This window comes from Pseudaminobacter sp. Soil_N_29, from assembly GCF_057656055.1.
Map to the genome: position 1 here is coordinate 842,745 of NZ_JBDGLC010000001.1, position 211,082 is coordinate 1,053,826.

Sequence of the window (211,082 nt, forward strand, 5' to 3'; positions counted from 1 at the left end):
CGTCTCATGCGCCTTGCGCACCGCGTCGAACAGATGCCGGGTGCCGTCGAGATTGATGCGGTAGCCCTTGTCGAAATCGCGCTCCGCCTCGCCCGACACGATGGCCGCGAGGTGAAAGATAACATCGGGCCTCGATGCCACGAGGCGCTCGGCCGTCTCGGGGGACGAGATGTCGCCGGTTTCGAACTCGACCGCGACCTTGCCGCGCTCGGGCAATGCGCTCGGCGCCACAATATCGAAAAGCGTCAGCCGCGATACGGCCTTGCCGGCAATCGCGCCGTCGTCGATGAGGCGCTTGGCCAGCCCCGCGCCGAGCATGCCGGCCGCGCCGATGATGAGACAGTGAACCATCTTGTCCTGATCCCCGAACTGAATTTCCGAATGGGCGAGAGGCGAATTTCCGTTGCCAACCTGCCTCGGCCCGAATTTATGTTTGATGAAAACCGGGCGGCTCAGGCCGCCATCCCCTTCCCGCTTGCCAGCTGCTTCATATGCTGCGGCCCGGCGGCAATGTCCGCCTCGCTCGGGCTCAGCCCCGCCGCCAGCAGCCGCCGCGCAATCATATGATCGGCCGGACGGTTGATGGAATCGACGGCCACCAGGCGCGCGCCTTGAAAATGATAGACCGAGAAGGCGTTTTCCTCGGGATTTCCGGAGACGACACAATGATTGGCGTCGAGCGAGAGACCTGCCGTCTGCAGCTTCATGTCGCCCTGATCGGACCAGAACCACGCGACTTCGGCATAAGGCTCCGATCGTCCAAGGATGGAGCGCGCGACATGCCTGGCCTGGTCGGTCGCGTTCTGGACCGATTCCAGCCGCACGCGCCGGCCCAGCTGATGATGGTCGTAGCTCACGCAATCGCCGATGGCGTAGACCTGCGGCACCGATGTGCGCATGTGGCCGTCAACAACGATGCCGTTGTCAACCGGAAGGCCGGCTTCCGCGGCGAGCTCGACATTGGGAACCGCACCAATTCCCAGCACAACCATATCGGCCCTGAACCTGCGGTCGTCGACGGTGCGCACTGCCGCGACGCGCCCGCCCTCGCCTTCGATGCCGGAAAGCTGGACGCCGGTGAAGATGTCGATACCGGCAGCCCGGCTCCGCTTCTCGACATGGGCAGAAACGACCGGTGCCACCGAACGCGCCAGCACGCGGGGCGCAGCCTCGATCAGCGTCGTCGCCTTGCCGAGCGCCAGGCAGCTATGCGCCATCTCCATGCCGATGAAGCCGCCGCCGACGATGAGGACACTCTGAACTTCCGGCATCATTTCGCGGATGCGGCGCGCATCTTCCATGCTGCGCAGCGTGACGACGCCCCTGAGGTCGATGCCCGGCAGGTCGGGAATTCGCGCGCGCGCGCCGGTTGCGAGAACAAGATGCGTCCAGTTCAACTCTCGCCCGTCGGCAAGCACGAGCTTGCGATCGTCGAGGCGAATCTTCTCGACGCGGGCGCCAAGCATCAGCGCGATGGAGTTGTCGCGATAGACGGCTTCAGGGCGCAGGACGAGGCCGCCCGAGTCGGGCGACTTGAGATAGGATTTGGAGAGCGGCGGCTTGTGGTAGGGAAGATCCGTCTCGTCATTGATCAGGACGATCTCGCCCGCATAGCCTTCCTGGCGAAGGCTGACCGCGGCCTGAGAGCCGGCGTGTCCCGCGCCGACAATGATGCACCTCTCTCCCATGCCCTCTCCACAAACATGCTCGACCGACCGGCAACGGCTCCCTTGCAGAATCGAACGTGGCATGGAAATGCCCGCTTGCGCACCAAGCTGCCCGACTCGAACGGTCCGGTAATTTTGTTGCATAACTCCCATGGAATTTAAACAATTAGTTTGACCGATCGGTCAGATCGGTTAGTAGTATTACCCATATCGCCGTTCAGAACGGGCGAAATCGGGGGATAAGCGATGGCACGAGCAGAAAACCGCGTCACGGCACGCTGGCCGAGTTCGCCCTTTGCCGGGTAATTCCCGCCTTCCAGAAAATTCGCCGCCCTCGCCTGAGGGTGAACCAGCAACGCTTTCGGATGGTTTGCGCAGTTCCCTCCGGAAGCAGCCTTTGCGGACCTGGCGTCGCGGCGCGCCTCCGTTCGAGAGGAAGGAATTGGTAACTTGAAGAGATATTGGTCCGACTATACGAGCGAGGAGTTTTCCCGGCTCGACCGCGAGCAGATCGTGGCGGTTCTGCCGGTTGGCGCGACCGAGCAACATGGCCCTCACCTGCCACTTTCGGTCGACGCGGCAATCGCCAGCGGCATCGTCACGGCAACCATCGAGCGCCTGCCGGAAACGAGCAAGGCGCTGTTTCTGCCCACGCTGCCGATCGGCAAGAGCAACGAGCACGGGCGCTTTCCCGGCACGCTGACCTTCTCGGCCCAGACCCTGATCGCCATGTGGTGCGAAATCGGCGATTGCGTGGCCGCCAGCGGGGTGAAAAAGCTCGTTCTTCTCAACAGCCATGGCGGCCAGATCAGCACCATGGACATCGTGGCGCGCGAGCTGCGCATCAAGCACGGCATGATGGTGTTCTCGGTCAACTGGTTCGGCCAGGGCATGCCGGAAGGCGTCTACAGCGAGCATGAACTGCGCCACGGCATTCACGCCGGCGACATGGAAACCTCGGTGATGCTCGAATTGCACCCCGACCTGGTCGACATGAGCAAGGCGCAGAATTTTGCCACCCTCACAGAAACCTTCGCCCGGGACTTCAAGCACATCTCCCTCGCCGGCGGCGCCAAGCCCGGCTGGCAGGTGCAGGACATGAACCCGCACGGCGCGGCCGGCAACGCCCTGGTGGCCACCGCCGAGAAGGGGCGCAAGACCATCGATTACGCCGCCGACCGGCTTGTCGAACTTCTGGCCGAGGTCGAGCGGGCGCCGCTCTCCTGGCTCGACAACAGCCCCGCCTGGTGAGGTGATGCTATGAACATGGTCGCCAGCACCTCGGTGTCGTCGCAGCCGCTGATCGAGATCGAAAACGTTTACAAGCAATATGCCACCGGCGTCGTCGCGGTCCGCGACATGTCGCTGACCATCGAGCAGGGCCAGTTCGTCAGCTTCCTGGGCCCTTCGGGCTGCGGCAAGAGCACGGCGCTGCGCATGATTGCCGGCCTCTCCGAAGTTTCCGCAGGCAATATCCGCGTCAACGGACATGCGCCCGGCAAGGGCAGCGGCCCGCACGACCTCGGCTTCGTCTTCCAGGAGCCGACGCTGATGCCCTGGGCGAACGTGTTCGAAAACGTCTATCTGCCGCTGCGGCTGAGCGGCATGTCGCGAAAGGACGCCGCGCCGCGCGTGGAGGAGGTGCTGGCGCAGGTGGGCCTGAGCAAGTTTGCCAAGGCCTTCCCGCGCGAGCTGTCGGGCGGCATGAAGATGCGCGTCTCCATCGCCCGCGCGCTGGTAACGCGCCCGCGCCTGCTGCTGATGGACGAGCCGTTTGCCGCGCTCGACGAGATGACGCGCTTCAAGCTCAACAACGACGTGCTGCGGCTGTGGCAGGAACACGGGCTGACGGTCATCTTCGTCACTCACAGCGTCTACGAGTCCGTCTATCTATCGAACCGTGTGGTGGTGATGGCCGCCCGGCCGGGCCGGGTCGTCTCCGACATCGCCATTCCCGGCGCCTATCCGCGGGCGGAAAACTTCCGCGCCACCAGGGAATACACCGACAGCTGCCAGATCGTGTCCGACGCGCTGAACGAGACGCTCGGCAACGACGACATCGACCATTGAAGGCCTGGCCATGAGCACCGAGACCCCTGTCCTCAATTCCGAGCAAAACCGCCGCGCCCGCATCGAGGGGCGCAAGAGCGTCATCATGCCGACCCTGGCGATCGTCATCGCACTTCTCGTCTGGGAGGGGCTGGTGCGCTACTACAAGATTCCGCACTACCTGATCCCCGCGCCTTCGCTGGTGGCCGAAACGCTGGTGAAGGACGGCCCGTCGCTGCTGAGCTCCATGCTCTTCACGGTCAAGCTGACCATGCTGTCTCTCATGTGCGCCATTGCCGGCGGCGTGCTCCTGGGCATGATCTTTGCGCTGTCGCGCACGGTGGAGATGAGCTTCTTTCCCTTCGCGGTGATCCTGCAGGTGACGCCCGTGGTGGCGATCGCGCCACTGATCCTGATCTATGTGCGTGACACCTTCACCGCGCTGCTGATCTGCGCCTGGATCGTGGCCTTCTTCCCCATCCTGTCGAACACGGTGATCGGCCTGCGCAGCGCCGACCACAATCTGCGCGACCTGTTCAAGCTCTATCAGGCGACGCCTTTGCAACGCCTGCGCTATCTGCTGGCGCCGAGCGCGCTGCCTTACTTCATGGCCGCGTTGAAGATTGCCGGCGGCCTGGCGCTGATCGGCGCAGTGGTTGCCGAGTTCGTCGCCGGCACTGCCGGCCAGAGCACCGGGCTTGCCTCGCGCATCCTGGAATCGAGCTTCCGCAACGAAATCCCGCGCATGTTCGCCGCGCTGCTGCTTGTTTCGGTGCTGGGCATCGCAATCTTCCTGGCGACGAGCTGGCTCTCGCGCGCTGTCCTCGGCCGCTGGCACGAGAGCGAAATCCGTCGGGAGTCCTGATCGTGACGGGCGGGAACGAGACGGTTCGCGAACAAGAGGCCACATCGGAACAGCCCTTGCGGCTTTCCGGTGTGAGCCTGCCCGGGCAGCCGGGGCGCTACGATCTTGTCGTGGCAGATGGCCGGATTGCCGATCTCGTTCCCTCTCTCGCTGCCGGGGGCGGCGTGGTCACGCCGCTCTTTGCCGACGTGCATGTGCACCTCGACAAGACCCACACCATCTCCCGCATCGGCGCGGAGGCGAACGCCCGGGTGGAATGCCTGTTCGACGCCATCGCGCTGATGGAACAGGATCGCCCCAACTGGACGGCGGCCGACATCCGCGCGAGGGCAAGCCTCGCGCTGGAAGCTGCCTATCGGCAGGGCGTCGGCGCCATTCGCACGCATGTGGACTGGGTAACGCCGCAAGTGCCCATGGCCTGGCCCGTGCTCGTCGAGTTGCGGAAGGAATGGAAGGGCCGTATCGATCTCCAGCTGGCGGCGCTCGTCCATGGCGATATCGTGCCTGAAGCCGGCGCAGCCATTGCCGCGCGCGTGGAGCAGGACAAGGCCGTCTTCGGCGCCTTCTTCTTCCGCAATGCGGATCTCGAAGCCAAGGTCGAGGCGATGTTCGCGCTGGCCGGCGCGCACGATCTCGACCTCGATTTCCATGTCGATGAAGGGCTCGACCCCGAAGCCGACGGCCTGTCCGCAATCATTGACGCGGCCAGCCGCCACGGCATGGCGGGCCGCGTGCTGTGCGGCCATGCCTGCTCGCTGGCGTTGCGCACGTCCGACGAACTGGAGCGGACCCTCGCGGCCGGTGCGCAGGCCGGCGTGGCGCTCGTGGCGCTTCCCACGACCAACCTCTACCTTCAGGACCGCGCCATTGGCGTCTCTCCCCGCATGCGCGGGGTTGCACCGCTGAAGGAAGCGCGCAACGCGGGCATGACGGTCATGCTCGGCTCCGACAATGTGCGCGACGCCTTCTACCCCTATGGCGACTACGACCCGCTTTCCGTTCTGCGGCTGGCGGCTCCCGCCTGCCATCTCGAGCCCGAGGACTGGCTAGACAGCATCACCACCCTGCCGGCGCACCAATGCGCAAGCGGCATCGTGACGACCGTGGAAAAAGGTATGCCGGCCAACTTCATCTGGCACGCGGCGAACGACCTCGACGACCTGATCAGCCGCCCGCAGGCGACACGCATCGTCTACCGGAGCGGCCAGCCGCTGCCGGCAAGCAATCAAGACTGGAGAAACGCATGAACGTGGCGACCAATCCCGAGCGCGCCTATGACTGGGCGGCCTTTCGCGCCGAGATAGACGGCATCCGCGTCTATGACGACCCCAAGCATGTGGAACTGCGCTCGCGCGACTATTTCTGGTACAGCCCCATCCTCAGCGAAGACATCGGCCACTTCCTGGGCGACCTGGTGGTGATCCCGAAGGACCAGGACGAGGTGCGCCGGGTCGCGGCCGCGGCCGCGCGGCTGCGCATCCCCATCACCGCGCGCGGCGGCGGGACCGGCAACTACGGCCAGTGCGTGCCGCTGGAAGGCGGCATCATCCTGGACATGACCAAGATTGACCGGGTGCTTTCCATCGAGCCCGGTCGGGTGCGCGTGGAAGCCGGCGCCCGCATCGCGCGCCTGGACGACGCCGTGCGCGAGACCGGGCAGGAACTGCTCATGTATCCCTCGACGCGCCGCATCGCCACGATCGGCGGCTTCTTCACCGGCGGCTCCGGCGGCATCGGCTCGCTGCGCCACGGCATGCTGCGCGACGACGGCAACGTCTATTCGGTCAAGGTGATGACCGTCGAACTCGAGCCGCAAATCATCGAACTGCACGGCCGCGACATCCACAAGGTCCAGCATGCCTACGGCACCAACGGCATCGTGCTGGAACTCGAGATCGGGCTTACCAAGGCGACCGACTGGATCCACACCGCAGCGCTGTTCGACAGCTATGACGCCACGCTGCGTTTCTGCCTGAAGGCGCTGGAAGACAATCTCGATTGCTACCTGCTGACGACGGTGGACCGCCGCTTCGCGCGCTTCTACACCAAGTTCGGCGACCTGTTCCCGTCTGACCAGGATGCCGTCTTCGCGATGATCGCGCCGAGCGACATGGGCAAGTTCGAGGCCCTGGTGGCGGAATTCGGCGGCCGCGTTTCCTTCGCCATGACCAAGGAGGAGCTGCACGACAAGGGTTTGCAGCCGGCTTATGAATGCGGCTGGAACCACACGACGCTGCAGGCGCTGAAGGCCGAACCCGGCTGGACCTACCTCCAGGTGGCTTATCCGCGCCCCTTCGACCCGGAAGTCGTGAAGCGCCAGATGGAGCGCTATGGCGACGAGCAGTACATGCACCACGAGATGGCAAGGCTGGAAGGCGAGGTGCAGATCTTCGGCCTGCCGCTGGTGCGCTACCACAGCCGCGAAGACACCTACCGCGTCATCCGGGAACTGGAGCAGCTGGACGGCTGCGACATCTACGATCCGCACGCCTACACCATCGAGGACGGCGGCATGAAGCAGATCGACACCGTTCAGATCGACTTCAAGAAAAGAGCGGATCCTTACGGCCTTCTCAACCCCGGGAAGACGCGAGGCTGGACGGCCGAGATGGCCGCCAGGGACTGAACCTGAAAATCAATGGGAGAATGCTTCAGATGAAGAACTTGCTCAGGGCGGCGGTTGCCGCTCTTACGCTGGCCATGTCGGCGCAGCTTGCATATGCGCTGGACAAGGTGGTGGTGGGAACCAACTGGCTGGCGCAGGCCGGCCACGGCGGCTTCTACCAGGCACTGGCCGACGGAACCTACGAGAAGTACGGCCTCGACGTGACCATCGAGATGGGCGGTCCGCAGGTCAACAACCGGCCGATGCTGGCGGCGGGGCGGCTCGACTTCCTGCTGACGGGCAACCTGCTGCTTTCCTTCCACAACGTCGCCAACGACATTCCGACCACCGTTGTTGCAGCCTTCTACCAGAAGGACCCTCAGGTGCTGATGGCGCATGAAGGCGCCTACAAGGATTTCAATGACCTCGCCAACGCCCCGACGGTCCTTCTGGCCAAGGACAGCCAGTACAGCTTCTGGCTGTGGCTGGTTAAGGAGTTCGGCTTCAAGGACGAGCAGGTCCGCCCCTATGGCTACAGCCTTGCCCAGTTCCTCAGCGACGAGAAGGCCGTGCAGCAGGCCTACGCCACCGCCGAGCCTCTCTATGCGGAAAAGGAAGGCGCGAAGGTAACGACCTACCTGCTGGCCGATCATGGCTACAGCACCTACGCCAACACGATCGAGACCCGCCAGGAGCTGGTCGACAACAACCCGGATCTGGTGCAGCGCTTTGTCGATGCGACGATCGTGGGCTGGAACAACTTCCTTTATGGCGATCACAGCAAGGGCTATGAGCTGATCCTCAAGGACAACCCGGACATGAGCGCAGAGACGCTCGACGGCGAACTGGCGATGCTCAAGAAGCTGGAGCTCATCGACAGCGGCGACACGCTGGAAAAGGGCATCGGCGCCATCTCGATGGATCGCGTCAAGGAATTCTACGAGCTCGCGGTCAAGGCCGGCATCGTGACCGGCGACAAGATCGAGATCTCGAAGGTCGCCACCGACGCTTTCGTCAACAAGGGCGTCGGCCTCGATATCAAGAAGCAGTTGAACCCGTAGTCGAAACGGCAGGGAGCGAGGGGCTAAAGGCCCCTCGCCGGAACGAGCTGACGATGAGCCACGACAACGCCGATACTCCGGAAAACGGCGAACTGAGCGGCCGCGAAAAGGTTCTCGACCGGCGCCGCCGCATCCTTGCCGCCATCAGGGATGCGGCGATCGACGAGTTTGCGAGCAAGGGGCTGGCCGGTGCCTCTACGCAGTCGATCGCCCAGCGCGCGGGCCTCACCAAGCCCCAGCTGCACTATTACATCTCCAGCAAGGAAGAGCTCTACGAGGACATTCTCGTCTATATTCTCGACGAGTGGAAAGAGCTGTTCATCAGCGCCTCGACGGGCGACGATCCGGCCGAGATCATCCGCGCCTACATCCACAAGAAACTGGAATACGGCCAGAAGAACCCCCAGGCATCGCGCCTGTTCACCACCGAGATCGCCAACGGCGCCCCGTTCCTCAGCCGGCACTGGGCGCAATACCAGGAATCGACGCAGCAGGCCGTGAAGCTGATCCAGTCCTGGGTCGAGCAGGGTCTGATCCGGCCCGTCGATCCGCTGCTGTTCCAGATGCACATCTGGGCGGTGACGCAGCACTATGCGGACTTCGAGGTCCAGATCCGAAGCTTCATGCAACTGAAGGACGACGAGGAGCTCGACATGGTTCATGTCGAGGAGGAAGTGACCGCCCTCTTCCTGCGGGCCTGCGGCCTTCAGCAATAGGCTGCCCACCGACGCTCGAAAAACACCTCCCCACACACCTGCGGCTTGTCCGGCCGCGCAAACACGAATTGAATTCGAAAGGCCCATCAATGCCGCGCATCATCTACATCACCCATGACGAACAGCGCTTCGAGGTAGAAGCCGCCAATGGCGCAACCGTCATGGAAACGGCGGTAAAGGCCAACGTGCCCGGCATCGAAGCCGAATGCGGCGGCGCCTGCGCCTGCGCCACCTGCCATGTCTATGTCGATCCGGAATTTGCGGAAATGGTGGGCGAGGCCGGGCCGATGGAAGCCGACATGCTGGACTTCGCATGGGAGCCGGCTGCGAATTCGCGTCTGTCGTGCCAGCTTCGGGTGGGCGACGCGCTGGATGGTCTCGTCGTGCGCATTCCCGCAAGGCAGGGCTGACCAACCGGCGCCGCGTCGATCGGCAAACGCGAGTTGGCGGTGGAGGCCCAGCACAGGCCACAGCGCAACCAGAGCCAGCACCGAGCCTCCTGACTGCCTCGCAGGACAGCACCGCCATTGTTGGCTCATCGACGCACTGTGCCAAGTCAGGAAAAGCGGCGGGGCCGGCCCGGGCCAACGCCGCCTCGCCCCACTTCAGGGAGGGGGGAACCCCCGCGAGGCATTCTACTAGCGCGCCTCGGCGTGAAAGCGCGCTCGCCAGAAAACCAGAAAGCTAAGGCAGTTGCGGCGGCCTTGCGAAGGTCTGCCGCCTTGCAGAGCCTGCCACGGAAGAGGAGCTTCGGAGCGGCGGCGACCCTTCAGACCGCCGGCGCGCCGGCGGCGCCGGCGTTGGGCACGTGAATGTCGATCTCCAGCGTCGACATCGTCTCGCCGCGCTCCATGGTGATGCGCACATCGTCCTGGCTGATCTGGACGTGCTTGCCGATCACGGCCAGGATCTCCTCGCGCAGCACGGCGACGAGATCGGGCTGGTTGCGGTTGTTGCGCTCATAGGCCAGCAGTACCTGCAGCCGCTCGCGGGCCACAGGCGCACTGGCGCGACGTTTGAAGATGTCGAACAGGCTCATGCCACTCTCCTACCCAGGAGACGGTTAAGGAGGCCTTTCTTCTCGACAGGAAGGGTCATCGGCACTTCCTCGCCCTGCAGCCTTCTGGCGGCATCGGCATAGGCGCGCGCAGCGACGTTGCCGGGTTCGCTGAGCGTCACGGGCGAGCCCACGTTGGAGGCGCGCAGCACTCCCTGGCTCTCGGGGATGATGCCCAGGAGCGGCGTCGACAGGATTTCCAGAATGTCGTCGATGCTGAGCATCTCACCGCGGGCGGCGCGGGCCGTATCATAGCGGGTGACGAGAATGTGCTTGGCGACGCGGCCGCCCTGCTCGGCCAGCAGGGTCTTGGAGTCGAGCAAGCCGATGATGCGATCGGAATCGCGCACGGAGCTCACCTCCGGATTGGTGACGATGACCGCCTCGTCGGCATAGCGCATGGCAAGCTGGGCGCCGCGTTCGATGCCGGCCGGGCTGTCGCAAATGACGTAGTCGAATTTCTCGCGCAGCCTGCCCACCACGCTGGCCACGCCCTCCTCAGTGAGGGCGTCCTTGTCGCGGGTCTGGGAGGCGGGCAGCAGGAAAAGCGTTTCCAGGCGCTTGTCGCGGATCAGCGCCTGCGAAAGCTTGGCCACGCCCTGCGTCACGTTGACGAGGTCGAACACCACGCGCCGCTCGGCCCCCATGACCAGATCGAGATTGCGCAGGCCGACGTCGAAGTCGATCAGCACGACCTTCTTGCCGCCCTGGGCCAGAACGGCTCCCAGGGCTGCGGTCGAGGTTGTCTTCCCGACGCCGCCCTTGCCAGATGTGACGACCACTACCTTGCCCATGCATGTCTCTCCAATGTTGTCAGTTGAGGGCCGTGACCAGAATTGCGCCTTCGTCCAGATAGGCCTGTATCGCCGCGCCGCGCGTGGACGGCTCCATGTCCTCCGCGATGCGATACCAGCCATCCACCGCCAGAAGCTCGGCTTCGTTCCTCCGGCAGAAGATGCGCGCGTGGCGATTTCCCGAGGCGCCGGCGATGGCGCGTCCGCGCAGTGTGCCATAGACGTGGATGGAGCCGCCGGCGATGATTTCGGAGCCGAAGCCGGCCGAGCCGAGAACGATCACATCCCCCTGGGGGTGGTAGACCGACTGGCCGGAGCGGATTGGGGCCTCGATGATCAGCGAAGTCGACGCCGCCGGCTCTTCCGCCTTGGCTGGCGCGGCGGCCGATGCGGCGGGTTCCTCGACCACGGCTTCCCTCGCCCCTATCAGGAGCGGCGGCAGGTCCGTCCCCAGTTCCGCGATGTCCTTGCTCTCGATTGCGTAGATTCGAATGCCGCGCTCGGCAAGCTGGGCAACCAGTGCGCCAATTTGACTCACCTCCGGCTTGAGCGCGTTGAGGTCGAGAACGACCGGGCGGCCGGTGAAGAAGCCAGGCGAGTTCTCGATCCAGCGATCCACGCCCTTCAGCCATTCGTCCACGGGTGCTTCCGGCACGAGCGCGAAGGCAACGAACGAACGGGCGCGAAAGCGTAGGGGGGTGTTCTGCATCGGGGAGCGACTCGGTTCAGGGGGTGGGTCGGTACCAACCGCTTCGCGGGTGTAGGCCATGGTGAACGAAACGTAAATCGCTATTCACCACCCCAGGCCGGAAGCGCCCTTCGGCAATGCGCGCCGCGTTGCCGCCCGGCCACTATTTGCCGAGCAATGTGCACGCGACTGGCAAGGCCATCGATGCTAAGACGCGACAACCACGAGGAAAACCGGCATCATCGCCCGGCTGATGCCGTCGCTCTCCTTCGTCCTCGCATCCATAGGCCTCCATCTTTGCTCAAGGCACAATGACCATGAAGAAATCCGGAACCCCGACGTCGAAACCGCGCGCCCGCGACCTCGGCCTGCCCTTCCACGGTGAAACCGGCCCGCTCAACGCCATCACCGATGTCGAAGGCATCGCCGTCGGCTTCCGCACCATCTGGGAAGACGCTCCGCGTGCCGGGCGCAAGCGGCCGGTGCGCACCGGCGTCACGGCAATCGTCCCGCATGCGCAGTCCGAGGCGCCCGTTCCCGTCTATGCCGGGGTGCATCGGTTCAACGGCAATGGCGAGATGACCGGCACACACTGGATCGAGGACGGCGGCTACTTCCTCGGGCCGGTTCTCATCACCAACACCCATGGCATCGGAATGGCGCATCACGGCGCCATCAAATGGATGCTCGAGCGCTACAGCACCACCTATGACACGGATGATTTCCTCTGGATCATGCCTGTCGTGGCCGAGACCTATGACGGCGTGCTGAGCGATATCAACGGGCTGCACATCGGCGAGGCCGACGTCCGGGCAGCGCTCGACGCAGCCTCGCCCGGCCCGGTCGAGGAGGGCAATTGCGGCGGCGGCACCGGCATGATCACCTATGGCTTCAAGGGCGGAACCGGCACCTCCTCGCGCATCGTCGAACTCGACGGAAAACGCTACACGATCGGAACACTGGTGCAGGCCAACCACGGCCAGCGCGACTGGCTGACAATCTGCGGCGTGCCGGTGGGGCAGCATATGCGCGACGGCACGCCCCAAAGCCAGCTCAGGGAGCGCGGGTCCATCATCGTCGTGATCGCTACCGACCTGCCGCTTGCGCCGCATCAGTTGAAACGCGTGGCCCGCCGCGCCTCGATCGGCATTGGCCGCAACGGAACGCCGGGCGGCAACAATTCGGGCGACATCTTCCTCGCCTTCTCCACCGCCAACCCTCGTCCGATGCTGCATCGCGCGCCGCCGCGCATGCAGATCGAGATTGTCAACGACGAGCTTTTGGATCCCGTCTACACGGCCGTGGTGGAGAGCGTGGAGGAAGCCGTGGTCAACGCGATGCTTGCGGCCGAAGACATGGGTGGCACCGCTTACGACCGGTTGAAGGTCGAAGCAATCCGGCACGAGCCGCTGCTTGCGCTGATGCGCCAATATGGACGGGCCGGCGCCTAGCGCAGGAGGGGCGCCGATAGAGGCCTGCGCCCTGCCCGGTCAAGGCGCCGTGTCGGCTTTTGCCTCCACATGGCCGCCGAGGAAGAGCTGACCGACACGTGGGTCGGCAAGCAGCTTGGCGGCATCGTCGTGCATCCGCGTCTGCCCCAGTTCCAGCACGAGACCGTAGTCCGACATGGCCAACGCCGCCTTTGCGTTCTGCTCCACCATCAGGATCGTCACACCCTGGTCGCGCAGCCTGATCAGCGTCCTGAACACTTCCTGGACGAGGTTCGGCGACAGGCCGATCGACGGCTCGTCGATCAGGATCAGCTTGGGGTCGAGAAGCAGCGCGCGCGCCACCTCCAGCTGCTTCTGCTGGCCGCCGGACAGTTCGATCGCCTTGCGGTTGCGGAATTCGCGCAGCATCGGGAACTGGTCCATCACCTGCTCGATGCGCTGGCGCACCTTGCCCTGGTCGGGGGCGGTGATGCCCCCGAGTTCCAGATTGTGGTAGACGGAAAGCTGCGGCACGACGTTGCGCCCCTGCGGCACGTAGGTCACGCCATGGGCGATCATCTGGCGCGGCGTCTGCCGGGTCACGTCCTTGCCGTCGAGCAGCACCTGGCCGGAATGAATGTTCAGCAGGCCGAAGATGGCCTTGAAGACGGTGGACTTGCCGGCTCCATTGGGCCCGATGACCGTGGTGATGGAAGCCTTGGGGATGCTGAACGACACCCCGTTGAGAATGGTGATCTTGCCGTAGCCGCCGTAGACGTCCTTGAGCTCAAGCATGCTCAGCCTCCGAGATAGGCGTCGATGACGGTCTGGTTCGACCTGATCTCGTCGGGCGTGCCTTCCGCGATGACGCCGCCTTCCGCCAGCACGATGATGCGGGTGCACAGGCTCATCACGAACTCCATGTTGTGCTCGATCACGACGAAGGTGGTGCCGTGCTCGGCATTGTAGGCGACCAGGCGCTCCTTGAGGTTGGCAAGCATGGTCAGGTTGACGCCGCCGGCGGGTTCGTCCAGCAGCACCAGGCTGGGGCCGGCCATGAAAGCCATTGCCGCGTCCACCAGCTTCTGCTGCCCGTAGGAAAGGGAGCCGGCCAACTCATCGCGCAGATGGGTGAGGCGGAAGAAGGAGATCAGCTTCTCGGCTTCCGCCGCCAGGCCTGCATCCGGCGCGCTGAAGAGGCGCGACAGCATCGTCCCGCGATGCTCCTGCCCGGCAAGGATGATGTTGTCGATGACCGACATCTTCGGAAAAACGGACAGTTGCTGGAACGTGCGGCCCACGCCCAGCCGGTTGAGGTCGGATGCCCGCATGCCCGAGACGCTGCGGCCATTGACCTCGACCTCGCCGGCATCCGGCGGAAGCTGGCCCAGGATGCAATTGAACAGCGTCGACTTGCCGGAGCCGTTCGGGCCGATGAGGCCAAGGATCTCGCCCTTGTGCACGTCGAACGACACGCCATTGACAGCGCGGACGCCGCCGAAGCTCTTTTCGATGTTGCGGACGGAAAGCACCGGTGCGCTCATTTCAGGCGCGCTCCTTCGGTCATGTCGGCACGCACCTGGTGACGAGGCCAGAATTTCGCGCGGAGCTTTGCCCCCACGCCGAGCAGGCCGGACGGGACGAACACAAGCATCACGATGACGAGCGCGGAATAGATGATGAGATAGTAGCCTTCGGTGAAGCGCAGGAATTCGGGCAGCAGGATGACCACGCCTGCCCCGACGAACGGACCGAAGAAATAGCCTGAGCCGCCGACCACGACCATGAGCAGGATGCGCAGCGAGTGGCCGACCCCGAACGATCCGGGCTCGATGAACTGGACGAGCGGCGTAACCAGCGCGCCTGCCAATCCGCCATAGGTGGAGCCGATCGCAAAAGCGAGCAGCGTGATGCGGCGCGTGTCGACCCCGAGGCTTTCCGCACGGATCGGATTTTCGCGCAGCGCCTTGAAGGCGCGGCCCCATGGCGACCGCACGATGCCCCACATGACAAGCGCGGCGAGGATCGTGATGCCCAGCGTGAAGTAGTAGAAGTGCAGTTGCTTCATGGTCGTGAAGAGGCCGAAGTCCGGCCGCGGCATGCCGACCAGGCCGTAGTTGCCGCCGGTCAGCCAGTCTTCGTTGCGCAGCACCAGGAAGACCAGCGTGTTGAAGGCCAGGGTCACGAAGGCGAGGAAGTGGCCCTTCACCCGAAGAGCCGGATAGCCGAGCAGGAGGCCGACGATGAAGCAGGCGATGAGCCCGAGCGGCATGGCCAGGACCCAGTGCCAGCCGGCGAGCGTGAGCAGCGCCGTGACATAGGCCCCGATAGCCATGAACGACGCCTGCGCCAGCGAGATCTGTCCCGCGTAGCCGAGCGTGAGGTTCAGCCCCATGGCGGCGATGGAGAAGATGAGCCAGGAGGTGAGGATGTATACGATGTAATTCCCCTGCCCGATCGGCGCCAGCATGGCGAGCGCGATGAGCAGAAGCACAAACAGGTTGCGGGTGCGCCCGTGCATCAGACCGCCCTCCCCTCGGACGTTCCCATGAGGCCCTGCGGGCGCACCAGGATGATGACGATGAGCAGGAGCAGCGGCAGCGCGGCTCGATACTCCGCCGTGACATAGGTCGCCGTCAGATTGTCCAGAACGCCGATCAAGAGCCCGCCCACCAACGCGCCGCGGATCTGGTTGAAGCCGCCGACGATGGCCGCGATGAAGGCGATCAGGCCGAGGGTCTCGCCGTTGGAGAATTTCGCCAGATAGACCGGCGTGATCAGGAAGGAGGCGAGCGCCGCGAGTGCCGCGTTGATCAGGAAGGCGTAGAGCACCATTCGCTTGACATTGACACCCAGGATTTCGGCCACCGCCGGGTTCTGCGCCGTTGCCTGCATGCAGCGGCCGGTGCGGGTGCGGTTGAGGAACAGCGTCAGCAGCACGACGATGCCGAGAGAAATCGCGAGATTGAGGATATCCTGCAGCGAAACCACGGCACCGAAGACGTCGATCGGGTCGCTCGGGAACATCGCCGGAAACGGCTGCGCCTCGGCGGAATAAAACTCCTTGACGCTTTCCTTGAGCAGGATGCCAAGCGCCATGGTGGCAATGATGAGCGTGATGCCTCCATGTGGAAGGATCGGCTCCACGATCAGCTTCTTGAAGGCCAGGCCGAGGATGACGACCGCCATCGCAAGGCCGAAAAGCAGCGCGATCCAGACCGGCATGCCAAAGTAGCTCACGCCCACCAGCACAAAGAACGCCGGGAGCATGACGAACTCGCCCTGGGCGAAATTCACCGTGTGGGCTGCCTGCCACACAAGCGTAAAGCCGATAGCGACCAGCGCATATATGGAGCCGGTTGCAAGACCGGAGAGCAAGACTTGCAGGAACTGGGACATCGCGCGTCTTTTCGGGTTGAAGGCCGCGGCGGCGACCGCCGCGGCCATGAAGGATCAGTTGGCCGGAACGGTGCCGATCACGACCGGCGCGCCGTTCTGGACCTGGACCATGAAGCTCGGACGGGACATCTCGCCGCGCTCGTCCCAGCAGGTGTCGAGCAGGATCTTGGGATGGTCCGCCACCTTGAGGCACAGGCCGTGCATCTTGTCGGCGAACGCTTCGCCATTGAAGTCGCCGACCATCTCGGTGACGTATTTGGTCGTCCAGGCGCCGACATAGCCCTTGATCGCGTCGTGGGTCGGCTTGCGCTTGAAGGTCTCTTCGAACTTCTGCGCGAAGGCGCCGATGCCCGGCACATCGGTTGCCGTCGCGGTCACGCCGACATGGGCGATTGCGCCCTCGGCCGCGCCGCCGGCGAGCTCGATGACCTTGGCCTCGGTGAGCGTGACTTCGCCGACGAGCGGCATGGCTAGGCCCTGCTTCTTGGCCTCGATGAGGAAGCGGGCGGATTCTTCCTGGTTCATGTAGACGAACACCGCGTCGGGGTTCGCCTCCTTGAGCTTGGCAACGTCGGCGGCGTAGTCCGTCTGGGCCTGCTCGGAAGGCACGTCGGAGATGACCTCGACGCCGGCCTTCTTCATCTCTTCCACGAAGACGTCATGGCCGCCCTTGCCGAACTCGTTGTTGACCCAGGCCACGCCGACCTTCTTCGCCTTGAGCGTGTCGGTGAAATAGGCGGTCAGCGCGGGAACGCCCTTCTGCGCGCCCGAAGAGGTGCGGAACACGAAGGGGTTGCCCTTCTCGACCACCGAGGGAGCCTCCGAGCCGACGAATTGCGGCGTGCTGTTCTGCTGGGCGACGAGCATGTTGACCATGGTCGAACCGGAATAGATCGTGCCGAGGATGGCATAGGCGCCCTCGTCGATCGCCTTCTGCACCAGCGCGCGCGAGACCTGCGGGTCGGTCTGGGTGTCGTATTCGGTGATTTCGACCGTCTTGCCGAGGATGCCGCCCTCGGCGTTGATCTCCTCGATGGCGACCTTGATGCCGTCGCGCCAGTTGGTGCCCGCCGGAGCACCGGCACCGGAAAGTTCGGCAACCATGCCGATCTTCACCGTTTCCTGCGCCTGGGCGGCGCCAAAGGTGGCCAGCACGGCGGCTGACATTGCAAGCAGGGATTTACGGTACATCTGAATTCCTCCGATTATCAGCAATGGTGTATGTCGATACCGTCTCCACAAGGACCACTGGACAAGGTCAATGATCGGGAGGCGAAACCCACATCTTTTTATTGAAATCGGCCCTCTCGGGTGTCGCACAGGTAGAAAATCCGGGAGGTTTTTCGGCTGACCGCGGGACGGCCCGTAGAATCATCGAGCGGGTTGAAAGCTGCGCGGGCGCGGGCCAACCCGACGCGCTGCTCCTGCTTACACGATCAGCACGATGCCGGTGGCGACCAGCGCGGCGGCCCAAATGAGGTCGAAGTTGATCCAGCCGCGCCGCAGGATGGAAAGGCCGAGCCATTCATAGACTGACAAGGCCATTGCGAGCGTCACGGCGAGCATGGCTGCCGTGTGAACGCCTACCGCGGCCAAGGCTATCGGCAGCGACCCCGACGCCGTCAGTTCCCGGACCGGACTTGCCGCCAGGCACAGGGGAATGAGCACCGGCACCAGCATGAGGCCGGCGCCATGGGCAGTCGCCATCAGGAACGACCAGACCCCAAGCCCGACCATACCCGTCGTCATGCCGATGCGGACGCGATGGCGATGGCCGTAGGCGAGGTAATAGATTGCCCAGCCGACCAGCAGCACGCCGGCCGTGATCTGCAGCTTGCGCTCATCGACGACGAAGCCCAGGGCGACCACCGCCGCGGCGACCACGGCAATCGAGATGGCGTGTCCTATCGCGATGGGAATGAGCGACAAAATCACCACCTTGCGGCTGCCCCGGTGCAAGCCGAGGGCAACCGCAAAAAGCCAACCCATTGCGGGGTTGAGACCATGAAAGGCGCCGAGGCCGGCAAGCACCAGCCAAGGCGTTAGTGGTGCCATCCTACGAAACCATCCTGTTTTGCATCATCAAGGATAGCAGTAGGAATCGGACGAGCAATCGCCTCCCTCCAGTCGCACCTGATGCGGCCGGCGGCCCTCCGGCCATTCGATGAAGAAGTCCTCGTCGAACTTGAGGCCACCATTCTCCCCGACATCAAGCTTCACCATCCAGCCGTCCAGTCCCTCGGGATAGAACTGCGGGTCGATGGCGCCGTAGAGCGAATTGGTGAAGTAGACACGCCTTCCGTCGCGGCTGATTTCCACCATCTGCGGGCCGCCTTGCAGGGCACCGTTGTTTGCCTTGGCGTGGGTGGCGCGGGACACGATGCCGCCGATGCGGACGCGGCCGGTCTCCTTCGGCTCGAACGGGTCGGACACGTCGTATTGGATCATGTCTCCGGTGCCCCAGCAGGAAACGTAGAGGAAGCGGTCGTCCATCGACAGATCGATGTCGGTCACCAGCGGCGCGACCGCCTTGAAGCCTTTCAGCACCGGCGGCAGCAGGTCGGGATCGGCCGGTTCGGCCGGGATCTCGATGACCTTCTTCACCGCCCATTTGTCCCCGTCACGATACCAGGTCCAGATCGAGGCCGAGAGATCCTTGAGGCTGATGACGCAGCCGACGAAGCCGTAGGCCTTGGTCGGGTCGTGCGCCGGGCGCAGTTCGAACACCAGCTGGTATTCCGGTCCCAGGTCGATCTCCTGCAGATGCTTGCGCTTGTGAAGGTCCCAGAAGTGCAGCTTGCGCCCGTATTTGCTGCCCAGCAGGACTTCCGGCACAAGCCCGTTCTCGAATGTGTCCGGCGTTCCCCATTCGCTCGTCACCATCGTGTCGTAGCCGAGATGCCACCAGAAATCATAGGCCAGCTTCTGCGGCCCCCGATCCACCTCCCAGCGGCCGAGAACGTCGAAACTGTCCGGGTCGAGCAGGAATATGCCGCCGGGCGCCTTGCCCTCGGCATCGCCGAGCGCGTTCACATAGATGCCTTCCGGCCCGCAGTGGATCGTGTGCAGGCGCGAATAGCCTGCCTTCTCCGCGATCTCTTCAGGTTCGATGACCTTGACGATCTTCGGGTTTCTTGGGTCCGGCTTGGTGTCGATGATATGCAGCCGCGACGAGCGCAGGCCCGGCACGACAAGGTAGCGCCGCTCCATATGCGGGTGCGGCGCATTGGGGCACAGGCAGGATGAACAGGCGTTCCAGCCGAAATGGTGCAGTTCGTCGCCCACATTCGGCATTTCGACCTGCCCGACGATGCGGGAATATGTCGGCGAGTCCGGGTTTACGTCGACCACGGCCAGCGCGTCTGGCTTTTTGCGATCCGGATCGAAGGCCGCCACATAGGCCAGCATCTCCTTCGGCGCCTTGGCGGCCATTCTCGGGGACGGATAGAAGGAAGGATCGGGTTGCCAAATTGCCATGATGAAGCACTCCTCCTGACGGACGATCGTGTCTCTCGCTCAGCGCCCCCGATCTACAGTGGGAATTGGCCCGCCGCGATCTTCTCACTCGAGCGCTAACGTGTCCAATCAAGTCGCTGACGGCCGAGTGCCCGGCTGGCCTTTGGCGCATAGGGGACTTGCCTGACGGCTTAGGCGGTGTTCTGATACCGGAACTGGCACCGGATTAATCGCGCAATGAGCCTGCAGCAATTCCTGTCGCAAAACGCGGCCGCCGGTTCCGGGCCAGGCCGGCCCTTCGTTAAGATGCACGGCCTGCGCAACCACTTCGTGATTTTCGACCGGCGGGTCGACAGGCGCGGTTTCCGGCCTGAAGACATCGTGCGCATCTGCGACACGCATGTGGGCGTGGGCGGCGACCAGCTCCTGACCATCGAGCCGCCTTCCGCGTCCGGCCAGGCTGCCGGCGCCTATGCCGCGATGCGGATATTCAACATCGACGGCCGCGAAGTTTCGGCCTGCGGCAACGCCACACGCTGCGTGGCACATTTGCTGCTGGAGGAAACGGGCGACACGGAACTGCTGCTGGAAACCGGCGGCGGCCTTTTGAAATGCCGGCGAGCTGGCCCCATGCGCATCAGCGTGGAGTTGGGGCCGATCAGCACGGACTGGCGGGATTTTCCTCTGGCGCGCGAGGTGGATATGCTGCACCTGCCAGTCGAAAGCGGCCCCTTGGCCGATGGCGTCGGCCTGTGGATCGGCAACCCGCATGCGGTGTTCTTCGTCGACGATGTCGGCGCGATCGACCTGGCGCAGGCTGCCGCGCCAATACAAAACCACTCGCTGTTTCCGGAAGGCGTGAATGTTGGCGTGGCCGAACTCGTCGACAGCGAGACGATCAGGCTGGCGGTCTGGGAACGCCCGGGCATTGCCACCCAGGCCTGCGGAACGGGAGCCTGCGTGGCCGCATTCGCCGCGCGCCTGAGAGGGCTGACGCAGAGCAACAGTTTCACGGTGCATCTTCCAGCAGGGCCGCTGACGATCGAGATTTTTGGCGACATGGCGGTGATGACTGGGCCGGTCGCCCATTGCTGCCGGGGCTTTGTCGATTGCGACGACGTGCCGGCGGAAGAGCGCGGCCCGGCTGCACACCGGCTGGCCGACGCGCCCACCGCAGGGTGAGCGCGCCCGGAAGAACGACCGGCTCGGCTAGACGATCCGCCGCCCTTTCTCATTGAGAAGAACGCATCCTTGCGGCTCGAAGCCGACTTCCACCGCCGCGCCTTCGCGCATGATCCTGCCGTCGATCAGCGTATTGGCGCGGATGATGGTGTTGCCGCCAATGTCGATCTCGTAGATGGCGCTGCCGCCGAGATAGGAGGCCGACACCACCCGTCCGGAAAGCCTGTTGGCGCCGGCCGCCGCGCCCAGGAGCAATTTCTGCGGCCGCACGACAACGGTGACGCCCGCCCCAGGCGCCAGCGCCCTTGGCGAAGCCACCCTGACGACCTGCCCGGCCGAGAGCGCAATGGTGGCCATGTGGCCGTCCATCCCCGAAACCACTCCGGCCAGCATGTTGGCCTTGCCCAGGAAATCGGCCACGAATGCGGTGGCCGGCTCCTGATAGACCTGCTCGGGCGTTCCGATCTGCTCCACCGTGCCGGCGTTCATGACCACGATCTGGTCGGACATGGACAGGGCCTCTTCCTGATCGTGAGTCACGAAGATGGCCGTAATGCCCGTTTCCTTCTGGATCTTCTTGATCTCGACGCGCATTTCCTCGCGCATATTGGCGTCGAGCGCCGACAGCGGCTCGTCCAGCAGCAACACTTCCGGCTCGAAGACGATGGCGCGCGCCAGCGCGATGCGCTGCTGCTGGCCGCCGGAAAGCTGCGAAGGCAGCTTCTTGCCGCTGCCGGGAAGCCGCACCATCTCGAGCGCCTTTTCGACCCGGCGGACGATCTCGGGCCTGGGCACGTTCCTGTATTTCAGGCCGAAGGCGACATTGTCGAAGACGCTCTTGTGCGGGAACAGCGCGTAGCTCTGGAACACCAGGCCGATGTTGCGCTTGTAGATCGGCACGTCGTCGACCCGCCTGCCGCCGATCGAAATCTGCCCCCGGGATATGTCGACCAGCCCGGCGATCGAGCGCAGAATCGTCGTCTTGCCGCAACCGGACGGCCCCAGAAGCGTGACGAAGCTGCCCTTGGCGATGCTGAGCGAGAAATCGCGAACCGCGACGAACTTGCCATAGGAAATGTCGATATTGCTGAATTCTACCGCCGGCTGTTGCAGCGAGTGCTCGCCGCGAAGGAGCGGCGCATCCTCGCCAGCCAGGATTGCCCCGGCCGCGACCGGCCGGGGCATCTGCGATGTGGTGTCGAGGCTGTCACGCACCTTTGGCGATCCTATCCCACTGCTTGGTCCAGGCGTCTTCGTTTTCCGCCCAGTAGATCGGGTCGGCGAAGGTCAGCGCCTTCATCGATCCCGTCGGGTCGTAGGCAGGCAGCGACTCGATCTTCTCGGTCATCTTCACCTTGGTCGGATCCAGCGAGGGAGGATAGTTCTGCCCTTCGGCAACCGCGATTGCCGTGGCGGGCTCGAGCATGAAGTTGATCAGTTCCTCGCATTCGGCCATCGGCGAGCCCTTGACGACCAGCATGTCCTCCATCCAGGCATAGGAGCCGGCGGGATCGAGATAGCCGATCGGGTGACCCTGCTGCTGCAGCGCTGCGATGCGGCCGGACCACGCGTCCGTGACCACGATCTCGCCCTTCGACAGAAGGTCCATCAGCTCGGCGCCCGAACTCCAGAACTTCTTGGCCAGGTCGCGGTTCTCGCGCACCTTCGCCCAGACGGCGTCCATGTCGGTGATGTTGTTGGGGTCCTGGCCCGAATGGAGCGCGGCATACCAGACGCGCGTGGTCATGTCGGCGTAGCCACCAACCTTGCCGGCATATTTCTTGTCGAACAGCAGGCCGACGCCCTTTTCCTTGGCCTCGTCATCCGAGATGACGTTCTTGTTGTAGGCGAGGCCGGTGGTGCCGTAGTCGTAGGGCACGGCCGAGATCTTGGGCGTGATCTTGCGGAAGGGCTCGATCATCGGCACCAGGACATTCGCCATATTGGGAATGTTGGCCTCGTTGATCTCCGAATTGAAGCCGGCATTCACATATTTGATGTAGTAGTTGACGCCCGAGGAGTGGATGACCTGGAAGTCTCCCGGCTTCGAGGTCTTGATCTTGGTGATGACCTCGTCCTCGTCGCCGAAGGTACCCTGCACCACCTTGATGCTGGTCTTCTGGGTATAGGGCTGGAAGGCGTATTTATCGATCGCCTCCTGCACGACGCCGCCCCAGCCGTCGAAGCGAACTTCCGTGGCGGCTGCCAGCGCCCTGCCCATCCAGGGCATGGAAAGCCCCGTCGCGGCAGCGGCCGCCGCCGTCAGGGTCAGAAAATTGCGACGGCTGATATCGCCGTTTGCATAACGCTCGCTCAGCCGCTCCAGTCGCGTCGTAGTCGACATTTTCATTTTGCGTTCCCCTTTTTCGTTATGTGTTCCCTTTTCCACCAACGCGCTTCATCAAGCGGGTGAAACCTTGCAGCATGAGGCCGCCGATCAGCGGCACGCCGACGGTGACCAGGATCATGACCGTGCCAAGGGCATTGACCTCCGGGCTGACCGAGATCTTCAGCATGGAAAGTATCTGCGTCGGCATCGTCTCGACGCCGGCGGGACGCCAGAACAGGCTGGCGGAAGTGTTGTCGAAGGAAATGGTGAAGGCCAGCAGCACGCCGGCGACGGCCGCGGGAACAAGCAGCGGCAGGGTGATTTCGCGGAATGAGGCAAGGCGGGCGGCCCCGAGCGACAGGGCGGCCTCCTCATAGGTGCGGCTGATGCCGATCATCCGCGCCTGAACGACGAGCACCACGTAAGGCAGCGCCAGAAGGATGTGGCCGAGCAAAAGCAGCCAGATGGTTCGCGGCTGGTCGACCGCCTTGATCAGCACCAGCAGCCCGACACCCAAAATCGTTTCGGGCACCAGCGCCGGCAAGATGACCAGAGTGCCGAAGGACTGCTTTCCCGGAAACTGGAAGCGCACCAGCGCAAAGGCGACCATGATGCCCAGCGCCGTGGTGACCGCCGCTGTGACCAGCGCAATCCACAACGAGGTCCTGAACGCGGTGAGAACCTGCTCGTTGGACAGCAGCTTTTCGTACCAGTGCAGGCTGAAGCCGGTGAGCGGGAAGCCGCCGAACATCGACGAATTGAAGGACAGGATGACGGTGGCCGCAATGGGCGCGAACATGAAGATATAGACAAGAAGCGTGATCGCGCCGGTCAGCCGCCAGGCCCATCTGCCTTCGCGGTCGTGTTGGCGTGCACTCATCCGCCAAGGCCCTTCATGATCTGGGACATGCCCATGTAGCGCGTATAGGCAGCGGCCGCGCAGCCCAGCAGCACGAACAGGACAATGGACAGCGTGGCGCCAAGCGGCCAGTTCAGCTGCCCCATGATGGTGTCGTAGATGAGGTTGCCGAACAGCGCGTCGCGGCCCGAGCCCAGCAATTGCGGCGTCACATAGCTTCCGGCGGCAAGCACGAAGCACAACAGCAGCCCCGCGCCAAGCCCCGGCAGGGACAATGGCAGGGTGACTTCCCGGAACGCCTGCGCGCTGGTGCAGCCCATGGAGCGGGCCGCGGAAATCAAGGTACGGTCGATGCTTTCAAGGCTCACATAGACATTGAGGATCATGTAGGGCAGCAGGAAATGCAGCAGCCCCATGATGACCGCGCCCTCGGTATAGAGCATCGGCAGCGGCTCGCTGATGATGCCAAGCTTGAGCAGCGTGACGTTGATGAGCCCCTGCTCGCCAAGGATATGGATCCACGAGAAGGTACGGATAGTGAAGCTGATCCAGAACGGCACGATGAGCAAAAGCAGCAGCAGCCATTTGTGCCGGAACGTCGTGGCCCAGATGAAATAGGCCGGGAAGTAGCCGAGAACCGCGCAAATCACGGCCGTCATCGCGCCGACCCGCACCGTCTTGAAAAGAAAGCCGTGATAGTAGCTGTCTAACAGGAACTCCTTCCAGTTGTCGAAGGTCAGCGCGCTTGTCTCGACGCCGGCCGTGATAAAGGTGAAGAAGGTGTAGGCTGCCATTACTGCGATCGGTAACAGCAGGAAAAACAGCAGCAGCAGAAAGGTGGGAGCAACGAGAGCCCATGCCAATCGCCGGTCGTACAGCGTCCACCCTTTTGTCATGCTCATCCGGCTCAGGTCGCCCTGTCTAGGCAGCAATGCTTTTTCTGGGCACAGATTGGGCGATTGGCGGCGGGATGTCTACTGTTCGGAAACGGTTTTTTTGCTTCGGCGCCGCCCGGATTCTCACCCACGACCATGAACTGCGTCAACGCGGCTGGCCGGTTTTCGGATCGATCTTGATCTCGACCTTGGCCTTGTCGGCGGTGTGGTAGATCACGTCGTAGTAGCCGTCCTGGTTCCACTCAATTTCGCTGACATAGCGGAACTGGTCCCGCTTCTCGACCTTGGCGATGATTTCGGAAAGCTTGATTGCCCCGTCGGGAGGGAAAAGCTGAGTTGTGTTCTGCGCCTGGGCATGGCCGCAGGCCAGGAGTGCCACGACAACAGATCCGAGAACCAGACGGGGGCCCATGGCTTTCCTCTCCCTCAAAGCGCAATGGACAAGAACGGCGGATGCGCGGTTTGGTTCCAGTGGGCGCGGGCCATGCCGCCTTGATTTGGGCCCGCGAATATGATGCACCTGCCCGTCATGAGAAAACTCTGTCTCACTGCGTCGGCACTGCTGGTGCTCGCTTCGCCGGCGGTGGCGCTCGATGCGCGACTGAAGGTCGGCCTCCTGAAACTCGACCCCGACACGCGCCTTGAACAGCGCTGCGATGCCGAGGCACTGGAACGCATCGCGCGCGACGCGAACCCCTATAAGCCGGACCGCGTCGTGGCCTATGCGATCAAGACGCCGACGCTGCACGGCGACGCGATCGAGAGCCCGGGCGCCGCCTTCCGCGCCAAGGGGCGGTGGTATCGCCTCTCCTACACCTGCCGCACCGCCCACGACCGCATGAAGGTGCTGTCGTTCAGCTACAAGATCGGCGACAGGATTTCCGAGGACGACTGGCCGAAATACAATCTCTGGCGCTAAGGGCGCAGGCCTGTATCAGAGGAGCGACCAGGCAGGCCGGCCGTACCCCTCGGACCATTTGCTCCGGCCAGAGCGCCCTATCCGCCCATGCCGCTGCGTGGCAAAAGGATGTTTTCGAAGCGGGCACGTAGCTTGTCGTCGATGGAGCGCGGCACATGGCGCGGAAAGCGTTCGGCCAGAATGCGCTTCTTCTCGGCGATGGCGCGCTGCAATATGTCGGGCTTGCCCTTCTCGTTCCATTCCTTGGGGCTGAAACGGTCGCCTATGGCCGGATAGAAATATTCGGTCTGCATCAGCTTCAGCGTCTGGTCATTGCCGAGATAGTGGCCGGGGCCGTTGAGGCAGACTTCGGTGATTGTATCGATCGACATCGCCTCGTCGGTGACCTCGATGCCGCGCACGCAGCGCTGGCAGTGGCCGAGCATGTCGTTGTCGATGATCAGGCTTTCCAGGCAAAAGCCCAGCAGCGAGGCATGCATGCCGGCCGATTCATAGACGAGGTTGAGGCCCGACAGACCGGCCATGACATTGGTGATGCCCTTTTCGTAGCCGGACTGGATGTCGGGCAGCTTGGAATCCGCCATGCCGGCGGCCGAGCCGCCGGGCAGGTCGTAGAACTGCGCCATCTGCGCGCAGGCCGCCGTCAGCAGCGCCTGCTCGGCCGAGCCGCCCGACATGGCGCCGGTGCGCAGGTCCGAGACGAAGGGCCAGGTGCCGAAGATCGCCGGATGGCCGGGCTTCAGCGCGTTGACATAGACCAGGCCCGCCAGCACCTCGGCCACCGCCTGCACCACGGCGCCGGCAATCGCCGCGGGCGCGGTCGCGCCGGCCTGCCCGGCCGAAAGCAGCAGGATGGGGATGCCGCCCTCCACGCAGGCTTCGAGCACGCCGCAGGCATCCTCGGCGAACTTCATCGGCGGCACGACGAAGCAGTTGGAATTGGAAACGAACGGCCGGGCGCGAAAATTCTCCTCGCCGCCGGCGATTGCGTAGAGCATCTCCAGCGCCGGAGCCACGTTCTCGCGGACGGTGAACGAGGTGCCGACATGCTTCGACGTGCCCATGATGCAGGCGTAGAGCGTGTTGAAGTCCATATCGAGTGGGTCGGGAACGTCGCGGGGCACCATCGGCCGCTGGAAGAAGTGGATGTTGTCGAGCCCGTCGACGATGCGGGCGGCGTCGTAGATGTCCTGCAGCAGCGACTCGCGGTATTCGCGCTTTTCGACGTCGACGAGGTGGACCGCCGCGCCTGCCGTGCCATAGTGCACGCGCGTGCCCTGGATCACCATGTCGTGCTTGGGGTCCTGGCCGTAGAGGGTGAAGTTGCGCGCGGCGTTCTTGATCGTCGACAGCACCAGCTCGCGCGGGAAGCGGATGCGGCCATCCTCGCCGTAAATGGCGCCCACCCGCGTCAGTGCCTGGATGCAGCTGGGGATCGCATTGGCGAAGCCGACTGTTTCGAGCAACATCAGCACCGATTCATGGATGCGTTCCAGATCGTTCTGGCCCAATGGCTTATACCTGCCGCCTTCCAGTCCGGGACGAATGGGCCGGACATCCTCGGCCAGGGGGGCGGCGCGAAGCGCACGGCGCGCCTCCCGGCCGCCGGACCTGCGAGACCTCTGGTCTGCTGCCACGATGTCATGCTGTTCGAGCGCGCTCGACATGCGAAAACCTCCACCATATTCGCTGGCCCTCTCGCGCCGAATGTGCCTTCGGTCGCGCGGCCTGGTTCCCCTATGGCGGAGACTATGCAGCGCCGAGCGGACCGCGCGTATGGGCCACCTTTTGCCGCCAGATGTGCCAGGAGTTTTCGCCTGGAAGGCGGCCGGAAAGGCCGGCCGCGTGCGGTGCTTCAGGCAGCCGCGGGCCGGCGGCCGGCGGCAGTCGCCAGTTCGCGAATGCCAGGCTCGATGTGCTGGAGAGCGATGGATGAAAAGCCGAGCCGCATGAAGCGCGACGGCTTGTCGGGCCTGTCGAAAAAGCGGTCGCCGGGCTCGATGATGACGCTGCGCGAGGCAGCGGCCTCGGCGAGGCTGCGGGCATCCGTGCCACGCGGCCCCTCCAGCCACAGCGAAGTGCCGCCGGACGTGACGGTCGGGCGCCAGTCCGGCAGGAAGGCGTCGATGGCCTGGACCAGGCGCTTGCGGCGCTCGTCGAAGGCCGACGACAGCCGGCGCACCAGCGCCTCGTGATGGCCGAGCGACAGGAACAGCGCCACCGCGCGCTGGTTGTTTGCGGGCGGATGCCGCAGCACGAAGCGGCGCAGCGCCCGAAGCTCGGCGATGAGGTCAGCGGAGGCGACGATGTAGCCAAGCCGCAGGCCGGGCGCGAGCGTCTTGGACATGGAGCCGACATAGACGACGCGGCCCGAGCGGTCGATGCTCTTCAGGGCTTGCTGTGGCGCCTCGTCGAGAAGCTGGCTGTCATAGCCGTCCTCGATGATGATCTGGTTGTTGCGGCTGGCGCGCGCCAGCAAGTCCTGCCGCCGCTCGGCGCTCATCGACACCATGGTCGGGCAATGATGGCTGGGCGTGACGAAGACGAAGCCGGCGTCCGAGGGAATGGCCGAGGTGACGATGCCGTCCTCATCGACCGGGGTGGGCTGGATCTCGGCGCCGGCCAGCCGGAAGATGCTGCGCGCATCCGGATAGCCCGGGTCCTCCATCGCCACCTTGCTGCCCTTGGTCATCAGCAGCGTGGCCAGCATGTAGAGCGCATTCTGCGCGCCCAGGGTGACGATGATCTCGTCGGGATTGGCGAAGATGCCGCGCCGGGGCAGGAGGCGGGCCTGGATCTGCTCGATCAGCAGCGGGTCGTCGCGGTCCACCATATCGGCCGCCCAGTTGCGGATTTCGAGCACCGCGAGCGCCATGCGGTTGCATTCGCGCCATTCGGCGGTGGGAAACAGCGCTGGGTCGAACTGGCCATAGACAAAGGGGTAGGAAGACTTGATCCAGTTGTCGAGCTTGGCCGCGCGCGGCATGTCGCTGGCCGGGATCTGGCGGCGCGCCTTCCAGTCGATCTCGCTGGCCTGCTCGCCGGTCTTGTGCTGTGGCTTGGCGGGGGTGGCCAGCACTTCCGGGTTGACGAAGTGGCCGCGCCGCTCGCGCGCCACGAGAAAGCCCTGGTCGACGAGTTGCTGGAAGGCCAGCACCACCGTGCCGCGCGCAACGCCGAGCTTCTCGGCCAGGATGCGGCAGGAAGGCAGCGGCATGGAAGCGGCGATCTGGCGGTCGAGAATGGCTGCGACGATGGCCTGCCGGATCTGTGCCTGAAGCGTCTGGCCGGATTCTGCGGATATCCGGAACAGTCCCGACCATATGGCCGAATCGTTTCTCTGTGGCATCAGTAATTCCCCGGTCAGGCGTTATGCTTTATCTTTTGTGGACCAGTGGACCGTATCCGTGGTCCAACGGGTTGCGCCAATGAATTTTTCTAATCGCTAGGATTTATGCCAGTGATCCTTCCTGGCATGGCACACCGCCGAAAGAGCGATGCGGGAGATTTTCCCCGCAAAACTTTTTCCGTGGCTCCGCATCGTCGGCGGGCTCTGGTAAGCTCGCAGGAAGCAGATCGACTACTGGAGACTGGCTGTGACAGACGCCCCCCTTCATGCCGCCTTGACCGCGCTTCGCGAGGAACAGGAAGAAACGCCGATGAACATGCGCGAGGCGTTCAAGTCCGATCCCCAGCGCTTCGCAAGGTTCTCGCTGACGGATGGGGACCTGCTGTTCGACTGGTCGAAATGCGCGGTCACCTCCGAAACCATGGCGCATCTGGAACGGCTGGCGCTGGCGGCCAACCTGCCCAAACGGCGCGAGGCGATGTTCTCGGGCGAGAAGATCAACAGCACCGAGGGCCGCGCCGTGCTGCACACCGCCCTTCGGGCCGGGCCTGACGCGAAGGTGATGGTGGACGGCAAGGACGTGATGCCCGACGTTCGCGCCGTGCTGGCTGCAATGGGCGCCTTCGCCCATGCGGTGCGCTCGGGTGCTGCCACCGGCGCGACCGGCAAGCGCATCACCGACATCGTCAACATCGGCATCGGCGGCTCCGACCTGGGCCCCGCGATGGCCACCTTGGCGCTTGCCCCCTATCATGACGGGCCGCGCGCGCACTTCGTGTCGAACGTCGATGGCGCGCATATTCACGACACGCTGAAGTACCTCGACCCGCAGACGACGCTGTTCGTCGTGGCATCCAAGACCTTCACCACGGTCGAGACCATGACCAATGCCGAGACCGCCCGCGACTGGGTGGAGAAGGCGCTGGGCAGGGAGGCGGTGGGCCAGCATTTCGCGGCCGTGTCCACCGCGCTCGACAAGGTCGCCGCCTTCGGCATCGCGCCCGACCGTGTCTTCGGCTTCTGGGACTGGGTGGGCGGCCGCTATTCGCTGTGGTCTGCCATCGGCCTGCCGATCATGATCGCCATCGGGCCGGAGCGGTTCGGCGAATTCCTCGCCGGCGCGCGCGACATGGACCGGCATTTCGAAACGGCCCCTCTTCTGAAGAACATTCCGGTGGTGATGGGGCTGATCGGCTATTTCCACCGCGTGGTCTGCGGCTACCCGGCGCGCGCCGTCATTCCTTACGACCAACGGCTGGCCCGCCTGCCGGCCTATCTGCAACAGCTCGACATGGAATCCAATGGCAAGCACGTGCTGCTCGGCGGGCAGAAGGCGGTGACCGTGACCGGGCCGCTGGTGTGGGGCGAGCCCGGCACCAACGGCCAGCATGCCTTCTTCCAGCTTCTGCATCAGGGCACCGACGTCATCCCGGTCGAATTCTTGGCGGCGGCGGAAGGCCACGAGCCGGAACTGCGCCACCAGCACGACCTCCTGCTCGCCAACTGCCTGGCGCAATCGGAGGCGCTGATGAAGGGCCGCACGCTGGAAGAGGCGCGCCGGCAGATGCTGACCCGCGGCATGCCGCTGGAAGAGGTCGACCGCATCGCGCCGCATCGCGTGTTCTCCGGCAACCGGCCCTCGCTCACCCTGCTCTATCGCAAGCTCGACCCCTACACGCTGGGACGGCTGATTGCGCTTTACGAGCACCGGGTGTTCGTGGAAGGAACGCTCTTCGGCATCAACTCATTCGACCAATGGGGCGTGGAACTGGGCAAGGAACTGGCAACCGGGCTGCTGCCTGTCGTGGAGGGAACGGAAGATGCCGCGCAAAGCGACGCTTCCACCGCCGGTTTGGTGCGCCATATCCATCGTCTCAGGGCAACGGAGTAGACGGCATTGCAGGGCATCAAGGGCATCCTGTTCGACAAGGACGGGACACTGGTCGATTTCCAGAAGACATGGTTCGCCATCGGCGACCTGATGGCGCTGCAGGCAGCCGAAGGCGACCGCACGAGAGCGGACGCGCTGCTGACGCTGGCCGGCTACGACTTCGACGGTCAACGCTTCAAGGCCGACTCCGTGTTTGCCGCCGGGACCAACGCCGAGATCGTGGCGCTGTGGTATCCCGACGCCAGCGAACAGGAGCGCCAAACCATCACCGCCGGGTTCAACACGATGACCGCCGAGGCGGGCGCGGCGGCCTCGGTGCCGCTGCCGGGCAGCAAGGATGCCATCGCCGTGCTGCACGGCTCGGGCTTCCGTCTCGGCGTGGCGACCAACGATTCCACCAGCGGCGCCGAACAGACGCTGCTGGCGCTTGGCATCGCGCAGATGTTCGACGCGGCCTATGGCTACGACGCGGTGGCCAATCCCAAGCCGGCCCCGGATGCGATCCATGCCTTTGCCGACCTCACCGGCCTGAAGCCGTCGGAGATCGCCATGGTGGGGGACAACCGGCACGACCTGGAGATGGCGCGGGCCGGCGGCGCCGGGCTGGCGGTGGCCGTGCTGAGCGGCACCGGCACCCGCGAAACGCTGGCGCCCATGGCCGACGTGATCCTCAATTCGGTCGCCGACCTGCCGGGGTTCCTGGGAACGATCTGACTTGTTCTCGGGGTGCGGCCGGCACAGGTCCACTCCGCTCCCCGATGGTTCGCATCGCAGGCTCGCGGCATGCCGCGCAGCCTGCGATGACGATCTTCAGCCGCGCAGCTCCCGCCGCAGGATCTTGCCCACATTGGTCTTGGGCAGTTCGGTGCGGAACTCGATCAGCTTCGGGCGCTTGTAGCCGGTCAGGTTCTGCCGGCAGTATTCCAGCAGGTCCTCGGCGGTCAGGTTGGGGTCCTTCTTGACCACGAACAGCTTCGGCACCTCGCCCGAATGCTCGTCCGGCACGCCTACCGCCGCGACCTCCAGCACGCCCGGGTGCTGCACCGCGACCTCTTCCAGCTCGTTCGGATAGACGTTGAAGCCGGACACAATGATCATGTCCTTCTTGCGGTCGACGATCTTGGTATAGCCATGGCTGTCCATGAAGCCCATGTCGCCGGTGCGGAAGAAGCCATCCGCGGTCATTGCCTTGGCGGTTTCGTCGGGCCGGTTCCAGTAGCCGGCCATGACCTGGGGGCCGCGAATGCATATTTCGCCGACTTCGCCCAACGCCAGCTCGTGGCCTTCCTCGTCGCGGATCGCGACCTCGGTCGACGGCATCGGCAGGCCGATGGTGCCGGAAAACTCCTCGGCGTCGAAGCGGTTGGCGGTCGCCACCGGCGATGTCTCCGACAGGCCGTAGCCCTCGGAAACGGTGACGCCGGTCAGTCTCTTCCAGCGTTCGGCCACGGCACGCTGCACCGCCATGCCGCCCCCGAAGGTGAGAAACAGCGGCTTGAAGTCGAGCTTGCGGAACTCCTCGTTGTTCAGCAGCGCGTTGAACAGGGTGTTGAGGCCGGGGAAGACGTTGAAGGGATACTTCTTCAGTTCCTTCACGAAGCCCGGAATGTCGCGCGGGTTGGGTATCATGATGTTGTGGGCGCCCTGCTGGATGCCCATCAGCGCGTTCACCGTCAGCGCATAGATGTGGTAGAGCGGCAGCGCGCAAACGAAGGTCAACATTTCCGGGCGCTGCCTCTTCGTGAAGGCCGTCTCCATCCAGATCATGTTCTGCACGACATTGGCCAGAATGTTGCGGTGGAGCAGGATGGCGCCCTTGGAAACGCCCGTCGTTCCGCCGGTATATTGCAGGAAGGCGATGTCGTCGCCGAACACCCTGGCGGGCTTGAAGTTGCGCGCGGCACCTTCCTTGAGCGCAGCCGGGAACTTGACATGCCCCGGCAGCGACCATGCGGGCACCATCTTCTTCACCCGCCGCACCACCAGGTTGACGATGTGGCCCTTGAGCCCGAGCATGTCGCCCATGGCCGCCACGACCACGTGCTTGACCGGCGTGCGGGCGATCACCCCCTGCAAGGTGGTGGCGAAGTTTTCGAGGATGATGATGGCTTCGGCGCCCGAGTCCTTGAGCTGGTGCTCAAGCTCGCGCGGGGTGTAGAGCGGATTGACGTTGACCACCGTGTAGCCCGCGCGCAGAACGCCCAGCAGCGCAATCGGATATTGCAGCACGTTGGGCATCATCAGCGCCACACGGGCACCCGGCGCCAGCCCCTTCGACTGCAGATAGGCCCCGAAGGCCGCCGACAGTCGCTCGAGTTCGGCGAAGGTGATTGTCTTGCCCATGCAGGTGAAGCAGGGCCGGGTTGCATATTTCTTGGCGGCATCGACCACCAGGTCGCCGATAGAATTGAATTCGAGCGGCGGGATCTCCGCAGGAATGTTGGCCGGATAGCTTCTCAGCCATGGCTTGACCTCGTGCAGCGCGACAGCGCCGTCCGGAGCGGCAGGAGCTTTGGCGGTGGGCGCTGCCGCTTTCGGCTTCGCCTGCTTCTTGGCCGTGCTGGAGGCGGACGCCTTTGGCTTGGCTGCACCGTCGGCCTTGGCGGCACCGGCGGCCTTTGCCGGCCTTTCCGCGGCGCGCGCCGGCGCTGCGGCCTTCGCCTTGCTCGGGGCAGTTTTTTCGTTCTTTGCGGCCTTGCTGGCGACCGGCTTGGTCGCAGCCTTGGCAGTCGCAGGTTTCTTCACGGCCTTCTTGGCGGTGGGCTTTGCGACTTTCGCGGCCGATGGCGCCGAGCTCGCGGTGCCGGCAGCCGCCTCGGCAACAGCGGCGCGAGAGGCGGAACCGCCCGCGGTTTCAGCTTTCCTTGCCCGGCTTGCCCCCTTGGCCTCAGGCGCCTGCGCCGTCTTGGCGGCCGATGGTTTCCTTGCCCGCACCGGCTTCACCTTCTCGTCCACTTGCGCCTTCCCAGCCTTGTTGCTCGTTTTGGCCACCCCGTCCTCCCTCGCAGTTCTTCTCGTTTGTTCGGACGCCTACACCCGCGGATCCGCCCTCTCGAATTGTTGCGCCCCCGGATTTCCAAGTAGAATGCGTCTGTATCCAATTTATGGCCACAACCAGCGCGCATGCAAGCCTTGCTCCCCTGCAACGGCAAGCAGTGGGGAACAGGCGCCCGAAAGCCCGGCGGACGTGGGTTTCCCGGCCCTCGAGGGCGCAAATTCGACATCCGTTGTCGTAACGTAAGCTGTCGAGGTACCACCCCAAAAGGAAAGACCATTTCGCAAGGTGCGTCTTCATCGAAACAATGTAACCGCATGATGACAACATGTTGAAACATTGTTCCACCTTTCGCGCACCTTAAAACAAGGTGTTCCATAGGCTCGAAAACGATGCTTATATGCGGCCTCAAAGCCAGTTTGAGGGGCTTGGATCCATGACAGGGAGTGATCAATGATAAGGAAGCTGACTTTTGCAGCCGCACTCGCGGCTGCAACCGTCTTGGGCGGCGCGGCGAATGCCAAAACTCTGGTGTACTGCTCTGAGGCGTCGCCGGCAGGCTTTGACCCGTCTCCGTGGAGCGGCGGCAACGACTTCGACGCCTCTTCGCGCACCATCTATTCGCGTCTTGTCGAGTTTGAGCACGGCAAGACCAGCCTCATGCCCGGCCTCGCCGAAAGCTGGACCGTCTCGGACGACGGCCTGGAATACACCTTTAAGCTTCGCCCCGGCGTGAAGTTCCAGACCACCGACTACTTCACCCCGACCCGCGACCTGAACGCCGACGACGTCGTCTTCTCGTTCGAGCGCCAGTGGAAGAAGGACAGCCCCTGGTACGAATACCTGCCCGGCACCGGCTGGGAGTATTTCACCGGCATGGGCTTCCCGGACCTGCTGAAGGAAGTCGTCAAAGTCGACGATCTGACCGTCAAGTTCGTTCTGAACAAGCCGGAAGTCGCCTTCCTGCCCGACCTCGGCATGGACTTCGCCTCGATCGTGTCGAAGGAATATGCCGACCAGCTGGAAAAGGAAGGCAACCTGCAGCAGTTCACGCAGAAGCCGGTCGGCACCGGCCCCTTCCAGTTCGTCGACTATCAGGTTGACGCCGTCATCCGCTACGCTGCCTGGGATGGTTACTTCGGCGGCCGCCAGAAGATCGACGACCTGATCTTCGCCATCACCCCCGATCCGGCGGTGCGCGCGCAGAAGCTCAAGGCCGGCGAATGCCACATCATGTCCTACCCGGCCCCGGCCGACATCGCCGGCCTGCAGGCTGACGAGAACCTCAAGGTCGACGAGCAGGAAGGCCTGAACATCGGCTACATGGCCTACAACACGACCGTGGCGCCCTTCGACAAGGCCGAGGTCCGCAAGGCCCTCAACATGGCCGTCAACAAGCAGGCCATCATCGACGCGGTCTACCAGGGCGCCGGCCAGGCGGCCGTGAACCCGATCCCGCCGACGATGTGGGGCTACAACACCGAGATCAAGGACGATCCGTACGATCCGGAAGCGGCCAAGAAGATGCTCGAAGAAGCCGGCGTCAAGGATCTTTCGATGAAGATCTGGGCCATGCCGGTCAGCCGCCCCTACAACCCGAACGCCCAGCGCGTGGCTGAGCTGATCCAGGCCGACTACGCCAAGATCGGCGTCAAGGCCGAGATCGTCAGCTACGAATGGACCGAGTATCGCGAACGCGGCAAGCAGAAGGATCGTGACGGCGCCTTCCAGCTCGGCTGGACCGGCGACAACGGCGATCCGGACAACTTCCTGTTCCTGCTCGGCTGCGATGCCATCGGCCAGTCGAACTACGCCATCTGGTGCAACAAGGAGTTCGAAGCCCTGCTGCAGAAGGGCAAGGCGACGACCGACCAGGCCGAGCGCACCAAGATCTACGAGGAAGCCCAGGTCGTCTTCAAGCGCGAAGCGCCGTGGCTGACCATCGCCCACTCGAAGGTCTTCATGCCCATGTCCAAGAAGGTCGAGGGCTTCGTGATGGATCCGCTCGGCATCCATCGTTTCGACGGCGTCGACATCGCCGAATAAGAAAAGCGAATAGGGGACGGCGCCCCTCAGGGGCGCCGTCTAGCCATCGCAATCACCATGTTCCGCTACATCCTCCACAAACTCGCCCTGATCGTTCCGACGATCTTCGGCATCTCGCTGGCCGCCTTCGCATTCGTGCGCCTGCTGCCCGGCGACCCGATCCTGGCCATGGCCGGGGAACGCGGCGTCAGCCCCGAACGCTACGCCGAGCTGCTCGAACGCTTCGGCTACAACCGCCCGATCTGGGTTCAGTATTTCGACTACATCAGCAACGTCCTGCACGGCAATTTCGGCATTTCGCTTGCCACGAAGCGGCCTGTGATCGGCGAATTCCTGGCGCTGTTTCCGGCCACGCTGGAACTGGCGACGGTCGCCATGCTGCTTGCGGTCATCATCGGCATTCCCGCCGGCATCTTTGCGGCCGTCAAGCGCGGCTCCTGGTTCGATCAGATCACCATGGGCGCTGCCCTGACCGGCTATTCCATGCCGATCTTCTGGTGGGGCCTGCTGCTCATCATCTTCTTCTCCGGCACGCTGGGCTGGACGCCGGTTTCCGGCCGCATCGGCCTGCAATACTTCTTCCCGCCGGTCACCGGCTTCATGATGATCGACAGCCTGCTGTCGGGCAAGAGCGGCGCCTTCTCGTCGGCCGTCAGCCATCTCATCCTGCCGTCGATCGTGCTGGCCACGATCCCGCTCGCCGTGATTGCGCGCCAGACGCGCTCGGCCATGCTGGAAGTGCTGGGCGAGGACTATGTGCGCACTGCCCGCGCCAAGGGCCTCGCGCCGCGCCAGGTCATCGGACTGCATGCGTTCCGCAACGCGCTGATCCCGGTCGTGACCACGATCGGCCTGCAGGTCGGCACGCTGATGGCGGGCGCGATCCTCACCGAAACCATCTTCTCCTGGCCGGGCATCGGCAAGTGGATGATCGATTCCATTGGCAAGCGCGACTATGTCGTGGTGCAGAGCGGCCTGCTGCTGATCGCACTGATCGTCATGGCCGTGAACCTTGTCGTCGATCTCCTCTACGCCGTCATCAACCCCCGCATCCGCGTGCAGTGAGGCAAGGATGAGCAACGAAACCACTGTCATGCCGGCGGCCAAGCCAGCTGCCCGTCCGGGCGCTCTGGCCGAGTTCTGGCACTATTTCTCTATGAACCACGGGGCCGTCGTCGGTCTCGTCGTCTTCGCCCTGCTGGTGCTGGTCGCCGTCTTTGCGCCGCTGATTGCGCCGCACATGCCCAACGAGCAGTATCGCGACGCACTGCTGACGCCGCCGATGTGGTGGGCGAACGGCACCTCGAACTTCGTGCTCGGCACCGATGCGGTGGGCCGCGACATCCTCTCGCGGCTGATCTACGGCGCACGCTACTCGCTGTTCATCGGTCTCGTGGTCGTGACCTTCGCCCTGATCAGCGGCATCATCCTCGGCCTGCTCGCCGGCTATTTCCGCGGATGGGTCGACACGCTGATCATGCGCGTGATGGACATCATCCTGTCCTTCCCGTCGCTGCTTCTGGCGCTGGTGCTGGTGGCGATCCTGGGGCCTGGCCTGTTCAACGCCATGCTGGCCATCGCAGTCGTTCTGCAGCCGCACTTCGCCCGCCTGACGCGCGCTGCGGTGATGGCCGAGAAGAACCGCGAATATGTCGTCTCGGCCAAGGTGGCGGGCGCCGGGCACCTGCGCCTGATGCTGGTGACCATCCTGCCCAACTGCCTGGCACCGCTGATCGTGCAGGCCACGCTGTCCTTCTCCAACGCCATCCTCGAGGCGGCCGCCCTCGGCTTCCTGGGCATGGGCGCACAGCCGCCGACGCCCGAATGGGGCACGATGCTGGCCGCGGCCCGCGAGTTCATCCTGCGCGCGCCCTGGGTGGTGACCTTCCCGGGTCTTGCCATCCTGATCACCGTGCTTGCCATCAACCTCATCGGCGACGGCCTGCGCGACGCCTTCGACCCCAAGCTGAAGAGGTCGTAAGATGCCGCTTCTCGAAATCAGGAACCTTAAAGTCTCCTTCGACACCAGCGCCGGCGAGTTCATCGCCGTGAAGGGCATCGATCTGTCGATCGAGCCGCGCGAGGTGCTGGCCATCGTCGGCGAGTCCGGCTCGGGCAAGTCCGTCTCGATGCTGGCGGTCATGGGCCTCCTGCCCAAGACGGCCAAGGTGGCCGCCGACAGCATGACCTTCAACGGTCAGGACCTGCTGGCCATGACGCCCGAGCAGCGCCGCAAAATCATCGGCCGCGACATCGCCATGATCTTCCAGGAGCCGATGGCGAGCCTCAACCCGTGCTTCACCGTCGGTTTTCAGATCGAGGAAGTGCTGCGCGTCCACATGAACATGGACCGCGCCCAGCGCCGCGCCCGCGCCATCGAGCTGTTCCAGCAGGTCGGCATTCCGGACCCGGCGGAACGGCTCAGCTCCTACCCGCACCAGATGTCGGGCGGGCAGTGCCAGCGCGTGATGATCGCCATGGCCATTGCCTGCAACCCCAAGCTCCTGATCGCCGACGAGCCGACCACCGCGCTCGACGTGACGATCCAGAAGCAGATCCTCGACCTTCTGATGGGCCTGCAGGCCGAGCACGGCATGGGGCTGATCATGATCACCCACAATATGGGCGTGGTCGCCGAAACGGCCGACCGCGTCGTCGTCCAGTACAAGGGACGCAAGATGGAAGAAGCCGACGTGCTCTCCCTGTTTGAATCGCCCAAGAGCAGCTACACCAAGGCGCTTCTGTCGGCCCTGCCCGACAACGCCACCGGCGACCGCCTGCCCACCATCTCCGACTTCGTGCTCGACGAGCCGGAAGGAGCGCTGGCATGAGCAACACCGTCCTCGAAGCCCGGCACCTGAAGCGCGACTACCACGTCGCTGGCGGGCTGTTCTCCAAGGCGCGCACCGTGCATGCGGTGAAGGGCGTGAGCTTCTCTGTCGAGAAAGGCAAGACCCTGGCCATCGTCGGCGAGAGCGGCTGCGGCAAGTCCACGCTGGCACGCATCATCACGCTGATCGATGCGGCGACCTCGGGCGAGCTGTTCATCGACGGCCAGAAGGTGGACATCGCGCGCGACGGGCTGACGCCCGAGCTGCGCCGCAAGGTGCAGATCGTGTTCCAGAACCCCTATGGCTCGCTCAACCCGCGCCAGAAGATCGGCGACGTGCTGGCCGAGCCGCTGAAGATCAACACCGACATGCCGGCGTCCGAGCGGCGCGACCGCGCCATGGCGATGCTGAAGAAGGTTGGCCTGGGCGAAGAGCACTTCAACCGCTATCCGCACATGTTCTCCGGCGGCCAGCGCCAGCGCATCGCCATCGCCCGCGCGCTGATGCTGAACCCGAGCCTCTTGGTGCTGGACGAGCCGGTGTCGGCGCTGGACCTTTCGGTACAGGCGCAGGTGCTGAACCTGCTCGCCGACCTGCAGGACGAGTTCCAGCTCACCTACGTCTTCATCAGCCACGACCTCTCGGTGGTGCGCTACATCGCCGACGAGGTGATGGTGATGTATTTCGGCGAGGCGGTGGAATATGGCACCCGCGACGAGGTGTTTTCCAACCCGCAGCACAGCTACACCAAGACGCTGTTTGCAGCCACGCCCCGCGCGGATGTGGCAAGCATTAGGGCAAGGCTGGCGCGCAAGCAGGCGGCTTGAACCGACGTCTCCCTCCCCCATGAGGGGAGGGTCGATCCGCGCAGCGGATCGGGAAGGGGTCATTGCGGCAGTGCGCCGGCCCTCCCTTTCAGAGTGCAGAGGTGGGTCGTTGCGGCCGCGCTCGGCATGGACCACCCCCTCCCGGCCGGCCCTCCGCTATGGCTCCGGGCGTTCGTCGTTCGAAAAGCCAAATCGTTGGCTTTTCGTGGCCTTCGGCCACCACTCCTCACCCCCTCAAGAGGGAGGTGGGCGTTGGCGCTCAATGATTGTCCCGCGGAATACCCTTCGTCTGCGCCACGCGCTGATATTTCACCGCCGGCTTCAGCACCATGCCTTCCGAAAGCTGGTCGACCATGCCGCGCTGGATTTCCTGCCAGGGCGTCTGGTGGGCGGGATAGCGGTAGCCGCCGTCGATCTGCAACTCGGCGCGGCGGTGCTGCAATTCCTCATCGCTGATAAGAATGTCGGCCGTGCCCTTGCGCAAATCGATGCGAACGCGGTCGCCCGACTGGAGCAGCGCCAGGCCGCCGCCGACCGCGGCTTCCGGCGAGGCGTTGAGGATGGAGGGCGAGCCGGACGTGCCCGATTGCCGTCCGTCTCCGATGCAGGGCAGCGCGTGCACGCCCCTTTTGATGAGGTAGGCGGGCGGCTGCATGTTCACCACCTCGGCACCGCCGGGGTAGCCGACGGGCCCTGCCCCGCGCATGAACAGCACCGTGTGCTCGTCGATGCCGAGTGCCGGATCGTCAATGCGGGCGTGATAATCCTCCGGTCCGTCGAACACCATAGCCCTGCCCTCGAAGGCGTCGGGGTCGGCCGGATTCGACAGGTAGCGCTCGCGGAACTCGGCTGAGATCACGCTGGTCTTCATGATGGCGCTGTCGAACAGATTGCCCTTGAGGTTGATGAAGCCGGCATTTTCCTTCAGCGGATCGGCGACCGGGCGGATGACCTTGTGATCGAGGTTTTCCACCATGCCGCAATTCTCGCCCATGGAGCGGCCATTGGCGGTGATGGCGTCGGGATGCGGCAGCAGGCCAGCCTTCATCAGTTCCATCACCACCGCCGGCACGCCGCCGGCATGACAAAAATCCTCGCCCAGAAATTCGCCGGCCGGCTGCAGGTTCACCAGAAGCGGGATCTTGTGGCCGATGGCCTGCCAGTCGTCATTGTCGAGTTTTATGCCGAGATGGCGCGCGATTGCGTTGAGATGGATCGGCGCGTTGGTGGAACCGCCGATCGCCGAATTGACGACGATGGCGTTCTCGAAAGCCTCGCGCGTCATGATGTCGGACGGCTTCAGGTCCTCATGCACCATGCCGACAATGCGCTTCCCCGTCTCGTAGGAAATCTGGCCACGCTCGCGATAGGGCGCTGGAATGGCGGCCGAGCCGGGCAGTTGCATGCCCAGCGCCTCGGCCAGGCTGTTCATGGTGGTGGCGGTGCCCATGGTGTTGCAATAGCCGACCGAGGGCGCTGACGACGCCACGATCTCCATGAACTCGTCATAGTCGATCTCGCCGGCCGAAAGCCGCTGGCGCGACTCCCACACGATGGTGCCCGAGCCGGTGCGCTTGCCCTTGTGCCAGCCATTGAGCATCGGTCCCACAGACAGCGCGATTGCCGGGATGTTGACCGTGGCCGCCGCCATCAGCATGGCCGGCGTGGTCTTGTCGCAGCCGATGGTCAGCACCACGCCGTCGAGCGGATAGCCGTAAAGCACCTCGACCAGCGACAGATAGGCGAGGTTGCGATCGAGCGCTGCGGTGGGGCGTTTTCCGGTTTCCTGGATCGGATGGCAGGGAAACTCGAAGGGGATGCCGCCGGCCGCCACGATGCCCTCGCGCACGCGCTTCGCAAGCTCGATGTGATGGCGGTTGCAGGGCGAGAGGTCCGAGCCGGTCTGGGCGATGCCAATGAGCGGCTTGCCCGACTGCAGTTCCTCGCGGGTGAGGCCGTAGTTCAGGTAGCGCTCGAGATAGAGAGCGGTCATGCCCGGGTTGTCGGGATTATCGAACCATTCCTGCGAGCGGAACTTCTTGCGCGTGTTCGAACCGGCCATAAGCTTCTCCCGGGGTGCGACTGTGAAATGGTTATGGCAAGGATTGCGGGGCCGCAAGAGGCGGCACCAAAGCGCCGCCGCCGGTTTTCGGACAGGGGAAGACGAAGACGGCGGGAAGATGGTATCAGCGCAGGTGAGTGGAAGAGGAATGTTTGTATGACCCTGATCGACGACCGCCTCTATATCGACCCCGAACTTGTGCAGTTCTACGATCTCGAAAATGAAGGCGGCGCGGATCAAGACTATTGCATCGCCTTTGCCGAGGGCGCAGGCAGCGTCCTCGATCTCGGCTGCGGCACCGGGCAGGTGGCGGTGGCGCTGGCGCCTGGCCGCAATGTGACCGGCGTCGATCCGGCGGGCGCCATGCTGGACGTGGCACGCGGCCGGCCAGGCGGCGAGAGCGTGGAATGGGTGGAGGCCGACGCGCGCCATGTGCGGCTCGGCAAAAAGTTCGATCTGGTGCTGCTGACCGGCCATGCCTTCCAGGTGTTCCTGACCGCGGAAGACCAGCGGGCGGTGCTGGAGACCATCGCAGCCCATCTCGCGCCGGAAGGGCGCTTCATCTTCGACAACCGCAACCCGGCGGCGCGGGAATGGCTGGAATGGGTGCCGGAAGAATCGCAGCGCTCTGTCCAGCATCCGCGCCTCGGCATGGTGCAAGCCTGGAACGACGCAGCATGGGACGAAGCGGCCGGCGTGGTGACCTACGACACTTTTTACACTGCGGCCGACGGGCGGCGTTTCCACGCACAATCGAAAATCGCCTTTCCGGGCAAGGACGCGCTGGCGAAGATGCTGCACGAAGCCGGCCTTGCGGTGGACCGATGGCTGGGCGACTGGCACGGCGCGCCATGGACGCCGGCCTCGCGCGAAATCATCCCGATCGGGCGGCTGCGCTGAGCCCGGCGGCGCTCGCAGCACTTTGGTGCGATAGACAAGAAACTCCGCCTCCGTTACCCCTTCGGCGAGGAATCCATTCGGGAGGAAACAATGGCCCTCGTCATCGAAGGTGAAGAACGCATCGCCGCGCCCGTGCAGAAGGTGTGGGAATCGCTGAACGACCCCGAAGTGCTGAAGGAATGCATTCCCGGCTGCCAGGACCTGGAGATGAAATCGCCCACCGAAATGGCCGCCACCGTGGTACTCAAGATCGGCCCGATCAAGGCGACCTTCGCCGGCGAGGTGACGCTGACGAACCTGAAGCCGCCGCACTCCTACACCATCACCGGCGAGGGCAAGGGCGGAATTGCCGGCTTCGCCAAGGGCGGCGCCGACGTGACCTTGACCGAGGACGGTCCCGATACCACCATCCTCAAATACGAGGCCAAGGCCGATGTGGGCGGCAAGATCGCCCAGCTCGGCAGCCGACTGATCATGTCGACGTCGAAGAAGCTCGCCGGGCAGTTCTTTTCCAGTTTTGGGGAAAAGGTGGGCGAAGGGTAAACGACAGCGGGTTACCAATCGCATAGCGTCGTCCCCCACTCCGTCGCGCTTCGCGCGCCACCTCTCCCCCCTCCGGAGGGAGAGGAAGGGCGCCCAGCTTCGTCGGTTCGCGCCTTTCCTCTCCCCCGTCGAACGGGGGGTCCGAAGGACGGGCGAGACCCGTGGCTCGCCCCGGAATGGTGGTCCGCGAAGCGGATCGGAGTGGGGGTCGATCAGCGCCTCACTCAAACACGATGTTCGGCACCGCAGCCTCGGCCGCGCCGCGCGCTTCCTGCACCCGCGTCCAGACCTTGCCGGCGATGTCGCGATAGGTCTTGGCTTCCAGCCCGTCGGGCTTGGAGACGACCACCGGCGCGCCGGCATCCGAGCTTTCCCGGATACCCATTTCCAGCGGCACTTCGCCGAGGAAGGTGACGCCCAGGCGCTCGGCTTCCTTCTTCGCGCCGCCATGGCCAAAAATGTCGTAGCGCTTGCCGGTATCGGGCGCCACGAAGTAGCTCATGTTCTCGACGATGCCGAGCAGAGGCACGTCGACCTTCTTGAACATATTGAGCCCCTTGCGCGCGTCGATCAGTGCCAGGTCCTGCGGCGTCGAGACGATGACGGCGCCGGCCAGCGGCACCTGCTGCGCCATGGTAAGCTGGGCGTCGCCCGTGCCGGGCGGCATGTCGACCACCAGCACGTCGAGCGGCCCCCAGTCGACCTCGCGCAGCATCTGGGTCAGCGCCGACATGACCATCGGCCCGCGCCAGATCATCGGCGTCTCCTCGTCGACGAGGAAGCCCATGGACATGACCTTGAGCCCGTATTTCTCCATCGGCTTCAGCACCCGGCCGTCCACCGTCTGGGGCCGGCCGTGCAGGTTGAGCAGCTTGGGCATGGAGGGGCCATAGATGTCGGCGTCGAGCACGCCGACCCTCAACCCGTTGGCCGCAAGGCCGAGCGCGATGTTGATGGCGGTGGTCGACTTGCCGACGCCGCCCTTGCCGGAAGCCACCGCGATGATCGCCTCGATGCCCGGCACGCCGCGCTTGCCCGGCTGGTGGCCGGCGGGCGCGTGGGGTGCGGCTCGGGGTGGCGTAGTGGGCGCTGCCGGGCGGGGCGGAACGGGCCGTGGCGGCGCGCTTTCCATGCCGCCGCCCTTCTTCTCGGCAGTCAGCGCCACCATGGCGCTAACGACGCCGGGGATGGACTTCACGGCGCGCTCGGCAGCGGCGCGCAACGGTTCCAGTTCCTGCGCGCGGGCGGCCGGAACGGTGATGGAGAAAAAGACCTTGCTGTCGGCGACGAAGATTTCCGAAACCAGCCCAAGGCTGACGATGTCGCCTTCAAGATCGGGGCCCTTGATCGTGCTGAGCTTTTCGAGAACGGCTTCTCTGGTCACTGACATGATGCTTCTTCTCTTCCGGTGTTTAGCTTGAGATAATGCATATCGTCGCCGGAACCAAGCGCCCGGCTCTCGAGGCGGCCAGAGGTCGCGCTTCCCCATCATTGCATATGGATGCAATCGGCCTTGTACCCCCACCCCTAACCCCTCCCCACAAGGGGGAGGGGAATTCTGCTGCATGACCGTCCGGCACCAACCATCACCGTTCTTGGCGTGCACGGTGACAAAGCGGTCCCCCTCCCCCTTGTGGGGAGGGGTTAGGGGTGGGGGTACTTCAAATGCCCTGCCCTGAAATGGAGGCGGAAATGCCGAGCGAAGCGAGGAGTGGGCGATCGAAGTCGATCACAGCCTGGCAGCGTCCGTTCCTTCTGGCGCTCCGGCTGCCAACCGGCTAGTTTCACCGCATGATCGACAAGCTCGAATTCTTCCTGGCGCTGGCCAAGGAGCAGCACTTTGGTCGCGCGGCCGAGGAATGCGGCGTGACACAGCCCACCCTTTCGGCCGGCATCAAGCAGCTGGAAGACCAGCTCGGCGTGATGCTGGTGCAGCGCGGCTCGCGTTTCCAGGGCCTGACTCCTGAAGGCAGCCGCGTGCTGGAATGGGCACGCCGTATAGTGGGAGACACCCGCACCATGCGCGAGGAAATGCGCGCGGCGCGCCACGGCCTCTCCGGCCATGTGCGCATCGCCGCCATTCCGACAGCACTTGCCATGACGCCGCGGCTGACGACGCCCTTCCACGAAAAGCACCCGGCGGTGACCTTCTCCATCATCTCGCGCACTTCCATCGAGGTGCTGACGCTTCTGGAAAACCTCGAGGCCGACATCGGCATCACCTATCTCGACAACGAGCCGCTTGGCCGAGTCGCCTCGGTGCCGCTCTATTCGGAGCGCTACCAGCTCATCACTGCGGCGGGCACGCCTTTTTCGGACCGAAAATCTGTGACCTGGGCCGAGGTGAGCACGCTGCCGCTGTGCCTGCTGACGCCGGACATGCAGAACCGTCGCATCATCAACCGGCATCTGGAGGAAGCCGGCGTGAAGGCGCAAACCACGCTCGAATCGAACTCGATGATCGTGCTGTTCTCGCATATCCGCACCGGGAAATGGGCGTCGATCATGCCGCTCAATCTGGCCGAAACCTTCGGCTTTGCGGAACCCATCCGCGCCATTCCCATCGTCGAGCCGGATGCAAGCCATCTGGTGGGCCTGGTGGCCGCGCACCGGGAGCCTAACACGCCGATCGTTTCGGCGCTGATGCATGAGGCGCGTCTGCTTGCGGCAAGCCTTGTCGCCCTTCAATAGATTTTTTCTATCGATCAACGAAACTGCTATATTGATTACGCTTTCCCGTTCTGAATAGCTTTGCCCGTTTCAGAAAGGGAGGGCGCTGCATGGCTATGCAGTCGGCAAGTACCGACATCGCCGCCAGGGCAAGATCGGTCATCGACGAGTTCAAGGATCTGGAAGGCCCTCTGCTTCCGATTCTCCACAGCATCCAGGAAGAATTTGGCCACGTGCCGTCGGAGACGGTTCCGGTCATCGCCGAGGCGCTGAACCTGTCGCGCGCGGAAGTGCACGGCGTGGTCACCTTCTATCACGACTATCGCAGCCAGCCTGCCGGTCGGCACGTGCTGAAGCTTTGCCGCGCCGAGGCCTGCCAGTCGATGGGTGCCGACGCCATCGCCGCGCAGATCAGCCAGGCGCTGGGCATCGGCTTCCATGAGACGGCTAAGGACGACTCAGTCACGCTGGAGCCGGTATTCTGCCTGGGCCTCTGCGCCTGCGCCCCGGCGGCCATGCTGGACGGCGAGGTCATCGGCCGGCTCGACGCCGACAAGATCGAAGAAATCGTCGCGGAGGTGCGCTCGTGACCGTCACCATCTACGTTCCGGGCGATTCCGGCGCGCTGGGGCTCGGCGCCGAAAAGGTAGCCAAGGCAATCGAGGCCGAAGTTCTTTCGCGCGGCATCGATGCGCGGATTGTGCGCAACGGATCGCGCGGCCTCTACTGGCTGGAGCCGATGGTGGAAGTGGCCACCGACGCCGGCCGCGTGGCCTATGGCCCGGTCTCGGCCAAGGACGTGCCAACGCTGTTCGACGCCGGCCTGGTGTCCGGCGGCCAGCACAAGCTTTCGCTGGGCGACCCTGAAAAGATTCCCTTCCTCGCCAAACAGACGCGCCTGACCTTCGCCCGCTGCGGCATCACCGATCCGGTGTCACTGGAGGACTATGAGGCGCATGGCGGCCTCACCGGCCTGCGCAATGCGGTGAAGATGATCCCGGCCGACATCGTCAAGCAGGTGACCGATTCGGGCCTGCGCGGACGCGGCGGCGCTGGCTTCCCCACCGGCATCAAGTGGAAGACGGTTCTCGATACGGCGGCCGAGCAGAAATACATCGTCTGCAACGCCGACGAAGGCGACTCGGCCACCTTCGCCGACCGCATGATCATGGAAGGCGACCCCTTCGTGCTTATCGAGGGCATGGCGATTGCCGGCCTCGCCACCGGCGCGACCAAGGGTTTTGTCTATATCCGTTCCGAATATCCGCACGCGATCGCGGTGATGAACAAGGCCGTTGAGGCGGCGCGCAGCGCCGGCATTCTCGGCAAGAGCGTGCTGGGATCCTCCCAGGCCTTTGACCTCGAGATCCGCTCCGGCGCCGGCGCCTATGTCTGCGGCGAGGAGACCTCGCTGCTCAACAGCCTGGAAGGCAAGCGCGGCGTGGTGCGCGCCAAGCCGCCGCTGCCGGCGATCCAGGGCCTGTTCGGCAAGCCCACCGTCATCAACAACGTGATCTCGTTGGCCTCGGTGCCGATCATCATGGACAAGGGCGCGGAATATTACCGCGACTTCGGCATGGGCCGCTCGCGCGGCACCATCCCGATCCAGATCGCCGGCAACGTCAAGCATGGCGGCCTGTTCGAGGTGGCCTTCGGCCTGACGCTTGGCGAAATCGTCGACGAGATCGGCGGCGGCACCGCCACCGGCCGGCCCGTGAAGGCGGTGCAGGTGGGCGGCCCGCTGGGCGCCTATTTCCCGCGCGCGCTGTTCGACACGCCGTTCGACTACGAGGAATTTGCCAAGCGCGACGGCCTGATCGGCCATGCCGGCATCACCGTGTTCGACGACAGCGCCGACATGCTCAAGATGGCCCGCTTCGCCATGGAGTTCTGCGCCATCGAAAGCTGCGGCAAGTGCACGCCCTGCCGCATCGGATCGACGCGCGGCGTGGAGACGCTGGACAAGGTGGCGGGCGGCATCGAGCCCGAGAAGAACCTCGCGCTGGTCACCGACCTCTGCAACACGATGAAGTTCGGCTCGCTTTGCGCGCTCGGCGGCTTCACGCCCTACCCGGTCATGAGCGCACTCACCCACTTCCCCGAAGATTTCCGGCCGGTCCCGGTCGCCCAGGCAGCGGAATAGGAGACGAAAAATGGGTCTCGTACACGAAATCGACTTCGGCACCCCTGCCTCGAAGGCGGAAAAGCAGGTCACGCTGACCGTCGACGGTTTTTCGGTGACGGTGCCTGAGGGCACTTCGATCATGCGCGCCTCGGTGGAGGCCGGCATCCAGGTGCCAAAGCTGTGCGCCACCGACATGGTCGACGCCTTCGGCTCCTGCCGTCTCTGCCTGGTCGAGATCGAAGGCCGCGCCGGCACGCCCGCCTCCTGCACCACGCCGGTGGCGCCGGGCATGGTGGTCCACACCCAGACCAGCCGGCTGAAGGACATCCGCAAAGGCGTGATGGAGCTCTACATCTCCGACCATCCGCTGGACTGCCTGACCTGCGCTGCCAATGGCGACTGCGAACTGCAGGACATGGCGGGTGCAGTGGGCCTGCGCGACGTGCGCTACGGCCATGAAGGCGAGAACCACGTCCGAGCCAAGAACGACGGCGTCCAGAACTTCAAGTGGATGCCGAAGGACGAATCGAATCCCTATTTCACCTACGACCCGTCCAAGTGCATCGTCTGCTCGCGCTGCGTGCGGGCCTGCGAAGAGGTGCAGGGCACCTTTGCGCTGACCATCGAAGGCCGCGGCTTCGACAGCCGTGTCTCGCCGGGCGCGCACCAGCTGTTCCTCGACTCTGAGTGCGTTTCCTGCGGCGCCTGCGTGCAGGCTTGCCCGACGGCGACGCTGACGGAAAAGTCGGTCATCCAGATCGGCCAGCCTGAGCATTCGGTCGTCACCACCTGCGCCTATTGCGGCGTCGGCTGCTCGTTCAAGGCGGAGATGCGCGGCGAGGAACTGGTGCGCATGGTGCCCTACAAGGACGGCAAGGCCAACCGTGGCCATAGCTGCGTCAAGGGTCGCTTCGCTTATGGCTATGCCACGCACAAGGAGCGCATCCTCAACCCGATGATCCGCGAAAAGATCACCGACCCGTGGCGCGAAGTGTCGTGGGAAGAGGCGCTGACCCACACCGCCAACGAGTTCCGCCGCATCCAGTACCAGTACGGTCGCGGCGCCGTGGGCGGCATCACCTCCTCGCGCTGCACCAACGAGGAGACCTACCTCGTCCAGAAGCTGATCCGTCAGGGTTTCGGCAATAACAACGTCGACACCTGCGCCCGCGTCTGCCACTCGCCGACCGGCTACGGCCTCGGCCAGGCCTTCGGAACTTCGGCCGGCACGCAGGACTTCGACTCGGTCGAGCACACCGATGTCGTGATCGTCATCGGCGCCAACCCGGCATCGGCCCATCCGGTGTTCGCATCGCGGCTGAAGAAGCGGCTGCGCGCCGGCGCCAAGCTGATCGTCATCGATCCGCGCCGCACCGAGATGGTGAAGTCGCCGCATATCGAGGCGGCCTACCACCTGGCGCTGAAGCCCGGCACCAACGTGGCAGTGATGACCGCGCTGGCGCATGTCATCGTGACCGAAGGGCTCTATGACGAGGCCTTCATCCGCGAGCGCTGCGACTGGTCGGAATTCGAGGACTGGGCGTCCTTCGTCGCCGAGCCGCAGAACTCGCCGGAAGAGGTCGAGAAGCTGTCGGGCGTTCCGGCCGAGACGATCCGCGGCGCGGCCCGCCTCTATGCCCGCGGCGGCAACGGCTCGATCTATTACGGCCTGGGCGTGACTGAGCACAGCCAGGGCTCGACCACCGTCATGTCTATCGCCAACCTTGCCATGGCCACCGGCAATATCGGCCGGCCGGGCGTGGGCGTGAACCCGCTGCGCGGCCAGAACAACGTGCAGGGCTCGTGCGACATGGGCTCTTTCCCGCACGAACTGCCGGGCTATCGCCACGTTTCGGGCGACGCGGTGCGCGACATCTATGAAAGCCTATGGGGCGTGAAGCTCGACAACGAGCCGGGCCTGCGCATTCCCAACATGCTGGACGCGGCCGTCGAAGGTACGTTCAAGGGCATCTACATCCAGGGCGAAGACATTCTGCAGTCGGACCCGGACACCAAGCATGTCGCCGCGGGCCTTGCCGCCATGGAATGCGTGGTGGTGCAGGACCTGTTCCTCAACGAGACGGCCAACTACGCACATGTCTTCCTGCCGGGCTCGACCTTCCTCGAGAAGGACGGCACCTTCACCAACGCCGAACGCCGCATCAACCGCGTTCGCCGCGTGATGAGCCCGAAGAACGGCTATGCCGACTGGGAAGTGACCCAGAAGCTCGCCCAGGCCATGGGCGTGAACTGGAACTACCAGCACCCGTCGGAGATCATGGACGAGATTGCCAAGACCACCCCGACGTTCGCCGGCGTCTCCTACGACTATCTGGAGAAGATGGGCTCGGTTCAGTGGCCGTGCAACGAGAAGGCGCCGGAAGGCACGCCGGTCATGCATCTCGACGGCTTCGTGCGCGGCAAGGGCAAGTTCATCCGCACCGAATATGTGGCGACCGACGAGAAGACCGGGCCGCGCTTCCCGCTGCTGCTCACCACCGGCCGCATCCTGAGCCAGTACAATGTCGGCGCGCAGACCCGCCGCACCGACAACGTGGTGTGGCACGACGAAGACCGGCTGGAGATCCACCCGCATGACGCCGAAAACCGCGGCATCCGCGAGGGCGACTGGGTGCGGCTGGCCAGCCGCTCGGGCGAGACGACGCTGCGCGCGCTGATCACAGACCGCGTGGCGCCGGGCGTGGTCTACACCACCTTCCACCACCCGACCACGCAGGCCAACGTCATCACCACCGACTTCTCCGACTGGGCTACCAACTGTCCGGAGTACAAGGTCACTGCCGTTCAGGTGACGCCGTCCAACGGCCCGTCCGAATGGCAGGTGGAATATGAGGAGCAGGCCCGCCAGAGCCGGCGCATCGCGCTGGAAGCAGCGGAGTAAGGCGGCTCGCCATGAGCCCTCGCCCCGCCATTACGCAGATCACCCGCATCGCGCGCCGCGCGAGCGGGACGGCTGCGGCGCAGCGCATGGTGCCGGAGGAAACGCCGATCGCGCTTTCCTATGCCGGCACCACGCATGCGGTGATGATGGCAAGCCCCGCCGACTTCGAGGATTTCGCGCTCGGCTTCTCGCTGACCGAAGGCATCGTCAGTTCCGCCGAGGAGATCGAAGCGTTCGAGTTCGAGGACCACGGCGCCGGCATCGACATCCAGATCCGGCTGAAGGACCAGGCCAACACCCGCTTCCAGGCGCGGCGGCGCAGGCTCGCCGGCCCGGTCGGCTGCGGGCTGTGCGGCATCGAGTCCATCGAGGAAGCGATGCGCTCGGTATGCCAGGTGGGCATGGCCGCGCTGACGCTTTCGCATGACGACGTCGTCAACTCGGTCAAGCTGCTTTCGAAGGCCCAGCCCATGCATGCCGAGACCGGCGCGGTGCACGCCGCCGGCTTCTACGTGCCCGGCCAGGGCATCGTGCTGGCGCGCGAGGACGTCGGCCGCCACAACGCACTCGACAAGCTTGCCGGCGCGCTGGCCAAGGCCGGCATCGCAGGCGCCAGCGGCGCCGTGGTCGTCACCTCCCGCGTTTCCGTCGAAATGGTGCAGAAGGCGGCCGCCATCGGTTCGCGCTTCATCATCGCCGTCTCGGCGCCGACTGCGCTCGCCATCCGCACCGCGGACGAAGCCGGCATGACGCTGGTGGCGCTGGTGCGCGGCGACGACTTCGACATCTTCACCCATCCAGACCGCGTAATTTCCGGAGTAGAACGCCATGTCGCTTGATGAACACAGGGCCAGCACGCGCGACAAGATCATCCGCATGGCCAACCAGATCGCGACCTTCTTCCACTCGAAGCCGCGCGAGGAAGGCATCGCCGGCACCGCCGAGCACATCAACAAATTCTGGGAGCCGCGCATGCGCCGGCACCTGTTCGAGATCATCGATGCCGGCGGCGGCGGGCTGGACGAGCTGGTGATCGCGGCTTCGGCGACCATCAGGCGGCCGGCCGACGCGGCGGCATAGTGCCGGTCTACCGCCGCCCCGCCCGCTTCCAGCCATCGCGGATGTGAACAAAACCTTCGCGATAGACTGCCTCCGGGCTCTCGGCAAAATCGCGCCAGACTTTCGTCGCCGCCGCGAGGTCCTTCAGGCCGCGGCCGAAGGCTTCTATGGTGAGCCAACCATCGTAGCCGCTCTCGCGGATCGCCGAAAAGGTCTTCTTCCACGGGATGTTGCCGCGCCCGGGCACGCCGCGGTCGTTCTCCGAGATGTGGACGTGGACGATGTTGCCGACATGGTTGGTGTAGGCGCCGATCGGGTCGGCCTCCTCGATATTGGCGTGAAAGGTGTCGTACATCGCCTTGATTTGGGGATGCGCGATCTCGTCCACATGCGCTGACAAATCGGCCATGGTGTTGAGCAGATAGCACTCGAAGCGGTTGAGCGCTTCGAGCCCGATGGTGACGCCTTTTGCGCCGGCGTGGTCGCCGATGGCGCGCTGCGAGGCGACCGAGCGTTTTTTCTCCGCCGCAGTGGGGCCGACGCCCGTGAAACGGCCGAGCGTGGAATGCAACGGGCCGCTGAGCGTTGCCGCACCCAGGGCGGATGCGCAGTCGACCGCCCATTTCACATAGGAAATGCCGGCCTTGCGCGTGGCCGCATCGGGCGCGATCAGGTTCATGGCCGGATCGCCCATGGCCGAGACCGCAGTGCGCTCCAGCCCGATGCGGTCGAGCATCTCGCCAAGCCTTTTGTAATCGTCCGGCGTGCCTTCGAAGATAGGAATCTCGACGCCGTCGTAACCGGTCGCCTTGATGTCCTCCAACAGCGCCTTGTGCTTGGCTGTGACGTTGGTGGTCCAGAGAAACATGCAGAAGCCGATTTTCATGCGTCCCCTCCTCGCAGCGCCACTATCGGCGCCGCGAGGAGGTTAGCGCGGAAAATCTGGTCCTACCAGACGGGATCATAGAAACCGCACGTCAGGGCGCCGCTCTCCGCTGCGCGCCGACTGCCGGCTGCTCACCCATGCGCGACCATGACGTGGCGGACCACAGTGTAGTCCTCCAGCGCATAGAGCGACATGTCCTTGCCATAGCCCGACTGCTTGATGCCGCCATGCGGCATCTCATTGGTGAGCATGAAGTGGGTGTTGATCCAGGTGCAGCCATATTGCAGCCGCGCGGCGGTCGCCATGGCGCGCGAAATGTCCTTGGTCCACACCGACGAGGCAAGGCCATAGTCGGAATCGTTGGCCCAGTTCACGGCTTCGTCCACATCGGAGAAGCGGGTGACGGAGACAACGGGTCCGAACACCTCGCGCTGCACGATCTCATCTTCCTGCAGCGCGCCGGCCACGACGGTGGGCTGATAATAGAAGCCGCCGCCCTCGCCCGGTCTGCCGCCGGTGGTGATCTCGATGTGCTTGCGCTCGGTGGCGCGCTCGACGAAGCTCGCCACGCGGTCGCGCTGGCGGCTGGAGATGAGCGGCCCGATCTCGTTTTCGGTATCGTCGGGCAGGTTGTACTTGATCGTGGATACGGCCGAGGTGAGCTCGGCCACCAGCTTGTCGTAGATCTTCCTGCCGGCATAGATGCGGCAGGCGGCGGTGCAGTCCTGGCCGGCATTGTAGTAGCCGAAGGCGCGGACGCCGTTGACGACTGCTTCCAGGTCCGCGTCGTCGAAGACGATGACCGGGGCCTTGCCGCCCAGTTCCAGATGGGTGCGCTTGACCGAGCGGGCGGCCGCCTGCAGCACCTTCTTGCCGGTGGCGATGTCGCCGGTGATCGAGATCATGTTGACCTTGGGATGGTTGATCAGCGCATTGCCGACGCTTTCGCCGCGGCCGAGCACGATGTTGACCACGCCCTCGGGCAGCACTTCGGCCAGGATGCGGCCGAGCTTCAGCGCTGTCAGCGGCGTCTGTTCGGAAGGCTTGAACACCACCGTGTTGCCGCCGGCAATGGCCGGCGCCAGCTTCCAGGCCATCATCATCAGCGGATAGTTCCACGGTGCGATGGAAGCGACGATGCCGACCGGGTCGCGGCGGATCATCGAGGTATGGCCCGCAATGTATTCGCCGGCGACGACGCCCGGCATGGTGCGCACCGCGCCTGCAAAGAAGCGATAGCAATCCACCAGCGCCGGGATCTCGTCGTTAAGCACGGCGTTGACGGGCTTGCCGCAGTTCAGCGCCTCTAGCTTGGCGAAGCTCTCGGCCTCCGCCTCGATGCGCTCGGCGATCTTGAGCAGATAGCCGGAGCGCTCCGCCGGGGTAGTGCGCGACCATGAAGCGAAGGCCTTCTCGGCCGAGGCGACCGCGGCATCGATCTGCGCCTGGCTGGCCTCGGGCAGTTTGAGGATGGTTTCGCCGGTCCTGGGGTTGAGGATAGGCTCTTCGGTTTCCGTACCGCTTTCAAAGCGTGAACCGATCAGCATCTCGGTGTACATGATGTCTCTCTCCCTTTGAATTCTACTTGCCGCTGCCGGCGACCTGGTCGCCTTCGCGGGTCAGGTAATAGGCGGCGAGGATGGGCAGGAACGTCACCAGCACCACAACCATCGCCACCACATTGGTGACCGGGCGCTGGCGCGGCCGCACCAGTTCCTCCAGCATCCAGATCGGCAGCGTCTGCTGCTGGCCGGCGGTGAAGGTGGTGACGATGACCTCGTCGAAGGAAAGCGCAAAGGCCAGCATGCCGCCGGCAAGAAGCGCGGTGCCGATATTGGGCAGCACCACATGCCGGAAGGTCTGGAAGCCGTCGGCGCCCAGGTCCATCGAGGCCTCGATCATCGAACCGGAGGTGCGGCGGAAGCGCGCCACGGCGTTGTTGTAGACCACGACCACGCAGAAGGTGGCGTGGCCGAGGATGATCGTCCAGAACGAGAACGGGATGTCGGCCAGGTTGAAGGCCGAGCGCAAAGCGATGCCGGTGATGATACCGGGCAGCGCAATCGGCAAGATCACCAGCAGCGACACCACCTCGCGACCGAAGAATTTTGTTTGGCTCACGGCAGCCGCACACAGCGTGCCGAGCACCAGCGCGATTGCCGTGGCGATCGACGCCACCTTGACCGACAGGCCAAGTGCGGCCCACACGTCTGGCCGGTTCCAGGCGACCGACAGCCAGTTCAGCGTGAAGCCGGGCGGCGGCCACTGGTAGGTCTTTTCTTCCGTCGTGAAGGCGTAGACAAAGATCAGCAGGATCGGCAGGTGCAGGAACAGGAGCCCCGCCGCCGCTGCGAGCTTGACGCCGAGGGGCGCGGACTGGTTGCGATCAGAGCGCATGGATGCCTCCCACTGCTATGAGAGGAGCCTTACCCCCACCCCTGACCCCTCCCCACAAGGGGGAGGGGGATTTCTGACACACTCGCTTGCGCGAAACTTTTCCCGTCCGCGGCTTGTAGATGTGGAGGACGCGACGGAAAGGTTCCCCTCCCCCTTGTGGGGAGGGGTTAGGGGTGGGGGTCAGTTCACATGGACTACAGCGCATCGAAAGCCCCCATGCGCTTGGCGCCCCACAGATAAAAACCCATGATGACGACCGGGACGACGGTGAAGGCGGCGGCCAGCGGAATGTTGCCGGCCGTGCCCTGCTGGGCGTAGACGGCCTGGCCGATGAACAGGCGCGAGGTGCCGACGATCTGCGGGATGATGTAGTCGCCCAGCGTCAGCGAGAAGGTGAAGATGGAGCCCGCCACGATGCCCGGCAGCGCCAGCGGAAACAGCACGTTGCGGAAGGTCTGGCCCGGCGAGGCGCCGAGGTCGGACGAGGCCTCGACCAGATTGCCCGGCACGCGCTCGAGTGCTGCCTGGATCGGCAGGATCATGAAGGGCAGCCAGACATAGACGAAGACGATGAAGGTGCCGGTGAACGAGACCGACAGCGAGTTGCCCCCGACATAGGGCAGCGACAGCCAGGCATCGAGCAGCCAGGAGAGGTGCAGCTTGTCGAACAGCCAGGTCAGGATGCCTTCCTTGGCGAGGATCAGCTTCCAGGCATAGACCTTGACCAGATAGCTCGACCACAAGGGCAGCATGACGCCGAGATAGAACAGCGCCTTCCATTTGCCGCGCGCATAGCGGGCCGCGTAATAGGCGATGGGGAAGGCGACGACCGCCGAGGCGAGCGTCACGCTGGCCGCCATGGTGACGGTGCGCAGGATGATGTCGATATTGGCGGCCTGGAGAAGGTCGCCATATGTCTTCAGCGTGAACTGCCGGTCGATGAGGCCGGAGAACTCGTCGATCGAGAAGAAGCTCTGCAACAGCAGCGCAAACAGCGCCCCGAGATAGACGATGCCGAGCCAGAGCAGCGGCGGCAGCAGCATCAGGAACAGCAGCAGCTTCGGCCGGCGCCAGAAAGTGTCGGAGAGGGTACCCGCTATACCGCCCCGGCTGGGCAGGATGGCGGGCGCGGCGCGCGCGGAGATGACGGCGGACGCGCTCATGACGCTTCGTCCATCAGGTGCAGGTCGGAGGGCGACCACGAGAGGCGGATGTCGGCGCCGTCATCCGGCAATGGCAGGCCGGCCGGCGCGACGACATGCAGGCGCACGCCCTCGGCCTCGACGGCGATGCGGTTGGTGGCGCCGAGGAAGCTGCGCGATTTCACCGTGCCGGACACGCCGGCTCCGGTGCCGTCGCCAAGGCGGATTTTTTCGGGCCGCAGGCTCGCCCAGCGGCGCGCGCCGCCATGGCGGGCGACGAAATCGGGCGGCAGCACGTTGGAGGAGCCGACGAAATCGGCGACGAAGCGCGATTGCGGCCGCTCATAAATATCCTGCGGCGTGCCGACCTGCATGATGCGGCCGTCGTTGAACACGGCGACGCGGTCGGCCATGGACAGCGCCTCGCCCTGGTCGTGGGTGACGAAGACGAAGGTGATGCCAAGCGCGCGCTGCAGGAGCTTCAGCTCCTCCTGCATGTTCTCGCGCAGCTTGAGGTCCAGCGCGCCGAGCGGTTCGTCGAGCAGCAGCACGCGCGGCTTGTTGATCAGCGCGCGGGCAAGCGCGACGCGCTGGCGCTGGCCGCCGGAAAGCTGGCTGGGCTTGCGCGCGCCATAGCCGGGAAGCTGCACCAGCTTCAGCGCCTCTTCCGCCTGCCTGCCGCGCTCGGCACGGGAAACGCCCTTGACCATCAGCCCATAGGCGACGTTGTCGAGCACGTTGAGATGCGGAAACAGCGCGTAGTCCTGGAACACGGTGTTGACGTTGCGGCGATAGGGCGGGACGCCCTCGGCGCGCTCGCCGAATATCCTGATGCTGCCGCCGGTCGGCTGTTCGAAGCCGGCTACGAGGCGCAAGCACGTGGTCTTGCCCGAGCCCGAAGGGCCGAGCATGGCGAAGAACTCGCCCGGCCTGATGTCGAGATCGACCGCATCGACCGCGCGCACGGCGCCGAAGTGGCGGGAGACATTTTCGAAGGAAACGGCTGAGGTCATGCTTGTCTAGCTTTCTTGATACACAAGCCCCCTCACCCGGCCGCGGAGCCTGTCCTAGGGCTCGCCAAAGGCAAGACCCGGGGGCGGCCACCCTCTCCCCGTTGGGAGAGGAGGGAGCATGGAAACGCAACGCCCACCTCCCCCTTGTGGGGAGATCGCGCCGAAGGCGAGGGTGGGGGTAAAGTTGAAATGCAGGTGCGAAAGCACCCCCACCCCGGCGCTGCGATCTTGCCCTTCGCTTCCGCTTCGGGCGTTCGTGGTTTCAATCGACAAATCTTTGTCGATTGATCGCCTGCGGCGAGCACCACTCCCCCCTACAAGGGGAGGTGAAAAGGCTTACCGCCCGCCGATCACGGCGATGTAGTCGGAGACCCAGCGGTAATAGGGCACGCACTCGCCCTGGCTCGCGCACTTGGCCACCGGCGTGCGCCAGAACCTGATCTTGGCGAAGTCTTCGAAGCCGTTGGTCTTGCAGCCCTCGTCGCCCAGCAGCTCGTTGCCCTTACAGGCGGCCGGTACGGCCGGGTTGGAGCCGAACCAGGCGGCAAGATCGCCCTGCACCTTGGGCGACAGCGAATGCTCCATCCACATATAGGCGCAGTTGGGGTTGGCGGCGTCGGCATGCAGCATGGTGGTGTCGGCCCAGCCGGTGGCGCCCTCTTCCGGAATGGTCGAGGCGATGGGCTGGTCTTCCGACTTCAGCAGGTTGACCTGGAACGGCCACGAACCGGAGGCCACCACGCCTTCGTTCTTGAAGTCGTCGACCTGGATCATGGCGTCGTGCCAGTAGCGGCCGGCCAGCGTGCGCTGTACGCGCAGCAGGTCGAGCGCTGCCTTGTACTGGTCTTCGTTCAGCTCGTAGGGGTCCTTGATGCCAAGCTCGGGCTTGTGCGCCATGAGATAGTTGGAAGCGTCAGCGATGTGGATCGGGCCGTCATAGGCCTGGATGCGGCCCTTGTTGGACTTGCCGTCCGGGAAATCCATCGGCTCGAACACGACATTCCAGCTCTTGGGCGCTTCCTTGAAGACATGGGTGCTGTACATCAGCACGTTGGGGCCCCACTGGTAGGGCACGCCGTAATGGACGTTGTCGACCGTGAACCACGGCGCGTTCTGCAGGCGTTCGTCCACCGTCTTCCAGCTCGGAATGAGATCGACATTGACCGGCTGCACGCGCTTGCCGGCCACCAGCCGCAGCGAAGCGTCGCCCGAGGCGGTGACCAGGTCGAAGCCGCCCTCGTTCATCAGCGCGACCATTTCGTCGGAGGTGGCGGCGGTCTTGACGTTGACCTTGCAGCCCGTCTGCTTCTCGAAATCCGTGACCCAGTCATAGGCCTTGTCGGTTTCGCCGCGCTCGATATAACCCGGCCAGGCGACGATATTGACCTGACCTTCGCCCTTGCCAAGTTCCTTGAGCATTTCCTGCGCCACGACCTGGCCGGAAAAGCTCATCGCAACTGCGATTGCAGTACACGTCTTCAGAAACGACTTCATGTCTTCTTCTCTCCCATTGTGTGGCCGCTCTGGACGGCGGCACTGATCCCTGGATGAGAAGTTGATCCGAAAGCGGAGCATTCGCAAACGGATTTATCAGAAAGACGATATCGGTTTTTCCGATAGGTCAGGCCCGCTGCCGGCTTTGTCGCTGCAACTGCGCCACGCCGATGAAATCGCGCGCTGCCTGCGGCAAGGTGGAGCCGCGCCGCCAGACCATGCCGACCTGCACCGCCGGCAGCGAGCCGGAAATGTCGCGCGACTCGATGCGGTCGCCTTCCAGCGACCATGGCCGGTAGACGAGGTCCGGCAGCAGCGTGACGCCTGCCCCGGTGGCGACAAGGCTGCGCACTGCCTCCACCGAGCGGGTACGGAAGGCGACATGCGGGCGCGCGCCGAAGGCCGAAAGCAGCTTGCCGGTGTTTTCCTCGATCTCGTCCACCGTCAGCATGATCAGCGGCTCGGCGGCGATGTCGTTGATGCCGATGATGTCGGCGTCGACCAGCGCATGGCCGAGCGGCAGCCATAGCCTGTAGGGCGAGACCTCGAGGATCTCGGCCTGCAGAGCCATGCGGTCGCGCAGGTTGGAGATGATCATGACGGCGACGTCGAGTTCGCCGCCGATCAGCAGGTGTTCGAGGTAGTCGCCGTTGTCCTCGATGGCCGAGACCTCGATGGAAGGAAAGGCGCGGCGGTAGCGCGCGAGCAGATCGGACAGCACATAGCCGGCCACCAGCGAGGTGACGCCGAGCTGAAGGCGGCCGCCGACCCGTTCCGGCGTTTCGGTGAATGTGCGCCGCGCATCCGAGACATTGGCAAGGATCTTTGTGGCGTGGCGCAGGAACTGGTGGCCCTTGTGGGTGATGGTAAGCCCGCGCGGATGGCGTTCGAACAACTCGACGCCGAGGTCCCGCTCCAGATCCTTGATCGCCTCGGTAACCGCCGACTGGGAGATCGAAAGGTTCTGCGCCGCGCCAGAGACCGTGCCCTGCTCGGCCACCGCGACGAAAAACTGCAACTGCCTGATCGTGAACGCCATGGCGCGACTAAACACGGGCGCATAGCGCTTGGGAAGAGGCAGCGCGGAGGCGACGAAGCTCGAAACCGCAGGCTCAGGCCTCCAGCGCCGCAGCTTCCTCGGGTGCATTGGGTTCCGAAGCAGGCGGCGCGACGGGCGGTTTGGCGATGTCTCCCCATCTCAGCTTCTTGTAGTCGAAGCCATATTCCAGCGTCGGCTTCACCACCTGAAAATAGGGAGAGAGGTCGAAATCGCGCGGCGTATAGAGTGAGTGGTGGCGGATGTGCAGGATCTCCTGCCGCATGTAGCGCGACTGCGCCGCGGCGCGGCCGGGGGCTGGCGTGATGCGCGGCAGGATCGGGTAGCGAATGCGCCCGAAGGCTTCGGCGATCAGCGAGGAGCAGATTGCGCGCGTGGGGTCGCCCGAACCGAAGGCGATCATGCGGCGGCGCCAGCGCACCGGCACCGGCGGCGTCGGCAGGAAATAGCGCAGCATGTCGAAGATGTTCTTCATGTCGTATCTCAGGCCCAGACGCGAGATCATGAACTCGACCACCTCGCGCCGGTCTTCCGGTGTCAGGCCGCGCGCCCGGCAGATGCGGGTGTTGTAGGTGCGGTATTTCGAAAGCGGCACCGCCACGCAGCCCTGCCCGAGATTGACCTCGACCAGACGCGGCCGTTCCGAGCCGTCTTCCGGCGTCGGCAGGGCGTCGCCCACATAGAGGCAGGAGTGCGACCAGGTGGACTGGGTAAGATATTTGATAGCCGCCGAGACCTTCTGGTTGCCTTCGACCAGCAGCACGTCTCCCGGCTGCAAGACGCGGTGCAGGGTCTCCGGGTCGGAGGGCGTGTAGGGCTCGTAGCCGGAGGATTCCTGCTGCAGCCGCGCGGCCAGCCAGCGCCCGAACCGGTCCAGCAGCGTGTCGGTTGCGGCAGTCATTGCCGGGCTCCGCAGAGGTCGGCCCGGAAAGGCGGATCGATGCGACTGCTCATGAAGGCTCCGCCGGCCGGCCCGAAAGCGCCAGCGATGCGTTGTAGTAGGCCGCCTGCCCCGTGACCTCGCGCCCGACCCAGGACGGTAGCGCGGCATCAGGCACCTCGTCGGGCGTCTCCAATTCGGCCAGCACCAGCCCCTCCAGGTCGCCGCCAAAGACATCGACCTCGTAGAGGTAACCGCCATGACGGACATGATAGCGGGTCTTCTCGATGACATTGCCCAGTGCGAAGGCCAGCATCTCCTCGGCCTCGGCCAGTGGGATCGGATATTCGAACTCGTCGCGCGCCTTCGCCTGAGCCCCGAACTTCAGCGTCAGCAGCGCCTGCCCGTCGCGAATGCGTATGCGCACCGTGCGGTCGGGCGCTGCGGCGACATAGAACTGGCGGATCGACGAAGACGACGACGCGGAGCCGCGCCAGCCTTCATCCGCCAACAGGAACTTGCGTTCGATTTCCTTCGCCATGCGCGAGAATAAAGCCCAAGCGGCGCAGCGGAGCAAGACGGGCTTGCAATTAATCAATCGATTGATTAAAAACGCAGCATGGACCGAAAGCCGAAAAACGGGCGCGCACGCAGCGCCACCTCCGCCGCCAGCGACCAGACCCGCACCGCCCTGGTGCATGCGGCGCTGCAACTGTTCGGCGCCAAGGGTTTTGACGGCACCTCCACCCGCGAGATCGCGGCACTCGCCAAGGCCAATATCGGCTCCATCGCCTATCATTTCGGCGGCAAGGAAGGCCTGCGGCTGGGCGCGGCCGACTACATCGTGGAGACCATCCAGCGCGTCGCCACCCAGGCACTGGATGGCGTTCCGCCTGTGGGCGAGGCGCCGGCCTCGGCGGAAGCCGCGCGCCAGCAGTTGCGCGGGGCGATCGAGCGCATGGTTCAATTCATCGTCGCGCGCCCCGAAGCGGGCGAGATCGTGCAGTTCCTGCTGCGCGAGCTTTCGCATCCCACCGCAGCGCTGGACCGCATCTATGCCGGCGTGTTCGAGCCGCTGCACCGCCGGCTCTGCGCCATCTGGGAGGCCGCCACGGGCGATGCGGCCGAAAGCGACAGGACCAAGCTGACGGTCTTCACCCTTATCGGCCAGGTCATCTATTTCCGCATCGGCCAGGAGGCGGTGAAGCGGCGCATGGGCTGGGCCGCCATCGGGCCTGCGGAGGCAGCTGCGGTGGCCGCGGTGGCCAAGAACAACCTCGCCGCGATGCTGGCATTCCACGAAATGACGCCGCCGAAAGACAAGACATCATGAGCCTGCTTTGCGCCATTCCAGTCATTGTCTCGCTGCTGCAGGCCTGCGGCACCACTCCGCTTGCAGTCGGCTATGTGGAAGGCGACTTCGTGCTGCTGGCGCCGATCGAAGTGGCACAGGTGCACTCTCTTGCAGTCGCGCGCGGTGACCGGGTCGAGAAAGACCAGACGATAGCGGTTGCCGAGGATACCGACGCCAAGATCGCGGTAACCCAGGCGGAAGACGCGCTTGCCCAGGCGCAGGCCCAGCTGGCCGACCTGCTGGTCGGCCGCCGGCCGGAAGAAATCGCAGTGCTGGAAGCGTCAGTGCGCACGGCCAAGGCGCAAGCGGCGGCGGCAAAGCGCACTCTGGTTCGCACGCAGGACCTGAACAAGCATGGCTTCGCCACCCAGGCGCAACTGGACGACGCCACCACCCAGGTCGAGGTGACCGAGGCGGCGATCGGCCAGAGCGAGGCCAACCTGGCGGTGGGCCGCCTGCCCGCGCGGCCGGAGACGATCAAGGCCGCGGACAATGCCGTGAAGGTGGCGCAGTCGCAACTCGACCAGGCCCGCTGGCGCCTTTCAAAGCGCACCATCACCGCGCCCGCGCCGGGCCGCGTCACCGATGTCATCCGGAATCCGGGCGATCTCGCCGGCCCTTCCGCGCCGGTGATCTCGATGCTGCCGGACGACGCGGTCAAGCTGAAGGTCTACGTGCCGGAGGAGAAATTCTCGGCTGTGAAGTTCGGGGACGTGCTTTCGGTCCATTGCGACGGGTGCCCCTCCGGGCTCCAGGCGCGGGTGAGCTACGTTTCGCCGGACCCTGAATTCACCCCGCCGGTCATCTACTCGCTGGAGACGCGACAGAAGCTCGTCTACCTCATCGAGGCGCGGCCGATCGGCACCCACACTCCGCTGCAGCCGGGCCAGATCGTCGACGTGGACCTGGCGAGCCAATAGCAAAGCCATGAGACGGGCGCACGAAAAGCCATGAACGCCATCGAAGTCACCGGGCTGGTCAAGCGCTTCGGCACCCACACCGTGGTCGACCATGTGTCGATGAGCGTAGCCGAGGGCGAGATTGTCGGCTTTCTTGGGCCCAATGGCTCCGGCAAGACCACCACCATCCGCATGATGTGCGGACTGCTGACCCCCGACGAGGGCGGCGGCCAGGTGCTGGGCTATGACCTGCGCACCGAGGCGCTGAAGATCAAGCGCGAGGTGGGCTACATGACCCAGCGCTTCTCCTTCTACGAAGACCTGACGATCGCCGAGAACCTGGAGTTCGTCGCGCGGCTCTACCGGCTGAAGCCGGTGAAGCAGCATGTCGCCCGCACGCTTGAGGAGCTCGGGCTGGTCTCGCGCAGCAATCAATTGGCCGGCACCCTGTCGGGCGGCTGGAAGCAGCGCCTTGCGCTTGCCGCCTGCATCATGCACAGGCCCAAGCTGCTTCTGCTTGACGAGCCCACGGCGGGAGTCGACCCCAAGGCGCGGCGCGAGTTCTGGGACGAGATCCACCGTCTCGCCAATGAGGGCCTGACCGTGCTGGTCTCGACACACTACATGGACGAGGCCGAGCGCTGCCACCGCATCAGCTACATCTCCTTCGGCAAGATGCTGGCCACCGGCACGGTGGACGAGGTGATCGCAGCCGCCGGGCTGACGACCTTCGTGGTCACCGGACCACGGCTAGGTAAGGTGGCGGCCGAGCTGGAAGGCATGCCCGGCGTCGACCAGGTCGCGCCCTTCGGCACGACCCTGCACGTGGTTGGTTCCGACAGGGCTAAGCTGGAAACGGCGCTGGAGCACGTCAAGCGCCGCGACGGCATCACCGTCGAGGCCGGCCAGACCAGCCTGGAGGATGTGTTCATCCAGTTCATGGGCAAGGCGAAGGGCAACGGCAGATGAACACCGTGTTTTCCTTCGCCCGGCTCGGCGCCCTGCTGATGAAGGAATTCATCCAGATGCGGCGCGACCGGCTGACCTTCGCCATGATGCTCGGCGTGCCGCTGATGCAGCTGCTGCTGTTCGGCTACGCTATCAACAACGACCCCAAGAGCCTGCCGACCGCTTTGGTGACGACCAGCAACGACCACTACACGCGCGCCATGGTCTCGGCGCTGGAGATGACCGGCTACTACCGCTTCGACCATGTCGTGCGCAGCGCCGCGGAGGCCGAGGCACTGATCGCCAACGGCACGGTCTCCTTCGTCGTCACCATTCCGTCGGACCTTGCCCGGCGCGTGGACAACGGCGACAACCCGCAGATCCTGATCGAGGCCGATGCCACCGACCCCGCGGCGGCCAGCGGCGCGATATCGACGCTCGGCACCGTGGCCAGCCAGGCGCTGCTGCGCGAGCAGGGCATGCAGGAGGCGGCCGACGAGACCAACAAGAGCCAGCTGCAGGTGATCGTGCACCGGCGCTACAACCCCGAAATCATCTCCCAATACAACATCGTGCCCGGGCTGCTCGGTGTCATCCTGCAGATGACCATGGTGATGATGACCGCCATGGCGCTGACCCGCGAGACCGAACGCGGCACCATGGAAAACCTGCTGGCAATGCCCGCAAGCCCGGCCGAGATCATGCTCGGCAAGGTCCTGCCCTATCTGGTCGTCGGGGCCGTGCAGATGGTGGTGGTGCTGGTGGCGGCCAAGCTCCTGTTCGGCGTGCCGTTCATCGGCTCGCTGACCCTGCTCCTGTCGAGCGTCCTGATCTTCGTGCTGGCGCTGGTGCTGCTCGGCTACACGATCTCGACCGTATCGCGCACGCAGATGCAGGCCATGCAGCTGACCTTCTTCTTCTTCCTGCCGTCGATCCTGCTGTCGGGCTTCATGTTTCCCTATCGCGGCATGCCCGACTGGGCGCAGGTATTCGGCGAGATCTTCCCGCTGACCCACTTCCTGCGCGTCGTTCGAGGCGTGATGCTGAAAGGTGCCGACTTCCAGGCGATCGCCAGCGAGGTGGTGGCGCTGCTTGTCTTCGTGGTGCTGTTTGCGACGATGGCGCTGCTGCGCTTCCGCCGCACGCTGGATTGAGGCAAACTCCGCGGCGCCGGAACAGCTTCAGTTCTCGGGCGACGTCGGCGGGGGAAGAACCGCAATGCTTCGCAGTTCAGGATTTTGCTGCCTTGTTGCCCTGCTAGCGGCTGTGCTGCCCGCTTTCCACGCGGTAGCCGACGAACTTTACCAGGCGAAAGCTGTCGTCAGCGGACAGGGAGAGGAACGCCGGGCGCTCGGGTTTGCCCTGTGCCTCAAGGATGTGGTGGCCAAGGTTTCGGGCGACCCGCGCCTGACGGACGATCCGAAGGTGGCTGCGCTGGCAGGCAAGGCGGCTTCATTCGTGACCGGTTTCAGCTATCGCGACCGTCTCGGCGGCATACCGCTCCATGACGAACAGGGAAGCTATGACAGGCCGCATGATCTGACCTGCGATTTCGACCGGCAGAAGATTGACGCCCTGCTCGCCAGCCTGGGCCGCCGGCCATGGGCCACGCCCCGCCCGCGCATTGTTCTCCTCGTCGGCATCAGGGACATGAAAGGCAAGACCTTCACACTGGCCGAAGACAGCGCCGACGCCCGCGACCAGGACATGCGCGGCGCACTGGCCGCTGCGGCGGATCGCTCCGCCCTGCCCTTCGTTCTGCCTCCGCAAGCCGTTCTTGCTGAGGCTTCGGACGGCCAGACCGGCAATCTCGATCGGATCGCGAAGACGGCAGGCTCAGATTTGGTCGTAGCCGGCACCCTTTCCTGGAGCGACGAGGCGCTGGGCTGGGTTGCGCAGTGGCGGCTTTCAGCACAGGGAAAGACCTATCGCTGGCAGGCGCGTGGCGTGGGCTTCGACGATGCATTTCGCAATGTGGTCAGCGGCGCGGCGCAGATCCTCTCCGGAAACGGCCAGCCCGCCGACCTCGTGAAGTGAACGGCCGAGCGGCGGTGGCTCGCTCGGTTCAAGCCTCAGCCAAGCCGCACGCGCTGGCGCTGCTGGCCGCCTGCCTTGCGCCAAGCCTTCAGACGATGGGTTGCGGCGGCAAAAGAAATCTTCATCGCCCGCGCCACGGAGTAGCGGCTATGGCCCGCGTCGAACAGGCGATAGCAGCACTCCACGCCGTCCGCCGTCAGCTTGCCGTCGCAGGTCTTGTTGCGCGGGTCGGCGGGGTCGAATTCCTGCGCCGGCGGCTGCAGCATTCCTCTCAGCCGGTCGAGATCGGCCTGGATGCTGGTGATGAGTTCGAGGACGAGCGTGGTGTCGATAGCAGTATTTATGGCCGGCATCGGACCATCCTTCCATCGGTGCATCCGGTCCATATAGGCGAAGGTATAGCTATAAAAAGACCGATCCCGATTTCTTGATCCGGCCTCATATCGGCCGTTGACCGGGCCGTAAGCGTCACATAGTTTAGAACCATTCTAAACTAATGGATTCCACTCATGCTTTCCCGCGTACTCGGCATTGGCCGCCGCCCGTTCGAATCCCTCTCGGAACAGGAAATCCTGGCGCTGGCGATCTCCTCGGAGGAGGACGACGCGCGCATCTATCGTGCATATGCCGACGGGCTGGCCGAACAATATCCGGACTCGGCCAAGGTGTTCGAGGAGATGGCGGAGGAAGAGGACGGCCACCGGGCCGCGCTGATCGAGCTGCATCGCAAGCGCTTCGGCGACCGTATTCCGCTGATCCGGCGCGAGCATGTGCGCGGCTATTACGACCGCAAGCCGGACTGGCTGGTGCGGCCGCTTGGGCTGGACAAGGTGCGCGCCATGGCCGAGCAGATGGAAGAGCAGGCCTACCGCTTTTACATGGAGGCCATCAAGCACACGACCGACGCCTCCACCCGCAAGCTGCTGGGCGACCTTGCGGCGGCTGAAAAGGCGCATGAATCGCTGGCGGTGCGTCTCGGCCGCAAGCACCTCACCGACGAGGTACTCGCCGAGGAAGGCGCGACCGAGCGGCGGCAGTTCATCCTGACCTATATCCAGCCGGGCCTGGCCGGGCTGATGGACGGTTCCGTCTCCACGCTGGCGCCGATCTTCGCCGCCGCCTTCGCCACGCAGGACACCTGGCAAACCTTCCTCGTCGGCCTGTCGGCGTCGGTGGGCGCGGGCATTTCCATGGGCTTCACCGAAGCCGCCCATGACGACGGCAAGATCTCCGGCCGCGGCTCGCCGCTGATCCGGGGCCTGGCCTCGGGCATCATGACGGCAATCGGCGGGCTGGGGCATGCCCTGCCCTATCTGATCACTGATTTCTGGACCGCGACGACCATCGCGGTGATCGTCGTGTTCTTCGAATTGTGGGCGATCGTCTTCATCCAGAACCGCTTCATGGAAACGCCCTGGCTACGCGCCACGTTCCAAGTTGTGCTGGGCGGCGCGCTGGTGCTGGCCGCAGGCGTGCTGATCGGCAACGCCTAGCGAGCCCAAGCCCCTTAGCCATGCACGCCCCGGCTGTCGGCCGGGGCTTCGCCGCGCTCGGCCATGCCATAGTCGCGCAGCACATGCGCGATGCGCAGCCGGTAGTCCTCGAATATGCCTGCGCGCCCCGCCTTCTGCGCCTGTCGATGCTCCTCGGTGTTGCGCCACGCGTTCACCGCCTCCTCGTCGCGCCAGAACGAAAGCGAGAGCACGCGGCGGGGATCGGACAGGCTCTGAAACCGTTCGATCGACACAAACCCGTCGGCACCGGCGAGCAGCGGCCTGAGTTCGGCGGCGATGCCGAGATAGGCATCGTAGCGGTCGGCCGCTGGCGTGGCCTCGAAGATCACCGCGATCATGGACGCACCAGCGCGGCATGCGGGGCCGAGACCAGCTTCAGGAAGATGCGGTCTTCTCGCCGGATGAATTTTTTCTCCTGCGCGAAGGCATAATTTTCGCGGCCGAGCGGGTCGGCGGCAAGCCTCGACCGATAGGCTTCGTAATCCGCGAGGCTGTCGAGCGTGTAGGCCGCGTAAGCTGTCGTGGCCGAGCCCTCGTGCGGCGCGAAATAGCCGATCAGGTCGGCGCCGCAGCGCGGGATGGCCTGGCCCCAGTTGCGCGCATAGCGCTCGAAATCCGCCTTTCCGGTCGGCTCGATTTCGTAGCGGATGAAGCAGGTGATGCTCATATCGTCTCCTTTCCATGAACGATGCCTTGAATGCCGGCCACGCTTCGATGCGGAACGAAGCGTCGGCGGCGAATTCGTGTCAGGCTGGTCAGCGGCGCCAGAACGGCTTGGCGCGTTCGCGTTCGACCATGCCCGGAGGAATGCCGATGTCGCGCAGTATGTGGTCGTCCAGTTCGGTGAGATGCCGGCGCTGCCGCCAGCGCTCGCACCAGACAGAGAGCCGCCGCAATGCCGGGCGCCTTGATCGGTTCTCCACCGGCGATGCGCCCTCGGCGCTCGCGTCATCGATGTCCGTCTTCATGTCCATGCCGGCGACCATAGCCGCTTGCCCGACATGAATGCTTCGACTAGCATCGAACCATGCGAAACAGCCCAGACATAGCCCGCATCGCAAGCCTGGTGGGAGACCCCGCCCGCGCCAACATGCTGACGGCGCTGATGGGGGGCGGTGCGCTGACCGCAAGCGAGCTGGCGCTGGAAGCCGGCGTGACCGTGCAGACGGCAAGCTCGCATCTCTCAAAGCTGCTGGAGGGCGGGTTGCTGTCGCTCGCCGCGCAAGGCCGCCACCGCTATTACGGCCTTGCCAATGCGCAGGTCGCGGCGATGCTGGAATCGATCATGGGCGTGGCGGCCGCTGCCGGGCCGAAGCGGGTGCGCCCCGGCCCGCGCGAGGCAACGATGCGCGAGGCGCGCATCTGCTACGACCACCTCGCCGGCGACCATGCGGTGGCCATGCTCGACGGTTTTCTCGCCCGCAACATCCTGAGCCGCGAAGGCGAGCGCATCGTGCTGGGGGAAGCCGGCCCGTCCTTCTTCAGTGCCGTCGGCATCGAGCCGGACCAGCTTGGAAAGTCGCGCCGCCCGGTCTGCCGAGCCTGCCTGGATTGGAGCGTCCGGCGCTCGCATCTGGCGGGCTCGCTGGGAGCGGCGATCTTCGACAGGATCCTTGCCGAGAAATGGGCGCGCCGGGAAGCGGGCAGCCGCGCAATCATCTTTTCCCCGCCCGGCAGACGCGCCTTCGAGAAGACTTTTCTGCCCTGATTTTTTCCTGTGGTCTCGGGCCGGATTCAGCCCGCATTCCGTTGCGTAAAAGGCACACTCTGCCGCCAGGCGTCGACCGCCGGCGAAAGAGCGCGAAACCACCTCTTTTCGGCCACGATTGGAGGCTTTTTCGGGCAAAGATTAACAACGCGTTCACGGACTATTCACGACCGCACGCTATCATTGGTCTGCATTCGGAAGGGGGCTTCCGACGGACTGGGATTTTTAGACATGGCTCTCTGGAATCGCATCATCAGCTACGCAATCGCGCTGCGCGAATTCATCGCTCCGACCTACCGTCCGGAACGCCATTACATGCGCGGTCCCGGCCCGGCCTGCGAGCGCCGCCGCAACGCCAAGCCCAATGTGCGGCCTTCTTTCAGTGAACGGCTTCGCCCTGAATTCTGATCGCCACGGGCGCATCTCCGCCCGCGCCCGCCCCGGCGCTTGACCGCCATTTTCGCGCGCGGCCAAGCCCGGCGCGATCCGCAGCAGCGCTGCCAGCCAAAACGCCCCCATCCCGGCTAAACAATCTTTCGGCGGCGACGAACGCCACCAGACATGGCCGTTCGGCAGCGGCCGTAGCCGCCGCCCGGCCTCAAATCACCACATGTCGTGATCGGCGTTGAGCGCGCCGAGAACGGGATGCTGCCGCAGCCCGTTGCACAGCCGCTCGACATTGGGCAGCGCGGCGCGCGCCTGTTCCGGCTGCGGGTGCCAGGAATAGAGCATCAGCAGATAGACATCCGCCAGCGAGAGGCTGTCGCCCGCCAGCCAGCCGCGGCCCTCGAGCGACCGGTCGATGATGGCAAGGCCGCGATCGATTTCCGCCAGGGCAGATGCCTCGACGGCGGCCTTGCCGTCGGGATCGGCCGTATAGCGCGGCGCGTAATAGAGGCGCAGGATCGCGGGGTAGAGCGCGGAGGACATGAAGGCCATCCAACGCAGGAAATCGGCGCGCGCCTCCTCGCCGAGGCCGGGCGCGAGGCCCGCTTCCGGATGGCGCTCCCCCAGCAGGATGCAGATGGCTGCGGTTTCGGTCATCGTGCCGCCTTCGGGCAGCGCCAGCGCCGGCACCTGGCCGAGCGGGCTGACTTTCAGGAACTGCGGATCGGCAGCCTCCGACCTGGCCACGTTGATCCGTTCATAGGGCACATTGGCCAGCGCGAATGCCGCCTCGGCCACGAAGCCGCCGCTGCCTGGGCGCGTATAGAGTCTGTACATGAAGTTCCTCCCACCGGCCGATCGCCGGTCGGGGAGATTTGATCGCTATCGAGCCCCCGCTCAACCGGGCGGCCACCGCGCCACACCGGTTTTTTCAGCGGTCCAGCGGTACTGTAACCCGGGCTCCTAGCCGCCCAGCCCTTCGAACAGGGCCGTGGACAGGTAGCGCTCGGCGAAGGAGGGGATGACCACGACGAGGTTCTTGCCGGCATTTTCCGGCCGCGCGCCGATGATGGCCGCGGCATGCAGCGCCGCGCCCGATGAGATGCCGACCGGCACGCCCTCCAGCCGGGCCACCAACCGTGCATCGGCCAGGGCGTCTTCGTTGGTCACGCGCACGATCTCGTCATAGATCGATGTGTCCAAAACCTTCGGCGCGAAGCCGGCGCCGATGCCCTGGATCTTGTGCGGGCCCGGCTGGCCTCCGGAGAGCACCGGCGAGGCATCCGGCTCCACTGCCACCACCTTCACGTCGGGCTTGCGCTGCTTCAGCACCTGGCCGACACCGGTGATGGTGCCGCCGGTGCCGATGCCGGAAACCAGGATGTCGACCTCGCCCTGGGTGTCGTTCCAGATCTCCTCGGCCGTCGTCTGGCGGTGGATTTCCGGGTTGGCCGGGTTTTCGAACTGCTGCGGGATGATGGCGCCGGGAATGGTGGCGGCCAGCTCATCGGCCTTGGCAATCGCCCCCTTCATGCCCTTGGCGCCCTCGGTCAGCACCAGTTCGGCGCCCAGCAGCGCCAGCATCTTGCGGCGCTCGAGCGACATGGTTTCCGGCATGGTCAGGATCAGGCGATAGCCCTTGGCCGCGGCCGTGAAGGCCAACGCGATGCCGGTGTTGCCCGAGGTCGGCTCGATCAGCGTGGTCTTGCCGGGGGTGATCGTGCCCGCCGCCTCCAGCGCCTCGATCATGGCCACGCCGATGCGGTCCTTGACACTGGCGATGGGATTGAAGAACTCCAGCTTGGCGAGGAGATTGGCCACCACGCCCTTCTCCTTGGCGAACTTGTCGAGGCGCACCAGCGGCGTGTCGCCGATCGTCTCGGTAATCGAGCCGTAGATGCGGCCGCGCCCGGGCGCGCGCGTGTTGAGGGCGGGCTTGTTCATGGGTACTGCTCCACTATGGATTGCCTGAAAATTCTCTTTGCCAAAGGATAGGGCGGCAGCCGGCAAAAACCGAGTGGCGGGCATGCAGAAAAGCCCTGCCGCATAGAATGAAATTCCAAGCGACTGAGAGAGAAGAGAACGCAGTTCCGGAAAGACTGCTCTCAGCGGGCCGCGATGGCTGCAGCCGCGCCGGCCATGAAGGCCGCGGCGGTGCGATTCAGCGCCTTGAGCGCACGCGGCGTTCGGAGCAGCCAGCGCGCCTTGGCCGCCAGCGCCAGATAGGGCACCAGAACGACCAGAAGCACGAGAATTGTGATCACTGCCAACACGCCATAGTCGAACGGCGTGATAGTGCGCAGGTCGACCAGCGTCGGCGTCAGCGCGAGATAGAAGATCATTGTCTTGGGATTGCCCAGCGTGACGGTGAGCCCGGAAAGGAAGGCGCTGAACATGCCGCCCTTGCCCTTGCGCGCCTCGACATTCTCGGGCGTGATGCCGCTGCGCCAGAAAGTCCAGGCAAGATAGGCAAGATAGGCCACGCCCAGCCATTTGATGACCAGGAACACGGTTCCGAAGGTCTGCGCCACCAGCGCCAGCCCAAGCACCACTGCAGTGAGATAGGTAAGGTCGCCGCAGATCAGCCCGAGCGACATGGCCAGCGACGAGCGGAAACCGGAACCGAGTGCGCGCGCCACGAGTGCGGTAACGCCGGGTCCGGGAATGGCGGCGGCAACGGCGAGCGCGCCGCTATAGGCAAGGAATCCGGCAAGAGTCATGGGACAGCGTATCGCACGCGGCCGCAGCTTTGGGAATGGGCCAGCGCGGCAACGCCATTTGCCGGCGGCAGCGCGTATCCCGCCGCCGGATACTCTCAGCCGTTGGCAGTGCCGAAATTGGCGTCGAGCTGCTTCTCCAGTTCGACCAGGTCGGCCGGCAGCGGCATGCCCATGGCGCGCAGTTCGTTGAGCTTCTCGCGGATGCGCTCGTAGATTTCGTGTGCGTCTTCGGGCCGGTCGACCATCTGGCCAACGAGATAGCCGATCTGCGCCTTGAGTTCTTCCAGTGCCATCGGCGTCTCCAAAGGCTTCAGCTCACGGACGAATAGCTCTCTGAGGTTACCACCGTGCGGGAGCGCGGACTGATCACCTTGCGGTAGAGATGCCAGGTGGCGTGCCCGAGGATCGGCATCACCACCGCAAGGCCCGCAAATAGGGGCAGCGAGCCGATGACCAGGCAGACCGCCACGACCAGCCCCCAGAACAGGATCTGGAGCGGATTGACCAGAATCGTGCGCACGCATGTCTCCACCGCCGAAACCACGCCGACGTCGCGATCGAGCAGCAGCGGGAAGGCAATCACGGTCGTGGCGAGCGCCACCACGGCGAAGCAGAAGCCGATGAGATTTCCCCACAGGATCAGCTGATGGCCGGCATAGGTCCGGAAGACCTCGTTGAAGAAAACGCGCATCGAGGCCGGCGCTTCGGGCCCGAACAGCGAAACATAGAGCGCCTTGGCGCTGAGCAGCCAGACGATGAAGAGCACGAAGAGCCAGATGCCGAGCGCAACGATGGATGGCAGCGCCGGCGAATGCCTAACATCGAACGCATGGCCCCAGGATGCATCAAGGCCCAATTCGCGCCTGCGGCTGATCTCGTAGAGGCCGATCGCGGCGAGCGGCCCTAGCAGGGCAAATCCCGATGCCAGCGGAAACAACAGCGGCAGCGCGTTGCGGCCGGAGGTCCATGACGCCAGGAAAACGCCAACAAGCGGGTAGATCACGCAAAGAAAGACATAGTGGGAAGGCTTTTCCCAAAAATCCCGCGCGCCCTGTCGAAGCGCGTCGAGCACATCCGCAAAACCGATCTTGCGCACCGTGATGCGTTCATAGCCTTCGGTGGCGCCTGCCATGACGTGGAAACCTGCCATTGCCGTTCCTCCACTGTTGGAGCGGCCACTGGTACATCCCGGCGCGCGAACTCTCGCCACGACGAACCGTGACCCGCACGGCAGCGATAATAATCCTTCAGGCGCTTCTTGTCGCGTCACGAACGTTTCAGGGATGAGAGAAACGCCGCTGTGGAGCGAGATGGCCTTCCCTGAACCGCCTTAGCGCAGCAGACGGGAGATGAGCTGGGCGGTGTAGTCCACCATCGGCACGATACGGGCGTAGTTCAACCGGGTGGGCCCGATGACGCCGAGCGCGCCGACCACGCGGGCATCCTTGTCGCGATAGGGCGCGACCACCAGCGAGGAGCCGGAAAGCGAAAACAGCTTGTTTTCCGAACCGATGAAGATGCGCACGCCCGACCCAGCCTCTGCGAGATCGAGAAGCTGCTCCATGCTTTGCTGCGTCTCGAGGTCTTCGAACAGATGCTTCAGCAGCTCGATGTCGGCCTGGGCGGTGAGGTTTTCCAGGAGATTGGCGCGGCCGCGCACGATGAGGCGCGCCGGCAAGCCGGTTTCGGCGCCGGCCCATATCGCCAGCCCCTTTTCGACCAGGTCCTGGGACAGCGCGTCCAGCGCGGCGCGCGTCTCCTCCTTCAGCCGCGCGATCTCGCTTCTGGCCTCCACCAGCGTGCGGCCGCGCACATGCGCGTTGAGGTAGTTCGAGGCCTCGATGAGCTGGGAGGCAGTGACGCCGGCGGGCAACTCGACGACGCGGTTTTCCACATCGCCGTTCTGCGAAACCATGATGGCGAGGGCCCGGCGCGGATCGAGCTGGATGAATTCGATGTGCTTCAGCGGCACTTCGTTCTTGCTCGCCAGCACCAGGCCGGCGCCGCGCGACAGGCCCGAGAGCATCTGGCTGGCGTCGATGAGCATCTGTTCCAGCGTGGCGCCGCTGCCGGCGGCCTTGAGCTGGGTCTCGATCGAGCGGCGCTCTTCCTCGCTGAGGTCGCCTATCTCCATGAAGGCATCGACGAAGAAGCGCAGGCCCTGCTGGGTGGGCAAGCGGCCCGCGGAAATATGCGGCGCATAGATCAGCCCAAGCTGCTCCAGGTCGCTCATGACGTTGCGCACGGTGGCGGGCGACAGGCTGGAAGGCAGCATGCGCGCCAGATTGCGCGAGCCGACCGGCTCGCCGTCTTTCAGGTAGGATTCCACGATGCGACGGAAAATCTCGCGCGAACGCATGTCGAGCGACGGCAACATTGGATCCAGAACAGGCTTCGTCATGGTCTCATCAAACCTCCGGAATCAAGATATAGATTCACCCAGCCGGAACACAACCGTGCCGCGGTGCCGCTGCTTTTCCTTTGCGCCAGGGCCGGCATGAGGCTACAAGCCGGCTAGAAAACAGCTCTCAAGAAGAAAGAACCGCATGCGCCCTTCCAAACGCCAACCCGACGAAATGCGCCCCATCTCGTTCGAGCGCAACGTTTCCAAGCACGCGGAAGGCTCCTGCCTCGTCAAATTCGGCGACACGCATGTGCTGTGCACCGCCAGCCTTGAAGAAAAGGTGCCGGGCTGGATGCGCAACACCGGCAAGGGCTGGGTGACGGCCGAATACGGCATGCTGCCGCGCTCCACCGGCGAGCGCATGCGCCGCGAGGCCGCCGCCGGCAAGCAGGGCGGCCGTACGCTGGAAATCCAGCGCCTGATCGGCCGCTCCTTGCGCGCCGTGGTGGACCTGCAGGCGCTGGGCGAGATGCAGATCACGGTCGACTGCGACGTCATCCAGGCCGACGGCGGCACGCGCACGGCCGCCATCACCGGCGGCTGGGTGGCGCTGCACGACTGCCTGCGCTGGATGGAAGCGCGCCAGATGATTTCGGTTGCCAAGGTGCTGAAGGACCATGTCGCCGCGATCTCCTGCGGCATCCATGAGGGCCAGCCGGTGCTCGACCTCGACTACCTGGAAGACTCCTCGGCCGGCACCGACGCCAATTTCGTGATGACGGGCAAGGGCGGCATCGTCGAGATCCAGGGCACTGCCGAAGGCGCGCCCTTCTCTGAAGAAGAGTTCACCAATCTGATGACGCTGGCCAAGAAGGGTATTTCGCGGCTGGTGAGCCTGCAGCAGATGGCGGTGGCCTGAGGCAAAAATGCGCCCCTCCGGCATCCTCGAAAGCGCCCTCTACGTCTCCGACCTCGACGCGGCGGAGACGTTTTACGGCGAGGTGATGGGGCTGGAGCGCATTGCCAAGGTGCCGGGACGGCATGTCTTCTTCCGCTGCGGGCAAGGCGTGCTCCTGCTGTTCAACGCCGAGGCGACGCGGCATCCGCCCGCCTCGGACGCGAAACTTCCGGTGCCGCCGCATGGCACGGTGGGTGAAGGCCACCTCTGCTTTTCGGGCACCGCCGATGAAATTGCGCGATGGAAGGCCCATCTGCAGGCCAGCAACGTCGCCATAGAAGCCGATTTCGAATGGCCAAACGGGGGCCGTTCCATCTATTTCCGCGACCCTTCAGGCAATTCGCTGGAGATCGCCGAACCACGTATCTGGGGTATCTGAATGCGCATTCTGACCGACCGGGAAATCGTCGTCGCCAGCCACAATGACGGCAAGCTGCGCGAGTTCGCCGACCTGATGGCGCCGTTCGGCTTCAAGGCGAAGTCGGCGAAGGAGTTCGGCCTGCCCGAGCCCGACGAGACCGGCACCACCTTTGAGGAAAACGCCGCGATCAAGGCGCTGGCTGCCGCAACCGCGACCGGCCTGCCGGCGCTGTCGGACGATTCCGGCCTGTGCGTGGATGCGCTCGACGGGCAGCCGGGCGTCTACACCGCCAACTGGGCCGAGATGCCCGACGGCAGCCGCGACTTCGCCATGGCCATGCAGCGCACGGAAGACGCGATGAGCGAGGCAGGTGCTGTATCGCCGGAGAGCCGCAGCGGCCGCTTCGTGGCGGTCATCTGCGTGGCCTGGCCGGACGGCCACACCGAATATTTCCGCGGCGAGGCCGAGGGCCAGCTGGTCTGGCCCCCGCGCGGTGAGAAGGGGTTCGGCTACGATCCGGTCTTCTTGCCGGAAGGCCACGAGAAGACTTTCGGGGAGATGACGGCCGAGGAAAAGCACGGCTGGAAGCCGGGCCAGGACAAGGCGCTGTCGCACCGCGCCCGCGCCTTCCAGAAATTTGCCCGCGCCATGCTCGGCGCGGCGTGAAGGACGCGATATTGACCAGCAGCGAACCGGGCTTCGGCGTCTACATCCACTGGCCGTTCTGCGCGGCCAAGTGCCCCTATTGCGACTTCAACAGCCATGTCCGCCACCAGCCGGTGGACCAGGAGCGCTTTGTCCGCGCCTTCGAGGCCGAACTGGCGACGATGCGCCAGCGCACCGGCCCGCGCGAGGTGACCAGCATATTCCTCGGCGGCGGGACGCCCTCGCTGATGAAGCCGCAGACGGTGGCGGCCGTACTCGACGCGGTTGCCGCCAACTGGACCGTGCCGCAGGGCGTGGAAATAACGCTGGAGGCCAATCCCTCCTCCGTCGAGGCCGAGCGCTTCCGCGGCTATCGCGCCGCCGGGGTCAATCGCGTTTCGCTGGGCGTTCAGGCACTGAACGACGCCGACCTGCGCTTCCTTGGCCGGCTGCACAATGTCGAGGAAGCGTTGCAGGCCATCGCGCTGGCGCGCGAAACATTCCCGCGCCTGTCCTTCGACCTGATCTATGCCCGGCCCGGCCAGACGCCGCAGGCCTGGGCGGCCGAGCTGAAGCAGGCGATAGGCCACGCCGTCGACCACCTCTCGCTCTACCAGCTCACCATCGAGGAAGGCACGCGCTTCCACGCGCTGCATGCCGCGCACAAGTTCGAGCTGCCGGACGCCGACCAGGCGGCCGAGCTCTATGCGATCACGCAGGAGGTGACGGCCGCGCACGGGCTGCCTGCCTACGAAATCTCCAACCACGCCAGGCCCGGCGCCGAAAGCCGGCACAATCTGATCTACTGGCGTTATGGCGAATATGTTGGCGTCGGCCCCGGCGCGCATGGGCGCTTCGTGGAGGACGGGCGGCGCGTGGTGACCATTGCCGAGAAGATGCCCGAGACCTGGCTCGAGCTGGTCGAGACCAAGGGCCACGGCGTCACCGGCGGCGAGATACTGACCCGTTCGGAGGAAGCCGACGAATTCCTTCTGATGGGCCTGCGGCTTGTCGAAGGCATCGACCTCGTACGCTACGAGGCGCTTTCGGGGCGGGAATTGTCTCCGGCGCGGGTGTCGATATTGCGGGACGAAGGGCTGATCGAGCCCGTCGGCAATTCGCGCCTTCGCGCCACCCCTTCGGGCATGATCGTGCTGGACGCCGTGGTGGCCGACCTGGCGCGGTGAGACGTCGGCTGCGCAGTCGATGAAGCTGTCCGTCGCTACCGCGCTTGAAAGCTTATCCACGATTTCGTCACCCTCCCCGAAATGCTACAGCTTCCACGTGGCATCGCAGCGGGGAGACACAGCCCATGACCACTTTCGCATCCTGGCAGTTCTGGGCAGTGCTGTCGGCCGCCTTCGCCGCACTTACCGCCATCTTCGCCAAGGTCGGCGTTGAAAACGTCAATTCCGACTTCGCCACGCTGATCCGCACCATCGTCATCCTGCTGGTGACAGCCGGCATCGTGGTCGCCACGGGACAGGCGCAGGCGCTCGGGTCGATCTCCACGAAGACCTATGCCTTCCTGATCCTGTCCGGGTGCGCCACGGGTGCTTCGTGGCTCTGCTATTTCCGCGCGCTGAAGCTTGGGCAGGCCGCGCAGGTGGCGCCGATCGACAAGCTAAGCGTGGTTCTGGTCGCGGTGTTCGGCGTCGTTTTTCTTGGCGAGAGGCTGACCGGCGCGAACTGGCTTGGCATCGCGCTGATTGCCGCCGGCGCGGTGCTGGTCGCCTACCGCGTCTGACCGGCCCGATTTTCAGGAGCGGCGCGAAAGGTCTTTTGCAACGCGCGCCCGCCCATGCGAAAGAGGGCGACCAAGGAGACGGCAGCGTGACGACGGACAGCGGCAGGAAAAGTTTCATGATCGGGCAGACCGAGGTCGCCGCCCGGCCGCTGGAGGTAGCGCTTTACCTCGTCGCCACGCCCATCGGCAATCTCGGCGACATCACGCTGCGCGCGTTGGAAACGCTGGCCGGCGCGGATGTGCTCGCCTGCGAGGACACGCGCGTCACCCGCGTTCTGCTCGACCGCTATGGCATCCGCCAGCGCCCTACGCCCTATCACGAGCACAATGCGGCCGAGGCCGGCCCGCGGCTGATCGAGGCTCTGGAAGCAGGCAGGAGCGTGGCGCTGGTGTCCGACGCCGGCACGCCGCTGGTCTCCGACCCCGGCTATCGGCTGGTGGAGCAGGCGCTGGAAAAGGGCATCCGCGTGGTGCCGATCCCCGGCCCATCCGCTGTTCTGGCGGCGCTCACCGCCTCGGGCCTGCCGTCGGACGCCTTCATGTTCGCCGGCTTCCTGCCGGTGAAGGACGGCCAGAAGCGCACCCGCTTGTCCGAGCTTTCAGCCGTACCGGCGACGCTGATCTTCTTCGAGTCGCCGCGCCGGCTGGCCGACACGCTGGTCGCCATGGCCGACGTCTATGGCGACAGGCCGGCCGCAATCGGCCGCGAACTCACCAAGACCTTCGAGGAGATGCGCACCGGCACGCTGGCCGCCCTTGCGGCCCACTATGCCGAGGCGCCGACGCCCAAGGGCGAGATCGTCATCTGCGTCGGGCCGCCGGCCGCACAGGCTGCGGCTGCGCCGGAAGATGTCGACCGCCTGCTGCTTTCGCTCGCGGCCGAAATGCCCGCTTCCAAAGCGGCCGCCGAGGCCGCGCGCATGACCGGAGGCCAGAAGCCGGCGCTCTATCGCCGCCTGCTCGAACTCAAGGAAGGCGGCGATGGCTGACACGCTGGCGCGACGCAAGGCCTACCGGCGCGGACATCGCGGCGAATGGCTTGCGGCACTCGCGCTGATGCTGAAAGGCTACCGCATCGTCGCGCGCCGCTACCGCACAAAACTCGGCGAAATCGACCTCATCGCCCGACGCGGAAACCTCGTGCTGATCGTCGAGGTGAAGGCCCGGCCGACCCTTGGCGAGGCCATGGAAGCGGTGGCCTATGGCTCGGAACGCCGCATCGAGGGCGCGGCGGATCTCTGGCTGTCGCGCCAGCCGGATTACGGCCGGCTTTCCGTGCGCTTCGACCTGGTGGCGGTGTTGCCGCGCCGCTGGCCGGTGCATGTGGAGAATGCATTCCAGGGGCGGAATTGAGCGTGGGGCTTTACGCTGACGGCCGATGCCCTTAACAGGCCTCGCAAAGCTTGCGACGCGGGCAATCGCGTCCGCATCGCGCCAAGGATTACTGGAGAAAGCAATGACCCTTCCCGACCGGCTGAGCATCGACCCGCGCAGCCCCTTCTTCGATGACGAAGTGCTGGAACGCGGCGTCGGCATCCTGTTCAACGGGCGCGAGCGCGAGGATGTCAGTGAATATTGCGTCAGCGAGGGCTGGATCCGCGTGCCGGCCGGCAAGTCCAAGGACCGCTTCGGCCAGCCGATCACCATCAAGCTCAAGGGCACGGTCGAGCCTTTTCTGCGGGCCTGAGCGTCGGAGAACGCCTTCCGCCACCGAGCCTGACCAGACTTTCAGTTGGTGACATGATTGGCGAAAGCCGAGGTGACATCCAATCTCCCCCCTTGTGGGGGAGGTGAGGACAGAGGGGGCAACGTAGAGCAACAAGCCGGCGGCCTTACCCCCGCCGCGTCACCCGCATCGGCAGGCCGCCTTGCGGCTGGGTGGTCAGCTTCTGCACCGGCCAGGGTTTTGTCTCCGCCACAGTGTCGAAGCGGAAGCGCGAGAGCAGGACGGCGAGCGCGACGATCGCCTCCTGCATGGCAAAGCTGGCGCCGATGCAGACGCGCGGCCCTGCCCCGAACGGCAGGTACTGGAACCGGTCGATCTTTTCGCGGTTGCCGGGGTGGAAGCGCGACGGCATGAAGGCATCCGGCTGGTCCCACAGCTTGCGATGGCGGTGCACCGTCCAGGGCATGACCAGCACCGCCGCCTTGGGCGGAATATAGAGGTCGCGGTAATATTCGGGCTCGATCGGCTCGCGGTTGATGGAGGGCGCCGGCGGATAGAGCCGCAGCGCTTCCTCGAAGGCCGCGCGCGTCAGCGGCATGGCGTCGAGCCACTTGGTCGGGTCGGGCTCGCGCGCCAGCACCGCGTCGATCTCGGCCTCGATCGGCGCGCGCTCCCACGGCGCCTCGGCCAGGCAATAGAGCGTCCAGCCGAGCGCGCGTGCGGTGGTTTCGTGCCCGGCGCCAATGAAGGTGATGATGTTGTCCTCGATCTCGCCGCGCGCCAGCCCGTCCGGCCCCTCGGCGCGCAACAGCAGGGTCAAAAAATCCTGCGGAACGGTATCGGGCTCGCGCTCCAGCCTCTCCTTGCGCATGGTCATCGTGTCGGACACGATTTTCCGGAAATAGGCCATGGTCTTGCGGCCGCGAATGCGGGTTATGCGCGGCAGCCAGTCGGGCGCGCGCAGGAGGTCGAGCGGATCGACCCGGCCCATGGTCTCGAACAGATGGTCGACTTGATGCCCAAAACTGCCCGGCTCGCCCGCGATCTCGCCGGAAAACAGCGTCTCGGCGAGGATTTCGTAGGTCAGCGTGGTCATGTCGCGGGCGACGTCGACCGTGCCGGTCTCGCCCTCGTAGCGCTCCACGAATTCCAGCGTGCGCTTCAGCATCGGCTGCGCAAATCCGAATATGTTGCGCGGCGTGAACACCGGCGCCATGGCCTTGCGCGAGCGCTTCCACACCTCGCCCTCGGCGGTCAGAAGCCCGTCGCGCAGGATCGGCCGCAGGATCTTCTGGCGCACCGTGGCCATCTTGTAGTTCTTCGCATTGTCCACCAGCACGTGGCGGATCAGGCCGGGATCGTTGGCGATCACCAGCGGCCCGCCGATGCCTGAGACCGAAATCCACGGCTCGTTGTAGGAAGGCTCGCCCCACAGTTCGAGCGGGTTGCGATAGACGATGCGGATCATCTGCAGCGTCGAGGGCGGCGTGCTGCGGGGTTTTGGCGCGGGCGGAATGAAGGGAGCGGGCGCGGTATCCATCGTGTCCTCCGTCCGGTCTATGTAGGCGGGGCGCGGCCGCGCGTCCACAGAAACGAAGACCGTCCCGCAAAGGATGAACGCAGCGTCACCGGCAAATTCCCGCCGAGGGCCGATGGTGCTCGCTTGCCTTCCGGGCGGGATAGGCCCATTTCCTCCCTAAGTCACCTTTGGTGACTGGATTGCATAGGGAATACGACTTTGACACATAAGCTCCACATCATCATCGGCAGCACCCGGCCAGGCCGCGTCGGCCCGGTCTTCGCAAAATGGTTTGCCGATTTCGCGCGCGAGCACGGCAAGTTCGAGCCGGTGCTGGTGGACATCGCCGAGTTCGAACTACCGCTGTTCGACGAGCCGAAGCACCCGCGCCTTGGCCAGTATGAGAACGAGCACACCAAGCGCTGGGCGCAGACGATCGCCGAGGGCGACGCCTTCGTGTTCGTGACGCCGGAATACAACTACTTCATCCCGGCGCCGCTGGTGAATGCCATCACCTATCTCTCGGCCGAGTGGCGCTACAAGCCGGCCGGCTTCCTGAGCTACGGCGGCGTTTCGGGCGGTCTTCGCGCGGTCGAATCGGCCAAGCCGCTGCTGATGGTGCAGAAGGTGGTACCGATCCCCGAAGGCGTGCCGGTGCCGAACTATCCGCAGTTGCTGGTCGATGGCGAGTTCAAGCCGAACGACCTCATTCTCGCCAGCGCCACGACGATGCTGGACGAGCTTGACCGCTGGACCGGCGCGCTGAAGGCGCTGCGCCCGGCCAAGCAGGCGGCGGCCGCCTGACCCGCGGGCGTGGCCAAAACGAATTCGCCCTGTCTGGATCCAGGCAGGGCGGATGGCGGAGAACCGGCTCATGCCCGCCATTTTCCGGCCCGGCTTGCTGGCCGCAGCAGAATCCGGCCTTGGCGGCCCCGCCCGCGGTAGCCGCCACGACCGCGCTCGACCTGGTGCGTCGCGAGGCGTTGCCCTAATTCCCGGCCCCGCTCCGGGTCTGCTGGCACGAAAGCCGACGCAACGATCCGCTCCCCCGCATCGCCAGCGACGTGCTGGCAAAAGTGCTCGCCGCGAAGGCGGACTTGCTGCGCAGCGAACGCGACGTTCGACGGCTGCGTGAAGCCCGGTGAAACGATCCCGTAAAGCGCCCAATTTCCCCCGCAAAATCCTTGTAAAACTTGGAAAAATGGCTGGGAACCCCTATATCTTGATTATAATCGGGTGCGCGATTCGAGGGGCTTCGCGCGTACCTGTCCCGCGACAGAGAGACGAAAGCACTTCATGAGCGATACGACCGAGAACCAGGCCGGTGCGCAGCCTGAATATGGTGCCGATTCCATCAAGGTCCTCAAGGGCCTGGACGCGGTGCGCAAGCGGCCCGGCATGTATATTGGCGACACCGACGACGGCTCGGGCCTGCACCACATGGTGTATGAAGTGGTCGACAACGCCATCGACGAGGCGCTGGCGGGCCACGCCACGCTCGTCACCGTCACGCTCAATCCCGACGGCTCCTGCACGGTGACCGACAACGGCCGCGGCATTCCGACCGACCTACACCCTTCCGAAGGCGTCTCGGCGGCGGAAGTCATCATGACGCAGCTGCACGCCGGCGGTAAGTTCGACCAGAACTCCTACAAGGTCTCCGGCGGCCTGCACGGCGTCGGCGTGTCGGTGGTCAACGCGCTGTCGATCTGGCTGAAGCTGAAGATCCGTCGCGGCGGCAAGATCCACGAGATGAAGTTCACTCATGGCGTGGCCGATGCGCCGCTGGCCGTTACCGGCGATGCGGGCACTGAAACCGGAACGGAAGTGTCGTTCCTGCCCTCGCCCGAAACCTTCACCATGGTCCAGTTCGACTTTTCGACGCTGGAACACCGGCTGCGCGAGCTCGCCTTCCTGAACTCCGGCGTCCGCATCATGCTGACCGACAAGCGCCACGCCGATGTGAAGAGCCAGGAGCTGCTCTACCAGGGCGGGCTCGAAGCCTTCGTGAAGTATCTCGACCGAGCCAAGAAGCCGCTGATCCCCTCGCCCATCGCCATCCGCGCCGAGCGCGACGGCATCACGGTGGAAGTGGCCATGTGGTGGAACGACAGCTATCACGAGAACGTGCTGTGCTTCACCAACAACATCCCGCAGCGCGACGGCGGCACCCATCTGGCCGGCTTCCGCGGCGCGCTGACCCGCCAGGTAACCAGCTATGCCGAGACCTCCGGCATCTCCAAGAAGGAAAAGGTCTCGATCACGGGCGATGACAGCCGTGAGGGCCTGACGGCGGTGCTTTCGGTCAAGGTACCGGACCCGAAATTCTCCTCGCAGACCAAGGACAAGCTGGTTTCCTCCGAGGTGCGGCCGGTGGTCGAAAGCCTGGTCAACGAGGCGCTCGGCACCTGGTTCGAGGAGCATCCTTCGGAAGCCAAGATCCTGATCGCCAAGGTGGTGGAAGCCGCCGCCGCGCGCGAGGCCGCCCGCAAGGCGCGCGAACTGACGCGTCGCAAGGGCGTGCTCGACATCACCTCGCTGCCCGGCAAGCTCGCCGACTGCCAGGAGCGCGACCCGGCCAAGTCCGAACTCTTCATCGTCGAGGGTGACTCGGCAGGCGGCTCGGCCAAGGGCGGGCGCTCGCGCCAGAACCAGGCGATCCTGCCGCTGCGCGGCAAGATCCTCAATGTGGAGCGCGCGCGCTTCGACCGCATGCTGTCGTCCGACATGATCGGCACGCTGATCACGGCGCTGGGCACCTCCATCGGCAAGGACGAGTTCAACGCCGACAAGCTGCGCTACCACAAGATCATCATCATGACCGACGCCGACGTCGACGGCGCCCACATCCGCACGCTGCTGCTGACCTTCTTCTTCCGGCAGATGCCGGAGCTGATCGAGCGCGGCCACCTCTATATCGCGCAGCCGCCGCTCTATAAGGTCTCGCGTGGCAAGAGCTCGCAATATCTCAAGAACGAAACCGCCTTGGAGGAATTCCTCATCGGCACCGGGCTTGAGGAAGCCTCGCTGACGCTCGGCTCGGGCGAAGTGCGCGCCGGCCAAGACCTGCGCGCCGTGGTGGACGATGCGCTTGCCGTGCGCGGGCTGCTCAACGGCCTGCACACGCGCTATTCGCGCAGCATCGTGGAACAGGCGGCGATTGCCGGCGCGCTCGATCCGGCCATTCTCGACGATCTCGGCCGGGCAAACGAAATGGCCGAGACCATCGCCACTCTTCTGGACGCCATCGCGGAAGACACCGAGCGCGGCTGGCATGGCCGCACGGCGACCTCCAACGAGGGCCCCGGCGGCTACATCCTCGAGCGTACCGTGCGCGGCGTGAAGGAATCCGCCTTTCTCGACATGGGGCTGCTGCATTCGGCCGACGCGCGCGCGCTCGACCGCTTTGCCGGCCGTCTCGGCGAGGTCTACGGCACCGTTCCTGTGCTGCGCCGCAAGGAGACTTCCGAGGCGATCTCGGGGCCGATGGCGCTGCTCGACACCATCTTCGCCACCGGCCGCAAGGGCCTGACCATGCAGCGCTACAAGGGCCTTGGCGAGATGAACGCCGAGCAGCTTTGGGAAACCACGCTGGACCCGAACGTGCGCTCGCTGCTCCAGGTCAAGATCTCCGACGCAACAGACGCCGACGCCCTCTTCGCGCGGCTGATGGGCGACGAGGTGGAGCCACGCCGCGAGTTCATCCAGGACAACGCGCTTTCGGTGGCAAACCTGGACGTGTAAGCCGCCCACACCACTGGTCAGTGTCAGAAATAGTGAGAATCTTGTTTGCGGGAGTGAGAAACTACGGAACAAGATTCTCGTTCTTGAGAAAGTTCACCCCGAGAGACCACCCGAATGAAGCATTCGTCTCTGAGACCGAACGGCTGGCGCCGAAATGGAGCTCATGCGGCGCGGTGAACTGCCCCAGGCATTGACAGGCGGAGAGCACACGCCGATCTCGACCGCTGATCCTTAGCGCATCAGCGGGGATCCTGGCGTCGCTTCCGTCCTTGATAGCCACGAGCAATTGCTCGATCCCATTCCGCCCGATCGGCGCTACGACCCCGAACCTGCCGATTTCGCACCACTGGTCGGCCAGCGGCGCATAGGGGGCTTGCGGGTCGCGTGGCGCCGCAAGGTGCTTGCGGCGGGCCCAGGCGATATCGAGGCCGGCTAGGTCGAAGACAGCAGAGCGTCCAAGATCGCCGATAAACATCCGCGCGAAGATGCAAGGGACCTTTGTAATCACCTCATGGCATGAACAGGAGAACCGCATAGACGACGAAGAGCGCCAGATGCATCATTCCCTGCATGGGTGAAGTTCGCGGCCCGAGGAAGGTCAGTGTCGTCAGGGCGAGGGTGAGCACGAGCAGGACCGTGTCAGCGGCGTTCAGCCCCAGCACCACGGTCTTGTTCATGATCAGGCCGATCGCCAGCACTGCGGGTACGGTCAGTCCCACCGTTGAGACGAAAGCGCCGAGGCACAGATTGATGGCGCGCTGCATCTGGTTGGCCACCGCCGCCTTGACCGCCGTGATGGATTCCGGCGTAAACACGATGATTGCGATCAGGACGCCGCCCACGGCGGCCGGTGCGCCCGCCTGTTCAATGCCAAGATCGATCAGGATGGCCAAATCATGGGCAAGCAGCACGATAGGCAGGATAAGCGCCACGAGGATCACAGAGCGAATCAGAATTGCACGCTTGTGCAGCGGCATCCGCGCGTCTGGACCTTCCGGCGGAGCCGATTCAGGTTGGATGAAGAAGCGTCGATAGCTTCTTGTCTGCATCGCGAGGAAGGTCGCGTAGAGGATTACCGTCAGGACGGCGAGCGCGATGGCCTGCCCCGGCGCGAAGGTCCCGTTCCCGGAACTGACGACATTCGGCAAAACCAGCGCGGAGCCTGTCAACAGCACAATCATCGACAGATATGCCACGGCGCCCTGGGAGTTGTATTCCTGCTCGCCGTTTCGCAAGCCGCCGAAAAGCAGGCAGATACCGGTTACCAGATTCATGATGATCATCATGACCGCGAAGATTGAATCGCGTCCGATTGTGTCGGACTGTCGAGGACCGACCATGACCGCCGTTATCAGGATGACCTCGATCGTGACGATGGTGAGGGTGAGGATCAGCGTGCCGTAAGGCTCGCCAAGCTTGTGGGCGAGGTGATCCGCCTCGCGCACGACGCCGAAGGCGGCGAGCAGGATCGTGGAGAATAGCACCACAAAGCCGATGATCGCCACGGGGGTGGAAAGGGGATCGGCCAGCCATGAGCGGCGGCCGATCTGGAACATGACGACGATCACCCATGATAGCGCGAGCCGCAGCACGGTTTCGACGGGGAACAGTTCGCGGATGAAGGTCGGCGTTGGAAGCGTCTCGGAAAGGGGAGCGGTCGAAGACATCAAAACCCTCTGACAACGGGGCCGTCCCCTGACGATGCTTCCGCAACAGGTCGTCCTGCACGCTCGCCACCTGACACATTAGCAAAGCTATTGCTCCTTCCCACGTATGTCTACCAAGGACAGAAGTAGGAATAGGTGGCTGCGATCGGCTGGCCTCCTCCAGTGTTGTCGGACATATGCGGTTGTGTGTTGGACGGTCTGGATCGCTGACCTCATTCGCGGACCGGCTTCCATCACCAGCTCGATCCCGCCTTCCACCTCTTGGTGGCGCTCAGGCGCGTGACGCGATGGGCGCACCGGCTGGCGTCGTTCCGTCTGTCAGTTCCGCCAAATGGAGTGGGTCAGAGGCCCACGCGCCCAATCCACTGGTTGGAATTGTATTTTTCCTGGTACTTGTCCGCGGCCAGTTGCTCCAGGAATGAGGTGTCGAAACCCTCTTTGGCGGGCGCCTCCTTCTGGATAACGCCTGCCTTGAGATAGGTCTTGCTGAACAGGTCCCACGTTCCGGGCGCATAGCCCGCCTCGCAGTCCTTGCCGTCGAACAGCGCGCCCCAGCCCTTGCTGTCGGCAGGCGCCCTGGGCGCCTCGGACGGCAGATCCTCGCAAAGCGGCTTGCCGCCAGCCAAGGCAAAGGCGCCAAGGTTCTGGCCGAGGTTCAGCATGATGGCGCCGGCCTGGTTGAGGCGAACGTCGGCGTCTGGCCAGCCCAACCCCTTGGCGACAATGGCATCGCCCTCGGCCGGGTTCTGCTTCCACCAGTTCACGGCCTCGAACCAGGCCCGGACAAGTTCCTTGGCGACCTCGGGCTTTTCCGTGATCCATTGCTCGTTGCAGGCGATGGCATCGGAAATGAGGCCGCGCTCCCAGGTGCGATCGTCGAGACTGGACTTGAAGATCTTCGCGCCCGGCCGCTTCAGCGATTGCGAAGCGAAGGGCTCGTAGTTCACATCGATGTCGAGGCCGCCGCTGGTAAAGGCGGCGGCGCTTTCCTGCGGCAGCAGTATCACATGCTGCAATTCCGCGGGGTCGATGCCGGCCCGTTGCAAAGTGAGCAGCATCCACATGTGATTGAGGAAGCCGAAATCGGCGCCGAACTTCTTGCCCTTGAACTCTTCGACCGCGTTGATGTCCTCGGCCACGATCATCTTGTCGAGCCCGTAGGACATATTGGAGAAGGCCACGACCTTGACGGGAAGATCGCCGGAGCGTGCCACCACCATGCTGTCCAGCGTGTTGTTCATGCACTGGACCTGGCCGGACGTGATGGCGGCGTTCTTCTCCGTGATACCCTCGATGATGCTCACATCGAGGTCGATCTCGGGCGCTAGGTTTTTCTCCTTCACGATGTACCAGGCGGCATAGGGCGAGAACGAGATGATGGCTACCCCGACCTTCTCCTTGGCGTGGGCAGTTCCGGTGGCGCAGCAAGCGCCCAGAAACAGGGTGGAGAGTAAACGCAGGGTCTTGGTCAGCATGGTCGTCCCTCCTTGAATTATCTTGCATTCCGTTCTTCAGGCCGCGGCAGCCTGGATCTCCTCGCGCATCATGGCAAAGAGGTGCCGCTCGAGTTCCGAGTAGCCGGGCTGGGCCAGCAGGTCCTCTTTCTTCGGAAATCGACGGCCCCGCTTGAATTCGACGCGGATATCGGCCTTCACCCGACCTGGCTGGCCGGTGAAGAAGACGATGCGGTCGGCCAGATAGATCGCTTCCTCGATGTCATGCGTCACCGCCACGACTGTCTTGCGCTCGCGCTCCATGAGTTCGATCATCAGCTCCTGCATTTCCCAGCGCACCTGGGCGTCGAGCGCGCCGAAGGGCTCGTCCATCAGCAGCACGCGCGGGTTCTGGGCGAGGGTCCTGGCCAACGCCACACGCTGCTTCATGCCGCCTGAAAAGCCGCCTGGATAGTCGTCCGCGACCTTCTCCAGCCGCACCAGGCGGAGGAAATCCATGGCACGGGCCTCGCGTTCGACCTTGGGCACGCCGAGAAGTTTCATGCCGTACTCGACGTTCTTGCGCGCTGTGAGCCAGGGAAAGGACGTATAGGCTTGAAACAGCATGCCGCGGTCGGGCCCCGGGCCCGTGATCGGCGTGCTGCCCATGCTGACGCGGCCGCGTGTCGGATGCTCGAGCCCGGCGATGATGCGCAGCATCGTGGTCTTGCCGCAGCCGGAGGGGCCGACGAAGGCGGTAAACTCGTTCTCCCGCAGCTCCAGCGAAATATCCTGCAGCGCGGTGACGGCGCCATTGCCGAAATGCTTGTAGACCCTGCTCGCCTCGATGACCGGAAATGCGGCCTCAATTCCCTGCATTGCATTCATCTCCAGCACCATCACCGCTTGAAAGCCCAGGGCATGGAAAGCCTCGCAACCACCCGGAACAACATGTCGGTGATCACGCCGAGGATACCGATGGTCAGGATGCCGCCCATGATGACATCCACGTTGAGGAAGCGCCCGGCTCTCATCATCACGGCGCCGATGCCGTCCTGCGCGCCGACGATCTCGGCGATAACCAGATAGGTCCAGCTGACCGCGATCATGTTGCGCAGGGAGTCCATGATTGCGGGGGCCGCAGCCGGAACAACGATCCCGATCAGCACCTTGCCGCGGCTCGCCCCCATCGTCAGCGCCGCCTCGATGAACTCGTTGGGAACGGATTCGGTATTGTCGACGATAAGCGCGATCAGAAAGAAGATCACGCCGAGGAAGAGGAGCGCCAGCTTGGAAGTGTCGTTCGGTCCGAACCACACGAGCAGAAGCGGGATGAAGGAAGCCGCGGGCAGATAGCGCCAGGCCGAGACGACGGGCCCCAGCAGCGCCCGCACCGACTTGAAGGAGCCCATGAGCAATCCCACCGGCACGGCGACCAGCGTGGCGAGCGAGAAGCTGGCGAAGACGCGATAGCAACTCTTCACGACGTCGGCGAGGAAGTTCTTCTCCGCAAAGAGCGCATAAAGCGCCGTCAGCACCTGCAGCGGCGACGGGAAGAACTTCTGGTTCACCTCCGAGGTAACGGAATGGGCCAGTTGCCAGACGATGAAGAACGCTGCGACGCCGGTGATGGCGAGCGCCACGGTCTGGGTCGGGCCGGGCTTGGCGCGGAACTCGAGCATTCGTGCCCTGGGCGCCACATGGATCGGCGACGCGTCGAGTTCGATCGGGATTCCGGTTGTCGGAGCAGGGCCTTGCCCGGCGTCCTTCACAACTGAGGCACTCATCGCACGCTCCAGTTCTTCACCTGAACTGCGATGAAGACTGTTCTGCCTCCGCAGATGGGACAACTCCCAATCAGCTGATCATCGGCATTGATCCGATCAATGGTTCGTTGCGTCAGAGTTCGGTTGCGAGGATCTCGTGCACCAGCCGGTCGCGCGCCAAATGGCGTTGTGCGGCGGGGTTGGTGATGACGTAGATGCTGAGCCTCGGCGCGGTATCGTAGCCCAGCAGCGGCGACAATTGGTTTTGAGCCACTGCCTCGGCCGCCAAGCCATCGGGCAAGAAGCAGATCCCAAACCCCAGCTTTGCGAGGCGCATGGCTTCTTCCGGCGAGTCCGACAGCCCGGCGATACGGCTGCCGAGCCCGTGGGTGATGCGGTAGGCGGTAAGCTCGTCGGGCTCGTCATTGCCGGTAAGCACAAAGGGCTCGTCGCGCAGTTCAGAGGGGTCATCGAAGGTCCGACCGAACAACGGGTGCCCACTGCCGCAATAAGGCCGATGCACTTCCTCGAAGAGAAGGTTGTATTCGAGGTCGGCGCGGAAATGGCGCACCGGCGAGAAGCCGATGTCGGACACCTCGCGCAGCAGCGAGCCGGCCACGGCGTCCCATGTGCAGATGTCGATGCTGATCTGAACCTGGGGATGCCGCGTGTGAAAGCCTCGGATAGCGGCGTCCAGCTTCTCGCAAACGATGTTGCCGATCATCTTGATGTTGATGCGGCCAACCAGTTGCTCGGCCAGCTTTTCAATTCGGCTCGGCATGCGCGAGACCATCGCATTCAGCGCCTCGCAGGTCTCGGCCACGATCAAGCCTTCGTCCGTCAAGGAGAAGCCCCCCGGACCGCGGCGGCAGAGCTTGGTGCCCAGATGATCCTCCAGCCGCTTCAGGGCGAGGCTCACGGCCGACTGTTTTCGCGCAATATTTTCAGCGGCCCGGGTAATGCCCTCGGCACTGGCGATCTCGTGAAAGGTGCGAAACAGGTTCCAGTCAATCCTGCGATGAAAACTGGAATTGTCTCTCGTCGCCATTAGCGAGCGACCGTCCGGCGAACAAGACCCACGCTATTCCTCCCCCCGGAAGAGCACACCTGCGGCAAGCAGGTTCTTCAGGGATAATGATGTGGGCCGGCAGGGTCGTCAAGAAACCAAAGCGAAACCGGCCCATGGTGACCCCCATGAACCAGCGGATGTGCCGAGGCCTCGGCGGCTGCGCCGATCTGCTGATGTGCAGCGCCCGTCAGCCCTCGAGCATTTGCGGGGTCAATGATTATGGTTCGAAATTTTGGGGTTTACTAATGCAAGGGTCCAAACAACGCTACCTGACCCACGCAATCCCGACCCCAATCGCAATCGTCGAGGGACCGGTGCCGAATAAGACTGAAACGACCACGCGCTGTCCAAGCTGATAACCAATCTGCTCCCAACTCTGGGGTGTAGTACGACACATGACTACAGGATCATCAGGGGTGGTCGATTGCTGGATCTCGAGACAAGAGCGGCCCCGTTCCGATGGTTCGTTCGTCGCAAAGCACCGCCAGCACCGCAGCTGCAAGCTCGAAGATCTGTCACGTCGCGTCGAAGCGGCGCGCGAGCGCCTGATGGAACTGACGCTTCCGGCGAGAAATATCGGTTCGGCTTTCGAAAAGATCGTTGGTGATTTCTGTATCGGCCTGTCCAGGCGGCACCATCGCATGGAGCGCTACGCAGCACCCCTTCCAATAGATCATATACCAGCGTTTTTCTGCTTGTTGACTTCCTCAATACAACAAAAAACGGGAGATCTTATATGAGCGACCAGAAACGTCAGAACAACAATGTCGCCGGCACAAGAGACGCCGCGATGACCCGCCGCAAGGTCTTGAAAACCGCCGCGGGCGCCGCTGCGGCGGTCACGACATTTTCGATCTTTTCCAGATCCTATGCGGCGGATCAATCGTTGCGGGTGTTGTGTTGGCCCGGTTACGAGGAACGCGGCGTCGTCGAGGAATTCGAGGACACGCACAAGGTCAAGGTCGATTTCAAAATCTATATCGGCGGCGAGCAAATGCTCTCATATTTTTCGCAAACGCCGCGCGGAACTTTCGACGCGATTATAAGCGACTCGGAATATATCGGAAAGCTTCGGGCGCTGAACGCCCTGGAGGCGTTCAGTACTTCCGGCATGCCGGATATCGACAACTATCACCCGAAGCTTCGTAACGTGAAGATGCTGCAGGCGGATGACGGAAAAGTGTGGTCCGTCGTCACCAGGTTCAGTTTCTACGGCATATCCTACAACACGAATATCATTTCGCACGAGGAGGCGCAGGATTGGAACATACTCTTCGAGCCCAAGCTTAAGGGACGCATCGGGGTCTTCGACTGGTATTTGCCGAATATGGGCAATGCGAGCATGGCCGTGCAGCCGAACATCGAGGACCCATATGCCATCTCCGACGAAGCCCTGGAAAAGGTGAGAGAGTGGCTTCTGAAGTTGCGCCCGCAAGTTCTGATGTTTGCAGGTGCGAACCAGCCGCTGGTGCAGGCCATGCTGGCGGAAGACATCTACGCCTCTCCCGTCGGGGATTTCGAGATCGACCTGATCCTGGCGGGACACAAAAACTATAGTTCGACCATCCCGAAGCAGGGCGGCGTGCGCTTTCAGGAAACGGCCGCCCTGTGCGCGCAAGGCCGCAACAAGGACCTCGCGCTTGAATGGATCAAATACATGATGCGGGCCAAAACACAGTCGCAACTGGTCTACACCAATGCGTTCAAGGCCCGGGCACCCAACATGAAGGTCGTTGATTTCTGGAACGATCAGCAACGCGAACTGCTCAGCTACGTGCCTGACCCCAATAATCCCTCGCAACTGCTTGTAGAGACGCTTCTTGAACGAAGCGTGCCGCGCTCGCTGCCGAGCCTTCAGCCTGAGCGGCGATGGATCGATATCTACAATGAGTTCAAGTCGGCATAGGCCGATTTCAAGAGAGGGGGAAAGCGGTGGCGAAAAAGGATCTCGAACTGATCGGCATCACACGGCGTTTCGGCGATTTCGTCGCGTTGGACGGGATCGACCTGGAAGTCGGTCAAGGCGAGTTCATGGCAATCATGGGCCCGAGCGGCTGCGGCAAGACCACGCTGTTGCGGATCATGGCTGGTCTTGAATCGACAACGTCTGGACAGATGTTGTTGAAGGGCCGTGACCTGGCCTCCGTTCCGATACACAGACGACCCACCCGGCTGGTGTGGCAGGACTACGCGCTTTTCCCCCACCTCAACGTATTCGACAATATTGCCTTTGGCCCCAGGCTGGGGCCGCACGTTCCTTCGGAACTTCGTGAAAAAGTCCTCAAGATGGCCGATCTGGTCAGCCTGGAGGGTTTGCTCGATCGTCGGATCAGCCAGCTCTCCGGCGGTCAGAAGCAGCGTGTCGCGCTCGCGCGCGCCATTATAACGGAGCCGGAAATCCTGCTGCTGGACGAGCCCTTGAGCGCCCTCGATGCCCATCTTCGCATAAGGATGCAAGGAGAGCTGAGGCGCCTTCAGCAAGCACTTGGCATCTCTTTCATTTACGTTACGCACAACCAGAATGAGGCTTTCTCCATGGCCGATCGCGTGGCTGTGCTGAACAAGGGCCGCGTCGAGCAGGTGGGTACGCCGGAGGCGATCTACCATCACCCGAGCAGCCGGTTCGTCGCCCAGTTTGTCGGGATGAACAATCTGTTCTCGGGCAAGGTCGCCAATGTCAGCAACAATGTCGCGGAGATCGCCTCGGACTATGGACCCATTCGTGCGGTGACAGGGTCGAAATCGCCGCAAATCGGTGAAACCGTGCATGTGGTGGTCCAAGCCGACAAGATTAGAAGAGCGCCAGCAAACTCATCGAATGAGAACCAGCTCAGTGCAATTTTGAGAGGCAGGGAATTTGCCGGTTCCCACAACGTATATCTTTTTGATCTGCCCGACGGCAATGAAATCAAGATCGTGTCCGAGGACAGCCCCGGAGAACCGCCAGAGAAGTTGTCGGGTGCGCCTTCAACTCTTTATTTCTCGGCACGCGACGCTTTTATCATCGGCTTTCAATAGCCCTCCGGCCTTTGAGGGTGTCCTAGGGTGACAATTCAAGAACAGAACACGACGGTTGCTATGGAAAAAACAGTGATCGTTCCACCTGTCGTCAAAGTGCGGACTCCCAATCAAAGCTGGTTGAAGGAGTTCTGTCTTCTGCCCGCGGTGGCGTGGTACGGCCTGTTCTTTTTCGGGCCGCTTTGTTTTTTTCTCTGGTTCGGCTTCTGGCGGGTGGAAGATTATAGCCCTGTGGCGGACTTCTCCCTGACGAACTATCGCGAAATTCTCGCGAGCATGTTCACGGGCTCACGCTATGCGTGGGGAATTGCCCAGTCGTTGTGGGTGGCTGTGCCGGCCGCGTTGATTGCAACGACATGCACCTATCTGGTCGTTCTTTCCATCGTCTATGGCGTGCCTGCGAGATACCAGCGTCTGGCGCTTCTTCTCACCGTCGCTCCGTTCTGGAGCAGCTATTTGTTGCGGCTTTATGCATGGCAGATAATCCTGGCGCGAGAAGGCGCGATCAATTCCTTTCTGACGACCCTGGGCCTGAGTGAATGGCGCATCTCGCTCATGTACACCCAGATCGCCACAAGGATCGGCCTCATCCATTATGTGACGCCGATATTGATAATCATTCTTTATGTGACGGTTTCGAACATCGACAGGGCGTTGATCGACGTGTCGCGCAACCTCGGCGCGACACGCCTGCAGACGTTTTGGAAGGTCATATTGCCGTTAAGCAAGGTAGGTCTTATCACTTCCGCCAGCTTTGCGACGATCATTTGCCTTGGCGATTTCCTCTCAGGATCATTGCTGGGAGGTGGAGGAGGCACCTCGCTGATCGGTCGGGTTCCGACCTTCCCCGACATGATCATGTCCGAATATGGAAGCTCGTCCAATCTGCCCCGCACCACCGCGATGGCAACTATCCTTGTTGTCATCATGCTGGTTGTTCTTGCAGTTTCACTTCGCCTGATGGGCAAAGATGTGAAGGATAATCGTCGATGACCGAGGATGGCGAACGTAAAGCCTGGATCTTTGCCGCCCGGGTCTGGATCGGCATTTTCCTTCTGTTCCTCTATTTGCCGATATGCATGCTCATTCTGTTTTCGATGCAGAAGAACCAGTTCGCAAGTTTCCCGCTCATGGGATTCAGCACTGAGTGGTATCGGAAGCTGTTCAACGACGGCACGCTCATCACAGCTCTCGGCAACAGCATCATCGTCTCTCCGGCGGCGGCCACCGTAGCTACGATGATCAGCTTTCTCGCGGCTTATGCAATAAATCGCTTCGAGTTCAGGGGGCGAAATCTGCTGACAGGGATATTCATCATGCCGGTATTGATCCCCGGTTTGATTCTGGGTGTTGCGTGTCTCGGCTTGCTGTCGCGCCTTCACTTGAACGGCGAGTTGTACTCGGTTTTCCTTATGCATGTATTGCTCACAACGGCGCCTGCGCTGGCGATCATCCAGTTGCGCCTCTCTCAATTGCCGAGATCGCACGAAGAGGCCGCCTGGGATCTTGGCGCGACCGAATGGCAAGCGCTTCGACGGGTCGTCATACCCTGGGCTTTGCCGGGAATCGTGGGCGGCTGGCTGCTTGCCTTCACCTTCTCCTTTGACGAATTTTTGATCGCGTGGTTCGTGGCCGGGTTTGACCAGACGCTTCCGGTGGCAATTTTTTCCGTGTTGAAAGCGGTTGTCGATCCTTCGCTCAATGCGATCGGTACAATCGTGTTCCTTATATCCGGCATCGTTCTTGTCGGCGTCGAGATATTCGTCCTGCCCTTGGTGTTCGGCCGGGAGCGGGCTGCGAGCCCTTCCTGATGTTGATCTTGCCACGCAACTTGATTGAGGTGTTGAAGGTTATCGCGGGCCGCATGTCGCTGGTGCCGGCGGCGCGAGTTCTTGATTTGAGCACAGCCCCGCCGACTTCTGGAGCGGATTCGCGCGGACGGCGCGGCGTCGCTTCGGCACAAAAAACCGAATCGGCCGCTTCCCCTGAAATGGACGTTCCGGTGACTTAAGCGGACCGGCAGACTGCCCTGAGCCTTTCGATCCGATTGGCGGTGTGCCTCGCAGGTTGGCGCTGCAGGCGGTGCTGGGCACAGGAGGAAACGGCGAACCGCGGCTTCCGCTACAGCTGCAATGCCGCCGCGCGGGCCAGGAAGTCTTCGAACTGCTCTTCAGGCACGAAGGAGCCGCCGGTTGTCCAAAGCACATGCGTGGCCTTGGGCAAACGCTTTTCGATGCCGACGTCTGCACAGAACTTCTTGCCCTCCGGGTGGTTCACCACAAATTCGGGACCGGCAAAGGAGGCGGTTGCCGAGGGCTCGAGGCGCATGCCGAGCGTGGAGTGGGCGAGATATAGCCAGCGGAACAGGTCGTCGTCGGCGACGGTGAAGACGCCCGCCAGCATGTTGCGCATGACGGTTGCCACGAATGCCGACATCCTCGCCACCGCCATGCCGTCGGCTTCGGTCTTGTTGGTCAGCCCGACATCGTAGACGGAAACCAGGTCTTCCGATGCGGTCATGAGCTGGACAAGCGCGCAAGGCGACTGCACCGGCTCGACGAAGAAGCAGTGGACATGATCGCCGAAGACCATCTTGGCGCCGAATGCCACGCCGCCCGGCGCGCCGCCGATGCCACAGGGCAGATAGATGAACAGGGGGTGCTCGGCGTCGACGGGTATTTCCCGGGCCCGAAGCTGCTCGGCCAACTCAAGTGCTGCGACGCTGTAGCCGAGGAAAAGCTGCTGGGACTGCTCGTCGTCGACGAAGTAGATGGTCGGGTCGTTCTCCGCGACGATCCGGGCGTTCTCAACCGCCGTCGTATAGTCGGCCTGATGCTGGACCACCTGCACGCCCAGGCGGGTCAGGCGTTCAACCTTCCACGCCTTGGCATCGGACGACATGTGCACGGTTGCCTTGAACCCGAGCGCGCGCGCGGCGATGCCGACGCTCAATCCGAGATTTCCGGTGCTGCCGACCGCGATCGTGTACTGGGAGAAGAAGGCGCGTGCATCGCTTTCGGCGAGACGGCGAATGTCGTCGCCCGCCTTCAGCAGCCCTTCCCGCTTGGCCAGCTGCTCGGCAAAGGTGAAGACCTCGTACACCCCTCCCCGCGCCTTGACCGAGCCGGCCACCGGCAGGTCGCCGTCTGCCTTGATGAACTGTCGGCCGAACGCCTGCCCGTCATAGCCAAGAGCGGCGCTCAGATCACCCAGATCCACCAGTTCGGAACGGATCGCCCCGCCGCTGGCCTTGAGCTCGGGGAAGCACGTTTCCAGGAGCGGGGCGAGCCTCTGCCAATTGCGCTGCGCATCTTTCACCTGCTCCGGGCGGACGGGAAGCGTCGCGTCGTTGACGGCGCCGGGGCGATAAGATGGATTCGCCCAGAGCGTCGGCTTCGCGTCGAGGACATCTGCGCGGATGGGATGGCTCGGCAACTGGATCGCCATGGCTGCTCTCCTGGTTTCTAGGCGTAGCGGGCGATCGCCAGATCGGTTGCGTCGATATCGGGCTTGCGGCCGCTGACCAGGTCGCTGACGACCCGCGCCGATCCGGTGCTCATGGTCCAGCCAAGCGTGCCGTGACCAGTGTTCAGGAACAGGCCGGCGATCTTCGTGGCGCCGATCACCGGCGTGCCGTCCGGTGTCATCGGTCGCAGGCCCGACCAGAAGGATGCCTTGGAGACATCGCCGCCGGGGAAGAGATCGGTGACGGAATGCTCGAGCGTGCGGCGGCGGGCCAGGCTGAGGTCGTCCGTGTAGCCGGAGATTTCCGCCATGCCGCCTACGCGAATGCGGTCGCCGAGACGCGTGATTGCGATCTTGTAGGTTTCGTCCATCACGGTCGATTCCGGCGCGCGGGACGCATCGGTAATCGGGATGGTAAGCGAGTAGCCCTTGACCGGGTAGACCGGCAGCTGGATGCCCAGCGGCTTGAGGAGGAACGGCGAATAGCTGCCGAGCGCGACGACCACGGCATCGGCCTTCAGCGTTTCGCGATCGGTCACGACACCGCGCACGCGACCGCCTTCGACATCGAGCCTCTTGACCTCAGTGCCATAGAGGAACTGAACGCCGAGTTCAGCCGCCGTGTCGGCCAGTGAGGTGGTGAACTTGAAGCAGTCGCCGGTCTCGTCCTTCGGCGTCAGCAGGCCGCCGACGAATTTGTGGCGCACATGCGCCAGGGCGGGCTCGACGCGGATGCAGCCCTCGCGGTCGAGCACCTCATAGGGAATGCCGTCGGCGGCAAGCGCCGTCACGTCCTTCGCGGAGGCGTCAAGCTGCTGCTGGGTGCGGAAGAGCTGGAGCGTTCCCTGCATCCGCTCGTCATAAGCGATGCCGGTCTCTTCCCGGACCGCGGCAAGCGACACGCGGCTGTAGTCGGCGAGCCGAAGCATGCGGCTCTTGTTGATGGCGTAGCGCTGCGAGGTGCAGTTGCGCAGCATGCTCATCAGCCAGGAAAGCATGGCCGCATCGGCCTTGGGCCTCAGGATGAGAGGCGCATGCTTCATGAAAGTCCACTTGATGGCCTTCTGCGGAATGCCGGGTGCGGCCCAGGGCGAGCAGTAGCCAAAGGAGACCTCGCCCGCGTTGGCGAAGCTCGTCTCCAGTGCCGGCCCTTCCTGGCGGTCGACGACGACGACTTCGTGGCCCGCCTTGGCGAGCTGGTAAGCGGACGTGACGCCGATGACCCCGGCCCCCAGAACGATGACTTTCATGATTCCCTCGATGGACTGTTCGTGCAGATGTCGGTGGGTCGAGCTTGCCGGGACACCGGGCTTGGTCCGGCAGGCCTTGCTAGCCCATCCGCTCCGAAGCGTATGAACCGGGCGACGGCGGGAAGACGACGGTCTTGTCGCCGTTCAGGAACACACGGCCATGGATATGCGCATGGATCGCGCGCGCCAGAACCTGGCTTTCCACGTCGCGTCCGAGGCTCACATAGTCATCGGCGCTTTGTGCGTGGGTGACGCGCACCGTGTCCTGCTCGATGATCGGACCCTCGTCGAGATCGGCGGTCACGTAGTGCGAGGTTGCCCCGATCAGCTTCACGCCGCGTTCGAAGGCCTGCTTGTAGGGGTTGGCGCCCTTGAAGCTGGGCAGGAAGGAATGATGGATGTTGATGATCCGACCGGACATCTTGCGGCACATCTCGTCCGAAAGAACCTGCATGTACCGGGCGAGCACAATGAGTTCGGCCCCCGATTCCTCGACGATGCGCATCTGCGCAGCTTCGGCCTCGGGCTTGTTCTGCTTGGTCACCTTGATGCAGTGAAACGGAATGTCGTGGTTCACCACGACCCGCTGATAGTCCATGTGGTTGGAGATAACGCCCACGATGTCTATGGGCAGCGCACCGATGCGCGAGCGATACAGGAGATCGTTGAGGCAGTGCCCGAAGCGCGAGACCATCAGCAGCACCTTGCGCTTGGCCATTTCGTCGAAGAATTCCGCTTCCGCCTGGTACTTCTGCGCGAGCGGCGCAAAACCCTCGCGCAGCTGCTCCAGCGTGCGCCCCTCTTCGGACTGGAAGCTGACGCGCATGAAATAGCGGCCGGTGGCCGCGTCGTCGAACTGTGCACTGTCGGAGATGTTGCAGCCGTTCTCGGCCAGGTAGGAGGCAATCGCGGCAGTCACGCCGCGGATCGAGGGGCATGTGACGCGCAGTGCAAAGCGGGGGTTTTGGCTGGACATGGACGATATTCCGTATCGGGTGCCGTTCAGGCACAGGGCGCGCGATGGCTCACAACGCAGTTGATCCAGTCTCCGCGGACCAGCCCCGGCCTGGCGTGGCGAATGCCGCGCGCGACGTCAGCCCGCGCGACATTCTCGTTGATCCGGCTACAGCCCGGGACGGTCAGTTCCCGTAGATCGGGAACGCCTCGGCAAGCTGGGTGACCTTGGCCTTGGAAGCTTCAACCACGGAATCGGCATTCCCGGCCGCTTCCGCCTCGATGAGATCGGCGATGACGTTGCCGAGCGTGCGGAACTCGTCTTCCTTCATGCCGCGGGTGGTCGCAGCCGAGACGCCAAGGCGCATGCCGACCCATTCCGGCGGGCGCGGGCTGTCGTTCGGGATCGGGTTCTTGTTGGAGGTGATGTTGGCGCGCGCCAGCACGACTTCCGCCTGCTTTCCGATGAGCCCCTTGGTCGACAGGTCGATCAGCACGATGTGCGTGTCCGTGCCGCCAGAAACGATGCGAATGCCGCGGTTCGACAGCGTCTCGGCCAGCACCTTGGCGTTCGCCTTGACCTGGGCCGCATAGACCTTGAAGTCGTCCTGCAGCGCTTCGCCGAGGCAGATCGCCTTCGCGGCGAGAACCTGGCTGTGGAGCGAGCCCTGCACGCCGGGGAAGACGGCCGACTGCAGCTTCTTGTACCAGTCTTCGTTGTTGGTCAGGATCAGGCCGCCACGCGGGCCGCGCAGCGTCTTGGTCGTGGTGCAGGTGACGATATCGGCATGCGGGAACGGCGAGGGATGCACGCCGCCGGCAACGAGACCCGCAATGTGGGCCATGTCGACCAGGAACCAAGCGCCGACCTTCTTGGCGATCTGGCCCATGCGTTCGAAGTCGAGTTCGCGCGGATAGGCCGACCCGCCAGTGATCAGCAGGGTGGGACGGACTTCCATCGCCACGCGTTCCATCTCGTCGTAGTCGATCACCTCGGTTTCCGGGTTCACGCCGTAGTTGTGTGCCTCGAACCAGCGACCGGAAAGGTTGGCCTTCATTCCGTGCGACAGATGGCCGCCGGCGGCCAGATCAAGCGACAAAACCTTGTCGCCCGGCTTCAGCAGCAGATAAAAGACGGCCAGGTTTGCCTGCGTTCCCGAATGCGGCTGGACGTTGGCGTAGCCGCAATTGAACAGCTCCTTGGCACGGTCGATCGCAGCCTGCTCGACGATGTCGACGAACTCGCCGCCACCGTGGAAACGGTTACCCGGATAGCCCTCGAGCGTCTTGTTGGTCATCTCGTGGCCGAGAGCATCCAGAACCGCGCGGCTGACGATGTTTTCGGACGCGATGAGCTCGATCTGGCTCTGCTGGCGCTTCCTCTCGCCATCCAGCGCCTGGGCAATGAGCGGGTCGCGCTCGGCAACCGAGGCGTTAAAATGGTTTTTCGTATGAACGGTCATGGTTATCTCCGGATACCGCTTGAAGGTATTGAGAGAACCCTAGTGAGTTCCTTGATCCAGAAAAAGTTAATAATCTTTGCATATGCGTTCTGATTTGCTAATGATTTTGCGCAGAATGGAGACTGAAGATGGATCTCGCCCGGCTGCGCGCCCTACGCGAATTGTCGATCCGCAAGACCATGGCGGCGGTGGCCGAGGCGCTCTACGTCTCGCCCTCGGCCGTGTCGCAGCAACTTGCCCTCCTGGAAGAAGAGGTCGGCATTGACCTGATCGAGCGCCGCGGCCGCGGGGTCAGCCTGACGCTGGCCGGCCAGCAGCTCGTCGAACGCGCCGAGCGCATTCTTGCCGAACTGGAATCGGCGCGCGCCGACATTGCCGAACTGAAGAAGGTAATTGCCGGCGAATTGCGCGTGGCGGCGTTCCCCTCCGTTGCCGCGGCGCTGATACCGGGCACCGTGCGCGAGTTGCTTCAGCTGCATCCCCGACTGATCGTCCAGTTCGACGAGATGGAACCGGCCGAGAGCCTTGCCGCACTGCGCAGCTGGCAGACCGACGTGGCGATCATCGACGATCTGAACGTGCCGCCGGGCGCGCTGGACCCAAATCTCGAAACCATCCCGCTCATGGAAGACATCTTCAATGTGATGGTGTCCAAAGACCACCACCTCGCTGAGCGGCCTACCGTTACCCTGCAGGAACTGCGGAACGAACGCTGGGCGATCGACACGGCTTCCTCGACCTATACGCGGATGCTGACCGATGCCTGCCAGGCGGCGGGCTTCAACCCGCACATCGTGGCGCGCTGCAAGGGATTTGAGGTCACCATTGCGCTCATCCGCGAGAATTACGGCATCTCCATGCTGCCTGGGCTGCGCGCAAGCAACGACCTCGAGGATGTATGGGTCTGCAAGGTGGTGCCCGAAATCCGGCGCAAGATCTCGCTGGCGTTCCGCAAAGGCGAAAAGCGCAGCCCTGCCCTGCAGGCCTTTATTGCGCAGATCGAAGGTCGGGCCAGGCCCCTGAATTGACGCAAAGGCAAGGCAGTCAACGCGCCAGTTGGCTTTCGGCTCGCGGTGGCCCCACGGCGATTGCCCATCTTTTCTAAACTGTAAGTCAAGGAGAATTAAGTAGACCTGAATATACCGCATTTCTATCCTGCGGCGGTCGATTGATGGGCGCGCTTGCGGGAGGAACCTCAACAGCGAAAATAGGCCAGATGGCGGAAGCCGCTTGCTTCAAGAACGGCTGATGGCCGCCGTTGCCTATCGCCCTTTCAATTCTACGCCACGATGCAGCCATACTGCGTGTCCACGCACATTTTCGTCATATGGGAAGGAATGCGATGAAACTTATGAAAATCCTGGCGGCCGGCGCGTTTGCCGGGCTTGCCTTTGCCGCCACCCAGGCGTCGGCGTCGGTGCTGGATACCGTCAAGCAGCGCGGGTCGCTGAACTGCGGCACCGACAATACTGCGCCGGGCTTTGGCTATCTGAACACCACGACGGGCCAGATGGAAGGCCTGGACGTCGACTTCTGCAAGGCCGTCGCCGCTGCGGTCCTGGGCGACGCCTCGAAGGTCAAGTTCGTCACCGTTACCGACAAGAGCCGCTTCGACGCCGTGCTGACCAACCAGGTCGACGTCGTTTTCGCGCACACCACCATGAAGCCGGCGCGCGAGTCGTCGATTGCGATCGACTTCCTGCCGATCAACTTCTACGACGGCACTGGCATCATGGTGAAGGCCGACAGCGGCGTGACGGAGTTCGCCGATCTCGACGGCGCCACCATCTGCACGACGCAGGGCTCCGCCACCGAGACGGTTCTGACCGGCGCCTTCAAGGCACGCGGCTGGAAGAACTCCAAGGTTCTGACCTATGAGAACCTCGAGAAGCTGTTCGCAGCCCTGAACTCGGGCCGCTGCAACGCGATGAGCACCGACAAGTCGGCACTCGCCGCCTGGGCCGGCAACTCGCCGAACCCGGCCGACTACGTGATCCTTCCCGACACGCTCGACAAGTCGCCGTTTGCCGGTTTCGTCGCCGCCAACGACTCCAAGTGGCGCAACGCGCTGCGCTGGATCAGCTTCGGCCTGTTCCAGGCGGAAGAGTCCGGCATCACCCAGGCAAACCTCGATGAACAGCTGAAGAGCGAAGATCCATTCGTCCAGAAGTTCCTCGGCGTGGGCGCCGGCTATGGCAAGGACTTCGGCCTTCCGGAAGACTTCGTCGCCCAGGCCATCAAGGCCGTCGGCAACTACGGCGAAATCTACGATCGCAACCTCGGCCCGAACACCACGATGTATCTGGACCGCAAGGGCACCCCGAACGCGCTTTGGACGCAGGGCGGCGCGATCTACTCGCCCCTCTGGAACTGATCCAACACATGCTCGCTGAGGCGGAACTTCCGCCTCAGCGACTCTGAGAAAGCGTTTGGTACTTCGATATGACCATTGAACAAACGGATGCGTACCATCTCCCCGCAAATGATGGTTCGCGGCGGCGGCGGCGCAATCGGCTCAGGCACGAAGCCATTCAGCTCGCTATCATCGCTGCAGCCATCGGATTGGTTGCAATCTTTGCCGTTGCCGTCAAAGAAGGTCTGGCAAGACACGGCATCAAGTTCAGCTTCTCGTTCCTCCTGGACGCCGCCGGCTTCGACATCAGCGAAGGCAAGACCTTTGTCTTCGACGGAAGCTTCTGGCCCGGCTTCACCGATTTCACGGCGGACCTTTCGGTCGCGCAGGCCTTTGTCAGCGGCCTCGTAAACACGATCAAGATCGCCATTCTCGCCATTGTGCTGAGCACGGTGCTCGGAACGCTCCTTGGCGTCGGCCGGCTCTCCACCAACTGGGTGGTGCGCAATATTTCATTCTGGTGCGTCGAGTTCGTCCGCAACACGCCGCTGCTCATCCAGCTCGTGTTCTGGTATTTCGCGGTTGTGCTGCATTTTCCGCCGCTGGCTGCCGCAGCCAAGCTCTATGGCGGCATCATCATCAGCCAGCAGGGCCTCTATTTTCCGGTTCCCGTCTGGGCGGGTGAAGGTTCCTGGGTGGCGCTTGCACTACTGGCCGCAGCCCTGGTTACCGCCGCAGGAGCGATCTTCAACCCGCGCGTGAAGCTGCGGTGGATCTGCGCGGCTTCGGCGCTGGCGCTGTTCTGCCTCATGCTGGCCACCGGCGCGGTTGTACTCGACTATCCGATCGCCTCGAAGTTCCAGGCCCATGGCGGCACAAGCATAAGCCCCGAAATGGCGGCCTTGCTGCTGGCGATCGTCGTCAACAGCGCGGCCTACATCGCCGAGATCGTGCGCGGCGCCATCGACGCGCTGCCAAAGGGCCAGTGGGAGGCCGCAGCCTCTCTTGGAATGAGCCGGCGCCACACCGTGAACGACATCATCCTCCCGCAGGTCTTCCGCGTCGTGCTGCCCTCCTTCGGCAACCAGTACATCAGCCTGACCAAGAACACCGCGCTTGGAATTGCGATCGGCTATCCGGAACTCTTCAACATCTACGGAACCATCGCAAACCAGACCGGCCATAGCCTTGAGGGCATCATCATCGTCATGGTTTCCTATCTGATCCTGAGCTGGATCATCAGCGCGCTCGTCTCCTGGGCCGACAAACGTCTCACCGGCCAGGGGGCTGCGCGATGATCGCCAAATCGCTGAAATGGTCCCGGCATAACCTCTTCGGAAAGCCGTTTGACGCACTGCTGTCGCTGATCGTGATCCCGGGCGGCCTCTGGTTCATATATCAGGCGGTCGCGTGGGTTCTGACGAAGGCGCAGTGGGACATCATCCCGCAAAGCCTGCGCGTGTTGATGATCGGCATCTACCCCGCCGACCAGGCCTGGCGCGCATGGACCACCGTGATCATCGTCGGCGCGCTGCTGGGTGCCGCACTCGGCTGTGTCTTTGCCTTCCGGCGCCGCCATGCCGCATTTGTGGCGGTCGCCCTCCTCGCGGTGTTGTTCCTGACGGCCGAAGGCGATTTCACGAACTCGATGTTCCTCTTCGCCACGATCGCGATTTCGGTCGGCGGGTGGATACTCACGTCTCACTACCCCCCCGTCAGGCGCGCGCTGGTGCCGGCAAGCTTCGTCGGCCTCATCGCAATATTCGCGGTGCTGGCCCCGCCCGGCGTCGGCCTCTGGGGCGGCCTGCTGCTGAGCGCGCTCATCACTCTGGTGACGTCCATCGTGACGCTGCCGATCGGCATTTTGCTGGCATTCGGGCGCCGTAGCCGCCTGTCCAGCGTGCGGTTGATCTGCACCGCCTATATCGAGGTCATGCGCTCTGTGCCGCTGATCCTGGTCGTCTACTGGATCTGGATCCTGATGCCGGTGCTGGCGCCCCAATGGGGCCTGGCTGACGTTGCCCGCGGCATGATCGGCTTCACCGTGTTCTATTCCGCCTATGTCGCCGAATATGTGCGCAGCGGCCTGCAGGCGGTGCCTCGCGGCCAGACGGAAGCCGCGCGCTCGCTCGGCATGAGCGAGTTGGACATCAATCGCTACATCGTGCTTCCGCAGGCGATCCGGGTGGTGGTGCCGCCGCTGGTGGGCAACGTGCTGGATATCTTCAACGCAGCGCCGCTGGTGTTCATCATCGGGCTCACGGATTTCCTTCGGGCCGGACAGATGATCCTTGCCAATCCTCAGTACGGTGACCGCACCTACGAGGTCTACTCGTTCCTGTTCGTGGCGTATTTCCTTGTGGGCTCCCTGATCACCTTTGTGGCCCGCAAGCTCGAAGCCCATCTTGCAAGAGGCACCCGATGAGCGGCCTCAACCCCAATGGAGTCAATTCAATGAACGCCATCGTTGAAATGAAAGGTCTGAACAAGTTCTACGGCACGCATCACGTGCTGAAGGACATCGACCTTTCCGTCGCGCGCGGCGAAGTTGTGGTGGTGCTCGGTGCGAGCGGTTCCGGCAAGTCCACCCTGATCCGCTGCGTGAACGGCCTGGAGATGTACCAGAACGGCAGCCTGCGGGTCGACGGCTTCCAGATGCCGGTGGAAGAGGATCGCAAGCTCGGCGGTGAGCGCGAACTCGCCGCCATCCGCAAGGGCGTGGGCATGGTCTTCCAGCAGTTCAACCTCTTTCCGCACAAGACGGTGCTGGAGAACATCACGATTGCGCCGATGCGCGTGCGCAAGAAGTCGAAGGCGGAAGCCGAGGCGACCGCCCGCAGCCTGCTCGAACAGGTCGGCCTGACCGCCCATGCGCACAAATATCCGGCGCAGCTCTCCGGCGGCCAGCAGCAGCGCGTCGCTATCGCCCGGTCGCTGGCGATGCAACCTCATCTGATGCTGTTCGACGAGCCGACTTCCGCGCTCGACCCCGAAATGGTCGGTGAAGTGCTGGACGTCATGCGCAAACTTGCGGCGGACGGCATGACCATGATGATCGTTACCCACGAAATGGGCTTCGCGCGCGAGGTTGCAGACCGCATCGTGTATATCGACCAGGGCGCGATCCTGGAGATAGCCAAGCCGGACGAGTTCTTCACCCAGCCCAAGAACGAACGCGCGCAGTCGTTCCTCAGCCGCGTACTCAAGCATTAAGTGCGGAGATGTCAGGTTGAATTCTGTCCGGATAACTTCGCGCTAAAGTTTAGGACTGCTGCGACGCATGGGTGCCTGGCCGGTAACGGCTTGGCAATACGCGATTGCTCCGATGCGATCCAGAAGAAAGGTCATCCTCCAACGTCGAGGACACGCCCGTCCTCTTCGCTAAAGTAACTGGCGCGACCATGTCCCCAGCATAGTCACCCGTGACGTCTGCTTCCACGAGTTCATCTTGCATGGCAGATCGCGCTTCGATCCGCGGGATTGCGATGAGGCCACCTATTTCAAGCCGGCCGGTGAAACCCCGGAGGAGGCCGCCGCGGAATTCTGCAGGCGCTCGTAGCCATTCCTTGCCAACACCTGTAGTCTGATCCAGCAAGCAATGGAGTTGGCGCTTGAAAGGGCACATCGCGGCAGCGATTTCGCGCGAGGCGTGCCCACGTAGCGTCTCCCGGTCGGCGACCGGGTCGCTTGGCTTAGCTTCCATGGGCCGTTGCAGCCGAGGTTACAATGGACATCAACCAGTTCCTTTACCTTCCGCTTGCGCCTGCATTGTTCGTCGTTCTCGTTGTGGTTGGTTTCCTTGTATTGGTCCTCGGCCTGATAAGGCGCGCTTATCGGCAACTGGGCCTCAGTCCAGCCCAAGCCATGCTCTTGCTGATCGGTTCCCTGATCGGAAGCTGCATCAACATTCCCCTCACGGTGATTTCGACGGATTCCGTCATGGCGGATCAAATGGTCGAATTCTTCGGCATGCGCTATCCAATCCCGCCACCAACGGACTGGGGTGGCACCGTGCTCGCGATAAATGTGGGTGGAGCGATCATTCCGGTGGTCATGTCCGTATTTCTGCTCATTCGATGGCGGCTTTGGTTTGCCGGGCTGTTGGCGACGGCCGTGGTGTCCGCGATCTGTTACTGGTTCTCGTCCGCCGTCCCGGGGATGGGGATAGCCGTACCGGTGTTCATCCCGGCGATAGCAGCGACGGTTTTGGCGCTGCTGCTGTCACGCCAGAGCGCCGCACCGCTTGCTTACATCGCCGGGTCGCTGGGCACATTGATCGGGGGCGATTTGCTCAATTATGGGCAGCTTGCCGAACTCGGTGCTCCCATTTTGTCGATCGGTGGCGCGGGAACCTTCGATGCTGTTTTCCTGACAGGTGTCATTGCGGTACTGATCACCGGCATTTCACCGCGGAGGGAGGACACGGGTCCAACAGCCTCCTGAAAGCAATCCGGCCGCTCATCGCAGCTAGCGGCGCGGAGCCGTCAGGCACAGCTTCCACTGAAGAATCTGCTTCAGGCCGACTGCGGCCACGGCTCAATGGAAATTTCGCCCCTTGAAACTGATGGGGGCTGCTCGACTGAACGGGGCAAATTTGTGCGCCGACGCTCCCAGCTACGGCATCGCAATTGAACGCCAATTATATGAAGTCTCCCGAATAGGTTAAATGCCCGTTTATCCGGCTTCGAAGCATTCCCGGAAATACGCAGAGGACTTTCTTGCCTCCTCGCGCATGTTTGGTGTGCGGCAGTGCCTCATCCACTTTTGGGGGCTCTCCTTTTTGGAGAGTCACCCTTCCGGTCAGGGCGAGATATAAATTTGTTTATCTTGGTGACTCCTCGCTGGGTATGCCAGGACAGCAGTCGGCGCAGATTGCGAGCGAAAAGCTAGTCCGAACTTTAGCACATGCCGACGAATTGTCGCGTAGGGGACGTCTTCCAAGAATTCTTTGACGTAGCGATAGATGCTTTTGGCGTCAAAAGAGACGTCTAAGCTGGCGATCGACAACAGCATTCAACAACATCGCAATCGTGGAGAACCAGAGGATGTGGCGAGGCAATCACAGCTCTATATCCGCTGAGAGCCAGCTCCAGATCCCACACAGTGCAGAACGGTCGCACATCAACAAGTCTTCGCGCTGGATAACTGCAAAGCCTCATCTCAAGTCACTCTTTACATTACTGCTGACTGGCCGCCTGCGGCTCATCCCACAAGTCGAGACTTATCCGCGTGTTGTTGCATTCGCCCAGACCTATGCAGGACGAGTGGCCCTGCTATGCATATTCGGACTTTTGCTCTTCCCCACAAAATACCCGTGGCAATTCATGGTCGTGGGGACTGCTGCTTGCGCCTATGCTGGACAGTACCGTCGCTGGGCTTTGACCGCCATTACCCTCCTGTTTCTGGGCTTTCAATCATATAAGTTAGAGAATTTCACTGTCTTCGCTTCCGTTTTGGCCTTTTCGATAGGTCTGATCTTCCTAACCTGCCGCTTCCGCCAATTCCTGATCTTCCGCTGGCCTGTCTTATACCTGCATGTCTTGGTCATAGCCCTGGTGATGGTTGCCGCGACAGGGGTTCTCAACGGCACTGCTCAAGGCTTGCTGTGGCCGTTCTTGTTCGCACTGTGCGGGTCCTTCTTTTTCCTTGCGTATGCCCTGCGTGACCAGGGCAGCAAGGATCGATGGCCTGTTCTCGCTCAACTCGGAACTATCCACCCTTTTTGGGGAGGGACATCCACTCCCTTTGGAAAGGGGGCGGCGTACTTGCGAAAAGTGGAGGCCGCCAATGCAGACGATCTGGCAATCACTCAGATAAAGGCAGTGAAGCTGCTCGCGTGGGTCTACGTCTTGAAGGCCATATCTGTTGCGTTCGGTTATGTGTCTCACGATGCTATGCACATACCGTTCTACCAGGATGCATTCGAACGCCATGCAGCGGGTATGCCTTACCCATGGTACCTGTCTTCGCTGGCCCTGATCACGTACTTTTTTGAAGCCCTGATGGGTCTGGCGATCGCCGGTCATATGATCGTTGCGTGCGCCCGAATGGCTGGCTTCCGCCTGTTGAGAAATACTTACCGGCCCTTGGCGTCCCGCACCATCGCCGAGTTCTGGAACAGGTATTATTTCTATTTCAAAGAACTACTTGTGGAGTTCTATTATTATCCGACGTTCTTCCAGTGCTTCAAGCGGCACAAGCGAATCCGGCTTCTCTTCGCGACCTTCATGGCCGCAGGCGTCGGAAATGCTTTCTATCATTTCATCCGCGACATTGAATACGTACAGAGCATGGGCTTGTTGAATGCCGTCGCGGGATATCAGACATACCTATTCTATTGCGTGGTGCTGTCAGCGGGGATCGGTGTTTCCCAACTGCGGCCACGCAAGGATCCGGCGACCATGAACGCGTTCCGCAGACATGTGCTCGCCCCGTTAGGGGTCGCAACGTTCTTCTGCATACTTCTCATCTTCAGCGATGAAGATCGTCAGTACTCCCTGGCCCAACATTTCTCCTTCCTGTTCCATCTCTTTGGGGGTTAGTCATGGATGCAAGCGTGCGTGAGAAGCTTCGAGCTTTCGTCAGAGAGCGGCTGCCGGAAAGTAGAAGTCGGCACCCTTTCGATGACTCCGATTCATTGTTCTTATCCGGGCAACTAAGTTCATACGACGCGGTCGAACTCATCCTGTTTATGGAGGCTGAGTTCGGGGTCGACTTGGCTGGCGCCGACTTCGACCAGATGCTGCTTGATACGATCGACTCAATCACGGAACTCGTCGGCACCTACGGCAATAAAGGCCTCCTCGCCGCCGGAAGCGGTACAAGGATAGGCCTGCCATAGACGCTGCCCGGACAAAGGATCCATGAACGGAACCAATGCGATGAGCTATCTCGTCCATCACCTCGTTCAAAGCGCAGCACACTGTCATGCTACCCGTCCTGCAGTGAGCTATCAGGGGCAGTCTGTTGACTATGATGATCTTTGGCACCGGGTCGAAAGCATTGCGCGAGGTTTTTTCGGATTAGGGCTGAAGCGGGGAGACCGCATCGGCATCTACTTGGAGAAGCGCTTCGAGACAGTGATCTCTATTTTCGCCACGGCCGCTGCAGGATGCGTCTTCGTTCCAATCAATCCGATCCTGAGATCGCGGCAGGTCGCCTATATTCTGAGCGACTGCAATATACGCCTCTTGGTGACGTCACAAGCACGGGCTGCCGAGCTGGCGGAAGACTTGGCGACATGCCCTGATCTCGTGTTTGTCTTGACGGTTGACGGTGTGGGGCCTGCACAGAATGGCATCAGACCCACTATGGTGACATGGGACGAGGCCTCCGCAATCCGAAAGGACGGCCCGCTTGGCCAGATGATTGACAGCGATATGGCAGCAATCCTCTACACGTCCGGGAGTACAGGGAAACCCAAGGGCGTCGTGCTGTCCCACCGCAATATCGTGGCAGGCGCAAGAAGCGTGAGTTCCTACCTGGAAAATTGTGCTGATGACCGGATTTTGTCTGTCCTTCCCCTTAGCTTCGATGCCGGTTTGAGCCAGCTCACAACCGCATTCGAGGTGGGTGCTTGCGTGGTCCTTCACAATTACATGTTGCCCGGATCAGTGGTGCGGGCATGTGCAGAGGAAAAGATTACCGGCATCATCGGCGTGCCCCCGCTCTGGATCCAGCTTGCGGAGCTTGATTGGCCGCAAGCTGCCACCCAGAACGTCCGCTATTTCGCCAATACAGGCGGCCGCATGCCACGCGCCGTGCTCGACCGTTTGAGGGCTGTGCTGCCGAAGGCAAGACCCTACCTGATGTATGGCCTGACCGAGGCGTTCCGATCAACCTATCTCGATCCGGCAGAGATCGACCGTCGCCCGGATTCGATCGGCAAGGCCATTCCTAACGCAGAGATCCTCGTCGTCCGTCCTGATGGCACTCTGTGTGAGCCCGACGAGGAAGGCGAACTGGTACATCGCGGCGCACTCGTATCAATGGGCTACTGGAACGACCCCGAGCGCACCGCAGAGCGCTTCAGACCGGCGCCAGGACAGACATCTCGGTTGTGCCTGTCGGAAATAGCAGTCTGGTCGGGCGACCGCGTTCGCCGCGACACCGAAGGTTTCCTGTATTTTGTCGGCCGTCAGGACGAAATGATCAAGACCTCCGGGTATCGTGTCAGCCCGACAGAAGTCGAAGAATTCCTTTATTCCACCGGGGACGTCGGCGCTGCGGCCGCACTCGGTGTTCCTCATCCCCGACTGGGCCAAGCCATCGTGGTGGTTGCAACACCGCCCAGCGATGGGCAGTTGGATAAAGACATGCTGCTGCGCAAATGCCGACGCAGCATGCCTCAGTACATGGTGCCACTTACAGTTGTCGAGCGGGAGGAACTGCCCCGAAATTCAAATGGAAAGATCGATCGAAAGCTTTTGGCAGCCGAATTCATCAACTCATTTGAGTGAGGTATTGGATGAATGAAACTAGACCTGAGATGCACCCGACCATCAGCACCTTTGCAAGGCATGATGGCTGTCTCCATGTCGGAGGAGTTCCCCTGACACGGCTCGCTGATCGGGTCGGACAAACACCCTTCTTCGTCTATGATCGCTCGCTACTCAATCGACGAATTCAAGCTCTACGCACGCACCTTCCTGATGAAGTTGCGCTTCACTACGCCATAAAGGCCAATCCAATGCCTGCAGTTGTTCAGCACCTGGCTGGCTTGGTTGATGGCTTCGACGTGGCATCTGGCCTGGAACTTAAGACGGCGCTGGATACACCGATGCCTGCCAAGCACATCGGATTTGCCGGACCTGGCAAGTCGGTGGAGGAACTTGCACAGGCCGTCGCAGCCGATGTGGTCATTGAGGTGGAGTCCCTGGGCGAGATTGGCAGGATTGCTGAATTGGCCAGACGTCAACGCTTGCGCCCGCGCATCGCCATACGCGTCAACCCCGATTTCGAGTTGAAAGGCGCAGGCATGCGCATGGGCGGTGGGCCGCGCCAGTTCGGTATCGACGCTGAGCAGGTCCCGCAGGCGATGATCGAGGTCGCCCACTCGGATCTCGAGTTCATTGGCTTTCACATCTTCGCCGGCTCGCAGAACTTGCGCTCAGATATTCTGCAGCAGGTGCAAGAGCAAACTATCGATCTGGCGATTGCCTTGTCCCAGCATGCCTCCGCGCCAGTCCGCTACCTTAATATCGGCGGTGGGTTTGGCATTCCTTATTTCACCTCCGACACGCCCCTCGACGTACATTCAGTCGGCAAGAATCTCGGACGGCTAATCCGCGAGCGGCTGAGGCCAGCGTTGCCTGAGGCTCGGGTGATCATGGAACTTGGTCGCTATATTGTAGGCGAGGCTGGATTGTATGTGACCCGCATCATTGATCGCAAGGTGTCGCGGGGTCAGATTTTTCTGGTCACCGACGGTGGCCTCCATCATCAACTGGCCGCATCAGGCAACTTTGGCCAATTGATTCGGCGCAACTATCCCGTCGCCATAGGCAACCGTATGGACCAGCCAGAAAAAGAGAAAGCGAGCATCGTCGGCTGTTTGTGCACTCCGCTTGATTTACTTGCAGATCGAGAGTACCTGCCAACTGCGGAGGTTGGCGATCTCATAGTTGTCTTCCAGTCTGGCGCCTATGGCCTGACGGCTAGTCCTGTCAACTTCTTAAGCCATCCTCTCCCCCCTGAAATTCTGGTTTAAAACTGCATAGACCCCGGCCATCCGAGCTCTAACCAATGTCTCCATGCGGTTGGGACCTGTCGCGTCCGGCGCAGCAGTCATTGGCCTGAAGCAGGTAGATCGGCCCCGCCAGATACAACAGATTGACCGCAAAACTGATCAGGCCCGCGACATAATAATAATGTCGCAACTGATGGTCGACGCCCCTTAACTCCAGGTTCCTGATCATCACCGCCCGCTACGCCCCAGCCAACTGCTACGTGAGACTTGCGGAGGATTGACCATACACAACCGGCGGCATGGCGCCGCCCATCAACGGAGAAGGCCGTGGTCGACCATCTCGCCTGACAATTGGGAAGCCCCGCGTCCAGCAAGTCGTCAAGCCATGTGGGCAGACACATGGGCTGCGTTCGGCGGCACATGTCCTGCGGTTACATCTTTTCCCCGATGCACCACCCACACATTGCGGAAGCGAAATCCGTTTCGCGGGCTGTACACTGGCGGCGACTACAAGGGCTGCCAGATGCAACAATTTCGGCGTTTCGAGAACTCGGCTCGTCTGAAGCAGCGATCGCACACGTTGATTCCCGGCGGCTGCCATACCTACGCAAAGGGCGATGACCAGTATCCCGTACTTGCTCCGGGCTTCATAGAACGCGGCTCCGGCTGCCGCGTCTGGGACGTCGACGGCAACCAGTACATCGAGTACGGCATGGGCAACCGCGCGGTCGGTCTCGGCCATGCCTATCCTCCCGTGCTGAGGGCGGTAGAAAAAGCCCTTCAGGACGGCTGCAATTTCACGCGTCCGACGAGAATCGAGGTCGAGTGCGCACAAACGTTTCTGGACCTCGTTCCGGGCGCCGAAATGGTGAAGTTCTGCAAGGACGGCTCCCATGCGACATCGGGCGCGGTCCGCCTTGCGCGAGCCTATACGGGCCGGGACCTTGTTGCGTGCTGTGCCGACCATCCCTTCTTCTCCACCGACGACTGGTTCATCGGCACCACAGCGATGAACTCAGGGATTCCGGGCACTGTGAGGGGGCTGACAGTCACCTTCCGCTATAACGACCTCTCCAGTGTGAAGGAGTTGTTCGCAAGGCACGCGGGCAAGATAGCGGCCCTGATACTCGAGCCCTCACGCGTCGACGAGCCTCGAGACGGCTTCCTGCACGAGACGCAACGGCTATGCCGCGAGAACGGCGCGCTGCTAATCCTTGACGAAATGATCACCGGCTTCCGTTGGCACCTGGGCGGCGCGCAGGGTTCGTATGGGATCGAACCCGACCTTTCGACCTTCGGAAAGGCACTCGCGAACGGATTTTCCGTGTCGGCGCTGGCAGGCAAACGCGAATACATGCGGCTCGGAGGCTTGGAACACACTGATCGTCCAAGGGTTTTCCTTCTTTCCACGACACACGGAGCCGAAACGCATTCCCTTGCCGCGGCGATCGCCACAATGCGGACCTACCAGGCAGAACCGGTTATCGAGCACCTTTACAGGCAGGGGGAAAAACTGAGGGAAGGCATTGAAACATCGGCCAGCCGACACGGCCTGGTCAACCATTTCAAGATCGTCGGACGCCCCTGCTGTCTGGCGTACGCGACGCTTGACGAAAACGGCCAGTCGTCGCAGGCATTCCGCACCCTTTTCCTGCAGGAAACAATCAGGCACGGCGTGTTGATGCCGTCGCTTGTCGTCAGCTACTCTCACGACGATGCGGCTGTCGCGCAAACCATTGACGCTGTTGACAGGGCGCTTGAGGTCTACGCGCGCGCTCTTGACGGCGGTGTCGAGCGTTTCCTTGTCGGACGTCCGTCCCAGTCGGTCTATCGCCGTTTCAATCAGATGGTGGAATCGCCGTAGCCATCCGGCCACCACAAACAAGTGAGCGACAGGCAGCCAGGCACGCCGTGTTTTTCCACCAGCCGGGCTTGTGCTCCTCCACGTGATCGCCGATTTCGGAATGCAGTGCGACGACCAGTACGCCTGCCCGATCGGCTTATGTTTTGAGGGAAACGGTATCAGGCCAATTCTTCGGAACAGCCTCTAAAGTAGTAGCGCACAGCGATGCGAGCCAAAAAAGGACAGCTTTCAATACTCGAATCCATCGTGCAAGAAAATCAGTCTTTGACATCGAATTTTCTCTACACCGCAGTAGGTGCGATTGGGGGTCAAGGTGCGTATAGCCTTCGTGCATGAGTGGCTTGTAACCTATGCTGGCTCCGAGAAGGTGCTGTCCGAGATGCTCAAGGATTTTCCGGAGGCGGACTTGTTCTGCCTGGTGGATTTCAGCGATGGTCGGTACAAGTCGCACTTTCTTGGAAAGACCTTTCGGACAAGCTTTCTTCAGAGATTCAAAGCTCTTTCCGGCATCTACAGATACTTCTTCCCATTGATGTCCATAGCCGTCGAACAGTTCGATCTGTCCGGTTATGACATCGTTGTCTCCAACAGCCATTCCGTTGCCAAAGGGGTGATCACGGGTCCGGACCAACTGCATATTTGCTACTGCTATACGCCGATGCGGTATGCCTGGGATCTGCAGCATCAATACCTCAGGGAACAACGTTTCGATGGCAGGCCTCGGGGTGTTGTAGCCAGGGCAGTACTGCACAGGGCCCGCATCTGGGACACCCGGACAGCAAACGGTGTCGACCATTTCATTGCGTGCTCGGAATATATCGGGCGCCGCATCTGGAAGGCCTACCGGAGGAACTCGGACGTTATCTATCCCGGCGTGGATACGAACTATTTCCGGATCGGTGGAACCAAGGGTGATTACTATTTCACCTCCTCGCGCATGGTCCCTTACAAGAAGATCCCGCTGATCGTCGAAGCATTCAGGCAGATGCCGGACAAGAAGCTGGTCGTGATCGGCGACGGGCCGCAATACAAGGACGCCATGAGAAGGGCCGGTCCCAATGTGTCTGTCCTCGGCTATCAGCCGGACGATGTTCTCCTGAAGCACATGCAGGAGGCCAAGGCATTCATTTTCATGGCCGAGGAAGATTTCGGCATTACCCCGCTGGAAGCGCAGGCCTGCGGCACGCCCGTGCTTGCATTCGGGCGCGGTGGCGCTTCGGAGACCGTCATCGATGGAGTGACCGGCTTTCATTTCTGGGAGCAAAGCGCTCAGGCCGTCTGCGATGTGGTCGCGAAGTTCGAAAATTCAACCGTCACATTCGATCCGGCGACGATTCGTCAGCATGCCGAGCGATTTTCCATTGCTCGCTTCCGGACCGAATTCAGGGATCTGGTCTTGGCCAAGTGGCAGGCACATAGCCGCGCCAATGCAGGCGTGAAGGAAAGGGTGAAGAATGAAGCGGGCCTTCGTGACAGGGCTAACGGGACAGGACGGAGCCTACCTCACCAGGCACCTGCTTGATAAGGGCTACCGGGTCTTTGGCGGACACCGCAGAACGAGCACGCAGAGCTTCTGGCGCCTTTCTGAGCTCAAGGTAGCTGATCACGAAAACTTCTCGCTCGTTGAACATGATCTGACGGATCCCGGCTCGAACATTCGTGCGCTGACGGCCGCCGAACCCGACGAGGTCTACAATCTGGCAGGTCAGAGCCACGTCGGCGTGTCCTTCAAGGAACCAACGCTTACAGCGCAGATATCCGCCGTCGGGGCCCTGCAACTTCTGGAAGCGGTGCGCACCGTCAATCCGAAGATCCGGGTTTACCAGGCCTCGTCCGCCGAAATGTTCGGCAAGGTCCAGGCGATTCCTCAAACGGAGGAGACCCCCTTCTATCCGAGGAGTCCCTACGCGGTGGCCAAGCTGTTCGGGCACTGGTCAGCGGTGAACTACCGCGAGTCTTACGGGATTTTTGCAAGCTCCGGCATCCTGTTCAACCACGAGTCGCCCCTGCGTGGGCAAGAATTCGTGACGCGCAAGATCAGCATTGGTGCCGCCCGTATCAGCCTTGGCCTGCAATCCAGCCTGACGCTTGGCAATCTCGATGCCAAACGCGACTGGGGGTTTGCGGGCGAGTTCGTCGACGGCATGTGGCGCATGCTCCAGGCGGACGAACCCAACACTTTCGTTCTTGCAACGGGTGTCTCCACCACCGTCCGGGATTTTGCCACCCAATCCTTCGCCGCGGCGGGAATGGAACTTGAGTGGATCGGCACCGGGGACAACGAGGTAGGCCGCTGTTGCGAGACCAAGCGCCATCTCGTCCTTGTCGATCCGGCGCTGCGCCGGCCTTCCGAGGTCGATCTCCTGCTCGGCAGCCCTGCCAAGGCAGGGCGGATTTTGGACTGGAAGCCCGCTACCACGGTAGCGCAACTCTCCCAGATGATGGTTGCGGCCGACCTCGCGCGTGAAAGGGCGCGGGCTCAGTCCGCCCATTGAGAAGTGGGTGGCCGCAGGACCGATATCGATCTTGCGAGCCCGACCGGCAGGCAGGCAGAAACCGATTGTCGAACAGACAACGGCCCGGAAATTGATTTCCGGGCCGTCTTCTTTGCGGTCGCTTTCATGAAGCCCCCGCGTTGGAGAGGGTTAATGCCTCAGGCCAGGCCTTCGTCGCGCAGTGCCTTCTGCACCGCCGGACGCGCGGCCACGGTGCCGAGGAAGCGCTGGAGATTGGCGAAGGGCGCGAGATCGAAGCCGATGTACTTCGCCCAGCCGAGCACGGTCCACAGATAGGCATCGGCTGCGCTGAAGGCATCGCCCATCAGATAGGAGCGGCCTTCGAGCTTCTGGTCGACATAGGCGAGGCGCTTCGTCAGATGCGCGCGGTTTGCCTCGTTGGTCGCCTCGGGCGTATCGGGCCGGAAGAACGGACCGAAGGCCTTGTGCAACTCGGTCGAAATGAAAGCCAGCCACTGCTGCACGCGGTAGCGCGCCATTTCGCCTGCCTTCGGCATCAGGCCGCTCTCGGGCTTCTGGTCGGCGAGGTACTGCACCAGCACGGAGGCCTCGGTCATCAGCTCGCCATCGGCCAACACCAGCGCCGGCACATAGCCGTTCGGGTTGGTGGCGAGGAAATCCTGGTCGGCCTCGGTCTTCTTGTTCTTGCCGTCGACCTTGATGAGCTCGACGTCGAGACCGACTTCGTTGGCAACGATATGCGGAGCCAGCGAGCAGGCGCCGGGCATGTAGAAAAGTTTCATTTCGAAAGATACTCCGAATGGATTGGCCAGCCCCTCTCGCACGCACGCGCGAGGCGGCCAAGTCCGCGTGCGATAAACAATGTGTGTTCAGGTACGAAACAGCGGCGGCTCGGAGCTGCCGGGAGGGGTCTAAACCTCGGTGGTCTTCAGCCGTTCGGCGATCACGTCGGCGAGCCGTTCGGCGACCTCGGCCTTGCTCATGTCGGGCCATTCCTCGATGCCGGCCTTGGAGACGATCTTCACCCGGTTGCGGTCGCCGCCCATCGCGCCGCCGGCTTCCGAAACATCGTTGGCGACGATGAAATCGGCACCCTTCTTCTTCAGCTTCGCCTCGGCATTCGCGACGATGTTCTGGGTTTCGGCAGCAAAACCGACCACCAGATAGGGGCGGCTCTTGTGATGGCCGATGGTTGCGAGGATGTCGGGATTCTCCACCATCTGCAGCGCCGGCGGCCCCTCGCCCGCCACCTTCTTGATTTTTTCGTCGGCGGATCTGGCGGTGCGCCAGTCGGCCACCGCCGCCACGAAGACAGCAGCATCTGCCGGCAGCAGGCTTTCCACGGCATCGCGCATTTGCTGCGCCGTCTCGACATGGGTCGTGTGAACGCCTGCCGGATCCGGAATGGTGACCGGGCCGGACACCAGCCGCACATCCGCACCTTGCTTGGCGAGCGCAGCCGCGATCGCGTGCCCCTGCTTGCCCGACGAACGATTGGCGATGTAGCGCACCGGGTCGATCGGCTCATGCGTGGGGCCGGAAGTGACGATGATCCTGCGGCCCGTGAGCGGCCTGGGCCGCGCGTCGAACTGCGCCTCGATGGCCGCCACGATCTCCAGCGGCTCGGCCATGCGCCCCTCGCCGGCCTCGCCGCTCTCGGCCATCTCGCCCCTGTTCGGCCCGACGAAGACGACGCCGTCCTTCTGCAGCACGGCATGGTTGCGCCGGGTGGCCGAATGCACCCACATTCTCGGGTTCATCGCCGGCGCCATCAGCACTTTCTTGTCAGCGGCGAGCAGCACGGCAGAGGCGAGGTCGTTGGCGAGGCCATTGGCAAGCTTGGCCATCAGGTCCGCGGTGGCGGGCGCCACGACGATGAGATCGGCCTCGCGCGACAGGCGGATGTGGCCGACATCCTGCTCGTCCTGCCGGTCGAACAGGTCGGTGAAGACATGGTCGGCGCTGAGTGCGCCCACTGCAAGCGGAGTGACGAACTGCTGCGCAGCCTCGGTCATGATGCAGCGCACCGCCGCACCCCTCTCGCGCAGCCGGCGGATGAGGTCCAGCGACTTGTAGGCCGCGATGCCACCGCCGATGATGAGCAGAATGCGCTTGCCCGAAAGTGTCATGCTTTGCCTGCCCTCACGCCGGCTTCAGCGCCGGTTTGATATCCGTATGGATGAAATCCTCGCCTTTGAAAAGGAGAGGCAGGTTGCGGGTCTTGGCGAGGGCGTAGGAAAAGCAGTCGCCCATGTTGAGATTGGCGCGATGGCCTGAGCCGCGACCATATTGGGTATAGGCTGAGCGCGCAGCAACCAATTGATCGAGATCGAAAGCGGCTATTTCAGGCTCGACCAATGCAAGGAAGTCATCGACCTGCCGCGCTCCGTTTGGAAAATCTTCGCGCCTGGAAACACAATAGACCTCGTGCAGTGTCGCCGCGCTGATCGTCGGTGAGAGATGCCGATCCAGATAGAACCTGAGAGGCTCAGCATCATCCTCCCTGAGCAGGATCGCAACGATCGCCGAGGTATCTATGACAAAGCCGCTCAAAGCAGCCCTTCATCCCACATTTCGTCGCTGATCTTTTTCTGGTCGAAAGGCTTATCAGGTTTGACGCCCAATCGCCTCAAATCCTCAAGGATGGACTGCCTTCGCCGAGGCCTCGCAACACTTTCAGCCAGTGCTTCCCGCGCTTCCTGCTCCATGGAAACCCCACGCTCGGCGGCGCGCTTGCGCAGCGCCTGTTTAACGTTTTCATCGAGGTTGCGGATTGTCAAAGTGCTCATAGGCTGGCTCCCTCTCACGAAAGATAGCGCGCCAGGCCCATGCCTTCAATGACAGCACTGCTAGCAATGCTGTCAAACACCGCGCGTACTACACCAGCTTCCAGCCGATCCAGATCAGTGCCAGTGCGATCACCCACAGCGCCGCCCGGCCCCAGCGCGTGTGGCGCGCTTCGGCCTTGCCGATGGCCTCCGCGGTTGCCGCGTCGAAGCGCAGGCCGTGCTCGGCCATGGCGTCGATCTCGCGCGACAGCCGCTCGGTGCGGGCGGCGAAGTCCGGCGCCTGGCGGGCCAGCGAAAGCAGCGCGTTCACCCCGTCGCGCGCGTCGCTCAGCATGCCGCGCGGGCCCAGGTTGGAGGCGATCCAACTGCCCACCACCGGCTCGGACGTCTTCCACATGTTGAAGTGCGGGTCGAGCGTGCGGGCCACGCCTTCCACCACCACCATAGTCTTCTGCAGCAGGATCAGCTCTGGGCGCGTCTGCATGTCGAACAGCTCGGTCACCTCGAACAGCAAGGTCAGCAGCTTGGCCATGGAGATGGTCTCGGCCGGCTGGCCGTGGATCGGCTCGCCGATGGCGCGGATGGCCTGGGCGAAGGCTGCTACATTGTGCTTGCGCGGCACATAGCCCGCCTCGAAATGCACCTCGGCCACGCGCACATAATTGCGGGTGATGAAGCCGTAGAGGATTTCGGCCAGGAAGTGGCGCTCCTTCTTGCCCAGCCGCCCGGCAATGCCGAGATCGACCGCCACGATGGTGCCGTCGGCCTCCACGAACAAATTGCCGGGATGCATGTCGGCATGAAAGAAGCCGTCGCGCAGCGTATGGCGCAGGAAGGACTGGATCAGGTTGGAAGCAATCCGGGGCAGGTCGTGGCCAGCATCGCGCAGCCCTTCGACATCGCTCATCTTGATGCCGTCGACCCACTCCATCGTCAGCACATCGCGGCCGGTGCGCTCCCAGTCCACTTCGGGCACGCGGAAGCCGGGGTCGTCGCGGGTGTTCTCGCCAATCTCGGAAAGGGCCGCCGCCTCCAGGCGCAGGTCCATCTCGATGCGGGTGGTCTGTGCCAGCGTCTCGGTCACCTCGACCGGGCGCAGCCGGCGGCTGGAAGGGATGTACCGCTCCTGCAAGCGCGCGGCGAGGAAGAAGCTTTCCAGGTCATGCTGGAAGGCCTTGCGGACGCCCGGCCGGATGACCTTGACGGCCACCTTCGACACGTCACCCCCGTTTCGCACCTCCGCCGTGTGCACCTGGGCAATCGATGCAGCCGCCACCGGCGCGCCCAGTTCGACGAACAAATCGCCGATCGGCCGCCCGAGCGAGCCTTCGATGGCATGCACCGCCTGCTCCCTGGGGAAGGTTTGCATGCGGTCCTGCAGCAGGGCGAGGTCGAGCGCAATGTCGTTCCCCACCACGTCGGGGCGCGTCGCCAGGAACTGACCGAGCTTGACATAAGACGGCCCCAGCCGCGCCACCGCGCCGGCCAGCCGCTCGGAGCGCTGGCGACGGCGGGCGCCGCCGCGCGTCAAAAGCTTCGCCACCCGCCAGCCGAATTTCGGCAGGCCCGTCATGTCTTCGCCGGGCAATGCCGCGACGACGCCCTCACGCGTGAGAATCCATCCCGCCCTGACCAGCCGGAATGCGGCCCCTATCGAAGTCATCCGCAGGCGCCCGTCAAAGCTTCCAGCCGGAATGCAGGGCGGCGATGCCGCCCGAATAGTTCCGGTATGTCACACGGTCGAAGCCGGCGCGCGAGATCATTGCGGCAAAATTGGGCTGGTTGGGGAACTTGCGGATCGATTCGACCAGATAGCTGTAGGGCTCTCCATCGCCGGTCACGATCTGGCCGATGCGTGGAATGGCGTTGAAGGACCACTGCTCGTAGACCTTGTCGAGCACCGGCATGTCGACTTCCGAAAACTCCAGGCACAGGAAGCGCCCACCGGGCTTCAGCACGCGGTAGGCTTCCGACAGCGCCACGTCGATGCGCGGCACGTTGCGGATGCCAAACGCGATCGTGTAGGCGTCGAAGGTCTCGTCGGCGAATGGCAGTTCCTCGGCATTGGCCTCCACGAAGTCGGTGTTGGCGGCCAGCCCGCGCTTTTCGGCGCGCTCCTTGCCCACCGCCAGCATGGAACCGTTGATGTCGAGCACGGTGGCGTGGGCCTGCCGCTGCGAGGCCTCGACTATGCGGAAGGAGATGTCGCCGGTGCCCCCGGCCACGTCCAGAACCTTCCAGCCCGCGCGCTTCGGCGGGTTGAGCCAGGCCACCATGGCGTCCTTCCACAGCCGGTGCAGGCCGCCAGACATCAGGTCGTTCATCAGGTCGTAGCGGCTGGCGACGCGGTGGAAAACTTCGTTGACCAAGACCTGCTTCTCGGCCTGGTCTACGCTCTTGAAACCATAGGAGGTTTCCATGCCTCCGGCCGCCGTGGTCCGTTGCTCTGACATTTTTTCCGATCCGCCATAAATCCGGCGGGACCATAGCCGATCACGATTGGCGACGCCATTGTTTAAGGCGCGGTGAAGAGCCGCGTTTTTAGGATACGCGGCTGCGAGAGGGAAACGACATGCCTGTGAAAGCGGAATTGCACTGCCACATAGAGGGGGCGGCGGCGCCCGAGCTCGTGCTGAAGCAGGCCGAGAAATACGGCAAGGACGTTTCCTCCGTCATTCGCGACGGCTCCTTCGTCTGGCACGATTTCACCAGCTTTCTCGCGGCCTACGACGTCGCTTCCGACCTTTTCCGCACCGAGGAGGACTACGCGAAGCTTTCCGAGCACTACCTGACCAGCCTGGCGCGCGATGGCGCCATCTATTCGGAGGTCTTCACCTCGCCCGATCATGCCATCAAGGCCGGGCTGTCGCCCAAGTCCTACACCGACGCGTTGGGCGAAGGCATTTTGCGCGCGCGCGACAAGACCGGCATCGAAGGCCGCATGATCGTGACCGGCGTGCGCCATTTCGGCGTCGAATCGATCGAGGCGGCGGCGCGCTTTGCGGCAAAGTGCGACCACCCGCTGGTGACGGGCTTCGGCGTTGCCGGCGACGAGCGCCACGGCGACATGGAAGACTATGTCCGCGCCTTCGAGATTGCGCGCGAGGCGGGGCTGGGCATCACGGTGCATGCCGGCGAGTTCGGCGGCTGGGAAAGCGTCAAGGCAGCCCTCGACCACATCCGCCCGTCACGCATCGGCCACGGCGTGCGCGCCATCGAAAATCCGGACCTGGTCAAGCGCATCGCTGACGAGGGCGTGGTGCTGGAATGCTGCCCCGGCTCCAACATCGCACTGAAAGTGTTCGAGGATTTCGCCAGCCATCCCTTCCTGAAGCTGCAGGAAGCCGGGTGCAAGGTGACGCTCAACTCCGACGACCCGCCCTATTTCTGGACGACGCTGAAGCGCGAATACGAGATTGCGGCCACCCATTTCGGCATGAACGACAAGGCACTCGCCGCCGTGACCCGCACGGCAATCGAGGCCGCTTTCGTCGACCGCAAGACCAGGACCCAGCTTCTCGCCCGGCTCGACGCGCCCAAGCGCTGAGAAAGCGCGACAAAACTGTGGCTGGTGCGCAGCAGGCGGTTTCGCCCGCCCGCCGCAACCGATAATATTGGCCGGCAGCAGAACCTTCAGGAGCGAATTTCAATGGGCGTCACCGTCGTCGACCACCCGCTTGTCCAGCACAAGCTCACCATCATGCGCGACAAGGAAACGTCGACCGCCAGCTTCCGGCGGCTGCTGCGCGAGATCTCGCTGCTGCTCGGCTATGAGGTGACGCGCGACCTGGAGCTCACCACCAAGACCATCGAGACCCCCATCGAAACGATGGAAGCGCCAATCCTGGAGGGCAAGAAGCTGGTCTTCGCCTCGGTGCTGCGCGCCGGCAACGGGCTTCTGGAAGGCCTGCTCGATCTGGTGCCGGCCGCGCGTGTCGCACATATCGGCCTCTACCGCGACCACGAGACGCTCGAGGCCGTGGAATATTTCTTCAAGGCGCCGAGCGACCTCGCCAACCGCCTGATCATCGTCGTCGACCCGATGCTGGCAACCGCCAATTCCGCAATCGCGGCCATAGACAAGCTGAAGGAGCGCGGCGCCACCAACATGCGCTATCTGTGCCTGCTGGCCGCGCCCGAAGGCATCGAGCGCTTCACCACGGCCCACCCGGACGTGCCGGTCTACACCGCGGCCATCGACCGCCAGCTCAACGAGAAGGGCTACATACTTCCCGGCCTGGGCGACGCCGGCGACCGCCTCTACGGCACAAAGTAGGCCCTATCCGCTTTACTAACGGTTAAGCACGCGCCGCGAAACCGGTGCAAAAGTCGACGCGGATGCGCGGTCGTTAAGACCGCCCATACTGCGAAGCCCCTAGGATCGCCCAAAAAGACTAGGGCGGCCATGCTTCGCAAGTTGATCATCTTTTCCGTCTGCGCGGGAATCTCCGCATCCTTCCCGATGCTGTACGAGTCCAACCGGGAGGCGTTCGATCGCCTGCTGGGACCCCTCCTCGGCGCCGAGACCGCGCAGGCCCAGGCCGCAACCGCGCAGCCGGTTTCGCTGCGCCCTGAAGGAACCGGGGGCCGCAAGGTGCGGCTCGCCGCCGATTCGCGCGGCCACTTCACCGCCGAGTTTCGGCTGAACGGGCGCGCCGTTGACGCCATGATCGACACCGGGGCCACGGTGGTGGCCATCAATCGCTCCACCGCCCGGCGCATCGGCATATCGCCGTCGCAACTGGACTACAGCCAGAAAGTGGACACCGCAAACGGCATCGCGCGCGCGGCTTTCGTGATCATCGATCGGCTCCAGATCGGGCAGATTTCCGTCGACAACGTACAGGCGGTCGTGATGGACGACCGGGCCCTTTCGGGCACGCTGATCGGCATGAATTTCCTCAACCGGCTCGGCAAATACCAGGTACAGAACGGCACGCTGCTGATGGTGCAGTAGCCGTCCTTCGCTTGTCCGGCGCACCGGTTCTTGAGCTTCGCGGTTAATCGCGTCGGCCGTCACCGCACACCCACTTCTCAATTCTTTGTTTTCACGCCGCTTTCTGAAAACTTTCTTTGCGGGGTACGCCCTGCTGCCGCGCAGGAATGGCAAATTCCGATTTCTTTCAACAAACGGCATTGGGGTGCTGGACAGGCGAAAATCTCGTGCTATAACCCACCCGCTTTCAGGGGTTGCCAACCACCTGACGGCGTCAAGCGAAGCGCGACAGCGCATTGCACAGGCCCAGATAGCTCAGTTGGTAGAGCAGCGGATTGAAAATCCGCGTGTCCGTGGTTCGAATCCGCGTCTGGGCACCATCACTCCTTCATAACAGTGTAGCGTCACGCCGCCGCTCAGTCCCTGATCCGGGTGCTAGCTTATTGAGCCGCTCCGATGCAGCGGGTCGCAAGCTCGCTTTCCTTTCCAACCCTCACTTTCGAATAGTGAGCGACGAACTTCCCCGCGCCGGTCCGCCACGCTGCGGCGATGCGCGATTATGTGATGGAACGGCAGTATCTGACCGGCGTTGGCTGCGATCAGTCTATGGAGGACCACCATGAGACAGATCCTCATCAAAAGCGTACTCGCCCTGACCATTGGTACAGTGCCGGGCTTCGCCATCGCCCAGAATGAAATGCTCAAGAAGAGGCCGTCGGAGCAATCCGAAGGCCAGGGCGGCGGCGGCCAATACGGCACGGAAAAGGGCCAGGGAGAGGAAGGCGGCCGCAATATGGAAGAAAACGGCGGCCAAGGCGGCGAAAAGGCGCCCATGAAGCATGAGGGGCAGGAAACAAAGCGGCCGAAGGGACAATCCGAGGAGCTCAAGGAAGAGCAAGGCGGTGAAAAGGGCGAAAAGGGGCAAATGAAGCACGAAGGCCAGGAAACAAAGCGGCCGAAGGGACAGGAGGAGCAGGGCGGTGAAGAGGGAGGCCCGGCAAAGAACAAGACCGAAGAACACGGGACCAAGGAACGCCACGGGGAAAGGCGCCACGTAAACGAAGAGCAGCGATCGGAACTCAAGCGCGCGTTCCACGAACATCGTGTCGAGGCGGTTCCTAATGTCAACTTCTCGGTGGATGTCGGCGCGAGGGTGCCGCGGGAGGTTCACCTGCATCGGCTTCCTCCTCGCATCCTGGAAATCGTTCCCGATTACGAAGGTTACATGTACTTCATGCTGCCTGACGGACGAGTGGCGATCGTCGACCCCGACTCACTGGAAATCGTTCTCATCATTGCCTAGCGGCCGACAGGTGCTCGCCCGGCCGGCGGGCACCGAAGATGTTTCTGCATGATTGCGGGCGGGCTTTACAGCCCGCCGCCAGAGTCCTGAGGTGGCGGGCGATTTCGTGCCCTCGCCGGCCCATCAGGGCCGGCCAGCCGGGAGAGCGTCCATGGCATCACCGATCATCGGCATATTGATCACTTTTCTGGTCGTCATCCTGGTCTTGTATCTCGTCCAGCGGCTTCCGATTGATGCCCGGATGAGACAGATAGTGCAGATCATAGTGATCATCATCGGCATCGTGTCACTGCTGAAATATCTGGCGGTGTTCTGAGCGTGCGCTTCCACAGGCCTCAGGAACCGATCGGTCGTCGCCGCGTTGCAGGCCAGGCGCTTTGCCGTGTCGGCATGCTGAGATCATCCGGATGAGCCCGACCCCCGAAATCAGGCCAAATGAACCGCGCACGAGGGCTTTCGCCCGCGTTATCGGCCCGTTTCTGTTCCTCACGACGGCTGCCGCCCTCTATCGCATGCCCCAGATGGACCAGATCTTTGCCGACTTCTTCGCCAACAGCAGCCTGGCCTGGGTGACCGGCGCGTTTCTGCTTCTCGTGGGCATGATCGTCATCGCCCTCCACCAGCATTGGCGAAGCCCCGCAGCGATCCTCATTTCCTTGCTGGGTTGGCTGGTGGCATTACGCGGCGCCATGCTGATGCTCGTTCCCGATTTCCTCCTGGGCGTTGGCGAAGCCGCCATGAGGCAAACACTCGCCGTGCAGATCTCATTTGCCGTCTTTGCGCTGATCGGCCTCTATCTCTCCTATGTCGGCTGGATCGCCAGACCGCGCAGCAGCCGCGATGCCGACAGAGGCTGAAGGGCTTCACTTCAGCCCGTGCCCCTTCCCTCCTCCGCAGCAATCCCTCCGCGCTAGGCAGCGAGCGTCTTTGTGGGCATGATGTGCCGTAACGGCATGTCCACAAAGCCGCAGCAGGATTCTGAGCTTCCGGGGGGAATTTTCGATGCAGGTGATAGACGATGAATTCATCGGAAGCATGCAGAAGTTTGGCCGCAGGCTCGACTGGAACCTGCTCAAGACGTTCCATGACATCGTCCAGGCAAACGGCATCACGGCGGCGGCGAATGTCGGCTGGCGGAAGCAATCCACGATCAGCCTGGCTCTCAAGCGCCTCGAATCCATCCTCGACAGCAGGCTTTGCCAGAGGGGCCGCGCAGGGTTCGAACTGACCGACGAGGGAAGAATACTCTATGAATACGTGAGGAACGTTTACGTCAACATAGATGAAATTCCGACCGCACTCGAAAACCTGAATGAGCTTATTTCCGGCCAGCTGAAGGTCGCCATCATCAGCAATCTCTACGGAAGCGAGATAGACAGGCTGTTCACGAATTACGCGGACCTCTATCGGGAAGTGGTCCTTGACGTGGACGTGCAACCCTGGGCGAGCATATCCAACAGCATCGTCAACAACGATTACGACATCGGGATCACCCCGATACTCTACAGGCACAACGACCTTCGCTACGATTTTCTGATGAAGGAGTTCCACGGCATCTACTGTGGGGCGCAGCATCCGCTGTTCGGCAAGTCGCCTGGGATAGCGGCGCTGTCGGATGAAGCGTTCGTGCTGACGGGCTCCGACGAGCCCGACTCGCTGACCAGCTTCCGCCTGCGCCATCGGCTCGGCCACAAGGTCACGGCCAGGACCCCCAACCTGGAAGAGGCCAGGCGCCTTGCGGTGGCGGGCGTCGGCATCTGCATCCTGCCCGAACAGCTCGTGGCTTCCGACGTGGCCAGCGGCTCCCTCTGGCCGTTGGTGGAGCGCTCCGAGGAGATGTGCTGCGACATCTACGCGGTCACCAACATCCACGCACCGAAGCGCCTCGCCAGGGAAGCCTTCGTGGCGCTTGTTGCCGAAATCAACAACCCCGAAAACTAGCGACGCACCGCAATTGCCCGGTCGCCCCGCCGCGCTGGACGCGCGATTGCTCATGCATTGCAGCGTGTTAGGCGCCCGCGCCGAAGGACGCATTGATACGATCAATGTAGAAAATAGCCAGCCGGTAGGTTTCTCGAAGCCATCGGTGTGTTCTCCAGGAGAATTAAGAAAAAGGTCCGAAAACGGCCAAACGAGAAGGAGGAGGACATGCAAGGCGGAATGCAGTCGGTCTTGGACGTCGGCGACAGCGCGGCGACATTCACAGGCACCCAGGAAACACCGTCATACTCGCTTCACCGCACGCTTAACTGGACACACGCATTTTGGTTCGCATCAGGAACGCCGGTCCTGGTGCTGTTTTCGATCGGCGCGGTCGCCTCGGCGGTCGGAAACATCTCCCCGCTGGTGTGGATCGTCTCGATGTTCATCGGCTTCATCCAGTGTTTCGCCTATGCCGAGATCTCGGGCCTGTTTCCGAACAAATCCGGCGGCGCCTCGGTCTACGGGGCCATTGCATGGGTGCGCTATGGAAAGGTGCTGGGGCCCATCTCCGTCTGGACCAACTGGTTTTCATGGTCTCCCGTTCTTGCCGTCGGCTCGGGCCTGGCGGCGGGCTATGTGCTGCAGATGCTGTTTCCGGCCGACGCCGCGATCCGTACCTGGTCGATCACGCTCTTTGACCTGAGCTTCATCAAGTCCGGGCTGCATATGCGCATCAACACCACCTTCCTGCTCGGCCTGTTCCTGATGCTGACGGTGTTTGCGATCCAGCACCGCGGCATACTCAAGGCCGCAAAGGTGCAGATGATCGTTGCCATCGCGGTTCTGATGCCGCTGTTCCTGATCGGCGTCGTGCCGTTCTTCACCGGCGACCTGCACACCGACAGCTTCATGCCCTTCGTTCCGCTCGAGCACGACGCGTCGGGCCAGCCCGTGCCGGGCAGCTGGAACATGGTGGGCTACACCACCTTCGCAGCCGGGCTGCTGCTGGCGGCCTGGTCCACCTACCCCTTCGAAACCGCAGTCTGCTACGTCCGCGAGTTCAAGAACCCCGGCTATGATACAGTGCGCGCCCTAGTCTATTCGGGGCTGCTGTGCATCCTGTTCTACACCATCGTCCCGATCTCGTTCCAAGGCTACCTTGGCCTTGACGGCCTGCTGGACCCCGGCATCTACGACGGCACCGGCGTCGGCCGCTTCATGGCGCAGATGGTCGGCGCTGGTCCGATACTGGCCAATATCATCATGACCATGCTGATCCTGTCGGTGTGCCTGGTGATCATGACGGCAATGGCCGGTTCGTCGCGCACGCTCTACCAGGGCGCGCATGACGGCTGGCTGCCGAAATACCTGTCGCGGCTCAACAGCCATGGCGCGCCGGTCGCCGCGATGTGGACCGACCTGATCTTCAATGCATTCCTGCTGACCTTGTCGGACTACGTGTTCCTGATCGTTCTGGCCAACACCACCTACATGATCTTCGTGTTCCTGAACCTCCAGGCCGGCTGGCTGCACAGGATGGATCGGCCCAATGCGCCGCGGCCATACCGTAGCCCCAACTGGCTGCTGTGGGTCGGCGGGATCTGCGGCTACTTCAACCTGCTGATCATGGGCTGGGGCGCGGACTTCTGGGGCGAGCGCGCCCTGCTGACCAGCCTGCTGATCACGGCCGGCATCATCCCGATCTTTCTGTTCCGCCACTACATCACCGACGGTGGGCGCTTCCCTTCCTGGATGCAGGCGGACCTTTTGGAGAGCGGCAGGCTGATCAAGAAACGTGCCGGCATATTGCCCTATGTCGTTCTGATCACAGGCGGCCTGACGATCTATATCGGGCATCTCCTGGCCACATACCAGATGTGAACCATGGGCGCGACCGCCGAGGCGGTCGCCTCATCTGACCGCAAATCGGCTCGAGCAGGCCCTGTCGGAAACCTTCCGGCGGGGCTTTTCCGTTTTTGCCGGCTCCTTCGGACCCGGCGGCCGCAGCCCCGAACGGGATTGATAGGATCAATGTTCGATATTGGAATTCAGGTCGTTGATGCCGAAATATTCAGCCGATAGTGTGCTGATATATTTGGATTTTAAAACATTGACCGAATTTATGTAGGCAGTTCAGAAGCATCAATTTTCATCGACAAATACTTTCAAAATATAGTGTCAGCTTGGAACCTTTGGAACGGCGCAAGGGTGGCGATTGACGATCGACCGCTCCGAAATCGAGGACAGAAGCGATGGGAAATGGACATCACGATCATCACCATGCCGACGGGCACAGCCACTCCCACGCGGAGGAGATAAGGTCCTCCACGGACGGACGGCAGGCCCTGGAGCGGCTCTCGCGCATTTCGCAGAAGAAACAGGCTGAAGAGACCGCCCGCTCGCTCGAACTGGGCCTCGAGGCCGCCCCTTCCGTCGTCGACCGCAGCATCTCGCTCTTCAGCCGCGGCCACCAGCCGGCCTTCGCCGGCATCAACACCTTCATGAAGGTTCCCTATTGCGAGGACATCCGCAAGATCGGCCAATACGAAGCCGCCTTCGTCGGCGCGCCCTTCGATTCCGCGACGACCTATCGGCCCGGAACCCGGTTCGGCCCGCAGGCCGTGCGGCGCATTTCCGCGCTCTATGACGGCTACTGGTTCGACGGCGGCGTCGACATCTATGAAGAGCTGGACATGTGCGACGCCGGCGACATCTTCGTCATTCCCGGCAACATCGAAAAGACCTTCGACCAGGTCACCAAGGCGGTGTCGCACATCTACACCTCGGGCGTGTTTCCGATCATCTGCGGCGGCGACCACAGCCTCGGCTTCCCCAATGTCCGCGGCATAGCCCCGCATATCGACGGCAATGTCGGCATCATCCACATCGACCGGCACATCGATATCCAGGAAAAGGACATGGATGAGCGGATGCACACCACGCCCTGGTTCTGGACCACGCATGAGGGGCGCGAAACTTCGCATCGCGACCACAGCCACATGCACGATGTCGGCCTCCCGAACTGCCATCCCAAGAACCTGGTTCAGCTCGGCATCGGCGGCTGGTACGGCAACCGCCCCGGCAGCGCCGTCGCGCATCAGCGCGGCACCAGTGTCATGACCATGTTCGACCTCGAAAAGCACGGCCCCAAGAAGGTGGCCGAGATGGCGCTCGAGATGGCTTGGGAAGGCTGCAAGGCGGTCTACCTGTCCTTCGACATCGACTCCATCGATCCGGGCTTTGCTCCCGGCACAGGCTCGCCGGAGCCGGGTGGCCTGATGCCGCGCGAGGCCTTCGAGATCATCCGCACCATCGCGGCCGAGGGGCTGTGCGGCATGGAAGTGGTGGAGGTCTCGCCACCCTATGACGTCAACGACAACACGGCCCAGCTTGCCTGCCGCGTCGTTCTCGACACGCTGGGCACGCTGATCGCGAACGGCAAGCTCGGCCATCGCGACAAGGCAAAGGTGGAGAACGCCGGCTAGGCAAGTTCCCCCCGCTCCTTCAAACCACACTTTTAATCGAAACTCGGAACAACTCTGGAGGCAACTCATGTCCAGATCCAGCATTCGCGCTGTCCTGACCGCGGCAACCGTTTTCCTGCCCACCATGGCGATGGCCCACCCGGCGCATGACCAGGCTTTCGGCCTCGCGCACGGCTTTGCCCATCCGATGGGCGGCCTCGACCACATATTGGCGATGGTGATGGTCGGCCTGTTGGCGGCCCAGATCGGTGGCAGGGCCATGTGGCTGGTTCCTGCCAGCTTTGTTGCGGTCATGGCGCTCGGCGGCAGCCTCGGCGTCGCCGGCATCGGCATGCCCTTCGTGGAAATCGGCATTGCGCTGTCGGTGGTCGTGCTTGGCGGGATCGTGGCCTTCCGTCTCGCCACGCCGGTTGCGGTGGCCATGGGGCTGGTCGGCTTCTTCGCCATCTTCCACGGCTACGCTCATGGCGCCGAGATGCCGGGAACGGCCGGCGGTCTTGCCTATGGCGCCGGCTTCGTCGCAGCCACCATATTGCTCCATGCCCTCGGCATCGCCGGCGGGTTGTTGCTTGGCCGCGCCGGCGCGAAGGCGCAAGGCGCCACTGTGATCCAGAGCCTGGGTGCGGCCGCGTCGCTTGCCGGCGTTGGCATTCTCGCCGGCATCATCTGACCTGTCACGGAGAGGCGCCCTGCCCGGCGCCTCTCTTTCGGCCGTGAAAGGCCTGCCCCGACGCATCTATTGCAGCTTGTGGAGGAGATTCCGGCATGACTGAATCTTTCGGCACAGCGGCACGCTCGCACGATGAAAGCGACCCGCCATCATCCGGTATGTCTCCGGAGCGGTGGCGAGCCTTCGACAGCTCCAAGGACCGCAAGGGCGCAGTTCTCCAAGCCGCGGTCGGCCGCGAAATTCGCTCCCTGCGGCTCGGCTTCGGCATGAACCTCCAGGAACTTGCCGCAGAGGCCGGCATCTCGGCCAGCACGCTCTGCAGGGTCGAGAAGGGTTCCATCTCCCCGTCGCTGGACACGCTGCAGGCGCTGTCGTCTGCCTTCCAGGTGCCGCTGGCCAGGCTGTTTCGCGGCTTCGAAAAAGGGAACCGCGCCAGGCTGATGAAGGCCGGGGACGGCATCGAAATCGGCCACGGCGACACCGGCTTCCAGCACAGGCTGTTCCGCCATGTGGGCAGCGACGGCATGGCCGTCGAACTCGGCCTACTCACCGCGTCGACACTCCCGGAAAGATTGCCCACCTTCCGCCGGGAAGGTCTGGAGCTTCTCTATTTGCTGGAAGGCGAAATCACCTATCGGCACGGCAACGCTCTCTACCGGATGGCGCCGGGCGACTGCCTTTTCCTGGACACCGGCGAGCCGCACGGGCCCCATGAGCTTGCCACGCTGCCCATGCGCCTGCTCTCAATGGTCTGCTACCGTGCCGCCTAGCAGCCGCGGCGATCACTTCAGGCAGGCAATGAAGTCCTCGCGAAGCCGGCTGCGCCGCGCCGGCTGAGGGAAGCTCGGATTGTCGATGATGTAGACGGCGATGGAAGGAACGATCTCGCGTGGAAGCAAGGGCCACAACCGTCCATCCGCCTCGTCTGCCGAGGCATAGCTCTCCGGCAGGAAGCTCAGCCCCATGCCAAGCAGCGCAAACCGCTTTGCCTCTTCCAGGTGCTCCGTGACCGCCGCGACCTTTTCCCCAAGCCCGAACTGCAGCCGGAATGCCCTCAGCTCATCCGGCTCGTCACTTCCCGTGAGGATGAAGCGTTCCTCCTTCAATTGCCGAGGATCATCGAATTGCCTGCCAAACAGCCGGTGGTGAGCCCCGCAATAGGGCCGGTGGATCTCGTCCGAAAGAAACCGGTATCTCAGTTCCGGGCGCAGCACCCTCGACGGCGCGACGCCGACGTCGATTTCATTGCGCATGACCGAGCCCGTAACATGAGCGGACGGCATGGTGGAGACGATGAGTTCCACATTGGGAAATCTGCCGTGAAACAGGCTGATGGCCGCATCCAACGCGCCGCAGGTGAAGTTGCTGACCAGCCCTATCGTCAGGTTTCCATGAATTTCGCCCGGGGCCTCGTTGGCCAGGCTCGGAATTTCGCGCACCGACCGCATGATTGGCGCGCAAAGTTCCGCCAGCAGCATTCCTTCGGGCGTAAGCTCGAACCCGGCGGAGCCGCGCTTGCACAGAACCACGCCTATGCGCTTTTCCAGGCGCTGCAATGCAAGGCTTATCGCGGATTGCTTGAGGAGGGTCTTGTCGGATGCCCTGGATATCCCGCCAGCCTGCACGATCTCGTGGAATATCTTCAATAAGTTCCAGTCCAGATCGCGGGCGAAATCGTCGATGGACGTCATGAAATCACTGCCTTGTCAGACGCAAAAGATCGAACGGCAGGTCGTGGCGGTCGCAATTCCAAAGCATCAAGACAATCCCGGCGCAGCCGGCCGCATGGCAAGGCACATCGTCCAGGATGTCAAGCGCCGGACGGGCCATTGATTTTGAACCAGACCATAGGGATGTTACGAATGACAGCGAGCGCTCCGCACCGTTGCCTGCAGTGGCTTCGGAGAGTTCTGTACAAACTGCTTGCGGTAAGGGCTGCCCGTCATTTTGGCCCGGAAACTGCCAGGAAATTGGGTGTAGAGAGCAAAAAACGCCAGGACGGCTAAACGGATTCGGTTCCTCGATGCTGCGCGACGCGATCGTCTTCCTGCTTGCGGCAATAGTCGTCGTGCCCCTCTTTCGACGCTTCGGCGTCAACGCCGTCATCGGATATCTTGTTGCGGGCGTGGTCATCGGCCCTCATGGGCTCGCGCTCGTGCGCGAAGTCGAAGGCACGCATGAACTGGCCGAACTCGGCGTCGTCTTCATGCTGTTTGCGATCGGCCTCGAGCTGTCGCTGGAAAGACTTCGGGTGATGGCGCGCTATGTCTTCGGCCTCGGCGTGGCCCAGGTGGCGATAACCGGCGCGGTCCTTGCCGGAGGCGCGCTGCTCCTCGGCGCCGACTGGGGCCAGGCCGCAGTGGTGGGCGGAGCCTTGGCGCTCTCTTCCACGGCATTCGTTCTTCAGCTTCTTCTGGAAAGGGGCGAGCTTTCCACCCACTTCGGTCGCATTTCGCTGTCCGTGCTTCTGCTCCAGGACCTGGCGGTGGTGCCCGGCCTTGCAATCGTGACGGCACTCGGCACCGAGCCGGACGCGCTGGCTCAAGCTCTCCTCGTCGCCGCCGTCAAGGCGCTGGCCGCCCTCGCCCTGATCCTGGTGGCGGGCCGGCTGCTGCTGCGCCCGCTCTATCGCATGATCGCCGGCACGCGCAGCCCCGAACTGTTCGCGGCCGCGACCCTGCTGGTTGTTCTGGGAACGGCCTGGGCCACCATGCAGGGAGGACTATCCATGGCGCTCGGTGCCTTCCTCGCCGGGTTGATGCTTGCCGGCACCGAATACCGCCACCAGATCGATGCCGATATCCGCCCTGCCCGCGGGCTGCTTCTCGGATTGTTCTTCGTCTCCATAGGAATGCTGATCGACTTTCGGATCATCATTCCTCGGCTGCCGGAGATCCTGCTTGTCACGGCACTCCTGATCATTGCCAAGGCCGCAATCATGACGGCCCTGTGCCGGCTGTTCCGGCTGCCCTTGCCCCTTTCCGCGAATATCGGGTTGCACCTTGCGCAGGGCGGCGAGTTCGCATTCGTGCTGTTCTCGCTTGCAATGGGAACCGCGGTTCTTCCGGCGCAAGCGGGGCAGTTTCTGCTGGCGGTCGTGGCGATCACCATGGCGATGACCCCGCTTTTGGGCCTGCTCGGCCAGCGAGCACAGGCCTGGCTGGAAGAAAAAGGCCTTGGCGGCGCGGCCGCCCTGGCGGCCGAGGCGCAGCTCTACGAAAACCATGTCGTCATTGCAGGCTTCGGCCGCGTGGGCCGTACCATCGCCGAGATGCTCGACGCACGACATATTCCCTGGATCGCTGTCGATCTAGATCCGGCCAACGTCGCCGCAGCGCGAGCCCGCGGACTGCACGTGTTCTTCGGAAACGCTTCACAAGAAGCGATCATGCACGCCGCCAAGGTGCGCCGGGCACGAGCCGCCGTGATCACCCTCGACGATCCCGTGGCGGCAGCCGCCGCCCTGAGGGTGATCCGAAGAGATTTGCCCGATCTGCCGGTGATCTTGCGGGCACGAGACGCGCAAAACATGGACGAACTGCTGCGCCGCGGCGCCAGCAGCGTCATGCCCGAAACCATCGAGTCGAGCCTGCTGCTCGGCGGCATGGTTCTTCGCTCGCTGGGCGAAACCGATGCCCAGATCGACGAGGTTATCGGGCACCTCAGGCTCAGCACCTACCGGGGGCGCGGATCGGACGCGCGCTAGCGCGGCGACACGCTCGGGAGGCCGCTTGCCGCCGGTTCGGGAGCCGAGCCTGATGCCGCACAAGTGAGTCGCGGGAACGTGGTTCCCCTTGGGATATTCTGATATTTTATTTCAAGAGACAGTTGCTCATGCGTCGGCTGCGACATGGGCTTGGAGGCGTCCGAGGCATCGGCCATCGAAGATGCGGTCTCTTCCCAAGCGCCGTCGAAGCCAATCGGGTTGGATCCCTACCGTACGCTTGACTTTGATCGGGGGAACTGGCGCTCGGCATAATCAGACACGTTGAAGGCGCGGACAATTCGTCCTCACCCGGCGGCGATGCAAGCCATCGGCTTGTTCGGCCGCATACCATGGAGGAATAGATGAAACCCGCAATCGTGACATGCGCCGCGACGATGCTCCCTGTCAAAGTGGCACTCATCTCGGTGCTGATGCTGTCCTTGTCTCCTGGTGCTGTGCTGGGAGCCTCGATCGAAAAGAAAGGGACCACACCCTACGTTACGCATTTCATCTTTCGGCCGTTGACGAACATCGACATACCCGGGCTCGGAACGGCCACCGCGCTGGAGGCGGTCGGGACCACTCAGAACATGAAGGGAGAAGCGATGCTCGACAAGATGTCGGCGCACTGCACGGCGGTAAGCGTTGCTTCGGGTGAGAAGAAATACATCGATGGCGCCTGCGTGCTGGCCGACAAGGACGGAGACAAGATCTTCTCGACCTTCGACACACGAGACCTCGACAAGTCGCAGCCGGATATGAATTGCGGCACCCACATCATCACTGGCGGAACGGGCAAATACAAAGGCATCACCGGCAGCGAGCCCTTTGCCTGCATAAACATGCCCGCACTGGCCGGCCCCGGCGGCTACACCGCCATGGACATTCCGCACAACACGACCTGGGAGATCAAATGACGGCTTGCCGCCTTGCGTGCAGCGGCACCTGAAAATCAAACAGGATCAGATCCAAGTTTGGCCCCGACAGCGGGGCCATTTTTCGGCCGGGCATGTGCCGCTGGGTGGTGATTGGTTGCGGCACGCGCGGCCGCATCGTGCTGGAACCGTCACTATCCTTGTAGTAAGGGCGCAATCTCGCCGCAACTTGACGGCATAGGGCGCCATGCGATTCACGTTGCACAAAATTCTGATCATTGCGGTTGCCGCGAGCCTCGCCGGCTGCGCCACGCCGCCCAGCGCGATCGAGGCCAAGACGGTGAACGACGGCCGCTTCGCAAATCTCGACTGCCCGATGCTCATAAGCGAGCGCGACCGCAAGGTTCAGATCCGTGACCTTCTGGTCGACGCGCAGAACGAGCGTTTTCGCGCCGACGTTATCAGCGGCGCGCTCACCGGAATGACCCAGTCGATGATCAAGTCGCCGCAGGAACGAGAGGCGAAGATCGCCGAGGTGAAGGGCGAGATCATCGCGCTGAACCAGGAGATCGCCGCGAAGGGCTGCGTGTTGCGGCTGACGCAGTGAAGCAGCGCCGGCCAACCTTCAATGCAGCCTGACGGGCTCCACAGGGAATTGCGGTGGTAGTGAAGGCCGAGTGACGGTAAACCGCCACTCGAATGCCGAGCCGCGCCGACCTGGTTCGGCCGCTCGGACCAAGGAGAAGTGTTACCGATGGTGAAGTATGAAGCCTGACGTTGTGATTGTAACCGGGGCCGGCCGCGGGATCGGCGCCGCCATAGCCCAGCGCCTCGCCCGCGACGGATGGAAAGTTGCCGGTCTTGATCTGATGTTCGGCGAAGAGGACCATCCGCATCTCGCTTTGCGCCAGACGGTGGACGTAGCCGACTACGAGGCCGTGGCAGCGGCCATCGGCGAGGTGGAAAAGGCGGTCGGGCCGGTGGGCGGGCTGGTCAATAACGCCGGCATCACGCGCGACGCCATCTGCCACCGCATGGACCCGGCCGACTTCCGCGCCGTTCTGGATGTCAATCTGGTCGGGCCGTTCAATCTGTGCCGCGCCCTGCTCGGAGGCATGCGCGAGCGATCCTTCGGGCGCATCGTCAACATCTCGTCCATCAATGCGCTGCGCGGCCAAGCCGGCCAGGCGAACTACGCGGCCGCCAAGGCCGGTCTCATCGCGCTCACCAAGAGCATCGCGCTCGAGAACGCCTCTAAGGGAATTACTGCAAACTGCATCGCGCCCGGCTTCGTCCGCACCGACATGACCGACGCGATGCGCGCCGACATCAGGGATGCCGAGGTCGCACGCATTCCGGTCGGCCGGATCGGCGCGCCGGAGGACATCGCTTCCGCCGCCTCGTTCCTGATGTCCGACGAGACGGGCTTCATCACCGGCGAGGTGCTTTCGGTGAACGGCGGCCAGTTCATGCGCTGATGGCGCAGGAAGCGCCGTCGAGCCACGAAAGATGCGCCGCGCCGCCCTGCCCTTCCGTTGGCTTCAGCGCGGTGCGATGCGCCTGACCACCGCCTTGCGCGGCGCGGGCTTCGCGTCGCCCAGCGTGTAGGCCGCCAGCACAGCCGCCGCCGCGTGCTCGGCATCCGCTTCGTTGCGGGCGTGCACCAGCGCCAGCGCTTCGCCGGCCTTGACCTCCGCGCCCACTGGCAGAAGTCGCGTGATGCCCACCGTGTGGTCAACGCTGTCTTCCGGCTTGGTGCGGCCGCCGCCGAGAGCCACCACCGCCATGCCGACGTCGCGCGTCTCGATGTTGGTCACGAAGCCGCTGCGCGGCGCCTTCACGACAAGCTCCAGCTTGGCCTTGGGCAGATAGGACGCGCAGTTCTCGACAAAATCAGACGGCCCGCCGAGTGCGGCCACCATGCGCGAAAACACTTCGGCCGCCGCACCACTGTCCAGCGCCTGCCGCGCGCGCCGCTCGCCTTCCTGGTTGGAGGCGGCGATGCCCGCCTGCTGCAGCATCTCGGCGGCCAGCGCCAGCGTGACCTGCTCCAGCCGGCGGTCGCGGTACCGACCGGTCAGGAAATCGACCGCGTTCTGCACCTCCACCGCGTTGCCGGCGGCCGAGGCCAGCGGCTCGTTCATGTCGGTTATCAGCGCCGAAGTGGGCAGGCCGGCCCCATTCGCCACCTCGACCAGGCTGGTCGCGAGTGCTGTGGCATCGCGGCTCCTGGCCATGAAGGCGCCGTTGCCGACCTTGACGTCGAGCACCAGCGACTGCAGCCCGGCGGCCAGCTTCTTCGACAGGATCGAGGCGGTGATGAGCGGAATGGATTCCACGGTCGCAGTCACGTCGCGGATCGAATAGACCCGCTTGTCGGCCGGGGCGAGGTTCGCCGTCTGGCCGATGATGGCGCAGCCCGTCTTGAGCACCGCATCGCGGAACAGCTTGTTGTCGGGCTGGCTGACATAGCCGGGGATGGAATCCATCTTGTCGAGCGTGCCGCCGGTGTGGCCGAGGCCGCGGCCGGAGATCATCGGCACATAGGCGCCGCAGGCCGCAACGATGGGCGCCAGCATCAGCGAGACATTGTCGCCCACGCCGCCGGTGGAGTGCTTGTCGGTGACCGGGCCGGGCAGGTCCGACCAGTCGAGCACGTCGCCGGAATCGCGCATGGCGAGCGTCAGCGCCACGGCCTCGTCGCGGCTCATGCCGTTGAAGAAGATCGCCATGGCAAGCGCTGCCACCTGGCCCTCGGACACCGCGCCCGAGGTCAGCCCCTGGACAAACCCGGCGATCTCCTCGGCGGAGAGCGGCTTGCCGTCGCGCTTGCGGCGGATGATTTCCTGCGGAAGCAGGTTGCCTCCCCTCGCCTCGCCGCTACTCATCCAGAAACCCCTCGCGGAACATGGTCTTCAGCACGGTGGCCAGGCGGGCGCCGCCGATGGGCGCCATGTCCTTGGTCTCCTCGTGCGACAGCTCGGCCCCGGTCATGCCGGCGGCCAGGTTGGTGACGACCGAGCAGGCGGCGACCTTGAGCCCGAAGAAGCGCGCGAGGATCACTTCCGGAACGGTCGACATGCCCACCGCATTGGCGCCCAGCACCCGCGCCATGCGGATCTCGGCCGGCGTCTCGAAGCTCGGGCCCGAGAACCACATGTAGACGCCCCGGTGCAGCTTGATCTCGGCCTTCTCGGCCGCTCCCGCGATCGCGGCGCGCAGGCCCGCGTCATAGGCTTCCGTCATGCCGACGAAGCGGCGGTCGCTCGGTTCGCCGAACAGCGGGTTGGTTCCGGAGAAGTTGATGTGGTCGTCAATGAGCATCACCGAGCCCGGCAGCATGTCGGGGTCCACCGAGCCGGCGGCGTTGGTGAGCAGCAGGTGCGTGATGCCGATGCCGGCCAGCACCTCGATCACGGGTCGCATGGCGGCGGCGTTGCCGTGCTCGTAATAGTGCGCGCGGCCGGCCAGCATCAGCACCGGCAAGCCGGCGAAATGGCCGGCCACGACCTCGCCGGCATGGCCGGTGACGCCACTGACCGGAAAGCCCGGCAGGTCGGCATAGGAGATGCGGATTGCATTCTCCACCTCGTTGACGAGGCCGCCGAGGCCCGAGCCGAGCACGAGCGCCACGCGCGGCGCCAGCCCGCCCAGCTTCTCGACGAGATGATCCACCGCTTCCTTCATTTCAGAATGCTACCCTTGAACCCGTAGGGCAGCATTTCGCCGAGGGTCACCGTTTCGACCACCCCTGCGTCGTCGCAGAGGTAGAGCTTGGTGTCGGCCTCAGCGAATTCGGCCAGCCGCTGGCGGCAGCCGCCGCAGGGCGTGATGCGGTGCATGCGCTCGGCCACCACCGCGATCTCCGTGATCTTGCCGCCGCCGCCCATGATGTAATGGCCGAGCGCCGTGGTCTCGGCGCACCAGCCCTCGGGATAGGACGCCACCTCGATGTTGCAGCCGGAGAAGATGCGTCCGTCCTCGGTGCGCAGGGCCGCCCCCACCGGGAATTTCGAATAGGGCGCATGGGCGTGTTTCATCGCGGCCACCGCCGCCTCGAACAGATCGTGCGACATTGCTTATCTTTCCTTCACATAGGGCACGCCGCCGGCGCGCGGCGGGATCGCCTTGCCGATGAAGCCGGCCAGAAGGATGACGGTGAGCATGTAGGGCAGCGCCTGCATGAGCTGGACCGGCACCTTGCCGATCATCGGCCAGGCCATGCCCTGGAAGCGGATGGAAGCGGCCTCCAGGAAGCCGAACAGCAGGCAGGCGAACATGGCCGGCACGGGCTTCCACTTGGCGAAGATGAGCGCGGCAAGCGCGATGAAACCCTTGCCGGCGGTCATGTCCTTCACGAAGCCGGCGTTCTGCGCCACCGAAAGATAGGCGCCGGCAAGGCCGGTGAGCACGCCAGTGCACAGCAGCGCGCGATAGCGCAGCCAGGTCACCGAAATGCCTGCGGTGTCGACCGCCGCCGGGTTCTCGCCCACGGCGCGCAGGCGCAGGCCGAAACGCGTGCGGAACAGCACCCACCAGGTGAACGGCACCATCAGGAAGGCGACATAGACCAGCAGCGAGTGGCCGGACAGGATGTCCGAATAGATCGTACCTACCACCGGCACCTCCCGCAGCGCATCCGCGCCGGGCAGCGTGATCGCCTGGAAGCGGGCGTCGCCGCTGAGCGAGGGCGTGCGGCCGCCCTGCTGAAACCAGGCTTGGCCGAGGATGATGGTGGAGCCGGCGGCAATGAAGTTGATCGCCACGCCCGACACGATCTGGTTGCCTCGATGGGTGATGGAAGCGAAGCCATGCACCAGCGCCAGCGCAATCGACGTCAGCACCGCCGCACTGAGCCCCACCCAGGCCGAGCCGGTGACGGCAGCTGCCGATGCACCGGCAAAGGCGCCGGCCAGCATCTTGCCTTCCAGGCCGATGTCGAAGATGCCCGACCGCTCGGAATAGAGGCCGGCGAGGCAGGCCAGCAGCAGCGGCACCGAGACGCGGATCGTCGCGCCGACGAGTTGGACAAGGGCGTCCAGAAGTTCCATGTCAGGCCCCCTCTTCCTTGGCCACGGTAACGCCGACGGAGCGCGGGCTGACGCTGGCGAACAGGGTCTGGATGGCCGGCCGGAACATGTGCTCCAGCGCGCCGGCAAAAAGGATGACCAGGCCCTGGATGATCACGATCATGTCTCGGCTGATGTTGGGCATCTCGAATGCCAGCTCGGCGCCGCCCTGATAGAGTACGCCAAACAGGATAGCCGCGGGCACGATGCCCGCCGGATGCGAGCGGCCCATCAGCGCCACCGCGATGCCGACGAAGCCGGCGCCAGTGACGAAGTCGAGCTGGACGCGGTGCTGGTCGCCCATGATCGGGTTCAGCGCCATCATGCCGGCCAGTGCGCCCGAGATCATCATGGTGATGATGATGATGCGAGCTTCGGAGATGCCAGCATAGCGCGCCGCCTTGGGGCTGAAACCGTAGGTGCGCATCTCGTAGCCGAGCCTGGTGCGCCAGATCAGCACCCAGACCAAGAAGGCCATGACCAGCGCCAGCAGGAAGGAGATGTTGAGCGGGGCCGAGCGCACGCTCATACCGAACATTTCCAATAGCCAGCCGAGCTTGGGCAACTGCGCGCCGGGCAGGAAGTCGCGCGTCTGCGGCGCCATCGAGCCGGCCGGCTTCAACACGTCGACCAGCAGATAGACCATGGCGCTGGCGGCGATGAAGTTGAACATGATCGTGGTGATGACGATGTGCGAGCCGCGCTTGGCCAGCAGATAGGCCGGGATCAGCGCCCACAGCGCGCCCACCGCAGCCGAGGCCAGGATCGCGAGGGGGAACGTCGTCCACCATGGCAACACGCTGTCGAGCCCCAGGCACACGACCGCCACACCAAGGCCTGCGATATAGGCCTGTCCCTCGCCGCCGATGTTGAACAGGCCGCAATGAAACGCCACCGCAACCGCAAGGCCGGTGAAGATGAAATTGGTGGCGTAGAACAGCGTGTAGGCGATGTTCTGGCCGTTGCCGAAGGCGCCCTTCACCAGGATACCCGCCGCCTGCAGCGGGTTCTCGCCCACCAGCATGACGACCAGGCCGGCCACGATGAAGGCCACCGCCAGGTTGACGATCGGGATCAGGCCATAGTCCGCCCAGCCGGGCAGTTTTGCGTAGGGGGTGCTCACTCTGCGGCCTCCTTGCCTTCGACGCCGGCCATCAGCAGGCCCAGTTCGCCCTCGCTCGCGTCGGGGCCCCGCTCGCCAACGACGCGGCCGGCGAACATGACCAGGATGCGGTCGGACAGTGAGCGGATCTCGTCGAGCTCGACCGAGACCAGAAGCACCGCCTTGCCCTGGTCGCGCATGGCGATGAGGCGCTTGTGGATGAATTCGATGGCGCCGACGTCGACGCCGCGCGTCGGCTGGCCGACGATAAGGACGCCCGGGTCCTGCTCGATCTCGCGCGCCAGCACGATCTTCTGCTGGTTGCCGCCGGAAAAGTTCGCGGTCTTCAGGCGGCAGTCACCCGGCCGGATGTCGTATTTCTCGATCTTCTCCCTGGCATCGTTGCGGATCGTGTCGATGTTCAGGAACGGACCGTTCAGATATTTCGGCTGGTCATGATAGCCGAGGATCGAGTTCTCGTTTTCCTCGAAGGCCAGCACGAGGCCGACATGGTGGCGGTCCTCCGGCACGTGGGCCAGGCCACGGTCGCGCAGTTCGCCGGGGTCGGCGTTGCCGGTGACGTCGATGGGCTTGCCGTCGAGGGTCACCGTGCCCGAAACGGCGCGGCGCGTGCCGGCAATCGCCTCGATCAGCTCCGACTGGCCGTTGCCCGCGACGCCGGCGATGCCGACGATCTCGCCGGCCCGCACCTCGAAGGAGACGTTGTCGACCATGGTGACACCGCGCGAATCCTTCACCGTCAGGTTCTTCACGGACAGCTTCACCTCGCTGGGATTGGGCTCGCCCTTTTCGACACGCAGCAGCACGCGGCGGCCAACCATCAGCTCGGCCAGCTCCTCCACCGTGGTTTCGGCGGTCTTGCGGGTGGCGACCATCGTGCCCTGGCGCATGACCGAGACCGTGTCGGTGATGGCCATGATTTCACGCAGCTTGTGCGTGATCAGCACCACCGTCTTGCCCTGCTCCTTGAGCTGCTCGAGGATACGGAACAGGTGGTCGGCTTCCGCCGGCGTCAGCACGCCGGTCGGCTCGTCAAGGATGAGGATTTCGGCGCCGCGATAGAGCGCCTTGAGGATTTCGACGCGCTGCTGCAGGCCCACCGGCAGTTCCTCGATCACCGCATCGGGATCGACCTCCAGCCCGTATTCGCGCTCCAGTCGGCGCAGTTCGGAGCGCGCCTTGGAAATGGAATTGTTGAGCAGGGCCTCGCCCTCGGCGCCGAGGATGACGTTTTCGAGCACGGTAAAGTTTTCCACCAGCATGAAGTGCTGGTGCACCATGCCGATGCCCACCGCGATGGCGTCGTTAGGCGTGCGGATGGCGGTCGGCTCGCCGTCGACGCGGATCTCGCCGCTGTCGGCCTGATAGAAACCGTACAGGATCGACATCAGCGTCGACTTGCCGGCTCCGTTTTCGCCGATGATGCCGTGGATCGTGCCGGGAGCGATTTCCAGGTTGATATCGCGGTTGGCGCGAACGGCACCAAAACTCTTGTTGATGCCGATCAGCTCGATTGCAGCTTCCGCCATTCGACGGTGTACCCCTGTTTTATTTTTATCGTTTGGTCAAAAACTAGCATGCCGCCATTTCCCTGCCAATTGGCCAGGGGACCCGGATTTCACTCTCGACAAATCGCCTGCCAATTGTCAATTTCCCAGGGCGCGCCGGGCGCGATATTGACAGATTGTCGAGATTTTGTGGCATTTCGCCCGCCCGGCTCTAAATTTTGCAACAGGATTTCCGACATGACCGCCCCCGACGACCGGCTGACGACGCTCGAAATTCGAGCGGCCGAACAGGAGAAGACCATCGAGGAACTGTCCGGCCAGATCGCCGAACAGTGGAAGGTGATCGACCGGCTTCAGCGGAAGCTGGATGCGCTGACGGATCGCTTCCTGGCGCTGGAAGAGCAGGCCGCCCCCGGCCACGAGGCCACCAAGCCGCCGCATTGGTAATGGCATGCCTCGGTCACGCATCATTCCGCTGCGGACAGTTTTTTCGACATCAGCACCGTCGGCTCGCCGCCGTCGTGGAACCGCTCGACGACACTCCATGCCAGGGCCGCATAAAACCCTTCGGCGTTTGAGGTATATAGGTGGATGACCGGGCAGGCGACCGACCGGGCATGCGCCTCGATCGCCTCCACCAGCTTCGACCCCACCCCTCGCCCCCTGAATTCGGGCGCCACCACCAGTCCGGCGAGCCAGGGCGATACATCGTGTTGCGCCTCGATCTCGTTGCGAACGAAGAGGCATGCGCCGGCGAGCCTGCCATCGCATTCTACAACGAGGGCGACTTCGTAGCCCTGATTGCGGACGAAGGTCTCGATCTCGCTGCGGTCTTGCTCCAACGAGCGGTCGCTGCCCTTGAAGAAAGCGTCGTAGCGCAGCTTCGCCATGGCCGCGAGTTCGTCCGCCGACGGCTTCGCCAAGCGTATGCTAACCGGCATGTACCGTCTCCGATCCGCGCAGTTGCGAGCGCGCAAGTGGCAGCAGGCAAAGCCCGCCGATGGCGGCGGTCAGCGCCAGAAACACACCAAAGCCCGCCCAGCCATGGGCCTCGATGACATAGCCCGCCAGCGGCGGCCCGATGACGGTGCCGATGCCGCCCGCCTGGCAGACGAGGCCGATGGCGATCGAGGCGGATTTCCCCTGCGGCACGATTGCCGGAATGCTGGCAAACAGCGCCGAGGCGATGATGCCGCCCGCAATGGCGATGACCACCGCAGCCGCGGTCGCCAGCGCCGGCGCGGAGCCGCCGAAGGTCGGCACCGCCGCGACCAGGCTCGCCGCGAAGCCCACACCCGCCAGCATCAGCACGAAGCGGCCGTCGCGGCCCTTGACCAGAACGCCGGTCAGCACGTTGCCGATTGGCACGATCAGCGCGATCAGGCCGGCCGACAGCGCGATATTGGCCTGCGGAAGTGCCACGAATGCCGGTGTGAAGGCGAAGAAGCTGACCGAGAGCACGACGTAGAAACCGAAAGACAGCGCCACCAGAGCGACCGGAAAGGTCAGCTGCGCGGCAAGGCCGCCGGTTAGCGAAGCCGAGGCCTGCGTTTCCGAGCCGGCATCGGCATCGCCGACCATTGCCAGCAGCACGGCTCCGATCAGCGCGAACAGCGCAAACGCCACGATGGCTGCCAGCAGGAAAAGCTGCGGCTCGGCCGTCGGCAGAATCCCACGTGCCATGAAGTCGGCGACAGCGAACCCGACGGGGACGAAACCGCCCCAGATCGCCAGCGCCGGCGCCCGCCAGGCGGGTGGCGCAATGGTGTTAAGCAGCGCCGGAATGACAATGACCAGCACCAGGTAGCCGACGCCTTCGACCAGGCGCGCCGCGAGAATGGCCGCCGGATCGCTGAGGAAGGCGAGTGCCAGGCCGCCGGCAGTCATCACCACGGCAGACGCGATGAAGGAGCGGCGCATACCGGCGCGCTCGATGGCCCAGCCGGTCGGCAGCGCCACCAGCGCCACGAAGATGCTGATCATCGAGGTCAGCCAGCCGATCAGCACCAGCGAGAAGCCGGCCTCGCTTCTGTACCAGTCCACCAGCGGCGCGATCTTGCCGAGTTGCGTGCCCGCCAGCACGCCCGCCAGCAGCAGGGCGGCGATGGTCGCCAGGCGTATCCGGCTGTCGTTCATGCATTTCCCCCCGATCACGCGTCGGCCGGCTCCGGCGTCAGCCCCAAGTGCGGCTCAGGCTGCAGCGTGCCCTGCGCGAAAAGGACCACGCACCATTTCTACAGAGTTCAAACAAAAGCCGCCGGCTTGCGCCGGCGGCTCTATTCTGGCGCCCTTTGGATCAATAGGGGCAGGCGTTGTCCGACATGTAGTCGTGGACCTCGATCTTGCCGGCAGCGATGTCGGCCTTGGCCTGTTCCACGGCCGCCTTCATCTCTTCGGTCACCAGGTCCTTGTTGTTCTCGTCCATGGCGTAGTCGACGCCGCCTTCCTTCAGGCCGAGATTGTTGAAGCCCGGCGTGAACTTGTCGTCCTTGGTGTCCATGAAGGCATTGTAGACGGCCACGTCGACGCGCTTGAGCATCGAGGTCAGCACCTTGCCCGGCTGCAGGCCGTTCTGGTTGGAGTCGACGCCGATGCCGAGCTTGCCCGCGTCGGCGGCTGCTTGCAGCACGCCCACGCCGGTGCCGCCTGCCGCGGCATAGACCACGTCCGCGCCCTGCGAGATCTGCGACTTGGCGATTTCGCCGCCCTTCGTCGGGTCGTTCCAGGCCGCCGGGGTGTCGCCGGTCATGTTGTAGAACACCTCGGTCGCGCCGGCTGCCTTGGCGCCGCCAACATAGCCGCAACCGAACTTGCGGATCAGCGGAATGTCCATGCCGCCGATGAAGCCGACCTTCTTGGTCTGGGAGGCCATGGCCGCCAGCATGCCGACGATGTAGGAGCCCTCATTGTCCTTGAACACCACCGAACGCACGTTCGGCTTGTCCACCACCATGTCGATGATGGTGAACTTGATGTCCGGGAATTCCGGCGCAACCTTTTCCAGCGCCGCGGCCCAGGAGAAGCCGGCCATGACGATGGGGTTGTTGCCGTCCTCGGCGAACTTGCGCAGCGCCTGCTCGCGCTGGGCGTCGTTCTGGATTTCGAAGTCGCGATAGGCGATGCCGGTCTCTTCCTTGAACTTCTCGGCGCCATGATAGGCAGCCTCGTTGAAGGACTTGTCGAACTTGCCGCCGAGATCGTAGATGATCGCGGGCTTGATGTCCGCGGCGAAAGCCGGGAAGGCCAGTGCTGTTGCGGCCAGAAGGCCAAGAACGATACGCTTCATGTGAACACCCTGTTTTGCGTTGGTGCGCCGCGTACGTTCCCCGCCCTGCGGGCGCTTCACGGCGCTTCGCAGGAGGTGCCCCTCCCACATGCGCGACACTGTCGCACGGCAAGAAATAAAATTCACCTGGAATCTTGGGCGTGAAAAATGCCGCTGCGGAAGCCCTTAACAGCGGCTCGGCCCCGGGATTTCAAGGCTTGCGGGCGGGCGCAAAATTCGCATTTCCGCCCGCCGGGCTGGCGCTCAGGCGCCGGCCGAGGCGCCCTGCGGGATAGGGCAGGAAACGCCAGTGCCCTGCAGCCCGCAATAGCCGTTCGGGTTCTTGGCCAGGTACTGCTGGTGGTCTTCCTCGGCGAAGTAGAATTCGGGCGCAGGCGCAATCTCGGTGGTGATCCTGTCGCGCCCCGCCCCGCGCAGCGAAGCCTCATAGGCATCGCGCGAGGCCACTGCGGCGCGATACTGCTCGTCGCCGAAAGTGTAGATCGCCGAGCGGTAGGTGGTGCCGATATCGTTGCCCTGCCGCATGCCCTGGGTGGGATCGTGGCTTTCCCAGAACGTCTTCAGCAGCTGCGCATAGGAGACCACCTTGGGATCGAACACCACCAGCACCCCCTCGGCATGGCCGGTAAGCCCGGTGCAAGTCTCCTGGTAGGTCGGGTTGGGCGTGACGCCGCCGGCATAACCAACTGCCGTCACCCACACGCCCTCCATTTGCCAGAACAGCCGCTCAGCGCCCCAGAAGCAGCCCATGCCGAACATGGCCTTCTCCAGCCCTTCCGGGTAAGGCCCCTTCAGCGGATGCCCGGAGACGAAATGCCTGGCCGCGGTGGGGATCGGCTCGTCCCGGCCGCGCAGGGCCTCTTCCGGCTTCGGCAGCTTGAGCTTCTTGTTCAGCATGTCGCTCAGGAAAAACATGGCATTATCCCTTTCTCGGGTTGCGGCCCCTGCCCTCTCCAGGCATCAACGCCCCTGCACGTAGCCCACATCGCGCCGGCGCGGGCGATGGCCGATCGCATAGAGCAGGAAGGCCAGCGCCAAGAACACGGCGAAGCCGGGCAGGTTCAGCACGGTGACGGTGACCGGATCCCAGGCCAGCGGATGAATCTTCGTCTGCACGAAATGCTGAAAACTCTCCAGCGTGTGCGGCGAAACCGCGGCCCAGCTGGTGCGCAGCGGCGTCAGAACCAGATGCGCGGCGGCCACGGTGCGCGTGGCGTCCAGCACAGCCATGATGACGGCAACCGCCAGCGCGATGGTTGCAGCGAACCTGAACAGGAAGCGCAAGTTCGAATCCTCGGAGCTTCGTTTCGCCAAGAGACATATGGTGCGTTGTCCGGCTGCGCAATCGTCCTATATGAAATTCGGCCGATCCGCCGGGCGAGCCCGAGCGCAAAATTTCTGCGCCGGCCAAAAAACAGGCGCAAGGCAGGCTTGGCATTCGCTTCAGGATCGACTAGATGAACCCCGCGCTTGCTTCGTTCGACGAAGCCTGCGCCGCGGAGAGGTGGCCGAGTGGTTGAAGGCGCACGCCTGGAAAGTGTGTATACGGGGAACCGTATCGCGGGTTCGAATCCCGCTCTCTCCGCCATTACATCGACACAAGACGTTGAGTCTGCTGCCCAATTTTCCGCCGCTTAGTTTTCTCCCCACCTCTATCCCCATTTCGCAGCGGTGCATCCAAGTGGCTGGGGCGTCCTGCTGCCCATCATCCTTGACTCGGCGCTAGCGGCTGTATGGGATAATCCCATTAGCGCTCCTACCGTGCTCGAGGTTTCGTTCTACGCCCACTCTGGAATCCGCGGTGATGGGGGGAATTGATGGGCGCCTCCATCGCGCCGGAAGATGTCCGGGACATTGTCCAGGGACCCCAGGAAGCCTTTCCGCGTTTCGATGCGCATGAGGCGGCCATCCGCGCCTCCCTGCATTCGCGCACAGGCCGCGACATGCGCGCCGGCATGGTCGCCAGCCGCCGCCTACGCTTTGCTGGGGCGCTCGCTCCCGTTCTTTCCAACCTCTCGCCCGCTGAGGCCCTGAGGGTCGAGGCGCTGGCGCACCTGCTCTATTCGGCCTCCGCCTGGGAGGTCCTGAAGGATTACGGCGGTCTCACCGGCGCCTAGGCCGGAGAGGCAGCCTCTTGGGCGCTCGATACGATCCTGTCCGCGGTCGGGTCGGGCTCATTGACGCGGACGTAACATCGACAGCCAAGGAGAATGGCGATGAGCATAAGCGTCACCACCATGCAGCAAGGCGAGACCCGCGGGGTCGTCGCCGACCGCGTCCGCTTTCTGGGCGGTCTTGCGGGATCGAACCTTGAACTTCTCGAGGTGGAGATTCCACCAGGTTCCGGCACACCGCCGCACAGCCACGCCTCGCCCGAACTTTTCTATGTGATCGATGGCGAGGTCACCATCCGGCACTTCGCTGCCAGCAAGCCGCCGACAACCGTCTCGGCTGGAGCCGGCACCTCGGTGCGCATCGACAGCCACGCGCCGCACAACTACATGAACGAGAGTGGCAAGCCTGCGCGCATGCTGGTGCTTATCGAACCATCGATGACCGCCTTTTTTCGGGAAATCGGAACGGCCGAGCCACAGACCGCGCCAGATTTCGCCCGCATCGGCGCGGCCATGCAGCGCCATTGCATCGAAGCCCTGCAGACGGCTTCCTGACACGCTACGCGCCCTTGCTGCCTTCAGTTGGAATCGGAGCAAGGCGCTGGCAGTCCGGAGCCGTCAAGCGTCTGCCCACCACTGATCGAGAAGCGTCCCGCTGCCCGACGGGACGTCTCTTGTGGAGGCCATAGCCCGAACCGCCATCCGTTTCCGGCCCGTGGCTTGGGCTGGCGGCTGCTGCCTATGCAGCGCCTGCTGACAAGTCACAATCGACGAGGCACTCGATCAAGGGCGCTAGCTCGGCAAAAGCGGGCCGGTCGCGCAGCCAGGTGATCCAGTAGCCTTCGGCCATCCGCAGCGTCGAGCCTGTCAAGCGTTCGAGCCTGCCGGCTTGGAGCGCATCGGCGCACAGCGCAAGCGACGCCAGCAGAACGCCGGCGCCGGCTTCGGCCGCCCTCAATGACTGGACGAAGGTGTCGAAGCGCAGCAATGGCACCCGCGGCGGCGGTTCCCCCATCGCGGCGGCCCAATCGCGCCAACCGGCCCGCGGGCCCGAGGTGGCGATGCGTGGCTTGCCATGCCAGGACCCGGATGAACCGCCAAGCAAGGCTGGCGAAGCCAAGGGCGCGAGGTCTTCGATGAAAAGCTGCCTGGCTTCGCGACCCGGCCAGTTGCCCCTGCCGAAACGGATCTCGAAGTCGGCCTCCAGACGCTCATAGTCCGGCAGATGCTGGATGGTCTCCAATGAAATCTGCACGTGCGGCAGACGACGCGCGATTTCCCTCAGGCGCGGGATGATCCACAGTTCGATCACCGACGCGGAAGCGGCGATGGTGATCTTGCGGCGAGGCTGCTCGAACAGATTGGCAGCGCTGTGCAACAGCCGGTTCAGCGCATCCTGCACGTGAGGCAGCCAGGATTCCCCTTGCGTTGAAAGGGTCACACCCCGCGCCTGGCGGTTGAACAACTGTGCGCCGAGGTGGAGTTCGAGGTTCCTGATGCGCTGACTGACCGCGGCCTGCGTCAGTCCCAATTCATTTGCCGCTGCCGTGAAGCTGCCCAATCGCGCGGCGGCCTCAAAGACACGTATCCATTCGAGCGGGGGAAGTTGCGGTCGGTTCTCAGCCATAAGCAATTCAGCGTCATGTGGTTGAATACGATTGTTTGTCGTTATGCCTTGGCGCGTGTCAAGGTTCGTGCGTCCGATCATCACCCCGCGAAGGAGCGCTCCATGCCAGTCCCTGTTGAAATCGTCGATGGCGGCCAGGCGCTCGCGCTTGACTTGCCTGGCAGAGGGCGTCGGCGCTTTCATGCCATCTGGCTGCGCGACAATGCCTGGGATGAAGCGACGCGTGCGCCGGGTAACGGTCAACGCCTGATCACGCTCGGCGACATTCCCGCTGGCACGCGGATCGCAGAGGCACGGCTCGAGGCCGGACAACTTCAGGTGACGTTTCAGCCGGAAGACAGAAGCATTGCTTTCGATCTCGGCTGGCTTGCGGATCGCGCCTACGATTGCAATGTCGACCAGGTCGCCGGCTGGTCCGGGCCCGAGATCGAGACGTGGGATGCGACGCTCGGCGCACGTGTCCCGATCGGCGATTTTGCCGCCGTCAGCCGCGACCGAGAGGCGCTCGGCGAATGGCTTTACGGGGTGCGCCGCTTCGGCTTCGGCAAGCTCACGGGCGGGCCGGTTGAAGACGGCGCGCTGTTCAAGGTAGCCGACCTCTTCGGCTATGTCCGCGAAACCAACTATGGTCGCCACTTCGAGGTGCGGACGGAGGTGAACCCCTCGAACCTCGCCTATACGGGACTGGGCTTGCAGGCGCATACCGACAATCCCTATCGCGACCCGGTGCCGACGCTGCAGATCCTCTACTGCCTGGAGAATTCGGCCGAGGGTGGCGAGAACATGGTGGTGGACGGATTCCGGGCCGCCGAGCGCCTGCGCGCTGAGAGCCCGCGCGGTTTCGAACTTCTGACCCGTTACTGCGCCCGTTTCGAGTATGCCGGCAGTTCGGGTGTCTGTCTTCAATCGCGACGCCCGATGATCGAGCTTGCACCCGACGGCGAGTTGGTCTGCATCCGCTTCAACAACCGTTCTGCGGCAGCGATCACCGACGTTCCCTATGACAACATGGCCGATTACTACGCAGCCTACCGCCGCCTCGGCGAGATCATCGACGACACGGCCATGGAGGTCACGTTCAAGCTCTCCCCTGGTGAATCCTTCATCGTCGACAACACGCGCGTCCTCCATGCACGCAAGGGCTATTCCGGGGCCGGCTCGCGATGGCTGCAAGGCTGCTACGCCGACAAGGACGGCCTGCGCTCGACGCTGGCGGCGATCGAACGTCAAGAGCGAAAGGCAGCGTGATGACGAAGCCCAACCCCGACAAGCTGACGCGAGAGACGATCGTCGCGTTTCTGGCCGACATTTTCGAGCGTCGTGGCGGCGAGGAATATCTCGGTGAGCCGGTGACCATGGCCGAGCACATGCTGCAAGGGGCTTATCTTGCCGAACAGCAAAACGAGCCGGAAACCATCATCGTCGCGGCGCTGCTGCACGACATCGGCCATTTCACCAGCGAGTTCGGGACGTTCTCGATGGAGGACACGCACGACAAGCATCACGAGGAGGCCGGTGCGGCAGTGCTGAAACGCTTCTTCCCAAGTCTCGTCATCGATTGCGTGCGGTACCACGTCGCGGCAAAGCGCTACATCTGCGCCACCGATCCTGCCTATTTCGGGCAATTGTCGGCGGCGTCGATCCACTCACTGAAACTTCAAGGCGGGCCGATGACTCCCGAAGAAGTCAGGGAGTTCGAACGCAATCCCAACGCCAACGAGATCGTCCGCGTTCGTCACCTCGATGATGCGGGCAAGATAGCAGGCATGGACACGCCCAGCTTTGCGCACTACGCGCCGATGGTGCAGCGTGTCGTGGATGCACATTGCCTGTCTCGGCTTTGAAGGCAGCGACCATACGATCAGGTGCTGAAAAATTAACACCGAACCAAGTGGGTCGCTCCGGAATAGGAAGCGCCGTGGCCGCACCAGAAGCGACGTCCACAGCGGCCGAAGCACTAGCAGCATCATCAACTTTGGGGACCGTGAGAGACCGAGCCGCTGGAAGTGGTTACTTCTTCAAATAGCCACCATTGCAGATGCCGATGTCGGCACCAACTGGACGTGGAGCGGCACAAGGGGCATCAACGGCGGCGGCTGCATCAATGAAGCTCGGCATTGATGCCCGCGATCCGATCGAGCTGCAAAGGACGACACCAGTCGCTCAGACGTGGAGCCGCGCTCCGAGGGGGCGAACTGGAGCGCCTCCCAAAAGCGCTGACACCGCTTGAGTGGATGACCCGCCCGGCCAGTTCCTGGCCCGAGGAATTCAAGGAAAAAAGACGGCTTCGGCTAAAGCCTCGGTTGCTTGTCCGATTCCCTTGTTGTACGAATTTTCAACAAGGGACATCTGGACACCTCAGACATGGTACGAACCGAGTATCCGTTTCCTGTCGAAACCGTGGATCCGTTCTGGATCACGCTGGCAGATGACGTTCGGATCGCAGCGACCTTGTGGCGTCCGAAGACGGATATGCCGGTGCCAGTCGTCGTCGAGATGGTGCCCTATCGCCGCCGCGACGGCACTGTGGCGCGCGACATCGACATCCATCCCTACCTTGCCGGGCATGGCATTGCCTGCGTCCGTGTCGATATTCGCGGCGCCGGCGATTCCGGTGGCGATCTGGCCGACGAATATCTGCCGCGCGAGCAGGAGGACGCCTGCGAGATCATCGCGCATCTCGCCACTCAACCCTGGTGCAACGGCAATGTCGGCATGACCGGCATTTCCTGGGGCGGCTTTAACGCGCTCCAGGTCGCCGCGAGAAGACCTCCGGCCTTGAAGGCCATCATAACGCTCTGTGCCAGTGACGATCGCTATGCCGACGACATACACTATATGGGCGGCGCGCTCCTGACGGAGCAGGAAATGTGGTCGAACTTCATGCTGGTGAAGAAGGCGATGGCGCCCGACCCGCAGATCGTCGGAGAGGCCTGGCGAGCCATGTGGGAGAGCCGTCTTGCCGCGACGACCTCGCTGTCGGAAACCTGGCTGGCGCACCAGCGGCGGGACGACTACTGGCGCCAGGGTTCGGTTTGTGAGGATTACTCGGCTATCGAATGCGCGGTAATGGCCATCTGCGGCTGGGAGGACAGCTACTCCAATTTCGTTCCGCGCCTGCTCGAAAACCTGCAGGGTCCAAAGCTCGGCATCGTCGGGCCATGGTCGCATGCCTATCCCTGTCGCGGTGCGCCCGGGCCGCTGATCGGCTACCTGCAGGAGGCGTTGCGCTGGTGGCGGTACTGGCTCGCCGGCGAGGAAACCGGCATCATGGCCGAGCCGCTTTACCGCGTCTGGATCACCGGCGAGGAACGCCCGCAGCCCTTCTATCTTCCCGACCATGCCGGTCGCTGGGTCGCAGAGGAAAAATGGCCGTCGCCGCGGATCGAGCGCCGCACGCTTCGTCTCAATGCGACAGGTCTCGGGCCCGAGGCTGCCCGCGGCGAGACGCTTTCGGTGCGCTCGCCGGCAACCGCCGGGCGCGACTGCGGCCGCTGGGGCGGCTATGGCGGAAGTTGTCCGGACATGCCGGTCGACCAGCGGCGCGAGGACGGTCTCGCGCTGTGTTTTGACACCGTGCCCCTCGATGAAGACCTGACCCTGCTTGGCGCACCCGAGATCGACCTGCTCGTGACCGTCGACCAGCCGCACGTCAACCTTGTGGCTCGCCTTTGCGATGTCTATCCCGACGGCACTTCGGCGTTGATGACCTATGGCGTGCTCAATCTCAGCCATCGCGACAGCCACGAGCATCCCGAGCCCTGTCCGGTCGGGAAACCGCTCCGCGTCAGACTGCACCTCAACGATTTCGGCCGCACTGTGCCGGTGGGCCATCGCATCCGCTTGGCACTTGCCAACCAGCATTGGCCGATCCTCTGGCCGCAACCTTGCCTGTCGACCTTGTCGGTAGCCACCGGCGACAGCATTTTGACCCTTCCGGTGCGTCCTCCATCGGCGCTGGACAGCAATGTGCGATTTGAGGAAGCCGAAACCGCGCCGCCGGTTGCGTCCACGGTTCTGCAGGAGGGGTTCGACAGCCGCATCGTCACCGACGATGTCGGCAGCGGCGTCCAGACCATCGCATTGACCTCCGACCATGGACGCACACGCTATGACGACCGCGGCATCATCGTGTCTTCCGCCAACAGCGACACGATGAGAATCTGCGCCGACGATCCTCTTTCTGCGAAGCTGGTCACCGAATACCGTTGGGCCATCGCCAGCGGGGACGCCGACATGGAAAGCATGGCGCGCACGGAATTGACGGCCGACGCGACGCATTTCCATCTCAGTTGGCACCTCGAGGCCCGAGAACGAGGCAGGCTCGTCCACAGCGCCTCGGCAACGCGGCGCATCAGGCGCGATTTCGCCTGAGGAGAGCCAGAGACCATGCTCATATACGCAATCAAGCGCATTGGCCTCGGTCTCCTGATCCTCACCTTCGTCATGGTGGTCATGTATGCGGCCGTATTCCTCGTGCCCGGCGATCCGGCCAGCGTGGCGCTCGGGCCGCGCGCCACGCCAGAACTGAAGAAGATGCTGATCGAGCGCATGGGGCTCGATCAGCCGGTGTGGTGGCAGATCGTGGAGTTTTTCCGCAACGCGCTCACCGGCAACCTCGGCTACGACGTCTGGTCGAACCGGCCCGTGTCCACGCTCGTCATGGAAGCTCTGCCCAACACACTGGTGCTTGGGGTCACGTCGCTTGCCGCCGCCCTGCTCATCGGCGTTCCACTTGGCTGCCTGTCGGTAGTGCGGCGCGGCACTGCGGCCGACGCAATCATTGGCGTCCTGTCGGTCGGCGTCATTGCGGTGCCGTCCTTCGTCGTGGCCATCTACTCGTTGCTGCTGTTCGCCGTGACACTACGCTGGCTGCCCGCGATCGGCGCCGGCGAAACCGGCGACGTCGTGAGCCAGGCCAAGGCGCTGGTCATGCCGGCGCTTGCCATCGCGCTCGGCTGGATCGGTTACATAGCCCGCATGGTACGCGCCTCGATGATGGAAGTGATGGGCGAGCCGCACATCCGCACGGCGCGCTCCTTCGGCCTGCCTGAATGGAAAGTCGTGTCGAAATACGCCCTGCGCATCGCCATCATCCCGACCATCTCGCTGGTCGCGGTGGGGCTGGGCAGCATTCTTTCCAGTGCCGTCTTCGTCGAAGCCGTGTTTGCCCGACCAGGCATTGGCAAGCTCGTCACCGACGCGGTCAACACTCGCAACTATCCGGTCGTCATGGGAACGGTGCTGATCATGACCGCCATCTACGTCTCAATCACCATTGCCGCCGATCTGCTGATTGCGCGGCTAGATCCGAGGGTTCGTGATGTCTTCCGTGGCTGAAGCAGCTCTCTCCGGCCCGGACCGACAACGGTTTCCGCTACTTCGCAGCCTGCTCGCCGACCCATTCACTTGCGCAGCGCTCATCGTAGTGGCAGGTTTTGTCATCACTGCCGCATTCGCCCCGTGGCTTGCGCCCTATTCGCCGACCAAGATCGACGTGCTCCACAAGCTGCAGCCGCCATCGGCCGACCATTGGTTCGGCACCGACCATCTCGGCCGCGACCTGCTTTCCCGCATTATCTTCGGGACGCGCACTGCGCTGATGATCGCCATGGTTTCGGTGGTGACTGCCGGCGCGATCGGCCTTCTGCTCGGGCTTATCGCCGGTTACGGGCCGCGCTGGCTCGACGCGCTGCTGGTACTGACCTTCGACAGCCTGAATTCGCTCCCCATGATCATGTTCGCACTCGCCATGATCACTGTGCTTGGCGCGGGAACCAGTACGCTGATCATCGTCATCGCCGCGACCTCGTTTCCAAGCTATGCGCGGCTGACCCGGGCTCAGACGCTGGCGCTGAAAAACAGCGACTACATTCTGGCCGAACGGCTGCTCGATGCCGGGCCTGCGCGCATTATCTTTGTCCATCTTTTGCCGAATGTGGTCAGTCCCCTTATCATCCTCCTGTCGATGGATATCCCCGTCGTCATCATGGTCGAAGCCGGCCTGAGCTTCCTTGGTATTGGCGTCCGTCCGCCGACCCCGTCCTGGGGCAGCATTCTTTATGACGGCTACACCAGCATCCGTTCGGCTCCCTTCATGGTCATCTTCGGCGGCATGCCGCTGGTGCTCGCCACGTTGGGCTTCACCTTCCTCGGCGAGGGCCTGCGGGACTATCTCGACCCTCGCCTGAAGCTGAGGAGGCCGGCATGATGGGCTCCCTCGCCGTCAGCGACCTCAGCGTTCGCTACGAGACCCCGCAAGGCGACGTCCACGCGCTGCGCCATGTCGATATCGAGGCGCATGCCGGTGAGGTGATCGGCATCGTCGGTGAGAGCGGTTGCGGCAAGTCCACGCTGGTCACCTCGCTGGCCAATCTTCTGGCGCCCAACGCACGCGTCGAGGGCTCCATCATCTACAATGGCATCGATCTCGTGAGCCTCGATCCGCACCGTCGGCGCCTTCTTCGCGGCGACGAGATTGCACTCGTCTCGCAGGATCCCATGACCGCCTTCAACCCGGTGCTGACCATCGGCGACCAACTCGCCGACTTCCAGCATCACCGCAAGGACCTGAACCGGGCGCAGAAGAAGGCGCGCATAGCCGCCATGCTCACGCGCGTCGGCATTGCGGACGCGGAGCGGCGCATGAAGAGCTATCCGCACGAATTGTCGGGCGGCATGCGCCAGCGCGTTGCAATAGCCGCGGCACTCTTGACTGACCCCGGCCTGCTCATCGCCGATGAACCGACGACGGCGCTCGACGTCACCATGGAGGCGCAGATCATTCATCTGCTGCGCGAACTGCGACGCGAATACAACGGCATCATCATCGTCGTGTCACACCATCTCGGCGTCATCGCCGAACTCTGCGACCGGGTCTACGTGATGTACGCGGGCGAGGTCGTCGAAGGCGGCGAGGCCGATGCGATTTTCCACTATGCCCGCCATCCCTACACGCGTGCCCTGCTCTCCTGCGACCCGGCGCGTTTTCCGGAAAGGCTGGAGCGGCTGCCTACCATTCCCGGTACGCTGCCAAATTTGATGGAGCGGCCAGCCGGTTGCATCTATGCATCGCGCTGCGATCGTACCCTCGCAGCTTGCCAAAATGCGGCGCCTCCGCGCGTCGAACTCTCGGCATCCCACTTCGCTCGATGCCATGGAGTGCGCTAATGACTCCCCTGCTTGAGATCGAAGAACTGGCGGTGAACTTTGGGCGCGGCGGGATGATCAATCGCCTTCTCAACCCGCTGCCGCTGCCCAGCTTCAATGTTCTAGACGGTGTCACGTTGTCGCTGATGCCGGGCGAGACAATCGGACTGGTGGGTGAATCCGGTTCCGGCAAGACCACGCTTGCCCGCACCATCCTCGGGCTTGTGCGTGCCGCGGCCGGGCGGATTGCCTTCGAGGGCAGGGATGTCGTGACGCAGGCCGATTTCCGTGCCATGCGCCGCAGGTCGGCGATGATGTTTCAGGATCCCGTTGCCTCGCTCAGCCCGCGTCTGCGCATCGGTTCGCTACTGACCGAACCCCAGCTTATTCAGGGCTTGCCTATGCCCGATCGGCGCGCTGCCGCCAAGGCACTGTTGGCACAGGTCGGTCTCCCCGCTTCCTTCGCCGAACGGTATCCCCATGAACTCTCGGGCGGCCAGGCGCGCCGCGTCGGCGTAGCCCGAGCACTCGCTATGAAGCCGCATCTTCTGCTCGCCGATGAGCCGACTGCCGGTCTCGACGTCTCCGTCCAGGGCGACGTTCTCAACCTGGTCGCTGAATTGCAGCGCGAACTCGGCTTCGCCGCGATGATCGTCACCCACAATCTCGCAATAATCCGTCATGTGAGCGACCGCCTCGCCATCATGTATCTCGGGAGACTGGTCGAGACCGGACCGACCCAAGAAGTGTTTGCAGCACCGCTGCATCCCTACACCGCGACTCTGATCCGCTCCGAGCCGGTGCCGGACCCTCGTCAGCGCAGGTACCACCTCGCCGTCAGCGGCGAGATACCGAGCGTGTTCAGCAGGCCTTCGGGCTGCGAATTCCACACCCGCTGCCCAGTGGTTCAACCACGTTGCCGCGTCGAGCGGCCGGCTTATCGAAGGGCGGGTGCCAACCGGATGGTGCGCTGCCATTATCCACTGGAGACATGCGACCAAGAAAGGGAAGCCTTGGCATGCGCTTCCGAAAACAAGGGGAACTGACATGACAGGATGGAACATCGACAGGCGTAGATTTCTCAAGGCGGCGGGAGTGCTCGGCGCCGGACTGGCGATGCGGCCCGGCTTTGCCTGGTCGGCCGACGGCGACACACTGCGTATCCGCATGGAAGGAGATTTGCAGACGCTCGACCCGGCTTTCATGAATGGTGGCATTGAAGATGTCATCATGCGAGGCATCTATGTGACGCTGAACCGGTTCGGCGATCTTCGAGAAGGCTCGCCCTGGGCGCTCTGGGGGGCCGAGAATCTTGAGCAAAAGGACCCGAAAACGATTGCCTTTACCCTGATCGATGGGCTGAAATGGTCCAACGGGTTTGGCGCCGTCACCGCCGACGACGTAAAATTCTCTTATGAGCGTATCGCCGATCCAGACTTCGGTTCACCCTGGGCCTACCAGTTCGAGCAGCTCGACCATGTCGAGGTCATCGACGCGCGAAGCGGCATCATCCATCTGAAAAGCCCATACCAGCCGCTCTTCGTGGTCTCGCTGCCCTATTACGGTGGCCATATCCTCAGCCGGGCAGCTATGGAAAAAGCCGGCGGCAAGTTTACCACCGAGCCGCCTGCAACGTGCGGCCCCTATGTTTTCGCCGACTGGCAGCAGAAGCAGAAGGTGACGCTTACCGCCAATCCCAACTGGCCGGGGCCGAAGCCGGAATTCGGCAAGGTCGAAATCTATATCGTCTCCGACGATCAGGCGGCGCAACTTGCCTATGAGGCGGATGCTTTCGACTACACCAAGATCGCGACCTCAGCGACCAAGGCGGTCAAGGCCAGCCCGTCCGCCGACACCACTGTCATCGAGGCGCAATCGACGCGCTATGTGTGGCTCACCATCAACATGCTGAGCCCGCGCCTGCAGGACATCAAAGTTCGGCAGGCGGTGCAGTGCGGCGTCGATGTTGGCCAGATCCTGACCGGCGTCTATGACGACCTTGTTCCGCGCTCCACAGGCGTTGTTCAGCCCGGCACCAAATTCGCGCGTGCCAAAAACCTCATCGAGGGCGTGGACTACGAGAAAGCCGCCACGCTGCTCGCCGAGGCCGGCGTAAGCGACCTGACGCTGACCTTGACGGTTATGAACGATTCGATCCGCACCGCCACCGCCCAGATCATACAGGCGAGCCTCGAACAGGCCGGCATCAAGGTAGAGATCCAACCCTATGACGAGGCGGCATTCTGGGGCGTCGGCGACAAGACCCAAGGTGACGGCTACAAGAACATCGACCTCGCGCTGATGGACTTCGCCGGCGGCGTCGACCCGTCCGAAAACCTCGTCTGGTTCCGGCCGGACCAGATTGGCGCATATAATTGGTCCGGCTTTGACAGCCCCGATTACGAGGCCGACTATGAAGAACTGGTGGCAGAGATGGACCCAGCCAAGCGCATCGAACTCTCAAACCGGATGGAGGACTTGATGGAACAATCGGGCTGCTTCTTGTTCATCTGCCACCAACCGCTCATCGCCATTCATCGAACGGGTTTCGAACCGGTTGTCTACCCGGATGGCCATCCCAACCCGGTCCTGTTCAAGAAGAATGCGTAATCGGCACCACGTGGACGGCCGGTTCATAACGGACTAGACGCCTACTGGAAAAGATGGAGGGTTGGAGCCTGTCCTTTCCGGATCAAGGCGGGAGAGGCTCTAGCCGGACTCGATGACAGACAATGAGACCGCAACCGCCAAGCAAAAGCGCGGCGCAAAGAAACCCAAGCCGCGCTTCAGTCGTGAACAGGCCGACGTACGCCGCGCAATGCTGATCGAAGCTGCAACGCGCTGTCTCTCGCGTGGCGGCATCGGCGCGTTCACGATCGACCGGATCTGCAGCGAAGCCAACGTGTCGCGCGGACTGATCAACCATCACTTTGATGGCCGCGACGGACTTCTGGTGGAGGTCTATAAATCGTCGCTCTATGCGACAGTGAACACTCAGGTAGCAGAGGCCAAGCGCCGACGCGCAGAAGCGTCCGGCTGGTCGCCTGAAGCTTCGCTTCGTGCGCTGGTGAAGTCCAACTTCTCACCCGACTATTTCAGCCGTGACAACTTGCTGGTCTGGTTGTCGCTATGGGGTGAGATCGCAGTCAATCCACGCCTTCAGGCCGCGCATCGCGACCTCTACGATGCCTACAGGGCCGAACTCGCCGAGGAGATCGAAGCCGTCGCCACGCAGCGAGGTCGAAAGGTCGATGCCCGATCACTTGCCCGCAATTTCATCGCCCTGGTCGATGGGCTCTGGCTGGAATGGTCTCTCGACGAAACTGTGTTAACGCCCGAAGCGGCCGAAGCTGCCGGCTTCGAAATGCTGGAACTGCAAGTAGGACCGCTGCGCGACGCTTGAGCAAGAACCGGACGCCGGACCTCAATTGAGCGGTGAGCCGCCCTCGCGCTTGCGACGGTCCATGTAATCCCGCAGCGCCTCATCGATGCCGGGGTCGATTGGCGGTTGTTCGTACTCGGCGACCATGCGCTTCCAGATGACATTGGCGCGCTCACGAGCAGTAACCTGTCCACGCTCCATCCAGGTGTCGTAGTTGTCCCAGTTCGACACCAGCGGCGAATAGAATGCGCGTTCATAGCGCTGCATCGTGTGCGCTGCGCCGAAGAAGTGCCCAGCCGGACCGACCTCGCGCACCGCATCGAGCGCTAATGTATCAATGTCGACCGCCGGCGGGTCGAAATAGGCCGCCATCATCTGCAGCATCTCGGCATCGATGACCAGCTTCTCGAATGACGCGGTGAGGCCGCCGCCCAGCCAGCCGGCGGCGTGCAGCACTAGGTTGGCGCCCCCCATCAGGCACCCCCACAGCGACATGGCGCTCTCGTAAGCCGCCTGCGCGTCGATCGAATTGGCTGCGGTTACGTTGCTGGAGCGGAACGGTACGCCGATCAGGCGGCAAAGCTGGCCGGTGATCTGCGCGGCTTGTGTATATTCCGGCGTGCCGAAGGCCGGAGCGCCGGTCCTCATGTCGACGTTCGATGTGAAACCGCCATACATAACCGGCACGCCGGGTCGCACGATCTGCGTCAGCGCTATGCCGGCCAATGCCTCGGCATGCTGCTGCGACAGCGCGCCGGCGAGTGTCACCGGGCTCATGGCCCCGGCCAGCGTGAACGGGGTGATGACATTGACCTGGCCATGCTCGGCCAGGGTGATCAAGCCTTCAGCCATTGGGTCATCGAGCTGCAACGGCGAATTGGTGTTGATGACGCCGGTGAACACCGGCATTTCGTCGGAGAGTTTTTCGCGCGTCGTGCCGAGTGAGATCGCGACCATCTCCAGCGCGTCGATGGCCCTGCCCCGGCCGAGCGTCTGCGGCTGCCAGTTCTTGTCGAGCAGCGTGATCTCGGCGTAGTACAGGTCAAGATGGCGTGTGTTCTGGTGCAGATCGAGCGGCTCGAACGGCCCGCCGCCCTCCTGATGCAACACATTGAACGACTGGATGAGCTTCAGGTAATCGCACATCTCCGCATAAGTGCCGGGACGACGGCCGCGATCATTGTCCATGACGTAGGCCGGCCCGCCGACCGAGGAGAGGATGCAGTGCCGCCCGCCGACCTTGACGTTTTTCTCGGGATTTCTGGCGCGTAGCTCGAAGGAGGACGGGACGGTTGCGATACGCTCCATGATCATCGAGCGGTCGAAACGTACCCGCATTTCGCCCTCATCGACATCAGCACCCGCCGCGCGATAGAGCTGGCGCGCCTCAGGCTTGAGAACGCGCATGCCGATCTCTTCCAGGATAGTCAGGCCCATCTCGTGGATCATTTGAACTTGATCGGCGGACAGAATCTCGATTGGAGCGTAGGGCCGCATCAGCTGCTTCCACGGACGCTGCGCGATGGTACCAACCTCGCGCTGCGGGCGACCGGGTCTACGACGCGTCAAACTGCGTTCCATGATCTGTCTCCTGAAGGCAGAAATGGCCGCTCGCGCAGCGGCAGCGCAGCCTCTGCCGGCAAGTCGAGCTGGCGCGCGTGTTTGTGACCCGAATGCACCGCATCGGCGATTGAGGAGGGCGCCAGGCAGTCGCCGATGCGCGTGATCGACCGCAAGCTGCCGCGCTCGCCTTCTGTTACAGCTGAAAGTTCGTCGAATAACGCCTGCTCGGCGATGCGTCCTGTCACCAGAACCAGGGTGCCGAAGTCGCGGCGCATGATTCTGCCGGTGTAGGTGCAGGCGAATTCGGCCACGCCCTCCGAGGCCGACAACAGGCTCCGCGACAAGAACACATCGACCCCGCTATCCATCAACCGCTTCTGAATGAAGAACTGCTCGTCGGTCATCTGCGTCCAGCTCGATACCAAAGGAAGCGGCGTAGCGATTGCGACGTCATGACCAGCGAGGCGGAATTTTTCTGCCAGAGCGCCGCCCATGAAATAATGCTCGTCGTCATAGACCAACACTGGCCCCGCCACCCCAGCGCCGGCGAATATGTCGTCTGGCGTCAGGACCGATGGGGAACGGGCGATTTCGGCAGGGATCTCGACACTGGAGCCGACGCCATCTCGCCGCCACGTGCTGCCAGTAGCAAGCACAACATGGTCGACTCCAAGCGACAGCACATCCTCAGCGCCGAGCCGGCTGCCGGGATAAATATCGACGGTATCCTGTTTGGCCAGCATATGAACGCGGTGGTCGCGCACCCGCGCCCATGCGCCGAGCCCCGGCAGCGTCGCTTCCCGCGAGACACGACCTCCAAGCGCATTTCCTGCCTCTGCCAGGAGCACGCCGTAGCCACGCCGGCCGAGCGTCAATGCGCATTCCAGACCTGCCGGACCGCCGCCAACAACGAGAACCCGGGCATCCGACCCCTTTCGCGCCAGCCGTTCCGGATGCCAGCCACGCCGCCATTCCTCGCCGATCGTCGGGTTCTGCGTGCAACGCAGCGGCACGGCTTCGTTGTTGGCGGAGCGGCAGATGTTGCAGCCGATACACTCGCGGATTTCGTCCTCGCGCCCCTCAAATATCTTTTTCGGCAAAAAGGGATCGGCGATCGAGGGGCGAGCCGCACCGATGAAATCTTGGATACCGCGCCTGATCTGCCCGACCATGGTGTCTGGTGAAGTAAAACGCCCGACGCTGACGACCGGCTTTGTAGTCACCGTCTTCACGAAGGCGACATGTTCTTCCTGATAGCCTTCCGGGCTGAAGCGCGACGATTTGGAATCGTTGCCGAGAGCGCCAGCGACATTGACGTCCCAGAGGTCCGGCAGTTCGGCCAGAATCTCGATGATCTCGCGGCCCTCGCCTTGCGAGGTGATGCCGAAGGGTCCGTGCAGTTCATCGACCGCGAGCCGTACTGCGACCGCGCATGTCGCACCAACCGCGTCCTTCGTGTCCTCGATCATCTCACGCAGCAACCGCACGCGGTTCTCGAGAGAACCGCCATATTCGTCTGTTCGGCGATTGGTGCGCCGCGACAGAAATTGGAACGGCAGATAGTCGTGCCCCGCATAGCAATAGACGATATCGAATCCGGCGCGTTTCGCGCGGATGGCCGCTTCGCGCTGCCAGCGGCGGAATTCGCGAATGTCCTGCCGATCCATTGCGCGCGCCCCGCCGGGTTGAACGAATTTGGGCGGTTGCACCGAAGGCGCGATCATAGGCTCGCGCGTGAGCCGGTTGTTGGCGTGAGCGCCGCCGTGCCAGAGTTCGACGGCCGCCAGGCTACCCTGCCCGTGAATGGCGTTCGCTGTGTGAGCAAGGTCGCGTACGTCGTCCTCGTCCCATAACGACAGGAAGCCAAACGGCGAATCGTCGGAACTCGGATGTATCGAGCAGTATTCTGTCGAGACGACGCCCCACCCCCCCTCGGCCTTTACGGAACGCAGGGCGGCACTGCTTTGCGGCTTGAGGTAACCCATACCGGTCGCATGCGGCGTCTGATAGAAACGATTGGGAGCGGTGACCGGCCCTATCCGAACCGGCTCGAACAGTATCTTGTATCGAGGGTTGCAGCCCGTCGGCATTCCGCATTGGCCTTGTTGAACGAATGTCAAGCAAGGCTATTCTAGTTGCGCGCGGAACGCAATGGCCCCGGTAAAAAGAGCTTCTGGAATGTATTAAACGACCGCCTCGTCATCTGCCCGGCCATCGGTATCATTAATGGCATGCTCTACGAGCGAGCCCTTTGGCTTCACGGTCAAATTCGGCATGCAGCGCATTCTCTATGACAACAGCAGAGTCTACACGGAACTGTGCTACAGGCGCCATCTCGAGAAACGCCATGGTTTCCATTGCGATTCGGAGCCTCCGAGGGCAATGCCCACGGTCCTGACAGACCATTGTCGAAAATCGCCGTAAATCAAGGGCGGCGGATGGAGAACTCGGTCTCGCAATCGGCAGCCCGCTCGAACTCGTCCCTTGAACGGAAATGCCTTCGTCACACATCTTACATAACATGCGCAAGCGTATTACGAGACAGAAGCCCGATGCCGAATGGAGGCCACGGGGGAGAGCCGCCAAAGGGACGGCGCCGGTCGGCAACAGGCATCTTGCCGAGCAGCGGCGCAAGTTCCTCCGTACCCACTACATGAACAAATTCCTGAGCCGGTGAGATCGCCGGGAGGCCAAGGGAGGACGGGATGGCTGAAAGTCTAGCTCAAAAGGTCTGCACGCCGTGCCGGGGCGGCACTTCACCGCTGACGCAGGAGGAAGCGGCGGTCTACCTGTCCCAGACGCCGGGATGGGAATTGGAGGACGACGGGCGCTGGCTGCGCCGCAAGTTCAAGTTCGCCGATTTTCGGGAATCGCAGGGCTTCGTCGACCGGGTCGGCCGACTGGCTGAGGAACAGGGCCACCATCCCGACATCTGTTTCGGCTGGGGTTACGCCACCGTCTCGCTGCAGACCCACAAGATCAAGGGGCTGCACGAGAACGACTTCATCATGGCAGGCAAGATCAGCGAGCTGGCTGGCCGGTGATCGGCCGCAGCGATCCTGGGTCTGGGCATGGCCGACCTCATTCAGCCGAAACTCGTCAATGAGCCGTTCTCCGATCCCGTGCTGTTTCTCGATTTCCGCTTCCGGCGCCGCGCGCTTTTGTTCGACCTGGGATATCTGACGCCGCTTTCCGGCCGCGAGATCGTGCGCGTGAGCCATGTTTTCGTTTCCCACATGCACATGGATCATTTCGTGGGCTTCGATCGATTGCTTCGGTCGCAGCTTTACCAGCCAACCGGTCTCAATTTGATCGGCCCACCGGGGCTCGGAGATGCGGTCGAAGCCAAGCTCAGGGCATATACCTGGAACCTGCTCGGCACGCAGCCGACTGGGCCCCGACCGGGTTCGTGCGATGCAGTCTTTTCAGGGAGCAGGCGGCCTTCGCGCGCGAGGAGGGCGAGCCGCCGCCGGTGCCATCCGGCGTGCTTCTCGAGGATGACGAGTTTCGTGTCGAAGGGGCGATGCTGGATCACGGAATCCCCAGCCTAGCCTTCGCGTTGCAGGAGAAAGTCAGGGTCGATGCGCGCAAATCGCGGCTCGGCCTGCCCATCGGGGCCTGGCTGACCGAAGCCAAGCGATCTGTTCGGCGCGGCGATGCGCCTGACACCAAAATTGCGGCCGGCCGTCGAGACATATCGCTGGCTGAGCTGTTGGCCACCCAGGCACTGACGATCGGTCCCGGGCAGCGGGTCGCTTATGCGACCGACCTGATCTACAGCCCGGACAACGTGGCGCGCGTCGTCGCGCTGGCACAAGGCGCCAGGCAGTTGTTCATCGAGGCTGGCTACCTCGACGAGGATCGGGCGCTGGCCGCCTCAAGGAGCCATTTGACCGCCGCGCAAGCGGGACGTATCGCCCGTGCGGCAGGGGTGGCCCGTGCCGTGCCGATGCATTTTTCCTCCCGTTACCTGAAGCGCGAGGGTGAGCTCAGGCGCGAATTCGAAACAAACTTCGATGGCGGCCGGAAGGCCGGGCGCCCAGAAATGACGCGCAACGGCTCCAACTATTGAGTCCGCGCATCCTGCGTTCCGAAAGTCGTTCGCGATCATTGCAAGAAGCATTCTGACGACCGCAGTTGGCCGTGCCACCGCGTCAATGCCAATACCTGGCGCGCCGGGCATGACAAGCCGAGAAAGAGGTCCGCGGCATCTGAGGCGATCAAGGCCGGCATGTTCCAGCCAACATGAACGCGGACATGGACGCCTCGAAAGCGTCAACCGCATCCGGGGCAACGCCTTCCTCCTTGGCCGCCGCCACGATCGCGGCAGCCACCGGATATTCGGACTGTCCCTCGACGGCGGCAACCAGCGCCAGCACCTCGGCGCGCTCGAAACCCTTGGCGACCTCGAGGTCGGTCATCGACGGCTTGCCTGCGGTGAGCGTGCCGGTCTTGTCGAGCGCGACGACCTCGACGGACTTGAGCGCCTGCAGCGCCTCACCGTTGGCAAGAGCACGCCAAGCTCAGCGGCACGGCCAGTGCCGACCATGATCGAGGTCGGCGTCGCCACCCCCATCGCGCAGGGGCAGGCGACGATCAGCACGGCGACCGCATTGACAAGTGCGAAGGTGACGGCGGGGTCGGGGCCGAAAAGCAGCCAGGCCAGGAAGGTCAGCGCGGCGGCGGCCATGACAGCGGGTACGAGCCAGGCCGTGACCTTGTCGACCAAAGCCTGGATCGGCAGCTTCGAGCCCTGGGCGGTCTCGACCATGCGGATGATCTGGGGGGCAGCGTGTCGGCCCCGATCTTGGTGGCGCGATAGCTGAAGCTGCCAGTCTTGTTGATGGTGCCGCCGATGACTTCAGCACCTTTGCCCTTGCTGACGGGAATGGGTTCGCCGGAGAGCATGGATTCGTCGATGAAGAACGAGCCGGAAAGCACGATGCCATCGACCGGAATCTTGTCGCCGGGGCGCACCTGGATGACGTCGCCGACAACGACCTCCTCAAGGGGGACGTCAACGAACTCGCGGTTGCGCTCGACAACGGGCCGACCTGGGCCTGCAGACCCATCAGCCGCTTGATTGCCTCGCTGGTACGGCCCTCGGCCTCAAGGAAGCGGCCGAGCAGGATCAGCGTGACGATGACGGCGGAGATCTCGTAGTAGACGTTGACCGTGCCGGCAGGCAGGACCCACGGTGCGAAAGTGGCAACCACCGAATAGGCCCAAGCCGCGGTCAACCCGAGCACCACCAGCGAGTTCATGTCGGGCGCGGGGCGCACAGGTGCCGGCACGCCCTTCCTGTAGAAGCGCAAGCCCGGGCCGAACTGGACGATCGTCGCCAGCACGAAGAAGGCGATATAAAGCGTCTGCTGGCCGACATTCATCAGCAGCGAGTGGTGCAGCGGGGGAATGGCGTGCGAGCCCATTTCGAGCACGAAGATTTCCGCGCGAGGCTATGGGCGTCGAAACGGTGCCTTGTAGTGGACCGGCGTGCAAGCTCGGCGATGGCGTTCTGGAAGCCATGTTGGTTGGCAAGAGCCGTCATGCGATACATATGAGCCGCCTCAGAATGTGAACTGAGGATATAGGAGAAGTCATCATGCGGCTGGATCGCGCCGACCGACGCAGCGAATTGCGCATCCGCAGCAGCCAGCGCCGCAGTGGCCTTTGCGAGTTCAGCCTCCGTCAGAACATAATTGGCAGATGCCATCACATAGGATCGGATCGCCTCGAATTTCGGGTCATTCGCGTTGAGGAAGGCGTTGACGTTCCGCTTCAGGGAATTGAGGCTTGGCAGAGGAGACCTTGCGGGGCTTGCGACCGGCGTCCTTGGCCGACACTGCTGCCGTTTGCGACTTCACCGCAATACGTTGCCGCTTGGATGCGGACTTACTGTGCCCACTGGAATGGAGGACGACGATGGATCAGATGATGTCGGGGGAATGTGGGGGATGGGGGTCACGAGCCTTGTCTTCCTCGTGTTGGCAGTGCTCGGGATAGCGGCGCTGATCAAGTATTTGTTCTTTCAGTGACCTTGTCCGCCTGCTGGCGGGTCGAGGGACACGAGAACTTGACCGTCTGCCGCATGAGGCGGCTTCGGTAACCCTTCCGCCGGCGCCGATCTCCGGGATCGATGCGATTATTGCCTCAGAGACTGGGTCGTGATCTGCCCCATTGCGGCAATCCCGCAGCCGCCCGACCTCGGTCGACCGGGGTGAAGCTGATCTTGCGCACCTCGGGACAGAGTTCGCGCCCCACCTTGCCCGGCCGCGAGAAGTCGAGCGTGACGCCTTTCTCATAGGCCCACAGGTCGAGATCGCGGGAGATGAATTCCGAACCCTGGTCGACCCGTATGGTCTTCGGATAGCCGACATTGCCGCAGATCCGCTCAAGCGTCAGCACGACATCTTCCCCGCGGTAACTGAACCGCGGATCGACGGCCGGCGAGAACCGGGAATAGGTATCGACGATGGTCAGGATCCGGATCTTGCGACCGGTGGCCAGTTGGTCGTGGACAAAGTCCATGGCCCAGGTCTCGTTGATCTGGACGGCTGCGGCGCGATCCTGACGCAGCTTCGCCTTGACCCGACGTTTGGGGGACTTGTTGCGCAATTGCAGCCCCATCTCCTTGTAAAGACGATAGATCCGCTTCGGGTTCACCGCCCAGCCGTCCCGGCGCAGCAGAACGTGCACGCGGCGATAGCCGTAGCACGCGGGTCTCGCAGATCTCCTTGATCCGTTGCGATCCGCAGCGTCGCGCAGGCACGCCTGGCCGACACCTTCCATTCGCCCCGCAGCCTGTCGACAAGGTCACGCTTGCGGGCAGGCCTCAGAGCTTTTTTGACAGCACATCCTGAAGCATGGCCTTGTCGAGCGACAGATCGGCCACGATCCGCTTCAGCTTGGCATTCTCCCCCTCGAGCTGACGCAGACGTCGCATCTCCGAGGGCATCAGCCCGGCGTATTTCTTGCGCCAATTATAAAACGTCGCGTCGCTGATGCCCGCCTTCCGGCAGACTTCAGCCACCGGCGCGCCATCCTCGGCCTGCTTCAAAACAAAGGCGATCTGCGCCTCCGTGAACTTCGATGCTTTCATGGAACTCTCCCTCTCCCGACACCGGGATCATACGTGGAAAATTCCAATTCAAACTGGCCCAATTCTGCGGGAGCACGTCATCGGTTTGCCCTGCTGGGTGGTGGGGGAATAGGCAGGGGTTGGCGCAGGGCTTTTGGTGTTGCGCAACGCCAGAGCCCGACGCGTGTGGAAGGTCAGTGCGAACTCGTCGGGTGTCCGCCAGCCGAAGCGTTCGATGGACAAGGAGAACGGTTAGAGCGTGCATCCCGGGCGAGGACAAAAGCGAAGCGCTTCCTCAGTGATAATCGAACTATATGCGCGCCTTTTCAAACTCGGCCCAAGCGATCTCGAAAGCGGCAATATCGAAGTCCGGGCGACGAGCTGGTTCCAGAATCAGCCGCTCAATTGCCTGGAGTTTTCTAATCGATGCGCCTAGGACGGGGATGACTTCCTCCGGAACAACGACGGCGCCATGTCGGTCCGCGTGGACGAGTTCGCAGGGGCTTATTTCCATGCCGAATACACGAACCTTGACGTCGAAATCGACGACGTGAACGAAACCGTGGCTGGGGCCGATGGACCCTGCAATGACTTGGAAGTCTGCTGCCAAGTCGCCGAGGTCTCGCATGACACCATTGGTGAGCACACCCGTGATGCCCAGCCCCTTATGAACTTCGGTGTTGATCTCGCCCCAGTAAGCAGCGACGCATTCGGGAAAATCGAGATCTTCAATGACCGTCACCGCCGGATTTGGTGCCTCGGCCATGTATCTGTAATAGGCCATCCTGCGGCTCCTGATCACGTCGGCCGCCTCAGCGGACGGTTCCTTCCCGCGTATCCTCGCAGTCCGTGCATAACCGACGATCGGTGGGAGTGCAGGGTCCGCAGCCAGAACGGTCTGCCGTGTGAACCGAGAAAATCCGCGCTTACCTTGCGCCACCTCGATTGCATTGCAGACGGTCGGCGTGTCTACGCTGCGGAGGAGATCGAGAAGGGCCGTGTCCAAACTTGGTGACATCATTTCCTCAGGTGGTGGCAAGCCAGCGGCTCAGTTCGAGATTCACGGCCTGCGGCCTTTCGAGCGTCGAGAGGTGTCCCGCACCAGGCACGATCGAAAGCCGAGCTTTCTGGCAAAGTTCCGCAATCGCCTCATGGCGAGCGGGCGGACATAGGGCATCTTCTTCGCCGCAAAGGACCAAGATGGGGCCGAGATAGTCAGGAATGGTTTCGGCCGCACTCTTCCGGTCACGAAGTGCGAGCGACTGGCGGACGAACGTAACGGCTCCGAGATCGCGCGCCATGTCCTTGACGATTGCTCTAAGCTCGGAGTCAGCGCGGTTCTCCTCGGCGAAATAGAAGGGCATCATTTGCTCTTCAATGACCCGCTCGAGTTCGCCGTCCCTGACAGCTTCAATCTGCCTGTTTCGTACCTCGTAACGCTCGGGGGCGTCGGCCAGATGGTTTGTGTCGAGCAGCGCCAGGCGGTCCACCCTTTGCGGCGCCTGCCTGGCGACCTCCATCGCAACGATGCCGCCCATCGAGAGCCCGCAAAGCGAAAAGCTTTCGAAAGGCGCTTCGGCCAACAGGTCGATTGCAAGGTCTTCGATCGAATCCTTGCCGCCGATGTCGGCAACCCAGATGTCGCACTGGTCAGCAAGGTGCGCGATCTGCGGACCGAATAGACGACTGTCGCACATCATCCCGGGCACAAAGACAAGAGCTTGGCGTTCGGTATTCATTGAAACTCCAGGAAGTCTGACGCCAACGATCACCGACGGCGCCAGACATGAGATTACAGGCGTGTTGCACCAGCCGGATCGTCGGTGTTGCGGACCCGGAAGAGCGCTGCTTCTCCCGACATCGAAGGGGTGAGTGAACGCTCCAGTCCAGGAGGCACCGCACAAGTGTCACCCGGCGCCAAAGTGGATGAGCCACCCTCCCAGGCAAGCTTCCAGTGACCGCGGTGTACGAGGAGCACCTCATGGCGATCCGTCGAATAGCAGCCTTCGCCAAGGGATCCGCGGCTCAGGAAATCCACCTCAAAACCAGCTCGGTCACGGATGAGGGCATCTTCCGAGGTTCCGATCACCCGAGCTGGAGCTGACTTCGAGAGCGACACCATGTCGAGATAGCGGCCAACATAGTCCGGCACTACCTTTGCCACCGGAGTTTCCGGGAAGGCCGTCAACTCTTCCTCGGTCAGCAGCGGCATCGGTTTTACGCCCGACGGGAGCTGCTGGCCCTTCTTGGTATCATAGAGCTTGCCCGTTTCAGACAGCACCAGCCCGTGGTCCCTGGCATCCTCGATGACCTGAGGCGCCCAGATCACGCCGCCGCCCGCGTCGTCGCCGCCCAAGATCGCCATGATGATCCCGTAATCCGTGCCAATGTTCTCGAATCCCCGGAAAATGCCTGTGGGGATATCGAAAATGTCGCCTTCTTCGAGGATGACCTCCCCGGCCGTGCCGTTGCGACCCCAGAAGAAGCGCCAGCGTCCCTTGTGCACGTAGAAGACCTCGGCAGTGCGGTGCGAATGCAACGAGTTACGGCACTTCGGTGGCTGCCCGGCGGCACCTATGTTGAAGCCCGGCGTGTCCCTGATGTGGATATGCTGGTCCGCGCTTTCGGAAACGCCGCCGCCGATGATCGTGAAGTTTTCCTTCTGGTCCGAACCCGGCGTGTGGGCGTCGATGAACGCGGTCTTACACGGCACAAGGTCGCCGTAGCGCACAATGCGCCTTTCCATTTCTGCGGGTGTCATGTGATCATCCTGTCTTGAGAAGAATTTGCTTCCAGATCGCCGTCTCGTCGAAGAGCACGTATTCGCGTCTGAGCCCCCAGGGGCCGAATTCCGCATGGCTGATGCCCATGACATGCACTTCCGCCCCGGTCGGGGTGCCGAACGCGCCCCAGCCATCGTGCTTGCCGGTCAACGACCAGCGAACCGCCGCGCGAGGCGAGAACTCGGGATCGTCGCGTCCAATCTGATGATGGATTTCGAACCGGGCATTCGGCAGCGCTGCCCTCAGTCCCATCCAGAACTGGTCCGCGTCGCCGAAGCTGTGTCCCGTCACTCCGCCGGGCAACTCGAGCTGTACCGCTCGATCATATTCCTCATTGATGACCGCCATGTCGGCGTCCATGATCCGGGTGAGAATGTTCGCATAGCGCTTTCCGACCGGGTGATCATTGCCCTTGCTCGTGTAGCCGCCGCTCACGTCCATTTCGGGCGTGAATGGCTTCACGCATTTATCTAGACCCCCCTCACGCTCGATCAAATCGGCCGCGAACGCCTTCGGATCCCAGCCCATCTGGCGGACGATCGCGCCCTGATCGCGGATTAGCCACTCGTCATAGATCTGATTGTTGCGGGCAGCACAGTCGGCAAGAATCCGGTACTTCAGCTTTTTACCTGTCGGCTCGCCATATACGCCCGGGCGAGAATGGGTCGCCGTGGACAGCAATCGGTGGGAGGACAGAAAGCCGTCGTCCTCGCTCCCGCACCAGATCACATCTTCGCCCAGCAGCGTGCGGTCGGGAAATTCGGCGAGCGTCGCCATGGTCGCGGCGATAACGTTCTTATTGCCGATCACCAGTGACGCAGGCGAGCGCACGGGCATTGTTTCCGCATAATACTGATGCAACGTTGCGATCTTGCGGTCTTCCCAGATCTCCTTGGTGATCCCGATGATGTAGTCAGGGAAATCCTTGAATTTGGGGTCAAATCCTTTGAGTGCCATTTTTAGTACCTCATCCGGCGGTCCATCCGCCATCGATCAGAAGTGAAGTGCCCGTGATCATCGTCGCTGCATCACCAGCGAGAAACACGACTGCACCCATGACGTCCTCGATCTCGCCGACACGCCCGAGCTTGATTTTCGAGGCTATCCAGGCAGCACGATCCGGATCGCGGAAGGTCGGCTCCGACAAGGGTGTGCGAATGAAGGTGGGGCAGATCGTGTTGACGCGGATGTTGTGAGGCCCAAGCTCGATAGCCGCGGATTTCGTCATTCCCTCAAGGGCATGCTTGGTTGCTGCATAGACGGTACGGTCGATGCCGCCGACATGCCCCATCTGCGACGAAATGGAGATGATCGAGCCACCCTTACCCGCCCGTACCATGCCCCTCGCCACTGCCTGCGTCGCGAAATAGGCTCCGCGTAGATTGACGTTCACGACTGCATCAAAATCTGCCACTGAGGTTTCGACCATGGGGGCATGCCGGGCCAGTCCCGCGTTGCTGACAAAGATATCGAATGGCCCGGCTGCGTCGATCGCCGCTGACGCGGCCACGGGATCGTCGACGTCGAGTTGGAGGGCTTCCGCGGAAAAGCCCTCCGCCGTTAGCGCCCGGACGATCTCGTTCAGCGCGTCACGTCCGCGGGCGGCGCAAACGACGTGCGCCCCCGCTTCGGCAAGGGCCGCTGCGCAGCCGAGCCCGATGCCTCGGGAGGCGCCTGTGATTACCGCCCTTCGACCATCCAGCCGGAAAGACGGCGTGCGTGGGAGTCGGCTCACGGACGAGCCCTCCCGGTTTCGGGATCGAAGCCAATACGCGCCTTGTTGAACTCCCGCATACGCCCCAGAGCATCGACCCCCAGCTGGTCATATGCGTGCAGCAGATCAACCAGGACCCAATTCTCTCTTATCCTACCATTCTCGATCCGCCAGAAATCGAGCGACCGCATTTCGATCCGCTTGTTGGCGGGCGCAATACCGAGCCAGCCGCCATGCGACAGCGTCTGGATCATATTCGGCCAACCTGTCACGGCCGCATAGTTGCGATCGCCGAAGAAGTGACAGTCGATCTGCTCGACGTGCTGTCCCCGGTCCGGCATCGCATTCAGGAACGGGATCTGGTGCCAGTTTCGGAACCCGCGCATGCCGCGCCCTGTCCCGATACCCGCGGGTCCGTACCAGTTCATGCGGGGATGCCAGTAGCGGTCCATCTCCATGACTTCTGGCCCGCCCTGGGATGGGTACCGCTGCAAGGCCGTAAGCATGTCGACGATGTGGTTGCGGCTGAAGGCGCCTTCAGCCGCAACGTACGGACCGGGCACGATGCCATCCTGGCTGGCCGGGCCCGGCACGTGCCACTCACGACCGAGGCTGGGTGCCAAGGGCCAGGCCGAGGCTTGCATCATCACCTCTGGGATGTCCCAGATGGCTTGAACCTCAACCACTCGCTCGTTCTCAAGCCGGAAGAACTCGTGGAACCGCATGGACACCTGATGCCCCGTGGGCGGAATGTCGAGCCATGGGGCACAGAACGTTCCGGTGTAATAGCCGCCGCATCCAACCCAGTCGGCGTCGGCTGCGTCCGGACCTGCCATGACAATGTAGTCGCGCCGCTCAATATCCGGAATGGCCTTGAATAGGTCGGCGTAGGCCTTGTCGAAGAAGGCACCCGCATCCGTGTCGCCAATCGGATGCGGCAGCCTGACAAGTGCATCCGCTGAAAGCAGCCGATCCAGGGCCGAACGAACGCCTGCCTCGGAAAAGTCGTACATCGCTGACCGCAAAGATGCGATCAGCTGTTTGTTGCGGGTATGCCGATCGAGGATCATTCTGCGCCCGTCCCATACGGCACGTCTCGGTGGCCGTAGCGGCGCACCCGGACGTTCGCCTGCTCGGCATGGCCGACGAAGCCCTCGAGCATGCAGAGCCGCGAACAATATTCGCCGATCAGTGCCGAAGCCTCGTCGGTGATGACCTTCTGATAGCTGTGCGTCTTCAGGAACTTGCCGACCCAAAGCCCGCCCGTGTAACGCCCCGCCTTCTTGGTCGGCAGGGTGTGGTTGGTGCCGATGACCTTGTCGCCGTAGGCGACGTTGGTGCGCGGCCCCAGGAACAGCGCGCCGTAACTGGTCATGTTTTCAAGGAACCAATCGTCCCGGTCCGTCATCACCTGGACGTGCTCCGAAGCGATGAAATCGGCCAGCTCGAGCATTTCCTCGTAGGTGTCGCAGACGATAATCTCGCCGTAGTCCTCCCAGGATTTTGCCGCCGTGGCCCCGGTCGGCAGAATCGTGAGCAGACGCTCAATCTCGGCCATCGTTTCGCGTGCCAGTTTCTCCGAATTGGTCAGTAGCACGGCGGGGGAATTCACGCCGTGTTCGGCCTGCCCCAGAAGATCGGTCGCGCACATCTCCGCGTCGACCGTCTCGTCGGCGATGACCATGGTTTCGGTCGGCCCCGCGAAGAGATCGATACCGACGCGGCCATAAAGCTGGCGCTTGGCCTCAGCCACGAAGGCATTGCCAGGACCGACCAGCATGTCGACGGGTGAAATGCTTTCGGTTCCGAGCGCCATGGCGCCGATCGCCTGGATGCCGCCAAGGCAATAGATCTCGTCAGCTCCGCCCAAATGCATCGCAGCAACGATCGCCGGATGCGGCGCGCCGCCCTGTGGAGGAGCGGACGCGATGATGCGCTTCACGCCGGCCACCTTGGCAGTCACCACGCTCATATGTGCGGAGGCGACCATTGGATACTTGCCTCCAGGAACGTAGCAGCCCACCGAGTTAACCGGGATGTTGCGATGGCCGAGGATCACGCCAGGCAACGTTTCGACCTCGATGTCCTTCATCGAGGCCTTCTGGGCTTCAGCGAATTTTCGAACCTGCTCCTGGGCAAACTTGATGTCTTCCAGGTCGCGCTTGCCGACCTGCGCCAGCGCAGCCTCGATCTCCTGTTCGCTCAGACGGAACGACACCGGGGAAAACTTGTCGAACTTTTCCGAGAGTTCGCGAACCGCGGCGTCACCGCGGTTGCTTATGTCGGCCAGGATCGTTTCGACGGTCGAACGCACCCGCGCGTCGTCTTCGGCGCGCGCAGCCTCGCTCTTGGCGGTCTTCAGATGACGGATCATGATAGATCCTCTCAGACCGCGGCGGCCGGCCGCGGCGGCACCTTTCGGCCCGCGTCGTACTCTTCCCAGCCGTGACCATTGAACGGGTCGACACCGAGCTGGCGCATCACGTGCGGGAAGTCAACCATCACCCAGTTGTCTACGATCTTGCCATCGACGACCTTCCAGAAGTCCATGTAGCGGATCTCGACACGCTTGCCCGTCGGAGCAATACCCATGAATTCGCCCGAATGGGTGGCTTCCTGACGGCCGAATGCCGCCATCCATTCGCCCTCGGCCAAACGTGCCTCGTCAATGCAGACCTTGTCCGAGAAGGCCGCCTGGAAAGGACGCTGCCAGTTGTCCTGAAACTCCTTCAGGCCATTTTTGGTGCCGCAGCCTGCATTGCCGAGCCAGCGGAAACTCTCCGCGAAGAAAGTGCCGATACCGTCGATGACGTGATCGTTAAGACCATCGACCATTCCTTCGACGACCCGCCTCGTCTCTTCCGTCTTCGAGCGGTCGTTGTTTTTGGTAAGCACTGCCTGTTCGGGGCGTGAGCCTTTCATGATGTTCTCCTTTGTTATCCTTTGACCGCGCCCTGCGTCAGGCCGGACACGAGTTGCTTTTGGAAGACAATGACCAGGAGGAAGAGCGGAGCAGTGATTGACACCGCGGCTGCGACCGCCTGGACCTGGTCGGTGGTAGTGGTTTCCCGGTTGAAGAACCCGGTGATGGCGGGGACCATGGTCTGCGACTGAGCATCCAGCAGCAGCGAGCAGACCAGGTAGTCGTTGTAGGCCAGCAGGAACGAGAACAGTCCCGTCGTGATCACTCCTGGCCACATGACGGGCATGATCACCCGCCAGAAAGCGCCGAAGTGCGAACAGCCATCGACCCGTGCCGCCTCGTCCAACTCCGTCGGGATGTTCTGGAAGAACGAGCGAAGCATCCAGATCGTGAAGGGCTGATTGATCGACACCAGAACCATTATGACCGCCAGGGGTTGGCCGTATAGGGTCGGAGGGGCATCGCTGAACACATGCAGGATGGAGCCAAGTACGGGTGCATTCCACAGAGGCATGAGGAGTTCGCGGGAGTTGATGAAGGGCGGCAGGTAGCCCGTCACCAGCACCGAATGCGGCAGCGCCCGGAAAATGAGCGCAGTTATCAGGATCCAGAAAGCCAGATTGCTGTTGGCGCGTGACAGAGCGTACCCGGCGAGTGTCCCAACGGTGAGCGAGATTGTGACGGTGCCGAAGGTGATGATCAGGGAGTTGATGAAGTTCCGGTAGAACCCGTAGTCCACCCAAACCGCACGGTAATGCTCGAAGGTAAGACCGAACAGCGGACGCGCCAGATGGCCAAGTCCCGGAATAGGCGCGACAACGCTTTCCAGGCTGCGGACGAGAACCGGGAGCACCCACCAGGCTGCGGCCGCCAAGAGCAGATAAAGAGCTGACTTGGCAACCTGTTTTCCCGCGCGACTACGCCCGATCCGCGCATTCGTGAAGGCGGCATAGTCGATCCAAGCCGGGATGCGTACGGCGACAATCACGGCAGCGAGGCCAAGGATTGCAGCGATTGCAGATATGCCCCCGCGTTCCTGAATCGTTTGATAGCCCAGCAGGACCTGAAATGGGTCTTCAGCGAACGCGTCGAGCGGCAGCTTGAACGACATCACCACGATCCACACGAGGGGAAATGCCGCGACTACGGCCCAGACCGCGACGAACGCAGCCGTCGCAACCTTGAGGCCAGTGGGGGGCTGAAGCGCCTTGGTGTCGGCCATTGTTCGCTCCTAGCGTTTCACACGATGGTCGCGCCATGCCTGCCGCAACAGCGGAATGAGCAGGATGACGATGCCGATCATGGTGAGCATTGACGATGCGGACGCGCGGGCGATCGAGCGGTTGCCGCTGTTGTCCGGAATGAGGAAATCGTAGGTCAGCCACTGAAGCGAAATCCGATAGGCCTGGCTCGAGAAGCCGACGACTTCCTCAAAGACACGGTACGCATCCATCAGATGGATGAGCGCGACAAACACGATCAATGGCCGGAGATGCGGAATGACGACGTAACGCAGCCGTTCGAAACGGGACGCGCCATCAACGATGGCCGATTCCAGCGTGTCCTGATCCAAGGTCTGGAGGCCAGCATAGAAAATGACGAATGCGAACGGCGTCACGCTCCAGACCCTATAGAACATCATCAGCGCTTCGATCGCCCAGCCATTGGCAAAAACCGCGATGTTTTGGCCCGTGAGATGTTCGAGGGCGGCCGTCATGATGCCGTCCCCAACGAACAGCCACCGGATGGACAGCGCGCCAATGACAGGGGTGATTATGAAGGGCAGCAGTGTGATGAAGATCACCGGTCCCCTCACCCTCTTGGTGATGTTGTTGATCGCGACGGCCACCAACAACCCGAACGCAAGAACCAGAGGCAGCGTCACGAAGGTGAATGTCAGCGTGAATCGCAGGGCCTTGTAGAAATCGATGCTGAGGATATCCGAGAACCCACCAGACGTGATGGCTCTGGCGACAGCTGTCGGCCGAAGCAGCGTTCGGTAGGTGTCGAGACCGACGAACCTGGTCTCGACCACGGGTCGTCCGTTCTCGTCCAGGACGGCCGTCGACTTGGTTTCCTGGACACAGTTCTGGATCAGGAAACCCGGCGTGCAGGTTTCGACCGTGACCTGTTCATACACCTGTTGCGTGACCTGGAAACTCTGGACGAAGACGCTGATGAGCGGCAGGGCGATAAACACGACCATCAACAGAAGGGACGGCGCGACAAAGGCGTAAAAGGTGCGTGACTTCATTCCGCCGCTGCCTTGGTTTGTCGGTTGATGCACGCCGGCGCTTTGCGCCGGCGTGTCAGGAGTGGGTTGTTGTGCGTAGGCATTCCTGGCCGACTACTTGATCAGGCCTTTTTCCTTGGCGGCAGTCTCGTACACTGCCTCGATGTCTTCCAACGTTTGTTCGGCGGAACGCTTGCCCGTCAGGAAGTCGGAGACATGATTGCCGAAGGCGGTGTGGAGCAGTCCAAGCGCCGGGGAAGCAGGATAGGCAGGTGCACCTGCTTCTGCCGATGCAAACGCGCCGGCGGCCAGTTTTCCTGGTTGGTAGCCCTTTACCAACCAAACGGCCGCGTCGTTGTTGGCCTTGACCATATCTTCGCTAAGGCCCTGCATGACCAGCTTGAACGCCGCGTCGGCTTCCTCGTCGGAGATGTTCTTGGCGATGGTCACGCCGTCCCACCAGATCGTGGTAGCAGGCTTGCCGCCTGGAACCGCGGCGGGCGCGGCGGCGACGTTTATCTTGCCGACGACTTTCGACTCGGCCGGATCGTCCATCGCTCCCGCGCGCGACGCCCAGAGATTTGCCATGGCGACGGTTCCCTGCTGCAGTTGCTGCTGGACCGTGGTCGAATCCGACACCAGAAATTCCGGGTCCATGTACTCGGAAAGCGCCTTGAGCATCTCAAGGGCTGTCACGCCCTTTTCGTTGTTCACCGAAGCAACATTGCCTTCGCCGAAGAAGGTACCGCCAAAGCCGAGATACATATTGACGAACTCTTGGCCGAGGTTCCACCCGGTCTTGAAGGTACCGCCGAGCGGATATTTCACGACCCCGGCTTCCTTGATCTTTTTGGCGGCCTCAAGAACCTCGTCGTAGGTCGTTGGCACCGCGATGCCCAAGACTTTGAAGATGTCCTCGCGGTAGACTAGGTGCTGCGCGTTGACCATCATCGCAACGGCCATGACCTTGCCATCGATCTTGATGAGCTGGTTGGCCTGAAGGTTCTGGCCGTATTTGGCGACGAGTTCATCGAGCGGACGGATGGTTCCGTCCTGAAGCAGCGCCACGATGCTTTCGGTCGCCACACCGCCGATCTGATAGAGCGCAGGTTTTGCTGCCAAGGCCGCGGGCTGTTTCTGGGCGAAGTCCTGATCGAGCTCGGCGCGGAAGTTGCCGCATTCGGCCATGGCCCCCGTCACCGCCTTCCAAGCTTCGAACCCCGCGCTCAGGGATTTCAAGGGAACTTTGTTCTCGTAGCTGCATGCCGCGTGCGCGGATGCAACAGCGAGCAGGGACACTGCTGCCGCCACTGCCAGTCGTCTAAACATATGCCAACCTCCCATTGGACTTTGCTGTTGATTGTCGAGCCTTCCGGCTCTGCCTCCGACCGAAATTTAGAGCCGCTCACCGGATCTATCGTCGAACAGGTGACAGACCTCCGGACGTATGGAGAAGGCGACCGCATCACCGATCTCGGCCCGGAAGTCCTTAGGGGCCTTGACTGCCGCTAGTGCGTCGCCTGCGCGAACGGTGACCATCGTTGCGTCGCCAAGAAGCTCCACGCTGTAGATCGGCGCAGCTACTTCTCCTCCGCCCCCAGCCGAGATGCGTGCGTCCTCTGCCCGGAAGCCCAAGGTCACGGGCCCGGAAAGGTCGCTTCGCAACCCTGCAATGCGCACATTCTTGGCCTCGAACACTCCATTGGCGATCTCGCCATTGACCAGATTCATCGCTGGAGATCCGATAAATGCCGCAACGAAGGTGTTTGCTGGGCGGTCATAAATCTCGGTTGGGGTGCCTACCTGCTGGAACGTGCCGCGGTTCATGACGACCACCCGGTCGGCCAGCGTCATCGCTTCGATCTGGTCGTGCGTAACGTAGATCGTCGTGACCTGCAGCTCATGATGCAGATTTTTAAGCTGCGCGCGGGTAGAGACACGTAGCTTGGCGTCGAGATTCGACAGCGGCTCGTCCATTAGAAACACGGCTGGCTGACGCACGATCGCACGGGCAAGCGCGACACGCTGCCTCTGCCCACCTGAAAGCTCACGAGGCCTCCGCTCAAGCAGCGGGCCGAGTTCTACCATGTCGGCGGCACGGCGAACGCGCGCGTCATGGGTTGACTTGTCGACCTTGCGCACCTTGAGTGGAAAGCGAATGTTCTCGTAGACGGTCAGATTGGGATAAAGGCCATAGCTCTGGAAAACCATGGCCACGTCGCGATCCTTGGGCTCCAGGTCATTGACGACGCGATCGCCGATCCGAACCTCGCCCGAGGAAGGATCTTCAAGCCCAGCGATCATGCGCATCGTTGTGGTCTTGCCGCAGCCGGACGGCCCCAGGAAAACCAGAAACTCCTTGTCTGCGATATCCAGGGAGACTTCCTGCACGCCGGCAAAAGCACCCCACCGCTTGGTCACATTGCGCAAGGAAACAGATGCCACTGGAAGCCTCTTAAGCCTGATGAAATGTGTTGAACCAGGTCAGCCACGGACCGTTGCCAACTATGACTGGCAGAAATTGAATACGTATGCAATACGGCAGTAAATATTTTTTGCCCCAACGGCATCCAAAACCCCTGCCAGGCAGAACCGCAGGGGCCTCCAACCTCAGGCAGAGCGACTTATCGCCATCGCAATATATCTATTTAATTTCAGATGCTTACTTACAGTGCGCGCCAAAGGAAATTTCCTCGGTCAAGTTGATCTCCCCTCGAATTTGCTGCAGGCGAGCCGCAGTCGGTGAATTCCAGTGCGTTGACAAAAATTGAATGCGTATGCAATCTCGCGCTGAGTAATTTGGGATTGAAGACCTAGATGGTTCTGGAAAGCATCACCCTGCGTAATAAGAAGTTCGCGTTTTCCGCGCTTGCGCGACTAGCGGAGTCCACCCCCGGTTCCGTAGGCAAAAGGATATCTGAAGCCTATCACCCCAACGCTGAGTGGCGTGGTTCCCATCCGCTCAACGAAATGCAGGGGGTGGACGCGATCGAGAACAAGGTATGGCGCCCGCTTCTCGAAGCTTTCCCCGACCTTGAGCGGCGCGACACGATATTCATGGGCGGCAGTTGCTATGGTACCGATCTCGTGGGTGCCGTGGGGCACTACTGCGGCACCTTCCGCAACGACTGGCTGACCATCCCCGCCACTGGCAGGCCCATCTATATTCGCTACGGCGAATTCCACCAGATCATTGACGGAAAGATCAGCCTGAGTACGGTTCTCATCGACGTGCTGGATGTGATCCGCCAGGCGGGGTTCTGGCCCCTGCCGCCCAGTCTGGGCACGGAGGAACAGTGGCCCTGCCCCATCTCGGCCGACGGCATCTTGCTTTCAGAACAGGACCCGGAGGCTTCTGCCGCAAGCCTCAAACTCACGCTCGACATGCAGGCCTCGCTGGGGGCTTATGATGACGAGAAGAATGAGGGGCGCGACGGCCTGCTCAATATGCCGCAGAAGCAATTCTGGCACCCGAAGATGATGTGGTACGGTCCGGCGGGGATCGGGACGGCGCGCACGCTTCAGGGATTTGTCGACTACCATCAATTGCCCTTCCGGATTGCATTCCCGAACCGTAAAGGCGGAAACCACTATGCTCGAATAGGCGATGGGAAATACTCTGCAACTGGTGGGTGGCCGAGCGTCTTGGCAAAGCATATCGGTGGAAATTTTCTTGGTACCTCCCCGACCGGACGTGACGTGAACATGCGGGTGATGGACTTCTACCTTGCGGATGACGGTTTGATCCGCGAGAACTGGGTCCCGCTCGACATTATCCACCTGCTTCTTCAGATGGATGTAGACGTCTTCGCCAGGATGCAGTCGTTCTTCCGGCGTGGAAGGCTGCCATGAAATGCGAGGGGCAGCGGCAGTGAAGGCTTGGATGATAGGCGATCGCAACCATGGCTAAGGATCCAGTCACTTCTGACGACGTGGCGCGCCTCGCCCAGGTTTCGCAGTCGGCCGTAAGCCGCACCTTCACGCCGGGAGCCAGCGTCTCCAAAAGCACCAAGGAACGCGTGTTGCAAGCGGCTCGCGAGCTTGGCTACAGACCCAACGCGCTGGCAAGGGCGATGATCAGCGGCCGCTCACGGCTGATCGCTGTCCTTGTCGCCTATCTCGACAACCAGTTCTATCCGATCGTGCTTGAACAGTTGACTCGAGCGCTTCAGGAGAAGGATTTTCAGGTCCTGCTATTCATGACCGACCCCGGCAATCAGGATCAGATGGTGTTGAAGATGCTGCAGTACCAGGTCGAGGGTATTGTCATGGCTTCTGCGACCATGTCGTCCAGCCTAGCCAAGGAATGTGCTGATACCGGAATTCCCGTGGTGCTGTTCAATCGTTACGTCCCGACCTCTTTGGCGAGCAGTGTAACGTCCGACAACATGGAGGGAGGCCTCTTGCTCGCGAGGCTGCTGGTAGCGGCGGGACATCAGCGAATTGCGTTCATCGCAGGTTCGGAAGACTCGTCCACGAACCGAGACCGTGAAGCAGGTTTCCAGAAGGGCCTCGCAGAGAGCGGACAGTCGATCTGGCGTCGAAAAGTTGGTGACTACAATTTCGACAGCGCTGCCAGGGCTGCGCGTGAACTCCTCGGCGGTGACGAACGCCCCGACGCGATTTTTGTCGCAAACGATCACATGGCATTCTCCGTAATGGACGTTGTGCGCGACGAATTTCATCTCCGCGTTCCGGATGATCTATCGATCGTCGGCTACGATGACGTTCCGGAAGCCGGATGGGGCGGTTACAAGCTCACGAGCGTCAAGCAGCCTTCAGGCAGAATGATAGACGAAACTGTGAGCATCCTGATGCAACAAATTGAAGCTCGTGAGGTTCGGAAGGAAAACGTCGTCATCCCGGCGGATGTCGCCATTCGCGCGTCCGCCCGGCTTCCCGACAGCGCAACGGTAGAAAGCATTATCGCCCAAAGCCGCCGCTAATAGCATGGATCTCCTAGTCGTCCAGCCCTAGGTGAACGGGATGCCCGCCGAAGCTGAAATGTCGAGGTGATCCTCACGAAAACAATGGCTACGCCGTGTATACATTGCCTTCAGCTTCGTCAGGTCCTTCCAGCTCTTCGGCTCCTCGACGCCGTGACTGGCGCCTTCGATCCTGTTGAAACGATCCTTGATCTGGTCGAGGCCGGCGCATAGGGCATCAGCATGCCCTTCTCTTGAGTGCCTCCACATACCCGCATAGCAGCGTCAGGCGGTACCCGACGACGCATAATCGCCGGGCGCCGATAGCCCGCAAGTCCGGCGTCGAAACGATCGTAGCGGGACGATGCGGGGTGGTTGCTATTGCACCCGACCCGGCGGGCCGGACGTCCTCCTGCGCCAGCACTCAGTACCATCCTGCGGTAATGGTCATTAAAATATTGATCGCGGATCGACGCTCCGCCGCAGAGCCTCACAGTGCAAATCTAATTTGACGCTCGACAAATGGTGGCGAAGCTCAGACGTGGTCGGGGTCAATCCTAACCGCCAAATTTGCAGGATCGCTGGGCTCCCGAGCGACGCGCCCACGTCCACCCAAATTCATCAAGCGGATGCCTCTGCCCGCCGGCGACCAGTCGGTCTCCTCCTCAAGTTCGCGCAGGTACTGCAGTAGCCGTGGCCAGTGACGGTTAGCCCCGACACGGGGACGCCGGGTTTTCCCGTCGGCGAACACCTTGTCGAGGACGGGCCGAAGTAGGCTGCGGAGTTCGTGTCGGCCATCTCCAAGGTTCAAGCACTCTTCAAGCATCGCCTGCTTCACCACTTTCGGGGGCAGGTCGTCCATGTCGGCCCAGCCGAGCAGCGCCTCGGCGATGTCGTCCTTCGTATCAATGTCCAGATGGTCGCATAGCCTCTTGCCCCCGGCGGCGTCGGTCGCGAGTTGGACCTTCATCACGTCGATCGCCTGCTCGAACGCATCCATGGCACGGTTGCCTACCGTCGGAAGATCCTCCCCGAAGACCTCCTTCCAGGCCGAACGCAGCTTCGTCAGCGCGTTCCAGTAAGCCTGCGCGGCGTACTTGCCGCTGTGCGATTCGAAAATTTCCTCTGCTCTCAAAGCTAAACGCCCCCCCAATCGCCCGCGCACCATGCTCCGGCTCTTGCAAAGGATGCTTCGAGCAGCAGGTTTCAGTCAATAGTGCTTCGGCCATGATCGGAGTTGGGCCGGAAGCGGTCATCGTCGGGCCACTGCTCAGCGGTCGCGTTTGGGGCCGTTGAACGAACCTGCTGCGCGGGATGGGCGCGCGCGGTGGGGTAGAGGTCACGGGCCGGCCGCCGCGCCCGCATTGAACGTCGTCCGGCTGGGCAGAGCATCTCGGGCTTCTTCAACAAGGAGCCCGACCATGCCCCATCCTGTTCTCGATGCACCGATCAGCCCGCTGCGCCAGCGGCTGATCGACGACATGACCCTGCGCCGGTTCAGCCAGGAGACGCAGCGCAACTACCTACGCGATGTCGGACGGTTCGCAAGCTTTCTGGGCCGGCCGCCCGGATACGGCGACGGCGGATGATCTGCGCCGGTTCCAGGTCGGGCAGCAGGACGACGGTGTTCCCGTGCCAACCTGGAACAGCATCGTTTCGGACCTGCGCTTCTTCTTCACCCACACGGTCGACCGCCCCGATCTGGCGCGCAAGCTGGTCCGGCTGGCGCACCCGCGCAAGCTGCCCGTGGTGCTCAGCCGCGACGAGGTTGCCCGGCTGCTGAACGCCACCACCTGCCTCAAGCACCAGGCCGCGCTGTCGGTCGCCTATGGTGCCGGCCTGCGCGTCGCCGAGGTCTCGGTGCTGAAGGTCGCCGACATCGACAGCGAGCGCATGCTGATCCGGGTCGAGCGTGGCAAGGGCGGGCGGCATCGCAACGCCATGCTGTCGGCCGACCTGCTCGCCCTCCTGCGCCAGTGGTGGAAGGTCGGGCGGCAACAGGGCGTGATGCACCGCGACGGCTGGCTGTTCCCAGGCCAGCACCCGATGAAGCCGGTCAGCACCCGACAGCTCCACCGGATCGTCGTCGAGGCGGCACAGGCCGCGGGCATCGCCAAGCGGGTCGGGCCGCACACGCTGCGTCACAGCTTCGCCACCCACCTGCTGGAGGACGGCGTCGACATCCGGGTCATCCAGGTCTTGCTCGGGCACGCCAAGCTCGACAACACCGCCCTCTACGCCAAGGTCGCGACCCGGACGGTGCGTGCCGTCACCAGCCCGCTCGACAAGCTCGGCCTGTTCAAGCCGGAAGAGAGCTCGCCCGACGGCTGAGCCGTGCGCGCCTCGATCGAGGTCGCCGACATCTTCCGCGCTGCCGGGCCCGCCTACCGGGCCGCCCATGCCGGCCATCTCAGCCTGCAGCAGCTCAAGGTGATGTCGGCGATCGAACGCTGCCGCACCGCAGCCCTTGGCGGTCACGTCGAGGCCTGCGAGGACTGCGGCCAGCGGCGCATCGCCTACAACTCCTGCCGCAACCGGCACTGCCCGAAGTGCCAGGGCGCGGCGGCGCGCACATGGCTCGCCGAGCGGGAGGCCGACCTGCTGCCGGTCGGCTACTTCCATGTCGTGTTCACGCTGCCCGCCGAGGTCGCCGCCATCGCCTTCCACAACAAGGCCTTGGTCTACAACCTGCTGTTCAAGGCGGCATCGGAGACGATGCTGACCATCGCGACCGATCCCAGGCACCTTGGCGCACGCATCGGCATCACCGCCGTGCTTCACACCTGGGGCTCGGCGCTGACGCATCATCCGCATGTCCACATGATCGTGCCGGGCGGCGGCATCGCGCCGGACGGGAGCCGCTGGATCTCGTCGCGCCCGGCCTTCCTGCGCCACCTGTCGCCCGTCCGCAAGAAGCGCTGGGTGGTCTAAGCCAAGCCGCCCTTCGCCGGGCCGGAAGCGGTGCTCGCCTACCTGTCGCGCTACACGCACCGGGTCGTCATCTCGAACCGTCGCCTGATCGCCTTCGACGAGGCTGGCGTCACCTTCCGCTACAAGGACTACCGCCGCGACGACGCCGACCGTCAGCAGGTCATGACGCTCGCCACCGACGAGTTCATCCGCCGCTTCCTGCTGCATGTCCTGCCGCGCGGCTTCCACCGCATCCGGCATTACGGCCTGCTCGCCGGATCCGCCCGCAAGGCCAGCATCGCACGCGCCCGCGACCTGCTGGACGTCGCTCCATCGCCCGACGACGGTCCTCGGGAAGAACCGGACGACGTGCGCCCATCATGTCCCTGCTGCGGTGGACGCATGATCGTCATCGAGGTGTTCGAACGGTGGCGGCAGCCGCGCGGACCGCCGAACGAGGCGGCGGCGAACCGGGAGACCGCCCCATGACCCGGCATGGCATGGTCCAGCCTTCGCTCGCAGGCACTCAGCCTCCGGCAACGGATCCACGCGCGTCCATCATGAGTATCGATGCCGACAGGACCGCGTCCGACCGTGTGCCGAGCCGACAATTCCGCCTCATCGCAAGACGAGATGGTCCGTCCGCATCAACTGCGGCGCTTCCCGGCGGCGGACACGCCATCCCTGACACCGTCCCCAAACCAAAATCCCCATAGGCATCGCCCGTGGGCCGCGGGTTCCTTCCTCGGGGACTTTTGTACGCCTGCCGGCGCCCGAAACTCTTCACGCTAGCGGACCGTCCGCTTCGGGTGGGCGAGGACGCACAAGCAGAAGTCGCTCAGAGCATTCAGCGCTAAGCTCCGCTCACAGCGGAAGTGCTACTCGAGCGAATTCCTGAGTTTTGAATACGCCTGTGTCGCGAGCCAGTGGGTGACCAGTCCTTGGAAAGCTTTGTCATTCATGAACCGAGCGAAAATTTCTTCGTTCTGATCCATCCGTTCCACGAAAAGGGCTTCCAGCAGATTTTTGAACAGCAGCTCGAATTTTTCACCAGGATTCGCAATAGCTACTTGCCGCAAGTTAGCGTCTGCCATGGCGGCCTCGACGATTTGGTCGAAGAACAACTGGTCAGCATTGTTGAAATCAGTGCCAAACCGGTCATTGACGACATCGATCAGCCGGGAAAGAGGCACTTCCTCCTCACGAGCAATCTTCGAGCCAACGGAGGATGGCCCGTCGAGCTGCTTGGCAGTCCCTTCAGACAGGCTGATTGCCCCCTCACTGACTTTTTGAAGACGATAATAGTCCAGTCTAACTTGGTCATCGAACTGGTAGGAGGGGCTGCCCCCTTTTTCGGTAGCTTTGATACGAGATGGCGCAGAAAAACGTACAGCTTTTCCAAATCGGAATCTTGATAAGGGATAATCTGACTCAGGAAGCCGTATAGGCTGCCGAAGGCGAGAACCTTTCCGCGCAATACCTCTGCCTCGGCAGGATCGCTCGTTACCAGATCGGAGAAGTTGCAGACCGGTCGATCGATGATGGCATTCATCTTCTGGTGATCCGCAGGACTTTGCTTCAGCTTTGGCTTGAAATAGACATCGGAAAATAGCTCTATATCGCTGAGAGCATAGATTCCGCTGGAATCCAGCTCGCCCTTGATCTGGTACATTCGGTTCGGGTCGACTTCTTCTCCGATCTCCGCACCTTCGTAATAGGCTTTGAAGGCCTCCTGAATCTCGTTCCGGTCGTTCACGAAATCGAGAATGAAGGTATCTTCCTTGAAGGGGTGGATGCGGTTCAGACGTGACAAGGTTTGGACCGCCTGAATGCCTGAAAGCCGCCGATCCACATACATTGTGTGGAGCAGCGGCTGGTCAAAGCCGGTTTGATACTTTTTCTGCTACGAGTAGAACCTGATATTCGGAGGTAGCGAAGATGTCAGGCAGTTCCTTTTTGCGGACCCCCCGATTCATCGCCTCTTCTGTGTAGGTGACATCTGGAAGCTTTTCGTCGGCGACAGCTCCCGAGAACGCGACGAGTGACTTCATCGCGTATCCCTTCGCCTTGATGTAGGCGTCAAAGCTCTGCTTGTAGCGCACCGCTTCAAGCCGCGATCCGGCCACGACCATCGCCTTGGCGCGGCCACCAACCTTGTGCTGGGTGGCTGCATGGAAATGCTCCACCATCACTTCGGTCTTCTGAGCGATATTGTGGGGGTGCAGTTTCAGGAAGCGTGCCAGCGCCAAGGCCGCCTTCTTCCGGACGACATTCGGACGGACGACATTCGGATCATCGTCGCTGGCCTTCAGCAGCCGGAAGTACGTGGCATAGGTGGGCGCCGATGTCCAGAAGGATCGCATCGAGGTCGATGTCTGGGCCTGGGGGCCGCGGCCTGGAAAGCTGGCTCGTCGACCATGTCGTGCTCGACGGCGGCCCCGGCGACGCCGCCTGCTGGAGCGGTCTCGACCAACTGCTGTCCCGCACCTGGCCGAGCGCCTCGGGCAAGGCGATGCGCATCCTTAGGCTGGCGATCGACACCGGCTATGAGGCGCCGGCCGTCTATGCCTGGGCGAGGCGCTCCGGCGCGGCCCAGGTCGCCCCGATCAAGGGCGTTGAAAGCTTCAACCGCGCCAGTCCGGTCACCGGCCCGACCTATGTCGATGCGACGTCCCGGGGAAAACGCCTCCGCCGCGGCGCCAAGCTGTGGACCGTGGCCGGCTCGACCTTCAAGGCCGAGACCTACCGCTTTTTGCGCCTGCCGCGGCCAAGCGACGAGGAGCTCGACGCCGGCGCAACATACCCCGCCGGCACCGTCCACCTGCCTGCCTGCCTGGATCGACAGCGAGTGGTGCAAGCAGTTCGTCGGCGAGCAGCTGGTGACGCTCAGAACCAAGCGCGGCTTCTCGCGGCTGGAATGGCAAAAGCTCAGGGAACGCAATGAGGCACTCGACTGCCGCGTCTACGCCCGTGCCGCCGCCTGGCTGAGCGGCGCCGACCGCTGGCCCCCGTCCCACTGGAGCGATCTCGAGGCAGAGTTTGGCCTGCCTGCAGAGCCGCTGGTCGCAGCGGCGCCAGAAGCGGGTCCTGAGGCCGCATCCAGTCCTTCAGCTTCACCGCCTCAGACACACACGCTCGAAAGCAGGCGGCGACAGGTGCGGCGCATCCGGCGAAGCTCCTGGATGGCGTAGAGCGGCACACGAAGAGCAACCACGCCGGCAAGTTCCCGCCGCCTCTGCGTGTCTCATTCCAGCTCTCATGTCGAATTTCGCCGCACATTGTTGCGAAGCGTGTTCAGGCGCGCCGCCGAAACCGGCGGCGCGCCAAGACCTCAGACCGACAGAACGATGCCATCTGCTCCCGGATCTGCCCCGCCGTCGGGTGCTCCGTCAACAATCCGGATGCCGTGGACCCACGCCACGCCGTAGGTCAGCGGACTGCGCTCTACCGTGTAGCCCTGATCCTCCAGCTTGCGCGTTTCGCGCCTCGGAATCCTGTTCGTCACGTCGATGATGTTACTGGTCGCAGAGAACCGCGCACTGGCGACCGCGTCGCTCATCTTCATATCGAAATCAAGAACGTTCAGGACAGCCTGCAGCACGCCCATAGCGATCTGCGTGGCGCCGGGCGCTCCCACCACCACATAGGGGGTGTCGCCCTTGAAGACGATGGTCGGACAGATGGAGCTGAACCGCGCCTTGCCCGGATGGACCGAACCCGTCTGACCGGGTCGAGGATCGAAGACGCCCATGCAGCCATTGTACATGAAGCCCAGGCCCTTCGTGATCACACCGGAAGGCATGCCGAGGGAATGGGTCATCGATACGCAGTTGCCCTCCTTGTCGACAACACTCAGATGCGTCGTGTCCTTGGAGGGATGTCCGGAATTGAACCGCGGCACCTCAAATTTCCGGCCCTGCCGAATACCATCGGCGATATCCTGGGCATAGGCCTTCGAGAGTAGGCGATCGACAGGCACGTCGACGAATTTCGGATCGCCGATGTAACGATCCTTGTCGGCGGTCGCCACCTTCATGGCCTCGCAAACGACGCGGATATACTCGGCAGAGTTATGGCCGAGCGACCGCAGATCAAAGTTCTCAAGAATGTTGAGCATCTGCAGGAGCATCAGGCCGCCGCCCGGCGGCTGGTTGGTGGCAACGCGGTAGCCGCGATAGTCGCCCCAGACGGGGGACGTTAGATCGGGAGCATAGTCGGCCAGGTCCTCGCGTGACAAAAGTCCGCCGTTGGCCTGCATGTCTTCCGCGATCCTGGCCGCGATGTCGCCTCTGTAGAAGGCATCCGCGCCCGACCGGGCAATCTCTTCCAGGGTGACTGCCAGGTCCTTGTTGACGACGGTGGCACCGACCTGCTTGGGCCTGGAGTGATCGTCGCAATAGAGTTCCTTCGCGGCCTCGGTGTAGCTGAGGCGTTCCGGTCCGCCGATTCGGCCCATGGCCCCTTCGGCAGACCACCATGCCGCCACATGAGGCCGCACGGTCCATCCGCGCCTTGCCCAATCGATCGCAGGTGCCATCACCTCGGCCCAGGGCAGTCTGCCAAACTTCGCGTGAGCCGTTTCGTAGGCGCGCAAGGCAGCCGGCACGCAAATCGACTGGTACCCGATGTCGTTGACATTGCCCTTCGTGATGAAACCGTAGCCGTCCCGCGCCTCTCCGACGATCAGGTCCGCCCACATGTCGTCACGCGCCGCCTTGGGGGCCGGCGCATGGAAATCGATGTACTCGTGAACGCCCGTGGTCCTGGAGAAAACTCCCATGCTGCCGAAACCGGCGATGCCGGTCATCAGCGGATCGACGACGCCCTGAACAAAGGCGCAGGCAATTGCCGCGTCGATGGCGTTTCCGCCCGCGTCCAATATGTCGGCCGCCGCTTCGGCGGCCTCCGGTTGCGGCGCGACAACCATAGATCGCGAGATGCTCATTGATCTGTTCTCCATTGCATTAGGATTCGGAGCCATACAGGTGGCACTCGACGAGTGCTTCCCCGGCCGGGATTGCTGCCGGCTGAACCCTGGAACAGACTTCCATGGCTCGCGGGCATCTGGGGTGAAACGCACAGCCGGACGGTGGATCCAGGGGGTTCGGGAAAACGGTTCCGAGGTTTAGGTCGGGCACGCCGAGGTCCGGGTCCGGCGTGAGCACGGACGCCATCAGCGCGTTGCTGTATGGATGCCGCGGGGACGCGAAATATTCTGCCGCCGGAGCCTGCTCAACGACGCGCCCCAGATACATCACCGCAATCCGCGTCGCTATGTGCTCGACCACCGCCAGGTTGTGGCTGATGAAGACATATGTCAGGCCGAACCGGTCCTTCAGATCCATTAACATGTTGAGAATCTGCGACTGCACCGACACGTCCAAGGCCGAGGTCGGCTCGTCGCAGATCACCAGTTCCGGCCGCATCACCAGCGCCCTTGCGATCGCAACGCGCTGGCGCTGTCCGCCGGACAGCTGGTTGGGATAGGAATCCGCCAGGCGGCCCGGCAGCCCTACCCCGTCCATGATTTCACGCAACATCTCGTGACGCGTCTGCGGCGTTCCGATCCGGTGGACCTTCAGCGGCATCGTTATGATCGAGCCGATCGTTTTTCGCGGGTTGAGGGAGGAGTACGGGTCCTGGAACACCGGTTGCACGCGCCGCGACATCATCGCGGTGTTGACTGACCTAAGATCCTTGCCCTCGAAGGTAATCTGACCCTCAGTCGGCCTTTCGAGGCCGAGAAGGATCTTGGCCAGGGTGGACTTGCCGCATCCCGACTCGCCGACGATGCCAAGGATGTCGCCCTTGTTGATCGTGAGATCAATCGCCCTCAGTGCACTGAGCGGCTTCCTGGGTGAAAATATGCCCTGGCTGACCCGGTAGGTCTTGGTGACGCCAGAGACGGCCAGCAACGACGCGCTCATCGAACCGCCCCCTCGAGTGTTTCGAGTTGATCATTGTCGCTCCACACGCGACCGACTTCACTTTCGGGAAGCAAACACCTGTCGAGGTGCCCGGAGGCGCTTTGCCTCAGCGGAATCTCGCCGGCCGAGCAGGCTTCCATGGCCCGCGGGCACCGTGTCCTAAATCCGCATCCGTTGATCTTTTCGAACAGGTTTGGAACGACCCCCGGGATCGATCCGAGCCTCGCCCCGACATTGGTCATGCCGGGAACGGGGATGCACCGCAGGAGGCCCTGCGTGTAGGGATGGCGAGGGTTGCGGAAGACGTCCCTCACCGACCCCTGCTCGACGATCTTTCCCGCATACATCACCAGCACCCGGTCGGCGATGCGCGAGACAAGGCCCAGGTCGTGGGTGATGAAGATCATCCCCATGCCGAGCTCTTTCTGTAGGTTCTTCAAGACCCACAATATCTGTGCCTGGATCGTTACATCGAGCGCCGTCGTCGGCTCGTCGGCAATGACGAGGCTAGGATTGCATATCAGGGCCATGGCGATGATAACTCGCTGCCGCAGACCACCGGAGAGCTGATGCGGGTACTGGCCCAGACGCCGCGCGGCCCCGCTGATCCCGACTTTCTCGAGCATCTCCTCGGCCTTCTTATAAGCTTCGCGCCTGGAGATGTTCCGGTGCCGCAACAGAGGCTCGGTCAGTTGATCGCCGATCGTGTAGACCGGGTTGAGCGTCGTCATCGGCTCTTGGAAGATCATCGACATCCGATCGCCACGAATACGCGACATTGCGCGCTCGCCAGCAGATAAAATATCTTTGCCTTCAAAGGTCAGTCTGTCGGCCGTGCGCGTCCCTGAGCGTGGCAGGATGTCCATCAGGGCCAGGGACGTCATGGACTTGCCGCAGCCAGACTCGCCGACGATGCAGACGGTTTCGCCGGACGAGACCTCAAAGTCGAGCCCCCTTACGACGTGCAGACTGCCGCGAGAAGTCTCAAGTCTCACGTTGAGGTTGCGGGCCTCAAGGATGACCCGGTCTTGTCTGTCAGATGTCATCTCACCGGCCTCCGGGAGCGGTGACGTCACGGATGCCGTCGCCCAGCAGATTGATGCAGATGAGCAGCGCAAACAGCGCGATGCCCGGTAGCGTGATCATCCAAGGCGAGAAGAAGATCTCCTCCTTCGCCTCCGCCAGCATCAGGCCCCAGGAGGGGAGTGGCGGCTGTACGCCGAGGCCGAGGAACGACAGCGAGGCTTCATACAGGATCGCGGTCGCCATCTCGATGGTGGCTATAACCGTTAGCGGAGCTGCGACGTTCGGGAGGATCTCGGAAAGAATGATGCGCGGTGTGGAACATCCGATGGCCTTGGCCGCGACGATGAATTCCTGCGAGCGGATCTGCATGGTCACCGAGCGCATGACCACCGCGAAGCGATCCCACAGCAGAAGTCCGAGGACCAGCGTTATGACCGTCAGGGATGCATTGAGCATCGCCACCGTCGCGAGCGCCACCAGGACGACGGGCAAGGTCAGCCGTGTGGTGATGAGGAACGAGATCGCCATGTCGATGCGCCCGCCAAAATAGCCGGCCGTGACTCCGAGCGACGTCCCGATGAGGCCGGACATCAGCGTTGCCGCAGCTCCGATGAAAATCGAGATGCGGCCGCCATAGAGGAGGCGCGACCAGTAGTCCCGTCCCAGCTTGTCGGTGCCGAGCGGATGATCCCAGCTCGCGGTTGGGTGATCCCAGAACCAGGCGTACCAAACCGGCGGGATGCGCCGGCTTGCCAGATCCTGGGCATAGGGGTCGTGCCAGGTGAACAGCGGTGCGCAGATCGCGAGGACCAGGATCAGCGTCAGGCCGACAGCTCCGATCAGCAGGCTGCGGTGACCCAAGGCCAAGAACAGGACGTCCTTCACCCTTGGCGTTGATGGAATTGCAACGTCGGTCATGGTCGCCTCAGTTGGTCCGAAGGCGCGGGTCAAGCCACGCATTGAGCAGGTCTGCCGCAAAGGTCAGGACGACGTAGATCGACGCGATCACCAAGACGATCGCCTGGATCACGGGAAGATCCGAGTAGGAGATGGCCTCCCACGCGAGATAGCCGACACCCTGCATGGCAAAGATTGTTTCGATGACGACCGACCCGCCCAACATGAAGCCGAACTGCACGGCCGCTACTGAAACCAGCGGGAGGATTGCATTCCTGAGCGCGTGCTTGAGGACCACCTTGGATCGACCGAGCCCCTTCGCCCGCGCGGTCCTGATATAGTCCGACCCCATGACCTCAACGATCCCGGCGCGGGTGAGCCGCATCAGCGTCGGCGTGGCATAGTATGCGAGAACCACCGAGGGCAGCACGAAATGGGCCCAGCTCGACGAACCGGACACGGGAAGCCATTTCAGTCCCACACTAAACACGGTGATCCCGATCAGGGCGAACCAGAATGAGGGCATCGCCTGCCCGACGATGGCCACACCCAGGGCCAGCCTGTCGACCCACGAGTTGGGGTTAAGACCGGCGGCAATTCCCAAGGGTACGGCAATCAGCATGGCCAGCGCGAAGGCGATACCTCCGAGCGTCAGCGTGACTGGCAAGCGCTCGGAGATCACCTCCGTCACCGGGCGGCGCTGGCGATAGGATTCGCCGAAATCTGCCTGGAGCGTGTTGCCGAGCCATTCACCGTAACGGGTGAAGATTGGCCTGTCGAAGCCATAGGCGACCCGTATCGCTTCGACGTCAGCCGATGTGGCGCCCTCCCCGGCGAGAGTCCTGGCCGGGTCGGCCGCCACGTTCGTCAGCGCGAACGTGATGGCAGACACCGCCAGCATCACGAGGAGACCCACGAACATTTTCTTGAGCGTGAAGACAAGCACGCAGATTCCTCCTCGTTCGTCGGTTAGCCGCGCTGTGCTATTTCTTCCACTTCACGAGATAGAAGCGGGGGTTCTCGTCAGGGAAGGAGCTGAACTCAAGGCCTGCGCGATGAGCATAGGTGACAGGGTTGGTCCACAGCGGATGCCAGAGCACCTGCTCGTTGATGCGCTTGGTCGCGAACGTGTACTTCTCGAGGCGGACATCCTGGTCGATGGTGGCCGCCCCCGCCTTCAGCGCATCCGAGACCTGGGCGTCATGGGCCATGTCGTCCGCGCCAAGCGTGAAGAAGTTGTTCAACAGGGCGGACACGTCGTTGATGCCGTAGGAGCCCCAGTCACCCAGGAACAGGTGCGTGTTGTTGCCGGCGATCCGCTCCGAAACGGCGGCATACTGGAGAGCCTGGATGTTCACGGTCACCCCGACCGCCGACAGGTAGCCCGAGACGGCCTCTGCCCACGCCCGGTCGCGGCTGGAGTTCGAGACGAGGTCAAGCGTGACGCCCGACTCAAGGCCGGCTTCCTTCAGCAGGCTTTTGGCCTTCTCGGGATCGTACGGGTACTGCGGAACATCAGCCGGGCACCCGAACTGCGTGCGGAAGCAAGGCGAGGTGACGACGGTCGAACCCTGTCCGATAACCTGCTTGACGATTGCTTCCCGATCGATGGCGTGCGCGATCGCCTGGCGCACCCTGATGTCCTGCAGCGGATTGCCGCCTTCCATGTCGCGGAGATTGAACGACAGGAACGAGATGCGCATCGTCTCGGCCGGATTGACCGTGACATCAGGCACGCTCGAAAGAGGCTCGGCCTGATCCGCCGGGACGTACCAGATCCAGTCGAGTCCTCCCCCCATGAGTTCCGCCATCTGGGTGGAAGCATCCGGGATCGCCCGATATTCGATTGCGGAGAGTTCCGGATCGCCCTTCGGGCTGCCGTTGAAATAGCCTTCCCACTTCGAAAGCGCCATCGATGTGCCGGGAACGAAGCTGTCGAACTTGTACGGACCTGTGCCGATCAGCCCGCCGTCGATCTTGGCGGCCTTGTTGGCGCCGTAGAAGCCCTCAGGAAGCATTGCATGCAGGCTCGCCACATATTCCAGAGCCGGCGGGAACGGCGCATGGAGATTGAGCTGAACCTTGTAGTCGCCCAGGGCTTCCGCGCTCTTGATCCAGTTGACATTGCTCTGGACGTTGATCTTGTTCTCCGGGTTGGAGATGTAGTTGTAGGTGTAGACTACGTCCGCGGCGTTGAAGTCGCTGCCGTCATGGAACTTAACCCCTTCGCGAAGGGTGAATACCAGGGTGACATCGTCCACCCATTCCCATGACGTCGCCAGCATGGGCTCGTATGCACCGGTCTCGGGGTTGCGGTGTATGAGCGTGTCCCACACCAGTTGTCCATTCAGGATCATCGCCTCGCGGTGGAAATTGTAATATGGGTCTGGCGCCGTGATGGAAACCGTGCTGGCCCAGCGCAATTTGTTGGCCTCTTGCTGCGCCATGGCATTGCCGCAAAACGCCATAGCGGCAACACCTGCCAGCAGTATCAGCTTCTTCATTCCTCACTCCCTGTTGTTCGGCTTGCCGGACTGGCTCGCCACGATTGCCATGAGCTTCTCGCCCACCTCGATGCATCGTTCGCTCGGATAGCGCGCGGCGATGCCGCCAATGCTCAGGCTCCCGAGCAGCTTGCCCCTGCCGTCCCGAATGGGAACACCGACAGCGACGATGTATTCGAAGAGATCTTCGTTTCCGATCGTGAAGCCTCGTTGCCTCGCCTCCGCGATGCGCTGCCGGATGGCGGCCGGATCCACCACAGTCCGCTCGGTTAGCTTCTTCAGGGGACGAGACAGATATTGGTCGATGAAGGCATCATCGGAAAACGCCAGCAGCGCGAACGGACCGCCGCCTGCATGGATGGGGGAGCGGGTGCCCAATTCCGTACCGACGTTGCGGATCGGCGTGGTTCCCGCGCGCTTTGCGATGCACAGCGATTCGTCGTCACTCAGCACCATGAGGAGGCCGGCGTCGCCAGTGATCCGCACGATCTCGTCGAGAGCAGGCGTTGCCTGGAGGATAAGGGGGTTCTTCTGAAGAGCCTGCTGGGCAAGTTGGACCAGCGTGGAGCCGGCGAAGTAACCGCCTGTGTAAGGGTCCCTCTCGATCATCCGCTCAGCCAGCAACGTGGCAAGGATACGCAGGACAACCGTCTTTCCGTAGCCGACGCGGGCAACAATCTCGGTGGTCGAGATCGGGCTGTCGGCCGCCCCAACCTCCTTGAGGATGGCGATCGCCTTCTGAACCGAAAGACTTTGCTCTGGAACTTTGCGTTGCGTCATTTGTTTGGTCCGATTATCGGACTCAAGGTCCTTTAATTGGACACCTACTAAGTCGGTTACGCCGAGTCAAGCGGCAAGTCCTGGTCGCCCTTTCGCAAACGTGACCGATATGTTCACGCTGATGCGGCCCGACGACCGGGATGATTCGCTGCCTGGGCTTTAGAGCGTTCAGCGCAGTTGCGAGAATTGAGAGAACCATTTGGCAGCTCGTTCCTCTTCGCTAACACTGCCTCGCCCCGCAAGGAGCGTCCTACTGGCCTGATGCCGGTTTTCATAGACACCTAAATAGCGACTATTGAATTGTCAGCCGCTCGTGGCCCAACATGGTCAACGCCAGTGGCAAGGCGCGCGCCACCGCATGCACGAAAAGTCCGACCTGTATCGACAACGGACTCATGCGAGTAATCGGCTGCTGTCCGGCCTGCGAGGTAGAGGCACCAGGGCCGCCCTCTCCCCCTTCGAGCGTCCGCCAAACTGGGCGCCTATCCGCGAGAGTTGCAACAACGGCGGATCGGTAGCACCATCTCGAGAAAAAGCGATCGGGAGGGTGTGCGGTGATGGCTGAGACGGCAGGACTAAGGGCTAAGGTCCTGGAAGCTGTAAAGGCTCGGGGGCCGATCAGCGTCGTTCAAATTTGCAAGGTAGTCGCGGCGGAAGACAAGCCGATAAGGACTGCGATCGATGCGCTGCGCGACCGCGGCGAGCCAATTTGGCTGGATGCGCAATTAGGCTTCTGGTGGCGCGACGATCAACAGCCGTCGCCAGTTCCTGGAAATGATCGCTGGAAGCGGCCCTATTCGCCAGCCTGCTGAGAGGGGATGAAGCTGAAGACGGTATTTGCCGTTGCCAGCCTCCATGTTGATTGCGGTCTATGCGCAGGCGTCGGGATTTCGAACTCCACAACGGCAGCAGACGACGGCGCAGGCTGCCGTATACGGCCCGGTATGTTGCTCCCCTGTCGATCGCCCTTGCCGTGTTCGCAGTTCAGAAAATCAGCCATGGTGGCGCCGGCATTAGCCGCTTCGTCGAGAGCCTGCGCACACTTTAGCCGCGTGCTGCTGCCGAACATATCGAAGGCCGAGCCTCCGTGATTGATGGCGCTCCTCTTCAGAGCAAAACCAGCGCTCGCCCTTGCTCTCGGTTACTCGAGTCCGGCTGTAATACTTCTAAACGTGGTAAATGCGCTCGCCGCTCGAGTCACGGTAGTGATGCGTAAAAGATGATGCCAAAAGCGAGAAGCAGATTGGCTTTGTCATCATGGCGGAGCTGAAGGTTAGCAAAAGCGACCTTGTCAACGCGGGCGAGGCAGAATGTAGTGACTCGATGAGCCGGCGCTTACCAATTTTCCTAGACCATCCACTTGGAAGTATTGCGATCTTAAGCCCGGCTTGTAAGCTGAGGTCAATAAGATTCGGGTGGGGGACCTGATTATGAAACCGTGGTCGGATTTTTCCGCGACCCGCGTTGGTGTCGTGGCTCTTAGCCTTTGGCTTGCGACACCTAGCCCAGCACTGTCTCAGAACATCAACGGCATGCTCGACCTGATGGGTCGCGTTATCGAGCACGATATGCGGCGTCAGGAGCTTGAGCGGCAGCGTCGCCATCAGGAGAGCCAAAGGGCACTGGAGCAAAAGCGGCTGCGGGCAGAAGAGCAGGCCCGCAAGGACGCCGAAAGGGAGCGCGAGATTGCGCTTACAAAACGCATGCAGGCGGCTCTGAACTCGCTAGGCTTCTACAATGCCAAGATTGATGGCGATCGCGGCCCGGGCACCCGGGCGGCAGAGATGGCGTTCGCGGCGGCTTTTGGCATATCGTTGTCTCCTACTGACACCGATGTCGAAAAACTCGAATATATTGCGGAGCTCGGTTTTCGCAGTCGCGACGAGATGATCCGGGCCGAGCGAGGCGGATTCCAGTCGAGGCAAGAGTTTCTTGATGCAGAGGCGGGTGGGTTCACCAACGCGTCCGAAATGGCTGCGGCGCAACGGGCGGGTTTTGACACGGCCGCATCCTATGCCGCTTTTCAAAGTTCCGACTTCGAAAGTCCTGACGAGTTCCGGACAGCGGCGCGTGGCGGCTTCTCCGAGCCAGCCGAATTCGCTGCTGCCAGAGCAGCCGGCTTTGCCCAGCGCGATGAATACCGCGACTTCGTGAAGTCGGGACTACCCGATCGCGCCGCGTTTGAAGCACATCAGCGCGCCGTCGCAGCCGCTGAAGAGGCAGGCGAAGCCTGCACCAACCACAGCGGCGATATGATGGCGGGACTGGATTCATGTCTGCTTGCCATCTCACTGGGCGCACGTGGCCCGGACGTGGCCGCCGCGTTCGACACGATCGGCCGTCGGCTCCAGACGCGTAGGGCCGAACTGGCGGCGGGCAATCCCGGAACGGAAGTGGCCAGCACGGAAGGAGCGCCTAGCGCCGGTACATTCCTGCAGGAACTTGCTGTCGTCGACGCGGCGATCAAGCGACATCGTTGCGGCATGGATGTGCTCCGATCTGCGTGGGCCGACGCGGAGGTAAGCTGTAAGCAGACCGATACCGCAGCGGACAGCGTGGTCGCAGCGCTCAATTCGGTGGCTGCAGAGGAGGCGGAGGCCAAACGCGCCGCCGCAGAGACGGAGCGCAGTCGGCTTGCCTTGGAGGCTGCGCGCGCGCGCGTTGCAACCCTGGTCGAGAACCTGACGGCCTTCATGGAAGCCAAGCGTGAGTTCACACAGCCGCTCGAGGTTGCCAAGGCATTCGTTGCGCTGAAGCAGCAGCAGGAGGCGACGGACTTCCGCCCGATCGAGCAAGCATTGACGCATCTGGACGAACTGTTGGGTGCAGAGGCGGATTTTCAGAAGTTCCTGGAAGAAAAGCGTCTCTCCGAGGCCGTTGCAAAAACGAACGCCCGGGCCACCGCCGAAGCCGAGATCCGCCGGATGGAGGCCTTCGTCGAGCAGTATGTTGCGAGCAACCTCCTCGACGACAACGTGGCGGAGTTGCTCGCCCTGAAGTCCACTTTGACCGACGCGCGGGTCTCGGGCCAGGATTCGAGGATCCTGAACAGCCAAAAGGAGGCCAAGTCGGCTCTTGAGCGGCTGGGTCTTTCCGAAAAGCTGGCCGCCTTCGTTCCCGCAAGCGATGAGAAGAAGCCCAGCGGCGTCCAGCAGGCCGGCAACGGCCTCGCACTCACCGACGAGAACCGGCCACTGCTGGAGGGCGATCCTAAGGACATTCTGCTCTTGGGCAATTTCAGTCCAAAAGCTCCGCATCTCATCCTCAATCTGGTCGGCAAGGTTGCGTTCGATGGCGGGGTAGCAAACTATTGCTGGCAGGGCGGTGCTCCGGCCTCGCCCGACGGCGAAATCCGTGTCGTGCAGGCACTTCGGCGGATTGGTGCTGAGACCTTCATTGTGGCTCCGAATTGCGGCGCTACCGCCATGATGAGGCAGGATGTCATCGTCCTTGAGCGCGGTCGATTCCTGCAGAGCAATATTATCGAAGCGTCAGCACTGGTCGAAGCGTTCGAAAAGCAGGACCTGAAACTGCTCGACTCGATCGCCTGGGCAGACGTGGGAAGGGAGTCGGAGCGGGACACACAACTCGCGGAGACCATCACAACGGAGGTTATTGCCGGCCTGCGGACAGGATACGGCTTCGTGCGGTTGGACAACGGCGCTAATGCCATGTGCCTGGCGGTGGAGGAGGAAACGCTTCCTCTGCATCGATACCTCTTGGAGTCCAACTACATGGCGCTGACAAAGTACCTTCCTGAGGAAGGGGACACTTCTGTCATGTCGCTGGAAAGAGCCTTCGTCGGCATCCAGAAGCAGGATTGTGGTGTGGTCTACGCGGAGGCAGCCGATCTGCAGCAACTCCTGGAAGGCCTTGGCAAGGCCCGAATTTCCTACACGATGTTGCCCGTGTGGATGGACGCGCAAGTTCTGGCTGCCGCCCACACCGCCATTACAGATGCGGAGACAGCCCAACAGCGCGACGTTGCCGCCAAACAGCAGGAACAGGAAGCGCAACGGACACTCGCAGCAAAGCAGGCAGCGGATGCGGAAGTTGTACGTGCAAAGGCGCAAGTGGATTTGCGCGCGCGCTACTCGCAAGAAGCCAAGGCGGCGTTCAATCGCCTGTCTAACCTGGGCGATGCATACATTCGAAGCAAAGAGATCAGTGGTGACTTTGCCGCACTGTTCCCCAGCATAGCCCAATGGAAGCAGGAGCGTCTGCAGGGTGGCTGGGAAGTGCACGATTATGACGGGACGTTGCTGGACTACGGAACTGCAGACTGGCACGGGCGGCGCGCCGAGGCCGTGTTCGTGGAGATTGTTGCGAAATCCAAAAATGCACTTCGCGGGGAGTATGCTCAGCACTGTTTCGCGGTCGGTTACCTCATCGATGATGAGTTCAACATGCTGCGGGACCCCATTGCCACCACCTGCGATAAGCCCTCGGAGCAACTATCTGCGTGGCAGGTCAGCCGAGCCTTCGAAAGCCGCTGGATCGTGCGGTAAGGCAAGCATGCAGGGCTTCAGGTGTAGCCCCGGGATGCTGAAGCAGCGCCAGCACACTTGGATCGACCAACACAAGAGAGTGCCATGTCTGAATTGCACCACTTCGCAATCCTCGCACCAGTTCCTCTTGAGCACCTCGAATCCGGATTGTTGGTTCTCGATAGGCAGGAGTTTGTCGCATACGGCACGATGAAATGGGAACTCCTCGCCAAAGTCGATGCCATGCAAGGGGACGGGAGGATTGCTGTGCTTATCTACCCGTCGCATGAGGACGCACCCACCAAGGACAGCTTCGTCGTCAGCTGGTTCGGCTGGTATGCCGGCTCGGTACATAGCTTGAACGGTGCGCACCCGAACGGGATGAACAACAGACCTGATACCACAGCCAAATACCTGGCCGACAATCGTGGCCACTGGGCGGCATTCTGGCATGTCACCGGTCTCAGGCAACTGCCGAAGGAGAAGCAGATCTCCATCGGCAAGATTCAAGGCTACAAGGGCGGCTGGCGCAAGGACAGGCCTCCTCGTGGGCCAGAGCTGGTCACGCTCCCAGAATTGCTGAGCTACGAGCTTTGACGAGAGAGAGGTGCTCTCGATTTTGAGGCTGCTCGTGGCTGTGGGCCTGCTGTTGGTCATCGGAGGTGCGCCAGCTCGAGCGCGGGGCGACGATCATCGATGAAACCATTACCTCCCGGTCTTGCTATTCGGTCACGCATTGCGCAATGACCTCGTCAGTGTGTTCATGCCTGCTGCTGCATGGTGGCGGTGGATGCGCGTCGTTCGATCAGCCTGTTGATTTCCAGCAAGAAATGACCCAGCTCCCCATGTGCGAAGGCATCTATTTCGTCGCACAATACTGGCCCACGGTCGATCAAGGGCTGAACGCCACACCGACCGAGTTTCCCCTCGATCTGTCAGGTTTTCCCTGACTTGGCTGCAACCTTCGATATGCGAGCATCGGTTGCTGTCCACCTGACGGCGAGAGGCACCGGCTCCGCCCTACCGCCTTGGAGCGTCGCCGGGCCTCTCCATCATTGGCCACACATGGACTTGGGGAGGGGCGCGGAAATGGCTTTCAGATTTCGGCGGAGCATGAAAATCGCGCCCGGACTTCGGGTGAACTTCACGCACAGAGGAGTGTCGGCACGGATTGGACCGAGAGGGCTCGGCTACACCGTCAATGCGAGCGGCCGTCAAAACGTCAGCGCTGGCATAGCCGGTTCTGGCATTCATATGAGCAAACAGATCAAGCCCTCGCGACGGCAGAAGCGCCGAGATGGCGAGGCGGTGCAGCCGCCACGAGCGTCGGCGAGATGTTGCCAACGATTGCCAGCCTCGTGGTCTTGTTCATAGTGGTGATCGTTATTGCTGGCACAATCAGCTGACCAATCGCGCAACTCACGTCGTGGAGGGGCGCTGTTGCAGGATAACAGCACCCTCCCCGTGAGGGAACAACAGTCATAACAGCAATCGGACGAGGGCCTCAATGCACTGTGGGGGGAATTCGCCTAGACTAGTTTGTGGATGCCTTCAGGCCAGAAGCAACTCCCTTGAACTCCGAAGCAGTTTCAACCATGTCCATTAGGGAGCACATCCTATTTTGAGCGTCAAAATTGAAACCAACACAGGTTTGGTTAGCTGCACATGCGGCTACACAGTCGGCATAGCTCACTTCTGAACTCGAATGCCCAACAACCAAAGTGCCCTTTGCGAACACGAGAGTTGAATACTGAAGCGAATCTTCAATTACCCTCCTTGCAGCCATCGTTGCCTCATCGCTCCTAACAAGTATTGCCGCGCCTTGCTTCATAAAGCACGCGCTATGCTTCTTGTTGTAGGTGATCGCAAGACATTTACTGTTGCTTCTGCACTGATCTCGGCACTGATCAAAGCTCACATTCATAACGGCATATTCGGCAGATCGTTGCCTAAAGCGTCCCACCCCTCCCGGGATACGAATTCTTGAAATAGCTTTATTTCATTCTGCTTCTCAATGCTCGCTTCAAAATCTGAGGCGCTAAATGATGCATCGTCCAGCCAAGCACAGCGGGTTGCCAATTCAATCGCGGAAGCATTGTTTAATCCTGCTGACGCAAGAGTTGCCGCCGGCGATATGGGGGCTTGTGGTATTGACCCGGGTGAGGTGCGGACTACAAGGTCGATGTTCACATCGACGCCCGCAACAATTCTCCGAGTGTAACACCACGATTTCTCCCAATTTGTATCTTTCTCATTCCGGAAGTAATGGCCCGAGGTGACTGTCCAAGTTGTGCCCGCTACCATCACATCACGGTTGACGAACTTGGTATAGTCCACGGTTACGACATCCGGCTCTCTTGAAGAAGCAGGAGTGTTTGGCTTCGGCGTCGGGACCGGCACTGTTGTTTTCGGCTCTATTCTCGTTGCCTTGTCCTCGGGCACCGGCGCCGTGGGTTGCGAAGGCACTATATCCGATTGTTTTGGCAGCTTCGCGGTTCGTTCAGTGACTCTCTCGTCGCCAGAGCTCGAAAGGAGGGCGCCACCAAGTCCGAGGCCGATAGCAGCAATAGCGATTGCCGCCCCGGTCGCCATGCGTCTAACGGCCGACGCACGAGCAATCTTGTCCTGTGCCGCTGCCTCAGCCTCCAAGGTCGGAATGGCCGATCGCTTTACCAACAAGTCAACAGCTTGCTCCGAAAGCCGCGTGTTATGTCGAACTTGCACGACTGCGCCCGTTTTTCGCCGAAAGTTTCACGAGGTTAACGACCTCTGAGGGGAGTTCCTCATCACACGCCTTGCGAAGCGCCTCAGGATCGTCGGTTAGAAGTGGAACGTACAAGATCTCCTTCACGACTGTCTCGACGGGGACTTCGACGCGTTTTTCCACTTCCTTCTCGATTTGGACCTCAATCGGAACGCTTACGCTACGGGTCCGGCGCCATCGCCATTTTAGAAGCATCAGACGCGTCAGCCTCGACAGCTTGCTCTCAACGCGGCTTTGCGCTCGAGCAGCTATACGCTGTAAGGCCAGAGCAACCATTGCGGTGATGGGGCCCGCCAAGGCCGCGATAAGCGCAAGCGAGCCAAACCAGATAACGGAGACGTGGCCAGCTTGGCTCTCCGACGTCTCTTCTGGCTTTAGGCCATACCAGCGCCCGGCGATTCTTTGAATTTGATCGGTCCTGGCAGTCGCTATGCGTTGTTTCTCAAGTTCCCCAATCTGCTTTGCAATCTCATCTCGCCGAATCTGATTGTCTGCCGATGTTTTCGCCTTGTTTGCTTCTGCCTCTTGAGCATGTGCCCAGCGGGCGCGAGCATGATCCCTGCGGACCTGCCAATCAGCCGCCGTGCTAGAATACCGGAGCTCCAGTTGCTCCACCTGATCGGCAAGTTTCTGCCGCTGCTCAGCGGTCATCGCGGGGGCATTGGCCCGCAGTTGATCAAACTCGGCTGTAAGTGCCTTGATCGCTTTATCAATGGGCTCAATTTCTGCATTGAATTTTGCAACAATTGGAGGCCGCGGGTTCACTAGCTTCGCGACTTCAGCCTCAAGACGCCGCGCAGAACTGTTATCGCCAGCACTTCGGGCCATCTCAATGCGTTTATCAAAGCTGTCCCTCTGTCGCTCAAAGAGGTCGGTGGCTTCGCTTGCTTCTCGATCTCTCTGGTCAAGCAGCGCGGCCTTGGCCTGCTCCTTCTCTTTGATCTGGTCTCGAACGTTTGCCGCTTTCGGCGTCAGCAATGTCGTGGCCGACAGCTCTGACTTGATATCGTCGATTTGAGATTGGATAGTCACTAGCTCTGACTTTGCTTCGGCAATGCGATCTGTTTTTGCTGCAAGCTCGTCTGCCTCTGCCAACCCCCTTGCCTCAGCCCGAAGTGCATCAATGCTGTTGGCCAATTCCTCATAACGAAGCTGCCGAAGCGTGCCCGCTCGTTCCAGCCCCATGAAGACTGTTTCGAAGGTGGTTCCAGCGAGAACCAGTAAAAAAGCCAGAACTGCCGGTTTCCAAACCCATGAGATACTGCAGGGTGGCAATTGGGATTTTGGTTAACTCTGCAATGGTGACCATAAAAAATGGGGCGCTGGCCAGTGTAAGATCCATCGCCGTTGCAGTATGGCTGGCGGAGAAAGCTTGAAACCCAAGCGCCAAACCCGTAGCTAGTCCGATGATCGCTGCAGCAATTTCAAGCGCCCACGCCCCCCGATATGTCCACTGGCCATACGTTGCCAGTTTCTGGCTCATCGCTGCATGCATTTCGCCCCCCGTGCGATCCTGAGACACTCAGCCAGCCTACGAAAGAATTTGCATCAAGATTACTGGCACTGTGCGTATGCTTTAGTTTATATCGCTTACTCACAGTCCTTCCAGAGTGCCGGATGATTGGGCAATTGTGGAAGCTTTCTGGTTCCATGATTTGCATCAAGAGCGGCGCCTCTATGTGAGTGCCCTTTGGTGCTGGCCGATGATCTGCGAAGAATTATCGACCGAGAGATAAGAATAGATCGCTAAAGAGCCGCGGGGCCGGCCTCAAAACGGCGGGGGGGGCAACATCCACAACGTCAGGGACCAGCGAAGGCCCAAGCCTAGGGTTCGGAGCTATGATCGCCCCAAACGGCGGCGTAGGCTGCCGTATGCAGTGCGCGGGTTTGTTACCGCTTTGATGGCTGTCATCGGCGTTGTCGCCGTTCAGTATGTCCGCCCGGGGGACCCCGCCATTGACCGTTTCGTTGAAAGCCTGCCCTCATTTTGGCCGCGCGCCGCCGCTGCGCCAATCGAAGGACGCGCCAGCGTGATCGATGGCGACACGATCGAGATCGCCGGCCAGCGTATCCGCTTCAACGGCGTGGACGCTCCAGAAAGCTCGCAATACTGCGAGGATGCCAAGGGCTTCGAGTACCCGTGCGGCCGGGTTGCGGCTAACGCGCTCGATGAGTTCCTTGCTGCCTCCCGGCCGGCCCGCTGCCAGTTCGTCAATTGGGACCAGTACGGCCGCTATGTTGGCGACTGCGCGCGGGCTGAGGGCGCCAGTATCCAGGCCTGGTTGGTCGAGAACGGTCATGCGCTCGACTGACCGCGCTACAGCAACGGAGCCCGTGCCACTCACCAGAGGGCAGCACAACAGGCGCGGCAAGGTATCTGGGCCGGAAACCAGGCACCGTGGGAGTGGCGGGCTGCGCAACGCGGCAATGCGGGCAGCCCGCCGGTGTTTCTCTGCTCGGTGGCGGATCTGGTTGCAAAATCAAGGGCAACATCTCGGCGAAGGGCGAGCGCATCTATTACGTTCCGGGACAGAAGTATTACAGCCGGACCCGGATATCTGAGGGCAAGGGCGAGCGTTGGTTCTGCTCTGAGAAAGAGGCGCGCCGCGCCGGCTGGCGCACGGCTCGCCAATAGCGGAAGCATCCCGCCCCCTTGCTTTGTCTCCTCATTCTGCAAGCATCTGGGCACGCAGGGGAAGCGTTTCTCATCGACTAATGATGATCGCGGAACTGATTAGCAAACGATAGCGTCATAGCGGAATAGTCAAAAAGTCCGCCCCGGAGAGCCGGAGCGAGCAAAGATTCTGGCGCAGATGAACTGGAGAATAGCACCGCTGAATTCGGCAGTGCATCGAAGTAACAGTGTTTCTGCAGTTAGGCAAAACGATCTGCGCGCATCCCGCTGTGTTCTTGTGAGGAGCACGGCGGGATACGCGCAGTCGACGGGTAGGCGGCGCGCCGGAGCCGCGCCGCCCGCTCTCATCAGAACTCCTGATAGGCCGCGATAACCGCCTCGATCTGCTTGGTGCTGAACGCCTGGATCTGCTTCTCGGTGAGCGCGCCAAGCTGCTCTTCGCCGAGCTTGCCGATCGCCGAAGTGGTCAATCCGGTAAGGGCCTTGACGCTGATCGCCGCGATCTCTTCGGCCGAGAACTGGTCAACGTTGTCGCCGATGGCCCCGATCTGCGTGGCCGACAGAGCCTTGACCTGATCTTCGGTCAGCGCCTCGATCTGGTCTGCATCCATCCAGCCGAACTGCTCGAAGTTCATGCCGGCAATCGCCTTGGTGCTCAGAAGCGCGATCTGGGCAGGCTCGAGCGCCTCGATCTGCGGCTTGGTCAGGGCCTTGGCCTGCGACGCCGTCAGGGCACCGAGATGGTCTTCCGTCAGGGCCTTGACCTGGTCAGGTTCCAGAGCCTGGATCTGCTTGACAGTCAGCGCCGCAAACTGGTTTGCTGACAGATCGGCCACCTTGTCGCCAAGCGCGGTAACCGCCAGCTCGCTGAGGCCGATAATGGCCTTGGCGCTGATGGCCTGGACCTGAGCCGCAGAGAGGTCTGCCAG

204 protein-coding genes, 2 tRNA genes and 5 pseudogenes (1 of these 211 only partly in view) are annotated in these 211,082 nt (G+C 62.8%); 106 read left to right on the top strand and 105 right to left on the bottom strand.

Going from position 1 to position 211,082, the window contains the following annotated elements; genetic code table 11:
* A protein-coding gene (denD, locus tag AC3A4H_RS03990; RefSeq protein ID WP_487765517.1) for a D-erythronate dehydrogenase crosses the window boundary here: on the bottom strand, window positions 1–351 show its 5' portion. It extends 648 nt beyond the left edge of the window; only the first 351 of its 999 coding nucleotides appear in the window; the start codon lies at window positions 349–351; the stop codon falls past the left edge of the window.
* Between the two features lie 101 nt (window positions 352–452).
* Entirely contained in the window at window positions 453–1,688 is a 1,236-nt protein-coding gene (locus AC3A4H_RS03995) for an NAD(P)/FAD-dependent oxidoreductase (RefSeq protein ID WP_487765518.1), read from the bottom strand.
* A gap of 429 nt (window positions 1,689–2,117) precedes the next feature.
* On the opposite strand from AC3A4H_RS03995, the gene AC3A4H_RS04000 reads away from it, so the two are divergent.
* The 8 genes from AC3A4H_RS04000 (at window position 2,118) to AC3A4H_RS04035 (ending at window position 9,373) form a co-directional block, all read left to right on the top strand.
* Window positions 2,118–2,918 carry a creatininase family protein gene (locus AC3A4H_RS04000; RefSeq protein WP_487765519.1) on the top strand — a complete coding sequence of 267 codons (801 nt, stop codon included), beginning with the start codon at window positions 2,118–2,120 and terminating at the stop codon, window positions 2,916–2,918.
* 9 nt (window positions 2,919–2,927) lie between these two features.
* Window positions 2,928–3,737, top strand: a complete 810-nt coding sequence (locus AC3A4H_RS04005; protein ID WP_487765520.1) for an ABC transporter ATP-binding protein — start codon at window positions 2,928–2,930, stop codon at window positions 3,735–3,737.
* 10 nt (window positions 3,738–3,747) lie between these two features.
* Window positions 3,748–4,581 carry an ABC transporter permease gene (locus tag AC3A4H_RS04010; protein WP_487765521.1) on the top strand — a complete coding sequence of 278 codons (834 nt, stop codon included), beginning with the start codon at window positions 3,748–3,750 and terminating at the stop codon, window positions 4,579–4,581.
* A 2-nt stretch (window positions 4,582–4,583) separates the two neighbouring features.
* Window positions 4,584–5,828 carry an amidohydrolase family protein gene (locus AC3A4H_RS04015; RefSeq protein WP_487765522.1) on the top strand — a complete coding sequence of 415 codons (1,245 nt, stop codon included), beginning with the start codon at window positions 4,584–4,586 and terminating at the stop codon, window positions 5,826–5,828.
* Window positions 5,825–7,207 (top strand): FAD-binding oxidoreductase, encoded by a 1,383-nt coding sequence (locus AC3A4H_RS04020; RefSeq protein WP_487765523.1) that lies wholly within the window; start codon window positions 5,825–5,827, stop codon window positions 7,205–7,207. Before AC3A4H_RS04015 ends, AC3A4H_RS04020 begins: the two co-directional genes overlap by 4 nt.
* A gap of 29 nt (window positions 7,208–7,236) precedes the next feature.
* Entirely contained in the window at window positions 7,237–8,247 is a 1,011-nt protein-coding gene (locus tag AC3A4H_RS04025) for an ABC transporter substrate-binding protein (RefSeq protein WP_487765524.1), read from the top strand.
* A 53-nt stretch (window positions 8,248–8,300) separates the two neighbouring features.
* Window positions 8,301–8,963: a TetR family transcriptional regulator C-terminal domain-containing protein gene (locus AC3A4H_RS04030; protein WP_487765525.1), complete on the top strand. Its 663-nt coding sequence runs from the start codon at window positions 8,301–8,303 to the stop codon at window positions 8,961–8,963.
* A gap of 89 nt (window positions 8,964–9,052) precedes the next feature.
* The gene (locus tag AC3A4H_RS04035; RefSeq protein ID WP_487765526.1) at window positions 9,053–9,373 is read left to right on the top strand and encodes a 2Fe-2S iron-sulfur cluster-binding protein; all 321 of its coding nucleotides are present in this window, start codon (window positions 9,053–9,055) and stop codon (window positions 9,371–9,373) included.
* 359 nt (window positions 9,374–9,732) lie between these two features.
* Here AC3A4H_RS04035 and minE read toward each other — a convergent pair whose 3' ends face one another.
* The 3 genes from minE to minC are packed head-to-tail and all read right to left on the bottom strand — an operon-like array spanning window position 9,733 to window position 11,523.
* Window positions 9,733–10,002: a cell division topological specificity factor MinE gene (gene minE / locus AC3A4H_RS04040; RefSeq protein ID WP_348777892.1), complete on the bottom strand. Its 270-nt coding sequence runs from the start codon at window positions 10,000–10,002 to the stop codon at window positions 9,733–9,735.
* On the bottom strand, window positions 9,999–10,814 hold the full coding sequence (minD, locus tag AC3A4H_RS04045; protein WP_348777891.1) for a septum site-determining protein MinD: 816 nt from the start codon (window positions 10,812–10,814) through the stop codon (window positions 9,999–10,001). Before minD ends, minE begins: the two co-directional genes overlap by 4 nt.
* A gap of 19 nt (window positions 10,815–10,833) precedes the next feature.
* Entirely contained in the window at window positions 10,834–11,523 is a 690-nt protein-coding gene (gene minC, locus AC3A4H_RS04050; RefSeq protein WP_487765527.1) for a septum site-determining protein MinC, read from the bottom strand.
* Between the two features lie 296 nt (window positions 11,524–11,819).
* Here minC and AC3A4H_RS04055 point away from each other — a divergent pair, with 296 nt between their 5' ends.
* On the top strand, window positions 11,820–12,953 hold the full coding sequence (locus AC3A4H_RS04055; RefSeq protein ID WP_487765528.1) for a DmpA family aminopeptidase: 1,134 nt from the start codon (window positions 11,820–11,822) through the stop codon (window positions 12,951–12,953).
* 39 nt (window positions 12,954–12,992) lie between these two features.
* On the opposite strand, the gene AC3A4H_RS04060 is transcribed toward AC3A4H_RS04055, so the two are convergent.
* The 7 genes from AC3A4H_RS04060 to AC3A4H_RS04090 all read right to left on the bottom strand — a co-directional run bounded on the left by AC3A4H_RS04060 (window position 12,993) and on the right by AC3A4H_RS04090 (window position 19,808).
* A complete protein-coding gene (locus AC3A4H_RS04060) occupies window positions 12,993–13,727 on the bottom strand; it encodes an ABC transporter ATP-binding protein (protein WP_487765529.1) in 735 nt (244 codons plus the stop codon).
* Between the two features lie 2 nt (window positions 13,728–13,729).
* Entirely contained in the window at window positions 13,730–14,476 is a 747-nt protein-coding gene (locus AC3A4H_RS04065; RefSeq protein WP_487765530.1) for an ABC transporter ATP-binding protein, read from the bottom strand.
* On the bottom strand, window positions 14,473–15,453 hold the full coding sequence (locus AC3A4H_RS04070) for a branched-chain amino acid ABC transporter permease (RefSeq protein ID WP_487765531.1): 981 nt from the start codon (window positions 15,451–15,453) through the stop codon (window positions 14,473–14,475). Before AC3A4H_RS04070 ends, AC3A4H_RS04065 begins: the two co-directional genes overlap by 4 nt.
* A complete protein-coding gene (locus AC3A4H_RS04075) occupies window positions 15,453–16,331 on the bottom strand; it encodes a branched-chain amino acid ABC transporter permease (RefSeq protein ID WP_348778572.1) in 879 nt (292 codons plus the stop codon). Before AC3A4H_RS04075 ends, AC3A4H_RS04070 begins: the two co-directional genes overlap by 1 nt.
* Window positions 16,332–16,385: 54 nt before the next feature.
* Entirely contained in the window at window positions 16,386–17,522 is a 1,137-nt protein-coding gene (locus tag AC3A4H_RS04080; protein ID WP_487765532.1) for an ABC transporter substrate-binding protein, read from the bottom strand.
* A gap of 237 nt (window positions 17,523–17,759) precedes the next feature.
* On the bottom strand, window positions 17,760–18,386 hold the full coding sequence (locus tag AC3A4H_RS04085) for a hypothetical protein (protein ID WP_487765533.1): 627 nt from the start codon (window positions 18,384–18,386) through the stop codon (window positions 17,760–17,762).
* 27 nt (window positions 18,387–18,413) lie between these two features.
* The gene (locus AC3A4H_RS04090; protein WP_487765534.1) at window positions 18,414–19,808 is read right to left on the bottom strand and encodes a selenium-binding family protein; all 1,395 of its coding nucleotides are present in this window, start codon (window positions 19,806–19,808) and stop codon (window positions 18,414–18,416) included.
* Window positions 19,809–20,024: 216 nt separating this feature from the next.
* Here AC3A4H_RS04090 and dapF point away from each other — a divergent pair, with 216 nt between their 5' ends.
* Window positions 20,025–20,969, top strand: a complete 945-nt coding sequence (dapF, locus tag AC3A4H_RS04095) for a diaminopimelate epimerase (RefSeq protein ID WP_487765535.1) — start codon at window positions 20,025–20,027, stop codon at window positions 20,967–20,969.
* Between the two features lie 27 nt (window positions 20,970–20,996).
* Here the strand turns inward: dapF and AC3A4H_RS04100 are convergent, their stop codons facing one another.
* The 5 genes from AC3A4H_RS04100 to AC3A4H_RS04120 all read right to left on the bottom strand — a co-directional run bounded on the left by AC3A4H_RS04100 (window position 20,997) and on the right by AC3A4H_RS04120 (window position 25,465).
* Window positions 20,997–22,184: an ABC transporter ATP-binding protein gene (locus tag AC3A4H_RS04100; RefSeq protein WP_487765536.1), complete on the bottom strand. Its 1,188-nt coding sequence runs from the start codon at window positions 22,182–22,184 to the stop codon at window positions 20,997–20,999.
* A complete protein-coding gene (locus AC3A4H_RS04105) occupies window positions 22,177–23,319 on the bottom strand; it encodes an extracellular solute-binding protein (protein ID WP_487765537.1) in 1,143 nt (380 codons plus the stop codon). The genes AC3A4H_RS04100 and AC3A4H_RS04105 overlap by 8 nt, the downstream gene beginning before the upstream one ends.
* A 19-nt stretch (window positions 23,320–23,338) precedes the next feature.
* Complete coding sequence (locus tag AC3A4H_RS04110) at window positions 23,339–24,178, bottom strand: ABC transporter permease (RefSeq protein ID WP_487765538.1); 840 nt, start codon at window positions 24,176–24,178, stop codon at window positions 23,339–23,341.
* Window positions 24,175–25,053 (bottom strand): ABC transporter permease, encoded by an 879-nt coding sequence (locus AC3A4H_RS04115; protein WP_487765892.1) that lies wholly within the window; start codon window positions 25,051–25,053, stop codon window positions 24,175–24,177. The genes AC3A4H_RS04110 and AC3A4H_RS04115 overlap by 4 nt, the downstream gene beginning before the upstream one ends.
* Before the next feature lie 145 nt (window positions 25,054–25,198).
* Window positions 25,199–25,465 (bottom strand): PepSY domain-containing protein, encoded by a 267-nt coding sequence (locus AC3A4H_RS04120; protein WP_487765539.1) that lies wholly within the window; start codon window positions 25,463–25,465, stop codon window positions 25,199–25,201.
* A gap of 117 nt (window positions 25,466–25,582) precedes the next feature.
* Here AC3A4H_RS04120 and AC3A4H_RS04125 point away from each other — a divergent pair, with 117 nt between their 5' ends.
* Complete coding sequence (locus tag AC3A4H_RS04125; RefSeq protein WP_487765540.1) at window positions 25,583–25,972, top strand: DUF930 domain-containing protein; 390 nt, start codon at window positions 25,583–25,585, stop codon at window positions 25,970–25,972.
* 77 nt (window positions 25,973–26,049) lie between these two features.
* Here AC3A4H_RS04125 and AC3A4H_RS04130 read toward each other — a convergent pair whose 3' ends face one another.
* The gene (locus tag AC3A4H_RS04130) at window positions 26,050–27,639 is read right to left on the bottom strand and encodes a trimethylamine methyltransferase family protein (RefSeq protein ID WP_487765541.1); all 1,590 of its coding nucleotides are present in this window, start codon (window positions 27,637–27,639) and stop codon (window positions 26,050–26,052) included.
* 188 nt (window positions 27,640–27,827) lie between these two features.
* Window positions 27,828–29,321 carry a MocR-like pyridoxine biosynthesis transcription factor PdxR gene (pdxR, locus tag AC3A4H_RS04135; RefSeq protein WP_487765542.1) on the bottom strand — a complete coding sequence of 498 codons (1,494 nt, stop codon included), beginning with the start codon at window positions 29,319–29,321 and terminating at the stop codon, window positions 27,828–27,830.
* A gap of 247 nt (window positions 29,322–29,568) precedes the next feature.
* On the opposite strand from pdxR, the gene pgi reads away from it, so the two are divergent.
* On the top strand, window positions 29,569–31,212 hold the full coding sequence (gene pgi / locus AC3A4H_RS04140; protein WP_487765543.1) for a glucose-6-phosphate isomerase: 1,644 nt from the start codon (window positions 29,569–29,571) through the stop codon (window positions 31,210–31,212).
* Window positions 31,213–31,218: 6 nt separating this feature from the next.
* Window positions 31,219–31,926: an HAD family hydrolase gene (locus AC3A4H_RS04145; RefSeq protein ID WP_348777872.1), complete on the top strand. Its 708-nt coding sequence runs from the start codon at window positions 31,219–31,221 to the stop codon at window positions 31,924–31,926.
* A gap of 96 nt (window positions 31,927–32,022) precedes the next feature.
* On the opposite strand, the gene AC3A4H_RS04150 is transcribed toward AC3A4H_RS04145, so the two are convergent.
* A complete protein-coding gene (locus tag AC3A4H_RS04150) occupies window positions 32,023–33,693 on the bottom strand; it encodes a long-chain-fatty-acid--CoA ligase (RefSeq protein WP_487765893.1) in 1,671 nt (556 codons plus the stop codon).
* Window positions 33,694–34,660: 967 nt separating this feature from the next.
* Between AC3A4H_RS04150 and AC3A4H_RS04155 the strand changes: the two genes are divergently transcribed.
* From AC3A4H_RS04155 to AC3A4H_RS04175, 5 genes are read left to right on the top strand one after another with little or no spacing between them, the layout of a single operon-like run.
* Window positions 34,661–36,253, top strand: a complete 1,593-nt coding sequence (locus tag AC3A4H_RS04155) for an ABC transporter substrate-binding protein (RefSeq protein ID WP_348777870.1) — start codon at window positions 34,661–34,663, stop codon at window positions 36,251–36,253.
* A gap of 57 nt (window positions 36,254–36,310) precedes the next feature.
* Window positions 36,311–37,318, top strand: a complete 1,008-nt coding sequence (locus AC3A4H_RS04160; RefSeq protein WP_487765544.1) for an ABC transporter permease subunit — start codon at window positions 36,311–36,313, stop codon at window positions 37,316–37,318.
* Window positions 37,319–37,325: 7 nt separating this feature from the next.
* Window positions 37,326–38,234 carry an ABC transporter permease subunit gene (locus tag AC3A4H_RS04165; protein WP_487765545.1) on the top strand — a complete coding sequence of 303 codons (909 nt, stop codon included), beginning with the start codon at window positions 37,326–37,328 and terminating at the stop codon, window positions 38,232–38,234.
* A gap of 1 nt (window position 38,235) precedes the next feature.
* The gene (locus tag AC3A4H_RS04170; protein WP_487765546.1) at window positions 38,236–39,084 is read left to right on the top strand and encodes an ABC transporter ATP-binding protein; all 849 of its coding nucleotides are present in this window, start codon (window positions 38,236–38,238) and stop codon (window positions 39,082–39,084) included.
* On the top strand, window positions 39,081–39,911 hold the full coding sequence (locus tag AC3A4H_RS04175; RefSeq protein WP_487765547.1) for a dipeptide ABC transporter ATP-binding protein: 831 nt from the start codon (window positions 39,081–39,083) through the stop codon (window positions 39,909–39,911). Before AC3A4H_RS04170 ends, AC3A4H_RS04175 begins: the two co-directional genes overlap by 4 nt.
* Before the next feature lie 259 nt (window positions 39,912–40,170).
* On the opposite strand, the gene AC3A4H_RS04180 is transcribed toward AC3A4H_RS04175, so the two are convergent.
* Window positions 40,171–41,973 carry an IlvD/Edd family dehydratase gene (locus tag AC3A4H_RS04180; RefSeq protein ID WP_487765548.1) on the bottom strand — a complete coding sequence of 601 codons (1,803 nt, stop codon included), beginning with the start codon at window positions 41,971–41,973 and terminating at the stop codon, window positions 40,171–40,173.
* 156 nt (window positions 41,974–42,129) lie between these two features.
* Between AC3A4H_RS04180 and AC3A4H_RS04185 the strand changes: the two genes are divergently transcribed.
* Both AC3A4H_RS04185 and AC3A4H_RS04190 read left to right on the top strand, forming a co-directional pair.
* Complete coding sequence (locus AC3A4H_RS04185) at window positions 42,130–42,873, top strand: class I SAM-dependent methyltransferase (RefSeq protein WP_487765549.1); 744 nt, start codon at window positions 42,130–42,132, stop codon at window positions 42,871–42,873.
* A 90-nt stretch (window positions 42,874–42,963) separates the two neighbouring features.
* Complete coding sequence (locus AC3A4H_RS04190; protein WP_487765550.1) at window positions 42,964–43,416, top strand: SRPBCC family protein; 453 nt, start codon at window positions 42,964–42,966, stop codon at window positions 43,414–43,416.
* 220 nt (window positions 43,417–43,636) lie between these two features.
* On the opposite strand, the gene AC3A4H_RS04195 is transcribed toward AC3A4H_RS04190, so the two are convergent.
* Window positions 43,637–44,806 carry an Mrp/NBP35 family ATP-binding protein gene (locus tag AC3A4H_RS04195; protein WP_487765551.1) on the bottom strand — a complete coding sequence of 390 codons (1,170 nt, stop codon included), beginning with the start codon at window positions 44,804–44,806 and terminating at the stop codon, window positions 43,637–43,639.
* Window positions 44,807–45,207: 401 nt separating this feature from the next.
* Here AC3A4H_RS04195 and AC3A4H_RS04200 point away from each other — a divergent pair, with 401 nt between their 5' ends.
* The 6 genes from AC3A4H_RS04200 (at window position 45,208) to AC3A4H_RS04225 (ending at window position 52,193) form a co-directional block, all read left to right on the top strand.
* Complete coding sequence (locus AC3A4H_RS04200; protein WP_348777862.1) at window positions 45,208–46,107, top strand: LysR family transcriptional regulator; 900 nt, start codon at window positions 45,208–45,210, stop codon at window positions 46,105–46,107.
* 89 nt (window positions 46,108–46,196) lie between these two features.
* Complete coding sequence (locus AC3A4H_RS04205) at window positions 46,197–46,676, top strand: formate dehydrogenase subunit gamma (RefSeq protein WP_487765552.1); 480 nt, start codon at window positions 46,197–46,199, stop codon at window positions 46,674–46,676.
* The gene (locus tag AC3A4H_RS04210; RefSeq protein ID WP_487765553.1) at window positions 46,673–48,229 is read left to right on the top strand and encodes a formate dehydrogenase beta subunit; all 1,557 of its coding nucleotides are present in this window, start codon (window positions 46,673–46,675) and stop codon (window positions 48,227–48,229) included. The genes AC3A4H_RS04205 and AC3A4H_RS04210 overlap by 4 nt, the downstream gene beginning before the upstream one ends.
* A gap of 10 nt (window positions 48,230–48,239) precedes the next feature.
* Window positions 48,240–51,113: a formate dehydrogenase subunit alpha gene (gene fdhF, locus AC3A4H_RS04215; protein ID WP_487765554.1), complete on the top strand. Its 2,874-nt coding sequence runs from the start codon at window positions 48,240–48,242 to the stop codon at window positions 51,111–51,113.
* An 11-nt stretch (window positions 51,114–51,124) separates the two neighbouring features.
* A complete protein-coding gene (fdhD, locus tag AC3A4H_RS04220) occupies window positions 51,125–51,952 on the top strand; it encodes a formate dehydrogenase accessory sulfurtransferase FdhD (protein ID WP_487765555.1) in 828 nt (275 codons plus the stop codon).
* Window positions 51,942–52,193 carry a formate dehydrogenase subunit delta gene (locus AC3A4H_RS04225; RefSeq protein WP_487765556.1) on the top strand — a complete coding sequence of 84 codons (252 nt, stop codon included), beginning with the start codon at window positions 51,942–51,944 and terminating at the stop codon, window positions 52,191–52,193. The genes fdhD and AC3A4H_RS04225 overlap by 11 nt, the downstream gene beginning before the upstream one ends.
* A gap of 7 nt (window positions 52,194–52,200) precedes the next feature.
* On the opposite strand, the gene AC3A4H_RS04230 is transcribed toward AC3A4H_RS04225, so the two are convergent.
* From AC3A4H_RS04230 to AC3A4H_RS04270, 9 genes are all read right to left on the bottom strand, one after another.
* Complete coding sequence (locus AC3A4H_RS04230) at window positions 52,201–53,058, bottom strand: sugar phosphate isomerase/epimerase family protein (protein WP_487765557.1); 858 nt, start codon at window positions 53,056–53,058, stop codon at window positions 52,201–52,203.
* 131 nt (window positions 53,059–53,189) lie between these two features.
* Entirely contained in the window at window positions 53,190–54,617 is a 1,428-nt protein-coding gene (locus AC3A4H_RS04235) for a gamma-aminobutyraldehyde dehydrogenase (RefSeq protein WP_487765558.1), read from the bottom strand.
* 22 nt (window positions 54,618–54,639) lie between these two features.
* Window positions 54,640–55,455 (bottom strand): ABC transporter permease, encoded by an 816-nt coding sequence (locus AC3A4H_RS04240; RefSeq protein ID WP_487765559.1) that lies wholly within the window; start codon window positions 55,453–55,455, stop codon window positions 54,640–54,642.
* Between the two features lie 194 nt (window positions 55,456–55,649).
* A complete protein-coding gene (locus tag AC3A4H_RS04245) occupies window positions 55,650–56,618 on the bottom strand; it encodes an ABC transporter permease (protein ID WP_487765560.1) in 969 nt (322 codons plus the stop codon).
* The gene (locus AC3A4H_RS04250) at window positions 56,615–57,610 is read right to left on the bottom strand and encodes an ABC transporter ATP-binding protein (RefSeq protein ID WP_487765561.1); all 996 of its coding nucleotides are present in this window, start codon (window positions 57,608–57,610) and stop codon (window positions 56,615–56,617) included. Before AC3A4H_RS04250 ends, AC3A4H_RS04245 begins: the two co-directional genes overlap by 4 nt.
* 336 nt (window positions 57,611–57,946) lie before the next feature.
* Complete coding sequence (locus AC3A4H_RS04255) at window positions 57,947–59,104, bottom strand: ABC transporter substrate-binding protein (RefSeq protein WP_487765562.1); 1,158 nt, start codon at window positions 59,102–59,104, stop codon at window positions 57,947–57,949.
* Window positions 59,105–59,231: 127 nt separating this feature from the next.
* The gene (locus AC3A4H_RS04260; RefSeq protein WP_348778570.1) at window positions 59,232–60,143 is read right to left on the bottom strand and encodes a LysR family transcriptional regulator; all 912 of its coding nucleotides are present in this window, start codon (window positions 60,141–60,143) and stop codon (window positions 59,232–59,234) included.
* Window positions 60,144–60,216: 73 nt separating this feature from the next.
* Window positions 60,217–61,062, bottom strand: coding sequence for a C40 family peptidase (locus tag AC3A4H_RS04265; protein WP_348777851.1), 846 nt, complete (start codon window positions 61,060–61,062; stop codon window positions 60,217–60,219).
* Window positions 61,063–61,111: 49 nt separating this feature from the next.
* Window positions 61,112–61,582: a CYTH domain-containing protein gene (locus tag AC3A4H_RS04270; RefSeq protein ID WP_487765563.1), complete on the bottom strand. Its 471-nt coding sequence runs from the start codon at window positions 61,580–61,582 to the stop codon at window positions 61,112–61,114.
* Between the two features lie 78 nt (window positions 61,583–61,660).
* Between AC3A4H_RS04270 and AC3A4H_RS04275 the strand changes: the two genes are divergently transcribed.
* The 5 genes from AC3A4H_RS04275 to AC3A4H_RS04295 all read left to right on the top strand — a co-directional run bounded on the left by AC3A4H_RS04275 (window position 61,661) and on the right by AC3A4H_RS04295 (window position 66,279).
* Window positions 61,661–62,374, top strand: a complete 714-nt coding sequence (locus AC3A4H_RS04275; RefSeq protein WP_487765564.1) for a DUF1956 domain-containing protein — start codon at window positions 61,661–61,663, stop codon at window positions 62,372–62,374.
* Window positions 62,371–63,315, top strand: coding sequence for an HlyD family secretion protein (locus tag AC3A4H_RS04280; RefSeq protein WP_487765565.1), 945 nt, complete (start codon window positions 62,371–62,373; stop codon window positions 63,313–63,315). The genes AC3A4H_RS04275 and AC3A4H_RS04280 overlap by 4 nt, the downstream gene beginning before the upstream one ends.
* Before the next feature lie 30 nt (window positions 63,316–63,345).
* A complete protein-coding gene (locus AC3A4H_RS04285) occupies window positions 63,346–64,263 on the top strand; it encodes an ABC transporter ATP-binding protein (RefSeq protein WP_487765566.1) in 918 nt (305 codons plus the stop codon).
* Window positions 64,260–65,396, top strand: coding sequence for an ABC transporter permease (locus AC3A4H_RS04290; RefSeq protein WP_487765567.1), 1,137 nt, complete (start codon window positions 64,260–64,262; stop codon window positions 65,394–65,396). The genes AC3A4H_RS04285 and AC3A4H_RS04290 overlap by 4 nt, the downstream gene beginning before the upstream one ends.
* 64 nt (window positions 65,397–65,460) lie before the next feature.
* Window positions 65,461–66,279, top strand: a complete 819-nt coding sequence (locus AC3A4H_RS04295) for a DUF2066 domain-containing protein (protein ID WP_487765568.1) — start codon at window positions 65,461–65,463, stop codon at window positions 66,277–66,279.
* 35 nt (window positions 66,280–66,314) lie between these two features.
* On the opposite strand, the gene AC3A4H_RS04300 is transcribed toward AC3A4H_RS04295, so the two are convergent.
* Entirely contained in the window at window positions 66,315–66,632 is a 318-nt protein-coding gene (locus tag AC3A4H_RS04300) for a hypothetical protein (protein WP_348777844.1), read from the bottom strand.
* A gap of 156 nt (window positions 66,633–66,788) precedes the next feature.
* Here AC3A4H_RS04300 and mbfA point away from each other — a divergent pair, with 156 nt between their 5' ends.
* Window positions 66,789–67,772, top strand: a complete 984-nt coding sequence (gene mbfA, locus AC3A4H_RS04305; RefSeq protein WP_487765569.1) for an iron exporter MbfA — start codon at window positions 66,789–66,791, stop codon at window positions 67,770–67,772.
* A gap of 14 nt (window positions 67,773–67,786) precedes the next feature.
* Here the strand turns inward: mbfA and AC3A4H_RS04310 are convergent, their stop codons facing one another.
* From AC3A4H_RS04310 to AC3A4H_RS04320, 3 genes are all read right to left on the bottom strand, one after another.
* A complete protein-coding gene (locus tag AC3A4H_RS04310) occupies window positions 67,787–68,131 on the bottom strand; it encodes an antibiotic biosynthesis monooxygenase family protein (protein ID WP_487765570.1) in 345 nt (114 codons plus the stop codon).
* On the bottom strand, window positions 68,128–68,460 hold the full coding sequence (locus tag AC3A4H_RS04315) for an NIPSNAP family protein (RefSeq protein WP_487765571.1): 333 nt from the start codon (window positions 68,458–68,460) through the stop codon (window positions 68,128–68,130). Before AC3A4H_RS04315 ends, AC3A4H_RS04310 begins: the two co-directional genes overlap by 4 nt.
* Before the next feature lie 88 nt (window positions 68,461–68,548).
* Window positions 68,549–68,767 (bottom strand): DUF1127 domain-containing protein, encoded by a 219-nt coding sequence (locus AC3A4H_RS04320; RefSeq protein ID WP_487765572.1) that lies wholly within the window; start codon window positions 68,765–68,767, stop codon window positions 68,549–68,551.
* A 53-nt stretch (window positions 68,768–68,820) separates the two neighbouring features.
* Here AC3A4H_RS04320 and AC3A4H_RS04325 point away from each other — a divergent pair, with 53 nt between their 5' ends.
* Both AC3A4H_RS04325 and AC3A4H_RS04330 read left to right on the top strand, forming a co-directional pair.
* Window positions 68,821–69,501 (top strand): ArsR/SmtB family transcription factor, encoded by a 681-nt coding sequence (locus AC3A4H_RS04325; RefSeq protein ID WP_487765573.1) that lies wholly within the window; start codon window positions 68,821–68,823, stop codon window positions 69,499–69,501.
* 231 nt (window positions 69,502–69,732) lie between these two features.
* Window positions 69,733–69,909, top strand: coding sequence for a hypothetical protein (locus AC3A4H_RS04330; protein ID WP_348777838.1), 177 nt, complete (start codon window positions 69,733–69,735; stop codon window positions 69,907–69,909).
* A 195-nt stretch (window positions 69,910–70,104) separates the two neighbouring features.
* Here the strand turns inward: AC3A4H_RS04330 and AC3A4H_RS04335 are convergent, their stop codons facing one another.
* From AC3A4H_RS04335 to hrcA, 6 genes are all read right to left on the bottom strand, one after another.
* Window positions 70,105–70,725 carry a glutathione S-transferase family protein gene (locus AC3A4H_RS04335; RefSeq protein ID WP_487765574.1) on the bottom strand — a complete coding sequence of 207 codons (621 nt, stop codon included), beginning with the start codon at window positions 70,723–70,725 and terminating at the stop codon, window positions 70,105–70,107.
* 126 nt (window positions 70,726–70,851) lie between these two features.
* The gene (gene cysK, locus AC3A4H_RS04340) at window positions 70,852–71,832 is read right to left on the bottom strand and encodes a cysteine synthase A (RefSeq protein WP_487765575.1); all 981 of its coding nucleotides are present in this window, start codon (window positions 71,830–71,832) and stop codon (window positions 70,852–70,854) included.
* 161 nt (window positions 71,833–71,993) lie between these two features.
* Window positions 71,994–72,608, bottom strand: coding sequence for a LysE family translocator (locus AC3A4H_RS04345; RefSeq protein ID WP_487765576.1), 615 nt, complete (start codon window positions 72,606–72,608; stop codon window positions 71,994–71,996).
* A 95-nt stretch (window positions 72,609–72,703) separates the two neighbouring features.
* Complete coding sequence (locus AC3A4H_RS04350) at window positions 72,704–72,901, bottom strand: hypothetical protein (protein ID WP_348777834.1); 198 nt, start codon at window positions 72,899–72,901, stop codon at window positions 72,704–72,706.
* Between the two features lie 17 nt (window positions 72,902–72,918).
* Window positions 72,919–73,758 carry a DUF2189 domain-containing protein gene (locus AC3A4H_RS04355; RefSeq protein WP_487765577.1) on the bottom strand — a complete coding sequence of 280 codons (840 nt, stop codon included), beginning with the start codon at window positions 73,756–73,758 and terminating at the stop codon, window positions 72,919–72,921.
* 180 nt (window positions 73,759–73,938) lie between these two features.
* Window positions 73,939–75,009, bottom strand: coding sequence for a heat-inducible transcriptional repressor HrcA (gene hrcA, locus AC3A4H_RS04360; RefSeq protein ID WP_487765578.1), 1,071 nt, complete (start codon window positions 75,007–75,009; stop codon window positions 73,939–73,941).
* A 145-nt stretch (window positions 75,010–75,154) separates the two neighbouring features.
* On the opposite strand from hrcA, the gene rph reads away from it, so the two are divergent.
* From rph to AC3A4H_RS04400, 8 genes are all read left to right on the top strand, one after another.
* Complete coding sequence (gene rph / locus AC3A4H_RS04365; protein WP_487765579.1) at window positions 75,155–75,871, top strand: ribonuclease PH; 717 nt, start codon at window positions 75,155–75,157, stop codon at window positions 75,869–75,871.
* Window positions 75,872–75,878: 7 nt separating this feature from the next.
* Window positions 75,879–76,289 (top strand): VOC family protein, encoded by a 411-nt coding sequence (locus tag AC3A4H_RS04370; RefSeq protein ID WP_487765580.1) that lies wholly within the window; start codon window positions 75,879–75,881, stop codon window positions 76,287–76,289.
* On the top strand, window positions 76,290–76,937 hold the full coding sequence (gene rdgB, locus AC3A4H_RS04375) for an RdgB/HAM1 family non-canonical purine NTP pyrophosphatase (RefSeq protein WP_487765581.1): 648 nt from the start codon (window positions 76,290–76,292) through the stop codon (window positions 76,935–76,937).
* A gap of 11 nt (window positions 76,938–76,948) precedes the next feature.
* Window positions 76,949–78,103 carry a radical SAM family heme chaperone HemW gene (hemW, locus tag AC3A4H_RS04380; protein WP_487765582.1) on the top strand — a complete coding sequence of 385 codons (1,155 nt, stop codon included), beginning with the start codon at window positions 76,949–76,951 and terminating at the stop codon, window positions 78,101–78,103.
* A 125-nt stretch (window positions 78,104–78,228) separates the two neighbouring features.
* Window positions 78,229–78,663: an EamA family transporter gene (locus AC3A4H_RS04385; protein ID WP_487765583.1), complete on the top strand. Its 435-nt coding sequence runs from the start codon at window positions 78,229–78,231 to the stop codon at window positions 78,661–78,663.
* Window positions 78,664–78,779: 116 nt separating this feature from the next.
* Window positions 78,780–79,652 (top strand): 16S rRNA (cytidine(1402)-2'-O)-methyltransferase, encoded by an 873-nt coding sequence (rsmI, locus tag AC3A4H_RS04390; RefSeq protein WP_487765584.1) that lies wholly within the window; start codon window positions 78,780–78,782, stop codon window positions 79,650–79,652.
* Window positions 79,645–80,016 (top strand): YraN family protein, encoded by a 372-nt coding sequence (locus AC3A4H_RS04395; protein ID WP_487765585.1) that lies wholly within the window; start codon window positions 79,645–79,647, stop codon window positions 80,014–80,016. Before rsmI ends, AC3A4H_RS04395 begins: the two co-directional genes overlap by 8 nt.
* A 103-nt stretch (window positions 80,017–80,119) precedes the next feature.
* The gene (locus tag AC3A4H_RS04400) at window positions 80,120–80,350 is read left to right on the top strand and encodes a DUF3297 family protein (protein WP_487765586.1); all 231 of its coding nucleotides are present in this window, start codon (window positions 80,120–80,122) and stop codon (window positions 80,348–80,350) included.
* A 145-nt stretch (window positions 80,351–80,495) separates the two neighbouring features.
* On the opposite strand, the gene AC3A4H_RS04405 is transcribed toward AC3A4H_RS04400, so the two are convergent.
* The gene (locus AC3A4H_RS04405; protein WP_487765587.1) at window positions 80,496–81,869 is read right to left on the bottom strand and encodes a cytochrome P450; all 1,374 of its coding nucleotides are present in this window, start codon (window positions 81,867–81,869) and stop codon (window positions 80,496–80,498) included.
* 198 nt (window positions 81,870–82,067) lie between these two features.
* On the opposite strand from AC3A4H_RS04405, the gene AC3A4H_RS04410 reads away from it, so the two are divergent.
* A complete protein-coding gene (locus tag AC3A4H_RS04410; protein WP_487765588.1) occupies window positions 82,068–82,652 on the top strand; it encodes an NADPH-dependent FMN reductase in 585 nt (194 codons plus the stop codon).
* A gap of 492 nt (window positions 82,653–83,144) precedes the next feature.
* Entirely contained in the window at window positions 83,145–85,592 is a 2,448-nt protein-coding gene (gyrB, locus tag AC3A4H_RS04415; protein WP_348777821.1) for a DNA topoisomerase (ATP-hydrolyzing) subunit B, read from the top strand.
* A 61-nt stretch (window positions 85,593–85,653) separates the two neighbouring features.
* Here the strand turns inward: gyrB and AC3A4H_RS04420 are convergent, their stop codons facing one another.
* From AC3A4H_RS04420 to AC3A4H_RS04450, 7 genes are all read right to left on the bottom strand, one after another.
* The gene (locus AC3A4H_RS04420) at window positions 85,654–86,067 is read right to left on the bottom strand and encodes a hypothetical protein (RefSeq protein ID WP_487765589.1); all 414 of its coding nucleotides are present in this window, start codon (window positions 86,065–86,067) and stop codon (window positions 85,654–85,656) included.
* A 34-nt stretch (window positions 86,068–86,101) separates the two neighbouring features.
* Window positions 86,102–87,259, bottom strand: coding sequence for a calcium:cation antiporter (locus AC3A4H_RS04425; RefSeq protein ID WP_487765590.1), 1,158 nt, complete (start codon window positions 87,257–87,259; stop codon window positions 86,102–86,104).
* A gap of 341 nt (window positions 87,260–87,600) precedes the next feature.
* Window positions 87,601–88,734 carry an ABC transporter substrate-binding protein gene (locus AC3A4H_RS04430; protein WP_487765591.1) on the bottom strand — a complete coding sequence of 378 codons (1,134 nt, stop codon included), beginning with the start codon at window positions 88,732–88,734 and terminating at the stop codon, window positions 87,601–87,603.
* 36 nt (window positions 88,735–88,770) lie between these two features.
* Window positions 88,771–89,571 carry an ABC transporter ATP-binding protein gene (locus AC3A4H_RS04435; protein WP_487765592.1) on the bottom strand — a complete coding sequence of 267 codons (801 nt, stop codon included), beginning with the start codon at window positions 89,569–89,571 and terminating at the stop codon, window positions 88,771–88,773.
* A gap of 20 nt (window positions 89,572–89,591) precedes the next feature.
* Window positions 89,592–90,479, bottom strand: coding sequence for an ABC transporter permease (locus AC3A4H_RS04440; RefSeq protein WP_487765593.1), 888 nt, complete (start codon window positions 90,477–90,479; stop codon window positions 89,592–89,594).
* A 112-nt stretch (window positions 90,480–90,591) separates the two neighbouring features.
* Window positions 90,592–91,506 carry a LysR family transcriptional regulator gene (locus tag AC3A4H_RS04445; protein ID WP_487765594.1) on the bottom strand — a complete coding sequence of 305 codons (915 nt, stop codon included), beginning with the start codon at window positions 91,504–91,506 and terminating at the stop codon, window positions 90,592–90,594.
* Window positions 91,507–92,042: 536 nt separating this feature from the next.
* Entirely contained in the window at window positions 92,043–92,204 is a 162-nt protein-coding gene (locus tag AC3A4H_RS04450; RefSeq protein WP_487765595.1) for a hypothetical protein, read from the bottom strand.
* 59 nt (window positions 92,205–92,263) lie between these two features.
* Between AC3A4H_RS04450 and AC3A4H_RS04455 the strand changes: the two genes are divergently transcribed.
* Genes AC3A4H_RS04455 through AC3A4H_RS04470 form a run of 4 tightly spaced genes read left to right on the top strand, consistent with a single transcriptional unit; the run spans window position 92,264 to window position 96,356 of the window.
* On the top strand, window positions 92,264–93,433 hold the full coding sequence (locus AC3A4H_RS04455; RefSeq protein WP_487765596.1) for an ABC transporter substrate-binding protein: 1,170 nt from the start codon (window positions 92,264–92,266) through the stop codon (window positions 93,431–93,433).
* 26 nt (window positions 93,434–93,459) lie between these two features.
* On the top strand, window positions 93,460–94,545 hold the full coding sequence (locus AC3A4H_RS04460) for an ABC transporter ATP-binding protein (protein WP_487765597.1): 1,086 nt from the start codon (window positions 93,460–93,462) through the stop codon (window positions 94,543–94,545).
* Between the two features lie 27 nt (window positions 94,546–94,572).
* Window positions 94,573–95,538, top strand: coding sequence for an ABC transporter permease (locus AC3A4H_RS04465; protein WP_487765598.1), 966 nt, complete (start codon window positions 94,573–94,575; stop codon window positions 95,536–95,538).
* Window positions 95,535–96,356: an ABC transporter permease gene (locus AC3A4H_RS04470; RefSeq protein ID WP_487765599.1), complete on the top strand. Its 822-nt coding sequence runs from the start codon at window positions 95,535–95,537 to the stop codon at window positions 96,354–96,356. The genes AC3A4H_RS04465 and AC3A4H_RS04470 overlap by 4 nt, the downstream gene beginning before the upstream one ends.
* A 310-nt stretch (window positions 96,357–96,666) precedes the next feature.
* Here the strand turns inward: AC3A4H_RS04470 and dsdA are convergent, their stop codons facing one another.
* From dsdA to AC3A4H_RS04490, 4 genes are all read right to left on the bottom strand, one after another.
* Window positions 96,667–97,992 (bottom strand): D-serine ammonia-lyase, encoded by a 1,326-nt coding sequence (dsdA, locus tag AC3A4H_RS04475; protein ID WP_487765600.1) that lies wholly within the window; start codon window positions 97,990–97,992, stop codon window positions 96,667–96,669.
* Between the two features lie 17 nt (window positions 97,993–98,009).
* Window positions 98,010–99,260: a D-amino acid dehydrogenase gene (locus AC3A4H_RS04480; protein WP_487765601.1), complete on the bottom strand. Its 1,251-nt coding sequence runs from the start codon at window positions 99,258–99,260 to the stop codon at window positions 98,010–98,012.
* A gap of 79 nt (window positions 99,261–99,339) precedes the next feature.
* Entirely contained in the window at window positions 99,340–100,236 is an 897-nt protein-coding gene (gene purU / locus AC3A4H_RS04485) for a formyltetrahydrofolate deformylase (protein WP_487765602.1), read from the bottom strand.
* 163 nt (window positions 100,237–100,399) lie between these two features.
* Window positions 100,400–101,677: a serine hydroxymethyltransferase gene (locus AC3A4H_RS04490; protein ID WP_487765603.1), complete on the bottom strand. Its 1,278-nt coding sequence runs from the start codon at window positions 101,675–101,677 to the stop codon at window positions 100,400–100,402.
* Between the two features lie 128 nt (window positions 101,678–101,805).
* On the opposite strand from AC3A4H_RS04490, the gene AC3A4H_RS04495 reads away from it, so the two are divergent.
* From AC3A4H_RS04495 to gmd, 13 genes are all read left to right on the top strand, one after another.
* The gene (locus tag AC3A4H_RS04495) at window positions 101,806–102,705 is read left to right on the top strand and encodes a LysR family transcriptional regulator (protein ID WP_348781034.1); all 900 of its coding nucleotides are present in this window, start codon (window positions 101,806–101,808) and stop codon (window positions 102,703–102,705) included.
* A gap of 314 nt (window positions 102,706–103,019) precedes the next feature.
* Window positions 103,020–104,051, top strand: a complete 1,032-nt coding sequence (locus AC3A4H_RS04500; protein WP_487765604.1) for a transporter substrate-binding domain-containing protein — start codon at window positions 103,020–103,022, stop codon at window positions 104,049–104,051.
* 68 nt (window positions 104,052–104,119) lie between these two features.
* Window positions 104,120–105,328: an ABC transporter permease subunit gene (locus AC3A4H_RS04505; protein WP_487765605.1), complete on the top strand. Its 1,209-nt coding sequence runs from the start codon at window positions 104,120–104,122 to the stop codon at window positions 105,326–105,328.
* On the top strand, window positions 105,325–106,455 hold the full coding sequence (locus tag AC3A4H_RS04510) for an amino acid ABC transporter permease (protein ID WP_487765606.1): 1,131 nt from the start codon (window positions 105,325–105,327) through the stop codon (window positions 106,453–106,455). Before AC3A4H_RS04505 ends, AC3A4H_RS04510 begins: the two co-directional genes overlap by 4 nt.
* Window positions 106,456–106,484: 29 nt before the next feature.
* Window positions 106,485–107,243 carry an amino acid ABC transporter ATP-binding protein gene (locus AC3A4H_RS04515; RefSeq protein ID WP_487765607.1) on the top strand — a complete coding sequence of 253 codons (759 nt, stop codon included), beginning with the start codon at window positions 106,485–106,487 and terminating at the stop codon, window positions 107,241–107,243.
* A gap of 513 nt (window positions 107,244–107,756) precedes the next feature.
* The gene (locus AC3A4H_RS04520; protein WP_487765608.1) at window positions 107,757–108,473 is read left to right on the top strand and encodes a DUF1614 domain-containing protein; all 717 of its coding nucleotides are present in this window, start codon (window positions 107,757–107,759) and stop codon (window positions 108,471–108,473) included.
* 602 nt (window positions 108,474–109,075) lie between these two features.
* The gene (locus AC3A4H_RS04525; protein ID WP_487765609.1) at window positions 109,076–110,572 is read left to right on the top strand and encodes a hypothetical protein; all 1,497 of its coding nucleotides are present in this window, start codon (window positions 109,076–109,078) and stop codon (window positions 110,570–110,572) included.
* Window positions 110,573–110,574: 2 nt separating this feature from the next.
* Complete coding sequence (locus tag AC3A4H_RS04530; protein WP_487765610.1) at window positions 110,575–110,871, top strand: acyl carrier protein; 297 nt, start codon at window positions 110,575–110,577, stop codon at window positions 110,869–110,871.
* A 22-nt stretch (window positions 110,872–110,893) separates the two neighbouring features.
* Window positions 110,894–112,489, top strand: a complete 1,596-nt coding sequence (locus AC3A4H_RS04535; RefSeq protein WP_487765611.1) for an acyl-CoA ligase (AMP-forming), exosortase A system-associated — start codon at window positions 110,894–110,896, stop codon at window positions 112,487–112,489.
* Between the two features lie 29 nt (window positions 112,490–112,518).
* Window positions 112,519–113,739 (top strand): pyridoxal-dependent decarboxylase, exosortase A system-associated, encoded by a 1,221-nt coding sequence (locus AC3A4H_RS04540; RefSeq protein ID WP_487765612.1) that lies wholly within the window; start codon window positions 112,519–112,521, stop codon window positions 113,737–113,739.
* 502 nt (window positions 113,740–114,241) lie between these two features.
* Complete coding sequence (locus AC3A4H_RS04545; protein WP_487765613.1) at window positions 114,242–115,582, top strand: glutamate-1-semialdehyde 2,1-aminomutase; 1,341 nt, start codon at window positions 114,242–114,244, stop codon at window positions 115,580–115,582.
* Window positions 115,583–115,895: 313 nt separating this feature from the next.
* Window positions 115,896–117,104, top strand: coding sequence for a glycosyltransferase family 4 protein (locus AC3A4H_RS04550; protein WP_487765614.1), 1,209 nt, complete (start codon window positions 115,896–115,898; stop codon window positions 117,102–117,104).
* Window positions 117,037–118,077: a GDP-mannose 4,6-dehydratase gene (gmd, locus tag AC3A4H_RS04555; protein ID WP_487765615.1), complete on the top strand. Its 1,041-nt coding sequence runs from the start codon at window positions 117,037–117,039 to the stop codon at window positions 118,075–118,077. Before AC3A4H_RS04550 ends, gmd begins: the two co-directional genes overlap by 68 nt.
* Window positions 118,078–118,235: 158 nt before the next feature.
* Here gmd and gstA read toward each other — a convergent pair whose 3' ends face one another.
* The 6 genes from gstA to ubiE form a co-directional block, all read right to left on the bottom strand.
* Window positions 118,236–118,841, bottom strand: coding sequence for a glutathione transferase GstA (gstA, locus tag AC3A4H_RS04560; protein WP_487765616.1), 606 nt, complete (start codon window positions 118,839–118,841; stop codon window positions 118,236–118,238).
* 129 nt (window positions 118,842–118,970) lie between these two features.
* Window positions 118,971–120,188, bottom strand: coding sequence for a bifunctional phosphopantothenoylcysteine decarboxylase/phosphopantothenate--cysteine ligase CoaBC (gene coaBC, locus AC3A4H_RS04565; RefSeq protein WP_487765617.1), 1,218 nt, complete (start codon window positions 120,186–120,188; stop codon window positions 118,971–118,973).
* Between the two features lie 13 nt (window positions 120,189–120,201).
* The gene (locus AC3A4H_RS04570; protein ID WP_487765618.1) at window positions 120,202–120,612 is read right to left on the bottom strand and encodes a type II toxin-antitoxin system VapC family toxin; all 411 of its coding nucleotides are present in this window, start codon (window positions 120,610–120,612) and stop codon (window positions 120,202–120,204) included.
* A complete protein-coding gene (locus tag AC3A4H_RS04575) occupies window positions 120,609–120,848 on the bottom strand; it encodes a FitA-like ribbon-helix-helix domain-containing protein (protein ID WP_487765619.1) in 240 nt (79 codons plus the stop codon). The genes AC3A4H_RS04570 and AC3A4H_RS04575 overlap by 4 nt, the downstream gene beginning before the upstream one ends.
* Window positions 120,849–120,936: 88 nt before the next feature.
* Window positions 120,937–122,511: a 2-polyprenylphenol 6-hydroxylase gene (ubiB, locus tag AC3A4H_RS04580; protein WP_487765620.1), complete on the bottom strand. Its 1,575-nt coding sequence runs from the start codon at window positions 122,509–122,511 to the stop codon at window positions 120,937–120,939.
* A gap of 13 nt (window positions 122,512–122,524) precedes the next feature.
* The gene (gene ubiE, locus AC3A4H_RS04585; protein ID WP_348777779.1) at window positions 122,525–123,301 is read right to left on the bottom strand and encodes a bifunctional demethylmenaquinone methyltransferase/2-methoxy-6-polyprenyl-1,4-benzoquinol methylase UbiE; all 777 of its coding nucleotides are present in this window, start codon (window positions 123,299–123,301) and stop codon (window positions 122,525–122,527) included.
* A gap of 119 nt (window positions 123,302–123,420) precedes the next feature.
* Here ubiE and AC3A4H_RS04590 point away from each other — a divergent pair, with 119 nt between their 5' ends.
* The 12 genes from AC3A4H_RS04590 (at window position 123,421) to AC3A4H_RS04645 (ending at window position 133,935) form a co-directional block, all read left to right on the top strand.
* Entirely contained in the window at window positions 123,421–124,395 is a 975-nt protein-coding gene (locus AC3A4H_RS04590) for an adenosine deaminase (RefSeq protein WP_487765621.1), read from the top strand.
* 102 nt (window positions 124,396–124,497) lie between these two features.
* A complete protein-coding gene (gene upp / locus AC3A4H_RS04595; protein WP_348777777.1) occupies window positions 124,498–125,124 on the top strand; it encodes a uracil phosphoribosyltransferase in 627 nt (208 codons plus the stop codon).
* A gap of 129 nt (window positions 125,125–125,253) precedes the next feature.
* Window positions 125,254–125,805, top strand: coding sequence for a TIGR02281 family clan AA aspartic protease (locus AC3A4H_RS04600; RefSeq protein WP_487765622.1), 552 nt, complete (start codon window positions 125,254–125,256; stop codon window positions 125,803–125,805).
* A 283-nt stretch (window positions 125,806–126,088) separates the two neighbouring features.
* A tRNA-Phe gene (locus AC3A4H_RS04605) sits at window positions 126,089–126,164 on the top strand.
* A 239-nt stretch (window positions 126,165–126,403) separates the two neighbouring features.
* Window positions 126,404–127,087: a DUF1236 domain-containing protein gene (locus AC3A4H_RS04610; protein WP_487765623.1), complete on the top strand. Its 684-nt coding sequence runs from the start codon at window positions 126,404–126,406 to the stop codon at window positions 127,085–127,087.
* A 151-nt stretch (window positions 127,088–127,238) separates the two neighbouring features.
* Complete coding sequence (locus tag AC3A4H_RS04615) at window positions 127,239–127,403, top strand: Thivi_2564 family membrane protein (RefSeq protein WP_487765624.1); 165 nt, start codon at window positions 127,239–127,241, stop codon at window positions 127,401–127,403.
* Between the two features lie 91 nt (window positions 127,404–127,494).
* Entirely contained in the window at window positions 127,495–127,944 is a 450-nt protein-coding gene (locus AC3A4H_RS04620) for a hypothetical protein (RefSeq protein ID WP_487765625.1), read from the top strand.
* A 145-nt stretch (window positions 127,945–128,089) separates the two neighbouring features.
* The gene (locus AC3A4H_RS04625) at window positions 128,090–129,028 is read left to right on the top strand and encodes a LysR family transcriptional regulator (RefSeq protein ID WP_487765626.1); all 939 of its coding nucleotides are present in this window, start codon (window positions 128,090–128,092) and stop codon (window positions 129,026–129,028) included.
* Between the two features lie 207 nt (window positions 129,029–129,235).
* Window positions 129,236–130,891, top strand: a complete 1,656-nt coding sequence (locus AC3A4H_RS04630; protein WP_487765627.1) for a trimethylamine N-oxide permease — start codon at window positions 129,236–129,238, stop codon at window positions 130,889–130,891.
* A 371-nt stretch (window positions 130,892–131,262) separates the two neighbouring features.
* Complete coding sequence (locus tag AC3A4H_RS04635) at window positions 131,263–132,495, top strand: agmatinase family protein (RefSeq protein ID WP_348777770.1); 1,233 nt, start codon at window positions 131,263–131,265, stop codon at window positions 132,493–132,495.
* A gap of 67 nt (window positions 132,496–132,562) precedes the next feature.
* Complete coding sequence (locus AC3A4H_RS04640) at window positions 132,563–133,165, top strand: HupE/UreJ family protein (RefSeq protein ID WP_487765628.1); 603 nt, start codon at window positions 132,563–132,565, stop codon at window positions 133,163–133,165.
* Window positions 133,166–133,260: 95 nt separating this feature from the next.
* A complete protein-coding gene (locus AC3A4H_RS04645; protein ID WP_487765629.1) occupies window positions 133,261–133,935 on the top strand; it encodes a helix-turn-helix domain-containing protein in 675 nt (224 codons plus the stop codon).
* 12 nt (window positions 133,936–133,947) lie between these two features.
* Here AC3A4H_RS04645 and AC3A4H_RS04650 read toward each other — a convergent pair whose 3' ends face one another.
* Window positions 133,948–134,856: a LysR family transcriptional regulator gene (locus tag AC3A4H_RS04650; RefSeq protein WP_487765630.1), complete on the bottom strand. Its 909-nt coding sequence runs from the start codon at window positions 134,854–134,856 to the stop codon at window positions 133,948–133,950.
* A 332-nt stretch (window positions 134,857–135,188) separates the two neighbouring features.
* Between AC3A4H_RS04650 and AC3A4H_RS04655 the strand changes: the two genes are divergently transcribed.
* The 4 genes from AC3A4H_RS04655 to fabG all read left to right on the top strand — a co-directional run bounded on the left by AC3A4H_RS04655 (window position 135,189) and on the right by fabG (window position 139,224).
* Window positions 135,189–136,871: a monovalent cation:proton antiporter-2 (CPA2) family protein gene (locus AC3A4H_RS04655; RefSeq protein WP_487765631.1), complete on the top strand. Its 1,683-nt coding sequence runs from the start codon at window positions 135,189–135,191 to the stop codon at window positions 136,869–136,871.
* Window positions 136,872–137,233: 362 nt separating this feature from the next.
* Window positions 137,234–137,788: a hypothetical protein gene (locus AC3A4H_RS04660; RefSeq protein ID WP_487765632.1), complete on the top strand. Its 555-nt coding sequence runs from the start codon at window positions 137,234–137,236 to the stop codon at window positions 137,786–137,788.
* A gap of 217 nt (window positions 137,789–138,005) precedes the next feature.
* Window positions 138,006–138,353: a hypothetical protein gene (locus tag AC3A4H_RS04665; RefSeq protein ID WP_487765633.1), complete on the top strand. Its 348-nt coding sequence runs from the start codon at window positions 138,006–138,008 to the stop codon at window positions 138,351–138,353.
* 157 nt (window positions 138,354–138,510) lie between these two features.
* Complete coding sequence (gene fabG / locus AC3A4H_RS04670) at window positions 138,511–139,224, top strand: 3-oxoacyl-ACP reductase FabG (RefSeq protein ID WP_487765634.1); 714 nt, start codon at window positions 138,511–138,513, stop codon at window positions 139,222–139,224.
* 63 nt (window positions 139,225–139,287) lie between these two features.
* Here fabG and deoA read toward each other — a convergent pair whose 3' ends face one another.
* From deoA to AC3A4H_RS04700, 6 genes are read right to left on the bottom strand one after another with little or no spacing between them, the layout of a single operon-like run.
* Window positions 139,288–140,604, bottom strand: coding sequence for a thymidine phosphorylase (deoA, locus tag AC3A4H_RS04675; RefSeq protein ID WP_487765894.1), 1,317 nt, complete (start codon window positions 140,602–140,604; stop codon window positions 139,288–139,290).
* 22 nt (window positions 140,605–140,626) lie between these two features.
* Window positions 140,627–141,433 (bottom strand): purine-nucleoside phosphorylase, encoded by an 807-nt coding sequence (locus AC3A4H_RS04680; RefSeq protein WP_487765635.1) that lies wholly within the window; start codon window positions 141,431–141,433, stop codon window positions 140,627–140,629.
* On the bottom strand, window positions 141,430–141,822 hold the full coding sequence (gene cdd / locus AC3A4H_RS04685; RefSeq protein ID WP_487765636.1) for a cytidine deaminase: 393 nt from the start codon (window positions 141,820–141,822) through the stop codon (window positions 141,430–141,432). The genes AC3A4H_RS04680 and cdd overlap by 4 nt, the downstream gene beginning before the upstream one ends.
* A 3-nt stretch (window positions 141,823–141,825) precedes the next feature.
* Complete coding sequence (locus AC3A4H_RS04690) at window positions 141,826–142,797, bottom strand: ABC transporter permease (protein WP_487765637.1); 972 nt, start codon at window positions 142,795–142,797, stop codon at window positions 141,826–141,828.
* A gap of 1 nt (window position 142,798) precedes the next feature.
* Window positions 142,799–143,938, bottom strand: coding sequence for an ABC transporter permease (locus tag AC3A4H_RS04695; protein ID WP_487765638.1), 1,140 nt, complete (start codon window positions 143,936–143,938; stop codon window positions 142,799–142,801).
* Entirely contained in the window at window positions 143,935–145,467 is a 1,533-nt protein-coding gene (locus tag AC3A4H_RS04700; protein ID WP_487765639.1) for an ABC transporter ATP-binding protein, read from the bottom strand. Before AC3A4H_RS04700 ends, AC3A4H_RS04695 begins: the two co-directional genes overlap by 4 nt.
* A 216-nt stretch (window positions 145,468–145,683) precedes the next feature.
* On the opposite strand from AC3A4H_RS04700, the gene AC3A4H_RS04705 reads away from it, so the two are divergent.
* Entirely contained in the window at window positions 145,684–145,893 is a 210-nt protein-coding gene (locus AC3A4H_RS04705) for a SlyX family protein (RefSeq protein WP_348777757.1), read from the top strand.
* Window positions 145,894–145,913: 20 nt separating this feature from the next.
* Here AC3A4H_RS04705 and AC3A4H_RS04710 read toward each other — a convergent pair whose 3' ends face one another.
* The 5 genes from AC3A4H_RS04710 to AC3A4H_RS04730 all read right to left on the bottom strand — a co-directional run bounded on the left by AC3A4H_RS04710 (window position 145,914) and on the right by AC3A4H_RS04730 (window position 149,962).
* Window positions 145,914–146,336 (bottom strand): GNAT family N-acetyltransferase, encoded by a 423-nt coding sequence (locus AC3A4H_RS04710; RefSeq protein WP_487765640.1) that lies wholly within the window; start codon window positions 146,334–146,336, stop codon window positions 145,914–145,916.
* Between the two features lie 40 nt (window positions 146,337–146,376).
* Window positions 146,377–147,582, bottom strand: coding sequence for an MFS transporter (locus AC3A4H_RS04715; protein WP_487765641.1), 1,206 nt, complete (start codon window positions 147,580–147,582; stop codon window positions 146,377–146,379).
* Between the two features lie 160 nt (window positions 147,583–147,742).
* Window positions 147,743–148,732, bottom strand: coding sequence for a BMP family lipoprotein (locus AC3A4H_RS04720; protein WP_348777754.1), 990 nt, complete (start codon window positions 148,730–148,732; stop codon window positions 147,743–147,745).
* 243 nt (window positions 148,733–148,975) lie between these two features.
* A complete protein-coding gene (msrA, locus tag AC3A4H_RS04725; RefSeq protein WP_487765642.1) occupies window positions 148,976–149,647 on the bottom strand; it encodes a peptide-methionine (S)-S-oxide reductase MsrA in 672 nt (223 codons plus the stop codon).
* A 45-nt stretch (window positions 149,648–149,692) separates the two neighbouring features.
* Entirely contained in the window at window positions 149,693–149,962 is a 270-nt protein-coding gene (locus tag AC3A4H_RS04730) for a hypothetical protein (RefSeq protein ID WP_487765895.1), read from the bottom strand.
* Window positions 149,963–150,230: 268 nt separating this feature from the next.
* Between AC3A4H_RS04730 and AC3A4H_RS04735 the strand changes: the two genes are divergently transcribed.
* The 3 genes from AC3A4H_RS04735 (at window position 150,231) to AC3A4H_RS04745 (ending at window position 151,401) form a co-directional block, all read left to right on the top strand.
* A tRNA-Ser gene (locus AC3A4H_RS04735) sits at window positions 150,231–150,320 on the top strand.
* A gap of 229 nt (window positions 150,321–150,549) precedes the next feature.
* A complete protein-coding gene (locus AC3A4H_RS04740) occupies window positions 150,550–150,849 on the top strand; it encodes a hypothetical protein (protein ID WP_487765643.1) in 300 nt (99 codons plus the stop codon).
* A gap of 99 nt (window positions 150,850–150,948) precedes the next feature.
* Window positions 150,949–151,401 carry a cupin domain-containing protein gene (locus AC3A4H_RS04745; RefSeq protein ID WP_487765644.1) on the top strand — a complete coding sequence of 151 codons (453 nt, stop codon included), beginning with the start codon at window positions 150,949–150,951 and terminating at the stop codon, window positions 151,399–151,401.
* 184 nt (window positions 151,402–151,585) lie between these two features.
* On the opposite strand, the gene AC3A4H_RS04750 is transcribed toward AC3A4H_RS04745, so the two are convergent.
* Window positions 151,586–152,473 (bottom strand): LysR family transcriptional regulator, encoded by an 888-nt coding sequence (locus AC3A4H_RS04750; protein ID WP_487765645.1) that lies wholly within the window; start codon window positions 152,471–152,473, stop codon window positions 151,586–151,588.
* Between AC3A4H_RS04750 and tmpA the strand changes: the two genes are divergently transcribed.
* The 9 genes from tmpA to AC3A4H_RS04795 all read left to right on the top strand — a co-directional run bounded on the left by tmpA (window position 152,453) and on the right by AC3A4H_RS04795 (window position 163,025).
* On the top strand, window positions 152,453–153,721 hold the full coding sequence (gene tmpA, locus AC3A4H_RS04755) for a 2-trimethylaminoethylphosphonate dioxygenase (RefSeq protein WP_487765646.1): 1,269 nt from the start codon (window positions 152,453–152,455) through the stop codon (window positions 153,719–153,721). The two genes, AC3A4H_RS04750 and tmpA, sit on opposite strands and share 21 nt — an antisense overlap.
* A complete protein-coding gene (tmpB, locus tag AC3A4H_RS04760; RefSeq protein WP_487765647.1) occupies window positions 153,721–154,317 on the top strand; it encodes a (R)-1-hydroxy-2-trimethylaminoethylphosphonate oxygenase in 597 nt (198 codons plus the stop codon). The genes tmpA and tmpB overlap by 1 nt, the downstream gene beginning before the upstream one ends.
* Window positions 154,318–154,837: 520 nt before the next feature.
* On the top strand, window positions 154,838–156,847 hold the full coding sequence (locus AC3A4H_RS04765) for a CocE/NonD family hydrolase (protein WP_487765648.1): 2,010 nt from the start codon (window positions 154,838–154,840) through the stop codon (window positions 156,845–156,847).
* Between the two features lie 15 nt (window positions 156,848–156,862).
* The gene (locus AC3A4H_RS04770) at window positions 156,863–157,813 is read left to right on the top strand and encodes an ABC transporter permease (RefSeq protein ID WP_487765649.1); all 951 of its coding nucleotides are present in this window, start codon (window positions 156,863–156,865) and stop codon (window positions 157,811–157,813) included.
* Window positions 157,797–158,684 carry an ABC transporter permease gene (locus AC3A4H_RS04775; RefSeq protein WP_487765650.1) on the top strand — a complete coding sequence of 296 codons (888 nt, stop codon included), beginning with the start codon at window positions 157,797–157,799 and terminating at the stop codon, window positions 158,682–158,684. Before AC3A4H_RS04770 ends, AC3A4H_RS04775 begins: the two co-directional genes overlap by 17 nt.
* On the top strand, window positions 158,681–159,643 hold the full coding sequence (locus tag AC3A4H_RS04780) for an ABC transporter ATP-binding protein (protein ID WP_487765651.1): 963 nt from the start codon (window positions 158,681–158,683) through the stop codon (window positions 159,641–159,643). Before AC3A4H_RS04775 ends, AC3A4H_RS04780 begins: the two co-directional genes overlap by 4 nt.
* Entirely contained in the window at window positions 159,643–160,668 is a 1,026-nt protein-coding gene (locus AC3A4H_RS04785) for an oligopeptide/dipeptide ABC transporter ATP-binding protein (protein WP_487765652.1), read from the top strand. Before AC3A4H_RS04780 ends, AC3A4H_RS04785 begins: the two co-directional genes overlap by 1 nt.
* 1 nt (window position 160,669) lies before the next feature.
* On the top strand, window positions 160,670–162,232 hold the full coding sequence (locus AC3A4H_RS04790; protein ID WP_487765653.1) for an ABC transporter substrate-binding protein: 1,563 nt from the start codon (window positions 160,670–160,672) through the stop codon (window positions 162,230–162,232).
* Window positions 162,233–162,344: 112 nt separating this feature from the next.
* Window positions 162,345–163,025: a TetR/AcrR family transcriptional regulator gene (locus AC3A4H_RS04795; RefSeq protein WP_487765654.1), complete on the top strand. Its 681-nt coding sequence runs from the start codon at window positions 162,345–162,347 to the stop codon at window positions 163,023–163,025.
* A 21-nt stretch (window positions 163,026–163,046) separates the two neighbouring features.
* Here AC3A4H_RS04795 and AC3A4H_RS04800 read toward each other — a convergent pair whose 3' ends face one another.
* Together AC3A4H_RS04800 and AC3A4H_RS04805 are read right to left on the bottom strand one after the other, a co-directional pair.
* On the bottom strand, window positions 163,047–164,585 hold the full coding sequence (locus AC3A4H_RS04800) for a trimethylamine methyltransferase family protein (protein ID WP_487765655.1): 1,539 nt from the start codon (window positions 164,583–164,585) through the stop codon (window positions 163,047–163,049).
* Window positions 164,570–166,687: an oxidoreductase gene (locus tag AC3A4H_RS04805; RefSeq protein WP_487765656.1), complete on the bottom strand. Its 2,118-nt coding sequence runs from the start codon at window positions 166,685–166,687 to the stop codon at window positions 164,570–164,572. Before AC3A4H_RS04805 ends, AC3A4H_RS04800 begins: the two co-directional genes overlap by 16 nt.
* Before the next feature lie 585 nt (window positions 166,688–167,272).
* Between AC3A4H_RS04805 and AC3A4H_RS04810 the strand changes: the two genes are divergently transcribed.
* The 3 genes from AC3A4H_RS04810 to AC3A4H_RS04820 are packed head-to-tail and all read left to right on the top strand — an operon-like array spanning window position 167,273 to window position 168,639.
* Entirely contained in the window at window positions 167,273–167,611 is a 339-nt protein-coding gene (locus AC3A4H_RS04810; RefSeq protein ID WP_487765657.1) for a 4a-hydroxytetrahydrobiopterin dehydratase, read from the top strand.
* Window positions 167,612–167,638: 27 nt separating this feature from the next.
* The gene (locus AC3A4H_RS04815; protein ID WP_487765658.1) at window positions 167,639–168,118 is read left to right on the top strand and encodes a hypothetical protein; all 480 of its coding nucleotides are present in this window, start codon (window positions 167,639–167,641) and stop codon (window positions 168,116–168,118) included.
* Complete coding sequence (locus tag AC3A4H_RS04820) at window positions 168,052–168,639, top strand: MBL fold metallo-hydrolase (protein WP_487765659.1); 588 nt, start codon at window positions 168,052–168,054, stop codon at window positions 168,637–168,639. Before AC3A4H_RS04815 ends, AC3A4H_RS04820 begins: the two co-directional genes overlap by 67 nt.
* Before the next feature lie 187 nt (window positions 168,640–168,826).
* On the opposite strand, the pseudogene AC3A4H_RS04825 reads toward AC3A4H_RS04820, so the two are convergent.
* From AC3A4H_RS04825 to AC3A4H_RS04895, 15 genes and pseudogenes are all read right to left on the bottom strand, one after another.
* Window positions 168,827–170,011, bottom strand: a pseudogene (locus AC3A4H_RS04825) (HAD-IC family P-type ATPase); the annotation flags it as partial.
* Window positions 169,954–170,280, bottom strand: a complete 327-nt coding sequence (locus tag AC3A4H_RS04830; protein WP_487765904.1) for a hypothetical protein — start codon at window positions 170,278–170,280, stop codon at window positions 169,954–169,956. The pseudogene AC3A4H_RS04825 and the gene AC3A4H_RS04830, both read right to left, overlap by 58 nt.
* Window positions 170,281–170,828: 548 nt before the next feature.
* Window positions 170,829–171,666, bottom strand: a pseudogene (locus AC3A4H_RS04835) (DDE-type integrase/transposase/recombinase); the annotation flags it as partial.
* Window positions 171,667–171,955: 289 nt separating this feature from the next.
* Window positions 171,956–172,666, bottom strand: coding sequence for an RraA family protein (locus AC3A4H_RS04840; RefSeq protein ID WP_487765660.1), 711 nt, complete (start codon window positions 172,664–172,666; stop codon window positions 171,956–171,958).
* A 4-nt stretch (window positions 172,667–172,670) separates the two neighbouring features.
* On the bottom strand, window positions 172,671–173,417 hold the full coding sequence (locus AC3A4H_RS04845; protein WP_487765661.1) for an alpha/beta fold hydrolase: 747 nt from the start codon (window positions 173,415–173,417) through the stop codon (window positions 172,671–172,673).
* A 20-nt stretch (window positions 173,418–173,437) separates the two neighbouring features.
* Window positions 173,438–174,406 (bottom strand): cupin domain-containing protein, encoded by a 969-nt coding sequence (locus AC3A4H_RS04850; RefSeq protein WP_487765662.1) that lies wholly within the window; start codon window positions 174,404–174,406, stop codon window positions 173,438–173,440.
* 4 nt (window positions 174,407–174,410) lie between these two features.
* Complete coding sequence (locus AC3A4H_RS04855) at window positions 174,411–175,385, bottom strand: nuclear transport factor 2 family protein (RefSeq protein WP_487765663.1); 975 nt, start codon at window positions 175,383–175,385, stop codon at window positions 174,411–174,413.
* Between the two features lie 10 nt (window positions 175,386–175,395).
* The gene (locus AC3A4H_RS04860; RefSeq protein ID WP_487765664.1) at window positions 175,396–176,163 is read right to left on the bottom strand and encodes an SDR family NAD(P)-dependent oxidoreductase; all 768 of its coding nucleotides are present in this window, start codon (window positions 176,161–176,163) and stop codon (window positions 175,396–175,398) included.
* Window positions 176,160–177,212, bottom strand: a complete 1,053-nt coding sequence (locus AC3A4H_RS04865; protein ID WP_487765665.1) for an ester cyclase — start codon at window positions 177,210–177,212, stop codon at window positions 176,160–176,162. The genes AC3A4H_RS04860 and AC3A4H_RS04865 overlap by 4 nt, the downstream gene beginning before the upstream one ends.
* Window positions 177,209–178,516: a histidinol dehydrogenase gene (gene hisD / locus AC3A4H_RS04870; RefSeq protein WP_487765666.1), complete on the bottom strand. Its 1,308-nt coding sequence runs from the start codon at window positions 178,514–178,516 to the stop codon at window positions 177,209–177,211. Before hisD ends, AC3A4H_RS04865 begins: the two co-directional genes overlap by 4 nt.
* Window positions 178,517–178,527: 11 nt before the next feature.
* Window positions 178,528–179,064, bottom strand: coding sequence for an ester cyclase (locus AC3A4H_RS04875; RefSeq protein ID WP_487765667.1), 537 nt, complete (start codon window positions 179,062–179,064; stop codon window positions 178,528–178,530).
* Between the two features lie 14 nt (window positions 179,065–179,078).
* Window positions 179,079–180,287, bottom strand: coding sequence for a carbohydrate ABC transporter permease (locus AC3A4H_RS04880; RefSeq protein WP_487765668.1), 1,209 nt, complete (start codon window positions 180,285–180,287; stop codon window positions 179,079–179,081).
* Between the two features lie 9 nt (window positions 180,288–180,296).
* Entirely contained in the window at window positions 180,297–181,319 is a 1,023-nt protein-coding gene (locus AC3A4H_RS04885; protein WP_487765669.1) for a carbohydrate ABC transporter permease, read from the bottom strand.
* A 93-nt stretch (window positions 181,320–181,412) separates the two neighbouring features.
* On the bottom strand, window positions 181,413–182,597 hold the full coding sequence (locus tag AC3A4H_RS04890) for an ABC transporter substrate-binding protein (protein ID WP_487765670.1): 1,185 nt from the start codon (window positions 182,595–182,597) through the stop codon (window positions 181,413–181,415).
* Between the two features lie 96 nt (window positions 182,598–182,693).
* Entirely contained in the window at window positions 182,694–183,743 is a 1,050-nt protein-coding gene (locus tag AC3A4H_RS04895) for an ABC transporter ATP-binding protein (protein ID WP_487765671.1), read from the bottom strand.
* 372 nt (window positions 183,744–184,115) lie between these two features.
* Between AC3A4H_RS04895 and AC3A4H_RS04900 the strand changes: the two genes are divergently transcribed.
* Both AC3A4H_RS04900 and AC3A4H_RS04905 read left to right on the top strand, forming a co-directional pair.
* A complete protein-coding gene (locus AC3A4H_RS04900) occupies window positions 184,116–185,150 on the top strand; it encodes a nuclear transport factor 2 family protein (protein ID WP_487765672.1) in 1,035 nt (344 codons plus the stop codon).
* A 50-nt stretch (window positions 185,151–185,200) separates the two neighbouring features.
* Entirely contained in the window at window positions 185,201–186,244 is a 1,044-nt protein-coding gene (locus AC3A4H_RS04905; RefSeq protein ID WP_487765673.1) for a LacI family DNA-binding transcriptional regulator, read from the top strand.
* A 514-nt stretch (window positions 186,245–186,758) separates the two neighbouring features.
* On the opposite strand, the gene AC3A4H_RS04910 is transcribed toward AC3A4H_RS04905, so the two are convergent.
* Window positions 186,759–187,391, bottom strand: coding sequence for a hypothetical protein (locus AC3A4H_RS04910; protein WP_487765674.1), 633 nt, complete (start codon window positions 187,389–187,391; stop codon window positions 186,759–186,761).
* A gap of 253 nt (window positions 187,392–187,644) precedes the next feature.
* Here AC3A4H_RS04910 and AC3A4H_RS04915 point away from each other — a divergent pair.
* Together AC3A4H_RS04915 and AC3A4H_RS04920 are read left to right on the top strand one after the other, a co-directional pair.
* Window positions 187,645–188,554: pseudogene (locus AC3A4H_RS04915) on the top strand (tyrosine-type recombinase/integrase).
* Window positions 188,555–188,557: 3 nt separating this feature from the next.
* Window positions 188,558–189,622: pseudogene (locus AC3A4H_RS04920) on the top strand (IS91 family transposase).
* A gap of 389 nt (window positions 189,623–190,011) precedes the next feature.
* On the opposite strand, the gene AC3A4H_RS04925 reads toward AC3A4H_RS04920, so the two are convergent.
* The 3 genes from AC3A4H_RS04925 to AC3A4H_RS04935 all read right to left on the bottom strand — a co-directional run bounded on the left by AC3A4H_RS04925 (window position 190,012) and on the right by AC3A4H_RS04935 (window position 191,496).
* Window positions 190,012–190,326 (bottom strand): hypothetical protein, encoded by a 315-nt coding sequence (locus tag AC3A4H_RS04925; protein WP_487765675.1) that lies wholly within the window; start codon window positions 190,324–190,326, stop codon window positions 190,012–190,014.
* Window positions 190,308–190,946, bottom strand: coding sequence for a hypothetical protein (locus AC3A4H_RS04930; protein WP_487765905.1), 639 nt, complete (start codon window positions 190,944–190,946; stop codon window positions 190,308–190,310). Before AC3A4H_RS04930 ends, AC3A4H_RS04925 begins: the two co-directional genes overlap by 19 nt.
* A 64-nt stretch (window positions 190,947–191,010) precedes the next feature.
* Entirely contained in the window at window positions 191,011–191,496 is a 486-nt protein-coding gene (locus AC3A4H_RS04935) for a hypothetical protein (RefSeq protein WP_487765676.1), read from the bottom strand.
* A gap of 8 nt (window positions 191,497–191,504) precedes the next feature.
* Here AC3A4H_RS04935 and AC3A4H_RS04940 point away from each other — a divergent pair, with 8 nt between their 5' ends.
* Window positions 191,505–192,077: a terminase gpA endonuclease subunit gene (locus AC3A4H_RS04940; RefSeq protein ID WP_487765677.1), complete on the top strand. Its 573-nt coding sequence runs from the start codon at window positions 191,505–191,507 to the stop codon at window positions 192,075–192,077.
* Window positions 191,971–192,324, top strand: coding sequence for a terminase gpA endonuclease subunit (locus AC3A4H_RS04945; protein WP_487765896.1), 354 nt, complete (start codon window positions 191,971–191,973; stop codon window positions 192,322–192,324). The genes AC3A4H_RS04940 and AC3A4H_RS04945 overlap by 107 nt, the downstream gene beginning before the upstream one ends.
* Window positions 192,325–192,464: 140 nt before the next feature.
* On the opposite strand, the gene ggt is transcribed toward AC3A4H_RS04945, so the two are convergent.
* Genes ggt through AC3A4H_RS04980 form a run of 7 tightly spaced genes read right to left on the bottom strand, consistent with a single transcriptional unit; the run spans window position 192,465 to window position 200,267 of the window.
* Window positions 192,465–194,078 carry a gamma-glutamyltransferase gene (gene ggt / locus AC3A4H_RS04950; RefSeq protein WP_487765897.1) on the bottom strand — a complete coding sequence of 538 codons (1,614 nt, stop codon included), beginning with the start codon at window positions 194,076–194,078 and terminating at the stop codon, window positions 192,465–192,467.
* A 19-nt stretch (window positions 194,079–194,097) separates the two neighbouring features.
* The gene (locus AC3A4H_RS04955; protein WP_487765678.1) at window positions 194,098–195,060 is read right to left on the bottom strand and encodes an ABC transporter ATP-binding protein; all 963 of its coding nucleotides are present in this window, start codon (window positions 195,058–195,060) and stop codon (window positions 194,098–194,100) included.
* Window positions 195,057–196,106, bottom strand: coding sequence for an ABC transporter ATP-binding protein (locus AC3A4H_RS04960; RefSeq protein WP_487765679.1), 1,050 nt, complete (start codon window positions 196,104–196,106; stop codon window positions 195,057–195,059). Before AC3A4H_RS04960 ends, AC3A4H_RS04955 begins: the two co-directional genes overlap by 4 nt.
* A gap of 1 nt (window position 196,107) precedes the next feature.
* Entirely contained in the window at window positions 196,108–197,004 is an 897-nt protein-coding gene (locus AC3A4H_RS04965) for an ABC transporter permease (RefSeq protein ID WP_487765680.1), read from the bottom strand.
* Window positions 197,005–197,011: 7 nt separating this feature from the next.
* Complete coding sequence (locus AC3A4H_RS04970; protein ID WP_487765681.1) at window positions 197,012–197,929, bottom strand: ABC transporter permease; 918 nt, start codon at window positions 197,927–197,929, stop codon at window positions 197,012–197,014.
* A 37-nt stretch (window positions 197,930–197,966) separates the two neighbouring features.
* Window positions 197,967–199,487 (bottom strand): ABC transporter substrate-binding protein, encoded by a 1,521-nt coding sequence (locus tag AC3A4H_RS04975; protein ID WP_487765682.1) that lies wholly within the window; start codon window positions 199,485–199,487, stop codon window positions 197,967–197,969.
* A gap of 3 nt (window positions 199,488–199,490) precedes the next feature.
* Entirely contained in the window at window positions 199,491–200,267 is a 777-nt protein-coding gene (locus AC3A4H_RS04980; protein WP_487765683.1) for an IclR family transcriptional regulator, read from the bottom strand.
* 557 nt (window positions 200,268–200,824) lie between these two features.
* On the opposite strand from AC3A4H_RS04980, the gene AC3A4H_RS04985 reads away from it, so the two are divergent.
* The 5 genes from AC3A4H_RS04985 (at window position 200,825) to AC3A4H_RS05005 (ending at window position 206,128) form a co-directional block, all read left to right on the top strand.
* Window positions 200,825–201,079, top strand: coding sequence for a hypothetical protein (locus AC3A4H_RS04985; RefSeq protein ID WP_487765684.1), 255 nt, complete (start codon window positions 200,825–200,827; stop codon window positions 201,077–201,079).
* Window positions 201,080–201,799: 720 nt separating this feature from the next.
* Window positions 201,800–204,775, top strand: a complete 2,976-nt coding sequence (locus AC3A4H_RS04990; RefSeq protein WP_487765685.1) for a peptidoglycan-binding domain-containing protein — start codon at window positions 201,800–201,802, stop codon at window positions 204,773–204,775.
* An 84-nt stretch (window positions 204,776–204,859) separates the two neighbouring features.
* Complete coding sequence (locus tag AC3A4H_RS04995) at window positions 204,860–205,351, top strand: hypothetical protein (protein WP_487765686.1); 492 nt, start codon at window positions 204,860–204,862, stop codon at window positions 205,349–205,351.
* Between the two features lie 65 nt (window positions 205,352–205,416).
* Window positions 205,417–205,704 (top strand): hypothetical protein, encoded by a 288-nt coding sequence (locus AC3A4H_RS05000; protein WP_487765687.1) that lies wholly within the window; start codon window positions 205,417–205,419, stop codon window positions 205,702–205,704.
* A 139-nt stretch (window positions 205,705–205,843) separates the two neighbouring features.
* Window positions 205,844–206,128, top strand: a complete 285-nt coding sequence (locus AC3A4H_RS05005; protein WP_487765688.1) for a DUF4236 domain-containing protein — start codon at window positions 205,844–205,846, stop codon at window positions 206,126–206,128.
* A gap of 160 nt (window positions 206,129–206,288) precedes the next feature.
* Here AC3A4H_RS05005 and AC3A4H_RS05010 read toward each other — a convergent pair whose 3' ends face one another.
* The 4 genes from AC3A4H_RS05010 to AC3A4H_RS05025 form a co-directional block, all read right to left on the bottom strand.
* Entirely contained in the window at window positions 206,289–206,678 is a 390-nt protein-coding gene (locus tag AC3A4H_RS05010; protein WP_487765689.1) for a PAN domain-containing protein, read from the bottom strand.
* A complete protein-coding gene (locus tag AC3A4H_RS05015) occupies window positions 206,675–207,346 on the bottom strand; it encodes a hypothetical protein (RefSeq protein ID WP_487765690.1) in 672 nt (223 codons plus the stop codon). Before AC3A4H_RS05015 ends, AC3A4H_RS05010 begins: the two co-directional genes overlap by 4 nt.
* Before the next feature lie 115 nt (window positions 207,347–207,461).
* On the bottom strand, window positions 207,462–208,655 hold the full coding sequence (locus AC3A4H_RS05020) for a hypothetical protein (protein WP_487765691.1): 1,194 nt from the start codon (window positions 208,653–208,655) through the stop codon (window positions 207,462–207,464).
* 4 nt (window positions 208,656–208,659) lie between these two features.
* A complete protein-coding gene (locus AC3A4H_RS05025; RefSeq protein ID WP_487765692.1) occupies window positions 208,660–209,001 on the bottom strand; it encodes a hypothetical protein in 342 nt (113 codons plus the stop codon).
* A 418-nt stretch (window positions 209,002–209,419) separates the two neighbouring features.
* On the opposite strand from AC3A4H_RS05025, the gene AC3A4H_RS05030 reads away from it, so the two are divergent.
* Window positions 209,420–209,830, top strand: a complete 411-nt coding sequence (locus tag AC3A4H_RS05030) for a thermonuclease family protein (protein ID WP_487765693.1) — start codon at window positions 209,420–209,422, stop codon at window positions 209,828–209,830.
* Between the two features lie 92 nt (window positions 209,831–209,922).
* Window positions 209,923–210,153: a sunset domain-containing protein gene (locus tag AC3A4H_RS05035; protein WP_487765898.1), complete on the top strand. Its 231-nt coding sequence runs from the start codon at window positions 209,923–209,925 to the stop codon at window positions 210,151–210,153.
* A gap of 347 nt (window positions 210,154–210,500) precedes the next feature.
* Here AC3A4H_RS05035 and AC3A4H_RS05040 read toward each other — a convergent pair.
* Window positions 210,501–211,082: pseudogene (locus tag AC3A4H_RS05040) on the bottom strand (beta strand repeat-containing protein); the annotation flags it as partial.

Coding starts and splice junctions, on each gene's coding strand:
- AC3A4H_RS03995 (WP_487765518.1), bottom strand. CDS start 1,688: ATGGGAGAGAGGTGCATCATTGTCGGCGCGGGACACGCCGGCTCTCAG.
- AC3A4H_RS04005 (WP_487765520.1), top strand. CDS start 2,928: ATGAACATGGTCGCCAGCACCTCGGTGTCGTCGCAGCCGCTGATCGAG.
- AC3A4H_RS04010 (WP_487765521.1), top strand. CDS start 3,748: ATGAGCACCGAGACCCCTGTCCTCAATTCCGAGCAAAACCGCCGCGCC.
- AC3A4H_RS04020 (WP_487765523.1), top strand. CDS start 5,825: ATGAACGTGGCGACCAATCCCGAGCGCGCCTATGACTGGGCGGCCTTT.
- AC3A4H_RS04025 (WP_487765524.1), top strand. CDS start 7,237: ATGAAGAACTTGCTCAGGGCGGCGGTTGCCGCTCTTACGCTGGCCATG.
- AC3A4H_RS04030 (WP_487765525.1), top strand. CDS start 8,301: ATGAGCCACGACAACGCCGATACTCCGGAAAACGGCGAACTGAGCGGC.
- AC3A4H_RS04035 (WP_487765526.1), top strand. CDS start 9,053: ATGCCGCGCATCATCTACATCACCCATGACGAACAGCGCTTCGAGGTA.
- minE (WP_348777892.1), bottom strand. CDS start 10,002: ATGAGCCTGTTCGACATCTTCAAACGTCGCGCCAGTGCGCCTGTGGCC.
- minD (WP_348777891.1), bottom strand. CDS start 10,814: ATGGGCAAGGTAGTGGTCGTCACATCTGGCAAGGGCGGCGTCGGGAAG.
- minC (WP_487765527.1), bottom strand. CDS start 11,523: ATGCAGAACACCCCCCTACGCTTTCGCGCCCGTTCGTTCGTTGCCTTC.
- AC3A4H_RS04055 (WP_487765528.1), top strand. CDS start 11,820: ATGAAGAAATCCGGAACCCCGACGTCGAAACCGCGCGCCCGCGACCTC.
- AC3A4H_RS04060 (WP_487765529.1), bottom strand. CDS start 13,727: ATGCTTGAGCTCAAGGACGTCTACGGCGGCTACGGCAAGATCACCATT.
- AC3A4H_RS04065 (WP_487765530.1), bottom strand. CDS start 14,476: ATGAGCGCACCGGTGCTTTCCGTCCGCAACATCGAAAAGAGCTTCGGC.
- AC3A4H_RS04070 (WP_487765531.1), bottom strand. CDS start 15,453: ATGCACGGGCGCACCCGCAACCTGTTTGTGCTTCTGCTCATCGCGCTC.
- AC3A4H_RS04075 (WP_348778572.1), bottom strand. CDS start 16,331: ATGTCCCAGTTCCTGCAAGTCTTGCTCTCCGGTCTTGCAACCGGCTCC.
- AC3A4H_RS04080 (WP_487765532.1), bottom strand. CDS start 17,522: ATGTACCGTAAATCCCTGCTTGCAATGTCAGCCGCCGTGCTGGCCACC.
- AC3A4H_RS04085 (WP_487765533.1), bottom strand. CDS start 18,386: ATGGCACCACTAACGCCTTGGCTGGTGCTTGCCGGCCTCGGCGCCTTT.
- AC3A4H_RS04090 (WP_487765534.1), bottom strand. CDS start 19,808: ATGGCAATTTGGCAACCCGATCCTTCCTTCTATCCGTCCCCGAGAATG.
- dapF (WP_487765535.1), top strand. CDS start 20,025: ATGAGCCTGCAGCAATTCCTGTCGCAAAACGCGGCCGCCGGTTCCGGG.
- AC3A4H_RS04105 (WP_487765537.1), bottom strand. CDS start 23,319: ATGAAAATGTCGACTACGACGCGACTGGAGCGGCTGAGCGAGCGTTAT.
- AC3A4H_RS04110 (WP_487765538.1), bottom strand. CDS start 24,178: ATGAGTGCACGCCAACACGACCGCGAAGGCAGATGGGCCTGGCGGCTG.
- AC3A4H_RS04115 (WP_487765892.1), bottom strand. CDS start 25,053: ATGACAAAAGGGTGGACGCTGTACGACCGGCGATTGGCATGGGCTCTC.
- AC3A4H_RS04120 (WP_487765539.1), bottom strand. CDS start 25,465: ATGGGCCCCCGTCTGGTTCTCGGATCTGTTGTCGTGGCACTCCTGGCC.
- AC3A4H_RS04125 (WP_487765540.1), top strand. CDS start 25,583: ATGAGAAAACTCTGTCTCACTGCGTCGGCACTGCTGGTGCTCGCTTCG.
- AC3A4H_RS04130 (WP_487765541.1), bottom strand. CDS start 27,639: ATGTCGAGCGCGCTCGAACAGCATGACATCGTGGCAGCAGACCAGAGG.
- pdxR (WP_487765542.1), bottom strand. CDS start 29,321: ATGCCACAGAGAAACGATTCGGCCATATGGTCGGGACTGTTCCGGATA.
- AC3A4H_RS04155 (WP_348777870.1), top strand. CDS start 34,661: ATGATAAGGAAGCTGACTTTTGCAGCCGCACTCGCGGCTGCAACCGTC.
- AC3A4H_RS04160 (WP_487765544.1), top strand. CDS start 36,311: ATGTTCCGCTACATCCTCCACAAACTCGCCCTGATCGTTCCGACGATC.
- AC3A4H_RS04165 (WP_487765545.1), top strand. CDS start 37,326: ATGAGCAACGAAACCACTGTCATGCCGGCGGCCAAGCCAGCTGCCCGT.
- AC3A4H_RS04170 (WP_487765546.1), top strand. CDS start 38,236: ATGCCGCTTCTCGAAATCAGGAACCTTAAAGTCTCCTTCGACACCAGC.
- AC3A4H_RS04175 (WP_487765547.1), top strand. CDS start 39,081: ATGAGCAACACCGTCCTCGAAGCCCGGCACCTGAAGCGCGACTACCAC.
- AC3A4H_RS04180 (WP_487765548.1), bottom strand. CDS start 41,973: ATGGCCGGTTCGAACACGCGCAAGAAGTTCCGCTCGCAGGAATGGTTC.
- AC3A4H_RS04185 (WP_487765549.1), top strand. CDS start 42,130: ATGACCCTGATCGACGACCGCCTCTATATCGACCCCGAACTTGTGCAG.
- AC3A4H_RS04190 (WP_487765550.1), top strand. CDS start 42,964: ATGGCCCTCGTCATCGAAGGTGAAGAACGCATCGCCGCGCCCGTGCAG.
- AC3A4H_RS04195 (WP_487765551.1), bottom strand. CDS start 44,806: ATGTCAGTGACCAGAGAAGCCGTTCTCGAAAAGCTCAGCACGATCAAG.
- AC3A4H_RS04200 (WP_348777862.1), top strand. CDS start 45,208: ATGATCGACAAGCTCGAATTCTTCCTGGCGCTGGCCAAGGAGCAGCAC.
- AC3A4H_RS04205 (WP_487765552.1), top strand. CDS start 46,197: ATGGCTATGCAGTCGGCAAGTACCGACATCGCCGCCAGGGCAAGATCG.
- fdhF (WP_487765554.1), top strand. CDS start 48,240: ATGGGTCTCGTACACGAAATCGACTTCGGCACCCCTGCCTCGAAGGCG.
- fdhD (WP_487765555.1), top strand. CDS start 51,125: ATGAGCCCTCGCCCCGCCATTACGCAGATCACCCGCATCGCGCGCCGC.
- AC3A4H_RS04225 (WP_487765556.1), top strand. CDS start 51,942: ATGTCGCTTGATGAACACAGGGCCAGCACGCGCGACAAGATCATCCGC.
- AC3A4H_RS04230 (WP_487765557.1), bottom strand. CDS start 53,058: ATGAAAATCGGCTTCTGCATGTTTCTCTGGACCACCAACGTCACAGCC.
- AC3A4H_RS04235 (WP_487765558.1), bottom strand. CDS start 54,617: ATGTACACCGAGATGCTGATCGGTTCACGCTTTGAAAGCGGTACGGAA.
- AC3A4H_RS04240 (WP_487765559.1), bottom strand. CDS start 55,455: ATGCGCTCTGATCGCAACCAGTCCGCGCCCCTCGGCGTCAAGCTCGCA.
- AC3A4H_RS04245 (WP_487765560.1), bottom strand. CDS start 56,618: ATGAGCGCGTCCGCCGTCATCTCCGCGCGCGCCGCGCCCGCCATCCTG.
- AC3A4H_RS04250 (WP_487765561.1), bottom strand. CDS start 57,610: ATGACCTCAGCCGTTTCCTTCGAAAATGTCTCCCGCCACTTCGGCGCC.
- AC3A4H_RS04255 (WP_487765562.1), bottom strand. CDS start 59,104: ATGAAGTCGTTTCTGAAGACGTGTACTGCAATCGCAGTTGCGATGAGC.
- AC3A4H_RS04260 (WP_348778570.1), bottom strand. CDS start 60,143: ATGGCGTTCACGATCAGGCAGTTGCAGTTTTTCGTCGCGGTGGCCGAG.
- AC3A4H_RS04265 (WP_348777851.1), bottom strand. CDS start 61,062: ATGACTGCCGCAACCGACACGCTGCTGGACCGGTTCGGGCGCTGGCTG.
- AC3A4H_RS04270 (WP_487765563.1), bottom strand. CDS start 61,582: ATGGCGAAGGAAATCGAACGCAAGTTCCTGTTGGCGGATGAAGGCTGG.
- AC3A4H_RS04275 (WP_487765564.1), top strand. CDS start 61,661: ATGGACCGAAAGCCGAAAAACGGGCGCGCACGCAGCGCCACCTCCGCC.
- AC3A4H_RS04280 (WP_487765565.1), top strand. CDS start 62,371: ATGAGCCTGCTTTGCGCCATTCCAGTCATTGTCTCGCTGCTGCAGGCC.
- AC3A4H_RS04285 (WP_487765566.1), top strand. CDS start 63,346: ATGAACGCCATCGAAGTCACCGGGCTGGTCAAGCGCTTCGGCACCCAC.
- AC3A4H_RS04290 (WP_487765567.1), top strand. CDS start 64,260: ATGAACACCGTGTTTTCCTTCGCCCGGCTCGGCGCCCTGCTGATGAAG.
- AC3A4H_RS04295 (WP_487765568.1), top strand. CDS start 65,461: ATGCTTCGCAGTTCAGGATTTTGCTGCCTTGTTGCCCTGCTAGCGGCT.
- AC3A4H_RS04300 (WP_348777844.1), bottom strand. CDS start 66,632: ATGCCGGCCATAAATACTGCTATCGACACCACGCTCGTCCTCGAACTC.
- mbfA (WP_487765569.1), top strand. CDS start 66,789: ATGCTTTCCCGCGTACTCGGCATTGGCCGCCGCCCGTTCGAATCCCTC.
- AC3A4H_RS04310 (WP_487765570.1), bottom strand. CDS start 68,131: ATGATCGCGGTGATCTTCGAGGCCACGCCAGCGGCCGACCGCTACGAT.
- AC3A4H_RS04315 (WP_487765571.1), bottom strand. CDS start 68,460: ATGAGCATCACCTGCTTCATCCGCTACGAAATCGAGCCGACCGGAAAG.
- AC3A4H_RS04320 (WP_487765572.1), bottom strand. CDS start 68,767: ATGGACATGAAGACGGACATCGATGACGCGAGCGCCGAGGGCGCATCG.
- AC3A4H_RS04325 (WP_487765573.1), top strand. CDS start 68,821: ATGCGAAACAGCCCAGACATAGCCCGCATCGCAAGCCTGGTGGGAGAC.
- AC3A4H_RS04330 (WP_348777838.1), top strand. CDS start 69,733: ATGGCTCTCTGGAATCGCATCATCAGCTACGCAATCGCGCTGCGCGAA.
- AC3A4H_RS04335 (WP_487765574.1), bottom strand. CDS start 70,725: ATGTACAGACTCTATACGCGCCCAGGCAGCGGCGGCTTCGTGGCCGAG.
- cysK (WP_487765575.1), bottom strand. CDS start 71,832: ATGAACAAGCCCGCCCTCAACACGCGCGCGCCCGGGCGCGGCCGCATC.
- AC3A4H_RS04345 (WP_487765576.1), bottom strand. CDS start 72,608: ATGACTCTTGCCGGATTCCTTGCCTATAGCGGCGCGCTCGCCGTTGCC.
- AC3A4H_RS04350 (WP_348777834.1), bottom strand. CDS start 72,901: ATGGCACTGGAAGAACTCAAGGCGCAGATCGGCTATCTCGTTGGCCAG.
- AC3A4H_RS04355 (WP_487765577.1), bottom strand. CDS start 73,758: ATGGCAGGTTTCCACGTCATGGCAGGCGCCACCGAAGGCTATGAACGC.
- hrcA (WP_487765578.1), bottom strand. CDS start 75,009: ATGACGAAGCCTGTTCTGGATCCAATGTTGCCGTCGCTCGACATGCGT.
- rph (WP_487765579.1), top strand. CDS start 75,155: ATGCGCCCTTCCAAACGCCAACCCGACGAAATGCGCCCCATCTCGTTC.
- AC3A4H_RS04370 (WP_487765580.1), top strand. CDS start 75,879: ATGCGCCCCTCCGGCATCCTCGAAAGCGCCCTCTACGTCTCCGACCTC.
- rdgB (WP_487765581.1), top strand. CDS start 76,290: ATGCGCATTCTGACCGACCGGGAAATCGTCGTCGCCAGCCACAATGAC.
- AC3A4H_RS04385 (WP_487765583.1), top strand. CDS start 78,229: ATGACCACTTTCGCATCCTGGCAGTTCTGGGCAGTGCTGTCGGCCGCC.
- rsmI (WP_487765584.1), top strand. CDS start 78,780: ATGATCGGGCAGACCGAGGTCGCCGCCCGGCCGCTGGAGGTAGCGCTT.
- AC3A4H_RS04395 (WP_487765585.1), top strand. CDS start 79,645: ATGGCTGACACGCTGGCGCGACGCAAGGCCTACCGGCGCGGACATCGC.
- AC3A4H_RS04400 (WP_487765586.1), top strand. CDS start 80,120: ATGACCCTTCCCGACCGGCTGAGCATCGACCCGCGCAGCCCCTTCTTC.
- AC3A4H_RS04405 (WP_487765587.1), bottom strand. CDS start 81,869: ATGGATACCGCGCCCGCTCCCTTCATTCCGCCCGCGCCAAAACCCCGC.
- gyrB (WP_348777821.1), top strand. CDS start 83,145: ATGAGCGATACGACCGAGAACCAGGCCGGTGCGCAGCCTGAATATGGT.
- AC3A4H_RS04420 (WP_487765589.1), bottom strand. CDS start 86,067: ATGTTTATCGGCGATCTTGGACGCTCTGCTGTCTTCGACCTAGCCGGC.
- AC3A4H_RS04425 (WP_487765590.1), bottom strand. CDS start 87,259: ATGTCTTCGACCGCTCCCCTTTCCGAGACGCTTCCAACGCCGACCTTC.
- AC3A4H_RS04430 (WP_487765591.1), bottom strand. CDS start 88,734: ATGCTGACCAAGACCCTGCGTTTACTCTCCACCCTGTTTCTGGGCGCT.
- AC3A4H_RS04435 (WP_487765592.1), bottom strand. CDS start 89,571: ATGCAGGGAATTGAGGCCGCATTTCCGGTCATCGAGGCGAGCAGGGTC.
- AC3A4H_RS04440 (WP_487765593.1), bottom strand. CDS start 90,479: ATGAGTGCCTCAGTTGTGAAGGACGCCGGGCAAGGCCCTGCTCCGACA.
- AC3A4H_RS04445 (WP_487765594.1), bottom strand. CDS start 91,506: ATGGCGACGAGAGACAATTCCAGTTTTCATCGCAGGATTGACTGGAAC.
- AC3A4H_RS04450 (WP_487765595.1), bottom strand. CDS start 92,204: ATGATCTATTGGAAGGGGTGCTGCGTAGCGCTCCATGCGATGGTGCCG.
- AC3A4H_RS04455 (WP_487765596.1), top strand. CDS start 92,264: ATGAGCGACCAGAAACGTCAGAACAACAATGTCGCCGGCACAAGAGAC.
- AC3A4H_RS04470 (WP_487765599.1), top strand. CDS start 95,535: ATGACCGAGGATGGCGAACGTAAAGCCTGGATCTTTGCCGCCCGGGTC.
- dsdA (WP_487765600.1), bottom strand. CDS start 97,992: ATGGCGATCCAGTTGCCGAGCCATCCCATCCGCGCAGATGTCCTCGAC.
- AC3A4H_RS04480 (WP_487765601.1), bottom strand. CDS start 99,260: ATGAAAGTCATCGTTCTGGGGGCCGGGGTCATCGGCGTCACGTCCGCT.
- purU (WP_487765602.1), bottom strand. CDS start 100,236: ATGTCCAGCCAAAACCCCCGCTTTGCACTGCGCGTCACATGCCCCTCG.
- AC3A4H_RS04490 (WP_487765603.1), bottom strand. CDS start 101,677: ATGACCGTTCATACGAAAAACCATTTTAACGCCTCGGTTGCCGAGCGC.
- AC3A4H_RS04495 (WP_348781034.1), top strand. CDS start 101,806: ATGGATCTCGCCCGGCTGCGCGCCCTACGCGAATTGTCGATCCGCAAG.
- AC3A4H_RS04500 (WP_487765604.1), top strand. CDS start 103,020: ATGAAACTTATGAAAATCCTGGCGGCCGGCGCGTTTGCCGGGCTTGCC.
- AC3A4H_RS04505 (WP_487765605.1), top strand. CDS start 104,120: ATGACCATTGAACAAACGGATGCGTACCATCTCCCCGCAAATGATGGT.
- AC3A4H_RS04510 (WP_487765606.1), top strand. CDS start 105,325: ATGATCGCCAAATCGCTGAAATGGTCCCGGCATAACCTCTTCGGAAAG.
- AC3A4H_RS04515 (WP_487765607.1), top strand. CDS start 106,485: ATGAACGCCATCGTTGAAATGAAAGGTCTGAACAAGTTCTACGGCACG.
- AC3A4H_RS04520 (WP_487765608.1), top strand. CDS start 107,757: ATGGACATCAACCAGTTCCTTTACCTTCCGCTTGCGCCTGCATTGTTC.
- AC3A4H_RS04525 (WP_487765609.1), top strand. CDS start 109,076: ATGTGGCGAGGCAATCACAGCTCTATATCCGCTGAGAGCCAGCTCCAG.
- AC3A4H_RS04530 (WP_487765610.1), top strand. CDS start 110,575: ATGGATGCAAGCGTGCGTGAGAAGCTTCGAGCTTTCGTCAGAGAGCGG.
- AC3A4H_RS04535 (WP_487765611.1), top strand. CDS start 110,894: ATGAACGGAACCAATGCGATGAGCTATCTCGTCCATCACCTCGTTCAA.
- AC3A4H_RS04540 (WP_487765612.1), top strand. CDS start 112,519: ATGCACCCGACCATCAGCACCTTTGCAAGGCATGATGGCTGTCTCCAT.
- AC3A4H_RS04545 (WP_487765613.1), top strand. CDS start 114,242: ATGCAACAATTTCGGCGTTTCGAGAACTCGGCTCGTCTGAAGCAGCGA.
- gmd (WP_487765615.1), top strand. CDS start 117,037: ATGAAGCGGGCCTTCGTGACAGGGCTAACGGGACAGGACGGAGCCTAC.
- gstA (WP_487765616.1), bottom strand. CDS start 118,841: ATGAAACTTTTCTACATGCCCGGCGCCTGCTCGCTGGCTCCGCATATC.
- coaBC (WP_487765617.1), bottom strand. CDS start 120,188: ATGACACTTTCGGGCAAGCGCATTCTGCTCATCATCGGCGGTGGCATC.
- AC3A4H_RS04575 (WP_487765619.1), bottom strand. CDS start 120,848: ATGAGCACTTTGACAATCCGCAACCTCGATGAAAACGTTAAACAGGCG.
- ubiB (WP_487765620.1), bottom strand. CDS start 122,511: ATGACTTCGATAGGGGCCGCATTCCGGCTGGTCAGGGCGGGATGGATT.
- ubiE (WP_348777779.1), bottom strand. CDS start 123,301: ATGTCAGAGCAACGGACCACGGCGGCCGGAGGCATGGAAACCTCCTAT.
- AC3A4H_RS04590 (WP_487765621.1), top strand. CDS start 123,421: ATGCCTGTGAAAGCGGAATTGCACTGCCACATAGAGGGGGCGGCGGCG.
- upp (WP_348777777.1), top strand. CDS start 124,498: ATGGGCGTCACCGTCGTCGACCACCCGCTTGTCCAGCACAAGCTCACC.
- AC3A4H_RS04600 (WP_487765622.1), top strand. CDS start 125,254: ATGCTTCGCAAGTTGATCATCTTTTCCGTCTGCGCGGGAATCTCCGCA.
- AC3A4H_RS04610 (WP_487765623.1), top strand. CDS start 126,404: ATGAGACAGATCCTCATCAAAAGCGTACTCGCCCTGACCATTGGTACA.
- AC3A4H_RS04615 (WP_487765624.1), top strand. CDS start 127,239: ATGGCATCACCGATCATCGGCATATTGATCACTTTTCTGGTCGTCATC.
- AC3A4H_RS04620 (WP_487765625.1), top strand. CDS start 127,495: ATGAGCCCGACCCCCGAAATCAGGCCAAATGAACCGCGCACGAGGGCT.
- AC3A4H_RS04625 (WP_487765626.1), top strand. CDS start 128,090: ATGCAGGTGATAGACGATGAATTCATCGGAAGCATGCAGAAGTTTGGC.
- AC3A4H_RS04630 (WP_487765627.1), top strand. CDS start 129,236: ATGCAAGGCGGAATGCAGTCGGTCTTGGACGTCGGCGACAGCGCGGCG.
- AC3A4H_RS04635 (WP_348777770.1), top strand. CDS start 131,263: ATGGGAAATGGACATCACGATCATCACCATGCCGACGGGCACAGCCAC.
- AC3A4H_RS04640 (WP_487765628.1), top strand. CDS start 132,563: ATGTCCAGATCCAGCATTCGCGCTGTCCTGACCGCGGCAACCGTTTTC.
- AC3A4H_RS04645 (WP_487765629.1), top strand. CDS start 133,261: ATGACTGAATCTTTCGGCACAGCGGCACGCTCGCACGATGAAAGCGAC.
- AC3A4H_RS04650 (WP_487765630.1), bottom strand. CDS start 134,856: ATGACGTCCATCGACGATTTCGCCCGCGATCTGGACTGGAACTTATTG.
- AC3A4H_RS04655 (WP_487765631.1), top strand. CDS start 135,189: ATGCTGCGCGACGCGATCGTCTTCCTGCTTGCGGCAATAGTCGTCGTG.
- AC3A4H_RS04660 (WP_487765632.1), top strand. CDS start 137,234: ATGAAACCCGCAATCGTGACATGCGCCGCGACGATGCTCCCTGTCAAA.
- fabG (WP_487765634.1), top strand. CDS start 138,511: ATGAAGCCTGACGTTGTGATTGTAACCGGGGCCGGCCGCGGGATCGGC.
- AC3A4H_RS04680 (WP_487765635.1), bottom strand. CDS start 141,433: ATGAAGGAAGCGGTGGATCATCTCGTCGAGAAGCTGGGCGGGCTGGCG.
- cdd (WP_487765636.1), bottom strand. CDS start 141,822: ATGTCGCACGATCTGTTCGAGGCGGCGGTGGCCGCGATGAAACACGCC.
- AC3A4H_RS04690 (WP_487765637.1), bottom strand. CDS start 142,797: ATGGAACTTCTGGACGCCCTTGTCCAACTCGTCGGCGCGACGATCCGC.
- AC3A4H_RS04700 (WP_487765639.1), bottom strand. CDS start 145,467: ATGGCGGAAGCTGCAATCGAGCTGATCGGCATCAACAAGAGTTTTGGT.
- AC3A4H_RS04705 (WP_348777757.1), top strand. CDS start 145,684: ATGACCGCCCCCGACGACCGGCTGACGACGCTCGAAATTCGAGCGGCC.
- AC3A4H_RS04710 (WP_487765640.1), bottom strand. CDS start 146,336: ATGGCGAAGCTGCGCTACGACGCTTTCTTCAAGGGCAGCGACCGCTCG.
- AC3A4H_RS04715 (WP_487765641.1), bottom strand. CDS start 147,582: ATGAACGACAGCCGGATACGCCTGGCGACCATCGCCGCCCTGCTGCTG.
- AC3A4H_RS04720 (WP_348777754.1), bottom strand. CDS start 148,732: ATGAAGCGTATCGTTCTTGGCCTTCTGGCCGCAACAGCACTGGCCTTC.
- msrA (WP_487765642.1), bottom strand. CDS start 149,647: ATGTTTTTCCTGAGCGACATGCTGAACAAGAAGCTCAAGCTGCCGAAG.
- AC3A4H_RS04730 (WP_487765895.1), bottom strand. CDS start 149,962: ATGGCTGTGCTGGACGCCACGCGCACCGTGGCCGCCGCGCATCTGGTT.
- AC3A4H_RS04740 (WP_487765643.1), top strand. CDS start 150,550: ATGGGCGCCTCCATCGCGCCGGAAGATGTCCGGGACATTGTCCAGGGA.
- AC3A4H_RS04745 (WP_487765644.1), top strand. CDS start 150,949: ATGAGCATAAGCGTCACCACCATGCAGCAAGGCGAGACCCGCGGGGTC.
- AC3A4H_RS04750 (WP_487765645.1), bottom strand. CDS start 152,473: ATGGCTGAGAACCGACCGCAACTTCCCCCGCTCGAATGGATACGTGTC.
- tmpB (WP_487765647.1), top strand. CDS start 153,721: ATGACGAAGCCCAACCCCGACAAGCTGACGCGAGAGACGATCGTCGCG.
- AC3A4H_RS04765 (WP_487765648.1), top strand. CDS start 154,838: ATGGTACGAACCGAGTATCCGTTTCCTGTCGAAACCGTGGATCCGTTC.
- AC3A4H_RS04770 (WP_487765649.1), top strand. CDS start 156,863: ATGCTCATATACGCAATCAAGCGCATTGGCCTCGGTCTCCTGATCCTC.
- AC3A4H_RS04775 (WP_487765650.1), top strand. CDS start 157,797: ATGTCTTCCGTGGCTGAAGCAGCTCTCTCCGGCCCGGACCGACAACGG.
- AC3A4H_RS04780 (WP_487765651.1), top strand. CDS start 158,681: ATGATGGGCTCCCTCGCCGTCAGCGACCTCAGCGTTCGCTACGAGACC.
- AC3A4H_RS04785 (WP_487765652.1), top strand. CDS start 159,643: ATGACTCCCCTGCTTGAGATCGAAGAACTGGCGGTGAACTTTGGGCGC.
- AC3A4H_RS04790 (WP_487765653.1), top strand. CDS start 160,670: ATGACAGGATGGAACATCGACAGGCGTAGATTTCTCAAGGCGGCGGGA.
- AC3A4H_RS04795 (WP_487765654.1), top strand. CDS start 162,345: ATGACAGACAATGAGACCGCAACCGCCAAGCAAAAGCGCGGCGCAAAG.
- AC3A4H_RS04800 (WP_487765655.1), bottom strand. CDS start 164,585: ATGGAACGCAGTTTGACGCGTCGTAGACCCGGTCGCCCGCAGCGCGAG.
- AC3A4H_RS04810 (WP_487765657.1), top strand. CDS start 167,273: ATGGCTGAAAGTCTAGCTCAAAAGGTCTGCACGCCGTGCCGGGGCGGC.
- AC3A4H_RS04815 (WP_487765658.1), top strand. CDS start 167,639: ATGGCCGACCTCATTCAGCCGAAACTCGTCAATGAGCCGTTCTCCGAT.
- AC3A4H_RS04830 (WP_487765904.1), bottom strand. CDS start 170,280: ATGGCATCTGCCAATTATGTTCTGACGGAGGCTGAACTCGCAAAGGCC.
- AC3A4H_RS04840 (WP_487765660.1), bottom strand. CDS start 172,666: ATGATGTCACCAAGTTTGGACACGGCCCTTCTCGATCTCCTCCGCAGC.
- AC3A4H_RS04850 (WP_487765662.1), bottom strand. CDS start 174,406: ATGACACCCGCAGAAATGGAAAGGCGCATTGTGCGCTACGGCGACCTT.
- AC3A4H_RS04855 (WP_487765663.1), bottom strand. CDS start 175,385: ATGGCACTCAAAGGATTTGACCCCAAATTCAAGGATTTCCCTGACTAC.
- AC3A4H_RS04865 (WP_487765665.1), bottom strand. CDS start 177,212: ATGATCCTCGATCGGCATACCCGCAACAAACAGCTGATCGCATCTTTG.
- hisD (WP_487765666.1), bottom strand. CDS start 178,516: ATGATCCGTCATCTGAAGACCGCCAAGAGCGAGGCTGCGCGCGCCGAA.
- AC3A4H_RS04875 (WP_487765667.1), bottom strand. CDS start 179,064: ATGAAAGGCTCACGCCCCGAACAGGCAGTGCTTACCAAAAACAACGAC.
- AC3A4H_RS04880 (WP_487765668.1), bottom strand. CDS start 180,287: ATGGCCGACACCAAGGCGCTTCAGCCCCCCACTGGCCTCAAGGTTGCG.
- AC3A4H_RS04885 (WP_487765669.1), bottom strand. CDS start 181,319: ATGAAGTCACGCACCTTTTACGCCTTTGTCGCGCCGTCCCTTCTGTTG.
- AC3A4H_RS04900 (WP_487765672.1), top strand. CDS start 184,116: ATGGTTCTGGAAAGCATCACCCTGCGTAATAAGAAGTTCGCGTTTTCC.
- AC3A4H_RS04905 (WP_487765673.1), top strand. CDS start 185,201: ATGGCTAAGGATCCAGTCACTTCTGACGACGTGGCGCGCCTCGCCCAG.
- AC3A4H_RS04910 (WP_487765674.1), bottom strand. CDS start 187,391: ATGGTGCGCGGGCGATTGGGGGGGCGTTTAGCTTTGAGAGCAGAGGAA.
- AC3A4H_RS04935 (WP_487765676.1), bottom strand. CDS start 191,496: ATGCGATCCTTCTGGACATCGGCGCCCACCTATGCCACGTACTTCCGG.
- AC3A4H_RS04940 (WP_487765677.1), top strand. CDS start 191,505: ATGTCTGGGCCTGGGGGCCGCGGCCTGGAAAGCTGGCTCGTCGACCAT.
- ggt (WP_487765897.1), bottom strand. CDS start 194,078: ATGAGCATCTCGCGATCTATGGTTGTCGCGCCGCAACCGGAGGCCGCC.
- AC3A4H_RS04955 (WP_487765678.1), bottom strand. CDS start 195,060: ATGAGCGCGTCGTTGCTGGCCGTCTCTGGCGTCACCAAGACCTACCGG.
- AC3A4H_RS04960 (WP_487765679.1), bottom strand. CDS start 196,106: ATGACATCTGACAGACAAGACCGGGTCATCCTTGAGGCCCGCAACCTC.
- AC3A4H_RS04965 (WP_487765680.1), bottom strand. CDS start 197,004: ATGACCGACGTTGCAATTCCATCAACGCCAAGGGTGAAGGACGTCCTG.
- AC3A4H_RS04975 (WP_487765682.1), bottom strand. CDS start 199,487: ATGAAGAAGCTGATACTGCTGGCAGGTGTTGCCGCTATGGCGTTTTGC.
- AC3A4H_RS04980 (WP_487765683.1), bottom strand. CDS start 200,267: ATGACGCAACGCAAAGTTCCAGAGCAAAGTCTTTCGGTTCAGAAGGCG.
- AC3A4H_RS04985 (WP_487765684.1), top strand. CDS start 200,825: ATGGCTGAGACGGCAGGACTAAGGGCTAAGGTCCTGGAAGCTGTAAAG.
- AC3A4H_RS04990 (WP_487765685.1), top strand. CDS start 201,800: ATGCTCGACCTGATGGGTCGCGTTATCGAGCACGATATGCGGCGTCAG.
- AC3A4H_RS04995 (WP_487765686.1), top strand. CDS start 204,860: ATGTCTGAATTGCACCACTTCGCAATCCTCGCACCAGTTCCTCTTGAG.
- AC3A4H_RS05005 (WP_487765688.1), top strand. CDS start 205,844: ATGGCTTTCAGATTTCGGCGGAGCATGAAAATCGCGCCCGGACTTCGG.
- AC3A4H_RS05010 (WP_487765689.1), bottom strand. CDS start 206,678: ATGAATGTGAGCTTTGATCAGTGCCGAGATCAGTGCAGAAGCAACAGT.
- AC3A4H_RS05015 (WP_487765690.1), bottom strand. CDS start 207,346: ATGGCGACCGGGGCGGCAATCGCTATTGCTGCTATCGGCCTCGGACTT.
- AC3A4H_RS05025 (WP_487765692.1), bottom strand. CDS start 209,001: ATGAGCCAGAAACTGGCAACGTATGGCCAGTGGACATATCGGGGGGCG.
- AC3A4H_RS05030 (WP_487765693.1), top strand. CDS start 209,420: ATGGCTGTCATCGGCGTTGTCGCCGTTCAGTATGTCCGCCCGGGGGAC.